General features: G+C 66.9%; 228 protein-coding genes and 1 riboswitch (1 of these 229 only partly in view). Of the genes, 137 read left to right on the top strand and 91 right to left on the bottom strand.

Annotated elements, in window-relative coordinates; genetic code table 11:
- Positions 1-48 precede the first annotated feature (48 nt).
- Positions 49-1,032: an FUSC family protein gene (locus U6115_RS01920; protein WP_043575122.1), complete on the top strand. Its 984-nt coding sequence runs from the start codon at positions 49-51 to the stop codon at positions 1,030-1,032.
- Here U6115_RS01920 and U6115_RS01915 read toward each other — a convergent pair.
- Positions 1,014-2,918, bottom strand: a complete 1,905-nt coding sequence (locus U6115_RS01915; RefSeq protein WP_080770224.1) for a GGDEF domain-containing protein — start codon at positions 2,916-2,918, stop codon at positions 1,014-1,016. The two genes, U6115_RS01920 and U6115_RS01915, sit on opposite strands and share 19 nt — an antisense overlap.
- Positions 2,919-3,206: 288 nt before the next feature.
- Between U6115_RS01915 and U6115_RS01910 the strand changes: the two genes are divergently transcribed.
- Positions 3,207-3,770, top strand: coding sequence for a TetR/AcrR family transcriptional regulator (locus tag U6115_RS01910; RefSeq protein ID WP_043575120.1), 564 nt, complete (start codon positions 3,207-3,209; stop codon positions 3,768-3,770).
- Positions 3,771-3,777: 7 nt separating this feature from the next.
- Here U6115_RS01910 and U6115_RS01905 read toward each other — a convergent pair whose 3' ends face one another.
- The gene (locus U6115_RS01905; RefSeq protein ID WP_052258050.1) at positions 3,778-4,569 is read right to left on the bottom strand and encodes a substrate-binding periplasmic protein; all 792 of its coding nucleotides are present in this window, start codon (positions 4,567-4,569) and stop codon (positions 3,778-3,780) included.
- Between the two features lie 149 nt (positions 4,570-4,718).
- Positions 4,719-6,119: a DEAD/DEAH box helicase gene (locus tag U6115_RS01900; RefSeq protein WP_043575118.1), complete on the bottom strand. Its 1,401-nt coding sequence runs from the start codon at positions 6,117-6,119 to the stop codon at positions 4,719-4,721.
- 220 nt (positions 6,120-6,339) lie between these two features.
- Between U6115_RS01900 and U6115_RS01895 the strand changes: the two genes are divergently transcribed.
- From U6115_RS01895 to U6115_RS01870, 6 genes are all read left to right on the top strand, one after another.
- Positions 6,340-7,032 carry an MliC family protein gene (locus U6115_RS01895; protein ID WP_052258049.1) on the top strand — a complete coding sequence of 231 codons (693 nt, stop codon included), beginning with the start codon at positions 6,340-6,342 and terminating at the stop codon, positions 7,030-7,032.
- Between the two features lie 88 nt (positions 7,033-7,120).
- Positions 7,121-7,657, top strand: a complete 537-nt coding sequence (locus tag U6115_RS01890; protein WP_043575115.1) for a YaeQ family protein — start codon at positions 7,121-7,123, stop codon at positions 7,655-7,657.
- Between the two features lie 10 nt (positions 7,658-7,667).
- On the top strand, positions 7,668-8,165 hold the full coding sequence (locus tag U6115_RS01885; RefSeq protein WP_043575114.1) for a YgjP-like metallopeptidase domain-containing protein: 498 nt from the start codon (positions 7,668-7,670) through the stop codon (positions 8,163-8,165).
- A 110-nt stretch (positions 8,166-8,275) separates the two neighbouring features.
- A complete protein-coding gene (locus U6115_RS01880; RefSeq protein ID WP_043575111.1) occupies positions 8,276-8,872 on the top strand; it encodes an alpha/beta hydrolase in 597 nt (198 codons plus the stop codon).
- Positions 8,873-8,904: 32 nt separating this feature from the next.
- Positions 8,905-9,852, top strand: coding sequence for a substrate-binding domain-containing protein (locus U6115_RS01875; RefSeq protein WP_052258048.1), 948 nt, complete (start codon positions 8,905-8,907; stop codon positions 9,850-9,852).
- A gap of 85 nt (positions 9,853-9,937) precedes the next feature.
- Positions 9,938-10,480 (top strand): DUF2059 domain-containing protein, encoded by a 543-nt coding sequence (locus tag U6115_RS01870; protein ID WP_043575109.1) that lies wholly within the window; start codon positions 9,938-9,940, stop codon positions 10,478-10,480.
- 1 nt (position 10,481) lies between these two features.
- On the opposite strand, the gene U6115_RS01865 is transcribed toward U6115_RS01870, so the two are convergent.
- Complete coding sequence (locus U6115_RS01865) at positions 10,482-10,703, bottom strand: hypothetical protein (RefSeq protein ID WP_043575107.1); 222 nt, start codon at positions 10,701-10,703, stop codon at positions 10,482-10,484.
- A 110-nt stretch (positions 10,704-10,813) separates the two neighbouring features.
- On the opposite strand from U6115_RS01865, the gene U6115_RS01860 reads away from it, so the two are divergent.
- The 3 genes from U6115_RS01860 to U6115_RS01850 all read left to right on the top strand — a co-directional run bounded on the left by U6115_RS01860 (position 10,814) and on the right by U6115_RS01850 (position 13,151).
- On the top strand, positions 10,814-11,632 hold the full coding sequence (locus U6115_RS01860) for a substrate-binding periplasmic protein (protein WP_052258047.1): 819 nt from the start codon (positions 10,814-10,816) through the stop codon (positions 11,630-11,632).
- Between the two features lie 53 nt (positions 11,633-11,685).
- Positions 11,686-12,558 (top strand): NYN domain-containing protein, encoded by an 873-nt coding sequence (locus tag U6115_RS01855; protein WP_043575104.1) that lies wholly within the window; start codon positions 11,686-11,688, stop codon positions 12,556-12,558.
- A gap of 65 nt (positions 12,559-12,623) precedes the next feature.
- Positions 12,624-13,151 (top strand): GNAT family N-acetyltransferase, encoded by a 528-nt coding sequence (locus tag U6115_RS01850; protein ID WP_043575218.1) that lies wholly within the window; start codon positions 12,624-12,626, stop codon positions 13,149-13,151.
- Here U6115_RS01850 and U6115_RS01845 read toward each other — a convergent pair.
- The 3 genes from U6115_RS01845 to pyrB all read right to left on the bottom strand — a co-directional run bounded on the left by U6115_RS01845 (position 13,138) and on the right by pyrB (position 15,991).
- Entirely contained in the window at positions 13,138-14,418 is a 1,281-nt protein-coding gene (locus tag U6115_RS01845; protein ID WP_047258277.1) for a chloride channel protein, read from the bottom strand. The two genes, U6115_RS01850 and U6115_RS01845, sit on opposite strands and share 14 nt — an antisense overlap.
- Positions 14,419-14,589: 171 nt before the next feature.
- Positions 14,590-15,048, bottom strand: a complete 459-nt coding sequence (gene pyrI, locus U6115_RS01840; RefSeq protein ID WP_043575102.1) for an aspartate carbamoyltransferase regulatory subunit — start codon at positions 15,046-15,048, stop codon at positions 14,590-14,592.
- Positions 15,049-15,070: 22 nt separating this feature from the next.
- Complete coding sequence (gene pyrB / locus U6115_RS01835; RefSeq protein WP_043575099.1) at positions 15,071-15,991, bottom strand: aspartate carbamoyltransferase; 921 nt, start codon at positions 15,989-15,991, stop codon at positions 15,071-15,073.
- 416 nt (positions 15,992-16,407) lie between these two features.
- Here pyrB and U6115_RS01830 point away from each other — a divergent pair, with 416 nt between their 5' ends.
- Positions 16,408-17,622, top strand: coding sequence for an HD-GYP domain-containing protein (locus U6115_RS01830; RefSeq protein ID WP_043575214.1), 1,215 nt, complete (start codon positions 16,408-16,410; stop codon positions 17,620-17,622).
- 29 nt (positions 17,623-17,651) lie between these two features.
- On the opposite strand, the gene U6115_RS01825 is transcribed toward U6115_RS01830, so the two are convergent.
- The gene (locus tag U6115_RS01825; RefSeq protein WP_043575096.1) at positions 17,652-18,377 is read right to left on the bottom strand and encodes a 16S rRNA (uracil(1498)-N(3))-methyltransferase; all 726 of its coding nucleotides are present in this window, start codon (positions 18,375-18,377) and stop codon (positions 17,652-17,654) included.
- Between the two features lie 102 nt (positions 18,378-18,479).
- On the opposite strand from U6115_RS01825, the gene U6115_RS01820 reads away from it, so the two are divergent.
- Both U6115_RS01820 and U6115_RS01815 read left to right on the top strand, forming a co-directional pair.
- Positions 18,480-19,271: an inositol monophosphatase family protein gene (locus tag U6115_RS01820; protein ID WP_043575094.1), complete on the top strand. Its 792-nt coding sequence runs from the start codon at positions 18,480-18,482 to the stop codon at positions 19,269-19,271.
- A gap of 142 nt (positions 19,272-19,413) precedes the next feature.
- A complete protein-coding gene (locus U6115_RS01815) occupies positions 19,414-20,652 on the top strand; it encodes an anion transporter (protein ID WP_043575212.1) in 1,239 nt (412 codons plus the stop codon).
- A 118-nt stretch (positions 20,653-20,770) separates the two neighbouring features.
- Here U6115_RS01815 and U6115_RS01810 read toward each other — a convergent pair whose 3' ends face one another.
- From U6115_RS01810 to U6115_RS01800, 3 genes are all read right to left on the bottom strand, one after another.
- Positions 20,771-22,105: an SGNH/GDSL hydrolase family protein gene (locus tag U6115_RS01810; protein ID WP_230623361.1), complete on the bottom strand. Its 1,335-nt coding sequence runs from the start codon at positions 22,103-22,105 to the stop codon at positions 20,771-20,773.
- 242 nt (positions 22,106-22,347) lie between these two features.
- Complete coding sequence (locus U6115_RS01805; protein WP_043575092.1) at positions 22,348-23,361, bottom strand: class I SAM-dependent rRNA methyltransferase; 1,014 nt, start codon at positions 23,359-23,361, stop codon at positions 22,348-22,350.
- A gap of 112 nt (positions 23,362-23,473) precedes the next feature.
- Positions 23,474-24,826: an SGNH/GDSL hydrolase family protein gene (locus U6115_RS01800; RefSeq protein WP_230623360.1), complete on the bottom strand. Its 1,353-nt coding sequence runs from the start codon at positions 24,824-24,826 to the stop codon at positions 23,474-23,476.
- Between the two features lie 241 nt (positions 24,827-25,067).
- Here U6115_RS01800 and U6115_RS01795 point away from each other — a divergent pair, with 241 nt between their 5' ends.
- Together U6115_RS01795 and U6115_RS01790 are read left to right on the top strand one after the other, a co-directional pair.
- The gene (locus U6115_RS01795) at positions 25,068-25,943 is read left to right on the top strand and encodes an HD domain-containing phosphohydrolase (protein ID WP_043575089.1); all 876 of its coding nucleotides are present in this window, start codon (positions 25,068-25,070) and stop codon (positions 25,941-25,943) included.
- A 99-nt stretch (positions 25,944-26,042) separates the two neighbouring features.
- Positions 26,043-26,984: an alpha/beta hydrolase gene (locus U6115_RS01790; protein ID WP_043575087.1), complete on the top strand. Its 942-nt coding sequence runs from the start codon at positions 26,043-26,045 to the stop codon at positions 26,982-26,984.
- Positions 26,985-27,052: 68 nt separating this feature from the next.
- Here U6115_RS01790 and gmhA read toward each other — a convergent pair whose 3' ends face one another.
- Both gmhA and U6115_RS01780 read right to left on the bottom strand, forming a co-directional pair.
- Positions 27,053-27,637 carry a D-sedoheptulose 7-phosphate isomerase gene (gmhA, locus tag U6115_RS01785; RefSeq protein WP_043575085.1) on the bottom strand — a complete coding sequence of 195 codons (585 nt, stop codon included), beginning with the start codon at positions 27,635-27,637 and terminating at the stop codon, positions 27,053-27,055.
- Positions 27,638-27,697: 60 nt separating this feature from the next.
- On the bottom strand, positions 27,698-28,450 hold the full coding sequence (locus tag U6115_RS01780; RefSeq protein WP_065202401.1) for a S24 family peptidase: 753 nt from the start codon (positions 28,448-28,450) through the stop codon (positions 27,698-27,700).
- A 332-nt stretch (positions 28,451-28,782) separates the two neighbouring features.
- Between U6115_RS01780 and U6115_RS01775 the strand changes: the two genes are divergently transcribed.
- From U6115_RS01775 to U6115_RS01680, 20 genes are all read left to right on the top strand, one after another.
- Positions 28,783-29,202, top strand: coding sequence for a Mor transcription activator family protein (locus tag U6115_RS01775; RefSeq protein ID WP_043575082.1), 420 nt, complete (start codon positions 28,783-28,785; stop codon positions 29,200-29,202).
- A gap of 26 nt (positions 29,203-29,228) precedes the next feature.
- Positions 29,229-29,633, top strand: coding sequence for a M15 family metallopeptidase (locus U6115_RS01770; RefSeq protein WP_043575079.1), 405 nt, complete (start codon positions 29,229-29,231; stop codon positions 29,631-29,633).
- A 2-nt stretch (positions 29,634-29,635) separates the two neighbouring features.
- Positions 29,636-29,857 carry a hypothetical protein gene (locus U6115_RS01765; RefSeq protein ID WP_043575077.1) on the top strand — a complete coding sequence of 74 codons (222 nt, stop codon included), beginning with the start codon at positions 29,636-29,638 and terminating at the stop codon, positions 29,855-29,857.
- Positions 29,854-30,417, top strand: coding sequence for a hypothetical protein (locus tag U6115_RS01760; RefSeq protein WP_052258045.1), 564 nt, complete (start codon positions 29,854-29,856; stop codon positions 30,415-30,417). Before U6115_RS01765 ends, U6115_RS01760 begins: the two co-directional genes overlap by 4 nt.
- Complete coding sequence (locus U6115_RS01755; protein ID WP_043575075.1) at positions 30,414-30,611, top strand: TraR/DksA family transcriptional regulator; 198 nt, start codon at positions 30,414-30,416, stop codon at positions 30,609-30,611. The genes U6115_RS01760 and U6115_RS01755 overlap by 4 nt, the downstream gene beginning before the upstream one ends.
- Before the next feature lie 11 nt (positions 30,612-30,622).
- Positions 30,623-30,838, top strand: coding sequence for a hypothetical protein (locus U6115_RS01750; RefSeq protein WP_043575072.1), 216 nt, complete (start codon positions 30,623-30,625; stop codon positions 30,836-30,838).
- A 75-nt stretch (positions 30,839-30,913) separates the two neighbouring features.
- Entirely contained in the window at positions 30,914-31,615 is a 702-nt protein-coding gene (locus U6115_RS01745; protein ID WP_052258044.1) for a DUF1834 family protein, read from the top strand.
- A 75-nt stretch (positions 31,616-31,690) separates the two neighbouring features.
- Entirely contained in the window at positions 31,691-33,136 is a 1,446-nt protein-coding gene (locus U6115_RS01740) for a phage tail sheath C-terminal domain-containing protein (protein WP_043575071.1), read from the top strand.
- A 68-nt stretch (positions 33,137-33,204) separates the two neighbouring features.
- Positions 33,205-33,576 carry a hypothetical protein gene (locus U6115_RS01735; RefSeq protein WP_043575068.1) on the top strand — a complete coding sequence of 124 codons (372 nt, stop codon included), beginning with the start codon at positions 33,205-33,207 and terminating at the stop codon, positions 33,574-33,576.
- Between the two features lie 111 nt (positions 33,577-33,687).
- Positions 33,688-35,373: a hypothetical protein gene (locus U6115_RS01730; RefSeq protein WP_146008396.1), complete on the top strand. Its 1,686-nt coding sequence runs from the start codon at positions 33,688-33,690 to the stop codon at positions 35,371-35,373.
- A complete protein-coding gene (locus U6115_RS01725; protein ID WP_043575060.1) occupies positions 35,373-36,677 on the top strand; it encodes a DNA circularization protein in 1,305 nt (434 codons plus the stop codon). The genes U6115_RS01730 and U6115_RS01725 overlap by 1 nt, the downstream gene beginning before the upstream one ends.
- On the top strand, positions 36,661-37,722 hold the full coding sequence (locus U6115_RS01720) for a phage baseplate assembly protein (RefSeq protein WP_043575058.1): 1,062 nt from the start codon (positions 36,661-36,663) through the stop codon (positions 37,720-37,722). Before U6115_RS01725 ends, U6115_RS01720 begins: the two co-directional genes overlap by 17 nt.
- Positions 37,723-37,735: 13 nt before the next feature.
- A complete protein-coding gene (locus tag U6115_RS01715; RefSeq protein WP_043575056.1) occupies positions 37,736-38,422 on the top strand; it encodes a phage baseplate assembly protein V in 687 nt (228 codons plus the stop codon).
- Positions 38,423-38,482: 60 nt separating this feature from the next.
- Positions 38,483-38,833: a phage GP46 family protein gene (locus tag U6115_RS01710; RefSeq protein WP_043575054.1), complete on the top strand. Its 351-nt coding sequence runs from the start codon at positions 38,483-38,485 to the stop codon at positions 38,831-38,833.
- Complete coding sequence (locus U6115_RS01705) at positions 38,833-39,921, top strand: baseplate J/gp47 family protein (protein ID WP_043575051.1); 1,089 nt, start codon at positions 38,833-38,835, stop codon at positions 39,919-39,921. Before U6115_RS01710 ends, U6115_RS01705 begins: the two co-directional genes overlap by 1 nt.
- The gene (locus U6115_RS01700) at positions 39,918-40,496 is read left to right on the top strand and encodes a YmfQ family protein (RefSeq protein WP_043575048.1); all 579 of its coding nucleotides are present in this window, start codon (positions 39,918-39,920) and stop codon (positions 40,494-40,496) included. The genes U6115_RS01705 and U6115_RS01700 overlap by 4 nt, the downstream gene beginning before the upstream one ends.
- A 91-nt stretch (positions 40,497-40,587) precedes the next feature.
- Positions 40,588-41,754, top strand: coding sequence for a tail fiber protein (locus U6115_RS01695; RefSeq protein WP_052258043.1), 1,167 nt, complete (start codon positions 40,588-40,590; stop codon positions 41,752-41,754).
- An 11-nt stretch (positions 41,755-41,765) separates the two neighbouring features.
- Entirely contained in the window at positions 41,766-42,344 is a 579-nt protein-coding gene (locus tag U6115_RS01690; RefSeq protein WP_047238777.1) for a tail fiber assembly protein, read from the top strand.
- A gap of 190 nt (positions 42,345-42,534) precedes the next feature.
- Positions 42,535-43,935 (top strand): hypothetical protein, encoded by a 1,401-nt coding sequence (locus U6115_RS01685; RefSeq protein ID WP_146008397.1) that lies wholly within the window; start codon positions 42,535-42,537, stop codon positions 43,933-43,935.
- A 128-nt stretch (positions 43,936-44,063) separates the two neighbouring features.
- Complete coding sequence (locus tag U6115_RS01680) at positions 44,064-45,068, top strand: phage tail protein (protein WP_052258042.1); 1,005 nt, start codon at positions 44,064-44,066, stop codon at positions 45,066-45,068.
- A 58-nt stretch (positions 45,069-45,126) separates the two neighbouring features.
- Here U6115_RS01680 and U6115_RS01675 read toward each other — a convergent pair whose 3' ends face one another.
- The 3 genes from U6115_RS01675 to U6115_RS01665 are packed head-to-tail and all read right to left on the bottom strand — an operon-like array spanning position 45,127 to position 47,094.
- Positions 45,127-46,014: a DMT family transporter gene (locus U6115_RS01675; RefSeq protein WP_043575189.1), complete on the bottom strand. Its 888-nt coding sequence runs from the start codon at positions 46,012-46,014 to the stop codon at positions 45,127-45,129.
- Between the two features lie 2 nt (positions 46,015-46,016).
- Positions 46,017-46,658, bottom strand: a complete 642-nt coding sequence (locus U6115_RS01670) for an alanyl-tRNA editing protein (protein WP_043575044.1) — start codon at positions 46,656-46,658, stop codon at positions 46,017-46,019.
- Positions 46,633-47,094, bottom strand: coding sequence for a GNAT family N-acetyltransferase (locus tag U6115_RS01665; RefSeq protein WP_043575041.1), 462 nt, complete (start codon positions 47,092-47,094; stop codon positions 46,633-46,635). The genes U6115_RS01670 and U6115_RS01665 overlap by 26 nt, the downstream gene beginning before the upstream one ends.
- 196 nt (positions 47,095-47,290) lie before the next feature.
- On the opposite strand from U6115_RS01665, the gene U6115_RS01660 reads away from it, so the two are divergent.
- The 3 genes from U6115_RS01660 to U6115_RS01650 all read left to right on the top strand — a co-directional run bounded on the left by U6115_RS01660 (position 47,291) and on the right by U6115_RS01650 (position 49,674).
- Positions 47,291-47,581 (top strand): superinfection immunity protein, encoded by a 291-nt coding sequence (locus U6115_RS01660; protein ID WP_043575039.1) that lies wholly within the window; start codon positions 47,291-47,293, stop codon positions 47,579-47,581.
- A 70-nt stretch (positions 47,582-47,651) separates the two neighbouring features.
- Positions 47,652-48,845, top strand: coding sequence for an amino acid aminotransferase (locus U6115_RS01655; protein ID WP_043575037.1), 1,194 nt, complete (start codon positions 47,652-47,654; stop codon positions 48,843-48,845).
- A gap of 154 nt (positions 48,846-48,999) precedes the next feature.
- Positions 49,000-49,674, top strand: a complete 675-nt coding sequence (locus U6115_RS01650) for a BPSS1780 family membrane protein (RefSeq protein ID WP_043575035.1) — start codon at positions 49,000-49,002, stop codon at positions 49,672-49,674.
- Positions 49,675-49,733: 59 nt separating this feature from the next.
- On the opposite strand, the gene U6115_RS01645 is transcribed toward U6115_RS01650, so the two are convergent.
- Entirely contained in the window at positions 49,734-50,720 is a 987-nt protein-coding gene (locus U6115_RS01645) for a hypothetical protein (RefSeq protein ID WP_043575032.1), read from the bottom strand.
- 153 nt (positions 50,721-50,873) lie between these two features.
- On the bottom strand, positions 50,874-51,755 hold the full coding sequence (gene bla, locus U6115_RS01640; protein ID WP_043575029.1) for a class A beta-lactamase: 882 nt from the start codon (positions 51,753-51,755) through the stop codon (positions 50,874-50,876).
- A gap of 297 nt (positions 51,756-52,052) precedes the next feature.
- On the opposite strand from bla, the gene U6115_RS01635 reads away from it, so the two are divergent.
- Complete coding sequence (locus U6115_RS01635) at positions 52,053-52,796, top strand: formylglycine-generating enzyme family protein (RefSeq protein WP_043575187.1); 744 nt, start codon at positions 52,053-52,055, stop codon at positions 52,794-52,796.
- 104 nt (positions 52,797-52,900) lie between these two features.
- Here U6115_RS01635 and hutH read toward each other — a convergent pair whose 3' ends face one another.
- From hutH to hutC, 5 genes are all read right to left on the bottom strand, one after another.
- Positions 52,901-54,433 carry a histidine ammonia-lyase gene (hutH, locus tag U6115_RS01630; RefSeq protein WP_043575027.1) on the bottom strand — a complete coding sequence of 511 codons (1,533 nt, stop codon included), beginning with the start codon at positions 54,431-54,433 and terminating at the stop codon, positions 52,901-52,903.
- A 103-nt stretch (positions 54,434-54,536) separates the two neighbouring features.
- The gene (hutU, locus tag U6115_RS01625) at positions 54,537-56,207 is read right to left on the bottom strand and encodes a urocanate hydratase (protein WP_043575025.1); all 1,671 of its coding nucleotides are present in this window, start codon (positions 56,205-56,207) and stop codon (positions 54,537-54,539) included.
- Positions 56,208-56,234: 27 nt separating this feature from the next.
- Complete coding sequence (gene hutG, locus U6115_RS01620; protein ID WP_043575022.1) at positions 56,235-57,167, bottom strand: formimidoylglutamase; 933 nt, start codon at positions 57,165-57,167, stop codon at positions 56,235-56,237.
- 13 nt (positions 57,168-57,180) lie between these two features.
- The gene (gene hutI / locus U6115_RS01615) at positions 57,181-58,422 is read right to left on the bottom strand and encodes an imidazolonepropionase (protein WP_043575020.1); all 1,242 of its coding nucleotides are present in this window, start codon (positions 58,420-58,422) and stop codon (positions 57,181-57,183) included.
- A 183-nt stretch (positions 58,423-58,605) separates the two neighbouring features.
- Positions 58,606-59,322: a histidine utilization repressor gene (gene hutC, locus U6115_RS01610; RefSeq protein WP_043575018.1), complete on the bottom strand. Its 717-nt coding sequence runs from the start codon at positions 59,320-59,322 to the stop codon at positions 58,606-58,608.
- Between the two features lie 107 nt (positions 59,323-59,429).
- Here hutC and U6115_RS01605 point away from each other — a divergent pair, with 107 nt between their 5' ends.
- From U6115_RS01605 to U6115_RS01580, 6 genes are all read left to right on the top strand, one after another.
- On the top strand, positions 59,430-59,876 hold the full coding sequence (locus U6115_RS01605; RefSeq protein WP_043575016.1) for an Mpo1 family 2-hydroxy fatty acid dioxygenase: 447 nt from the start codon (positions 59,430-59,432) through the stop codon (positions 59,874-59,876).
- 67 nt (positions 59,877-59,943) lie between these two features.
- On the top strand, positions 59,944-60,795 hold the full coding sequence (locus U6115_RS01600) for a D-hexose-6-phosphate mutarotase (protein WP_080509505.1): 852 nt from the start codon (positions 59,944-59,946) through the stop codon (positions 60,793-60,795).
- Positions 60,796-60,860: 65 nt separating this feature from the next.
- Positions 60,861-61,406: a hypothetical protein gene (locus tag U6115_RS01595; RefSeq protein ID WP_043575012.1), complete on the top strand. Its 546-nt coding sequence runs from the start codon at positions 60,861-60,863 to the stop codon at positions 61,404-61,406.
- Positions 61,407-61,493: 87 nt separating this feature from the next.
- On the top strand, positions 61,494-61,820 hold the full coding sequence (locus U6115_RS01590) for a glutathione binding-like protein (RefSeq protein WP_052258039.1): 327 nt from the start codon (positions 61,494-61,496) through the stop codon (positions 61,818-61,820).
- A gap of 122 nt (positions 61,821-61,942) precedes the next feature.
- A complete protein-coding gene (locus U6115_RS01585; RefSeq protein WP_043575010.1) occupies positions 61,943-62,482 on the top strand; it encodes a hypothetical protein in 540 nt (179 codons plus the stop codon).
- Between the two features lie 20 nt (positions 62,483-62,502).
- Positions 62,503-64,020, top strand: coding sequence for a DUF2235 domain-containing protein (locus U6115_RS01580; protein ID WP_043575007.1), 1,518 nt, complete (start codon positions 62,503-62,505; stop codon positions 64,018-64,020).
- A gap of 68 nt (positions 64,021-64,088) precedes the next feature.
- Here U6115_RS01580 and U6115_RS01575 read toward each other — a convergent pair whose 3' ends face one another.
- The 5 genes from U6115_RS01575 to rarD all read right to left on the bottom strand — a co-directional run bounded on the left by U6115_RS01575 (position 64,089) and on the right by rarD (position 68,407).
- Positions 64,089-65,963, bottom strand: coding sequence for a M3 family metallopeptidase (locus tag U6115_RS01575; protein WP_043575004.1), 1,875 nt, complete (start codon positions 65,961-65,963; stop codon positions 64,089-64,091).
- A gap of 217 nt (positions 65,964-66,180) precedes the next feature.
- Positions 66,181-66,675, bottom strand: coding sequence for a GNAT family N-acetyltransferase (locus U6115_RS01570; RefSeq protein WP_047237415.1), 495 nt, complete (start codon positions 66,673-66,675; stop codon positions 66,181-66,183).
- Complete coding sequence (locus tag U6115_RS01565) at positions 66,669-66,857, bottom strand: hypothetical protein (protein WP_043575002.1); 189 nt, start codon at positions 66,855-66,857, stop codon at positions 66,669-66,671. The genes U6115_RS01570 and U6115_RS01565 overlap by 7 nt, the downstream gene beginning before the upstream one ends.
- Before the next feature lie 175 nt (positions 66,858-67,032).
- Positions 67,033-67,329 (bottom strand): hypothetical protein, encoded by a 297-nt coding sequence (locus U6115_RS01560; RefSeq protein ID WP_047243668.1) that lies wholly within the window; start codon positions 67,327-67,329, stop codon positions 67,033-67,035.
- A gap of 166 nt (positions 67,330-67,495) precedes the next feature.
- Complete coding sequence (rarD, locus tag U6115_RS01555) at positions 67,496-68,407, bottom strand: EamA family transporter RarD (RefSeq protein ID WP_043574996.1); 912 nt, start codon at positions 68,405-68,407, stop codon at positions 67,496-67,498.
- 369 nt (positions 68,408-68,776) lie between these two features.
- Here rarD and U6115_RS01550 point away from each other — a divergent pair, with 369 nt between their 5' ends.
- Entirely contained in the window at positions 68,777-72,256 is a 3,480-nt protein-coding gene (locus tag U6115_RS01550; protein WP_043574994.1) for an indolepyruvate ferredoxin oxidoreductase family protein, read from the top strand.
- A gap of 132 nt (positions 72,257-72,388) precedes the next feature.
- The gene (locus U6115_RS01545; RefSeq protein WP_043574991.1) at positions 72,389-72,955 is read left to right on the top strand and encodes a hypothetical protein; all 567 of its coding nucleotides are present in this window, start codon (positions 72,389-72,391) and stop codon (positions 72,953-72,955) included.
- A 19-nt stretch (positions 72,956-72,974) separates the two neighbouring features.
- Here U6115_RS01545 and U6115_RS01540 read toward each other — a convergent pair whose 3' ends face one another.
- Entirely contained in the window at positions 72,975-73,889 is a 915-nt protein-coding gene (locus U6115_RS01540; RefSeq protein WP_043574989.1) for a LysR family transcriptional regulator, read from the bottom strand.
- A 94-nt stretch (positions 73,890-73,983) separates the two neighbouring features.
- Between U6115_RS01540 and U6115_RS01535 the strand changes: the two genes are divergently transcribed.
- Positions 73,984-74,601 (top strand): short chain dehydrogenase, encoded by a 618-nt coding sequence (locus U6115_RS01535; protein WP_043574986.1) that lies wholly within the window; start codon positions 73,984-73,986, stop codon positions 74,599-74,601.
- Between the two features lie 10 nt (positions 74,602-74,611).
- Here U6115_RS01535 and U6115_RS01530 read toward each other — a convergent pair whose 3' ends face one another.
- From U6115_RS01530 to U6115_RS01495, 8 genes are all read right to left on the bottom strand, one after another.
- A complete protein-coding gene (locus U6115_RS01530) occupies positions 74,612-75,337 on the bottom strand; it encodes a hypothetical protein (RefSeq protein WP_043574984.1) in 726 nt (241 codons plus the stop codon).
- 118 nt (positions 75,338-75,455) lie between these two features.
- Positions 75,456-75,761, bottom strand: coding sequence for a mechanosensitive ion channel family protein (locus U6115_RS01525; RefSeq protein WP_043574982.1), 306 nt, complete (start codon positions 75,759-75,761; stop codon positions 75,456-75,458).
- Positions 75,762-75,836: 75 nt separating this feature from the next.
- Positions 75,837-76,574 carry an NAD-dependent protein deacylase gene (locus U6115_RS01520; protein ID WP_043574980.1) on the bottom strand — a complete coding sequence of 246 codons (738 nt, stop codon included), beginning with the start codon at positions 76,572-76,574 and terminating at the stop codon, positions 75,837-75,839.
- Between the two features lie 49 nt (positions 76,575-76,623).
- Positions 76,624-76,956 carry a nucleotide pyrophosphohydrolase gene (locus U6115_RS01515; protein ID WP_043574977.1) on the bottom strand — a complete coding sequence of 111 codons (333 nt, stop codon included), beginning with the start codon at positions 76,954-76,956 and terminating at the stop codon, positions 76,624-76,626.
- 154 nt (positions 76,957-77,110) lie between these two features.
- The gene (gene gstA, locus U6115_RS01510) at positions 77,111-77,722 is read right to left on the bottom strand and encodes a glutathione transferase GstA (RefSeq protein ID WP_043574975.1); all 612 of its coding nucleotides are present in this window, start codon (positions 77,720-77,722) and stop codon (positions 77,111-77,113) included.
- Positions 77,723-77,825: 103 nt separating this feature from the next.
- Positions 77,826-78,395: a DUF4337 domain-containing protein gene (locus tag U6115_RS01505; RefSeq protein WP_043574973.1), complete on the bottom strand. Its 570-nt coding sequence runs from the start codon at positions 78,393-78,395 to the stop codon at positions 77,826-77,828.
- 79 nt (positions 78,396-78,474) lie between these two features.
- A complete protein-coding gene (locus U6115_RS01500; RefSeq protein ID WP_043574971.1) occupies positions 78,475-78,747 on the bottom strand; it encodes a VF530 family protein in 273 nt (90 codons plus the stop codon).
- Positions 78,748-78,807: 60 nt separating this feature from the next.
- Positions 78,808-81,078, bottom strand: a complete 2,271-nt coding sequence (locus U6115_RS01495) for a TerB family tellurite resistance protein (protein WP_047243659.1) — start codon at positions 81,076-81,078, stop codon at positions 78,808-78,810.
- A gap of 197 nt (positions 81,079-81,275) precedes the next feature.
- On the opposite strand from U6115_RS01495, the gene U6115_RS01490 reads away from it, so the two are divergent.
- The 4 genes from U6115_RS01490 (at position 81,276) to U6115_RS01475 (ending at position 83,093) form a co-directional block, all read left to right on the top strand.
- Positions 81,276-81,731 (top strand): Spy/CpxP family protein refolding chaperone, encoded by a 456-nt coding sequence (locus tag U6115_RS01490; protein WP_052258038.1) that lies wholly within the window; start codon positions 81,276-81,278, stop codon positions 81,729-81,731.
- Between the two features lie 70 nt (positions 81,732-81,801).
- Positions 81,802-82,206 (top strand): hypothetical protein, encoded by a 405-nt coding sequence (locus U6115_RS01485; RefSeq protein ID WP_052258037.1) that lies wholly within the window; start codon positions 81,802-81,804, stop codon positions 82,204-82,206.
- A gap of 15 nt (positions 82,207-82,221) precedes the next feature.
- Positions 82,222-82,677, top strand: coding sequence for a glycine zipper family protein (locus tag U6115_RS01480; protein ID WP_043574969.1), 456 nt, complete (start codon positions 82,222-82,224; stop codon positions 82,675-82,677).
- Positions 82,678-82,904: 227 nt separating this feature from the next.
- Positions 82,905-83,093 (top strand): hypothetical protein, encoded by a 189-nt coding sequence (locus tag U6115_RS01475; RefSeq protein ID WP_043574967.1) that lies wholly within the window; start codon positions 82,905-82,907, stop codon positions 83,091-83,093.
- 168 nt (positions 83,094-83,261) lie between these two features.
- On the opposite strand, the gene U6115_RS01470 is transcribed toward U6115_RS01475, so the two are convergent.
- The 8 genes from U6115_RS01470 to U6115_RS01435 form a co-directional block, all read right to left on the bottom strand.
- Positions 83,262-83,648 (bottom strand): YkgJ family cysteine cluster protein, encoded by a 387-nt coding sequence (locus tag U6115_RS01470; RefSeq protein ID WP_043574965.1) that lies wholly within the window; start codon positions 83,646-83,648, stop codon positions 83,262-83,264.
- A 107-nt stretch (positions 83,649-83,755) separates the two neighbouring features.
- Positions 83,756-84,058: a putative quinol monooxygenase gene (locus U6115_RS01465; protein WP_043574963.1), complete on the bottom strand. Its 303-nt coding sequence runs from the start codon at positions 84,056-84,058 to the stop codon at positions 83,756-83,758.
- Between the two features lie 102 nt (positions 84,059-84,160).
- Complete coding sequence (locus U6115_RS01460) at positions 84,161-85,180, bottom strand: hypothetical protein (RefSeq protein WP_043574961.1); 1,020 nt, start codon at positions 85,178-85,180, stop codon at positions 84,161-84,163.
- Between the two features lie 75 nt (positions 85,181-85,255).
- Entirely contained in the window at positions 85,256-86,437 is a 1,182-nt protein-coding gene (locus U6115_RS01455) for an alkaline phosphatase family protein (protein ID WP_043574959.1), read from the bottom strand.
- Between the two features lie 168 nt (positions 86,438-86,605).
- Positions 86,606-87,004 carry an MAPEG family protein gene (locus U6115_RS01450; protein ID WP_043574957.1) on the bottom strand — a complete coding sequence of 133 codons (399 nt, stop codon included), beginning with the start codon at positions 87,002-87,004 and terminating at the stop codon, positions 86,606-86,608.
- Between the two features lie 50 nt (positions 87,005-87,054).
- Positions 87,055-87,273 carry a DUF7661 family protein gene (locus U6115_RS01445; RefSeq protein ID WP_043574955.1) on the bottom strand — a complete coding sequence of 73 codons (219 nt, stop codon included), beginning with the start codon at positions 87,271-87,273 and terminating at the stop codon, positions 87,055-87,057.
- Positions 87,274-87,677: 404 nt separating this feature from the next.
- Positions 87,678-88,193, bottom strand: coding sequence for a hypothetical protein (locus U6115_RS01440; protein ID WP_197465978.1), 516 nt, complete (start codon positions 88,191-88,193; stop codon positions 87,678-87,680).
- A gap of 20 nt (positions 88,194-88,213) precedes the next feature.
- Positions 88,214-90,187, bottom strand: coding sequence for a peptidase U32 family protein (locus U6115_RS01435; RefSeq protein WP_043574953.1), 1,974 nt, complete (start codon positions 90,185-90,187; stop codon positions 88,214-88,216).
- Positions 90,188-90,396: 209 nt separating this feature from the next.
- Here U6115_RS01435 and U6115_RS01430 point away from each other — a divergent pair, with 209 nt between their 5' ends.
- The 7 genes from U6115_RS01430 to U6115_RS01400 all read left to right on the top strand — a co-directional run bounded on the left by U6115_RS01430 (position 90,397) and on the right by U6115_RS01400 (position 99,697).
- Positions 90,397-92,094, top strand: coding sequence for a methyl-accepting chemotaxis protein (locus U6115_RS01430; RefSeq protein WP_043574950.1), 1,698 nt, complete (start codon positions 90,397-90,399; stop codon positions 92,092-92,094).
- Positions 92,095-92,520: 426 nt separating this feature from the next.
- Positions 92,521-93,912, top strand: a complete 1,392-nt coding sequence (locus tag U6115_RS01425; RefSeq protein WP_080770220.1) for an OprD family outer membrane porin — start codon at positions 92,521-92,523, stop codon at positions 93,910-93,912.
- An 82-nt stretch (positions 93,913-93,994) separates the two neighbouring features.
- Positions 93,995-95,251: an extracellular solute-binding protein gene (locus U6115_RS01420; protein ID WP_043574946.1), complete on the top strand. Its 1,257-nt coding sequence runs from the start codon at positions 93,995-93,997 to the stop codon at positions 95,249-95,251.
- Between the two features lie 66 nt (positions 95,252-95,317).
- Positions 95,318-96,187 carry a carbohydrate ABC transporter permease gene (locus U6115_RS01415; RefSeq protein WP_043574944.1) on the top strand — a complete coding sequence of 290 codons (870 nt, stop codon included), beginning with the start codon at positions 95,318-95,320 and terminating at the stop codon, positions 96,185-96,187.
- A 9-nt stretch (positions 96,188-96,196) separates the two neighbouring features.
- Positions 96,197-97,069, top strand: coding sequence for a carbohydrate ABC transporter permease (locus tag U6115_RS01410; RefSeq protein WP_043574942.1), 873 nt, complete (start codon positions 96,197-96,199; stop codon positions 97,067-97,069).
- Positions 97,066-98,583 carry a beta-N-acetylhexosaminidase gene (gene nagZ / locus U6115_RS01405; protein WP_043574940.1) on the top strand — a complete coding sequence of 506 codons (1,518 nt, stop codon included), beginning with the start codon at positions 97,066-97,068 and terminating at the stop codon, positions 98,581-98,583. The genes U6115_RS01410 and nagZ overlap by 4 nt, the downstream gene beginning before the upstream one ends.
- Before the next feature lies 1 nt (position 98,584).
- The gene (locus tag U6115_RS01400; RefSeq protein ID WP_043574936.1) at positions 98,585-99,697 is read left to right on the top strand and encodes an ABC transporter ATP-binding protein; all 1,113 of its coding nucleotides are present in this window, start codon (positions 98,585-98,587) and stop codon (positions 99,695-99,697) included.
- Positions 99,698-99,751: 54 nt separating this feature from the next.
- Here U6115_RS01400 and U6115_RS01395 read toward each other — a convergent pair whose 3' ends face one another.
- Positions 99,752-100,669 (bottom strand): DMT family transporter, encoded by a 918-nt coding sequence (locus U6115_RS01395; RefSeq protein WP_043574933.1) that lies wholly within the window; start codon positions 100,667-100,669, stop codon positions 99,752-99,754.
- A 126-nt stretch (positions 100,670-100,795) separates the two neighbouring features.
- Here U6115_RS01395 and U6115_RS01390 point away from each other — a divergent pair, with 126 nt between their 5' ends.
- Together U6115_RS01390 and U6115_RS01385 are read left to right on the top strand one after the other, a co-directional pair.
- Positions 100,796-101,242, top strand: a complete 447-nt coding sequence (locus U6115_RS01390) for an Lrp/AsnC family transcriptional regulator (protein WP_043574931.1) — start codon at positions 100,796-100,798, stop codon at positions 101,240-101,242.
- 159 nt (positions 101,243-101,401) lie between these two features.
- A complete protein-coding gene (locus tag U6115_RS01385) occupies positions 101,402-103,024 on the top strand; it encodes a methyl-accepting chemotaxis protein (protein WP_043574929.1) in 1,623 nt (540 codons plus the stop codon).
- Between the two features lie 40 nt (positions 103,025-103,064).
- On the opposite strand, the gene U6115_RS01380 is transcribed toward U6115_RS01385, so the two are convergent.
- The 4 genes from U6115_RS01380 to glpK all read right to left on the bottom strand — a co-directional run bounded on the left by U6115_RS01380 (position 103,065) and on the right by glpK (position 108,019).
- Positions 103,065-103,718 carry a B3/B4 domain-containing protein gene (locus U6115_RS01380; protein ID WP_052258036.1) on the bottom strand — a complete coding sequence of 218 codons (654 nt, stop codon included), beginning with the start codon at positions 103,716-103,718 and terminating at the stop codon, positions 103,065-103,067.
- A gap of 211 nt (positions 103,719-103,929) precedes the next feature.
- Positions 103,930-105,441: a glycerol-3-phosphate dehydrogenase gene (glpD, locus tag U6115_RS01375; protein ID WP_043574927.1), complete on the bottom strand. Its 1,512-nt coding sequence runs from the start codon at positions 105,439-105,441 to the stop codon at positions 103,930-103,932.
- 289 nt (positions 105,442-105,730) lie between these two features.
- Positions 105,731-106,444: an MIP/aquaporin family protein gene (locus tag U6115_RS01370; protein WP_043574924.1), complete on the bottom strand. Its 714-nt coding sequence runs from the start codon at positions 106,442-106,444 to the stop codon at positions 105,731-105,733.
- Between the two features lie 72 nt (positions 106,445-106,516).
- Entirely contained in the window at positions 106,517-108,019 is a 1,503-nt protein-coding gene (glpK, locus tag U6115_RS01365; RefSeq protein ID WP_043574921.1) for a glycerol kinase GlpK, read from the bottom strand.
- 31 nt (positions 108,020-108,050) lie between these two features.
- Between glpK and U6115_RS01360 the strand changes: the two genes are divergently transcribed.
- The 3 genes from U6115_RS01360 (at position 108,051) to U6115_RS01350 (ending at position 111,086) form a co-directional block, all read left to right on the top strand.
- Positions 108,051-108,449 carry a hypothetical protein gene (locus U6115_RS01360; RefSeq protein ID WP_146008398.1) on the top strand — a complete coding sequence of 133 codons (399 nt, stop codon included), beginning with the start codon at positions 108,051-108,053 and terminating at the stop codon, positions 108,447-108,449.
- A 350-nt stretch (positions 108,450-108,799) separates the two neighbouring features.
- Entirely contained in the window at positions 108,800-110,206 is a 1,407-nt protein-coding gene (pyk, locus tag U6115_RS01355; protein ID WP_043574918.1) for a pyruvate kinase, read from the top strand.
- A 127-nt stretch (positions 110,207-110,333) separates the two neighbouring features.
- Positions 110,334-111,086, top strand: a complete 753-nt coding sequence (locus U6115_RS01350) for a substrate-binding periplasmic protein (RefSeq protein ID WP_043574916.1) — start codon at positions 110,334-110,336, stop codon at positions 111,084-111,086.
- A gap of 58 nt (positions 111,087-111,144) precedes the next feature.
- Here the strand turns inward: U6115_RS01350 and U6115_RS01345 are convergent, their stop codons facing one another.
- Entirely contained in the window at positions 111,145-111,516 is a 372-nt protein-coding gene (locus U6115_RS01345) for a VOC family protein (RefSeq protein ID WP_043574913.1), read from the bottom strand.
- 138 nt (positions 111,517-111,654) lie between these two features.
- Between U6115_RS01345 and U6115_RS01340 the strand changes: the two genes are divergently transcribed.
- Positions 111,655-112,863 (top strand): winged helix-turn-helix domain-containing protein, encoded by a 1,209-nt coding sequence (locus tag U6115_RS01340; RefSeq protein ID WP_043574911.1) that lies wholly within the window; start codon positions 111,655-111,657, stop codon positions 112,861-112,863.
- A gap of 3 nt (positions 112,864-112,866) precedes the next feature.
- Here U6115_RS01340 and U6115_RS01335 read toward each other — a convergent pair whose 3' ends face one another.
- A complete protein-coding gene (locus U6115_RS01335) occupies positions 112,867-113,226 on the bottom strand; it encodes an EthD family reductase (protein WP_043574909.1) in 360 nt (119 codons plus the stop codon).
- A 149-nt stretch (positions 113,227-113,375) separates the two neighbouring features.
- On the opposite strand from U6115_RS01335, the gene U6115_RS01330 reads away from it, so the two are divergent.
- The 3 genes from U6115_RS01330 (at position 113,376) to U6115_RS01320 (ending at position 115,553) form a co-directional block, all read left to right on the top strand.
- Positions 113,376-113,669, top strand: coding sequence for a hypothetical protein (locus U6115_RS01330; protein ID WP_043574907.1), 294 nt, complete (start codon positions 113,376-113,378; stop codon positions 113,667-113,669).
- A 101-nt stretch (positions 113,670-113,770) separates the two neighbouring features.
- A complete protein-coding gene (locus U6115_RS01325) occupies positions 113,771-114,340 on the top strand; it encodes a PTS sugar transporter subunit IIA (RefSeq protein ID WP_052258035.1) in 570 nt (189 codons plus the stop codon).
- 91 nt (positions 114,341-114,431) lie between these two features.
- Positions 114,432-115,553 (top strand): GGDEF domain-containing protein, encoded by a 1,122-nt coding sequence (locus tag U6115_RS01320; protein WP_052258034.1) that lies wholly within the window; start codon positions 114,432-114,434, stop codon positions 115,551-115,553.
- On the opposite strand, the gene U6115_RS01315 is transcribed toward U6115_RS01320, so the two are convergent.
- From U6115_RS01315 to thiC, 3 genes are all read right to left on the bottom strand, one after another.
- Positions 115,554-116,642, bottom strand: coding sequence for a GGDEF domain-containing protein (locus tag U6115_RS01315; RefSeq protein ID WP_043574904.1), 1,089 nt, complete (start codon positions 116,640-116,642; stop codon positions 115,554-115,556).
- Positions 116,643-116,832: 190 nt separating this feature from the next.
- Positions 116,833-117,072: a DUF2789 domain-containing protein gene (locus tag U6115_RS01310; RefSeq protein WP_043574902.1), complete on the bottom strand. Its 240-nt coding sequence runs from the start codon at positions 117,070-117,072 to the stop codon at positions 116,833-116,835.
- A gap of 104 nt (positions 117,073-117,176) precedes the next feature.
- A complete protein-coding gene (gene thiC, locus U6115_RS01305; protein WP_043574899.1) occupies positions 117,177-119,075 on the bottom strand; it encodes a phosphomethylpyrimidine synthase ThiC in 1,899 nt (632 codons plus the stop codon).
- 79 nt (positions 119,076-119,154) lie between these two features.
- Positions 119,155-119,302: riboswitch (TPP riboswitch) on the bottom strand.
- A gap of 112 nt (positions 119,303-119,414) precedes the next feature.
- Here thiC and U6115_RS01300 point away from each other — a divergent pair.
- The 5 genes from U6115_RS01300 (at position 119,415) to aac(6') (ending at position 123,197) form a co-directional block, all read left to right on the top strand.
- Positions 119,415-120,074: a protein-L-isoaspartate O-methyltransferase family protein gene (locus U6115_RS01300; protein WP_043574897.1), complete on the top strand. Its 660-nt coding sequence runs from the start codon at positions 119,415-119,417 to the stop codon at positions 120,072-120,074.
- A gap of 2 nt (positions 120,075-120,076) precedes the next feature.
- On the top strand, positions 120,077-120,403 hold the full coding sequence (locus tag U6115_RS01295; protein WP_099049641.1) for a rhodanese-like domain-containing protein: 327 nt from the start codon (positions 120,077-120,079) through the stop codon (positions 120,401-120,403).
- A gap of 139 nt (positions 120,404-120,542) precedes the next feature.
- Positions 120,543-121,265 (top strand): uracil-DNA glycosylase, encoded by a 723-nt coding sequence (gene ung / locus U6115_RS01290; RefSeq protein ID WP_043574895.1) that lies wholly within the window; start codon positions 120,543-120,545, stop codon positions 121,263-121,265.
- A gap of 79 nt (positions 121,266-121,344) precedes the next feature.
- Positions 121,345-122,655, top strand: a complete 1,311-nt coding sequence (locus U6115_RS01285) for a hemolysin family protein (protein WP_080770219.1) — start codon at positions 121,345-121,347, stop codon at positions 122,653-122,655.
- 77 nt (positions 122,656-122,732) lie between these two features.
- Entirely contained in the window at positions 122,733-123,197 is a 465-nt protein-coding gene (aac(6'), locus tag U6115_RS01280) for an aminoglycoside 6'-N-acetyltransferase (protein WP_052258033.1), read from the top strand.
- Positions 123,198-123,294: 97 nt separating this feature from the next.
- On the opposite strand, the gene U6115_RS01275 is transcribed toward aac(6'), so the two are convergent.
- The gene (locus U6115_RS01275) at positions 123,295-124,290 is read right to left on the bottom strand and encodes a S66 family peptidase (protein WP_043574890.1); all 996 of its coding nucleotides are present in this window, start codon (positions 124,288-124,290) and stop codon (positions 123,295-123,297) included.
- 49 nt (positions 124,291-124,339) lie between these two features.
- Positions 124,340-124,783 (bottom strand): GNAT family N-acetyltransferase, encoded by a 444-nt coding sequence (locus U6115_RS01270; RefSeq protein WP_052258032.1) that lies wholly within the window; start codon positions 124,781-124,783, stop codon positions 124,340-124,342.
- A gap of 949 nt (positions 124,784-125,732) precedes the next feature.
- Here U6115_RS01270 and waaC point away from each other — a divergent pair.
- Positions 125,733-126,692 carry a lipopolysaccharide heptosyltransferase I gene (gene waaC, locus U6115_RS01265; protein WP_043575163.1) on the top strand — a complete coding sequence of 320 codons (960 nt, stop codon included), beginning with the start codon at positions 125,733-125,735 and terminating at the stop codon, positions 126,690-126,692.
- Positions 126,689-127,954, top strand: coding sequence for a lipid IV(A) 3-deoxy-D-manno-octulosonic acid transferase (gene waaA, locus U6115_RS01260; protein ID WP_043574887.1), 1,266 nt, complete (start codon positions 126,689-126,691; stop codon positions 127,952-127,954). Before waaC ends, waaA begins: the two co-directional genes overlap by 4 nt.
- Positions 127,955-128,028: 74 nt before the next feature.
- Here waaA and U6115_RS01255 read toward each other — a convergent pair whose 3' ends face one another.
- Entirely contained in the window at positions 128,029-128,751 is a 723-nt protein-coding gene (locus U6115_RS01255) for a hypothetical protein (protein WP_230623359.1), read from the bottom strand.
- A gap of 168 nt (positions 128,752-128,919) precedes the next feature.
- On the opposite strand from U6115_RS01255, the gene U6115_RS01250 reads away from it, so the two are divergent.
- The 4 genes from U6115_RS01250 (at position 128,920) to U6115_RS01235 (ending at position 131,812) form a co-directional block, all read left to right on the top strand.
- On the top strand, positions 128,920-129,522 hold the full coding sequence (locus U6115_RS01250; RefSeq protein ID WP_043574884.1) for a CBS domain-containing protein: 603 nt from the start codon (positions 128,920-128,922) through the stop codon (positions 129,520-129,522).
- 82 nt (positions 129,523-129,604) lie between these two features.
- Positions 129,605-130,075, top strand: coding sequence for a DUF1203 domain-containing protein (locus tag U6115_RS01245; RefSeq protein WP_043574882.1), 471 nt, complete (start codon positions 129,605-129,607; stop codon positions 130,073-130,075).
- Between the two features lies 1 nt (position 130,076).
- A complete protein-coding gene (locus tag U6115_RS01240) occupies positions 130,077-130,964 on the top strand; it encodes a methylated-DNA--[protein]-cysteine S-methyltransferase (RefSeq protein WP_043574879.1) in 888 nt (295 codons plus the stop codon).
- Positions 130,952-131,812 carry a DMT family transporter gene (locus tag U6115_RS01235; RefSeq protein WP_230623358.1) on the top strand — a complete coding sequence of 287 codons (861 nt, stop codon included), beginning with the start codon at positions 130,952-130,954 and terminating at the stop codon, positions 131,810-131,812. Before U6115_RS01240 ends, U6115_RS01235 begins: the two co-directional genes overlap by 13 nt.
- Positions 131,813-132,211: 399 nt before the next feature.
- Here the strand turns inward: U6115_RS01235 and U6115_RS01230 are convergent, their stop codons facing one another.
- Complete coding sequence (locus tag U6115_RS01230) at positions 132,212-133,513, bottom strand: ATP-binding protein (RefSeq protein WP_043574877.1); 1,302 nt, start codon at positions 133,511-133,513, stop codon at positions 132,212-132,214.
- A gap of 3 nt (positions 133,514-133,516) precedes the next feature.
- Entirely contained in the window at positions 133,517-134,242 is a 726-nt protein-coding gene (gene ompR, locus U6115_RS01225) for an osmolarity response regulator transcription factor OmpR (protein WP_043574875.1), read from the bottom strand.
- A 356-nt stretch (positions 134,243-134,598) separates the two neighbouring features.
- On the opposite strand from ompR, the gene U6115_RS01220 reads away from it, so the two are divergent.
- Positions 134,599-134,934, top strand: coding sequence for a hypothetical protein (locus U6115_RS01220; RefSeq protein WP_043574873.1), 336 nt, complete (start codon positions 134,599-134,601; stop codon positions 134,932-134,934).
- Positions 134,935-134,979: 45 nt separating this feature from the next.
- A complete protein-coding gene (locus U6115_RS01215; protein ID WP_052258031.1) occupies positions 134,980-135,354 on the top strand; it encodes a hypothetical protein in 375 nt (124 codons plus the stop codon).
- Here the strand turns inward: U6115_RS01215 and U6115_RS01210 are convergent, their stop codons facing one another.
- Together U6115_RS01210 and U6115_RS01205 are read right to left on the bottom strand one after the other, a co-directional pair.
- Positions 135,355-136,329, bottom strand: coding sequence for a quinone oxidoreductase family protein (locus U6115_RS01210; RefSeq protein WP_043574871.1), 975 nt, complete (start codon positions 136,327-136,329; stop codon positions 135,355-135,357).
- Between the two features lie 79 nt (positions 136,330-136,408).
- Complete coding sequence (locus tag U6115_RS01205; protein ID WP_043574869.1) at positions 136,409-136,990, bottom strand: YqiA/YcfP family alpha/beta fold hydrolase; 582 nt, start codon at positions 136,988-136,990, stop codon at positions 136,409-136,411.
- A 186-nt stretch (positions 136,991-137,176) separates the two neighbouring features.
- Here U6115_RS01205 and U6115_RS01200 point away from each other — a divergent pair, with 186 nt between their 5' ends.
- The 3 genes from U6115_RS01200 to U6115_RS01190 all read left to right on the top strand — a co-directional run bounded on the left by U6115_RS01200 (position 137,177) and on the right by U6115_RS01190 (position 138,681).
- The gene (locus U6115_RS01200) at positions 137,177-137,584 is read left to right on the top strand and encodes a hypothetical protein (protein WP_043574867.1); all 408 of its coding nucleotides are present in this window, start codon (positions 137,177-137,179) and stop codon (positions 137,582-137,584) included.
- A 130-nt stretch (positions 137,585-137,714) separates the two neighbouring features.
- Entirely contained in the window at positions 137,715-138,170 is a 456-nt protein-coding gene (locus tag U6115_RS01195) for a MarR family winged helix-turn-helix transcriptional regulator (protein WP_043574866.1), read from the top strand.
- An 82-nt stretch (positions 138,171-138,252) separates the two neighbouring features.
- The gene (locus tag U6115_RS01190) at positions 138,253-138,681 is read left to right on the top strand and encodes an organic hydroperoxide resistance protein (RefSeq protein WP_043574862.1); all 429 of its coding nucleotides are present in this window, start codon (positions 138,253-138,255) and stop codon (positions 138,679-138,681) included.
- Positions 138,682-138,693: 12 nt separating this feature from the next.
- Here the strand turns inward: U6115_RS01190 and U6115_RS01185 are convergent, their stop codons facing one another.
- The 5 genes from U6115_RS01185 to U6115_RS01165 form a co-directional block, all read right to left on the bottom strand.
- On the bottom strand, positions 138,694-140,187 hold the full coding sequence (locus tag U6115_RS01185) for a sensor domain-containing diguanylate cyclase (protein WP_052258030.1): 1,494 nt from the start codon (positions 140,185-140,187) through the stop codon (positions 138,694-138,696).
- Between the two features lie 123 nt (positions 140,188-140,310).
- Complete coding sequence (locus tag U6115_RS01180; RefSeq protein ID WP_043574857.1) at positions 140,311-141,057, bottom strand: LytR/AlgR family response regulator transcription factor; 747 nt, start codon at positions 141,055-141,057, stop codon at positions 140,311-140,313.
- Positions 141,045-142,757, bottom strand: a complete 1,713-nt coding sequence (locus U6115_RS01175; RefSeq protein ID WP_080509529.1) for a tetratricopeptide repeat-containing response regulator — start codon at positions 142,755-142,757, stop codon at positions 141,045-141,047. The genes U6115_RS01180 and U6115_RS01175 overlap by 13 nt, the downstream gene beginning before the upstream one ends.
- Before the next feature lie 85 nt (positions 142,758-142,842).
- A complete protein-coding gene (locus U6115_RS01170) occupies positions 142,843-144,984 on the bottom strand; it encodes a UvrD-helicase domain-containing protein (protein WP_043574855.1) in 2,142 nt (713 codons plus the stop codon).
- A 66-nt stretch (positions 144,985-145,050) separates the two neighbouring features.
- Entirely contained in the window at positions 145,051-145,812 is a 762-nt protein-coding gene (locus tag U6115_RS01165; RefSeq protein ID WP_043574852.1) for a substrate-binding periplasmic protein, read from the bottom strand.
- Positions 145,813-145,931: 119 nt separating this feature from the next.
- Here U6115_RS01165 and metH point away from each other — a divergent pair, with 119 nt between their 5' ends.
- From metH to U6115_RS01145, 4 genes are all read left to right on the top strand, one after another.
- Complete coding sequence (gene metH / locus U6115_RS01160) at positions 145,932-149,642, top strand: methionine synthase (protein ID WP_043574850.1); 3,711 nt, start codon at positions 145,932-145,934, stop codon at positions 149,640-149,642.
- 25 nt (positions 149,643-149,667) lie between these two features.
- Complete coding sequence (locus U6115_RS01155; protein WP_043574848.1) at positions 149,668-150,165, top strand: hypothetical protein; 498 nt, start codon at positions 149,668-149,670, stop codon at positions 150,163-150,165.
- A 66-nt stretch (positions 150,166-150,231) separates the two neighbouring features.
- Complete coding sequence (locus U6115_RS01150; RefSeq protein ID WP_146008399.1) at positions 150,232-150,726, top strand: hypothetical protein; 495 nt, start codon at positions 150,232-150,234, stop codon at positions 150,724-150,726.
- Between the two features lie 63 nt (positions 150,727-150,789).
- Positions 150,790-151,215: a hypothetical protein gene (locus U6115_RS01145; RefSeq protein WP_043574845.1), complete on the top strand. Its 426-nt coding sequence runs from the start codon at positions 150,790-150,792 to the stop codon at positions 151,213-151,215.
- 93 nt (positions 151,216-151,308) lie between these two features.
- Here the strand turns inward: U6115_RS01145 and U6115_RS01140 are convergent, their stop codons facing one another.
- The 3 genes from U6115_RS01140 to U6115_RS01130 form a co-directional block, all read right to left on the bottom strand.
- Positions 151,309-151,770, bottom strand: coding sequence for a hypothetical protein (locus U6115_RS01140; RefSeq protein ID WP_043574842.1), 462 nt, complete (start codon positions 151,768-151,770; stop codon positions 151,309-151,311).
- Between the two features lie 103 nt (positions 151,771-151,873).
- Entirely contained in the window at positions 151,874-152,671 is a 798-nt protein-coding gene (locus U6115_RS01135) for a hypothetical protein (protein WP_146008400.1), read from the bottom strand.
- A gap of 58 nt (positions 152,672-152,729) precedes the next feature.
- Positions 152,730-153,527 carry a hypothetical protein gene (locus U6115_RS01130; protein ID WP_043573017.1) on the bottom strand — a complete coding sequence of 266 codons (798 nt, stop codon included), beginning with the start codon at positions 153,525-153,527 and terminating at the stop codon, positions 152,730-152,732.
- A gap of 129 nt (positions 153,528-153,656) precedes the next feature.
- On the opposite strand from U6115_RS01130, the gene U6115_RS01125 reads away from it, so the two are divergent.
- The 4 genes from U6115_RS01125 to U6115_RS01110 all read left to right on the top strand — a co-directional run bounded on the left by U6115_RS01125 (position 153,657) and on the right by U6115_RS01110 (position 156,060).
- Complete coding sequence (locus U6115_RS01125; protein WP_043573013.1) at positions 153,657-153,926, top strand: hypothetical protein; 270 nt, start codon at positions 153,657-153,659, stop codon at positions 153,924-153,926.
- A 171-nt stretch (positions 153,927-154,097) separates the two neighbouring features.
- Complete coding sequence (locus U6115_RS01120; RefSeq protein ID WP_047237011.1) at positions 154,098-154,583, top strand: hypothetical protein; 486 nt, start codon at positions 154,098-154,100, stop codon at positions 154,581-154,583.
- Between the two features lie 152 nt (positions 154,584-154,735).
- Positions 154,736-155,353 carry a glutathione S-transferase family protein gene (locus U6115_RS01115; protein WP_043573011.1) on the top strand — a complete coding sequence of 206 codons (618 nt, stop codon included), beginning with the start codon at positions 154,736-154,738 and terminating at the stop codon, positions 155,351-155,353.
- Between the two features lie 38 nt (positions 155,354-155,391).
- Entirely contained in the window at positions 155,392-156,060 is a 669-nt protein-coding gene (locus tag U6115_RS01110; protein WP_043573008.1) for an O-methyltransferase, read from the top strand.
- On the opposite strand, the gene U6115_RS01105 is transcribed toward U6115_RS01110, so the two are convergent.
- From U6115_RS01105 to U6115_RS01075, 7 genes are all read right to left on the bottom strand, one after another.
- Entirely contained in the window at positions 156,057-156,308 is a 252-nt protein-coding gene (locus U6115_RS01105) for a LysR substrate-binding domain-containing protein (RefSeq protein WP_080509523.1), read from the bottom strand. The genes U6115_RS01110 and U6115_RS01105 overlap by 4 nt on opposite strands.
- Before the next feature lie 121 nt (positions 156,309-156,429).
- The gene (locus U6115_RS01100; RefSeq protein ID WP_043573006.1) at positions 156,430-157,209 is read right to left on the bottom strand and encodes an EAL domain-containing protein; all 780 of its coding nucleotides are present in this window, start codon (positions 157,207-157,209) and stop codon (positions 156,430-156,432) included.
- Positions 157,210-157,325: 116 nt separating this feature from the next.
- Positions 157,326-158,090: a DeoR/GlpR family DNA-binding transcription regulator gene (locus U6115_RS01095; protein WP_043573004.1), complete on the bottom strand. Its 765-nt coding sequence runs from the start codon at positions 158,088-158,090 to the stop codon at positions 157,326-157,328.
- A 44-nt stretch (positions 158,091-158,134) separates the two neighbouring features.
- A complete protein-coding gene (locus U6115_RS01090) occupies positions 158,135-159,226 on the bottom strand; it encodes an NAD(P)/FAD-dependent oxidoreductase (RefSeq protein ID WP_043573000.1) in 1,092 nt (363 codons plus the stop codon).
- 12 nt (positions 159,227-159,238) lie between these two features.
- A complete protein-coding gene (locus tag U6115_RS01085) occupies positions 159,239-159,757 on the bottom strand; it encodes a GNAT family N-acetyltransferase (RefSeq protein WP_043572999.1) in 519 nt (172 codons plus the stop codon).
- Entirely contained in the window at positions 159,751-161,175 is a 1,425-nt protein-coding gene (locus tag U6115_RS01080; RefSeq protein WP_043572997.1) for an aminotransferase-like domain-containing protein, read from the bottom strand. Before U6115_RS01080 ends, U6115_RS01085 begins: the two co-directional genes overlap by 7 nt.
- Positions 161,176-161,179: 4 nt before the next feature.
- Complete coding sequence (locus U6115_RS01075) at positions 161,180-161,509, bottom strand: DHCW motif cupin fold protein (protein WP_043572995.1); 330 nt, start codon at positions 161,507-161,509, stop codon at positions 161,180-161,182.
- Positions 161,510-161,643: 134 nt separating this feature from the next.
- Between U6115_RS01075 and U6115_RS01070 the strand changes: the two genes are divergently transcribed.
- From U6115_RS01070 to U6115_RS01055, 4 genes are all read left to right on the top strand, one after another.
- Positions 161,644-162,849, top strand: a complete 1,206-nt coding sequence (locus U6115_RS01070) for a benzoate/H(+) symporter BenE family transporter (protein ID WP_043572992.1) — start codon at positions 161,644-161,646, stop codon at positions 162,847-162,849.
- A gap of 103 nt (positions 162,850-162,952) precedes the next feature.
- The gene (locus tag U6115_RS01065) at positions 162,953-164,341 is read left to right on the top strand and encodes an aminopeptidase P family protein (protein ID WP_043572989.1); all 1,389 of its coding nucleotides are present in this window, start codon (positions 162,953-162,955) and stop codon (positions 164,339-164,341) included.
- A 92-nt stretch (positions 164,342-164,433) separates the two neighbouring features.
- A complete protein-coding gene (locus tag U6115_RS01060; protein ID WP_043572986.1) occupies positions 164,434-165,288 on the top strand; it encodes a helix-turn-helix domain-containing protein in 855 nt (284 codons plus the stop codon).
- Between the two features lie 75 nt (positions 165,289-165,363).
- Positions 165,364-165,867 (top strand): DUF2867 domain-containing protein, encoded by a 504-nt coding sequence (locus tag U6115_RS01055; RefSeq protein ID WP_052257940.1) that lies wholly within the window; start codon positions 165,364-165,366, stop codon positions 165,865-165,867.
- Positions 165,868-166,084: 217 nt separating this feature from the next.
- Here the strand turns inward: U6115_RS01055 and U6115_RS01050 are convergent, their stop codons facing one another.
- Positions 166,085-166,711 (bottom strand): bifunctional 4-hydroxy-2-oxoglutarate aldolase/2-dehydro-3-deoxy-phosphogluconate aldolase, encoded by a 627-nt coding sequence (locus U6115_RS01050; RefSeq protein ID WP_043572982.1) that lies wholly within the window; start codon positions 166,709-166,711, stop codon positions 166,085-166,087.
- Between the two features lie 64 nt (positions 166,712-166,775).
- The gene (edd, locus tag U6115_RS01045; protein WP_043572979.1) at positions 166,776-168,608 is read right to left on the bottom strand and encodes a phosphogluconate dehydratase; all 1,833 of its coding nucleotides are present in this window, start codon (positions 168,606-168,608) and stop codon (positions 166,776-166,778) included.
- 254 nt (positions 168,609-168,862) lie between these two features.
- Between edd and zwf the strand changes: the two genes are divergently transcribed.
- The 6 genes from zwf (at position 168,863) to U6115_RS01015 (ending at position 175,242) form a co-directional block, all read left to right on the top strand.
- The gene (zwf, locus tag U6115_RS01040; protein WP_043572976.1) at positions 168,863-170,341 is read left to right on the top strand and encodes a glucose-6-phosphate dehydrogenase; all 1,479 of its coding nucleotides are present in this window, start codon (positions 168,863-168,865) and stop codon (positions 170,339-170,341) included.
- A 164-nt stretch (positions 170,342-170,505) separates the two neighbouring features.
- Positions 170,506-171,183 carry a 6-phosphogluconolactonase gene (pgl, locus tag U6115_RS01035; RefSeq protein WP_043572973.1) on the top strand — a complete coding sequence of 226 codons (678 nt, stop codon included), beginning with the start codon at positions 170,506-170,508 and terminating at the stop codon, positions 171,181-171,183.
- Positions 171,164-172,210 carry a glucokinase gene (locus U6115_RS01030; RefSeq protein WP_043572971.1) on the top strand — a complete coding sequence of 349 codons (1,047 nt, stop codon included), beginning with the start codon at positions 171,164-171,166 and terminating at the stop codon, positions 172,208-172,210. Before pgl ends, U6115_RS01030 begins: the two co-directional genes overlap by 20 nt.
- Positions 172,203-173,051 carry a transcriptional regulator HexR gene (hexR, locus tag U6115_RS01025; RefSeq protein WP_043572968.1) on the top strand — a complete coding sequence of 283 codons (849 nt, stop codon included), beginning with the start codon at positions 172,203-172,205 and terminating at the stop codon, positions 173,049-173,051. Before U6115_RS01030 ends, hexR begins: the two co-directional genes overlap by 8 nt.
- Positions 173,052-173,061: 10 nt before the next feature.
- Positions 173,062-174,705, top strand: a complete 1,644-nt coding sequence (pgi, locus tag U6115_RS01020) for a glucose-6-phosphate isomerase (RefSeq protein WP_043572965.1) — start codon at positions 173,062-173,064, stop codon at positions 174,703-174,705.
- A gap of 171 nt (positions 174,706-174,876) precedes the next feature.
- Positions 174,877-175,242 (top strand): hypothetical protein, encoded by a 366-nt coding sequence (locus tag U6115_RS01015; RefSeq protein ID WP_047243631.1) that lies wholly within the window; start codon positions 174,877-174,879, stop codon positions 175,240-175,242.
- Between the two features lie 9 nt (positions 175,243-175,251).
- On the opposite strand, the gene U6115_RS01010 is transcribed toward U6115_RS01015, so the two are convergent.
- The 3 genes from U6115_RS01010 to thiD form a co-directional block, all read right to left on the bottom strand.
- Positions 175,252-175,956: a hypothetical protein gene (locus U6115_RS01010; protein ID WP_146008401.1), complete on the bottom strand. Its 705-nt coding sequence runs from the start codon at positions 175,954-175,956 to the stop codon at positions 175,252-175,254.
- 119 nt (positions 175,957-176,075) lie between these two features.
- A complete protein-coding gene (gene thiE / locus U6115_RS01005; protein ID WP_043572957.1) occupies positions 176,076-176,702 on the bottom strand; it encodes a thiamine phosphate synthase in 627 nt (208 codons plus the stop codon).
- On the bottom strand, positions 176,686-177,528 hold the full coding sequence (gene thiD, locus U6115_RS01000) for a bifunctional hydroxymethylpyrimidine kinase/phosphomethylpyrimidine kinase (protein WP_043572955.1): 843 nt from the start codon (positions 177,526-177,528) through the stop codon (positions 176,686-176,688). Before thiD ends, thiE begins: the two co-directional genes overlap by 17 nt.
- A 41-nt stretch (positions 177,529-177,569) precedes the next feature.
- Here thiD and U6115_RS00995 point away from each other — a divergent pair, with 41 nt between their 5' ends.
- Genes U6115_RS00995 through U6115_RS00970 form a run of 6 tightly spaced genes read left to right on the top strand, consistent with a single transcriptional unit; the run spans position 177,570 to position 180,339 of the window.
- Positions 177,570-177,767, top strand: coding sequence for a rubredoxin (locus U6115_RS00995; RefSeq protein ID WP_425266101.1), 198 nt, complete (start codon positions 177,570-177,572; stop codon positions 177,765-177,767).
- Positions 177,768-177,772: 5 nt separating this feature from the next.
- Positions 177,773-178,594, top strand: a complete 822-nt coding sequence (locus U6115_RS00990; RefSeq protein ID WP_043572953.1) for a M48 family metallopeptidase — start codon at positions 177,773-177,775, stop codon at positions 178,592-178,594.
- Positions 178,595-178,597: 3 nt separating this feature from the next.
- Positions 178,598-178,945: an MmcQ/YjbR family DNA-binding protein gene (locus U6115_RS00985; RefSeq protein ID WP_043572950.1), complete on the top strand. Its 348-nt coding sequence runs from the start codon at positions 178,598-178,600 to the stop codon at positions 178,943-178,945.
- A gap of 42 nt (positions 178,946-178,987) precedes the next feature.
- Entirely contained in the window at positions 178,988-179,404 is a 417-nt protein-coding gene (locus U6115_RS00980; protein WP_043572948.1) for a CopD family protein, read from the top strand.
- Positions 179,405-179,417: 13 nt separating this feature from the next.
- Positions 179,418-179,873, top strand: a complete 456-nt coding sequence (locus U6115_RS00975) for a hypothetical protein (protein ID WP_146008402.1) — start codon at positions 179,418-179,420, stop codon at positions 179,871-179,873.
- Positions 179,874-179,877: 4 nt separating this feature from the next.
- The gene (locus U6115_RS00970) at positions 179,878-180,339 is read left to right on the top strand and encodes a CYTH domain-containing protein (protein ID WP_043572943.1); all 462 of its coding nucleotides are present in this window, start codon (positions 179,878-179,880) and stop codon (positions 180,337-180,339) included.
- Between the two features lie 52 nt (positions 180,340-180,391).
- On the opposite strand, the gene U6115_RS00965 is transcribed toward U6115_RS00970, so the two are convergent.
- Positions 180,392-180,757 carry a hypothetical protein gene (locus U6115_RS00965; protein ID WP_043572941.1) on the bottom strand — a complete coding sequence of 122 codons (366 nt, stop codon included), beginning with the start codon at positions 180,755-180,757 and terminating at the stop codon, positions 180,392-180,394.
- A 365-nt stretch (positions 180,758-181,122) separates the two neighbouring features.
- Between U6115_RS00965 and hemL the strand changes: the two genes are divergently transcribed.
- The 5 genes from hemL (at position 181,123) to U6115_RS00940 (ending at position 189,576) form a co-directional block, all read left to right on the top strand.
- Positions 181,123-182,400 (top strand): glutamate-1-semialdehyde 2,1-aminomutase, encoded by a 1,278-nt coding sequence (gene hemL, locus U6115_RS00960; protein WP_043572937.1) that lies wholly within the window; start codon positions 181,123-181,125, stop codon positions 182,398-182,400.
- A gap of 147 nt (positions 182,401-182,547) precedes the next feature.
- Entirely contained in the window at positions 182,548-183,831 is a 1,284-nt protein-coding gene (locus U6115_RS00955; protein WP_146008403.1) for a hypothetical protein, read from the top strand.
- A 163-nt stretch (positions 183,832-183,994) separates the two neighbouring features.
- A complete protein-coding gene (locus U6115_RS00950) occupies positions 183,995-185,320 on the top strand; it encodes a hypothetical protein (RefSeq protein ID WP_043572932.1) in 1,326 nt (441 codons plus the stop codon).
- Positions 185,321-185,377: 57 nt separating this feature from the next.
- Positions 185,378-186,730, top strand: a complete 1,353-nt coding sequence (locus tag U6115_RS00945; protein WP_043572930.1) for a hypothetical protein — start codon at positions 185,378-185,380, stop codon at positions 186,728-186,730.
- 113 nt (positions 186,731-186,843) lie between these two features.
- On the top strand, positions 186,844-189,576 hold the full coding sequence (locus U6115_RS00940) for a DEAD/DEAH box helicase (protein WP_052257939.1): 2,733 nt from the start codon (positions 186,844-186,846) through the stop codon (positions 189,574-189,576).
- Between the two features lie 33 nt (positions 189,577-189,609).
- On the opposite strand, the gene U6115_RS00935 is transcribed toward U6115_RS00940, so the two are convergent.
- On the bottom strand, positions 189,610-190,530 hold the full coding sequence (locus U6115_RS00935) for a DMT family transporter (RefSeq protein WP_052257938.1): 921 nt from the start codon (positions 190,528-190,530) through the stop codon (positions 189,610-189,612).
- A gap of 89 nt (positions 190,531-190,619) precedes the next feature.
- On the opposite strand from U6115_RS00935, the gene U6115_RS00930 reads away from it, so the two are divergent.
- The 5 genes from U6115_RS00930 (at position 190,620) to U6115_RS00910 (ending at position 196,696) form a co-directional block, all read left to right on the top strand.
- The gene (locus U6115_RS00930; protein WP_052257937.1) at positions 190,620-191,531 is read left to right on the top strand and encodes a LysR family transcriptional regulator; all 912 of its coding nucleotides are present in this window, start codon (positions 190,620-190,622) and stop codon (positions 191,529-191,531) included.
- A 126-nt stretch (positions 191,532-191,657) separates the two neighbouring features.
- Positions 191,658-192,482: a S1/P1 nuclease gene (locus U6115_RS00925; protein ID WP_052257936.1), complete on the top strand. Its 825-nt coding sequence runs from the start codon at positions 191,658-191,660 to the stop codon at positions 192,480-192,482.
- Between the two features lie 104 nt (positions 192,483-192,586).
- Positions 192,587-193,228 carry a pyridoxamine 5'-phosphate oxidase gene (gene pdxH / locus U6115_RS00920; protein ID WP_043572928.1) on the top strand — a complete coding sequence of 214 codons (642 nt, stop codon included), beginning with the start codon at positions 192,587-192,589 and terminating at the stop codon, positions 193,226-193,228.
- A gap of 634 nt (positions 193,229-193,862) precedes the next feature.
- Positions 193,863-195,332, top strand: a complete 1,470-nt coding sequence (locus tag U6115_RS00915) for a M4 family metallopeptidase (RefSeq protein WP_043572925.1) — start codon at positions 193,863-193,865, stop codon at positions 195,330-195,332.
- Positions 195,333-195,427: 95 nt separating this feature from the next.
- Complete coding sequence (locus tag U6115_RS00910) at positions 195,428-196,696, top strand: M28 family metallopeptidase (protein WP_043572920.1); 1,269 nt, start codon at positions 195,428-195,430, stop codon at positions 196,694-196,696.
- 97 nt (positions 196,697-196,793) lie between these two features.
- Here U6115_RS00910 and ppc read toward each other — a convergent pair whose 3' ends face one another.
- Positions 196,794-199,493: a phosphoenolpyruvate carboxylase gene (gene ppc / locus U6115_RS00905; RefSeq protein WP_043572917.1), complete on the bottom strand. Its 2,700-nt coding sequence runs from the start codon at positions 199,491-199,493 to the stop codon at positions 196,794-196,796.
- Between the two features lie 238 nt (positions 199,494-199,731).
- Here ppc and hemC point away from each other — a divergent pair, with 238 nt between their 5' ends.
- From hemC to U6115_RS00865, 8 genes are all read left to right on the top strand, one after another.
- Positions 199,732-200,661: a hydroxymethylbilane synthase gene (gene hemC, locus U6115_RS00900; protein WP_043572914.1), complete on the top strand. Its 930-nt coding sequence runs from the start codon at positions 199,732-199,734 to the stop codon at positions 200,659-200,661.
- Positions 200,662-200,696: 35 nt separating this feature from the next.
- Positions 200,697-201,227 carry a DUF1697 domain-containing protein gene (locus U6115_RS00895; RefSeq protein WP_043572912.1) on the top strand — a complete coding sequence of 177 codons (531 nt, stop codon included), beginning with the start codon at positions 200,697-200,699 and terminating at the stop codon, positions 201,225-201,227.
- Positions 201,224-201,955 carry a uroporphyrinogen-III synthase gene (locus U6115_RS00890; protein WP_043572910.1) on the top strand — a complete coding sequence of 244 codons (732 nt, stop codon included), beginning with the start codon at positions 201,224-201,226 and terminating at the stop codon, positions 201,953-201,955. Before U6115_RS00895 ends, U6115_RS00890 begins: the two co-directional genes overlap by 4 nt.
- Complete coding sequence (locus tag U6115_RS00885; protein ID WP_043572908.1) at positions 201,952-202,989, top strand: uroporphyrinogen-III C-methyltransferase; 1,038 nt, start codon at positions 201,952-201,954, stop codon at positions 202,987-202,989. The genes U6115_RS00890 and U6115_RS00885 overlap by 4 nt, the downstream gene beginning before the upstream one ends.
- Positions 202,990-202,992: 3 nt before the next feature.
- Positions 202,993-204,201 (top strand): heme biosynthesis protein HemY, encoded by a 1,209-nt coding sequence (locus U6115_RS00880; RefSeq protein WP_043572905.1) that lies wholly within the window; start codon positions 202,993-202,995, stop codon positions 204,199-204,201.
- Between the two features lie 366 nt (positions 204,202-204,567).
- The gene (gcvA, locus tag U6115_RS00875; protein WP_043572902.1) at positions 204,568-205,488 is read left to right on the top strand and encodes a transcriptional regulator GcvA; all 921 of its coding nucleotides are present in this window, start codon (positions 204,568-204,570) and stop codon (positions 205,486-205,488) included.
- A gap of 91 nt (positions 205,489-205,579) precedes the next feature.
- Positions 205,580-207,166, top strand: a complete 1,587-nt coding sequence (locus tag U6115_RS00870; RefSeq protein ID WP_043572899.1) for an MDR family MFS transporter — start codon at positions 205,580-205,582, stop codon at positions 207,164-207,166.
- Positions 207,159-207,596 carry a MarR family winged helix-turn-helix transcriptional regulator gene (locus tag U6115_RS00865; RefSeq protein WP_043572897.1) on the top strand — a complete coding sequence of 146 codons (438 nt, stop codon included), beginning with the start codon at positions 207,159-207,161 and terminating at the stop codon, positions 207,594-207,596. The genes U6115_RS00870 and U6115_RS00865 overlap by 8 nt, the downstream gene beginning before the upstream one ends.
- On the opposite strand, the gene U6115_RS00860 is transcribed toward U6115_RS00865, so the two are convergent.
- The 3 genes from U6115_RS00860 to cysE form a co-directional block, all read right to left on the bottom strand.
- The gene (locus tag U6115_RS00860) at positions 207,593-209,134 is read right to left on the bottom strand and encodes a GGDEF domain-containing protein (RefSeq protein WP_052257935.1); all 1,542 of its coding nucleotides are present in this window, start codon (positions 209,132-209,134) and stop codon (positions 207,593-207,595) included. The genes U6115_RS00865 and U6115_RS00860 overlap by 4 nt on opposite strands.
- Before the next feature lie 172 nt (positions 209,135-209,306).
- The gene (locus U6115_RS00855; protein WP_043572894.1) at positions 209,307-210,149 is read right to left on the bottom strand and encodes an isopenicillin N synthase family dioxygenase; all 843 of its coding nucleotides are present in this window, start codon (positions 210,147-210,149) and stop codon (positions 209,307-209,309) included.
- Between the two features lie 272 nt (positions 210,150-210,421).
- Positions 210,422-211,204 (bottom strand): serine O-acetyltransferase, encoded by a 783-nt coding sequence (cysE, locus tag U6115_RS00850; RefSeq protein ID WP_043572891.1) that lies wholly within the window; start codon positions 211,202-211,204, stop codon positions 210,422-210,424.
- Between the two features lie 143 nt (positions 211,205-211,347).
- Between cysE and U6115_RS00845 the strand changes: the two genes are divergently transcribed.
- Positions 211,348-211,983, top strand: a complete 636-nt coding sequence (locus U6115_RS00845; RefSeq protein ID WP_047237067.1) for a tetratricopeptide repeat protein — start codon at positions 211,348-211,350, stop codon at positions 211,981-211,983.
- 10 nt (positions 211,984-211,993) lie between these two features.
- Here U6115_RS00845 and U6115_RS00840 read toward each other — a convergent pair whose 3' ends face one another.
- Positions 211,994-212,854, bottom strand: a complete 861-nt coding sequence (locus tag U6115_RS00840; RefSeq protein ID WP_043572889.1) for an MBL fold metallo-hydrolase — start codon at positions 212,852-212,854, stop codon at positions 211,994-211,996.
- 128 nt (positions 212,855-212,982) lie between these two features.
- Between U6115_RS00840 and U6115_RS00835 the strand changes: the two genes are divergently transcribed.
- A complete protein-coding gene (locus tag U6115_RS00835) occupies positions 212,983-213,777 on the top strand; it encodes a sulfite exporter TauE/SafE family protein (RefSeq protein WP_043572887.1) in 795 nt (264 codons plus the stop codon).
- Between the two features lie 6 nt (positions 213,778-213,783).
- Here U6115_RS00835 and U6115_RS00830 read toward each other — a convergent pair whose 3' ends face one another.
- Both U6115_RS00830 and cyaY read right to left on the bottom strand, forming a co-directional pair.
- Positions 213,784-215,019, bottom strand: coding sequence for an ammonium transporter (locus tag U6115_RS00830; RefSeq protein ID WP_043572885.1), 1,236 nt, complete (start codon positions 215,017-215,019; stop codon positions 213,784-213,786).
- 196 nt (positions 215,020-215,215) lie between these two features.
- Positions 215,216-215,533, bottom strand: coding sequence for an iron donor protein CyaY (cyaY, locus tag U6115_RS00825; RefSeq protein WP_043572882.1), 318 nt, complete (start codon positions 215,531-215,533; stop codon positions 215,216-215,218).
- Between the two features lie 89 nt (positions 215,534-215,622).
- Here cyaY and lptM point away from each other — a divergent pair, with 89 nt between their 5' ends.
- The 8 genes from lptM to U6115_RS00785 all read left to right on the top strand — a co-directional run.
- Entirely contained in the window at positions 215,623-215,775 is a 153-nt protein-coding gene (gene lptM, locus U6115_RS00820; RefSeq protein WP_101527484.1) for an LPS translocon maturation chaperone LptM, read from the top strand.
- 102 nt (positions 215,776-215,877) lie between these two features.
- Entirely contained in the window at positions 215,878-216,972 is a 1,095-nt protein-coding gene (locus U6115_RS00815; protein WP_043573120.1) for a pyridoxal phosphate-dependent aminotransferase, read from the top strand.
- A gap of 89 nt (positions 216,973-217,061) precedes the next feature.
- Positions 217,062-217,871 (top strand): hypothetical protein, encoded by an 810-nt coding sequence (locus U6115_RS00810; RefSeq protein WP_043572880.1) that lies wholly within the window; start codon positions 217,062-217,064, stop codon positions 217,869-217,871.
- Between the two features lie 72 nt (positions 217,872-217,943).
- Complete coding sequence (locus U6115_RS00805) at positions 217,944-218,318, top strand: hypothetical protein (RefSeq protein WP_043572878.1); 375 nt, start codon at positions 217,944-217,946, stop codon at positions 218,316-218,318.
- Between the two features lie 86 nt (positions 218,319-218,404).
- Positions 218,405-218,695, top strand: a complete 291-nt coding sequence (locus U6115_RS00800; RefSeq protein WP_043572877.1) for a hypothetical protein — start codon at positions 218,405-218,407, stop codon at positions 218,693-218,695.
- Positions 218,696-218,841: 146 nt separating this feature from the next.
- Positions 218,842-220,068, top strand: a complete 1,227-nt coding sequence (locus U6115_RS00795) for a molybdopterin-dependent oxidoreductase (protein ID WP_043573116.1) — start codon at positions 218,842-218,844, stop codon at positions 220,066-220,068.
- Positions 220,068-220,397 (top strand): hypothetical protein, encoded by a 330-nt coding sequence (locus U6115_RS00790; RefSeq protein ID WP_047237063.1) that lies wholly within the window; start codon positions 220,068-220,070, stop codon positions 220,395-220,397. Before U6115_RS00795 ends, U6115_RS00790 begins: the two co-directional genes overlap by 1 nt.
- A gap of 76 nt (positions 220,398-220,473) precedes the next feature.
- On the top strand, positions 220,474-220,581 hold the 5' portion of the coding sequence (locus tag U6115_RS00785; protein WP_043572874.1) for a CPBP family intramembrane glutamic endopeptidase. It continues 714 nt past the right edge of the window; only the first 108 of its 822 coding nucleotides appear in the window; the start codon lies at positions 220,474-220,476; its stop codon lies off the right edge, out of view.

Genomic DNA, 220,581 nt, shown 5'->3' with positions numbered 1-220,581 from the left:
GCGCGACGCCATAGTCATCGGGAGCGGATTGAACGAAAGACCCCCGGCATGTCCTACCCGAAATACGCGCTGCACAGCCTGGGATGGGTGCGTTACCAGCGGCGGCGCATCCTGCGCGCGGCGCTGTTCAGCGCGCTGCTGTTCGCGCCGGCGGCGGGGCTGACACTGGCCGGCCACGGCGGCGGCGTGTTCCTGTTCGCGCTGGCCGCCAACTACAGCGCGCTGTGCATGATGATGGCGCGCCGCTTGCAGCCGCTGTCGCTGCTGGCGATTCCCGGGCTTTACCTCGCCGGCCGGCTATGCGCCGGCCAGCCGGCGGCCATGCTGGCCCTGCTGGCGGCGGGGCTGGCGCTGCAGGCGCTGAGCGCGCGCCGCGGCCTGCACAAGGGCGTGCAGTTCTGGCTGTTCGCGCTGCTGTTGGGAAACATGACGCCGACGGCGGCGCTTCCGCCATGGCAGGAAGCAGCCTGGATGCTGGCCGGCGCCGGCTACGGCGGCGCGCTGGCGCGGCTGGGGCTGCGCGACTGGTTCCGCGTGCTGCCGGCCGCCTCGTCCGCCGACTGTCGCCGCTATGGCTGGCATCTGCTGCCCTGGGGCATTCTCGCCTGGCTGGCCGGCGGCTGGATGCGCAGCGCCCACGCGTGGTGGCTGCCGATCGCCGCCGTCGCCATCCCCGATCCGTCGCCGGACCAGATGCTGTGGCTGGCGCGCGAGCGGGCGATAGGCACGCTTGCCGGCGCGCTGCTCAGCGGCCTGCTGTACTGGTCGCTGCGCGCGCTGGACGCGGCGCCGTTGTGGCACGTGCTGGCGCTGGCGCTGCTGCAGATGGCGATGCTGATCGCGATGCGGCACAGCTTCCGCGTCTTCGTCGCGCTGCTGACCGCGCTGGTGCTGTCGCTGCTGCCGCCGGAACAGCTGGCCAGCGGCGCGCTGGAACGGGTGGAGGACACGCTGCTCGCCGCGCTGCTGTTCGCCGCGCTGGCCTGGTTTCTGCGCCAGCGCCGGCGCGACGCTCAGGACGGCAAGGGCTGAAGCGTCGCCGCGACGCACACCCGGTCGCGCCCCATTTGCTTGGCCTGGTACAAAGCGGCGTCGGCGGCGTGGACCACGCTTTCCGCATCCTCGCCGTGCATCGGGCTGAGCGCCAGGCCGACGGACAAGGTGATGGACAAGACATGTTCCTGCGCCCGGATCGGCATCGCGCGGACCGCGTCGCACAAGCCTTGCGCCTTGGCGTGCGCCGCCTCCAGCGACGCGCCCGGCAGCAAGACGAAGAATTCCTCGCCACCGTAGCGGCAGACGATGTCGCCGCAGCGGAAATGATCGCTGAGATACGCCGCCAGCGCCGTCAGGACCATATCGCCGCAGCGATGGCCGTAGCTGTCGTTGATGCGCTTGAAATGATCGGCATCCACCATCAGCACCGCCACATCGCGGTGCAGCGCCAGCATGTGGGCCAGCACGCGGGGCAGGATTTCGTCCAGATGGCGGCGGTTGAACAGCCCGGTCAACGGATCGCGCAGCGCCTGCTCGCGCAGGCCCTGCTGCAATACCTCGATTTCGCCGACATGGCGGCGCAGCGCGGCGTTGGCGTCGTGCAGGCTCTGCTCCAGCCGCTTGCGCTCGCTGATGTCGTTGACGCCATTGATCACGTACCAGATCTTGTCACTCTTCACCGCCGAACAGGAAATCAGCGCCCAGAACTCGCGCCCGTCGGCATCCTTCAGCTTCACCTCGCGGTCCAGCACCTGGCCGGCGGCGCGCAGGTCGCGCGATACCCGCTCCCGCTCCGCCGGGTCGGCGTAGAAATCCTGCACCCGCAGCGAGCGCTCGGGCAGCAGCCGCGCGCCGAACAACTCCTCGGCGCGGGTGTTGGCGTAGATCAGCTGGCCGCCGGACAAGCGGTTCATCGCCAGCGGAAACGGCGCGGCGTCGGCCATCAGCCTGAGCCTGGCCTCGCTTTCCGCCAGCTGGCTGGTCCTCTCCCGCACTTTGGCCTCCAGCGACTGGTTGGCCAGCAGCAAGCGCCGCTCCACCTGCCGCCTCTCCTCCAACAACGCGCCGAACACCAGCAGGGTCGCCGACTGCGCCAGCGCCAGCAAGGCCGCGTTCAGCAGCGGGTAGCCGCCGCCGTCCGACGCCAGCGCGCCATGCCCCAGACGCACGCCAAGCAGCGCGGCCGACGCCACGCCCAGCGCCAGCAGGTGCGCCAGCAGCGGCCGGCCGCGGAAAGCCAGCCACAGCAGCGGCATGATGAACAGGTAAGGCAACATGGCGTAACGGCCGCCGCCGCCATCCAGCAAGCAGCACACCAGCGCCGCCAAGGCCAGCGTGGCCAGCGCCACCGCCGCGCTCTCGCGCCAGCGCGCCGCGCCGCAAGCCGGTCCCGGCCTGCCCAGCAGCAGCAGGATGGGGGTCAGCGTCAACACCAGCGCCATGTCGCCCAGCCAGATCTGCACGCCCGTGAGCGCCAGCTCCGGCAGGCGCCGGCCATATTCCGGCAGCAACGCGAATACCTGGCCCAGCGCCGCCAGCAGGCAAGCCAGCGCCGCGGCGGCCGGCAACCCGGCCGGCACGTCGGCCAGCTGGAGATGCGGCGGCCGGCGCCGCAGCAGGCCGGCGCCCAGCAAGGCGGCTCCCAGGCCGCTGGCAGCCTGCAACAGGACATCGGCCATCCGCCCGGCTCCATCCCACGCCAGCCACAGACCGGCCAACGCCAGCGCCGGCCAAACCCGGTTTCCCAGACGCGACAACAGCGCCAGCGCCAACGGCAGGCCAGGCTGCAGCCAGGCCGCCGGCGGCCCGGGCGGCAGCAGCCGCGCCAGCGCCAGCGCGAAAACGGCATAGGCCAGCGCGGCGCCGCCTTGGCGCAGCGCCGCGTCCCCCAGATTGCGCATCGAGGCATTGCTTGGCGGCATCTTGGCTCCATCCAGCGCGGATCGTTGAATGTCGTCCGCTTATTATGCATTTCAGATTAGCCGCGCGCCGCGCGCAAATCCATGCGCAAGCCGCGCCATGATGTGAACGTTTTTTGCCGGGACAGGCCGGCGCTCGGGTAAAGGCGCGAGCGGAATGGAATGGGGCAGGATGGATGGGCCGCCTCCGCTGAAAACGGCGGAACCAGGCGGCCGACGCTATCCCGCTGATTCCCTTAGGCAATGTTTATATTATAGTTATCATGCCAAACCGCCCGAGCAGGAGGTCCAATGCGCTATCCCGGCAGCCACAAGCTCCAGACCCGCCGCCGCATCATCGCGATCGCGTCGCTGCGCTTTCGCGCCGAAGGGCTGGCCCATGTCGGCATCGCCAACCTGATGGCCGACCTCGGCCTGACCCATGGCGGCTTCTACGCCCACTTTTCCGGCAAGGACGCGCTGATCGCCGCCGCCTGCGGCGAAGCCCAGGAACAGATGAACCGCCACTGGCGGCAACAACTGGCGGAGGCGGCCGACGGCGCATGCCTAGCGGCGCTGGCGGAACAATACCTGAGCCCGGCCCATCGCGATTTTCCCGACTCCGGCTGCGTGGCGGCGGCGCTGGCCGGCGAGCTGGCGCGCCAGGGGCCGGCGGTGAGGCGGCGCTTCACCGACGGCTTGCTGCCGATGCTGGAAACCCTGGAAGAAGCCCGCCGCCGCGACGGCGCCGGCCCGCCGCCGCTGGCCAGCCTGGCGCTGATGGTGGGCGCGCTGCTGCTGGCGCGCGCGGTCAGCGACGACGAGCTGTCGCAGCGCATGCTGGACGAAGCGCGCGCGGCGCTGGCAGGCGGCTGACGCCGCCTCAGGGCGAGACGGTTCTGGGCAATAGACAGGCTTCGCGCGTTTCCGTCACCAGCCGCTCGAATTCGCCGCTGTCCTGCATCGCCTTCAGGCCGCGGTTGAAACGCTCCACCAGCTCCTTGCCGCGCGCATGCTTGCGCCAGATCACCACATGCAGCGGCGCCGACCAGAACGATTTGGCCTGCGCCTCCAGCAGGGCGCCCTGCTGCGGCGGAAAATGGTGGGCGATCAGGTATTTGCCCACCTCCAGGTCGATGGGGAACAGGTCGATGCGCCCGGCCAGCAGCTTGCGCAGATTGATCAGGTCGTCCGGCGCGCTGTCCACCGTCAGCAGGCCGCTCTTGGCCTGGGCGTCGAAATCGTCGGAATAGAAATTGCCGACGGTGACGCCCACCCGGACGCCGCGCAAATCGGCCCAGCGGTTCCACTCCAGCCTGCGCTCCTTGCGCTGGAAAAACACCATGCGCGCCGACAGCACCGGCTGCGTGTACAGCAGGTCGCGCTTGCGCTCCGGCGTCGGCGCCCAGCCGAAACTGCCGTCCACCTGGCCGTTGCGCGCCGACTGCAGCGTGCGGTTGTTGGGATAATAGCGATAGGTGACATCGACGCCGCCGCGGGCGAAAGCTTCTTTCACCAGCCGCGACAGAATGCCGTCGTACGGCAACTCCTGGCCCATGTACGGCGGCCATTCCTGATTGGACAGGGTGATCTTGAGGCGTGGGGCAGCCTCAACCGGAGCCGCCAGCAGCACGGCCCAGCTCAGGATACCCAGCAGATAGCCGTGGTATCGCATCGTTTTCCCGATTCTTGCAAAGTCAGCAAGCTGCCTTTGTTTTATATGCTGCAGACAGTCTCTTGCTGAGCATAACCGGCAATTCGACGCGCTTCAATGCGAATGGGCCCGGTGCAATTCACACCGGGCCCATCGTCTAAACAGCTTGCTTAGCGGCTCTTCGGCGGGCTGAACAGCGCGGCGCGCGGCGCCGACGACTTAGGCGAGCGGGCGCCGTCCTGGCGCGCCTGGCTTTGGCCCTGACCGCCGCCGCGATGGCCGTGGCCAGCCGGCTTGCTTTCGGTTTGATGGCGCGGCTTGGAAGCCGGGTTGCGCGGCTGCTGGCTGCGTCCCTGGCCGCTTCGACCCTGGCCCTGGCCGCGGCCGCGCGCGCCGCCGCCCATCGGGATCGGCTCCGGCTTGACGTTGAGGTCGGCCTCATAGCCCGGCACGGTGAAGCGCTCGATCGACATCTTGATCAGCTTCTCGATGTCGCGCAGGAAGCTGAACTCGTCGACGCAGACCAGCGACAGCGCTTCGCCCGGCGTGCCGGCGCGGCCGGTGCGGCCGATGCGGTGCACGTAGTCTTCCGGCACGTTGGGCAGCTCGAAGTTGACCACGTGCGGCAACTGGTCGATGTCCAGGCCGCGCGCGGCGATATCGGTTGCCACCAGCACCTGCAATTCGCCGCTCTTGAAGTCGGCCAGCGCGCGGGTGCGCGCGTTCTGGCTCTTGTTGCCGTGGATGGCGGCGGCCGTGATGCCGATCTTGTCCAGTTTCTCCGCCAGCCGGTTGGCGCCGTGCTTGGTGCGGGTGAACACCAGCACCTGGAACCAATTGTGCTCGCGGATGAGATGGATCAACAGCTCGGTCTTCTTGTCGCGGTCGACCAGGTGTACCTTCTGGGTCACCAGTTCGTTGGTGGTGTTGCGGCGCGCCACTTCCACCAGCTTGGGATTGTCCAGCAGCTTGTCGGCCAGCGCCTTGATCTCGTCGGAGAAGGTAGCGGAGAACAGCAGGTTCTGCCGCTTGGCCGGCAGCTTGGCCAGCACCTTCTTGATGTCGTGGATGAAGCCCATGTCCAGCATGCGGTCGGCTTCGTCCAGCACCAGGATCTCGACGCCGGACAGGTCGACGGTCTTTTGGCCGACGTGGTCCAGCAGGCGGCCCGGCGTCGCCACCAGGATATCCACCGGCGAGCGCAGCGCCTTGATCTGCGGATTGATGTTGACGCCGCCGAACATCACCAGCGACTTCAACGGCAGGTATTTGCTATAAGTACGCACCGACTCCTCCACCTGCGCGGCCAGTTCGCGGGTGGGCGTCAACACCAGCGCGCGCGGGCGGCCGGCATGGTGGCTGGGCGAACGCATCAGCAGCTGCAGCAGCGGCAGCGTGAAGCCGGCAGTCTTGCCGGTGCCGGTCTGCGCCGCGGCCAGCAGGTCGCCGCCTTGCAGCACTTGCGGAATGGCCTGAGCCTGAATCGGGGTGGGCGTGGTATAACCGGTGTCGGCGACCGCGCGCAGCAAAGGGTCTGCCAGGCCTAGGTCGGCAAAGGTAAGATCGGACATAATATGCTCCTGCGACGGCCTATCGCAGAACTGCGACCAATCCAGGCTGACGGGAAAAGAAGTTGAACTCGGATGAGATAAGGCGCGCGGGACTGGCACACGCGCGAAGCGTCGCAGTGTACAGACATTCGCCGGGGTTGGGAACTGATGGCCTTGGCCCTGCGCACAGGAGCCGGCGCGCCGCCGGCTCGCTCCATGTAGTCGTTTTCGAGGATTGAATATGCCCATAGCCTCGCACAGGCTGATAGGCTTGCTGCTGCTGCTCCCCGCGCTGGCGCTGGCCGGCAAGAACGACCGGCCGCACGCGGCCGGCTCCGGCCACGCCGCCGCGGACGCGGTCAAGCCGGCCGAAGAAAACAGCGACGCGCCGCCGCCGGTCGCCACCGACTTCCACTGCGACAAGCCCGCCAATATGGTGGAAAGCATGGTGTGCCAGGACGACGGCCTGACCCGGCTGGACAACCGCCTGGAAAAGGTCTACGCCCAGGCGATGGGCCAGGCGGAGCAAAGCCGCAACGGCGCGCAGGCCAAGCTGGTCGGCGAACAGAAACGCTGGGTGAAGAGCCTGAAGGACTGCCTGAAGAACGAAGACCCGCACATGTGCCTGGGCGACACCTACATCCTGCGCATCTCGCAGTTGCAGGCGGCCTGGGGCCTGGCGCCGTCGCTGACGCCGCTGCGCTACCTGTGCCGCGGCCAGCCTTCGTCCACCATCCTGGCCACCTTCTACCGTACCCATCCGGCCACCGCCAAGCTGGAGCGCGGCAACACCCTGGTCATCGTGCACCAGGGCTTGAGCGGCAGCGGCGCGCGCTATGTCGGCCAGGGCGTGGAATTCTGGATCAAGGGCCGCGATGCCAGCGTCAATTGGCGCAGCGAATCGCTGGAGTGCACCAGCCAGCCGACCCCATGAAACATGGCGCTCGGCCCCGGCTGCGGTTAGAATCGACCGCCCGCGCCGCACCCCGCGCCGGGCTTACCGACTTCGCGAAGATTCCGCCATGGCCCTGACCGCCACCATTTACAAAGCTTCCCTGACGCTGTCCGACATGGACCGCGGCTATTACGCCAGCCACCAGCTGACCCTGGCGCAGCATCCCTCGGAAACCCTGGAGCGGATGATGCTGCGCGTCGCCGCCTTCGCGCTCAACGCCAGCGAGACGCTGAGCTTCACCCGCGGCCTCAGCGCCGACGATGAGCCGGAACTGTGGCAGAAGAACTATTCCGACGAAATCGAACTGTGGGTGGAGCTGGGCGAGCCGGACGAAAAACGCCTGAAAAAAGCCTGCAGCCGCGCCGACAAGGTGGTGCTGTACACCTACGGCGGCCGCGCCAGCGAAGTCTGGTGGAGCCAGATCGAAAACAAGCTGTCGCGGCTGGACAAGCTGGAAGTGTTCCGCATCGATTTCGACGCGCTGCAGACGCTGGCCGGCCTCGCCCAGCGCAGCATGCAGCTGAACGTCACCATCCAGGACGGCCAGATGTGGCTGGCCGACGAGCAGCACACCGTGCTGCTGGAACCGCAGCGGCTGAAATAACCGCGCCCCGATGCCAGCGCTCAAATACCTGCTGAACTACCCGCCCGCCCTGGTGCAGCAGGCGCAGGCGCTGCTGGATTCCGGCCAGCTGGGCGCGTGGCTGCAACGCAAATATCCCGACGCCAACGAGGTGCAGACCGACAAGGCGCTGTACCAGTTCGTCGCGGCCATCAAGCAGCGCTACCTGAAAAACGCCCCGCTGCCGGCCAAGGTGCTGTACGACAACCGCCAGCATCCGCTGAAGGGCACGCTGGGCACCAACACCCTGGTGTCGCGGGTGCAGGGCGGCAAACTCAAAAGCAAGAGCGAAATCCGCATCGCCGCGCTGTTCCGCGAGCTGCCGCTGCCTTTCCTGCAGATGATAGCGGTGCACGAGCTGGCCCACCTGAAGGAGCGCGACCACGACCGGGCCTTCTACCAGTTGTGCTGCCACATGCTGCCCGACTACCACCAGCTGGAGTTCGACCTGCGGCTGTGGCTGAACTGGCGCGAGCGCGAAGCGGGATGAGCCGCCGGCCGCTTTTATAATTCAGCAGAATATCAAAACCATTCCATATTATTTTTAATGCAGCCGCGGCCGCGCTACAGTCAGGCCATCCTCTCTAGCGGAAGCCCGCCATGCTCGCCACGCTGCAGCCGTTCGACCTCATCATCCAGCCCGGCTGGAACAACTCCGGCCCGCGCCACTGGCAAAGCCACTGGCAGCGCCGGCTGGGCGCGCGCCGGGTGGACAACGCCGACTGGGCCCAGCCGCAGCTGGAAGACTGGCTGGATGGGCTGGACGCCGCGCTGTCGCGCTGCCGCCGGCCGCCGCTGGTGATCGCCCACAGCCTGGGCTGCGTCACGGTGGCGCACTACGCGCAGCGCCACCCCGGCCGCATCGCCGGCGCGTTGCTGGTGGCGCCGGCCGACGTCGAGCGGCCCTTCGTGCCGGCGGAACTGATGAATTTCGCGCCACTGCCGCGCCGGCCGCTGCCCTTTCCGGCCAGGATAGTCGCCAGCAGCAACGACCCCTTCTGCAAGACCGCGCGCGCCGCCCGGCTGGCCGGCTACTGGCAGGCGCCCATCACCTGGCTGCAGCACGCCGGCCACATCAATGTCGATTCCGGCCACCAGCAATGGGAAGAAGGCTGGCCGCTGCTGCGGCAATTGGCCGAGCGCGCGCTCAGCCGGCTGGAATCGGACACCGCCGCGCCGGAGGCGGCGATGGTCTAGACTGAAGCATTTCCGCCGCCCCTCGCCAAGCCATGCCCGCAGCCCGCTCCACCCTGCTTTGCGGCCTCCTGCTGCTGTGCGGCCCATCTTGCCAGGCCGCCGCGCTCGCCCGGATCGGCATCTCGGTCGGCGCGCTGGACAACCCCTTCTATCAGGCCTTGGCGCGCGGCGCGGTGCAAGCCGCCCACGGCCTGAACGCGGCGGTGCGCGTCACCTCGATGTCTGCGAATTTCACCCTGGAGCAGCAGCAGCGCCAGATGCGGCTGCTGATACAACAGAAAGTCGACCTGATCCTGCTGGGCGCGGTGGACAGCCAGGCGATCGCGCCGCAGGTGCGCCAGGCCCGCGCCGCCGGCATCACGGTGGTGGCGGTGGACGTCGACGCCCCCGGCGTGGACGGCACGGTGAAGTCGGACAACCGCCAGGCCGGCGAGATTACCTGCCGCTATCTGGCGCAGCGGCTGCAGGGCAAGGGCACGCTGTTGATCCAGGGCGGGCCGCCCGTCACTTCGGTCAGCGACCGCATCGCCGGCTGCCACGCGGCGCTGGCCGCCTACCCCGGCATCGCCGTCGACAACGACCGCGCCAACGCCATGGGCTCCAGCCTGGGCGGCCAGCGCGCGATGCAGCGCGATCTGCAGCGGCTGCCGCGCATCGACGCGGTGTTCACCATCAACGACCGCCAGGCGCTGGGCGCCGAGAAGGCGCTGCGCGCCGCCGGCCGCCAGCAGGTGCTGATCGGCTCGGTGGACGGCTCGCCCGACATCGAGCGCGCGCTCCGCCTGCCCGGCCAGATCGTCGCCTCCGCCAGCCAGTCGCCGTATCTGATCGGCCGCGAAGCCGTGCTGCTGGGACTGCACCTGCGCCAGGGCGATGCCGGCAAGCGGCTGGTGACAGTGCCGGTCGGCCTGGTCACCCGCGCCAATCTAGCCGGCTATCAGGGCTGGCAAAGCCGCCGCATGCCGCCGGCGCCGCGCTGAGAAACCGGCCAGGCCGCTTTGACCTGAGCGGTGCGGGGTGTCACACTGCCGATCCGACATCTTTCACCAGATCAAAGGATTTGCCATGTTTGCTTCCCGCTCGCTCAAGGCCAGCCTCGCCGCCCTGCTGCTTACCCTGCCGCTGCTGGCGCATGCCGACGCCGCCCAGGATGCCGGAGCCAAGGAACTGGCCGCCACGCTCAACATCAACAACATGCTGCCCGACCTGGCGCAACGCACCACCGCCAGCGCGCTGCCGCTGCTGCAGGAATACCTGGTCAAGAACAAGATCCAGCTGACCGAAGCCCAGCAGAAAAAGGCGCAGGCCGGCCTGAAGGGCTATGGCGACAACATCCACAAGCTGGCCACCGATTACTTCGGCTCCGCCGCGGTCAAGGCCCAGTTCGAACAGACCGTGGCGAAGAACTTCAGCGCCCAGTTCAGCGCCGACGAGCTGAAGCAGATCAACGCCTTCTACAAGACCCCGGCCGGCCAAAAAATGCTGAAGCAGCAGCCGCAGGTCATCAACAGCATCGCCGGCGACACGCTGAAGAGCGCGGAAAAGGCGCTGCTGCCCAAAATGCAGGCCGCCGCCGAAGCCTACGGCAAGACCCTGACCAAGAAATAAGCTAATCCAGCATCAGGCTGAGCCGGCGCGCGCGCTCCAGCGCGGCGTCGGCGCCCGGCCACTCGTCCTGCCACACCCAGACCTGGCTTTGCCGGTCCAGCATCTCCACCAGCCACAGCCGGCTGCCGCCCTGCAGTTCCACCTGGCGCGCCCGCACCGGCCGGCGGTAATTGAACATCACCATCTCGCCGGTTTTTCCCGACGCCGTCGCTTGCGGTTGCATGATTTTCCCTCGGCCGTCATCCCGTCAGCCAACACGCAAGAGCCGTGCCACCATCCGGCCGCGCCAGCGGCTATAACAGGTGTATCGCCATCCTCGCCCGCCATCACGCCATGCGGCTGCCCCACGCTTGCCACCTCCTGCTCCTGCTGTGTCCGGCCTGGGCGGCGGCTGATGTCCAGACCGTCACCATCCTGACCGACAACGGCTACCCGCCCTATTCCTACGAAGCCGCCGGCCAGGCGCAAGGCATCTACAACGACATTCTGCGCGCCGCCTCCAGCCAGCTGCGCGGCTTCCAGATCGAACTGAAGCCGGTGCCGTGGAAACGCGGACTGGCCGAACTGGAAAACGGCAAGGCGCTGGCGCTGTCGCCGCCCTACTACCGGCCGCGCGAACGGCCGTACATGCAGCCATACTCGGTGCCGATGCTGAGCGAGCAGGTGGTGGCCTATTGCCGGGCGGCGGTCGCGCAGCCGCCGCGCAAACGCTGGCCGGACGACTACCGCGGCCTGCGTTTCGGCAACAACGCCGGCTTCCGCCCCGGCGGCGACGCGTTCTGGAGCATGGTGGGCCAGGGGCAGATCGCGCTGGAGGAGGCGGCCGACGTGCGCACCAATCTGCTCAAGGTCATCCGCGGCCACCTGGATTGCTATCTGAACGACAAGCTGGCGATACAGCTGGAGCTGGCGCGCCTGCAGCAGCAGGGACTCTACGCCCCCGGCGCCTTGCTGCTTACGGCCAATGTGTCCGAAGAGCAAGGCTATGTCGGCTTCACCGACCGCGACCAGGGCCGCTTCCCCTACAAGCAGGAGTTTCTGCGGCAGCTCAACCAGGCGCTCAGCGACATGAAGCGCAGCGGCCAGATCGACCGCATCATCAGCCGCGCGCTGGACGCCGCCCGCGCCCAGAGCGCGCCGCCGTCCTTTTGACAGCGCCGGAAAGCCCGGCTTAGCATGTGCTGTCGCCCATCACGAAAGACCCAATGGAAAACCGCAAACTGGCGGTATTGATAGACGCCGACAACGCCCAGTCGGCGCTGATCGCCGAACTGCTGGCCGAAGTGGCCAAGTACGGCACCGCGGTGGTCAAGCGCGCCTACGGCGACTGGACCACCACCCAGCTCAAGGGCTGGAAGGAAGTGCTGCACCAATACGCGATCTCGCCGATCCAGCAGTTCGCCTACACCAAGGGCAAGAACTCCACCGACTCGGCGCTGATCATCGACGCGATGGACCTGCTCTACACCGGCAATTTCGACGGCTTCTGCCTGGTATCCTCCGACAGCGACTTCACCCGCCTGGCCACCCGCCTGCGCGAGGCCGGGCTGATGGTGATCGGCCTGGGCGAGCAATCGAAAACCCCGCGCCCCTTCATCGCCGCCTGCGACAAATTCGTCTTCACCGAAATCCTGCGGCCGCCCGCGCCGGCCAAGGCCAAGCCGGAAGCCCCGGCCGACAAGCCCAAGACCCGCGCCTCGCGTTCGCGCGCCAAGCCGGCCCCTGCGAAAGAGCGCCACCCGCTGCAGGACATGTTCACCTCGGCGATAGAAGCGGTGTCGCGCGACAGCGGCTGGGCCGAACTGTCCGCCGTCGGCTCCTACCTGGCCAAGAACGACCCCTCGTTCGACCCGCGCAACTGGGGCCACAGCCGGCTGTCGCAAATGGTGAAGAAGCTGGAATTCTTGTCGGTGCAGGAGAACCGCAACGGCTCCAAGCTGCACAGCGAGATCCGCCTGCGCCACGACAGCGAGCCCGCGCTGCAGGAAGCGCCGCCCGCCGAGGCCGCCGTGGAAGAATCGGCCGCGCCGGCGCGCAAGAAGCGCAGCCCGCGCAAGAAACCCGCCGTCTCCGGTTGAAAACTGGTAGGTTAATTGCTCAAGCCTTGGATCAAGGCCCCTACGACCTCAAGCAAGGACAGATCATGCAGATTCGTGAAGCCAACCTGGAAGACCTGGCCGCGATACTAGACATTTACAACGAAGTGATCGCCACCACCACCGCCGTCTACAACGACGACCCGCTGACGCCGGGCGAATTCGCGGTGTGGTTCCAGGATCGCGCCGCCGCCGGCTATCCGGTGCTGCTGGCCGAAGACGACGCCGGCCGCGCGCTGGGCTTCTCCAGCTTCGGCGATTTCCGCGCCCGCCCCGGCTACCGCTTCACCGTCGAGCACAGCGTGCACCTGACCGCCGACGCCCGCGGCAAGGGCATCGGCACCGCGCTGGTGCAGGCGCTGCTGCCGCGCGCCCGGGCGCTAGGCAAGCACACCATCCTGGGCGCGGTGGACGCCGACAATGAAGGCTCGATCCGCTTCCACGAGAAACTGGGCTTCGTGCAGGTGGGACGCCTGCCGCAAGTGGGCTTCAAGTTCGGCCGCTGGCTGGACCTGGTCTATCTGCAGCGCTTCATCGACGACGACGCCAGCAGCGGCCCGGCTAGCGGCGCCTGAGCCCGCCCTCGTCCTGGTACAGCGCGCGGCCGCCCAGGCGGCGGCCTAGCCGCGCCGCCACCAGCGCCGCCAGCGTCACCGGCAGCAGCATGTGCCAGGCGGCGGTCAGCTCCATCATCATCAGCACGGCCAATAGCGGCGCCTGCGCGGTGGCCGCCAGGAACGCCGCCATGCCCACCAGCACCGCCCCTCCCGCCGGCAGCCAGCCCGGCAGCACCAGATTCAGCAACTGGCCGGCCAGCGCCCCGCCGGCCGCCCCGGCGAACAGCATGGGCGTGAAAATGCCGCCGACGGCGCCGGAGCCGCTGGTGGCGGCGGTGGCGCACAGCTTGCACAACAGCAGCACCAAAACCAGCTGCCAAGCCGATTCGGCCTGCAGCAGCCAGGACACCGTGCTGTAGCCGTTGCCCCACATCTGCGGCCAAAACCAGGCCAGCGCCCCCACCACCGCGCCGCCCAGCGCCATCCGCAGCGGCAGGCGCAAGGGCAGCCGGGCGAAGGCCGCCCGGCCCAATTCCATCGACTTGAGAAACAGCGGCGAGCCGGCCCCGAGCGGCAGCGCCAGCAGGCAGTAACCGAACAAGGCCAGGTGATCCGGCGCCGGCAGCGGCGCGGTGCGGTACAGCGGCGCGAGGCCGAACAGGTGGTCTACCGTGAGGCTGGCGGTCAATGCCGCCAGCAGCAGCGCCGGCAGCGCGCGCCAATCCAGCCGCCGCCACACCACTTCCGCAACGAAAACCACCGCCGACAACGGCGCGTGGTAGGCGGCCGCCCAACCGGCGGCGATGCCGCACGCCGCCAACAGGCGCCGCGACGGCAAGGTCATCGGCACCAGCCGGCTCAGCAGCGAACCGCCCTGGGCCGACAGCGCCACCATCGCCCCTTCGCGGCCGATGGAACCGCCGGACGCCACCGTGCACAATGAGGACAGGCTGTTCACCAGCGTGCGGCGCAGGCCCAGCCGGCCATCGCCGACCCGCACCGCCTCCAGGTAGTCGCCGCTGGCGGAGCCGCGCAGCAGATGCCTCCCCTGCTCCAGCACCACGCCGGCCAGCAGGCCGCCCAAGACCGGCGCCAGCGCCCGCTGCCATGGCGGCAACTGGCGGGCGATGCCGACCAGGCTGCCGCTCTGGCCGGACAGCAGATTTTCGATGGCGTGCAGAACGCCCTGGAAACACAACACCAGCAGCGCGCCCAGCACGCCGCAGCAGGCGGCCAGCAGCAGATTGAGGACGGCGGGATGGCGCTTGAGCAAGGAGGAAGGCATGGTCGGGGGTTTGGCGCGGAGCGGCGGCGGTGCATATCAGCCAAGCCTAGCAGAGCGCGGCTTCGCGGCAAATGAAAAGCGCCGCAGTCTCCTGCGGCGCCTCTCCGTTTTACTGCCACTGTCGAACGCAGTGTTTTTCTTGATTATCTCTATTCTCACCCTTTGTACGACTCAGCGCACCTCTGCAACAATATCCCTACTGAACACCTTTTCGCAATACTTGCACTTCATTTTTGTGTCATGTGCCAGGGTTTTTACGTAGAAAAAGCTCGTCACTGGCTCATTATGCGAAATGCAATTGGAATTAGGGCAGGAGAAAATGCCCTCCACTGCGTCAGGCAATGTCAATTTATGCTTTTTTACCACTTCGAAGTTGTCGATGACGTTCACTGTCGCCTTTGGTGCGAACAGCGCCAGCTCATTGGCCTGTTCCTCGGTCAGCGCCACGTTCTCCACCTTGATGATGTCCTTGCTGCCCATGTGGCGGCTGACCAGGTTGAGGCCGACGGTGACGCGCTCGCCGGTTTCGGTGAGCTTGAACAGGCGCAGGATCTTCACGCCCTGGCCGGCCGGAATGTGATCGATCACGGTGCCTTGCTTCAACGCTTCTACGGTGCGGGTGTATTGCATGATCTTGTCCTTCCTTGCCTGATTACACGGTTTCGTTCAGTACCAGCGACAACAGGGCCTGGCGCGCGAACACGCCGTTCTTGGCCTGCTCGAAATAGTAGGCGTGCGGCGTGGCGTCCACATCCACTGCGATTTCATCCACCCGCGGCAGCGGGTGCAGCACCTTCATGCCGGGGCGGGCGTTTTTCAGCATGTCGGCGCGCAGCGCGAACTTGCCGCTGATCTTCTTGAATTCGGCTTCGTCGAAGCGCTCGCGCTGCACCCGGGTCATGTACAGGATGTCCACTTCCGGAATCACCGCTTCCAGGCTGTCCACCACCGTGTATTCGATGCCGCGCTCATCCAGCTCCTCGCAGATGTAGTCCGGCATCGCCAGCGCTTCCGGCGCCACGAAATAGAAGCGCGCGCCGAACAGCGACAGCGCCTGCGCCAGCGAGTGCACGGTGCGGCCGTATTTGAGGTCGCCGGCGAAAGCCACCGACAAGCCCTCCAGCCGGCCCTGGGTTTCGCGGATGGTGAACAGGTCGAGCAGCGTCTGCGTCGGGTGCTGGTTGGAGCCGTCGCCGCCGTTGATCACCGGCACCGCCGAGAACTCGCTGGCCAGCCGCGCCGCGCCTTCCTTGGGGTGGCGCATCACCACCGCGTCGGTGTAGGAGCTGATGATCTTGATCGAATCGGCCAGCGTCTCGCCCTTCTTGGCGCTGGTATTGCCGCCATCGGCGAAGCCGATGATATTGCCGCCCAGCCGCTGCACCGCGGTCTCGAACGACAGCCGGGTGCGGGTGGACGGCTCGAAGAAGCAGCTGGCCACCAGCTTGTCCTGCAGCAGGTCGCCGCGCGGGTTCTGTTTGAGGCGAGCGGCGGTATCCACCACCAGCTCCAGTTCTTCGCGGCTGAAGTCGGGGATGGAGATGATGTGTTTCCGGTACAGTGGATTGGCCATGGTCGCTTTCCTCATGTTGGCAGGCTGGTGACGGACGAAAAAAAAGCCCCTGCGTCAGGGGCTTTTTTTCGGGAATACGGGCGTGTCGGGAACGGCGGCTCCGAACGGCAACGCCGCCACGCCACCCCTGCGGGTGCCGCTGCTGCGATCGCGCTGTCGTGCTGCCTGGCTCATTACCGTGTTCCGAACAAAACTGCGGGAATATATCCCGATCCGCCCCTTGTGGGCAAGCCGGCCGCGATGGACGGCGGCGAAATATCCGTTCCGATCGCGGCGCGGCCGATTTGACCCTGCCTGCGATCGGGCCTTGAAAATCCCGCCATCCCGGCTGATGCTTGAAGAACACCGGCGTGGTTCCACCGCTTCCGGCCTTGGGCCCGATCCATCCCGCCCAACCGGCTTTCCCGAAATACGCGATGATCAAGTGCATAGACGTCAACGACCTCAGGGTCGGCATGTACATCCACGACCTCAACTGCGACTGGATGTCCCACCCGTTTCTGGTCAACCGTTTCAAGGTCGCCCACGAGAGCGAGATCCAGAAAATCGCCGAAGCCGGCATCCATGAAGTCTACATCGACACCCGCAAAGGCATAGACCTGCCATCGGCGCCTTCTGCCGTCGAAGTGCGCAAGCAGCTGGAAAGCGAATTGCGCGCCATCGCCTCGCGCGAGAGCACGGTGGTGCGCAAGGTGGAAAGCGGCGAGGAGTTCGGCCGCGCCCAGGTCATCCACCACGAAGCCAACCAGATCGTCCGCGACATCCTGCAAGACGTCCGCCTGGGCAAACAGGTGGAGCTGGAACAGGTGGAGCCGCAGGTGGAGAGGCTGACCGAATCCATCCTGCGCAACAACGGCGCGCTGCTGTCGCTGTGCCGGATCAAGGACAAGGATAACTACACCTTCCAGCACTCGGTCAGCGTCGGCGCGCTGATGGTCAGCTTCTGCAACGCGCTGAACATGGGCAAAGACGTGATACACCACGCCGGCATCGGCGGCATGCTGCACGATATCGGCAAGATGCGGGTGCCGGACGAAATCCTCAACAAGCCAGGCAAACTGACCGAGCAGGAATTCCAGGTGATGAAGTGCCACGTGGTGGAAAGCCAGAAAATCCTGCACGCCACCCAGGGCATTTCCGAAACCGCGGTGCTGGTGGCCGGCCAGCATCACGAGCGCCACGACGGCAGCGGCTACCCGGCCGGGCTGAAGGGCGATGAAATCTCGCAGCTGGGCCAGATGGCGGCCATCGTCGACGTCTACGACGCGCTGACCTCCAACCGCTGCTACCACCAGGGCATGCCGCCCACCGACGCGCTGCGCAAGATCTACGAATGGTCGAAGTTCCACTTCAACCCGGAGCTGGTGCAGGCCTTCATGCGGGTGATAGGCATCTACCCGGTCGGCACCCTGGTGCGGCTGGAAAGCGGCCGACTGGGCGTGGTGGTGGAGCAGAACGACAGCAGCCTGATCTCGCCCAAGGTGAAGGTGTTCTTCAGCATCAAGAGCAATGCCCACATCCCGCCCGAGGTGGTGGATCTGTCGCGCCGGATGGGCCACGGCGGCGGCGACCGCATCGTCAAGCACGAATCGCCGGAGAAATGGAAGATAGACCCGCTGCGCTTCCTGTAGGGTGCGTCACCCCAACGGGGCGACGCGCCCTAGCTGTAATCCCCCCACACCGCCTGCATCGCCGCCACCGCCGCCAGCGCGGCGGTTTCGGTGCGCAGGATGCGCGGCCCCAGCTTCAGCGGCGTCCAGCCGGCGGCCAGCGCCGCGTCCTCCTCCGGCGCGGAAAACCCGCCCTCCGGCCCGACCATCAGCCAGCTGCGCGCCGGCCGGGCCGACAATTCGGCCAGGCTCTTGTCGCCGCGCGGCGACAGGATCAGCCGGATGTCGGCCTCCTGGCCGACCTGCAGCCATTCGTTCAGCGTCAGGATGGGCAGTACCTGCGGAATCAGGTTGCGCCCGCTCTGCTCGCAGGCGGAGACGACGATTTCCTGCCAGCGCGCCACCCGCTTGTCGGCGCGCTCGCCGGACAGCTTCACCACCGAGCGGCCGGCGGCGATCGGCTGGAACACCGACACCCCCATCTCCACGCCCTTCTGCAGCGTGAACTCCATCTTGTCGCCGCTGGAAATGCCCTGGGCCAGGCCCAGCCACAGCGGCGTTTCACGTGAAACCTCGTCGAAGCGCTCCACCACGCACTGGGCGTCGCGTTTCTGCACCGCGCTGAGGCAGGCCTGGTACTCGCCGCCGCGGCCGTTGAACAAGGTGATGGCGTCGCCGGCGTTCAGCCGCAATACTTGTACATGACGCACCACAGCATCGGGCAGGGACAGCTGCTGGCCGACCTGAAGATCGGCATCGAGATAAAACCTTGGCATCGGATATTGAAAGTCGCTGTTGATACCGGTATTTTGCTAGGTTTGCTCCATTCGGCAAACCGCTTTTGCGCCGCGACGACGCAAACCAGCAGGAGAAACAGGATGCAGGTGCTTGAACAGGTAATGCGACTGGTGCGCGAAGTGGCCGCCCGCGAGGTGATGCCGCGCTTTTTGCACGTCGGCAAAAGCCGCAAGGAAGACGGCACCCTGTTCACCGAAGCCGACCTCGCCTGCCAGGCCGCCCTGCAGCGCGGCCTGCCGGAAATCCTGCCGCATCCGGTGCTGGGCGAGGAAATGGACCGCGAAGAGCAGGACGCGCTATGGGACGGCAACCAGGACGGCCTGTGGGTGGTGGACCCGATAGACGGCACCACCAACTTCGTCAACGGCCTGCCCTATTTCGCCATCTCGGTGGGGCTGATGGTGAACGGCAAGAGCGAGCTGGGCGTGATCTACAACCCGGTTTCGGACGAAATGTTCTACGCCCGCCGCGGCCAGGGCGCCTGGATGAACGGCCGCAGCCTGCCGCTGAAGACCATCCACAACTGCATCGGCGACGCCATCGCCAGCGTCGAGGTGAAATACCTGCGCTCCGGCAAGCTGGCCGCCCGCCTGGGCAGCCTGGCGCCGTGCGGCAGCCAGCGCAATATGGGCTCCAGCACGCTGGACTGGTGTTTCCTCGCCGCCGGCCGCTACGACCTCTACCTGCACGGCGGCCAGCGGCTGTGGGACTACGCCGCCGGCGCGGTGATCCTGGAAGAGGCCGGCGGCCGCATCGCCAGCCTGAACAGCGACGACTACTGGAGCGACGTGATCTGGAAGCGCTCGGTGATCGCCGCCATCACCCCGGAGCTGTTCTCGCAATGGCACCGCTGGGTGCGGGCCAACCAGTAGCCTCCGCCAAGAACGCATGCCGCGCGCGCCGGCAACGCCGTAGCCCGCGCAACCGCCTTCCGGCCGCCATGAAACAGCCATCTCCCTCGTCCCCAAGCTCGGCCCTCTCCCAGACTGGCCGATGCGCGCCGGCGCTTACCACATGACCACGACCATCCTCGCCATCTTTCTCACTGTCTATCTCGGCATGATTCTCGGCGGACTGCCGTTCCTGCAGCTTGACCGCACCGGCGTCGCGCTGCTCGGCGCGATCGCGCTGATCGGCGTCAACGCGCTGAGCCTCGAGCAAGCGGTGGCAGCCATGCATCTGCCCACGCTGATATTGCTGTTCGCCTTCATGGTGATATCGGCGCAGATGCGCCTCGGCGGCTTCTACGACTGGGTGACCCGCAAATTGGCGACCCTGTCGCTCGGCCCCGCCGGACTCTTGGCGGCGCTGACCGTCGTCAGCGCGGCGCTGTCGGCGGTGTTCAGCAACGACATCGTCTGCCTGGCCGTCGCCCCGGTGTTGATCGACGCCTGCCGGCGGCGCCGGCTGGACCCGGTGCCGTTTCTGCTGGCGCTGGCCTGCGCATCCAACATCGGCTCGGCCGCGACGCTGATTGGCAATCCGCAAAACATGCTGATCGGCCAGACGCTGCGCCTGGACTTCGGCGGCTATGTCCTGGCCGCCGCCATTCCGGTGGGATTCGGGCTGCTGGCATGTTGGGGGCTGATCGTCCGACAGACCGGCGGCCGCTGGCTGGATGCCGGCCCCGCCGAGGCCGCCGCCGAGCCGCCACGCGAAGACACGCCTTTCGATGGCTGGCAAACCGCGAAAGGCCTCGCCATCGCCGCGGCGCTGCTGGCGGCCTTTCTGGCGGCGCCGTGGCCCAGGGAGCACATGGCGCTCATCGGCGCGGGCATCCTGCTGATGAGCCGCCAGCTGCATTCCCGCAAGATGCTGGGGCTGGTCGACTGGGAGCTGCTGGTTCTGTTCATGAGCCTGTTCGTCGTCAACCATGCGCTGCAGCGCACCGGGATCCCCGCGGACGCCGTCGCCGGCCTGGCCGCGCTCGGCGTGCGGCTGGAGCAGCCCGGCCCCTTGTTCGCCGCCACCTTCCTGCTGTCCAACATCGTCTCCAACGTCCCGGCGGTGATGCTGCTGTTGCCGGTCGCCCATCACGAGACGAGCGGCCTGCTGTTGGCGCTGGTCAGCACGCTGTCGGGCAATCTGCTGATTGTGGGCAGCATCGCCAACATCATCGTCGTCGATGCCGCCGCCAGGCGCGGCATCGCCATCGACTGGAAACGCCACGCCCGCGTCGGCGTGCCGATCACCCTGGCCAGCCTGGCCGTCTCCGCCGCCTACCTGGCGCTGCGGTTCCAGCTCGGGCTCTGACCCGGCCGCGCGGCATTCGAATGCAGAGGGAACCCGCCCTCATCCGCGAAACGGCGGCGACAAAAAACCGCATGCCGGCAAGGCATGCGGTTGGCGGGTGTTTCCCAAACTGGGCGGATCAGCGCTTGCGCGCCTGCGCCGACAGGTTCAGATTCTGCTGGCGCAGGAAGTCGGCCACCATCTGGCCCAACAGCACATGGGTGTGCGTGGTCGGGTGCAGATTGTCCCAGAACACGTAGGCGTCGGCATTCGCGCACTCCGGCCGCGGCGTCTGCGACGAAATGTAGGGCAGGCTGGCGTTGGCCGCCACGTTCAGGCAGGGCTGGGTGGTGTTGCTCACCTGGTACTTGGCCGGATTCGTCAGCAGGTCGTTGAACATGCCGTAAGCGTCGAACAGGCTGAGCTTGAGCGCCGTGCCGTGCTTCTGCTTCAGATTGGCCACCAGCGTCGCCAGCTTGGCGTTGTAGTCCTTCACCTGCTGCGCCAGCTGCGCCGCCTTGCCGCCGGCCGAGCCGGACGGCGTGCGCGACAGGTCGGGCAGCGTCAGCACCACGATGTTGCGGCCGCCGGCGGCGATGATCTTGTCCAGCGCCTTGCCCTGGTCGGCGATCACCTGATCGACGGCGCGGCCGTAGTTGAGCAGGTCGTTGCCGCCGATCAGCATGGTGAACAGCGTGTTTTCCGGACGGTAGCCCGGCGCCTTCTGCATGTACTGGGCCCAGGAGTCCACCTGCTGCAACAGGCCCGGCACCACCAGATGGCTGTCGGCGGCGGAACCGCCTATCGCCCAGTTGTAAAACGGCAGCTTCAGCTGGTCGGCCAGATGCTCGACCCACACCCGGCCGTTACTGAAGCGGCCGACGTACCAGCTGCTGGCCACCGGCAGCCGCCATTGCGAGGCGCCGTACATGTTCTGGGTGTCGGACAGGCTGTCGCCGAACACCACCATGCGGTTGATCGCGTTGCCTTGGCTCGCGCTGTCCAGCGTCCAGATGGTGTGGTTGTACGACATCACGTTGTTGGCGGCGGCGAACAACGCCAGCGGACGGTTGACGCCCTGCTTGGCCAGCGTCTGCTGGCACACCGAACGCAGCGTGTCCTGGCTGGTATCGCTGTAGAACATGTTCTTCAGCGCGACGAAGCTGCCCGACCACCAGTAGCCGTTGACGCGGTAGTAGTCGCCGCTGGACGGATCGGTGGCCCACACGTAGTCGGTCTGCGGCTGGTTGGCCACCGGACTCTTGCGGTAATAGCAGCGCAGATACGTGTAGGTGGCGCTGCCCGGCTGCGGCTTGGCCTGGCCGGCCGCGGCGCGCGCCTCGCTGCCCGACAACGGTTTGCCGGCGGAGACGACGCCGTCCAGCTCGTCGCTGGGCGGCTGCTCCGCCTGCGCCAGCGCCTGGCCGGAAGCCAGCGCGCCCAACAGCAGGGACAAAATGATGCTTGTTTTCATGTATTCACCCGGTACCTTGTTTTTTTATCAACGGGATAGCTCTCTCGCCGCCTGCGCCGACATGCCGTCCGGGCAGGTGCGGGGCCCCGTGTCAAACATCATACCAAGCAAATATATTTAAAATAAAACGTTAATTTTAAACAAATTAACTGATTTAATCGCAAATTGTCCTGGATCAAACCGAGAAAAAGCCGCCCTGGCATAGGGCGGCTTTTTCAGCTCGCAACAAATGAGAATGCGTCTCAAACGTGCAGCAGGACTATCTTCAGCGGGGGTTTGCCGTCGGCGCTGGGAAAGTCGGCGTCGGGAGCGATCCACTCCGCCGCACGCACCTCGCGGCCGGCTTTCGCCGCGCTGCGCTTCAAGGCTTCCAGCCAGGTTTCGCCATTCACTTCTGCAACATTATTGCAACAAATCAGCGCGCCGCCGGCCGCGGTGGCCAGCAAGGCGGGCTTGAACAGCGCCTGATAGTCGTTGACCAGGTCCACCACGCCGAACGGGCTCTTGGAGTAGCGCGGCGGGTCGAGGAACACCAGGTCGAACTGGCGCGCCTCCAGCTTGGGGAAGGGCGGCATCTTCTTGCCGCGCACCCGCTCCGCCTGGCCCAGGCCCGACAGCTGGCGCAGCGCGGCGAACACGTCGCTGTGCAGGCAGCGCGGCCGGGTGGCCAGCAGGTTCAGCTTGGCGTTGGCGCGGCCGACGCTGAGGCTGGATTCGGCGAAATCGACGTTCAGCACGAAGCTGGCGCCGGCCTTGGCCGCCGCCACGCCGACGCCGCAGGTGTAGGAGAACAGGTTGAGCACGCTCTTGCCTTCAGCCAGCTGCATCACGCGGCGGCGCGCGGCGCGCAGGTCGAGGAATAGCCAGGGGTCCTGGCCCTTGTGGCGCGCCTGGTAATGGAAGGCCACGCCGTTCTCGCGGATGGCGACGTCCTGTTCGGCCACCGCCTGTTCGGCCAGCGGCAGCGCGTTGCGGATGCGGGAATGGGATTCGCTGCGGTCGTTGTAGACCAGCGCCAGCTCCGGCAGCGTTTGCCGGTAGTAAGCGCGGATCTCGGCCAGCTCTTCCTCGCTCAGCGGCTGGTGGAAGCTCTGCACCAGGATCTGCTCGCCGTAGCGGTCTACGGTCAGGCCGGACGCGCCTTCCACGCTGCCGTGGAACAGCCGGTAGCAGTTGGTGTCTTCGGCGGCCAGGCGCTCTATCAATTCGGCGCGCGCCGCGGCGGCGCGGCTGAGGAGTTCGGTCAGGGTGGACATGGGGACTTTCGGTTCGGTTCCAGGCCGGGCCGCGGCATGCGCCGCGGCCGGTAAAACCCGGATTGTAAGCCCTGGCGGGCGGCGCACCAAGCGCGCCGCCCGCTTCATGCCCTTAGCGCAGCGTCTTCAGCGCCGGGAAGGCGCTGCCGGACGCGTTCAGGAAGTCGGCCACCGCATTGCCCAGCAGCAGATGGGTATGGGTGGTCGGATGCAGCGTGTCCCAAAACACGAAGGTGTCGGCATTGCCGCAGTTGGCGCGCGGCGACTGGCTTTGCATGTAGTTCAGCGACGAATCGGTGTTGATGTTGAGGCAGGACTGGGTGGTGTTGCTCACCTGGTACTTGGCCGGATTGGTCAGCAGATCGCCGAACAGCGCGTAGCTGTCGAACACCTGGATATTGACGCCGTACTGCTGGCGCAGCGAAACGGCCAGCGCGTCCAGCTTCTGGTTGTAGTCCAGCACCTGCGCCGCCACCGTGGCGCCGCCGCTCTTCAGCTGGAACACCGGCGCGCGCGACACGTCGGGCAGCTTCAGCAGCAGGATGTTGCGGGCGCCGGAGCCGATCAGATTCGTCAGCGCCTGCTGCTGGCCGGCGATCACCTTGTCCGGCGTGCTGCCGTAGTTGACCAGATCGTTGCCGCCTATCCACATGGTGAACAGCGTGGTGGCCGGATTGTAGTTGGGCGCCTGCTGCATGTACTGCTGCCAGGACTGCACCTGCTGCACCACGCCCGGAATCACCAGCTTCTGCGTGGTCACGCCCGCGCCGCCTATCGCCCAGTTGTACAGCGGCAGCTGCAGCCGCGACGCCAGGTACTCCACCCACACCGGGCCGTTGCTGAAGTGGCCGATGAACCAGCTGTTGCGGTTGGGCAGCGTCCACTGCGAGGCGTTATAGACGTTCTGGTTGTCGGACAGGCTATCGCCGAAGGCGATGATCTTGTTGATGCGGCTGCCCTGCCCGGCCTGGTCATTGCTCCACACCGTGTAGTTGAAGGACATGGCGTTGTCGGCGGCGAACACCATCGCCGGCGCCTGGTTGATGCCCTTCTTGGCCAGCGTGCCCTGGCAGACCGAACGCAGCGCGTCCTGCGTCGCGTCGCTGTAGAACATGTTCTTCCAGTCCAGGATGCTGCTGGACCACCAGTGGCCGTTCAGCCGGTAGTAATCGCCGCTGGAGGGATCCAGCGCCCAGACGTAGTCGGTGGTCGGCTGGGTATTGCCGGCGCCGGTGCGGTAGTAGCAGCGCAGATAGGTGTAGGTGGCCGGACCGGGCACCGCGGCGGCGCTGAGGCGAGCGGCCGCCGGCTTGGCCTTGGGCAGGCCTTGCTTGAGCAGCTCGGCGCGGCTGAGCGGGCCGGACGGCGACAGGATGCGGCCGTAGCGGGCATCCGGCTGAACAGGTTCATTGCCGGCGACAGCCAGCGAAGACAGGGTCAAACCCAGCAGCAACCACGATTTCATGCGTTCTCCTCCGTGTAGGTGTAATGGAACGGCCGCGCGTCCGACTAATGACACGCAGCAGCTACATTAAGAAGAGAATATGAATTTTGTATATGGCGAATCATGACGTTGCGGTAAAAATTAGATTAAACGCTCGATTTATTGTCGCCTTATCGCCAGCGCAGCACGCGGATGCCGCCGCCGCGCGTTTTACCCCCGTATGCCATATTGAAACTGCCCGCCACCCGCTAGTGAGGACGCCATGCAAGCCAGCCGCGAACTGCTGAAAACCCTGTATACGATGGCCATGCTGGTCGAAGCCCGCGACGCCTACACCGGCGGCCACCTGTGGCGCGTGTCGCGCTACAGCCATCTGCTGGCCGAAGACCTGCATCTGCCGCAGCCGGAAGTGGAGCGCATCGCGCTGGGCGGTTTCCTGCACGACCTGGGCAAGATAGGCGTGCCGGACGCGGTGCTGAACAAGCCGGACCGGCTCAGCGACGAGGAATACGAGGTGATCAAGACCCATCCGCGCGTCGGCGCCGATCTGCTGCGCGACCACCCGTTGGCCGAACTGGTGATGGACGCGGTGCTATGCCACCACGAAACCCCCGACGGCAACGGCTACCCGCAGCGGCTGGCCGGCAAGGCCATCCCGCTGGTGGCGCGCATCGTAGGCATCACCGACGCCTTCGACGCGATGACCAGCACCCGCCCCTACCGCCAGGGCATGCCGCTGCCAAAAGCGCTGGCCATCCTGGAAGAAAACCTGGGCCGCCAGTTCGACCAGGAATTGGGCAGCCGCTTCATCCAGCTGGGGCGCAGCGGCCGGCTGGACGGGGTGCTGGGCCACAGCGAGCCGGGCATTCCGATGCAGAGCTGCCTGGCCTGCGGCCCCATCATCGCGGTGCCCGGCAGCGCGGCCGATGGCGACGAGATCTTCTGTCCCAGCTGCGCCGGCGGCTACCGGCTGCGCCGCGGCAACGGCCAGCTATCGCTCGCCCCGTCGGGCAACCGCGACCCGGTCAAGGCCCGGCAGCCGCGCGCCGACAGCGGCCTGATAGACAGCCTGCTGCAGGGCAGCGGCCCATTGCGCGCCCGCAGCAAGCCCGGCTTGCTGGACTTGTTGTTCGGTTGACCCCGTGACCTGGAAACAGGTCATCAAAATTGCCGTTTAAATGTCAGTGGTATAGATTGAGGATATCTCGCGCCACGCGACCGCGCGCAGGAGCCGACCATGCACCCCCTCCACCCCAATCTGCAGCCCTGGCTGGCCGAATACAACCTCGCCCTCAAGCAGAAGGCGGACGCGGGCTACAAGGCCACCGCCATCGGCGCGCGCGAAGCGCTGGCCGAATTGACCCGCCAGCAAGTCGCCGCCGGCCCCGCCGTCGCCTGGGTCAACGACGATCTGGCCCCGGGCGGCGAATACCGCGTGCCGGTGCGCATCTACCACCCGGAACCGCGCCGGCCGCTGCCGGTGCTGGTTTTCCTGCACGGCGGCGGCCACATGGCCGGCAGCGTCAGCGTCTACGATCCGATCTGCCGCCGGTTGGCGGCCGCCAGCCGCCATATCGTGGTGGCGGCCGAATACCGGCTGGCGCCGGAAAACCCCTACCCGGCCGGCCTGAACGACGCCGCCAGCGTGGTGAAGGGCGTGTGGGATGTGCTGGATGAACGCCGGCTGCCCTATCGCAGGCAGCTGGCGCTGGCCGGCGATTCGGCCGGCGGCGCGCTATGCGCCAGCCTGAGCGGCAAGGCTGCGGCTGACGGCGCCGAGCCGGGCATCGCCCGCCAGGTGTTGATCTACCCTTGCGTCGATTACACGCTGGCCCAGCCATCGGTGGCCGAGAACGGCGACGGCTATTTTCTCACCGCCAATCGCACCGAATGGTATTTCGACCAGTACTTCCAGCATGACGAGGATCGCCGCCAAGCCTCGCCGCTGTATTGGCCAGCCGCGCCGAATCCGCCCGCCACGCTGCTGATCACCGCCGGACGCGACCCGCTGCGCGACCAGGGCCTGCAATACGGCAACCAGCTGAAAGCCGCCGGGGCCCAGGTCGAGCAGCTGCACCTGGACGACCAGATGCACGCCTTTCTCAACATGGAGGCGCTGGTGCCGGAGGTGTGCCAGCTGGTGTACCGCCGCATCGGCGCCTTTCTCAACGCCGAATGACACACCCGCCCCGGCGGCGCTGAAGCGGGTCAGCTTCGACGCGCCGCGCGGCGGCGGGCATCATCGCCTCAATAGTTTTCCGGGAAGAAGTGGCGCTCGGTCAGCTCGATCAGGATGTGCAGCACCTTGATGTGCAGCTCCTGCACCCGGTCGGCGTATTGGCCGCCGGGGGTGTTGACGTAAACGTCGGCCAGCGGCTCCAGCTTGGTGCCGGCGCGGCCGGTGAGGATGATCACCTTGACCCCCAATTCGCGCGCGGTTTCGGCGGCGCGGACGATGTTGCGGCTGTTGCCGCTGGTGCTCAGCCCCAGCAGCACGTCGCCGGCGCGGGCGTGGCTTTCCAGGTAGCGGGCGAAGATCTCGTCGTAACCGTAGTCGTTGCCCACGCAGCTGATGTGGCTGGGGTCGCTGATGGCGATGGCGGCCATGCCGCGGCGGTTATTGCGGTAGCGGCCGGTCAGTTCCTCGGCGAAGTGCATCGCGTCGCACATCGAGCCGCCGTTGCCGCAGGAAAACACCCGGCCGCCCGCTTCCAGCGCGGCGATGATGGCCGCGCCCGCGGCCTCGATGCCGGCCAACGCCTCGGCATTGTCCAGCAGGTTGTCGAGCGCCGACTTGGCCTCGCTGAGGCTGGCGTGGATATGTGATTTCATAGCGGTTGCGGTCTCCAGTATCAGCTTGTCAGTTTACTTCATCGCGCCGGGAGGCGGCGCTCAGGCGATCTGCCTGCCGAACCACACCACCCGGCCGATGACCTCGAATTCCCCGGCGGCGCGCGCCAGGTCCACGGTAAAGGTTTCATACAGCGGATTGGCGCTCTTCACCTGCACCGCGCCGCCCGGCAGCCGCTGCAGCTGCTTGACGAAGATGTCCTCGCCGATGCGGATCACGAACAGGCCTTCGCCGGGATGCCGCTCCGCGGTGTTGATCAGGATGGTGTCGCGGTCTTCCAGCACGCCGCTCATGCTGTCGCCCTTGACGCTGATCACCGCCAGGTCGCGCGGCGAGGCGTTCAGGTGGTTTTTCACCCAATAGCGGCGAAACGCCATATAGAACAGCGGCTGTTCGTCGCAGGCGGCGGTTCCAAAGCCGGCCGACGCCCTCAGGTTATAACGCGGGATGAAACAGAACTCCTCGCGCACGCCGTCCGGAACGAAATGCTCGTCCTCCGACCCGCGCATCGGTTCCAAACGCGCGGCCTCGACCGCGATCTCTTCCGCCGCCGCGCCGGCAGCGGCATCGGCCTGGGCCGGCTCCTCGCCATGGAGCAGCCACTCCAGCCGGCAGCCGCTGCTGCTGGCGATCTTCTGCGCCGTGGCCAGCCGCGGCACGCCGCCCTTGTACCACATATTGGTGAACGAACCCTTGTTGATGCCCATGCGGGCCGCCCAGGCATAAGGCTTTTCCGCACCGATCAGCAGTTCCAGCCGTTGCCGGAAGTCGGGCTGCTGCAAGGAATTTTCCATATAGAACTCCATCAGAACTCGATCATGGCCAAAGCCATCCGTCAGAGTACTATTTCATGAACACCCCGTCGACTGCGACTGACACCGATAGTGACATTCCATCGCTTGCTCAGTTCTAAAATACAGCTTAAAATGGCAACCATACTGCATAACAAGTTACACAAATTTAATAAAGTCTTTATTTAGAACCATGATGGACAGGGTGATTACTACGGTTCCAAAACAGATTCTACAACCGGAGGGACGCAGCGCATGCCGGCCTCTGCTCGAATTATAACTCTTTTAGAACTTCATGTCTGCCAAGGCCATTTGGGACCCAAGGAGTATCCGCGATGAACGCTACTGCGCACTTTCCCGCTCTTCCCGCCACCATGCAACTGGTCGCCCAGCTGATAGGCATGCCGCGCACCCTGCAATTGGTGCAGGCGCTGGGCGGCACCACCCTGCCGTTTTCCAAGAACCAGAGCCGCGCCGGCCAGTTGCGCTTCGCCGCGCTGGTGGACGTGATCGGCCAGGACGCCGCGGAACTGCTGACCCGCCACTTCGGCGGCGACATCCTCTACATCCCGCGCTGCAGCCAGGCCCTGCGCCAGGCGCGCAACCAACAGCTGATCCGCGACTTCGACGCGCTGCTGATCGACGGCCTGGGCGCCAACGAAGCCGTCGGCCTGCTGGCGATGCGCTACCGCCTCAGCGACCGCATGATCTGGCGCGTACTGAAAACCCCGCCGGCCCCGCACGAGGTGCACTGATTATCCACCGGCAAAGGAGTCCCCGCATGGCCAGCCGCGCCATTTCCGATCTGCACCCGCAACTGCAACCGCTGGCCGAAGCCTTTCTGCGCCGCTGCCGCGACCAGGGAGTCGACCCGCTGCTCACCTGCACCTGGCGCTCCCCGGCCGAACAGGACGCCCTGTACCAGCAAGGCCGCAGCAAGCCCGGCCCCATCGTCACCCGCGCCCGCGCCGGCCAGTCCGCCCACAACGCCATGCTGCACGGCAGCCCGGCCGCCCTCGCCTTCGACGTGGTGCCGCTGCAGGCCGGCAAGCCGGTATGGGACGCCGACCACCCTCACTGGCAAGTCATGGGCCAGATCGGCCTGGCGCTGGGCTTGCGCTGGTACGGCGCCGCCGACGCGCCGTTTCGCGAGTATCCCCATTTCCAACTCAAGCAGGAGACATGAGCATGCGCCTTTCCGACCTGGTCCGCGGCCCGCACAGCCGCCGTCTCAGCCATAGCCGGCTTTGGGCCAACGTGGCCTGCGCCGCCGCCACCGCGATGTTCGTCGTCGACGGCTGGCGCGGCACCCTCACGCCCGATCTGTGGCTGATCTATCTGGGCGTGGTGGGCGGCTACTCCGCCTCGCTGCGGCTGATCTCCGCCTATCGCGGCCGGAGCCCGGCATGATGCCCGCCGCCGCCCTGCGGCTGGGCGCCTGTCTGCTCTTGCCGCTGGCCGCCGGCGCCGGCGGCTACGCGCTGGGCAGCCAGCGCAGCGGCCAATATTGGCAGGCCCGGCTGCAAGCCAGCGTTTCCCAACTGCAAGCCGACGACAGCCGCGCCGCCGAACAGCGGCAGCAAGCGGCGCTGATGCAACAGCAGCAATGGCGCCAGCGCATCGATCAGTTGGAAGACAGCCTGCTGCGGCAGCAACAGGCGCGGCAAGCGCAGCAACGCCAACAAGCGCAAAGGATAGACGATGTCACTCGCCACGATGGTTCCGCTTTTACCGGCCTTGGCCCTGACGGCCTGCGCCTCTACCGCCAGCTCCTCGGCTATCCCGCCGAGCTGCCCGGCGCCCAGCCCCTACCTGCTGGAGATGCCGGCCAAGCCGCCGGCGCCGGCAGCGGGCTACCGGCGCCCGACCTCCTCGCCCATGCCGCCGACTACGGCGCCTGGTGCCAGCAACTGGAACAGCGCCTTGCCTCCCTGAAACAACTTTACGCCCCACAGGAGCCCACGCCATGACCGACTTCTTCGACCGCGCCAGCGAGCTGGAAACTGAATTCCGCGAACAAGCGCTCGCCCGCCATTTCCAGCAACTGCAACACGGCGGCTACAGCCACTGCGAGGACTGCGGCGATCCGATCCCGCAAGCCCGCCGCGTCGCGCTGCCCAGCTGCACCCGCTGCGTGATCTGCCAGCAACTGGCGGAACGCTGAGGAGGTTTCACGTGGAACACGACAACCTGCTGGCCCTGGGCCGCATCGAAGGCAAGCTGGACATGATCGTCGCCCACCTCGCCAAACAAGACAAAAAACTGGAAGAACTGGACGGCCGCCTGCGCGACGTGGAAGTCCAGGCCGCCAAAAGCGGCGCGCTGTCCGGCGCCCTGTCGGCGCTGCTGGTCACCCTGGCCGGCGAACTCCTCAAGCGCGCGCTGCACTGACAACGCTCAGCTAAGCCCCGGCGCCGCCCCGCCTCACAATCCCTCTCATCCTCTCCGTCCTTTCAAGGAAGCTCCATGTCCATGCTGATCTCCGTGCAAACCGCCATCGCCGACCGCCTGCGCCAGGGCCTGGGCCGCATGGTGCGCGAAGTGGCGGCCGACCTCGACGAAACCGCGCTGTGCGGCCTGCAGCTGGCCCACGGCGACTACGCCAGCCGCCTCACCCCCGGCCAGGCCAGCCCGGTCATCAATCCGCAGGCGCTGGCCAGGCTGCCGGCGCTGTGGACCGTGGCCGGCGGCATCGCCTCCAGTCCGCCGCAAGCCAGCCAGCGCCAACGCTACAAGGCCAACGCCCAGTTCACCGTCATCGTCGGCGACCGCCTGCAAGCCGATGCCGGCTACGCCGGCGCCGGCGTCTGGCAACTGGTCTACGCGGTGCGCCGCCTGTTGGCCTCGCAGGATTTCGGCCTGGCCATCCAGCCGCTGACGCCGGAAAAAGTCCGCCCGCTGGGCCAGACCCCGCGCGACGGCCAGCCCTGGAGCCTGGTGGCCTGCGACTTCTCCACCTACTGGCTCGACGAGGCGCTGGACAATGGCCGCTGGCCGGCGCCGCAAGGCGACGCCGATCCGGACGCGCTGTTCCGCGCCTTCGGCGGCCGCCTGGAAGACCCGGCCAAGGATTGGCAAAGCACCCAGCTCAACTACAGCCTGGCCGGCAATCCCACCCTCAAGGCCCAGGACACCCTCATCCAGCCCGCTCCCAAGCCGGCTCCGTAAGCACCCAGTTTCCCCGTCGCCGCGCCGTCCGGCGCGGCACTCTCACCCAACCGCAGCATCAGGAGTCCCACTCTCATGGCCAGCCCCAACATCAGCTTCGACCAAATTCCGGCATCCATCCGCAAACCGGGCAAATACTTCGAGTTCAACACCAAGCTGGCGGTACGCACCCTGCCGGGCAATCCGCAGCGCGTGCTGCTGATCGGCCAGCGCCTGGCCGACGATCCGGCCAATCCGGGCAAGAACGCCACCCAGCCGGCGCTGTCGGCGCTGGACGTGTTCAACGACGAACAAGCCGCCCAGGCCTTCGGCCGCGGTTCTTACGCCCACCTGATGGCCCGCGCCGCGATCAACGCCAATCCCTATCTGCAACTCACCGTGATCGCGGTTGACGACGCCGCCGCCGGCGTGCCGGCAGCCGGCTCCTTCACCTTCAGCGGCCCGGCCGCCGCCGCCGGCGTGATGAGCCTCTATATCGGCGCCGTGCGCGTCGACGTGGCCGTCGCCGCCGGCGACGACGCCACCAAGATCGCCGCCAACGCCCAGGCCGCCATCGCCAAGCTGACCGACCTGCCGGTAAGCGCCGCCGCCGCCAAGGAAGTGCTGACCCTCACCGCCCGCCACAAGGGCGGCATCGGCAACGGCATCGTGCTGAAGGCGCAGGAACAGATCGCCGGCCTGACCGTGGCCATCGCGCCGATGAAGGGCGGCGCCGGCGACCCGGACATCGCCCCGGCGCTGGCCGCGGTGGTCAGCGGCGGCCACCAGATCGTGGTCAATCCGTTCAACACCGACGCCGCCCTCGCCGCGCTGCGCGCCCACCTCGACTTCGTCTCCGGCCCGCTGGAACAGCGCGGCGCCATCGGCGTGATCGCCACCGTCGGCGCGCTGGCCGACGCGGCAGCCCTGTCCGCCAAGCTGGACAGCGGCCGCATCACCGCCGCCTGGTATCGCGGCTCGGCCAAGCTGCCGGGCGACATCGCCGCCGCTTACGCCGCGGTGCTGGCCAGCGAGGAAGATCCGGCCCGTCCGCTCAACACGCTGGAGCTGAAAGGCCTGGACGTGGTGGACCTGGCGTCCCGCACCAGCCGCACCGAGCAGGAAAGCGCGCTGTACAGCGGCGTCACCCCGCTGGAAGTGGCCGCCGGCAACCGCGTGCAGATCGTCCGCGCCATCAGCACCTACACCAAGGACGCGCAAGGCGTGGACGACGTGTCGCTGCTGGACATCACCACCATCCGCACGCTGGACTACGTCCGCCGCGCCTGCCGCGAGCGCATCGCGCTGCGCTTCCCGCGTGAAAAGCTGTCCGACCGCACGCCGTCCAAGGTGCGCTCCGAACTGCTGGACGTGCTGTACAAGCTGGAAGAGCTGGAAATCATCGAACAGGTTGACGCCAACAAGGACGGCCTGATCGTCGAGCGCGACCTGCAGGACGCCAACCGCCTGGACGCCAAGATCCCGGTTGACGTGGTCAACGGCCTGCACGTGTTCGCCGGCCGCATCGACCTGCTGCTGTAAGCCTCTCCCACCCTCCGCCGGCCGGGCCATCCGGCCGGCTCCCTCCCCGCATCGAAAAGGAATATCCCATGGCTTTGAAAGAATACGCAGGCTCCATCGTCCTGGAAGTGAACGGCCAGGAAATCGACGTCATCGACCTCAACGTCAGCAGCAAGACCGGCCGCAAGCTGGTGAAGACGATGAACTCCAGCGGCCGCGCCAAGGGCTTCTCGCGCGGCGTCACCGAGTACGACCTGTCCATCACCGTGTCCATCCCCCTGACCGGCGATCTGGACTGGGAAGCGATCGAAGGCGCCAAGCTGACCGAATTCCCGCTGGCCGGCGGCAAACGCACCAGCTACCTCGACTGCTTCGCGATGGAAGTCGGCGAGAAATACGGCGTGGAAAGCGAAGCGCGCCGCGATATCAAGCTGATGTCGCTGCGGAAGGTGGTCGAATAAGTCGTAGCTGGCCATCGTTTGATGGCCAGCTATTTTTTATCTTTTTTTAATTAATTGCAGAGGAATTGCCCGCTGTGGTTTCTATCAACTTAATCATAAGGAATTTCACATATGCCAATTGAAAAAAAACCACAAAAGGCAAGCTTTAAAAATACCTACTCCAGAGGAAAAGACAAGAGATTATCTACCGACAAAACATCCTCTCAAAAAATAGCGGAGGCGTTATTCTCACAAGAAACTTCCGATCCATCCCCTCCTGAAACTAAGAGTATTTTTTCTAATCAGCAAGTATCAGATTCCAAATCGATACTGGAGGGATTCCTAGATGCAATTACCAAAGAACATGGGGAGCTATCCGCACCAGGCGCCTTGGCAAAAGCAGGAAAAGACAGACTGAAACTACTTGGGAATATTGATAATGCAACCAAAGTACTCCAGCATGTTATCGCTGGAAACGATGATGAAGCTATAGTCCAACTCTCCAGAATTATTGGCGAATATGCTGGCGATAAGATAGGTGGAGAAATTGGTGGAAAACTAGGAGCAGCAGGCGGATCCTTGATTGGTCCGGAGGGAACGGTTGCAGGAGGAATCGCAGGAGGCACCTATGGGGCCATGTATGGCTCTCAAAAAATGGGTGATATTGCGGAGCGGATCGCCAGGGAACAACTCAACTATGTCGTTTCAAATGATGACGTGCCCCCAACAATAGAAAAAAAAGATGGTGGAAAGTACTTCCTTGCCAAGCATGGTGAAAACTATCAATGGTATGACGCCACCCCTCAAGAGGCTACGCAAAGTCGCAGCGTTGGTTCGCTAGCATCAAGCAATGAGAAAAAATACAAGCCGGTAAAAGATGAAAAACTCACAGACGAGCTAACTCAGGAATATGCTGAGAAAACTGGGTATATCGATAGAAGAATAAAAGAACAGAATAAAAAAAATCAAGAGGACAGAAGGAAAAATATAAAAATGGGCCTCGCTCCCGATGGAAAAGAATTCAACAAGCAATATACCACTGACGGCAAAGGAGTCCATGCCAGTCAAATATGGGTAGAAGACAAAAAGAAAAACCAATTGATTGGTGTAAATACCGTTGACACTCAAGGAAAATCGATAAGCTCGGCGGATTATTATGACAAAGAAACCGGCCGCCATTTAGGAACAGAGACTGCCATCACCGAAGGAGGGAAAACAACCAAAAGCAGCACATTACCTTCCGATAAAAACTCACCGCCCTCGCCAAAACCCCACAAAATCAGCGCAAAGCCCAAAAATACACCCAATAGCGCGGACAATAAAAAAGAAAAAACAAATTCAGCACCAAACATACAAAAGAGAACACCGCAGAAAAATACAGCTCTAGGCTTGAACGAGCAGCAATCCCCTGTGCAGAAGGGAATTGCCAACTCGATTTCCCCTGCAACCAATTCAGCCACAGAGCCGAATGCCATCGAAAAAGATCCGAACCCAAACGTAGCGGCGGCAACCGAAGAACAGGTAGTCAAAACACATGCCTCAGGGCAGCTCTCAACCGTTGCCGATGAGATGCCCGATAAGACGAAAACACCGGCGCAAGACACCACGCTATCGCCCCACGGCCAGACCGATAAAACACAAATCCCGGCGCCATCAACCGGCGGCAATTCAGACTCTCAGCTTGCCGCTCTAATCGCCCAGCTCAGCTCAGCGCTTGCACAACTCACTCAACCCATACGCGTCGTCGTCGACGTCCAGCACGGCAACATCATCGCCGCCGTCAACGCCGCCAACAGCCAACAACAAAGGAGGAGCTGATGTTCAGCCTCAATCTGTCCGCCGGCACGGCCGCCGGCTCCCTGGTGGACGCCAGCTTCCGCGGCGTGCGCTTCGATTGCCTGAAAAGCCAGGACAGCGCCCAGCGCGACCAGGCGATGCACGAATACCCGTACAAGGACGGGGCCGATGTCGAGGATCTGGGCCGCAAGGCGCACAAGGTGACGCTCAACGCGATGTTCTGGGGCGAGGGCTATCAGGACCGGCTGCGCGAATTCGTCGCCGCACTGGACGCCGCCGGCCCGGGCGAGCTGGTGCACCCGGTGTTCGGCAGCATGCCGCAGGCCCAGGTGCTGGACTACCAGATCAGCCACGATGCCGACGCGCCCGACTCCTGCGCCGTGGACATCAACTGGGTGGAGGCCACGCCGGGCAATCCCTTCTTCGCGCAGCACAAGCCGCTGCAGCAGAGCGAAGCCATCGACGCCAAGGTGGACGAGCTGCGCGGCATGGCCGGCGAAGCCTACGCCAAAGCCCAGGAACTGGTCGCCACCGCCAAGGGCGCGCTGGCCAGGCTGGGCGCGCTGCGCCAGCAGCTGGTCGCCACGGTGAAGGCGCTGGCCGACATGGCCAACCAGGCGGTGGCCCAAGTCAACGACCTGCTGGCCTATCCGCAAGCCTTCGTCAGCGAGGTGAACGGACTGGTGGACCAGGTGGCCGACTGGAAATTCGACCTGGCGCTGGACCTGGGCCCGCTGCCGGCGTTGAAAACCGCCGCCAGCCTGCCCGCCGCCACCCTGGCCGACTGGAATGCGTTGCGGCGCCGGCTGGACGGCCTGCCGGAGCGGATACGCCAGAACACCACGCCGCTCACCGCCAGCGCCGCCCTCACCGTGTGGAGCAGCGACCAGCAGCGGATAGACGCGCTGCTGCAGCTGAACGTCGCCACCAAGCTGGCCAGCGCCGCCAGCGGCATCTTCGGCAGCGAGGCCGAGCGGCCGACGCTGACGCCGCCGGCGCTGGAGCAGATCGCCGGCGACGTGCGCGGCTCGCTGCAAACCGCTATCGACCAATGGCGCGCCAATATGCCGGCCGACGCCGCCTACCGCGTGGAGGACAGCCTGCGCGAGCTGGGCCTGCAGGTGCAGCAGGGCGCCGCCGGCCTGATCGCCGCCAAGCCGCCGCTGATCGAACGCGCGGTGGAAGCCGAAGCCAACCTGCGCCAGCTGGCCCACCTGTGGTACGGCGACAGCGGCCGCGCCGACGAGCTGCTGCGGCTCAACCCGCAGCTGGCCTATCCCAACCACCTGACTCCGGGGACCGTGATCCATGGCTACGCCCGCTAAACCCGCCGCGGCGGACCACGCCGTCAGCCTGCAGATCGCCGGCCGCCGCCACAGCGACTGGACCCACTATTCGATCGACTCCGACCTCGCCGTGCCCGCCGACGGCTGGCAAGTGGCGCTGGGCCTGCCCGGCGGCGTCTTTCCGCCGGAAGTGGAGCCGGGCGCGATGATCCAGGTGCAGGTGGGCGCGGAAACCGTGCTGATGGGCCGGGTGGACGACATCAGCCACAGCGTCGCCGCCGGCAGCCACCAACTGGCGCTGTCCGGCCGCGACCTCGCCGGCATGCTGCTCGATTGCAGCGCGCCGCTGCTCACCGCCAAGAACATGACGCTGCGCGACGTGCTGGAAAACGTGGTGAAGCCGCTGGGCATCGCCCGGATACGGGTGGACGCCAAAGGCAGCCGGCCGCTGGAAAAAATCAGCGTGGACCCCGGCAACAGCGCCTGGGACGTGCTCACCCGCGCCGCCCAGGCCAACGGCCTGAGCGCCTGGTTCGACCCGGACGGCACCCTGGTGGTGGGCGGCCCGGACTATAGCCAGCCGGCCGGCGCGCGGCTGATCCTGCGCCGCGACGGCCAGGGCAACAATCTGCTCAGCCTGGCCGAAACCCGCTCGCACGCGCAGCGCTACTCCGAATTGACGCTGCTGGGCCAGGGCCACGGCCAGGCGCTGACGCCGGGCCGCCACGCGATGAAGCACCACAGCTTCGATTCCGACGTCTGCTACCACAAGCCGCGCATCCAGGTGGAGCCGGACGCCGCCAGCCCGGCGGAGCTGGCGGCGCGCGCCGACAAGATGCTGGCCGACTCCCGCCTGGCCGGCTACACCCTGTCCGCCACCGTGGCCGGCCACCGCGACAGCCGCGGCATGCTGTGGACGCCGGGGCAGCGCATCGAGGTGGAAAGCGAGCCGCACGGCATCAACGGCGTCTATTTCCTGATGGCGCGCACCTTCGAAGGCGGCCGCGGCCAGGGCAGCGTCACCCGGCTGACGCTGAAAGAAGACAAATGCTGGATTCCGGTGATGCGCGCCGGCAAACAATGACAGGAGACACCCCATGTGGCATGAAGTAGACCACCGCATCCGCCGCGCCTTCAGCAATGTGCGCCAGGGCTTCCGCGCCGCGCTCACCCACGTGGACAGCGCGGGCGCGGTGCAGACCGCCCAGGCCGAAGGCCTGGCCGGCGAACAGCTGCAGGACGCCGAGCTGTTCCAGCACTACGGCTACACCTCCAACCCGCCGCCGGGCAGCATGGCGATGGTGCTGCCGCTGGGTGGCCGCACCAGCCACAGCGTGGTGCTGGCCACCGAGCACGGCAGCTACCGGCTGCAATCGCTGCAGCCGGGAGAAGTGGCGCTGTATAGCGACGAAGGCAGCAAGATCGTGCTCAAACGCGGCAAGATCATCGAGGCCACCTGCGACCACTTCGTGCTGAACTGCCAAACCATGCAGGTCAAGGCCAGCGACAGCATCGCCCTCCAATGCCAAACCATGCAGGTGAACGCCGACCAGCAGGCCGCCTTCGCCACGCCCACGCTGCAAACCAGCCAGCAGCTGGTCGCCCAGGGCCAGATCAGCGGCAACGGCGGCCTGGCGGTGCAGGGCGGCGGCGGCGCCAGCTTCAGCGGCGACATCAAACTGTCCGGCGCGATGAACGCCAGCGGCGACGTGAACGCCGGCGGCAAGAGCCTGGTTTCCCACATCCACGACGCGCCGAACGGCCCCACCAGCCCGCCCAAGTAAACGGCGCCGCGACTGACCGGCGTCCGCTGCCCACCCCTCCCCGTTTCCAGGAAAATAGCCATGGACCCACTGCTGGACCCCGCCACCGGCGACTACGCCGGCACTTCCACCGATACCCTCGCCAACGCCGTCTACCTGCGCCTGATGACCCCTCTGGGCGGCTGGTGGGCCGACCCGACGCTGGGCTCGCGCCTGCATGAGCTGTCCCGCGCCAAGGACAGCGGCCGCGTCGACCTCCTGGCCTGCCAATACGCCGAACAGGCGCTGCAACCCTTGCGCCAGGACGGCCGCGCCAGCCGGATCGAGGTGTCCTCCAGCCGGCAAGGCCCGGGCCGGCTTCTACTCCAGATCCGCGTCGCCGAGGCCGGCGGCCGCACCCGACATTTCCAACATCAAGTGAGGATAGCCTGATGCCCCTGCCCACTCCCGACTTCGCCAGCATCCGCGACACGCTGCTGCGCGACCTGCAAAACCTGCGCGCCGACGCCGACACCGGGCCGGACAGCGATTTCTTCGTCCGCGCCAGCTCGGTGGCCAGCGCGGCCGAAGGCCTGTACCAGCACCAAAGCTGGATCGCTCGCCAGATCTTCCCCGACACCGCCGACAGCGAATACCTCGAGCAGCACGCCCGCCTGCGCGGCATCGTGCGCAAACCAGCCAGCGCGGCCGCCGGCAAGCTGCAGCTGAGCGGCAACCCCAACACCATGGTCAACGGCAGCCTGCAAGTGCGGCTGGGCGACCAGCTGTACGCCACGCCGGCCACCGGCGGCGACGGCGGCCCCTACGCCTTTCAGCTGGACGCCAATGGCCAGGCCACGGTCGACATCCGCGCCAGCCAGCCCGGCCCGGCCGGCAACCAGCCCGCCAATCTGCAGGTGGACCTGATGCAGGCGCCGCCCGGCGTCGCCGGCAAGGCGCTGCTGCTCAGCATGGGCGGCGCGGTGGATGTGGAAAGCGACCAGGCCTTGCTGGAGCGGCTGCTGGAATTGATACGCCGGCCGCCCGCCGGCGGCAACCAGCACGACTACCGGCGCTGGGCGCTGGAAGTGAAGGGCGTCACCGCCGCCTACGTCTACCCGCTGCGGCGCGGCCTGGGCACCGTCGACGTAGTGGTCACCGCCAACAACGACCTGCCGTCGGCCGACACCCTGGCCGCGGTGCAAGCCCATATCGAAGACCTGCGGCCGGTCACCGCCAAGAGCTGCCTGGTGCTGGCGCCGACCCCGCGCGCGGTCGACATCGACCTCGCGCTCAATCTGGGCGGCATCAGCCCGGACGTCTTCACGCCGCAGCTGCAGCAAACGCTGCAAGCCTACTTCGCCGGCCTCGCTCCGGGCGAGCGCCTGGTCAAAAGCCGGATCGAGGCGCTGATCTCCGATCTGCCCGGCGTGCAAGACCGCCAGCTCAACGCCCCCGCCGGCAATGTCGCGCCGGTTTCCGACGCCGGCAAGGTGGAATGGCTGCGGCTGGGCAAATTGACGCTGAGGGCGATGCCATGATGCCGCAGCCCCCCTACCAGGAACTGCTGGCCCGGCTGCTGCCGCCGGCCAGCTACAGCCCCGACGGTCCGCGGCTGCAGGCCGAACTGGCCAGCGAGGGCGCGGCGCTGGACCGGGCGCAGAACAGCGCCCGCCAGCTGGCCGGCGCCGTCACCCCGCTGGCGGCCGAAACGCTGCTGCCGGACTGGGAGCGGGTATGCGGGCTGACGCCGCCCGCCGACGCGCCCTACCAGCAGCGCCAGCAGGCGGTGCTGGCCAAGCTGGCGGAAACCGGCGGCCTGTCCATCTCTTACTTCACCCGGCTGGCCGCCGGCATGGGCTACCGGATTAGGATCGACGAGCCGCAGCCGTTCCGCGCCGGCGTCAACCGCGCCGGCCAGCCCTTGTGGAGCGCCGACATTCCCTGGGTGTGGCAGGTGACCGTGTACGGCAGCAAGGTCCGCCCCTACCAGTTCCGCGCCGGACAATCGCTGGCCGGCGAGCGCCTCACCACTTTCGGCGACCCCAGGCTGGAAGAGCTGTTCAACGACCTCAAGCCCGCCCACACCTTCGTCTACTTCGCCTACCAGCCGTAAACCTCTCCCGACGCTCGTCCCGCGCGCGTTTCCCCCCCCTCGCGCCGCTGCTTCCGGCGGCAGCCCATCTTCCCTCATCCAGGAGCGCTTCATGCAAGATCCGATCAAGCCTGTCCCCTCGCCAGACCAGAAATTCCACGATGGCAATCCCGCCACCGGCGAACTGGGCACCATCGTCTCGGCCGACTGGCTCAACACCCTGCAATCCGCCACCCAATCCACCCAGCAGGAACTGGTGACCGTCATCCAGAACAGCGGCCAGAAAACCGACCCCGCGCGCCAAGACCAGTTGCTGCAAGCGATGCAGAACCTCGCCTGGGGCGGCGCGCAGCGGCCATCCACGCTGGCCGGCTATGGCATCGCCATCGCCAGCCAAGCGGAAGCGGAGGCCGGGAGCGATAACAGCAAGGCGATGACGCCGCTGCTCGTGGGGCAGGCGCTGAACGCCGTCGGCTTGTCCGGCTATGCCAAGCCCCTTGCCGCCGGCTCGCTGCAAACAGTGCGTCCCAATGGGCTCTATCACATCGACAACAACCTGGTCGACGGAACGCCGGTGAAAAGCAACGGCATGTTGCTGGCCAACTTCCTGTCTCCGCTCTGGGGCAGCCAGCTTTACTCGGCCTGGGGCGGCGCCACCTATGAACAAAGACTGGAAAACGGCAATTGGCAGCCCTGGATCCGGCTGCTGAAATCCGGCCAACAGAGCACGATGGCAGATTACGGCATCGTCGATGGCGCGACCTTGGCACAACTGAAGGCGGCAACGGCGTTTGCCGGCGCGGTCCTGCACTTCGCCATGCCCAACGCGCCAGATGGCTGGCTCAAAGCCAATGGCGCAGCAGTCAGCCGCAGCCAATACGCCGCGCTATTCGCGGCCATCGGCTCCACTTACGGCGCCGGCGATGGCTCCACTACCTTCAATCTGCCGGATCTGCGCGGCGAATTCATTCGGGGATGGGACGATATCGGCAAAACAGATCCTGATAGCCCCAAACGCAAAGTCGGCGATCGACAAGCACAACAAACCGCGACTCATAAACACGTGATTCCCTGGGGAGAGAACATTGCCGTCAACGCCACCGCCTTCGGCGGCACCAACAACGTCGGCCGAATGGGCTCTGTTGCAAATGACTACGACAACCGCTGGTATTACTCGAATGACGGCAGCGACTTTGACGGCGTGCTCAACCCCCCAGACACCATCGGCTCGGAAACCCGCCCCCGCAACATCGCTTTGCTCGCCTGCATCAAGTACTGAGGAATCACGCCATGGATAAACAAAAAACCGTCTATAGCTACCATCCAGAGACCTACGAATATCTCGGCCCAAGCCAGGCAGATTTGTCGCCGCTGGACCCGGGAGAAGTCTGGCTGCTCCCTGCCTGCTCCACTGAGGCCGAACCGCCGCCAGCCGACGAGCATCAGGTCCCCGTATTCCGGAACGGCGACTGGACCTTGCAGCCCGACTGGCGCGCCGTCCCGTTGTGGCGCAAGCAAACCGCTCAAGCGATACAGGCGCAGATAGGCGACACCCCGGACAGCCTGCAAGCCACCGCCTTGTCGCCGCCGCCCTTCGCTATCTGGCGTGGCGATGGCTGGAGCGTGGACGAGGCGACTCAATTGGCCACTCAAACCGTCGCTGCGCAACAGCAATTGCAACGGAAGCTGGCCGCGGCCTACCAGAGCCGCCGCCCACTGGAAGACGCCTCCGAGCTAGGTGTGGCCACAACGGATGAGCAAGCCCGTCTGATGGATTGGAAACGCTACTGCGTGGCACTCTCCCGCCTGCCGCAACACCCCGGCTGGCCCCGGCTGGCCGATGCCGACTGGCCCAATCAACCCGCCTGAGTCCAAACCTCTCCACAAGCAACCGCGCCGATTGGCGCGGTTTTCTTTACCTAGCCACCGCCTGTCAGCACTGACAGGCGTCCGCTAAGCCCCGTCGGCCGGTTGCAGCACAATCTCCTCCGACCCGTCGACAGCGACATCTGTCATCGGCCGAGCGCCGATTTTCCTTTGACTGTTCGGAGACACTGACATGCAAGAGCCCATGAAGCCGATCAACAGCGCCGACGGCCTGTTCCACGACGGCAACCCTTACTCCGGCGAACTCGGCACCGTCGTCACGTCCGACTGGCTCAACGGCGCCCAGTCTGCCATTCAGGCTACCCAACAAGAGCTGCTGACCGTCATTAAAAGCAATGGCCAGAAAACCGACCCATCTCGCCAGGACCAGCTGCTGCAAGCGATGCAGAACCTCGCCTGGGGCGGCGCGCAAAGGCCCACCACGCTGGCCGGCTACGGCATCGCCGACGCGATGAAAGCCAGTGACTGGGGCGTGCAGGGCTACACCACGCTGCAGGTTGGCCCCGGCAAAGCCTTCGCCGGCATCCAGGACGCCTGGGACAGCCTGATCGGCAAGGTTTTGCAGGCCGATGTGCTGATCCAGATAGCCGACGGCCAGTACGCCACGAGCGGCATCACGCTAACCCACCAACCGTTCGCCAGCCGCATCCGCATCCAGGGCAATGTCGCCAACCCGTCGGCATGCAAGATCATCCTCGTGCCCGACGCCAACAAGCTCAGCCATGGCGTGATCTTTTCCCGCGTACAAGGCGTCAACTTCTCCGGCTTTCATATCGTCGGCGAGGCCGGCGCCAATCACTGGAGTCATCGCTGCCTGCGGGTGGAAGAAGCGTCGGTGGTATACGCCGACGCCGGCTCCATCGTGCTGGAGGGCGCCGGCAACGGGCTGGAACTGGATCAAAATGCGCGCGGCAACTTCGAGCGGCTACGCGTCCTGAACTGCAAGAATTGTGCGGTTCTCGTCGGCGGCGGCGCCCATGCCTGGCTGCCGTCCAGCACGCTGATCGGCCTGGGCAGATATGCCGAAACTGTCGTTCCAGCCTTCGTCAACGTCGATACTCCCAAATTCCGGCCCATGGGCTTGGAATGCCAGGAAGGCTCGAAGGCCTGGGCTAGCGACAGCAGCATTTCCAATGTCGATATCGGCTACATGACAACGCGGAACAGCTATCTGTGGTGCGATGGCACAGCGGTCGATCAAAGCAATATCGGCATGTATGCGCAATATGGCGGGGTTTGCTGGAGCTGCGGCGCGCAAGCCCGGCCATCGCTGCCTCAGGGCAGGCGCTCCAAGGTGACCAACTCGGGAAAAGGCTACTACGCGGAGTTTGGCGGCATCATCAATGCGGACATGGCCGTAGCGGAAAACTGCGAACACGGCTTTTTTGCCACCTGGAATTCGGTCATGACAGTCAGCAATGGCTGGGCGCGCAACTGCACCAAAGGGGGCTACCATGCCGAGATGGCATCAACGATCGCCGCTTACAATACAGATACGACAGGGACTGCCACGGCGTACGATCCCAATCAGAACTTCAGTAATTGGAACGGCATCGTCGTAACAAAAATTTGAGCACCTATCCCACCCTTCCTGACTGACAACCCGTCCACTGCCCGCTGGACGGGGAGTCCCGCACAATCAACGACATCAGTCATCGGCCCCCGCTGCCGACTCTTCTCATCAAACGGAAGGCGCTTTCCATGCAAGATCCATTCAAACCCATCCACAGCGCCGACGGCCTGTTCCACGACGGCAACCCGACCACCGGAGAACTCGGCACTGTGGTCGCCGCTGACTGGCTCAATGGCATGCAGTCCGCCATGCAGGCCACCCAGCAGGAATTGCTGACTGTCATCCAGAGCAATGGCCAGAAGACCGACCCCGCGCGCCAGGACCAGCTGCTGCAAGCGGTACAAAGCATCGCCTGGGGCGGCGCGCAACGGCCCACCACGCTGGCCGGCTACGGCATCGCCGACGGCGCCAGCAAAACCGATCTGAAGTCCGCCATCGACGGCGTGGTGGCCGGCGCGCCCGGCGCGCTCAATACCCTGCAGGAGCTGGCGGCGGCATTGGGCAACGATCAGAACTTCGCCGCCAGCATCGCCAAGCTGCTGGCCGGCAAGGCGGACAAGGCCACCACGCTGGCTGGCTACGGGATTGCTGACGGCGCAACCTCGACTCAGGTCAACGCCGCCGCGCCAGCCGGCATGGTGGCCTATTTCGCGATGAAAGACGCACCCGCCGGCTGGCTGATCGCCGACGGGCGGGCAGTTTCGCGCAAGGACTACCCGGCGCTGTTCGCCGCCATTGGCGGCCTTTATGGAAATGGCGATGGCTCGACGACATTCGCATTGCCCAACCTATGCGGCGAATTCATCCGGGGCTGGGACAATGGCCGTGGGGTAGATACCAATAGAAATTTTGGCACATCACAAACCGAGGGCATTAGAGATCACAAACACGCAGGTCTTATCAATAGTCCATACGGAGATAATTGGAACTATATTTACGGCTACAAAAATAACGGCCCAACCGCACCATCGGGTGGGGTTGGCGCATTTCCTGGTAATCAAACTCTACCTCAAATCACGCCTGTTTCTCATGATGGCAATCCGAATAACGCCATTCAAACTTATATAACTTTGAACGCAGCAAGCGAAACCCGCCCCCGCAACGTCGCCCTACTCGCCTGCATCAAGTGCTGAGGCGGACATCCGCGATGTTCCACGTGAAACCGCGCCTGCCGGCGCGGTTTTTCATCGTTCAACGCAGCACCACCAGCGCGGTGCCGGCGCAGCTGACCGCCGCGCCCAGCCAGGCCAGCGGCGGCGGCGGCCGTTTCAGCGCCACCCACAGCATCGGCAGGATCAACACCGGGCTCAGCGCCGACAAGATCCCCACGGTGGCGACATCGGCGCGCTGCAAGGCCAGCATGATCAGCGTCATGCCCAGGCCCAGCGCCACCAGGCCGTTCAGCGCGGTCTGGCCCAGCATGCGCGGCGTGTACGGCCCGCGGCTCTTCGCCAGTTTCCAGCCGCTGAGCCACAGCAGATAGTGCGCGCCGCAGCTGACGCCCATCCGCAGCGCCGACGCGGTCACCGGCTCCAGGCCGGCCGCCATCGCCGGCTTGGCGAAGAAGGTGCCCAGCGCCTGGCATAGCGCGGCGGCCAGTCCCAAGGCGACGCCGGCGGCCAGCTTGTCGTTGCGCTCCCAGGCATGGGCGTCCACCTCGCGGCGGCCGAAGGCCACCGCCAGCAGCACCCCGCCAAATACCAGCACGCTGCCCAGCAGCGCGCCCGCGCTCAAGCGCTCTGACAGAAACAACACGCCCAGCAACACCGAAAACACCGAATGGGTGGCGAACAACAAGCCGGTGCGGCGCGGGCCCAGGCGGTTCATCGAGGCGAACATCACCGTGTCGCCCAGAAAGATGCCAGTCAACCCGGACAACAGCGCCGGCCACAGGCTGGCGGCGCTGAGCGTGTACCAGCCGCCGGACAGCAGGCTGTAGCCGCCGAGCAAAACCGTCAGCAGCGTCAAGCGCAGCCGGGTGAAGGCGAAGGGGCCGAAATGGCGGGACGGCGTGGCGCCGAGCATGGCGCCCAGCGCCCAGCAGCCGGCGGCGCCGACCGCGGCAAGGTCATACAGCATCATTAGTCCAGTAAATAGATTTCCACCCGCTCCTTGCCCTTGCCGACGTTGCGGCGCTTGAGCGCGATCCGCCCCACCTCGCCGCTGCGTTTGAGGTGGGTGCCGCCGCAAGGCACGCGGGCGAAGCCGGGCAGCTCCCAGTAGCGGCGCCCGGCCGCTTCGTCGGAAAAAGCGCTGTTGATGGGCAAATCGTCGTCGATCAACGCTTGCGCGGCGGCAGCGATGCCCGCCAGCCAAGGCGTGATGGGCTGATCCAGCGCGAAATCTATCCGCGCCTTGTCCGCGGCGATGTGCGCACCTATCTTCGCCACGCCCGCCACCGCGCGGCAAATCACTTCCAATACCAGCTCGGCGGCGAAATGCAGCCGCATCAGCCGGTAGCGGCGCGGCCAGTCTATCGCCACCGCCACCGCGTCGCCGGCTTGCAAACCGTGGCCGGCGTCCAGCGTGTAGGCGATGTCCGCGCCCTGCTTTTCCGCCAGCCGCACCGGATGGCCGCCTATGCTGCCGCTGTCGCTCTCCTGGCCACCGGAGAAAGCGTAGAAAATGGTTTCTTCCAGCCAGACCCGCGCGCCGTCGACGCGGCTGACGCGGGTGGCGAGTTCGGCCTGGTAGGGATCACTCCAGAACTGCTTGCGCGTCACCGCCCGCCGCCTTCCTCAGGTATACGTCCTGGTCCAGCTTCTCCATCAGCCGTTCCGGCCGCGACAACGCGGCAAAGCCGTATTGCGCGTACAGGCCATGCGCGTCGGCGGTGGCCAGCATCATGCGGCGCAGGCCTTGCAGATCGGGATGCGCCAGCGCCGCGCCCACCAGTTGCTTGCCCACGCCCCGGCCCCGCCAGGCGTCCAGCACGAACACATCGGCCAGATAGGCGAAGGTGGCGCGGTCGGTCACCACCCGGGCGAAACCGATCTGCGCGCCGTCGGCGGCGTAAACGCCGAAGCACAGCGAGTGCGCCAGCGAGCGCTCGAGCACCTCGCGCGGCAGGCTTCGCGCCCAATACGACTCCTGCGCCAGATAGCGGTGGATCATGTCGCGATCCAGCCGCTCCGGACAGGTATCCACTTCCCACGCCATCGCGTTGCTCCCGGTCGGAAAAATCACAGCCTAAACAATCGCATGGGCCGAAACAAGCATTTGGCATGCAAACAAGTCACAACTGCCAGACGGCCAATGTTTTATGGCATTTCATTGCCGAATTGTTTGCAACTAGCCGTTGCCAGCCAGAGTAAAAACTCGCAGGATATCGGTTTGCCATTCCGCCGCCGCCGCCATGAAGCCACTGACCCTGCTGAGAAACCTGCTGTTCGCGCTGCTGCTGCTGGCGATCGCGCTGTGGTGCTACGGCAGCTGGCGCCAGCAGCCGCAACTGGTCGACGCCGCCCTGTATCTGGGCGACGCGCTGGTGATGAGCGGCGCCTACCTGTTGCCCGCCATCACCGCCGCGCTGGTGAAAAGCCCGCGCCTGAAGAAGGTGGCGCTGATCAATGTGCTGGGCGGCTGGCTGATTCTGCCATGGATCATCGCGATGGGCCTGGCGCTGAAACGCGACGACCTGGCCTGAGCGCCGCGCCGCATCCGCGGCGACCCGCCACACGATAGCGCGGGCGCCGCCAACCAAGAGGAGAAGACTCGTGTTCCAACATGTAGACGCCTACGCCGGCGACCCCATCCTGTCGCTGGTGGAAGCCTTCGGCAAAGACCCGCGCCAACAGAAGGTCAACCTCAGCATCGGCTTGTATTACGACGAAGCCGGCCGCATCCCGCGCCTGAAGGCGGTGGAACAAGCCGAGGCGCTGTTGGCCAGCCAGCCGCAACCGCCATGCACCTATCTGCCGATGGACGGCCTGGCCCCCTACCGCGCCGCCATCCAGACCCTGCTGTTCGGCGCCGAGCATCCGGCGGTGCAGAGCGGCCGCATCGCCACGCTGCAGACGCTGGGCGGCTCCGGCGCGCTGAAAGTGGGCGCCGACTTCCTCAAGCGCTACTTCCCGGCGTCCCATGTCTGGGTCAGCGACCCGACCTGGGACAACCACGTCGCCATCTTCGAAGGCGCCGGCTTCACGGTGGAACGCTATCCCTACTTCGACCCGGCCACCCGCGGCGTGGACTTCCCGGCCATGCTGGCCAAGCTGCAGACGCTGCCGGCCAAGAGCGTCGTGCTGCTGCACCCGTGTTGCCACAATCCCACCGGCGCCGACCTCAGCGACGCGCAGTGGGACCAGGTGGTGGCCGTGGCCAAGGAACGCCAGTTGATTCCGTTCCTGGACATCGCCTACCAGGGCTTCGGCGCCGATCTGGAGCAAGACGCCTACGCCATCCGCGCGATGGCGGACGCCGGCGTGGCCTGCCTGGTCAGCAACTCCTTCTCCAAGATCTTCTCGCTGTATGGCGAACGCTGCGGCGGCCTGTCGGTGGTGTGCGACGACGCCGCCGAGGCGGCGCTGGTGGCCGGCCAGTTGAAGGCCACCGTGCGCCGCAACTACTCCAGCCCGCCGACGCACGGCGCCAAGGTGATCGCCGCCGTGCTGAATTCGCCGGAACTGAAGGCGCTGTGGGTGGCGGAAGTGAATGAAATGCGCGAACGCATCCAGGCGATGCGCGGCGTATTGGTTCAGGTGCTGAAGGAAGCGCTGCCGCAGCGCGACTTCGAGTACCTGAAGGATCAGCGCGGCATGTTCAGCTACACCGGCTTCAGCCAGGCCCAGGTGGACAAGCTGCGCGAGCAATTCGGCGTCTACCTGGTGGGCAGCGGCCGCATGTGCGTGGCCGGCCTCAACACCGCCAACGCGCCTTACGTGGCCGAATCCTTCGCCAAAGTGCAGTAAAGCCTCGACAACGGGCCGCGGCTTTCGGCGGCGGCCCGCCTCCCATCCGGGCATGGCCGGCTGCGGCCCGCGCCCGCATTCAGATAGAATATTCCGCCAACCGCCTTGCGGCCGGCCCTTCCTGGCCGCCAACGGCCCCCTTTTGGAGCGAGAAATGGAATCCGCCATACACATACGCGCAGTCGAGGCCCGCCAGGGCTGGCGCTGGATCGCAGACGGCTACCAGCTGTTTCGCCAGCAAAAGCTGGCCTGGGTGCTGATGGGCATCGCCTACCTGGCGATCACGCTGCTGTTGTCGATGCTGCCGCTGGCGGGCCAGGTGCTGCTGGGCGTCTCCGCCCCGCTGTTCACCGCCGGCTATCTGCTGGCCACCGCCAAGCAGCGCCGCGGCGAAACCATTAAGGTGTCCGACCTGTTTCTGGGCTGGCAACAGCGCCTGCAGCCGCTGGCCGGCTACTGCCTGCTGCTGCTGCCCATCACCCTCGCCGGCGGACTGATCGCCGAGCATATCGTCGAATCCAGCGGCGCGCGGCACCAGTTGCTGGTATTCGGCGAGGTGCTGCTGTGGCTGTTCAGCATCGCCTGCATGTTCATCGTCCCGCTGATCACCTTCAGCCAAGCCACGCTGTGGCCGGCGCTGCGCCTGAGCGTCGGCGGCGTGCAAAGAAACTGGGGCCCGCTGCTGGTCTATTTCCTGGCCATCCTGCTGCTGGCCATGCTCAGCGTCTTCACGCTGGGGCTGGCGCTGCTGGTGCTGATCCCGGTGGTCTACATTTCGCTGTTCATGGCCTGGCGCGACATTTTCGCCGGCGACGTCGACCTCCGCTGAGCCCCAGCGGCCACGAAAAACGGCAGCCTCGCGCTGCCGTTTTTCATTTCCGCCCCAGGCTACACCGGCGTGGCGGCCCGCCAGCCCAGACTGGCAACCTCCTCCGCCAGCCCAAGCCAGGCCGCGTCGCCTTCCAGTCCCGCCAGGCGCAAGCTGCTGAGCGCCAGCTTGACGCCATGCGGGTCCGACAAGTCCAGCGCCAGGCGGCGGATGGCCGCGGCGTCGCGTCGCGGCTGCGGCGGCCGCGCCGCCAGCGCCGGGCAGCCGCAATAGACGAATACCCCGATCAGCGCCGCCTGCATCTGCAACGCCGTGCCATCGGCCACCTCGGCCAGCCCCTGCGCGCGCGCCAGGCTCAGCGCCGCCTCCCAGGCGGTGATCAGATGCAGGGCATCCAGATCGCGGGTGGCCAGGAACAGCAGACGGCAATGGCGGCGCTGTTCGCGCGCGCTGCCCAGCAAGCCGGGCGGCAGGCGGGCGGACAGCGCCGGCAGGGCCAGCGCGCGTTCGATGTCGTCAGAAATCAGGCCGCCCTGCGGCGGCAACAGGATGGGCGAAGCGGTCCAATCGGCCAGCAGCTCGGGCAGCGTCTGCATCGCCGGCGACCGTCCCGGCAAATCCAGCAGCCGCCAGTGCGACAGCGCGTATGCCAGCGCGGCGTCGATCTCCTCTTCCACCCCGCTCCGCCACGCGTACGCCAGCCGGATCAGGCCATGGAACGACGCCCCGGCCGGCGCGGCCAGCGCCAGTTGCAGGCGGCCGGCCCAATGCCGCAGCCACTCGCCCTGCCGCCTCTCCCAGGCCAGGCGTCTGCGCCATGCCGCCTCGCTGGCGGGGTCGCTCAGCCAGCCGCGGCTGTCGGCGATATCTCGGCCGTCGTCCCGCAGACGTTCGAGATGGCCATGACGCGCCGCCAGCCGGCGCAGACGCCCCTCGTCCGCGCCCAATTCCGCCAGCGCCTGCAGCTCCATCGGCAAATGGTTGGACAAACCGTCGCGATAGCTGCCGGAATACGCCAGCAGCGGGGACAACAGCTCTTGCATCATCACGCGTCTCCAATCCGTCATCCAGGCACTTCACTTTGCTTTTTCGATGCAGAAAATGCCAATTGGATTTCAGGATCGCGGCGATAGCCGCCGGCAATGCCGACGAAAAAAGGGCGGGAAACCCCGCCCTCGTCAATCCGGCCGCCAAGCCATTCAGGCCAGCCAGTCGGCCGCGATGCGCGCCGCCGCCGCCACCACCTGATGGCGTTGCTTGGCGTCCTCCCGCGTCTGGGTGGTGAACACCGTCAGCACCACCGGCGCGCGGCCAGGCGGCCACAGCACCGCGATATCGTTGCTGCTGCCGTAGCGGCCGTTGCCGGTCTTGTCGCCCACCACCCAGCCGGCCGGCACGCCGGCGCGGATCTTTTCGGCGCCGGTGGTGTTGCCGCGCAGCCATTCCACCAACTGCCGCTGCGCATTCGGCGCCAGCGCGTCGCCCAGCGCCAGCCGCCGCAAACTTTGCGCCATCGCCTGCGGCGTGGAGGTGTCGCGCGCCTCGCCGGGAACCGCGCGGTTCAACTCCGGCTCCCAGCGTTCCAGCAAGAAGCTCTCGTCGCCGATCGAGCGCATGTAGGCAGTCAGCGCGGCCGGGCCGCCCAGCAACTTCAGCAGGAAGTTGGCGGCGCTATTGTCGCTGTACTGCACCGCGGCGGCGCACAGCTCCGCCACCGTCATGCCGTCGGCCAGATGCGGCTCGGTGCGCGGCGAGTACTCCACCAAATCACGCCGGGCATAGTGGATGCGCTCAGCAAGCAAACCCGGCTGCTTGGCCGAACGCGCCAGCACCGCGCCAACCAGCATCGCCTTGAAAGTGCTGCAAAACGGAAAGCGCTCGCCGGCGCGGTGGCCCAGCTCGGCCCCGCTGGCGGTATCCAGCGCGCACACGCCCAGACGGCCGCCGAAATCGGCCTCCAGGGCGGCCAGCCGCGCGGCGGCGCTGGCGCGGCGGTCGGCGATGGCGGGAGCGGCCAGGCTGGCGAAAGGCAGCAAGGCGGCGGACAGCAGGAACAGGCGGCGCGGTATCGGATGTGACATGGTATCTGCCAAAAAAGCGGTTAAACGGACAGCGCGGCGCGGCGATGAGCGTCGCCGCGCCCGGCCAAGCGGCATAGACCGCCAGCGCGCGCCGGAAGTTCTGCGGCATGGCCTCGCCATGACGCCGACACACCGCCGCCAGGCCACGCCCAAGATTTCTTCGATCACCACACCGGTTACAATGCGCCGATTCCATACCCGCTGTCAGCCATGAAACCACGCCACCCTGTCCTGTTCGCCGGCCTTCTCGCCCTTTGCGGATTCCATGCCCCGGCCATGGCGGACATTTTGCCCAAAATGATCGACATCCCCGCGGGAGAATGGCGCACCGACGCCTGCCCGGGATGGAAAGAAGGACGCGTCTGCGCCCCGGAAAAATACGCGCGGCAAACCCTGCAGATCGCGTCGTTTCAACTGGCGGCCACCGCCGTCACCTTCGCGCAGTGGGATGCCTGCGTCGAGGAAGGCGGCTGCCAGGAGCCTGATACCGGCTGGGCATACCAAACCCGGCCGAATCAGCCGCCCTGCCAAGCCGGCGGCCCGTGCAACTACCCCTACGACGAGGGCTGGGGACGCGGTGATCGTCCGGTCATCCACGTCAGCTGGAAAGACGCGCAACGCTACGTCGACTGGCTCAGCCAGAAAACCGGGCAGCGCTATCGCCTGCCGACATCCGAGGAATGGGAATACGCGGCGGCGGCGGGCTCCCGCGCCCGCTTCGCCTGGGGCGCCAAGCTGGGGAAAAACCGCGCCAATTGCGATGGCTGCGGCAGCCGCTGGGATGGCAAAAAGACCGCGCCGGTCGCATCGTTCGCGCCCAACCGCTTCGGCCTGTACGACATGGTGGGCAATGTCAGCGAATGGGTGTCCACCTGCGTGCCGATCCGCTCCAGGCGAGGCGAGGACAACCAAACCTGCATGGCCTACCTGTATCGGGGCGGCGCTTGGTCATATGATGCCAAGGCGGTGGGCGTCGACACCTACAACTGGATAGACGCGGATTTCCGCGTCAATTACATAGGTTTCCGCGTCGCGCGCTGAGGATTCGGCGCGCGCCATCCATGCAAAAGGGCAAGCCTCCCGGCCTGCCCTCGCGATTCGCCATCTGACGGCGCGCAGCCCTTGCGGGTGACGCGCGCTACGCCTCACAAGGACGGCAACGCCGCGCCGTCGATCAGGCCGTTGAAACGGCCGCTGGCCACCAGCGCCGCGGCTTTCTCGATGTCCGGCGCGAAATAACGGTCCTTGTCGTAGAACGGCACCTGCTCGCGCAGCATGCCCTTGGCCGCCTCCAGCTTGGCGCTGGATTTGTTCGGCGCGCGGAAGTCTATGCCCTGGCAGGCGGCCAGCAGCTCGACGCCCAGGATGCCGGCGGTGTTGCCGGCCATGTCCTTCAGGCGGCGCCCGGCGAAGGTAGCCATCGACACGTGGTCTTCCTGGTTGGCGCTGGTGGGCAGGCTGTCCACCGAGGCCGGGTGCGCCAGCGATTTGTTTTCGCTGGCCAGCGCGGCGGAGGTCACCTGGGCGATCATGAAGCCGGAATTGACGCCGCCGTTGTTGACCAGGAAGGGCGGCAGCTTGGACAGATTGCTGTCGATCAGCAGCGCCATCCGGCGTTCCGACAGCGAGCCGATTTCGGCGATGGCCAGCGCCAGATTGTCGGCGGCGAAGGCCACCGGCTCGGCGTGGAAGTTGCCGCCGGACAGGATGTCGTTGTCGTCGGCGAACACCAGCGGATTGTCGGATACCGAGTTGGCTTCCACGCGCAGCACTTCGGCGGCGTTGCGGATTTGGGTCAGGCAGGCGCCCATCACCTGCGGCTGGCAGCGCAGGCTGTACGGGTCCTGCACCTTGCCGCAGTTTTCATGCGATTGCTCGATCTGGCTGTGTTCCAGCAGTTCGCGGTACAGGCGGGCGGCGTCGATCTGGCCCTGGTGGCCGCGCACTTCGTGGATGCGGGCGTCGAACGGGGTGCGGCTGCCCAGTGCCGCTTCCACCGACAGGCTGCCGGCCACGGTGGCGGACACGTACAGGTCCTCGGCGGCGAACAGGCCTTCCAGCGCGAAGGCGGTGGATGCCTGGGTGCCGTTCAGCAGCGCCAGGCCTTCCTTCGGCGCCAGCGTGATAGGCGCGAGGCCGGCGGAGCGCATCGCCACCGAGCCCGGCACCCGCACGCCGTCGACGAAGGCCTCGCCCTCGCCGATCAGCACCGCGCTCATATGCGACAGCGGCGCCAGGTCGCCGGAGGCGCCAACCGAACCCTTCTGCGGGATCACCGGGTAGATCTGGCGGTTGAACAGCGTCACCAGCGCCTCGATCACCTCGCGGCGGATGCCGGAGAAGCCGCGCGCCAGCGAGTTGATCTTCAGCGCCATCACCAGGCGCACGCTGCTGTCCTCCATCGGCGCGCCGATGCCGGCGGCGTGCGACAGCACGATGGAGCGTTGCAGCAGCTCCAGCTCGTCGGTGGCGATCTTGGTGCTGGCCAGCAGGCCGAAGCCGGTGTTGATGCCGTAGACGGTGCGGCCTTCGGACAGCACGCGCGCCACGGTGGCGGCGGAGGCGTCGATGCCGGCGTGGCTGGACGGATCCAGCCGCAGTTGCAAGCCGGTTTCACGTGAAACGCGGCGCAGGTCGGCCAGCGTCAGCCGGCCCGGTACGATGTTGAGGATGCTCATGGCTTCTAATCTCTCTTGCTTCTTTGTTCTATTGCTTGCGTATCTCGTTATTGCGGCAATGCGTACAGGCGGAAGAACCTGTCGGCTCCCCGCCTCATCGCGCTTACTTCAGCATCGGCAGGTCCAGGCCCTGTTCCTTGGCGCAGTCCACCGCGATGTCGTAGCCGGCGTCGGCATGGCGCATCACGCCGGTGCCCGGGTCATTGCGCAGCACGCGGCCCAGCCGTTCGGCCGCGGCGTCGCTGCCGTCGCAGACAATGACCACGCCGGAGTGCTGCGAGAAACCCATGCCCACGCCGCCGCCGTGGTGCAGCGACACCCAGGTGGCGCCGCCGGCGGTGTTGAGCAGCGCGTTCAATAGCGGCCAGTCGGACACGGCGTCGGAGCCGTCCTTCATGGATTCCGTCTCGCGGTTAGGCGAGGCGACCGAGCCGGAATCCAGATGGTCGCGGCCGATGACGATGGGCGCCTTCAATTCGCCGTTCTTCACCATCTCGTTGAAAGCCTGGCCCAGGCGGGCGCGGTCTTTCAGGCCCACCCAGCAGATACGCGCCGGCAGGCCCTGGAAGGCGATGCGCTCCTTGGCCATGTCCAGCCAGTTATGCAGGTGCGGATCGTCCGGGATCAGCTCCTTCACTTTCTGGTCGGTCTTGTAGATGTCTTCCGGATCGCCGGACAGCGCCACCCAGCGGAAGGGGCCGATGCCCTCGCAGAACAGCGGGCGCACATAGGCCGGGACGAAGCCGGGGAAGTCGAAGGCGTTGTGCACGCCCTCTTCCAGCGCCATCTGGCGGATGTTGTTGCCGTAGTCCAGCGTGGCCGCGCCGCGCGCTTGCAGCGTCAGCATCGCGCGCACTTGCACCGCCATGGATTTCTTGGCGGCGGCGGTGATTTCGGCGGCGGCGGTCTTCTGCTTGTCGCGCCACTGGGCCACGCTCCAGCCTTGCGGCAGGTAGCCGTGCACCGGGTCGTGGGCGGAAGTCTGGTCGGTGACCACGTCCGGGGTGATGCCGCGCGCCACCAGTTCGGCGAACACGTCGGCGGCGTTGCCGAGCAAGCCCACCGATACGGCTTTGCCGCTTTGCTTGGCGTCCTCGACAATGGCCAGCGCCTCGTCCAAGGTGGTGGCCTTGCGGTCCACGTAACGGGTTTTCAGCCGGAAATCGATGCGGGTTTCGTCGCATTCGACGGCGATCATGCTGAAACCTGCCATGGTGGCGGCCAGCGGCTGCGCGCCGCCCATGCCGCCCAAGCCGCCGGTCAGAATCCAGCGGCCCTGCGGCTTGCCGCCGAAGTGCTGGTTGGCGACGGCGAAGAAGGTTTCGTAGGTTCCTTGCACGATGCCTTGCGAGCCGATGTAGATCCACGAGCCGGCCGTCATCTGGCCGTACATCATCAGGCCCTTCTTATCCAGCTCGTTGAAGTGCTCCCAGTTGGCCCAATGCGGCACCAGGTTGGAGTTGGCGATCAGCACGCGCGGCGCGTTTTCGTGGGTCTTGAACACCCCCACCGGCTTGCCGGACTGCACCAGCAGCGTTTCGTCGTCTTCCAGCCTCTGCAGCGTTTCCAGGATCTTGTCGTAGCATTCCCAGTTGCGGGCGGCGCGGCCGATGCCGCCGTACACCACCAGGGATTGCGGGTGCTCGGCCACTTCGGCGTCCAGATTGTTCTGGATCATCCGGTAGGCGGCTTCGGTCAGCCAGCTTTTACACGTCAGCTGGTTGCCGCGCGGCGCTCGGATCACGCGCGACGGGTCGTGGCGGGGGTCGGTCATCTCTGTCTCTCCTCAGGTGATGCGCAATCAACGGCGTAAATGACGGGTCAAGCTCCATGCCAGCCGCGCCGCCGCTTTCGCGCCGTGGCTGTCGATGTCGTATTCGGGATTGAATTCCACCAGGTCGGCGCCGATCAGCTTGCCGCTCTTGGCCAGCCGGCCGACCAGCGTCTCCACCACCGCGATGTCGACGCCGTAGCCGGCCGGCGCCGACACCGCCGGCATCTGCGCCGCCGGCAGCACGTCCAGGTCTATGGTCAGGTAGACGGCGTCGACGCTGTCGAGGAATTCGGCCAACTGGCCGCGGATGTCGGCCAGCTGCCAGCCGGTCATCTCGGTGTCCAGCCGCCACTCGGCGCCCAGCGCGCGCGCGGTGTCGAACAGCGCCTGGGTGTTGGCGGTTTCGGCCACGCCCAGGCACAGGTAGCGGAAATGCTGGCCGCGGCGCGCGCAGTCGGCGGCGATCTGCGCGAACGGCGTGCCGCTGGTGGCCTCGTCGGCATGGCGCAGGTCGAAGTGGGCGTCGAAATTGACGATGCCGATGCGCTTGCCGGGATGGGCGTCGGCCAGCCCCAGCCAGTGGCCGTAGGCGGTTTCATGGCCGCCGCCCAGCACCAGCGGCAGATGGCCGGCTTCCGCCGCCTGCTGCACCTTCAACGCCAGTTTGCGCTGCGCGGCGTCCAGATTGCCGGCGTCGCACACCACATCGCCGGCGTCGTACAAGGGCAGAGTCGGATGGTAGGCCAGGTTGGCCAGCGCCTTGCGCAGCGCGCGCGGCCCGTTCGCCGCCCCGACGCGGCCCTGGTTGCGGCGCACGCCTTCGTCGCAGGCGAAGCCGATGATGGCGACGCCGGGCGCCGCGCCTTCGGCCAGCGGCTGCACCAGCTGGTGCCAGCGCCGCGCGCCGTCGCCCTCGCCCTTGTCGATGCGGCCGGTCCAGCCGCTCATGTCTATGCTCATGCTCGCTCCCGCTTCATTCGAGGTTTTGCGCCGCGCCGCGGAACACCCGCTGCTTCAGTTGCGGCGCGCCGACGCTGTAGGCCAGCTCGGCCGGATGATCGATATCCCACACCAGCAGGTCCGCCACATAGCCGGCCGCCAGCCGGCCATGGCTGGCACCGCGTCCCAGCGCCTGCGCCGCGTGGCGGGTGACGCCGGCCAGCGCCTCTTCCGGACTCAGGCCGAACAGCACGCAGGCCTGGTTCATCGCCAGGCGTATCGAGGCGAACGGGCTGGTGCCGGGATTGAGGTCGGTGGACACCGCCATCGGCACGCCGGCCTCGCGCAGCAGCGCCACCGGCGGTTTCTGCGTCTCGCGCAGGAAATAGAAGGCGCCGGGCAGCAGCACCGCCACGGTGCCGGCGCGTTTGAGCGCGTCCACGCCGGCGGCGTCCAAGTATTCGATGTGGTCGGCCGACAGGCCGCCGAATTCGGCCACCAGCTCCGCGCCGTGGAGGTTGGACAGCTGCTCGACATGGCCCTTCACCTTCAAGCCATGCGCGCGCGCCGCCTCGAACACGCGGCGGGTCTGCGCCGGTGTGAAGCCCACGCTCTCGCAGAACACGTCCACCGCCTCGGCCAGGCCGGCCCGCGCCGCCACCGGCAGAATGGATTCGACCACCAGGTCGATGTAGCCGTCGGCGTCGCCGGCGTACTCAGGCGGCAGCGCGTGCGCGGCCAGCAGCGTGGCCGCCACTTCCACCGGCAGCGAATCCTGCAGCCGCCTGGCCGCGGCCAGCTGCTTCAGTTCGTCGGCCTGGGTCAGGCCATAGCCGGACTTGATCTCCACCGTGGTGACGCCCTCGGCCATCAGCGCCTTCAGCCGCGGCAGGCTGGCCAGCGCCAGCTCCTCCTCGTCCAGCCAGCGGGTGGCGCGCACGGTGGAGACGATGCCGCCGCCCTCGGCGGCGATCTGCTGGTAAGGCACGCCGGCCAGCCGCTTTTCCCACTCGGCGGCGCGGCTGCCGCCGTACACCAGGTGGGTGTGGCAATCGATGAAGCCCGGCGTGATCCAGCGGCCCTGCAGATCGTGGACGTCGCCATCGAACGCGGCGGCGTCGACCTCGGCCTGCGGCAGCAGCGCTTCGATGTTGCCGTCGCGCAACAGCAGCGCGTGCTGCTCCAGGCAGCCGTAAGGCGCGGCGCGCGCCGGATCCATGGTGGCCAGCCTGGCGTTCAGCCACAGGCTGGGGCGGGAAGCGGGTGTGGGGCTCATGGCAAACCTGTGCGTCGGTATTTGTATATACAATTATCCAGACAGCACCGGCTGTCAAGCCTGCCGTGTAAACCGCCGCCCAGTCTGCCGTTTACAAGCTTTTGATGTTGCAGGGCAATAAAAAGGGGCCGCCTGGCAGGCAGCCCCTGTTATCCGGGAAGAGCAGCTAATTGTATATACCGTTTACTTCTTCACCCGCGTCTGCGAGCGCAACTTGTAGCGCAGGCCGGGGTGAGTCAGCCGGGCAAAGCTCACCAGCTTCTTGTGCGACCAGGTGCGGCGCAGCACCAGCAGGCACGGCTCGCCGGCGGCGATGCCCAGCAGCGTCTGCTCGGCCACGCCGGGCAGCACCGCTTCCACGCTATGCTCGATATCGGTCAACGGGCAGCTTTGCATCAGGTAGTCGTTGGGCGTGCGCGCGCGGAAATCCTGCGCCAGGTAGTCCGGCGCGAAAGCCGGATTGATGTAGCGATCTTCCAGCTGGATCGCCACATCGTCCTCGCAATGCACTATCAAGGAATGGAACACCCGCGCGCCCGCCTTCACCCCCAGCCGCAGCGCCACTTCCTCGCTGGCGGGCAAGGCCTCCAGCACGATCACCTGGCCGCTGTGGCGGTGGCCGCGGGCCTCGATCTCGGCGGCGATGTTGTTGATGTCCAAGAGCGGCGATTCGGCCTTGCGCTCGGCGACGTAAGTGCCGTCGCCGGCGAAGCGCAGCAGGATGCCGGCCTCGGCCAGATCGCGCACCGCCTTGTTGACCGTCATCCGCGACACGCCGAACTGGCGCGCCAGCTCCAGCTCCGGCGGAATCTTGCAGCCGGGCAGGAAATGGCGGTCGCGGATGCCGGACAGGATATAGTCTTTGATGCGCTGATAACGCGGTAGCGGGGAGTCTGACACCGTGGTTCCAGAATTGAGCGGGATGGCCGATTGTAACGCGAGCCGCGCCCTCGCCGCCTGATCCAGCGCAGAAAACGCCGCAGCCCACCCCAGCAGGAGACGTCGCCATGATGACATTGCCGCAATGGCTGGCCGAATACGACGCCAGCCACCGCCATCCGTTCAATATCGCCATGCACAAGCTGTGCGTGCCGCTGATCGCGCTGTCGCTGCTCGGCATGCTGATCGCGCTGCCCGGCCCGCTGCCCTGGGCCTGGCTGCTATGGCTGGGCGCCGTCGCCTGGTACTGGCGGCTGTCGCGCCCGGTCGCGCTGGTGATGGCGGTGCTGTGCAGCCTGGCGCTGCTGCTGCTGACCATCGCCCAGAGCCAGGGCCTGCCGCTGGGCTATGTGTCGCTGCCGGTGTTCGCGCTGGCCTGGGCCGGCCAGTTCGCCGGCCATGCCCGCGAAGGCCGCAAGCCGTCGTTCGCGCAGGATCTGCGCTTTTTGCTGATCGGCCCGCTGTGGACGCTGCGCGCGCTGTGGCTAAGGCTGGGCCTGTTGCCGCGCGATTGAGCGGCATCGTCGCCCTGTCATGCCGTCCGCGTTATCATCGGCGCTTCCCCATTCGATGGAGCGCAGCATGATCTATCCGCAAGGGCTGTCCCTGGCCGAACTAGCGCCCGGCGTCGGCCTGATCGAGCTGGCCGGCGCCGGCTTCTCCGCCCGGCTGTCACTGCTGGGCGGCCAGTTGCTGGACTACCGCCGCGACGGCGAGGCGCCGCTGTTCTATCTGTCGCCGCAAGCCGTTTACCAGCCTGGCAAGGCGATACGCGGCGGCGTGCCGGTGTGCTGGCCGTGGTTCGGCCCGCACCCGTCCGATGCCGGCCAGGGCGCGCACGGCGTGGCGCGCCAGCAGCTGTGGACGCTGCGCGAAGCCAGCCGCGACGGCGAAGTGTTCCACGTGAAACTGGACGGCCCGCGCCACGGCGACCTGACGGCCAGCCTGGCCTGCCGCATCGGACCCGACGGCGTCGCCATCGAGCTGGTCAGCCGCAACCACGGCGCGCAGCCGCAAACCGTCAGCGCCGCCTTGCACAGCTATTTCGCGGTGTCCGACATCGACAATATCGCGCTGCGCGGCCTGGAGGGCGCGCCGGCGCACGACAAGGTCAGCGGCGAGCGCGTCGCGCTGCCGCAACAGCCGTTCCGCTTCGCCGGCGAAGTGGACCTGGTGGTCTACTCCGGCCAGGCCGTCACGCTGGACGACAGCGGCTGGCGCCGCCGGCTGCGCATCGACAGCCAGGGCTCGGCCACCTCGGTGCTGTGGAACCCGGCGCCGGCCAAGGCGCGGCAGCTGGCCGACCTGCCCGACGAGGACTGGCGGCGCTTCGTCTGCGTGGAAACCGCCAACGCCGGCGAAGACGCCCGCTCGCTGCTCCCCGGCGCCAGCCACACGCTGGGCTGCCGCCTGCATTTCTCTCGCGCCGACTAGGCGTTATAATCAAGGGCTTGCCGCCGCGCCCAAGCCGGCGGCGCCCATACCCGGACAACGCAGCAATGGCACGACCCGACAAGATCTCCCGCTTCCTCCCGCTCACCTTCGCCAACGGCAACAGCGTGCGCCGTTTCGGCAAGCACTGTCCGCAGTGCCGCGCCATGGTGGGCGCCGAGCACATGGAAGGCATCGCCAGCCTCAAGCAAGGCAAGATCTTTCTGTCCGCCGAAGCCTGCTGCCCGCAGTGCCGCCAGCGCTTCCCGGTAGCCTGCGTCATCACCGACGACAAGCGGGTGCACCGCGTGCTGCTGCCCTTGTGGATGTTCCGCATCTGGCTCAACTCCGCCACCCGCCACGATCCGCAGCCGGAAAACCAGGACAACTGGGAAATCGAGGCCGAAGAGCCCAAAGGGCTGAGCCTGCCGGCCGACGCCGAGGTGGTGCGCTCCGAAGAGGTGCTGGGCCGCTTCCAGGGCGAGCCGATCTGCGCCTGGATCGAGTACCAGGGCCAGCGCTTCGTTTTCGACCGCGCCGCGCCCGGCAACAACCTGACGCTGACGCCCAGCGAATTGTTGTTCGAGGGCCGGCTGATCTACCGCCAGCAGTAAGCGCTCACGCGGCTGGGGCCGCAAGCCAGGCCAGCAGTTCCTGCGGCGACGCCGACCCGCGCGCCGCGGCGGCTACGCCTGCAGGAAATGCTCAACTTCATCAGCGCCGAGCTCCACGCCGGCAGCGCCCCCTTGTTCCAGTCCGACCCGCCGCGCGCGGCGCGCGCGATGCTCCAGGCCAAGTTGAGCCAGCGCCTGGACTGGCTGGACAGCGTATTGCGGCTGCGCGACTACCTGCTGGGCGACGCGTTCTCCGTGGCCGACGCCTATCTGTACACAGTGCTGGACTGGCTGCCGCGCTTTGCCATCGACCTGGCCGGCTGGCCGAACTTGCGCGCTTTCCACGCGCGGGTGGACGGCCGCGACGCGGTGCGCCAAGCGCTGCGGGCGGAGGCGGATTCGGCGCCGGCGTGACGGAGCAACCAAACAGAATCGGTCATTTGTGCGCGTGGCGGCGCGCCGCGTATGCTTTTCCCACCGCCCTTGCGGCGACGCCCCAGGCCGGCCCGGCCGAAAACGCACAGCCAAGGAAAAACATGCGCAAGCCCTTGATGACCCTGCTGTTGTCCCTGCCCTGCGCGCTGGCCAGCCTGCCGGCCGGCAGCGCGCCCGCCGCCGGCCTGGCCGGCGACTACCTTGCCAACATCGGCGCTCCCGGCAACCGCCTGCAGTTGCGGCTAAGCTGCCGCGACGACGCCCACTGCGAGCTCGCCACCGCCTTCGAAGCGGCCGGCGCGCCCAGCCAGCCGGTCCGCCAGCGCCTGGACCAGGTGCTGGCGCTGCAAGACAAGACCGAAGCGGAGAACGCGCTGCGCTTCGCCGTCCAGCACCGCGGCGACCAGCCGCTGCCGCCGGATCTCGCCGAGGCGATGGCCAAGCTCAAACCGGTTCTGTCCGGCCAGCCGGCCATTCGCCAGTGCTGGGACCTGAACCTGCCGCAGCCCGGCGAAATGCTGGCCTGCACGCTGTCCGGCGCCCCGGCCGGCAGCGCGCCGTTGTATCTGTTCGGCACCCTGCAGGCCGACGGCCAGGCCGGCTTCCGGCGTTACGTGATCTATCCGCTGTCGCGGCAATGAGCATTTGAACAGGAGACATCATGACCAGAATCGCCGGACAGCTCAGCCCGGAACAGCTGAAGGCGGCGCAGGACCAGGCCGCCGCCATCCCCGCCGCCGCCAAGCCCGCCATCGCCGCCGGGCAATTCGTCTACTTCGCCGCCTTCGACGGCACCAGCAACGACAAGGACAAGCTGTCGCGCGGCATGCAAAGCACCAATGCCGCCCAGCTCTACCAGCAAGTGGCCCAGGCGGCGAAAACCCGCTCGGACATCGGCTTCCATTATTTCTCCGGCCCCGGCACCGCCGGCACCCTGCCCGGTTCGGCCTTCCTGCCGCCGGCGGTGACCGCGGAAGCCGCCCGCACCGCCAATCTCGCTTACGACGACTTTCAGAAACAGGCGTCGACCTGGCTGAAAAGCCATCCCGGCGGCAGCGTCGCGGTGGCCGCGGCCGCCTTCAGCCGCGGCAACGACGCCGCCTCGGTATTCGCCCAGTTGCTGTACGAGCGCGGCCTGACCGATCCCGGCAGCGGCAAGATGCTGGTGCCGCCCGGCCAGCTGGGCCTGTCGGCCGCGGTGCTGTACGACCCGGTGATGACCGGCATGTCCGGCAATATGGCCTTCCCGCCCAATAGCCGCAATCTGCTGATCCTGCGCGCCGAACACGAATACCGCAGCATGTTCCAGGCCGCCGATTTCTCCGCGCAGCGCGGCGCGGTCAACGCCAGCCTGCCCGGCAACCATTGCGACGTCGGCGGCGGCTACGACAACGGCCTGGGCGCGCTGGCGCTGCAAGCCGGCACCGGCTTCCTGCAAAAGGCCGGCCTCGCCATCGCCGACGTGCCGCAGTCCCGCCGCTTCGATCCGCGCCAGCCGGCGCTGGTGCATGACGAGGGCGTCAACCAGTACGGCCAGACCATCTGGACCACCTACGGCAGCTACGACCAGGACCGGGTGGCGCGCCGCACCGACCAGGTGGCGCGCCAGGCTGAAGTCAGCACCGCCAACGGCGTCACCACCACCCGCTTCAACGACTTCTCCGGCAAGCGGGTGCAGCTGGAGCAAAGCCAGGGGCCGGCCGGCCCGCAAGGCGTGATGACCATCCAGGACTACTTCAACGGCAGCACCAGCCGGGTGGCCTTCCCGCCCAGCGCGGCCGCCGCACCCGCCGCCGCCCTCAGCCCGGCCAAGCAGACGCTGCTGCAACAGGCGCGCCAGGCGGTGGAACAGCTATGCCAGCGCGACAAGCTGCCGTTCAACGCCGGCCAGCGCGACAATATCGCCGCGGCGCTGGGCCACGCCGCCTGGCAGCAAGGGCTGGGCAAGGCCGGCTTCGCGCTGCTGCACGACGGCCAAAGCCGGATCAGCCTGCTGCACCCGGACAGCGCTCCCGGCGCGCGCCCGGCCACGCTGGAGCTGGCGGCCGCCGCGCTCAAGCCGGCGGCGCAATCGCTGCTGGCGCTGGCCCAGTCGCCGGACGCGGCGGCGCATGGCGCCGAAGCCAAGCCGCAGATTCTGCCGACGCGCCGTCCCGCGGCCGCCGGCATGACGCTCTGAACGGGGACGCCGCAAATAAAAACCACCGGGATGCCCCGGCCGTTTTTTCCTGTGCGCCGCGCCGGCGCTCAGTGCACGCTGGCGGGGTAGCGTTGCGCCACCCAGGCTTCAAAGCGATGGAACATCGCCTCGTCGCCGTCGCCGTTGTCGGCGATCAGCTCGGCGCCGTGCACCAGGCGGATGCGGGCATCCAGCGCGTCCGGGTACTGCCGCGGGTAGTCGCGCGCGGCGGACGCGGCGATCCGCGTCTCGGCATCGGCCCAGGCCTGCTCGACGCTCTGGGTGCAGGATTCGGCCAGGTAGCGGGCGTTGAACGGCTCGCCGGTCAGGCTGACCAGGGTGGCGTTGTGGTTGATGCTGTTGCCCGGCGCCCAGTAGTGGCGGGCCAGCTGCGGGCCGATGGCCGGGTTGTCGGTCAGGTAGCCGTACTCGCGCAGGAAATGGGCGCGGGTCTGATACACCGCCATATTGGCCAGCAGATAGCCGTGATAGGCGGCGGCCGACTCCTGGTTCAGCAGGTGCGGAATCGCCAGCAGCGGCCGCGGGCTGACCGCGATGCCGAGGATGCGCTGTTCGGACGCGCGCGCCAACTCCAGGATGCGGCCGGCGGTCAGCTCGCTCTCCGGCAGCGCGTAAAGCGCGCGCTCGAAGTAAGCCACCACCGCGATCGAGCGTTCGGCGAAGGCGGCGAACGGCTGCGTCGCCTCGATGCGGGCGCGGATCAGCGCGTCCGGAATGACTTCGCCCCGGCTGTCGCGGGCATAGCGCTTCAGCCAGTCGGCGTCGTCCAGCAGGCTGTCGCAGAACATGCTCTGGGTTTCGGCGTAAGCCATCGACGTCGGCGCGAACTCCTGCGAGAAGCACGGCGAATTTTGCGCGACGTTGGCGAAATGCGCGGCGTGGCCGCCCTCGTGGAACAAGGTGTTGATCGCGCGCGCGCCGCTGCCCACCTGGTCCGGCTTGGCGTCGGCGGTGAAGTTGATCTGGCCGGCCACCCAGGCCGCGCCGTCCAGGAAGGCGGGAATCGGGCCGTGGCAGAAACCGTTCTGGTACTTGCCCTCGCGCTCCACCAGGTCCAGCTGCATGGTGGCGCCGCGGTACTGGATGCCCAGGCGGCGGAAACTCAGCACCCAGCGCTCCACCGCCTTGGCGAACGGCAGGTAGGGGTCGATCTGGCGGGTGACGTCGCCGCTCATGTGGAAGCGCAGATTGTGCGCCTTCAGCGCGTCGTCGCCGTGCTTGGCCTGCAATTGCGCCAGCGCGCGCTGGTTGGCGTCGTGGGTGCGGGCTTCGAAGTCGTCGAGGATGGCGAACAACTCGTCCGGCGTCATCTGCTCGTTCTTTTCCACCTTGTATGCGAAGTAGTCGGCGTAACCGAGGCTGCGCGCCAGCGCGTTGCGCTGCTTGACGATGTCGATGAAGCCGTTGTCCAGCGCCCAACGCTCCAGGCCCAGCAGCGCGTCGTGCGAGCTCTTGCGCGCCGCCTCGTCGCGGTTGGTGCCCATATTGGTCATCAGCATGCTGAGGGTGGCGTTTTCCAGCGCGCCGTTGTCGTTGACATGCTGCATCTTGAATTCGCGCCGCTTGGCGAACAGCGCCGCCTCCAGCTCGATCAGACCGGTCATCAGCCGGCGCGCCTCGTCGCTCTCGATGATATTGCTCTGGAACAGCGCCAGCCAGCCGCGGTAGCCATGCGTCAGCGCCCGCTTCTCCTCGCCGTCCGGCTGGGCCTCCAGCTGCGCCAGCGCCTGCTGCACGGCGGCCAGGCGCGCCGGGCTGGAAATGAAGTCCTTGAACGCGGCTTCGGCGGCGGCGAAGCCGGCGTGGTCGTCGGACACCGCCATATAGGTGTCCCAGAACAAATCTTCCTTGGCTTTGTGTATCGCCAGGTAATCATGGTTGAGCGCGTCGAATTCTTGGCGCAGCACGGCCAGTGTGGTCATTGCCATTTCTCCAGGGGGTGTCGCCGCTCTGTCGGCGGCATGGTTTCCACCGGCGGACAAGACGCCGGGATGCATGAGCAAGTCTCATTCCACATATTGGAGACAGTCAAGACATTTCAATATTTTGTCGCGTTTTTCACCGCCGGTACGCATGAGTAAATCAAAAGCATCATCGGCGCTGGCGATGCGTCTCCCAGCCAGGACGAAGCCGCGCGCCTCAGGCCGCCAGCAGCAAATCCAGGCGGCTGCCGTCGCGCAGCGGCTGCATCTCGAAGCCCAGCCGCATCGCCAGCATCAGCATCGCCACATTGCCGGGCGCGCAGCGCGCGCGGAAACGCGAGCATGCCAGCCGCTGGCGGCCGAAACCCAGCATCAGGCGGGCCGCCTCCTCCGCATAGCCTTGTCCCCAGACGGTTTCCGCCAGCTCGATCCCGAACTCGGCCTCGCCGCCGCATGCCTCGCGCAACCCGACCGAGCCGATCAGCTGGCCGTCGCCGCGCCGCGCGATGGCCAGCTGCCAGGCGCGCCGCGGCTCGTCCTGCTGCGCGATGAAGCGCCGCAGCAGCATGGCCGAAAACGCCGCAGACACCTCGGCCGGCGCGTAGCAGCGGCCAAAACCGGGGGTGCCGCGCAGCGTCTGGTAGGCAAGCAAGTCTTCGGCATGGAATTCGCGCAGCTCCAGACGCGGCGAGCGTAGCGGCAGGGTCAGCACAGGCCGCCCTTCTCCAGCCGCAGCTGTTGCAGGCGCGAGTCCAGTTGCTGGCGGCGCAGCGCGTCGGCGGCGTCCTGCGCCGGGCAGCGCGGGGAAATGAGAGTGTCGGAAGAAAAATGAACGCGCTCGTCGCCGAGCGCATCGCGCAGCAAATGGCGCGACAGGGTAAAGATCGATGCCATGACGGCGGTACCTGTAAAGAGCGATAAAGATCAAGGCCGAGGGTGGCGCCAGGGCGGCGCGCCTCTTCCGGGCATGTTCCCGGCGGCCGAGCTAGGGCGCGGCGGGAGCGCGCAGTCTGCTACCGCGGCCGATAACCGTCAAGCATATTTTTCATGCCGGTCGGATGCGTCCGGCTCAGCCGCGGCGGCGGCGCGCCGGTTGCCGCTGCAGCCGCCAGCGCTCCAGACTGGTGCGCAGCGCGGCGTCCATCAGCCCCAGCTGCAGGCCGACCAGCGTCGCGTACAACAGCATGCCCTGCTCCGCCGGCATCAACGGCACCGCCCAGCCGCTCAGCCGCGGATACAGCAGCCAGGCCAGCAAGAGGCCCGCCAGCAGGGTCAATTCGACCGTGCGCCAGGACTGCGCGCGCAAGGCCAGCCGCGCGCCGATATCGGTGAGGAAAAACACCAGGCTGAGCAGGTACAAGGCCATGGCTGGACTCCAAAAGATCGTCAAGAAAGGAAGCCGGCTCCTTGCCCGCCTGCTCCTATATCTTTATAGCCAGCCGCCCTGGCCGTTTGGCCAGTTCTGGATGATGATCCCGAAAAAATGACAAAACCCCGCCAGAAGCGGGGTTGCGATCAAGCAAGCATCGGCGTCAGGCGCCGGCCATGCGTCTTTCCCGCCACAAGGCGCGCAGGCCGACGGCCGAGTACAGCAGCAGCGCGGTCCAGATCAGCGCGAAGCCCAGCGCGCGGTCGCTGCCGAACGGCTCGTCGTACAGCATCACGCCCAGCGCCAGCTGGATGCTGGGGCCGACGTACTGGATCAGGCCGACGGTGGCCAGCTTGAGCCGGCGCGCGCCGGCGGCGAACATCAGCAGCGGCACCGCGGTCACCACGCCGGCGCCCATCAGCAGCAGATCGCGCCCCAGGCCCATTTGGCCGAAAGCGCCCTGCCCCTGCCAGCCGAACCACAGCAGCGCCGCCAGCGCCAGCGGCGACATCAGGAAGGTTTCCAGCGCGAGCCCCGGCAGCGACGCCAGCGGCGCCTTCTTGCGCAGCAGGCCGTAGACGCCGAAGGTGGCTGCCAGCGACAGCGCGATCCATGGCAGCGAGCCCGCGCTGACGGTCAGCCAGATCACGCCCAGCGCCGCCAGCGCCACCGCCAGGCTCTGCGGCCGGCTCAGCCGCTCGCCCAGAAACACCCGGCCCAGCAGCACGTTGACCAGCGGATTGATGAAGTAGCCCAGGCTGCCTTCCACCACGTGGCCGGCGTTGACCGCCCAGATGTAGATCAGCCAGTTCAGCGACAGCACCGTCGACGACAGGCCGAAAATGGCCAATTGGCGCGGCTGGCGTAAAGCGGCGCGCAGATCGCCCCATTGCCGCAGGAAAGTCAGCACCACGGCGACGAACAATGCCGACCATACGATGCGGTGGCACAGAATTTGCAAGGCAGGCACCGCGTGCAGCGGTTTCCAGTAGAGCGGGAACAGCCCCCAGCAGATGAAGGCGCCCAGGGTATACAGCACGCCGCGGCTGGCGCCGGCGGAAGAAGATGCGGACATGTGGGACTCGGCAAGACGGAATATTCCAGCACACAGCTTAACCGCTTTGCCCACCGACAATAACCATCTTCTTCTATACAGTCCGTTTACAAAAATTTAACCGAAGCATTTTTTGCTGCACTGGCACATAAACCGCATTGCCGCGACAGATGCCGCAATCCTTTTGACGTTGACGTAAACGTAAACTATAGTCTGGCGACATTAGGGCTAACACTCTAAGCTGCGACAGCCGCACACGCGCCGGACCCTAGGTATAAGAATAAAGTGTCACACACAGATGGCCGCCATCGCAGCAGCCGCCCGACACAGGATGCCCACAAGGCCGCCGCGGGCTGATCGCCACAAGCGAGCACGACAGGAGGAGAAACCATGTCAATCCGCCATGCAGACCTGGAAGAGAAATACACCGCCCCCACCGGCCAGGTACTGATGACTGGCATCCAGGCGCTGGTGCGCCTGCCGATGCTGCAGCAAGAACTGGACCGCGCCGCCGGCCGCCACACCGCCGGCTATGTCACCGGCTACCGCGGATCGCCCTTGGGCAACGTCGACCAGACCATGATCAAGGCCAAGAAACACCTGGACGCCCACAACGTGGTGTTCCATCCCGGCCTCAACGAAGACCTGGCCGCCACCGCGGTCTGGGGCACCCAGCAGGTGAATATTTTCGAAGGCGCCAAATACGACGGCGTCTACGCGATGTGGTACGGCAAGGGCCCGGGCGTCGACCGCTCCGGCGACGTGCTCAAGCACGGCAACGTGGCCGGCACCAGCCCGCACGGCGGGGTGCTCTTGGTGTGCGGAGACGACCACGCCGCCAAATCGTCCACCTTCCCGCACCAGTCCGACCACATCCTGGCCGCCAGCATGATCCCGGTGCTGAGCCCGTCCGGCGTGCAGGAAGTGCTGGACTACGGCCTGCACGGCTGGGCGATGAGCCGCTACTCCGGCTGCTGGGTGTCGATCAAGGCAATCACCGACACCATCGAGAGCTCGGCCATCGTCGACATCTCGCCGGAACGCTTCCAGTTCAAGATTCCCCAGGATTTCCCGATTCCCGAAGGCGGCCTCAACATCCGCTGGCCGGACACCCCGCTGGCGCAGGAAAAGCGCGTGCTGCACCACCGCCTGTACGCGGCGCTGGCCTACGCCCGCGAAAACAAGCTCAACCACATCACGCTGGATTCACCCAAGGCCCGGCTCGGCATCATCACCTGCGGCAAGAGCTACCTGGACGTGATGCAGGCGCTGGACGACCTGGGCATCAGCGAGGCGCAGGCGGCCGACATCGGCCTGCGCATCTTCAAAGTGGGCATGGTGTGGCCGCTGGAGCCGGAAGGCGTGCGCCAGTTCGCCGAAGGCCTGGAAGAGATCCTGGTGGTGGAGGAAAAACGCCAGATCATCGAATACCAATTGAAGGAACAACTGTACAACTGGCGCGACGACGTGCGCCCGCGGGTGGTGGGCAAGTTCGCCGAAAAAGGCGAATGGGCGCTGCCGCACGGCGACTGGCTGCTGCCGGCCGCCGGCGAGCTGACCCCGGCGATGATCGCCCGCGCCATCGCCGGCCGGCTGGCGCTGATCTTCGACAGCCCGGTGATCCACGACCGCCTGAAGTTCTACGACGAAAAAGAGGCGCAGCTGGTGAAGCCGCGCGAATCCATCGCCCGCGTGCCGCACTACTGCTCCGGCTGCCCGCACAACACCAGCACCAAGGTGCCGGAAGGCAGCCGCGCGGTGGCCGGCATCGGCTGCCACTACATGGCGCACTGGATCCAGGCCGACAGCACCAAGACCTTCACCCAGATGGGCGGCGAAGGCATCACCTGGCTGGGCCAGGCGCCGTTCACCTCCACCCGCCACATCTTCACCAACCTGGGCGACGGCACCTACTTCCACTCCGGCATCCTGGCCATCCGCGCCGCGGTGGCAGGCAAGGTGAACATCACCTACAAGATCCTGTACAACGACGCGGTGGCGATGACCGGCGGCCAGCATGTCGACGGCTATCTCGACGTGCCGATGATGACCCGCCAGCTGGCGGCCGAAGGCGTGGCCCGCATCGTGATCACCAGCGACGATCCGGACAAGTACCAGAACGCCCAGGGCCTGGCCGCCGGCATCGACGTGTTCCACCGCCGCGAGCTGGACCGCGTGCAGCGCGAGCTGCGCGATACCGCCGGCGTCACCATCCTGATCCACGACCAGACCTGCGCCGCGGAAAAACGCCGCCGCCGCAAGCGCAACGAGTTTCCCGATCCGGCCAAGCGCGCCTTCATCAACGAACGCGTCTGCGAAGGCTGCGGCGACTGCAGCCAGAAGTCCGGCTGCCTGTCGGTGCTGCCGGTGGAAACCCCGCTGGGCCGCAAGCGCAAGATCGACCAATCCAGCTGCAACAAGGACTATTCCTGTGTCGAGGGCTTCTGCCCCAGCTTCGTCACCGTGGAAGGCGGCAAGCTGAAGAAGCCGGCCGGCGCCAGCGCCGATCTCGCCAAAATGCCGGCGCTGCCGGAACCGAAAATCCCGGCGCTGCATGAGCCGTTCGGCATCATGGTCACCGGCGTCGGCGGCACCGGCGTGGTCACCATCGGCCAGGTGCTGGGCATGGCGGCTTATCTCGACAACAAGGGCGTGACCGTGCTGGACATGGCCGGCCTGGCGCAGAAGGGCGGCTCGGTGTGGTCGCACGTGCGCATCGCCGACAGCCAAGAACAACTGCACGCGGTGCGCATCGCCGCCGGCGACGCCAACCTGGTGCTGGGCTGCGACCTGGTGGTGACCGCGGCCGAAGAAGCGCTGGCCAAGATGCGCGAAGGCTTCAGCCACGCCATCGTCAACAGCTACGAATCGCCGACCAGCGCCTTCCTGAAGAACCCGGACGTGCGCTTCCCGGCCAAGGCGATGAAGGACGCCATCGTCGAATCGGTAGGCGCCGGCCGCTTCAATGAAGTCAACGCCACCCGCCTCTCCACCTCGCTGATGGGCGACGCCATCGCCGCCAATATGTTCATGCTCGGCTACGCCTGGCAAAAGGGCCTGGTGCCGGTATCGCTGGAAGCCATCATGGAGGCGGTGCGGCTGAACGGCGCCGCGGTGAAGTTCAATCAGGATGCCTTCAGCTGGGGCCGCCACGCCGCCCACGACCCGGCGCGCGTCGAAGCGCTGGTCAGCCCGACCGCCGTGGTGGCCTTCGTTCCACGTGAAACGCCTGACGCCGTGGTCCACCACCGCGCCACCCTGCTCGCCGCCTACCAGAACGAGGCGCTGGCGGAGCGCTACAAGGCGCTGGTGCAGAAAACCCGGCAGGCCGAAGAGGCGCTGAATCCGGCCAGCGGCGCGCTGACGCTGGCGGTGGCGCGCGCCTACCACCATCTGCTGGCCTACAAGGACGAGTACGAAGTGGCGCGACTGTACAGCGACGGCGAATTCCAGCGCGAGCTGGCCAACCAGTTCGACGGCGACTACAAGCTGCGCTTCCATATCGGCGTGGCCTGGCTGACCCGCGGCCAGCCGCGCAAGATCGCCATCGGCCCGTGGCTGATGCCGGCGATGAAACTGCTGGCCAAGCTGCGCTTCCTGCGCGGCAGCGCGCTGGACCCGTTCGCCTGGCAAGAGGACCGCAAGCTGGAGCGCCGGATGATAGGCGAATTCGAACAGCAGCTGGCCGGCATCCTGGCGGCGCTGACGCTGGACACGCTGCCGCAGGCGGTCGAAGCGGTGAAGAGCTGGGAAGGCGTGCGCGGCTTCGGCCACATCAAGCTGAAAAACTACCAGCAGGCCCGCAGCAGGCAGCAGCAGCTGCTAAGCGGCGGCGCGGCGGCTGGCAAGGCGTCGCGCAACGTGGCCTGATCCTGATTGTTTCCGCAGCTTTGGGCGTCGACCTCGGTCGACGCCCTTTTTTCTGGCCGCGCTGAAAATGCCGTATGGATTGACTATCCTGTTATTCATGCCGATGCGTTCACCCCAACTGGAGACTGCCCCATGCCCGCCCTGCTGCGCCGTACCCTGCTCGCCTCGCTCAGCCTGATCCTGGTCGCCTGCGCCACCCAACCCAGCAAGATCACCCAAACCGCCGGCGGCTGCGTCGGCCAGGTGATGCCGCCGCCGGCCGGCATGAGCGCCGCGCAAAACAGCGCGCTGCTGGCCAAGGCCGTCGCCGCGCCCGGCAACGGCGGCCTGTGCGAAGGCGCGGTCTATCAGCAGGACGCCGCCGCGCCCGGCGTGACGGTTTACCGCGTCTGGGACAGCGCCAAACCCAACTCGCGGCTGGGCCGCTGGTGGTCGTTCAGCCAGCCGCAAGGTCCGGTGGCCAAATACCAGGCCGACAACGCCATCTGTCCGTCCTGGAGCCAGCTCAACAGCGTGGTGCGCTGCCAGCTGAAGGCCGGCGTGCAAGTGGCGGTGGGCACCGGCCAGAGCGCCAATTGCGCGCCCGACCCCGACTTCCCGCCGTCGCCGGTCAACCAGGTTTATGTGCCCAACACCAGCCCGGATGACATCCAGGTGGAAAACTGCCAGGACGAAGGCGCCTTCCCGCCGGCGATGTGAGCCGGGCAGGGCCGCGCGCTCAGTTGCCGCCCGGCGGCGCGGCGGCGAACCAACCGGCGATGAAATCGATCAACGCCCTCACCTTGGCCGGCTGCGGCGTTTTCTTCGGATATGCCAGGTAGACCGGGTGGCTGGGCGTTTCCCAATCGGCCAGCACCCGTTCCAGCCTGCCGCTGGCCAGCGCGGCCGTGGCGGCGAAATCCGGCAGCCGGGCGAAACCGGCGCCGGCCTCGGCCAGCCGCTCGTTCAGGCTGTAGTCGCTGGCCTGCAGCCAGTGCGACACCTCCACCTCCTCCACCCTGCCCTCCCGCTCGAACAGCCAACGCGCGCCTTGCTGGTAGCGCGGGTGCACCACGCAGGGTTGCCGCGCCAGGTCGGCCGGCCGCCGCGGCGCGCCCAGCTCGGCCAGCAGCGCCGGCGCCGCCACCACCCAGTCGCGAGTGAAGAACAGGCAGCGCGCCACCAGCTGCGGCGGCAGCGCCGGCGCCGAGCGGATGGCGAGGTCGAAGCCGTCCTCCTCCAGGTCGCGCTCGGCCAGACTGACGTCCAGCTCCACCGTGATCTGCGGATATTGTCGATGGAACGACAACAATAAATCGGCGATGAAAGCGCCGGCGAACATCTGCGGCACCGTCAGCCGCACCCGGCCGCGCGGCGCGTCGCCCAGTTCGCGCACCGCCGCCGCCGATTCGCGCAGCAAATCGCGCAGCCGGCGGCAATAGTCCAGGTAGGCGCGGCCGGCCTCGGTCAGCGCCAGGCGCCGGGTGCTGCGGAACAGCAGCTGCGCGCCCAGCTGCGCCTCTAGCCGGTTCAACTGCTTGCTGACCTGCGATTTGGAGGTGCTCAGCCGCTCAGCCGCGGCGGTGATGCTGCCGGCTTCCGCCACCGTCAGAAAAGTGAGCGCCAGCGGCGAGGTCGGGTCGATTGTTTCCATATTGATTCTAATATATCCGCGTTTACCCGGTTTTTCCAAGCGATGGGCGCGCCTAAGCTGAGCCTTCCCCAACACAGAACGCAAGGAGAACGAAATGAAAATCCTGCTGATAGGCGGCAGCGGCAATATCGGCCGCGCCATCCGCGCCGAGCTGTCCGGCCGCCACGAAATCATCGTCGCCGGCCGCAGCCACGGCGACGTGCGGGTGGATATCGAGGACGAGCGCAGCATCGTCGAGATGTACAGCCGGCTGCCGCGGCTGGACGCGGTGGCGGTAGCCACCGGCGGCCGCAACGGCCATGTCGCCCCGCTAGCCGAAATGAGCGCCGAGCGCTACCGCGTCGGCCTGGAGTCCAAGCTGCTTGGCCAGGTCAACGCCGTACTGCACGGCGTCGGCCAGCTGGCCGACGGCGGCTCGTTCACGCTGGTGGGCGGCGCCTGGCAGCCGCAGGCCATCGTACCCAAGATCAGCAACGTCTACATGGCCAACGCCGCGCTGGAAGCTTTCGTCAACGCCGCCGCGGTGGAGCTGCCGCGCGGGCTGCGCATCAATCTGGTCAGTCCGCTATTGCTGACCGAGTCGGAAGCCGAATACGGCCCGCTGTTCCGCGGCGTGCCGCTGGTGGACGCGCGCAGCGTGGCGCGCGCCTACAGCCTGAGCGTGGAAGGCGCGCAGACCGGCCAGACCTACCGGCTGGGCCAGCTGGACTGAGCCTGCCCGTTCACGGCTGCCCCAGCCATGGCTGTCCCACCGCCTCCAGCCTGGCCTGGAAGGCGGCCGGCGGCTCCCAGCCGTGGCGCTGCGCATGCGGCGCCACCAGCTCTATCGTCAGCTGTTTGGCGTGTTCGCGGAACAGCGCCTGCTGGCCGGGATGGCGCACCCGCTGGCTGAATTGCTTTTGCACCGGACTGAGCAGGCTGGTGACGAAAGGGCTGGCGCCGTCGCCGGCCGGAATGAAGGCGCCGTGGGATTCCCGCCCAGGCAGGCCGGCATCGCGCGCGATCTCGCCCAGCGCGCGCAGGTAGCCTTCCGGCATCACGCCGCCATTGGCGCGGTGGAAGGCGTTTTTCGCCTCGCTGTACATCACCGCGTAAGTCGACTCCAGCGCCTGGCGGCAGAACACCGCGTCGCCGGCCAGCGCCTTGCCCAGCTCGTCGGCCTGCCGGCGCATCACCGCCTTGACGTCGCCGGGGCTAATCGGCGCGCGCGACAGGCCGCCACGCGTCAATCCGCTCTGCCTGGGCGCGGCGCGCCCGCCTTGAAAACACGCGGCGAAACGTTGCCAACCGCCGCTGCGCGCCGCTGCCGGCCGTTCCGCCGAGAACGGCTTGTCCGCATTGCCCGCGCCGCGCAGCCTGGCGGCCAGACCGCGGCCGGCGGCCGCCGCGCGCTCTCCCGCCCCGGCCAGCCAGCTGCGCGCGGCGGCGCCCAACATGCCTATCTTCATCCTGTTCTCCCCCTGTGCGCGCCGCGCCGGATGCGCGGCGGCCGCAGTCGCCATTGAAAGGCAGGCCGCGGCCGCCGGCTTGTAAAAATGGCTCACGCCTTCGGGAGAAGCCCTGCGCTTACCCCTGCCGCACCACCATCGCCTGCTCCGGCGCCGGGCAGCCGGCCGCCGCCAGCACCGGCCCCAGCGCGCTGAATTCCAACAGGCGGATCGCTTCGGCGTGGCCGGCGCGGCTGGCCAGCTGCGCCTTCAGGTCCACCCGCCGCGCCGGGTTGGCGCTGAAGTTCTGGATAGTGTCGGAGAAGATCTTGTTGTTGCCGGCCAGAGTCTGCGCGCCGTCCGGCGTGTCCAGCGTGGCGGCGACGATGTTGCCGGCGAAATTCGCCGCCAAGTCCAGCCAGTGATTCCAATTGATGTTTTGCATCTGACAGCCCCTTGTCTGAAAAGCCGGATAACGGCTTTCTCAAGATAGGCGGCGGCCATGGCCATGCCAAATGGATCAGCAGCGCAGCTGGCGGCAGGTGTCGCCGATGCCGGCGTGGACGCAGAGGTCGAACAGGGCGTCGAAACGAGTGGGGGTGTAGTTGATCAGCGCGCAGGGAATGCCGGCGCGCGCGGCTTCCACCGGAATCAGATTGACCGGCGACACCTCCAGCGATGAGCCCATCACCAGCAGCAGGTCGGCGTTCAGCGCCGCCTGGAACGCCACGTCGATCAAGGGCACCGCCTCGCCGTACAGCACCACGTCCGGCTTGAGCACCGTGCTGCAGCGGCGGCAGACCGGCACCTCGTGCCGCTGCACATAGTCCAGAGGATGCGGCGTGCGGCAGTCCGGACAGCTGGCGGTAAGCAGGGTGCCGTGCATTTCCAGCACCCGGCTGTTGCCGGCGCGGCCATGCAGGCCGTCTATGTTCTGGGTGAGGATGGTGACTTCCTTGCCCGACGCTTCCAACGCGGCGAGGAACAGGTGGCCGTCGTTGGGCTGGTAGTCGCCCACCAACTTGATGCGGAAGATGTCGCGGAATGCCTGCCAGAAAGCCGTCGGCGCGCGGCGGAAGTAGTCGACCGACACCGCCTCGGCCAAGCTCATGTCCCGCGACCACACGCCGTTGGCGGAACGGAAATCGGGGATGCCGGATTCGGTGCTCATGCCGGCGCCGGTCAACACCGCGATGCGGCGGGCGTCGTCGAGCAATTGCTGCAGATACGGCAACTGCCGCTGGGGGGAAACGCTCATCAAGACTTCCTTACCGCCGGACTTGCTTCGATCCACTATAGCGCAACGGTCACAGCGGCGGGTATTTGATGGCGTTCTTGGCCATTTTGTCGCGTACCGCCGCGTCCAGATCGACGCCGGTCACCATCGCCAACCGGGTCAGATACAGCAGCACGTCGGCGATTTCCTCCTGCAGATGGGTGAAGCGCGCCGGATCGTCGCGCAGCCGCGCGGCGGCGTCGTCGTCCAGCCACTGGAAGATCTCGGCCAGTTCGCCCACCTCGCCCATCAGCGCCAGCACCAGGCTGCGCGGCGAGTGGAAACGGTTCCAGTCGCGCTCGTCGGAAAAGCGCTGCAGCGCGGCGGCAAGTCGGCTGGCATCCAGCAAGGTGGGCTGCGTCATTCGGGTAATCCTGTTTCACGTGGAACGGCAAAAGCCTGACGGCACGGCATCTTAAGCGTAGCCGGCCCGCGGCGCCAGCGCGGCCGGCCGGCGCGGCGGGAAATGACAATGCCCGGCGGCGCCGGGCATCGGGAGACGGGGCACTGCGGCGGGTTTACTGGCCCAGCCCTTCCGCCTTCAAGGCCTGCTGGGTCGCCGGCAAGGCCGCCACCCGCTTCAGGTAGTCGAGCAGCGCCGGGAAATCGGCCAGCGAGCGCTGCACGTACTGCGCCCAAGACAAGCAGGTGAACAAGTAAGCGTCGGCCACGCTGAACTGGCCGCCTTGCAGATACGGCGTTTTTTCCAGCTGCTGCTGCAGCAGCGCCAGCCGCGGCTGCAGCCGCGCCCAGGCGTCGTCTTTCACTTCTTCGGTCTTGCCGAAGAAGATCGGCGAAAAATTCTTGTGCACTTCGGTGGAGATGAAGTTCAGCCATTCCTGCAGCTGGTAGCGCGCCAGCGTGCCGTTGGCCGGCGCCAGCTGCTTGTCCGGCGCCTGGTCGGCGATGTACTGCAGGATGGCCACGCCTTCGGTCAGCAGTTCGCCGTTGTCCAGCTGCAGCGCCGGCACATAGCCTTTGGGATTGATGGTGGAGAAATCCGCGCCGCCGGCGGTGAGATGCGGCTGCGCGCGCAGATCCACCTTTTCGCTGCCGAAAGCCAGGCCGCTGGCGAACAGGGCGATATGCGAAGCCAGCGAGCAGGCGCCGGGGGAAAAGTACAGTTTCATCACAACTCTCCTGTGCATTAAGGAAGGGACAAACCGCAATCGGCTGTCAGCCTGAGCCAAAATCATGCCAATTGCAACCCCCCGGCCGGCAGGGTCGCGCCGCTCATCCCAGCAGCGAAACCAGCCATTCGATGCGCAGGTTCCAGCCGGCGAAACCGGCCAGCCAGAACAGCACGCCCAGCGCGCCGAACGCCCAGGCGCTGAACAGCGGCAACAGGTTGGCCGACAAGGCCGCCACCGCCGCGCTGGCCACCGCGATCGACAGCGCGGCATCGCTGATGTCGAACAGGTCGTGGCGCTGGTTCAGCGCCTCGAAACCCTTTTCCAGCCCTTCGGCCTTGCGCTGCAGCGCCTCGCCTTCCGCCTTGTAGCGCTGGATCTCGTCCTGCAGCTCGCGCTGCTGCGGCTTGAGCGCCGCCGCGCTGGCGGGATTGGCCAGCTCCAGCATCTTGGCCTGGCGCAGGCTGGCTTCCGTCAGATGCAGCTTGATCTTTTTGGACTGGTATTCCGACCAGCTGTCCAGCGCGTCGGTCTTCAGCAACTGGCGCGCCTGGACGATATTGTCGTCCTTCAGCTTGCCCAGCCCCATCACCACCGACAACAGCACCACGGTAAGCGCCACCAGGCTGTTCAGGCGCTTCTTCTCCGCCTCCACGCTGATTTCCACTTCCATCGACCCTCTCCTTGCGTTCGCTCGGCGCCGGAAATCCGGCACTCACCCAGCATAACGCAGCGGACGGCGAAAGGTGGCCCTAACCGGCCTTCTTGCCGAACAAGCGCGGGCGGCTATCCGCCGGCGCGGCGGAGCGGGTTTTGAACTGGACGTACAGGGCCTCCACCTCGGCGCGCGCCCAGGGCGTGCGCCGCAGGAAGGTGAGGCTGGACTTGATGCTGGGGTCCAGCTGGAAACAGCGGATATTGACCCTTTGGCCCAGCCCGTCCCAGCCGTAATGGGCCTGCAGCTCGATCAGCATTGTCTCCAGCGTGACGCCATGAGTCGGGTTGTTGGACTGCGCTGCGTTCATCCTATCGGTCCTGCCATGTGAAAGCCGCGAGTGTAAGGCCGCGCCCGCGCGCTGGCAAAGCTAGTTGGCGCCGCCGGCCTTGCGGCGGGCGCGCTTGGCGGGGGCCTTGGCCGGCGCGGCGTCCGGCGCCGGGTACAGCTCGCCGGGGTCTGCCGTCCGGGTGCCGCCGCCGTCCACCCCCATCGCCAGCGCCACCCGGCCCAGCCGCTGCTGCTTTTCCACGCTGATCGGCCCGGCGGCGGCCAGCAGCAGCATCACCAGCTCCAGCGCCATCTGCCGTTGCTGCTCGTCCGGCAGCAGATCGCCTATCGTCTCCAGCGCGCGCTTCTCGTCGTTGCGCACCAGCCAGGTCTGGCGCCGCACCACCTGCTTGAACTCCTCCAGCGTCAGCTCCTCGCCGAGGCCAGTGTCCTGCATCACGCGGCGTATCGCGTTGAACGGCCGCACATCCACCACCCCGGTGCCGATGGCGACATAGATCAGCAGCCGCAGAAAGCCGTCCACCGCGCCGCCCTGCGAGTAGTACTCCTCCAGCTCCCGCCGCTTCAGCCGCAGCATCTCGCCGCGCTCCCAGCCGCCCTGCTGCCGGCGCACGCTGTATTCGCGCTTGGGATGCAGGCCCACCAACGCGGCGGTCAGCGGCGCGTCGTACACCGCGCGGAAAGTCATTTCCTTCAAGGCGTCGCGCTGGTCGCGCCAGCCGTCCAGCGCGCTGGCGGTCCAGCTGGACAGGGTTTCCTGCCATTGCCAGAACGGGTTGTCCTCGCCCAGCGGCCGCCGCGCCGCGCGCACCTTGTCCGCCCAGCCCGGCAGGCTGCCCAACAGCGGATTGCGGCTGGAAAACCAGCGCCGCTCCGCCCGCGACGCGTGCGACTCGCGCAGCCAGTGCGCCGATTGTGGCGAGCCGAAGGCCTGCAGCCACGGCGAGACGAAGCAGTCGTACAGCTGCTGGTTTATCTCCGCCACCCGCTTCACCACCTGGAAGGCGCGCTCGCCGTCGCGGCCATCGCCCAGCGCCAGGATGTCGTCCACCTCGCGCGGTTCGAAACGGATGATGTAGCGGCCTTGCAAGTATTGCAGGCCAGGGGTTTCCGGGTAGGTATCGGTGATCACCGCCTCGTAAAGGCCGGGCGGCAGCACGTCTATCAGGTCCAGCGCGCTGGCCAGCTCGCTGTGCTCCTTGTTGGCGACGCCGGCGGAAACGAAGATGCCCAGGTGGCCCACCTGCTCGTGCAGGCAGTAGACGATGGTCTGCTCGTTGCTGCGGATGTCCTCGACGTTGCGGTAAAGGTCGGCGATCCAGAACAATGCCTGCTGCGGCGGCGTGATGTTGTCGCCCCAGGAGGCGAACACGATGATGGGCGAGCGGATCTGCCTGAGGTCGATGCGCTGCTCGCCGTCTTCCAGATAGATTTCGCCGCGGCTGAGGCGGTTGCCGACGAACAGGTTCTGGCTGATCCACTCCATCTCCTGCTTGTTCAGCAGGTAATGGCCGCCCCACCAGCGTTCGAATTCCAGAAAACGCTCGCGCTCGCCGTCGACATGCGAGTACAAATGGTAGGCTTTTTTCCAGTAGGTGTTGGCCGGGTCCAGCTGCTCGAAATTGCCGACCAATTGCGCGCCGTCGAACTGGCCATGGCCCAGGTCGCCGGCCAGCGAGGCCAGCCAGGTGCCGCCCATCAGTCCGCCTTGGTAACGCATCGGGTTCTTGCCGGCCACGCCGGCCCAGTAGGACAGCGGCGAGCCGGCCAGCAGTATCGGCCCCACCAGCTCCGGCGCCGACGCCGCCAGCATCGCCAGCGCCCAGCCGCCCTGGCAGTTGCCGATGACGAAAGGCTTGCCGGCGCGGCCGCACGGATGCAGCTCGTTCACTTTCTGCAGGAACACCTTTTCCGCCCGCCACACGCATTCTATGGTCTGGTTCGGCACCGGCACCGGGAAAAACATCACGAAATAGCACGGATGGCCCTGCCGCAGCGCGATGCCGATCTCGCTGTCCATCTTGAAGCCGCCTATGCCCGGGCCGTGGCCGGCGCGCGGGTCTATCACCACGAAAGGCCGCTTGCCGGCGTCGGCGGCCGGGCAGCCGTCCGGCGGGCGGATCGCCGCCAGCGCGTAGTTGACCGGCTGCGCCAGCTCGCGGCCGTCGACGATGATGTCGAAATCGAACACCAGCACCGGCGGATGGCCGGAAGCCGCGTGCTCCAGATAGGTATCGCCCCGCTCGCGCAGCACGTCGAAGAACAACACGCCGCGCTGGGCGGCGTCCGTCCAGTAATCCATCCAGTGCTGCCCCAGCGACCACCATCCCGCCTTGTCCGCCTCAGCCATCTGGCTCTCCCCCGCAGTCGTCGCGTTCCAGCCTTCACTCTAGCCCAGGCGGAACGGCTTCACTGCGGCCGGGAAAGATATCAACAGGGTATTGCGGGTTAACAGTCTTAAACACAAGCGAATTTTCGCGAAAAACTCGCCAGACAATTGCATCCAATACTGCAAGCACCCAAACCCGACAACGGAAGGAAAACATCATGACCAAGCTGCTCAAGCCCCTGCTGCTCGCCGGATTGCTGATCGCCGGCAGCGGCGCGGCCTACGCCCAGGACGCCGGCGCCGACGGCGCGCCCAAAGGCTGGCACATGGATCCGGCCAAGCGCGAAGCCATGATGGCCAAGCACCTGCAGATGCTGCACGACAAGCTGAAGATCCAGCCGCAGCAGGAAGCCGCCTGGCAGGCCTTCACCGCGTCGATGAAACACGAGAAGATGGCCAAGCCGCCTGTCGATGACAACGCCACCGCGCCGGAAAAAATGGAGCGCATGATGCAGCATCGCCAGGCGGAAATGCAGAAGCATCTGGACGCGCTGAAAGCCTTCTACGCCCAGTTGACGCCCGAACAGCAAAAAATCATGGACCACTTGCACCGTCCGCACGGCAAGGGTCCCCACCACGGCAAGCGCGCAGCTTCCGCGCCCGCCAACGGCTGATCGACACATCCATCCATGCGGCCGGCCCGCGGACTCGGAACCGGCGCAAGCGGCAGAAAGAGGCAATATCATGAAAGGCTACATCCGCTTGAGCGGCGTCATGCTGGCTGCCACGCTGGCAGTGGCCGCCGTGGCCCCGGCCGAGGCTTATTACCACCATGGCGGCCCGCCGCGCATCAGCATCGACGTCTGGCGCGGCGGCTACTGGAACCATGGCTACTACCACGGCCGCATGGGCTGGTGGTGGGTGGTCGGCGGCGCCTGGTATTTCTACGCCGCGCCGGTCTATCCCTATCCCAGCCTGTACGCGCCGCCGGTGGTGGTGGCGCCCATGGCCCCGCCTGCGCCGCCCATCGCCGCCGCGCCGCCGGAACCGGCGCAGGTCTGGTACTACTGCAAGGCGGTCAAACAGTACTATCCGTATGTCAGCGAATGCCCCGGCGGCTGGAAAACCGTCCCGGCCAAGCCGCAATAGCCCGGGAGACGCGCCATGAAGAAACGCTATTACGCGCTGCTGCTGCCGCCGCTGCTGGCAGCCTGCACCACACTGCCCACCGGCCCCACCGTCGCGGTGATGCCGGCGCCGGGCAAGCCGTTTGAAGTTTTCGCCCAGGAAGAGCAGCAATGCCGCGCCTACGCCGCCTCCAGCAGCGGCGTCAGCAACAACGAGGCCGCCAACACCAGCCTGGCCGCCAATATGGCGCTGGGCACCGTGGTGGGCGCGGCGGCCGGCGCGCTGATAGGCGGCAACCACCAGGGCGCCGGGGTCGGCGCCGGCGTCGGCCTGCTGGCCGGCACCGCGGCGGGCGGCTCCAACGGCGCCTATGCCGGTTACGACGCGCAAACCCGCTACAACATCTCCTACCAGCAGTGCATGTACGCGAAGGGCAACCAATTGCCCGGCCAGCGCATGGCGCCGTCCTACCTGCCACCGCCGCGCATGTGAGCGCGCCATCCCTCCCGGCATTGCCCGCCGCATCCCCAGCGGCGCGGCATGCCGTCGGCGCATCGCGCCATCTTTTCAAATACCATTAACATATTGAAACAAAAAGGGAATTTCAGGCCATATCATTCGTCAAAACACGGACGATACTGCAAGCATGGCCGCATCGCGGCCCACTGTTAAAGTGGCGCGCCAGGCCATCCGTTCCTCCATCAGCAAAGGACTTCGTCATGACCAGACTGTACGCGCCGTTGATGGCCTGCCTGTTCCTCGCCACTGGCATCGCCAGCGCCCAGGACGCCAATTCCCGCCCCTTCGACACCTCCCGGGTGCAACCCAGCGTGCCGCTGTCGCTGCACGACATGACCCTGGTGGACGCGCCGGCCGCGCAAACCCCGCCGCCGACAACCGCCCAGTAACCGCCTCCCGCGCGGCGGCCCGCCGGGCGCGGTCCCGGTCGGCCCTTATGCCAAAACTGGAGAACAAACGCCGCACCCGCGCCATGGTTCCACGTGGAACGCGATGGCGCGGCTTGGAGTTTCCACGCAGGACGCCCGCCGGCTCAAGGGCCGAAACGGCAAGGCTGCTCAGCGCGGCGCGGCGGGATTGCGGGTATAGGCGCAGAAGCCGGGCTTGGGGCCGACCTTGGGATGGTTGCGGCAGGTATTCGGCCGCTTTTCATAGATGGTGCATAGCCGGGTTTTGGCGTCCAGGTACAGGCAATCGCCATTGGCGCGCTGCGCCAGCGTGAACAGGCTGTTCTTGAAATTGAAGTGCTGGATCACCCGCTGCTTTTCCAGCCGCTTGGCGATGTTCTTGATCGGCTCTTCCAGCTCGAACTCGTCCACCACGCCGATGCGGATCAGGTCAGGCAGCCTCACCTCAACCGGCATCGTGCAACAGGACGCCACGCAGTCGCCGCACAGGCCATTCTTGTACTTGATCCAGGTTTCCAGGCGGTTGACGTCGGCCACGGCTCATCCTTAAGGCATTGAATACGCGAAACTTTCCCCAAGTGGGGAGCGCGCATTCTAATGGCGTGGCCGGCGGCAGGCAAGCGCTGGCCGATGGCGATCAACCCTCAATCGCCGTCGCCATCGCCCAGCAACACCGACGGATGCGCCGCCCGGCTGACGCGCGGCAGCACCTCGGGCAAATAGATGCCCTGGATGGCGGACAGCTTGCCGTGCGCCTCCCAGTGCGCCTGGCTCTCCCAATGCTCCACCAACACGAAGCGCAGCGGATGGGCCTGGGAATGGTAGGCTTGCCACAGCAGGCAGCCCGGCTCGGCCAGGCACAGCGGGCGCATGCGCGCCAGCGCGTCGGCCACCAGCGGCACGTCCTCGGGCAGGGTGACTTCAAGCGTGACGATCAATGGAAACATGGCGGTCCTTGCAGGCGGCGGCGATGGCGGGATATCTCGATTGTACTCGCTGGGCGGCGGCCCCGCCGCCCAGCAGCCGCCCCCAGCCCGTTGCGAGCCCCCTTACTTCAACGGCGGCAGCCACGCCCGCAGCTTGGGCGGCAGGCGCCGCAACGCGGCGCTGCGGCACGGTTGCCAGAATGCCGACAGCAGCAACAAGCCCGACGCGATCAACAGCCCGGCCACGCCGAAGCCGGCGCTCTCCAGGCCGGCATGCTGCAACAGCTGGTTGAACGCGTACAACACATAGGCCAGCGCCGACACCATCAGCGCGCGGCGGTCTATCACCAGCGACACCAGGCCGAACACCGCGTACAACGCGATCACCGCCAGCAGCATCGCCATGCCGGTGTTGCCATTCATGATGCCCAACATGGAGAACAGCGGATGCACCAGCAGCGGCGCGGCCAGCAGGTGCAGCCAGAACGCCACGTCGGACTGGCGCTTCTGCCGCGCCGGGTCCTGCCGGTCCCAGTGGACGCCCAGCAGGAAAGCCAGCGCGCCGCCCGCGGCCAGCAACGCGTTGGACAAGCCCAGCGATTCCGGCAGCAGCGCCGCGACCGCCAGCGCCGTCATCGCCACCAGCGCGCCCACGCCCATCGCCACGGTGATCGGCACCTTGAAGCGCCGCCAGTGCAGCCAGGCCGCCAGCGCCGCGGTCAGGCCTGAAGCCAGCATCGTGATCGGCTTGACCGCCTCCTCGCCGCCGGGCAGCCAATCCAGGCACAGCGCCATCATGCCGCCGCCGCTGCACAGCACGAAGCTGCCCAGCAACAGGATGCCCGGCAAGGCCATGCGCCGGCGCCGGACGAAATACTCGGCCAGCGGCCAGGACACCGCCGCCGCCAGCCATGGCGCCAGCAGCTTGGACAGCGAGCCGGCCACCCAACTCACCGACACCAGCAGCAACACGCTGGCGATCACCACGAAAATGTCGTTGAAGCCCGACAGCAGGCGGAAATGCTCCTCGTCCGCCATCTGGGTATGGCGCCGCCGCGCCGCCAGCGCGCGGAAGTCGTCTATCGCCTGCTGGCTGAAAATCCCGGCCGCCGCCGCGGCGTCCAGGTCGTCATTGTTGTACATGCCTTCTTGCCTTGAAACGATGAAAACCTTGCCAGCATACCATCCGCGGCGCGCCTCCCCGGCTAGACCCCGGCCTCACGGCCGGAACGCGATCAAGGGAATCGCCATCTCGTCCGGGTGGACGCCGGCATGCACGCCGACCAGCCGCAGCGGCTTCTCCCACGCCAGCGTGTCGCGAATATTCCAGCCCGGCTTGGCGATCAACACCGCCTCGCCGCAGCGGCGCGCCAGGTCGGGATGCCGCGGGCCGGGGCCGAAAGCCTGCGCGTCGAGCAAAACCTGGCTGGGAACCGCCCAACAGGCATGACCCAGCCTGCGCCGCGCCAGTTCGATGAAGCGCGCGGCGCTGCCGGGCCGCAGGTGGCAATAGGCCAGCCGCGTCTCGCCGGACAAGGGCCGCGCCAGCATGCCGTAGAGTTCGGCGTCGGCATCGAGATCCAGCCACTGCCCGGCCGGCGCGTCGACAAAACCGTGGTCGGCGATCGCCACCACCGCGGCGTCGCGCTGGGCGGCTTCGGCCAGCAGCCGCTCGAAGCCGGCATCCAGCTCCGCCAGCAGGATCTCCGCCTGCGGCGCGGCCGGGCCATGCTCGTGCATCGCCGTGTCCAGCTGCGGCAGATAAAGGTAATGGAAGGCGGGCCGGGGCGAGCGCAGCCGCGCGGCCAGTTGGGCAAACCCGTCCGCCGGGCCGCGATACGGCAAGCGCGCGCTGCCGCCGGCATGGAAGCGGCTGCATGGCGAATCGGCGATGAAGTCCGGCAGCAGGCAGGCCGCCGGCCGCGCCAGGCGGTCGAATAGCGGCGGCGCGCGATACAGCGCGTCGGCCAGCGCCTGCGGCGCGCTGGCGCTGCCGGCCGGATGGCGCACATACAGGGGCAAGGGCGCGATGATCTCCTCGCCGTGCAGCTGGTGCCAGCCTATCAGCCCGTGTTCAGCCGGCGCGCAGCCGGTCAGCACGGTGGTGACGGCGGCGGCGGTGGTCGGCGGAAACACGCTGTCGATCCGCGCCCGCTGCCGCGCCCGCAGCTGGCTGTCCGGCCCCAACCGCCGCAGCTGGGCGTCTCCCAGCCCGTCTATCAGCAGCAGGCAGACATGGCGGTGGCGGCCGATGCCGTCCAGCGCGTCAACGCGCAGCGGCGCGTGGCCCAGGTCCGGGCCGCCAAGCTCGCGGCTCAGCGTCTGCATCAGGTTGAGCAGGCTGCCGCCTTGATAATCCGGCCAGGCGGAGCCGGGAAAGGATGCGGCAAGGTCGGACATGGCGCGACGGGCGATGAGGGGGATCGGCCATTGTGTCGGCCGCCATCCCGGCAAGTCAACGGCCGGCGGCGCGAGCAGGCCAGCGAATGCACGCGGCGGATCGCCGCCGTCGCCGACGCTAGCGCCGGCCGCGGTGGTTGTTCACCTGCGCGGCAGCCAAGCCGCCGCTCACAAAACCAGCGCCAGCCAGGCCCACATCGCCAGCAGCAGGATGTTGGACGCCAGAAAAGCCAGGAAGCGGTGCAGCGGGTGGTTGTGGCCGAGATGGATCGCCGTATGGACCGCGCGCAGCGCGACATAGCCCCAGGCCAGCGCCAAGGGCAGCGGCGAGGCCAGGTTCTTGGCGATGACGATGGCGCCGAACACGTAGAACAGCACCGGGGTTTCGAACAGGTTGGAGAAATTGCGCGCCAGCTTCAATTCGCCGTCTGGCGGCGCGTCGCCCTGCATCAGCCGGTAATAGCTGCCCTTCACCTTGCCCGAGCGGGCATGAGCGAGCCGGGCGGCCCCCAGGCGGACGCCGACGAAAAAGGTCAACAGCACCAACGCGAACATCGGGTAGATCATCACTTCCCCCTAAGGCAGCCATTTTGCCGGGCGCCGGCCGCGCCCGCCGTTCACGCCAGCGGCGCCACGCCGCCGTTGCGCGGCGTCGCGTTCTCGTGGAACAGGTCTTCCAGATACTGCGCCAACCCGTCTTCCGTCACCCAGTCCGGAATGACGAAATCGGCGGGCCGGCGCTTGCCGTCGTTGCCGGGCAGGAAAGCCTGCCAGCCGGCGTCGCGCCGCTCCGCCACCACCATCTGGCCGTAGACCGTGAATCGATAGCTTTGCATGCGTCGGCCTCCGTTTGCGTTCAAAGGCTCATGATTGCAGACCGACCATCGTCAGCGCAACGTCATGCCGATGGAGTTTCTTCACTTTCCCAACATCGCCACAGTCACCGGGAAATAGTACCCATCCGACTGCCCCTCTGCCATTCGAGCAGCCGTCTTCGAAACCTTAAGCCACCTACTGTTTGAGCGGATCGCTGATAACTCCCCCGCGAGTTCGGCGGTACCTTAGTGTGACTTTGGAAGCGAGGTTTCACCGCGCTGTTGGGACGCCTTTTCTTTCGTTCCTTTCTTTTGGCGACGCAAAAGAAAGGAACACGTTCTCGGGTGGAGCCGGCATTAAAAACAAACATCCTCAAAGCGGACCTATATAAAACTGCTACCAACGCACGGTCAAACCAAAGTCATTACCGATTCTGTATCGTGATAATGCCGTTGTCTTTCCGCATTTGCTGTGGAGTGGAATATCGTGAGTCTTTTTCATCCACACAAAGAAACGTTATCTCCGCTTCACCACAACCACCATGAAGTGCGCACTCGTATGAGTTCTCACTTTGCAGCAACAGCTGCTTATCTTGAGAAGTGCAGAACCTATTTGCCTTGTTCAACGCATCACCCTTTGCTCCGGATGGACCAGAAAAAGGAACCCTAACAGAGATACTGTATGTGTCCTTTGCAATTTTCAGCGGCCCTGTATCTGCACATCCCGCCAAGATTATCGATATCAAAACCACGGCAACGAACTTCATAGACAGCCTCCTCTGATAAGAAATTTGCTGCATCACTCCAAATAAAAATAGGCTGAAATCCAGCCCACCGCATTTAGCCACGTTCAGGTAGCAATAAAAAAAGCAAGCCATGAACGGCTTGCCTGTTGTCAACTGCTGGCCAATTTGGTGCGTCGCCCCTGCGGGGTGACGCACCCTACGAATGGTGACGCGCCTTACGGCCGCTGCTTGAAGAAGGTAATCGGCGCGGAAGCCGGAATCTCGCTCGGCGGCGGCGTTTTCAGAATATGCTTCTTCATCTTGCCCATCACGTGCATTTCGCAGGGGCGGCATTCGAACTTCAGCGTGTAGGTTTCGCTGCCGGACTTCAGCACCATCGGGTCGGCGCGCACCTGGCCCATCACCCCCTTCACGCCCTTGGCCTGCTTCGGACACAGGTTGTAGGAGAAGCGCAGGCAGTGCTTGGTGATCATCAGGCTGACTTCGCCCTCTTCCTGGTGCGCCTCGTAGGCCGGCTCTATCACTTCCACGCCGTGCTTCTTGTAGAAGTCCCAGGCCAGCGCGTTGTAGACGTTGGCGAGATAGCTCAGCTCGGTCTGCGGAAAGCGGACCGGCGGCTCCACCGCCGCCTTGCGCGGCTGGCGCGGCCAGGCGGCGACGCGGGCGGCTTCGAGTTTTTCCACCGCCTCGCGGCGCAGGCCGTTGATGACCGAGGCCGGCACGAACCACGGCTGCGACAGGTTCAGCGCCACGTCGTGCGCCTGGAACATGGTGTTGCCGAGCTTGGCGGCGGCGTCGCGCAGGCTTTGCTCGGCGCGGGCGGCGTCCTTGGCCGGCTCAAGCGGCATATCCACGCTAGCGCTGGCGCTGCAGCCGTCGGCGTCGGTATAGCTCAGCTCCAGCCCGCCGGCGGTTTCCCTCAGCGCGGCCCAGACGCCGACGCGGCGCTCGGCCGATTTCTTCAGCAGCGCCAGCTCCCAGGCGTGGTCGCGGTTGCGGCTGATGTCGACGCCGGGCTTCAGCCCTTGCAGCGCCCCCGGGTCGTTCGGCTCGCAGCGCCATACCAGCAGTCCGCCTTCGGCCTTGCCCACCTGCTTGACGGTATTCAGCTGCATGCCCACCACTTCGCGCTTCTTCATGAAGTTGATGCCGTCGCCGTTGGACATCTGCTCGGTGGTGGCGATCTCCAGCCAGCCGTCGCCGACCTTATGCACCGTGCCCAGGCCGACGCCGACGAATTTGGGCGAATCGAAGGCGCCGATGTCCTGCTTGCGGCCGGTGGCGAAATAGTCGGTGGCGCCGCGGTGGAAGGTCTTGTCCGGATCCGGCGTGAAGTAGATTTCGCTGCTGCCGCTGGCCGCCGGCGCCAGCTCCGGCCGGCGCTCGAAGATTTCGTCCAGCAACAGCCGGTAGTGGCTGGTGATGTTCTTGACGTAGGACACGTCCTTGTAGCGGCCCTCGATCTTCAAGGAGCGCACGCCAGCGTCCAGCAGCGCTTCCAGATTGGCGCTCTGGTTGTTGTCCTTCATGGACAGCAGGTGCTTGTCGAAGGCCACCACGCCGCCTTTTTCGTCGGTCAGCGTGTACGGCAGCCTACAGGCCTGCGAGCAGTCGCCGCGGTTGGCGCTGCGGCCGGTGTCGGCGTGGCTGATGAAGCACTGGCCGGAGAAGGCCACGCACAGCGCGCCGTGGATGAAGTATTCGATGGTGGCGGAATCGGCCACCCGGTCGGCGATCTTCTTGATCTGCGGAATGGTCAGCTCGCGCGCCAGCACCACCTGCGAGAAGCCGGCGTCGGACAGGAAGCGCGCCTTGTCGGCGTCGCGGATGTCGCACTGGGTGGACGCGTGCAGCTGGATCGGCGGCAGGTCCATCTGCAGGATGCCCATGTCCTGCACGATCAGCGCGTCGACGCCAGCGTCGTACAGCTGCCAGATCAGCGCGCGCGCGGCGTCCAGCTCGGCGTCGTGCAGAATGGTGTTGAGCGTGGTGAAGATGCGCGCGTGGTAGCGGTGGGCGAACCGCACCAGGCCGGCGATATCCTCGATGCTGTTGCAGGCGTTGTGGCGCGCGCCGAACGACGGCCCGCCGATATACACCGCGTCGGCGCCGTGCAGGATGGCTTCGCGGCCGATTTCGGCGGTTTTGGCGGGTGACAGCAGTTCGACTTGATGCGGCAACAGGCTCATGGCAATTCCGGGCTGGAGTAAGGGTTATCGCCGCCTGGCGCGGCGGGCGCGAAAGTATAACGGAATCATCGGCTTATAGATAGCCGGCGCGGTTGCGTAATAGTCCTAGGTATCACTACCTAAAACCGCCTAATCCAATTGATTAGCTTTATGACGGCTGCTACCCAAAGAATATCGGGGGCTGCGCCCCCTACCCCTGCGAGCCTGTCATGTTCAGCCAACTCACCATCAGCCAGCGCCTGGCCATCATGGTCGTCGCCCTGCTCATCATTCCCATTCTGGTCGGCCTGTACGGCCTGCGCACCCAGGAGGGCATACTCGGCGACTTCGCCACCACCTACAACGACCGGGTGGTGTGCCTGAAACAGCTGAAAGTGGTCGGCGACGGCTACGCGGTGGGCATCGTCGACAACGCGCAGAAGCTGCGCAACCGCAGCCAGACGCCGGCCAGCTTCTTCAACAATCTGCAAAAGGCGCAGGCCGACGTGAAGCGGCAATGGGGCGATTACCGCGCCACCTACCTGACGCCGGAGGAAAAACAGCTGGCCGACCAGGCCGAAACGGCGATGGCCGCCGCCAACCAGAGCGTGGACAAACTTAGCCGGATCGTGCGCGGCGGCGACCCGGCGGCGCTGCAAGCCTATGTGGACCAGGAAATGTATTCGGCGCTCGACCCGGTGGCGCAGCGCATCGCCGCGCTGGTCGACCTGCAGCTGCGGGTGGCGGCGGAAGAGTTCGCCCAATCCCAGCAGCGCGCCGCGTTCAGCCATGCCGCCAATATCGGGCTGATCGTCGCCGGCGTGGCGATAGGCTTCCTGCTGGCCTGGGTGATCGTGCGCGGCCTGTTGGCCGAGCTGGGCGGCGAGCCGCGCGACGTGGTGGCGCTGGCCGAACGCATCGCCGAGGGCGACCTGGGGCAGAAGCTGCAGGTCCGGCCCGGCGACCAGCACAGCATCGTCTCCTCGATGGCGCGGATGCAGAGCGCGCTGATCCAACTGGTGCGCAATATGCAGTCCATCACCCTTCGGCTGTCCAACAGCGCCACCGAGCTGGCGGCGGCGTCGGAGCAGGTGGCCACCAGCGCCGAGGAGCAGACCCGCGCCGCGTCGTCGATGTCCGCCTCGGTGGAGCAGCTGTCGGTCAGCATCTGCTCGGTCAACGACCATACCAGCGACGTCGCCAAGGACTCGGTGTCCAGCGGCCAGCTGGCGCATAGCGGCGAGGCCATCATCGGCGAGACGCTGAGCACCATCAACCACGTGGCGGAGCAGGCGCGCGCCTCGCAGCAGCAGGCCGACCTGATGGGCAGCCGCTCGCAGGAGATCGCCAACGTGATCCAGGTGATACGCGACGTGGCCGAGCAGACCAATCTATTGGCGCTGAACGCGGCGATCGAGGCGGCGCGCGCCGGCGAGCAGGGCCGCGGTTTCGCGGTGGTGGCCGACGAAGTGCGCAAACTGTCGGAACGCACCGCGCAATCCACCACCGAGATCAGCGGCAGCATCCGCGACATGCTGGACTGCAGCCAGCACGTGGTGGAAAACATCCACAACACCGTGGACCAGATGGAAGTGGGCCTGAGCCAGGCCACCCGCGCCCGCGAGGCGATCGCCGGCATCAGCGGCAATGTGGAGCGGGTGAAACAGTCGCTGTCCACCATCTCCATTTCCTTGAACGAACAGCAGCAGGCCGGCACCGGCATCGCCGCCAATGTCGAGCAGGTGGCGCAGATGTCGGAAGAAACCAGCGCCGCCGCGGTGCAGACCGCCGAAGCCGCCAGCCAGGTCGAGCAGATGGCCGGCGCGCTGCAAGTTGCCATCAGCCATTTCAAGCTGCCGGCCGGCGGCCAGCCGTATTCGGCCGATGCGCCGCTGCCCGCCATTTCCGCCACGGCGCTGCGCGCCTGAGCGCGCGTCTCCCCGCCCCCTCCCCGCCCCCTCGCCGCCGGCCTTGCCGGCGGCTTTTCCTTTTGCGCCGCGGACAGCAAAATATTGCATCGCAGCATTGCCACTACGATCAGCGATGTTGGTTTACGAAAATAAAAATGGTATTTGATTGGATCGAATTTCGGCAGTGCTCAGCTTTGTTGGCGTTTTGCGCGCAAATTCAAAATTAAATTTCAAATTTATATTCAAACTTAAGTAAATTCATTTAGTTGTCCGCTATTTTTATAACTTTATTTGAATTTTAATCCCGCATGGCAGCATTGCAACGCCATGACAATCGATTTCAACCAGAATAGTCTCATACCATTTGAAGACCACTATAAGACCAGCTAACTTGCCTCCAGGACTTCCACGCAGGGATTCCGCAACTGGACCTGGAGACAATAAATGCACAAGCAACGCGTCTTACTCTTGGCCGTCCTGGCCGCCCTTTCCGGCCTGGCCCTGGCGGAAGAAGAACCCTCCGTCCCGCCTTCCAGCGACGGCCCGGCGCTGAAAGGCACCAAGCAGGCCATTCCGGCAAGCGATGTCTACGACCTGATCACCAAGTCGGAAACCACCTTCAGCGCGCTGTACTACGGCCGCGACCGCCAGGAAAAACAGCCGAACAACAGCAACGGCGGCGATATCCGCGTCAACGCGCTGAATCTGGGGCTGAACTTCAAGTCCGGCTATGCCTGGAACGTGCTGGGCTTCGACGCCGCCGCCCATAGTTCCATCCGCCTGACCAAGGGCATAGGTTTCTCCGAAGTGCTGTACCACGACTACAAGGACATGAGCAATCCGGCCGAAGGCGGCGGCGGCAAGGACAAAAGCGACGCGGTGCTGAGCCAGGCGGCGGTGAAATTCCGCCAGAGCCCGGACGGCCAGGGCTTTTCCGCCCGCGCCGGCTACACCCCGATCAGCATCGGCACCATGGGCACCTCCGGCGGCCTGCAGTCGCACTCCTACCGCGGCTTCGAAGGCAAGTACAAGCTTGGCGACTTCGAAATCGGCTACGGCTGGGCCGACCAGTTCCGCAACGAGTGGGACAACCGCTTCCGCGACATGACCAATTCCTGGGAACAGGGCCGCAGCAACGGCAGCGCCGCCAAGCAGGTGGACTACGTCAACAGCCTGGGCCTGCGTTACGCGCCGGAAAACACCTTCATCGACTTCGGCGTCGGCGAAGGCAAGGACTACCGCCGCACCGCGCAGATCGCCGGCTCCTACACCTGGAAGCTGGCCGGCGGCGACAGCCTGACCGGCGTCGCCTACTACTTCCAAGGCAAGGATGAAGCCCAGCTCGGCATGAAGAACTCCCAAACCGCCTGGCACACCAGCGCCAGCCTGGCTTACACCACCGGCGGCCTCACCGTGCAAGGCGGCCTGGGCAAGAGCCATAACCCGGACGGCGGCGAAGTGAACTTCCGCATGACGCCGTACGGCAACAGCGACAACCGCAACTTCATCCAGACCTGGGGCCAGGACGACGACTTCGTCTGGGACGGCACCCAAGTGGTCAAGCTGGGGGTCAACTACGACTTCGCCAAGCAAGGCCTGCCGGGCTTCTCGCTGGGAGCCAGCGCCAACTACGCCACCGGCCTGAAAAACCCGAACGGCGCGCCGGACAGCAAGGCGCATGAAATCGACCTCAGCGCCGGCTATACGGTGCAGAGCGGCCCGCTCAAAGGCGCCAGCATCGGCGTTTACCCCGCTTGGTACCGCTCCGGCGACTTCTACGGCAAGCGCGACCGCAACGACGTGAAAGTGATCGCTTCCTACAGCAAAACCTTCTGATCCACCAAGTGGCCGGTCTGCCAGTGCCGGCCGCTTCGCCCATCGGGTTCGATGGGCGAAGCCACAAAGGAGAAAACCAGACATGAAGCTGAAGACCCTGAGCCTTTCCCTGCTGATCGCCGCCGGCCTGTCCGCGCCGTTGGCAGCCCACGCCGCCGACAAGCCGGTGCTGGAAGTGTGGACGATGAGCCTGTCGCCCAAGTTCGACGGCTATTTCAAGGAGCTGGTGGCCAAGTACAACGCCCAGCATCCGAATGTGGAAGTGAAGTGGACCGACTACCCGTGGGACGTGATCCAGGCCAAGTTCACCGCCGCAGTCGGCGCCGGCAAGCCGCCGGCCCTGGTCAACCTGAACGTGCCCTGGACCTACGACTACCAGCAGCAAAACCTGATCCAGCCGCTGGACGGCCTGATAGACAAGGGCCAGTACGTGACGGGCGCGTTGAAGGACGTCACCTTCAACGGCAAGGTCTACGCCTTCCCGCACTACAACGGCGCCAACGTCATCGCCTACAACGCCGCGCTGTTCAAGAAGGCCGGCCTCGACCCCAACAAGCCGCCCAAATCGTTCGACGAGGAGCTGGCCTACGCCAAACAGATCAAGGCCAAGACCGGCGTGGCCGGCTTCGCGCCGACGCTGGGCCCGACCAAGATCGAGGCGCTGCTGATGCAAAACGGCCTGGATGTGGTCAAGGACGGCAAGCCGGCGTTCAACAGCCCGGCCCACGTCGCCTTCGTCAAGAAGCTGGCCGACGCCTACAAGGCCGGCGCCTTGCTGAAGGACAATCTGTTCGCCCAGGACAATTTCCAGGTGGCGATGGCCGCGTACAACGGCGGCCGGCTGGCGATGCTGGAATCGACGCCGACCACGCTGACCCGGGTGCGCGACGAAGCGCCCAAGCTGTACCGCGACACCCGCGTCGCCCCGGCGCCGCTGGGCCCCACCGGCATCGCCGCCGGCGGCTGGATGTTCAATTTCGCGGTGGCGCGCAATGTGGACAAGGCACTGCTGCCGGAAGTCGGCAAATTCGGCAACTACCTGACCAACGCCGACAACCAGCTGGCCTTCGCCAAGCTGGCCGGCACCTTGCCCACCGCCCGCAAGGCGGCGCTGGATCCGCACTTCCAGAAAGTGTCCGGCAACGCCGGCGCCGCCGAGCTGGCGGTCGGCATCGCCGCCGCCAACCTGGACAAGACCCGCACCCTGTTCCTGTCGGTGAAGAACGCCGACACGCTGTCGGCCAGGCTGTCGGCCGCGGTGGAAAAAGCGGTGACCGGCCGCCAGGACGCCAAGCAGGCGCTGGACGAGGCCGCCGCCTACTGGAGCGGCAAGCTGTAAACGCGGCACGCGCCCGCCGCCACGCGCGGCGGGCTGTCGTCATGCAATCAGCCCGGTGAAACCCCGATGCGCAAACCACATAAAACCACCCTGCAGGCCTATCTGTTCCTGGCGCCGGCGCTCGTGCTGCTGGCGGCGTTCTCGTTCTGGCCGGTGGGCTTCGGCTCCTTTCTCGCCTTCACCCGCTATAACCTGATCGACGCGCCGCAGTGGGTGGGCTGGGACAATTTCCGCGAGCTGTTCGGCGATGAGCTGTTCCTGTCGGCGCTGAAAAATTCGGCGCTGTACCTGCTGGTGGTGCCGGCGATCCAGCTGTTGGCCATCCTGCTGGCGGTGCTGGTCAACAACAGCCTGCCCGGCATCAAGCTGTTCCGCGCCGCCTACTACCTGCCGGTGGTCACCTCGGTGTCGGTGATCGGCATCATCTGGAATTTCATGTACGCCGAAGACGGCGTGCTCAACGCCGCGCTGCGCTGGCTGCATCTGATCAACGATCCGGTGGGCTGGCTCAACGATGACCATATCGCGCTGTTCGCGGTGATGTTCATCACCGTCTGGCGCGGCATAGGCTGGTATATGGTGCTGTACCTGGCCGGCCTGCAGGCGATGCCGGCCAACCTGCACGAGGCCGCGCAACTGGACGGCGCCAGCCGTTGGCAGCGTTTCTGGCGCATCACCGTGCCGCTGCTCGCGCCCACCATCCTGCTGTGCTCGATCATGTCGATGCTGGCGGCGGTGAAGGCGTTTGAGGAAGTGCAGATCCTGACCAAGGGCGGGCCGATGCAGTCCACCTACACCGCGCTGTTTTACGCTTACGAGTTCGGCATCAAGTCGCTGAACTTCGGCCGCGCGCTGGCCGCCAGCCTGGTGATGTCGGCGTTCTGCATCGTGCTGGCCTGGCTGAATTTCCGTTACCTGCAACCGCGCGACCGCTGAGGAGGCCAGATGCGATCTTCCACCACCCTGCCCGCCGCTGCCGCCTCCATCCGCGCGCGGCCGCGGCTGGCGCGCCTGGGCAACCGCGCCGTCCATTACCTGGCGCTGGCCGCCATCGCGCTGATCACCGTCTACCCGTTCTGGTGGACGCTGGTGACCGCCTTGTCCGGCGACGGCGAAGTGTTCGCCTTTCCGCCGCCCTTGCTGCCCACCGCGCCGACGCTGGCCAACTTCCGCGAGGCGGTGTCCAGCATCGACATCCTGGCCTTTTATCGCAACTCGCTGGCCATCACCGCGCTGACGGTGGCGGGCACGCTCTTGGTCAGCGCGCTGGCCGCCTACCCGCTGGCGCGCATGCAGTTCCCCGGCCGCCGGCTGGTGTTCGGCGCCATCCTCGCCACCCTGATCCTGCCCAGCGAAGTCAATTTCCTGGTCAACTTCATCACCGTGTCCAAGCTGCACCTCACCGACAGCTACGGCGGCGTGGTGCTGCCGACGCTGGCCGGCGCGGTGGGCATCTTCCTGATGAAGCAGGCGTTCGAGGCGGTGCCGCAGGATCTGATCGACGCCGCCCGCGTCGACGGCGCCGGCGAATGGCAGATCTTCTGGAAAATCATGCTGCCGCTGTCGCGGCCGGCGCTGGCGGCGCTGACCATCCTCACCACGGTGTCGGCGTGGAACCAGTACATCTGGCCGTCCATCGTGATGTCCAGCCCGGAAAAGTTTCCGCTGTCGGTCGGCGTGCTGTACCTGGCCGGCGCCTTCAGCTTCAAGACGCGGGTGGTGGCGGCCGGCGCGGTGCTGACCGTGCTGCCCATCCTGATCGTGTTCCTGTTCACCCAGCGCTACTTCCTGCGCGGATTCGATGGAGCGGTGAAATGACCCTGAGCGACGAACAACTGGACCAACTGGCCGGCCGCTGTTTGATGGTGGACGTGGCCGGGCCAGCCCTGGGCCCCGAAGAAGCGGCGCGGCTGAGGAAAATGCGGGTGCGCGCCATCTGCCTGTTCCGCCGCAACGTGCCGGACGCGGCGTCGACGCGCCGCCTGGTGGCGGGCCTGAAAGCCGCGCTGGGCGACGACATCCTGGTGGGCCTCGATCAGGAAGGCGGCGGCGTGATGCGCACGCTGTTCCTGCCGCAGGCGCCGGCGGCGATGGCGCTGGCCGCCGCGGGCGACGAAGCGCTGGCGCGCCAGGTCGGCGGCGCGGTGGCCCGCGGCCTGAAGAGCCTGGGCATCAACTGGAACTTCGCGCCGGTGCTGGACCTGAACAACAACCCGGCCAACCCGGTGATAGGCGAGCGCTCGTTCGGCGCCGAGCCAGCGCGCGCCGCCGCCCTGGCCCGCGCCTGGATGGAAGGCCACCTGGCCGAAGGCGTGGCCTGCTGCGTCAAGCACTTCCCCGGTCACGGCGACACCCACACCGACTCCCATCTGGACCTGCCGGTGGTGGACAAGCCGCAGGCCGAGCTGCGCGATTACGAGCTGGCGCCGTTCAAGGCGCTGGCGCCGCACGCGCCGGCGCTGATGAGCGCCCATATCCGCTTCCCCAGCCTGGACGCCGAATGGCCGGCCACGCTGTCGCCGGGCATCCTCACCGGCCTGCTGCGGCATGAGCTGGGCTTCCAGGGCGTCGCCATCACCGACGCGCTGAACATGAAGGCGATACGCGAACGCTGGGGCCAGGCCGCCGGCTCGGTGCAGACGCTGAAAGCCGGAGCGGATCTCGCGCTGGTGCTGCAGTTTCCCGATGAAATGGAAGCCAGCTTCAACGCGCTGCGCGCCGCGCTGCGCGGCGGCGAGCTGGCGCCGGAGCGGCTGCAAGAAGCCGCGGCGCGGGTGGACGCGCTGACCCGGCGCTACCCCAGCCTCGGCGATGACGACTACGCGGCCGAACAGCGCGCCGCCGACGAGGCGCTGTTCGCCGACGCCTGGGTCCGCGCGCTGACCGCCCATGGCGAGGTTCCCCTCTTGCGCGCCGGCCAGCGGCTGCGGCTGGTGGTGCAGGACCAGGCGCCGTCCGACGGCGTGTCCGAAGCCGGCCTGTCCGCCGACCGGCTGATCGCCGCGCTGTCGCGCCGCCACGCGCTGGAAGTGGTGCGCTTCAAAAACCGGGCGATGCTCGACTGGGCCACGCTGCCGCGCGACGGCGCCTTCACCGTGCTGGCCTCCACCAGCCGCGAACGCTACCTCCGGCGCGAACAACACAGCTGGAAGCCGGACTTGCATCTGGCATTATGGAACCCTTACGCCGCCGCCGACATCGCCGCGCCGGCCTTGATCAGCTACGGCTTCGCCGACGCCGCGCTGGACGCCATCAGCCGCTGCCTGGCCGGCGAGATCGACGCCGCCGGCCGGCTGCCGGTACCGCTGGGCGGCCCCCACCAGGAGCAATGAAATGTCCCGACTGTCATTGAGCAATATCCGCAAGGTTTACGACGACGGCAACGCCGTGATCCACGATGTCAGCCTGGACATCCGCGACGGCGAATTCATGGTTTTCGTCGGCCCGTCCGGCTGCGGCAAATCGACGATGATGCGCATGATCGCCGGGCTGGAGGACATCAGCGCCGGCGAGCTGCGCATAGACGGCCAGTTGGCCAACGACATCGAGCCGGCCAAGCGCGGCGTGGCGATGGTGTTCCAGAGCTACGCGCTGTACCCGCACATGACGGTGCGCGGCAATATGGCTTTCAGCCTGAAGCTGGCCGGCAAAAGCAAGGCCGAGATCGACGCCGCGGTGAACCGCGCCGCGCAGACGCTGCAGATCGAACACCTGCTGGAGCGCAAGCCCAAGGCGCTGTCCGGCGGCCAGCGCCAGCGCGTCGCCATCGGCCGCGCCATCGTCAGGAAGCCCGGCGTGTTCCTGTTCGACGAGCCCTTGTCCAATCTGGACGCCGCGCTCCGGGTGCAGATGCGCATCGAGCTGGCGCGGCTGCACAAGGAGCTGGGCAGCACCATGATCTACGTCACTCACGACCAGGTGGAGGCGATGACCATGGGCGACCGCATCGCGGTGTTCCACGCCGGCCGCATCGAACAGGTGGGCACGCCGCTGGAGCTGTACAACCGCCCGGCCAACCGCTTCGTCGCCGGCTTCCTCGGCTCGCCCAAGATGAACTTCATCGCGGCGCGGCCGCTGGACCCGCGCGCCGACGGCGTGGAGCTGGAGCTGCCCGGCGGCTGCCGGCTGACGCTGCCCTTCGCCGCCGGCGGCGGCGCGGCGACGCTGGGCGTGCGCGCCGAGCACCTGTTCTTCGCCGAATCCGGCCTGCCGGCGACGGTGCAACTGGTGGAGCACTTGGGCGACCAGCAAATCGTCTACTTGCGCGTGGAAGGCGCCGAGGAGGCGATCGCGCTGAAACTGAGCGGCCACGAGACGGAGCCTGCGCCAGGCAGCCTGCGTTTCGTGCAGCCCGATCCGCGCCATTGCCACGTGTTCGATGGCCAAGGAGCCGCCTTGCCGCGACTGGCGCCAGCCGATCAGAAAGAAACCGCGCTGGCCATGTGAAACATCGGGCGAGGAGAAGCGCCTCCTCGCCCTTATCCACAAGTCCCTTGAAAATCAGGATTTATCCACAGCGGACAGCCGCCCACCCCACCTCCATCGCAGCCAGCCATTCATCCAGGCGTTGGCCAGCACTATCAACACCGCGCCCAGCCACTGCCAGGCCAGCAAGGCGTGGCGATAAGCCAGATAGTCCACCAGTACGGCCACCAAGGGATAGACAAAACCCAGCGCGCCAATCAAATGCGTCGGCAGCCAGCGAAAAGCCGAATACATCAGGATATACATCCCGCAGGTATGCACCACGCCCAGCACCGCCAGGCAGCCCCAGGCCGCCGCGCCGGCTTCGGCCAAGCGTTGCGGCTGCAATAGCGGCCAAAGCAGCAGCACGCCGGCCAACGTCTGCAGGCAGGCGATCAGAGGCGCGGGAATCCCGGCCGGCAAGCGCTTGGTGATCAATGTCGCCAGCGCGTACAGCGCCGCCGCGCCCAAGGCCAGGCCCACGCCTATCCACCACTGGCCGCCTGCCTTGTCTTGCGCCAGCGTCGGCCACACGATCAACAGCATGCCGCCAAACGCCAAGCCCAAGGCGGCGAGTTTATGCCGGCTCGCGGTTTCACCCAGCCACAACACCGCCATGCCGTACAAGATGAAAGGCTGGGCCTGATACACCACGGTGGCGATGCCGATGGAGCTGTAGTGATAGGCGTTGAACAGCAGCAGCCAGTTGCCGACCAGCGCCACCCCGCCGCCCAAACATAACATCATGCTACCGGCCGTAAACAGCCATGGCCGCCACAGCCCGCGCCAGGCGATGAAGCCGGCGAGGCAAACCGTGCCGATCAGGCAACGGAAAAACACCACATGCAACGCCGGCTGGCCGGACTGCAGCACAAACCAGCCCAGCGTGCCGGACAAGGCCATTGCCGCCAACATCTGCCATTGGCCCCGGCGGATTTCCTGAGTGGACGCCATGTTTTGCTCCTGAGGCTTCGATGGCAACAGTCTAGAAAAGCGTGGACATTAACTACATGAGCATTGCAAGGTATAAACGCCTTTGATACCTTTCATTTATCGATTAATCACCAGAAAAAACTTCGAATGCGCGACTGGATAGATGTGGAACTGGTGAAACTGCTGCAGCAGAACGCCCGGCAGAGCCTGGCGGAGCTGGCGCGGCGGTTGAAAATGGCCGGCCCCAGCGTGTCGGAACGCTTGAAGCGGCTGGAAGAGTCCGGCGCGATAGCGGGCTACGCGCCGACGGTCAATCCGGAAGCCTGGGGCTATACGCTGACTGCCCTGGTGCGGCTGCGGCCGTTTCCCGGCCAGCTGAAAACGCTGGAGGCGCGCTTGATCGCCACGCCGCAAGTGATCGAATGCGACAAGGTCACCGGCGAAGACTGCTTCATTGCCCGGCTGGCCTTGCGCCATATTCGGGAGCTAGACGACATCCTGGACCAGCTGTCAGAGCTAGCCTCCACCACCAGCTCTATCGTCAAGAACAGCCCGGTGCAGCGCCGCCTGCCGCCGCTGCAGCCACGCGACTAAAGCGCTTATCCGCAAGTCAAAAGAAATGGCGGAGTTATCCACAGCAACGGCTCGCGTGGGGAAATAGTGAAAAACCTTTGATTTGGCTAAGTAAATATTCGTAAGACATCGAGAACTGCCCTACAACTAGAGCAAGATTGTTCCAATACGGAGGTTCTCATGAACCGCCAAACCTCGCTGGCCGGGCAACTGGCCGCCATCGTCGGCCTGGTCATCGCCATCCTGCTGATTTCCTCGATTTTCTCCTTAAGCCAGCTATGGGGCAGCATCCGCGTGTTCCGCGACCAGGTGGTGGCCGACCAGCGCAGCGTGCAGCAAGTGCTGACCATGCAGGTGGACTTCAAGAAACAGGTGCAGGAGTGGAAAGACACGCTGCTGCGCGGCCAGGACCCGGCCAAGCTGGCCAAATACTGGGGCAATTTCCAGCAGCGCGAGCAGCAGGTGCGCGACGAGGGCAACAGGCTGGCGGCCTCGGTGTCCGACCCGCAGGCGCAGCAGTTGCTGCTGCAATTCGTCGCCGCCCACCAGAAAATGGGCGACGACTACCGCAAGGGGCTTGACGCCTACAAGCAGGCCGGCGCCGACTTCAAGGTGGGCGACAAGCAGGTGGCCGGCATGGATAGGCCGCCGACCGAGTTGCTGACCCAGGCCAGCGACCTGCTGGCCAAACGCGCGCAGGCCAACACCGCCGCCGCGGAAGACAGCGCCAACGCCGCCTTGTGGCGGGTGGGCATCGCGATGGCCGTCGGCACCGTGCTGGGCCTGGCCTTCTTCCTTTACTACGTCAGCCGCACCGTGATCCAGCGCGCCCGCCAGCTGGCGGACGACCTGGCCCGGCTGGCCGGCGGCGATTTCACCCGCCCGTTCCACGCCGGGCGGATGGACGAGATCGGCCGCATCGCCGCCAGCAGCGAAACGGTGCGCACCCATCTGGGTTCGCTGATCGGCGAGCTGATCCACGCCGCCAAGCAGGTCGGCGACACCAGCCAGGAGCTGGGACGCTCGGCGCAGGCGCTGGCGCGCGGCGCCGAAACGCAAAACGACGCGATCGCCGACAACGCCGCCTCGCTGGAGCAAATGGCCACCAGCGTGGACACCATCGCCGACCAGGCCTCGCGCATCAGCGACGATTCGCGCAACAGCGCGCAGAAAACCAACGACGGCCTCGACGAGGTGGCGCGGCTGCGCCGCCAGGCGGAAACCATAGACACGGTGATGGGGCAAGTAGACCAGGCCTCGCAGGCCTTCCGCGACAGCACCCAGTCGATCAGCCATTTGACCGGGCAGATCCGCGACATCGCCGAGCAGACCAATCTATTGGCGCTGAACGCGGCGATCGAGGCGGCGCGCGCCGGCGAGATGGGCCGCGGCTTCGCGGTGGTGGCCGACGAGGTGCGCAAGCTGGCGGAAAACTCGGCCAAGGCCGCCAGCGAAATCAAGGGCGTGACCGAACAACTGAGCCAGAACGCGCAATCGGTGGGCTCGACGGTGCAAAGCGGCCTGGACGCCGCCCAGCAAAGCCGCGACACCATGGAGACGGTGATGGCCAATCTGCGCGAGGCCAACGACAGCGTGCAAGAAGCCAGCGGCGGCGTCGGCCAGATCCGCGACGCCATTTCCGAGCAGAAAAGCGTCTGCGCCAGCCTGGCGCAGCGCTTCGAAACGGTATCGCAGATGGTGGCCGACAACACCCAGGCCGCCGGCGAACTGCACAGCGCGGTGCTCCGCCTGAACGGCGTGGCCGCCCACATGCAGCAAATGGTGGGCAAGTTCCAGCTGTAGCGCCGCCAAGGCTAGCGCGGGCGCAACGACGCGATGCGGCTCAGGCGGAGAAAACGGGATTCGCGGCATCCAGCCGGAAGCGCAGCAGCGTCCCCGCATGCGGCGCCAGCCGCCGCGCCAGCCAATCCATGCCGACCGCGCCGGACGGGAAGCCGGCGTCCGGGCGTTCGCTGACGAACACCACGTTGCGGCTGGCTTCGGTCAGCTTGAAATGGTCCGACTCCAGCCAATTCATGCAGCGGCAAACCGTCTCCCGGCCGCCGTTCAGCCAAACCACCTCGCCGGCTTGCGGCCACTCCGCTTCGGCGCGGCCCAACGGCACGAAGGCTTCGTCGCCATGCGCCAGGTCCAGCAGCAGCTCTCCGCCCAGCTTGTCGACATCCTCGCCGCCAAACGGCACCAGGCTGAGCAAGGACGCCTGGTTGTACAGATCCACCAACGGCAGGATGCTGCGCAGCTTGTCCTTTTGCACCGCCTTGACCAGATATTCCAGCGAACAGCGCGCCTTCTTGTCGCCGGGCAACTCGCGGTACAGCGCTTTCCAGCGCTGCAGCAGCGCTTCGGTATCCGCCCCTTCCGCCAAACTCGGCGCCGCCGTCGGCAAGGCCGACGTTTGCAGATCCAGGGCCAGCAGGCCCTCCACTTCCATTGCCGGCAGGCGGCCCAACAGGTCTTGGCTCAATTCGACGCGCATCGCTTTCTCCCTCATGATCAGTGCGCTGCCTATGCTAGCCAGGCTGTGGAGCGAGGGGAAGCAAATGCTTTTAATGGGGCATTAGTAGGAGGGAGCCGATGCCTTGCAGGCGGTGCGAGAGCCCCTTTGCCCCGCGGGAGAGGGATTGGCGAGAGGGCGGCTTGCGCGCCCAGCGGGCGGATCGCCCCTGCCGGGCATCCGCCCTAACGCATCAGGCGCTCAGCGCCTCGCGCCGCGACTGCGCGCGCGCCGCCAGCCAGGCGTCCACCACCTCCGCGGCGTTGGCCGGCAGATGCAGTTTCAGCTTGGAGCGGCGCCACAGGATGTCCTCGCTGCGCGTCGCCCATTCCTGCTCCGCCAGATATTCCAGCTCGGCCGCATAGAGGCCGGGCAGCACTTCCTCTCCCAGCTCCGCCAGGCTGGCGGCCTGGCCGATCAGCTTGCCGACGCGGGTGCCGTAGGCGCGCGCCCAGCGCTCGGCCAATGCCGCCGGCAGCCATGGGCAGCGCTGGCCCAGGCCCTGCAGGAAGCGGCCGAAGTCGGCGCCCGGCATGTCGCCGCCCGGCAGCGGCGCGTCGGCGGTCCAGGTGGCCTTGCGGTTGCCCAACAGCGGCGCCAGCTTGTCCACCGCCTCCTCGGCCAGCTTGCGGAAGGTGGTGATCTTGCCGCCGAACACCGACAGCAGCGGCGCGCCGGCGAGGTCCATTTCCAGCGCGTAGTCGCGGGTGACGCTGGCGGCGTTGTCGGCGGCGTCGTCCAGCAGCGGCCGCACGCCGGAATAGGTGGACAGCACGTCGGCGGGCGCAATCTGGCTGTGGAAATAGCGGTTGCTCATCTCGCACAGATAGGCGATTTCCTGCGCGTCTATCGCCACTCGGGCCGGATCGCCGCGGTATTCGACGTCGGTGGTGCCGATCAGGGTGAAATCCTTCTCGTACGGGATGGCGAAGATGATGCGTTTGTCCGGATTCTGGAAGATGTAGGCGAACGGGTGGTCGAACAGCTTCTTCACCACGATGTGGCTGCCCTTGACCAAGCGGATGGACTTGCTGGACGGCATCGCCAGCTTGTCCTCGATCAGGCTCTGCACCCAGGGGCCGGCGGCGTTGACCAGCGCGCGGGCGCGGACCTCGAAGCGGCTGCCGTCCTCGCGCGCCAGCGTGACGATCCAGTGGCCGTCGTCGCGGCGCGCCGCCACGCAGGCTGTGCGGGTGTGGATTTTGGCGCCGTGCTCGGCGGCGTCCACCGCGTTCAGCACCACCATCCGCGCGTCCTGCACCCAGCCGTCGGAATAGACGAAGCCGCGCTTGAACGCGTCCTTCAGCGGCGCGCCCGCCGGATGCTTGGCGAAGCTGACGGTTTCCGAGCCGGGCAGCACTTCGCGCTTGGCCAGATGATCGTAGAGGAACAGGCCGGCGCGGATCATCCACTCCGGGCGCTGGTCGCGCGCGTGCGGCATCACGAAGCGCAGCGGCCAGATGATGTGCGGGGCGGCCTTCAGCAGCACTTCGCGCTCCTGCAGCGCCTTGCGCACCAGGCCGAACTCGTAATACTCCAGATAGCGCAGGCCGCCGTGGATCAGCTTGGTGCTGGCCGACGAGGTATGCGAGGCCAGGTCGTCCTTTTCGCACAGCGCCACCGACAGGCCGCGCCCAGCCGCGTCGCGCGCGATGCCCGCGCCGTTGATGCCGCCGCCTATCACCATCAAGTCGTATACGTCCATTGCCCCGTCCTTGCTTAATCTACCGTGTTCATTCTATCCACAATAGCTAACAAGCAACACAAATAACACATTTTTCTTTCGCTATTTTTCGTTTTTACGACACTTTGGCGGGATGCAATCAGGAAAGGCAGGAAAAGGCGGATGGGAGGCGCTGTGCGAATCGGCATTCCAGCCTTGCTGGGCAAGGTTTAGCGACGGATTGGGAGCAGCGGGACGCGCAGGCGCGCGGAGAGGGAAAAACGAACAAAAAAGGAAAACGGCGCGCCGGATAGCGCGCCGTCGACTGCGATTACAGCGTGGAAGCCAGCGCCGCCAGCGTGCCGCCGATCAACGAGCCCAGCACCGGCACCCAGGCATAGCCCCAGTCGCTGTCGCGCTTGCCCGGAATCGGCAGGATGGCGTGCATGATGCGCGGCGCCAGATCGCGCGCCGGGCTCATCGCGTAGCCGGTGGTGCCGCCCAGCGACACGCCGATGCCCAGCACCAAGAGAGCCACCGGCAATGCCTCGATGGCGCCCAGCGACATTTTCGGGCCGACCATCGACAGGATGGCGAACACCAGCACGAAGGTGGCGACGATCTCGGATACCAGGTTGCCCGGCAGGCTGCGGATGGCCGGGCCGGTGCAGAAGGTGGCCAGCTTGGTGTCGGCGCAATCGGTGGTTTCATAGTGCTTGCGGTAGATCACCCACATCAGGCCGGCGCCGGCCATGCCGCCCAGCATCTGCGCGGCGACATAGCCCGGCACCTTGTCCCACGGGAATTTGCCGGCCACCGCCAGCGCCACCGACACCGCCGGGTTCAGGTGCGCGCCGCTGATCGCCGCCACGCTGAACACGCCGACGAACACCGCCATCGCCCAGCCGAAGGCCACCACGATCAGGCCGCTGTTGTGGCCCTTGGTGTTTTTCAGCAGCACATTGGCCACCACGCCGTTGCCCAGCAGCACCAACAGCGCGGTGCCGATGAACTCGCCGACCAACGCTTTGTAAAATGGATCCATGATTCAGTCTTTCAGAAAAGAGATTGGCGTCCCGCCGCGGCTGGCGCGGCGGGCATGCTTGTCGCTGGGCAATCAAGCCTGATCGTCGGCCCACACCTTGGCGGCGTTCACCGCGCGCTGCCAGCCCTTGACGTTGGCGGCCACTTCGCCGGCCGGCATCGCCGGCTGGAAGCGGCGGTCCAGCTGCCATTGGCCCTGGATGTCGTCGACGCTCTTCCAGTAACCGACGGCCAGGCCGGCCAGGTAGGCGGCGCCCAGCGCGGTGGTTTCGGTGATCTTGGGGCGCACCACGTTCACCGCCAGGATGTCGGACTGGAACTGCATCAACAGCTCGTTGACGGTGGCGCCGCCATCGACGCGCAGCTCGGCGATGCCCATGCCGGCGTCGGCTTCCATCGCCTTCAGCACGTCGCGGGTCTGGTAGGCGATGCTGTCCAGCGCGGCGCGGGCGATGTGGGCCGCCTTGGTGCCCAGCGTGGCGCCGACGATGGTGCCGCGGGCGCTGGCGTTCCAGTGCGGCGCGCCCAGGCCGGCGAAGGCCGGCACCAGGTAGACGCCGTCGCTGTCCTTCACTTCCTGCGCCAGCGGGCCGACGTCGGCCGAGTGGCGGATGATGCCCAGACCGTCGCGCAGCCATTTCACCACCGCGCCGCCGATGAAGATCGAGCCTTCCAGCGCGTACTGCACCTTGCCGTCCACTGCCCAGGCGATGGTGGTCAGCAGATTGTTCTTCGATTCGATCGGCTTGTCGCCGGTGTTCAGCATCATGAAGCAGCCAGTGCCATAGGTGTTCTTCACCATGCCGGGCTGGGTGCATTGCTGGCCGAACAGCGCCGCCTGCTGGTCGCCGGCCACGCCGGCGATCGGGATTTCCACGCCCAGGTGGGCGGCGTGGGTGTGGCCGTACACCTCGCTGGAGCTCTTCACCTGCGGCAGCATCGAGGCCGGGATGCCCATGATGTCCAGCAGCTCGGCGTCCCATTCCAGCGTGTGGATGTTGTACAGCATGGTGCGCGAGGCGTTGGACACGTCGGTGACGTGCACCTTGCCGTGGCTGAAGTTCCAGATCAGCCAGCTGTCGACGGTGCCGAAGGCCAGCTTGCCGGCCTGCGCGCGTTCGCGGGCGCCGGGCACATTGTCCAGAATCCATTTGATCTTGCTGCCGGAGAAGTAGGCGTCGACCAGCAGGCCGGTCTTGGCGCGGATCAGCTCGCCCAGGCCGCGCGCCTTCAGTTCGTCGCAGAAGCCGGCGGTGCGGCGGTCCTGCCAGACGATGGCGTTGTACACCGGCTGGCCGGTTTCGCGGTCCCAGACGATGGTGGTTTCGCGCTGGTTGGTGATGCCGATGGCGGCGATGCTGCGACCGTCGATGCCGGCTTTGGCCACGGCTTCCGCCGCCACCCCCACCTGGCCGCCCCAGATTTCCTGCGGATCATGCTCGACCCAGCCCGGTTGCGGGTAGATCTGGCGGAATTCCTTTTGCGCCAGCGACACGATGTCGCCGCCGCGGTTGAACAGGATGGCGCGGGAACTGGTGGTGCCCTGGTCCAAGGCCAGTACGTACTGATCGCTCATTGAGTCTTCTCCTGATTGCCGGCAAGGCAGCATGGTTAACAGCGGGGGTGTCAACGTTGCGCTAATGTTGCTTTTTTTGCTTATGACGTTCGTTTTATTTGCGGACAATTCTATTCCCGAACACCAGCTTGTCAATCATTCGGTAAAAAAAAATACATTTTCCGCAGCGCAACCAGGCTTTTCCCGCGTGACGAACCCATTTTTATCCAATGAAATCAAAGCACTGAAAAATGTAGCGCGATGCTACATTCCGCCGACGACGCGGCCATTCCGGCACGAACCGCCGCGAACCACGCGGCTAGCGGCGGCCCCGCGCCGCGTCCTGGCTGCGTTTGCGCGTCATCCGTCGTCCATCACTGCAATTCCGCACTGCAACAAGGCTTTGCGCGATTACATCCTGATTTTTGCAAAGGAAAAAATAAGAAAATAAGCGAAAATAAAGATGGCGGATTAGAAAAAAAAACACCATCAATCGTTGTTTTGCGCGCAAATCCTTCATTTCAAGTAATCCAGCCGCTACACGGCAGTTATGGCAGCATGATCGACAACGCCGGAGACAGCCTGAACAGCCTGCCGATGCGCGCTGCGCGCCGGGCAAGGCGAGCGGATTCGACCCAACGCAAAGAAGCCGTCGCGCGGACATGGCACTATCGGTGCAGACGACGCCGGACGCCGACGGCGCGGGGAAACGAATCCCGGCGCGCCGACGCCCGGCGCAGCGTTTCCGGCTCCATGCCCATAGCTTCAACCTAACCGGCCGGACGGCCGCAAAGGACAGTCATGCTTCGCAACACCAAAATTCTCGCCACGCTGGGGCCCTCATCCAGCACCCCGGAACAAATCCTGGAGCTGGCCCGCGCCGGGGTGAACATCTTCCGCCTCAATATGAGCCACGGCAGCCATGACGACCACCGCGCCCGCCTGGCCGCCATCCGCGCCGCGGAAAAGGCATTGGACCGGCCGATAGGCGCGCTGATCGACCTGCAGGGGCCCAAGCTGCGCATCGGCAAATTCCCGCAGCCCGCCACCGTGCAGACCGGCGACCGCTACGAATTCGTGCTGGATGAAGTGGACGGCGACGCCCGCCGCGCCAGCCTGCCGCACCCGGAAGCCTTCGCCGCGCTCAAGCCCGGCCACAGCATCCTGGTCAACGACGGCAAGCTGGCGTTCCACGTGGAACATGTCGAGCCGCGCCGCATCGCCACCCGCGTCACCGTCGGCGGCGAGCTGTCCAGCAACAAAGGCTTCAATCTGCCGCACACCGTGCTGCCGCTGTCCGCCATCACCGAGAAAGACCGCAAGGACGCCGAGTTCGCGCTGGCCGAAGGCGCCGACTGGGTGGCGATGTCCTTCGTGCAGACCGCGCGGGACGTGGCCGAGCTGCGAAAGATCGTCGGCAAAAAGGCCGGCATCGTCGCCAAGATCGAAAAACCGTCGGCGGTGGACGATCTGGAAGCCATCGCCACGCTGGCCGACGGCGTGATGGTGGCGCGCGGCGACCTGGGCGTGGAGCTGCCGCCGGAAGACGTGCCGGTGGCGCAACGCCGCATCGTCCACCAGTGCCGCCACCTGGGCCGCCCGGTGATCGTCGCCACCCAGATGCTGGAGTCGATGATCACCGCGCCCACCCCCACCCGCGCCGAAGCCAACGACGTGGCCACCGCCGTCTACGAGGGCGCCGACGCGGTGATGCTGTCGGCGGAAACCGCCGCCGGCCAATACCCGCTGCAGGCGGTGCAGATCATGGACCGCATCATCCGCCGCGTGGAAAGCGCGCCGGACTACCGCAAGGTGATGGCGCTGGACTACAGCGCCGCCGACGAGCCGGGCCGCACCGACGCCATCGCCGCCTGCGTGCGCAAGGTGGCGACGCTGCTGCCGGTGACGGTCTCGGTCGCCTTCACCACCAGCGGCTCCACCTGTCTGTACCTGGCGCGCGAGCGCCCGTCCACGCCCATCCTGGGGATTTCTCCCAGCCTGGACACCGCGCGCCGGCTGACGCTGGTGTGGGGGGTGGTGGCCTACCACGGTCCGGATGCGGAAAACCTGGAAGACATGGTAGTGAAGACCACCTTCTGCGCCACCAAGCTGGGCCTGGCCGAACAGGGCAAGCCGATGGTGATCATCGCCGGCGTGCCCTTCGGCACCCCCGGCTCCACCAATCTCTTGCGCATCGTTTACCCGTAAGCGCCGCGTCTTCGCGCGCTTAAGACAACGGAAGCCCGCCGGCTTCCGTTTTTCATTTCCGCCGGCGCATCGCCGGCGCCGCCAAGTACTATGCTGCAACCATGGCCATACTCGTTGATCCCACCCCATGCGGCAGAAGCTTTTCCCCACCATGCTGGCGCTATGGCTGGCCCTGGCCGGCGTCCCCGGCCTGGCCGGCGAACCGCCCGGACTGATCGTCGACTTCGACGCCAGCAATCCGCCGCTGATGTACGCCGGCCAGCAAGGCGCCGCCGGCCTGTACCCGGCGCTGGTCGCCAAGGTCTGCGAACGCGCCGGCATCGCCGTCACGCTGCGCGCCGCCTCCTGGCGCCTGGCGCTGCAGGAATTGGGCGGCGGCAGCGCAGCGGCCGGCGGCATCATCAAGACCGCCAGCCGCGAAAAACTGTTCGACTTCAGCCAGCCGCTGTTCTACGAGCGCGTGGTGATGGCTTCTCCGGCCAAGGCGCCGCGCTACCGCAAGCTTGAGGACCTGTACGGCAAAAGAGTGGGCGTGATGGCCGGCTGGAGCTACGGCGACGCCTTCGACCTGGCCAGGAAGCAAGGCCGGCTCACCGCCTTCGACGGCGACAGCGACGAGCAGAACCTGCGCCAGCTGCGCCTGGGGCGGCTGGACGTGGTGTTGGGCATACGCGAGCCGCTGCAGCTGGCGCTACGCGACGGCGGCTACCGCGACGTGGCGCTGTCGCAGGAGGCGCTGGTGACCAATCCGTCCTACTTGGCTATCAACAAGCACGCGCAGCAAGAGGCGCTGCTGACGCGCTTCAACCTGGCGCTGGAAGCGATGCGCCGCGACGGCAGCTACGACAGCGTGCTGCAGCGCGAGCTGTCCAGGCGCTGAACCGGACGCCGGCCTGCGCCGCGCGCGCGACCGCGCCCGCCTGTCACCGCCCCTGCCATCAAAAACTATAAGTGCTGACCTCGATCAGATTGCTGTCCGGGTCGTTGAAATACACCGAGGTGATCGTTCCCATCGCGCCGCTGCGGGTGATCGGCCCCTCGACGATGGCCACCCCTTCGCGCTTCAGATGCTCAGCCACCTCGGCCAAGGGCAAATGGGTGATCAGGCACAGGTCGCCGGAACCGATGGCGGCGTGGTTGCGCGTTTCCTGGCCCAAGGTTTGCAAATTGATCTTCTGGTTGCCGAAACGCAGCGCGCGGCGGCCATTGCCGAAGCTCACCGCTTCCAGCTTCAGCGCGCGCTGGTAAAAAGCGACCGCCGCCTCGATGTCGCGCACGGTCAGGACGATGTGGTCGATATGGCTGATCATGCCAGCAACTCCGGTGGAAAGTATGGACCATCCACACTGCCACAAGCCGGACAGCCTGTCATGCCGAAAGCATGTCACCCTGACGGCAGCCGCCTCCCCTGCTATAGTCGCCTCTCAGACTTTCTCCATGCCGAAAACATGACCGTGCACCTGCCGCTGCAACAAGCCCGCCACCTGCAACTGGCCGCCCAGGGCCTGCTGACCGCGCCGCGCCGCAAGGCGAGCAAGGCCGACGCGCTGGCCGCCATCCGCCGCATGGCGCTGCTGCAGATCGACACCATCAGCGTGGTGGCGCGCAGCCCCTACCTGGTGCTGTACAGCCGCATCGGCCAGTACGACCCGGCCTGGCTGGACCAGCTGCTGGCCGAAGGCGCGCTGTTCGAATATTGGGCGCACGAGGCCTGCTTCGTGCCGACCGAGGACTACCGGCTGCTGCGCCACCGCATGCTGAACGCCGAGGGCATGGGCTGGAAGTTTTCGCCGCGCTGGTACGCGCAGCACCGCGCCGACATCGAAGCCATCGTCGAGCGCATCCGCGCGCACGGGCCGATGCGCTCGGCCGATTTCGAGCGCCGCGACAACAAAGGCAATGGCTGGTGGGACTGGAAGCCGGAAAAACGCCATCTGGAGGCGCTGTTCACGCTGGGCCGGCTGATGGTGAAGGAGCGGCGCGCCTTCCAGCGCGTCTACGACCTGGCCGAGCGGGTGCTGCCCGGCTGGGACGACACGCGCGACCTGCCCTCGCCGGAAGCCGTGCGGCTGGAACAAGTGCGCAACAGCTGCCGCGCGCTGGGCCTGGTCAAACCGGCATGGGTGGCCGACTACTACCGCCTCAAGCGCGCGCCTTACACCGAGCTGCTGCATGGCCTGGCGGATGCCGGCGAACTGCTGCCGGTGAAAGTGGAAGGCTGGAGCCACGACGCCTTCGTCCACGCCAGCCTGGCCGCCGAACTGGAGCTGGCGCGCAATGGCATGCTGAACAGCGGCAACACCGCCATCCTGTCGCCGTTCGACCCGCTGGTATGGGACCGCAAGCGCGCGCTGGAGCTGTTCGATTTCGATTACAAGATCGAGTGCTATACGCCTGCGCCGAAGCGAAAGTACGGCTATTTCACGCTGCCCATCCTCAACCGCGGCAAGCTGGCGGGCCGGCTGGACGCCAAGGCCCATCGCGCGCAAGGCGTGTTCGAAGTGAAATCGCTGCACCTGGAGCCGGGCACGCGCGTCAGCCAGCGGCTGGCCGACGATCTGAAAACGGCGCTGGCCAGATTGGCCGATTGGCACGGCGCGCCGCGGCTGGCGATAAGCCAGGCGCCGGGCGACCTGGCCGCGCGCATCCTGGCCTGACGCTTACTGCGCGTTGGCGTACCAGCCGCTGACGCCGGGCTGGCGCTCGTCCCACAGCGCCACTTCGCTGAACTGGATGTCGGGCTGGATGTCGGTGTAATTGGCGATATCCCCCATGATGCGCGCCGCCACCGGGCCGAAGGCCTGCTGAAAGGCCTGCACCGAATCGCACAGCAGCAGGGCCTGCGCCACGAAGCCCGGCGGGCTGCCCGCCTCGGCGCCGGACAGGCCGCGGTCCACCCGCACGCCCTTCAGGCTATGGCCCAGCAATTGCTGCACCATCGGCATGTGGCGCTGCAGGTAGTAGTCGAAATCGAAACGCGCGGCGGGCCGATGCGGATAGACGACGGACACGACGATCATGGCAAGCTCCGGTTGTGCACAAGGAAAGGCTTAACTTACTCGCCTGGTCAAAAATTGCCAATGTCATTTAGCATGGCGCGGCGGTGATGGAACTTGCCCGCCGCCGCCGCTCTCTATCCTTCAGACAAACCACCCGAACGGATAGACGCATGCGCACCCCGATACTCCTGATGAGCGCCGCCCTGGCGCTGGCCGGCTGCGACCAGCGCCAAACCGCCCAGCTGCAGCAGGCCGCCTCCGCCGCCATCGGCAATGTGCACCAGGGCGTCGACGCCGCCAGCGCGCCGCTGGGACAGCTGAAGGAGCAAGCCAGCGCCGCGCTGGGCGCGGCCAAGCAGGTGGGCGCGGCCGCCACCCTGCTCAATCCCGAACTGAAGGAACAAGTGGAAAAACTGAAGCGGCAGGCGTCCGACATCCAGGGCGCGATCCAGCCCAAGCCCTAGCCGCCTTAACGGCATTTTGATGGCCGGGCGCGGTTTATTTAGCTTGAATTTAGACCGGCCGACCTAGCATGGGCTTGTCATTCCCCCTGGAGAAATCCGTCATGGAAAGCCTGCCCGACTTGTGCCGCGTCAGCGACATCCTGCTGGATGTGGACGTTGACTGCAAAAACCAGCTGTTCGCCTACGCCGCCCGCCAGCTGGGCCAACGCCACGCGCTGAACAGCCAGACCGTGCAAAGCGCGCTGCAGCTGCGCGAGCAAACCGGCAGCACCGCGCTGGGCCACGGCCTGGCGCTGCCGCACGCCCGCATTCCCGGTCTGAGCGAAGCCCATGCGCTGTTTCTGCGCCTGAAGCGGGACATGGAGTTCGACTCGCCCGACGGCAAGCCGGTGCGCAGCCTGCTCTTGCTGCTGCTGCCGCAGGAAGCGCATCCGCAGCACTTGCAGCTGCTCGCCGCCATCGCCCGCATGTGCAGCGAAAGGCCGTTCCGCGAAGCGCTGGCGCGCTGCGCCCACCCGCAGCAGGTGCACCAGTTGTTCCAGCTGTGGGCTGACCCGCAGCCCAGCAACGACCCGCACTTCTGGCTGGACAGCAACCGCTACTTCCTGGACACCGAAGCCAGCCTGCGGCCCGATTACAGCATACGGCGCAAAGTGGTGGCGCGCTTCTGAGCCGGGCCGGCGGAAAACCGGGCGGGTGACAGCGGAAAACCGGCTTTGCTAGGATTAAACCGCTACCGCCCCTATTTCCGACAAGGCCTGAATGTCCAATTTCCTGCTCACCATGCTCTCCCTGACCGTCGCCAGCATAGGCGTGATCACCTGGCAGCACAGCGTGCGCGCCGATTTGCTGCGGCCGCGCCGCCGCTGGCTGCAGGCCTCGCTGCTGCTGGCCGCCGGGATGATGCTGGAAGGGGAACTGCTGGGTCTGCACCCGGCGGCGCTGTCGCTGGGCAGCGGCATGAGCAACGCCGGCATCACGCTGCAGCTGATGATCATCGCCCGGCTGTGCAATCTGCGCCTGCCCGATACGCTGTGGCTGTGGGTGGGCGCCTATTCGATCCTGGACAAGTGGGTGCCGCAGCCGCTGCTGAGCGCCGCGCTGTCGGCGCTGGAAATCCCGTTGCTCTACCTGGCCGCCGCCTGGCTGTACCAACGCGCCGAACAGCAGATCTGCCACAACCGCTTCAGCCCCACCGCGCTGCTGTTCCTGCTGGGGGCGCTGCTGTTCATCTGGCGCGACGCGCCCGACCTGCTGCGGCTGTACCACGGCCAGCCCCACCTGTCGCACGAGCACACGCTGGCCCACCAGCTGGCGCTGACCGTGGCCGCCGCCGCCCAGGTATGCGGCGCGGTGGGCTTTCTCAACATCGTGCTGCAACGGCAGAACAGCCGGCTGCAGGACGCCGCCAACATCGACCCGCTCACCGCCGCCGGCAACCGGCGCGCGCTGCAATACTGGCTGCGCACGCTGGAAGCCTCGACCGAGCGGGTCTGCGTGATCATGCTGGACATCGACCATTTCAAGTCGATCAACGACCGCTTCGGCCACCCGGCCGGCGACCAGGTGATCCAGGCGCTGGCCAGCCTGCTCAACAACGGCGTGCGGGAAAACGATTTGCTGATCCGCTACGGCGGCGAGGAATTCTGCCTGGTGATGCCGGACACCGGCATCGAAACCGGCCTGGCGGTGGCGGACCGGCTGCGCCAGCAATTCAGCCAGCTGGCGCTGTTGCCGGCGCAGCCGGAGCAGCGCTGCAGCTTTTCCGCCGGCGTGCACGAATGGCAATGCCGGCAGCAGGATTTCGCCAGCGCGCAGCAAAAGGCCGACCAAGCGCTGTACCAAGCCAAGCAGAACGGCCGCAACCAGGTCTGCCGGCTGTAGTCAGCGGCCGGCGGGCTTGTCCTCGCCATCCTCCCGGTGCCGCGACTTCACCGCGTACATCTGCTGATCGGCCATCCCCACCAGCGCTTCCGGGCTGGCGAAATCCTCCGGTCCGGTTTCGACGCAGCCCATGCTCACCGTCACGCCGGACAGCGCGATTTCCATCTCGGCGCGCAGACGCTGGACGAAATTGTTCTCCGCGTGGCGGCGGCCGCAATTGGGCAGCACGATGCAGAATTCGTCGCCGCCGTAACGAAAGCAGCCGTCTTCCAGCCGCGAAATGCGATTGATGATGCCGCCCAGCACGCGCAGGATCTCGTCGCCGCGCTGATGGCCTTCGGTATCGTTGATCGCCTTGAAATCGTCGATGTCCAGATACACCAGCGCCACCCTTTCATGGCGCCGCTGCGCGCTGCGCAGCACCCGGGTCAGGGTTTCGTCCAGGTGGCGGCGGTTGAGCAGGCCGGTCAACGGGTCGGTGCGCGACAGCTCCTCCAGCTGGCGGGTGCGCATCGCCACCTTTTCCTCCAGCGCCAGCGCGTACTGCTCGGACTTGTTGCGCGAGGTTTCGATTTCCGCCACCAGGCTGCGGATATAGGTTTCGAACACCAGCGCGATGTCGAACATCACCAGCTTGTCCATCGACATCAGCGTCTGCGTGCAGACATCGGGGTCGGGAATCAGCCTGGCCACCTGCACCGACAACAGCGAGCGCAGGAAATGGATGGCCGCCAGGTACAACTTGGGCTCCACGCCGATGCGCTTGTGCACCAGGCCGATGCGCAGGCGGTTGTTGACGTATTCCAGATCGTAGACGCCGCTGAACAGGTCGATCACGTAGCGGCGCTGGGCGCTGCGCAGCCGCTGCAGGGTATCGGCGTCGCCGATCAGCAGCGCGATTTCCGGGGTGCTGGTCTGCTGCTCGTAAAAGCGCTCCACCAGATCGTCCAGCTGCGGCTCGATCAGCGCGCCGGCGGCGCGAAGCAGCAATTCGTCGCGCGGCTGCAGATCGAACAGCTGCTTGCGCTGGTCGATTTCAAACTCGGTGATGCGCAACTGCTCCAGCAACGTCTGGTCGGTCTGCTTCATGCAGCCCTCCCCCTCCATCATGACCGGTCTTATTCAAACTATATCCCAGCCTGCGGGTACGCAATCTCCTTAGCGGCGCATTGCGCGCGCCAGCGAACGCGCCTGGGTCTACATCGCCGTCTGAACGGCGCGGACAACGGCCGGCGGCTTATCCACAGGCAACCGGCGGTCTGCCTGTTTATCCACAGCTTCAGCCTTCGGCTTGCTGCAGCAGCACCGCCAGCTCGTCCGCCGCCTCGCTCCATTCGGCGTCGCACTCCAGCGCCTGGCGCAAAAAGGCCGCTTGCGACGGGCTCCAGAACGGCGCGTCGGCCAGCGACACGCGCGGCGGCAGCGGATGGCTGGCGATGAAGGCCTTGATCGCCGCCGGCTCGTCGGCCAGGCCCAACTGGCGGAACAATCCGGGCAACAGGTGGCTGCTGGTATCCATCGCGCGCTCCAATGCTGGGGGAATACGCTCATCCTAGACCGATTGCCGGCACGGCAGGCATAAAAAACGGCGGCCCGCGCCGCCGTTGTGCCAACTTGGCGACATCACACCTTGTCGTACAGCTTGGCGCCGCCCTTGACGAACTCGATGGACTTTTCCTGCATGCCCTTGTTCAGCGCGTCCTGCGCGCTGATGCCCTGTTTGGCGGCGAAATCGCGCACGTCCTGGGTGATCTTCATGCTGCAGAAATGCGGGCCGCACATCGAGCAGAAGTGCGCGACCTTGGCGCTATCTTTCGGCAGGGTCTCGTCGTGGAAGTCGCGCGCCTTGTCCGGGTCCAGGCCCAGGTTGAACTGGTCTTCCCAGCGGAATTCGAAGCGCGCCTTGGACAGCGCGTTGTCGCGGATCTGCGCGCCGGGATGGCCCTTGGCCAAGTCGGCCGCGTGCGCCGCCAGCTTGTAGGTGATGATGCCTTCCTTGACGTCGTTCTTGTTCGGCAGGCCCAGGTGTTCCTTCTGCGTCACGTAGCACAGCATCGCGGTGCCGTACCAGCCGATCTGCGCCGCGCCTATCGCCGAGGTGATGTGGTCGTAGCCGGGCGCGATGTCGGTGGTGAGCGGCCCCAGGGTGTAGAACGGCGCTTCGCGGCACCACTCCAGCTCCTTGTCCATGTTCTCCTTGATCAGCTGCATCGGCACATGGCCCGGACCTTCTATCATCACCTGCACGTCGTGCTTCCAGGCGATTTCAGTCAACTCGCCCAGGGTTTTCAGTTCGCCCAGCTGCGCCGCGTCGTTGGCGTCCCAGGCGCTGCCCGGCCGCAGGCCGTCGCCTAGGCTGAAGGCCACGTCGTAGGCCTTCATGATTTCGCAGATTTCCTCGAAATGGGTATAGAGGAAGTTTTCCTGATGATGCGCCAGACACCATTTGGCCATGATCGAGCCGCCGCGCGACACGATGCCGGTCATCCGGCCGGCGGTCAGCGGCACGTACTGCAAACGCACGCCGGCGTGGATGGTGAAGTAGTCGACGCCCTGCTCGGCCTGCTCGATCAGCGTGTCCTTGAAGATTTCCCAGCTCAGGTCTTCGGCCTTGCCATTCACCTTTTCCAGCGCCTGGTAGATCGGCACGGTGCCGATCGGCACCGGGCTGTTGCGCAAAATCCACTCGCGGGTTTCGTGGATGTTCTTGCCGGTGGACAGGTCCATGATGGTGTCGGCGCCCCAGCGGATGCCCCAGGTCATCTTGTCCACTTCTTCCGATATCGACGACGTTACCGCGCTATTGCCGATATTGCCGTTGATTTTCACCAGAAAATTGCGGCCGATGATCATCGGCTCGGATTCCGGGTGATTGATGTTGGCCGGGATGATGGCGCGGCCGGCGGCCACTTCCTGGCGGACGAACTCCGGCGTGATCTCTTCCGGCAGATTGGCGCCGAAGCTCTGGCCGGCATGCTGGCGCGTCATCAGCTCCAGCAAGCGGGTGTTGCCGGTGACCTGCAGCGCTTCCACATAGGCGCGGCGGTTCAGGTTTTCGCGGATGGCGACGAACTCCATCTCCGGGGTGATGACGCCGCGGCGGGCATAGTGCATCTGGCTGACATTGCGGCCAGGCAAGGCGCGGCGCGGCTTGCGCTGCAGGTTGAAGCGCAACTCGGCCAGCTTGGGGTCGGCCTCGCGGGCGCGGCCGTATTCGCTGGACAGGCCATCCAGCTGCTCGCAGTCGCCGCGTTCGGCGATCCAGCCGGCGCGCACCGGCGCCAGGCCGCTCTGGATGTCGATGCGGACCGCCGGGTCGCTGTACGGGCCGCTGGTGTCGTAGACATAGATCGGCGGATTGGCTTCGCCGCCGAACTGGGTCGGCGTGTCGGCCTGGCGGATCTCGCGCATCGGCACGCGGATGTCCGGGCGGCTGCCGGCGACATGGATCTTGCGGGAATTGGGCAAAGGCTGGATGGCGGCGGCGTCCACCACCATCTGTTTGTTTACGGGCGCGTTCATCGGGCGGGTCTCCAGGGCGATGAAGCGGCGCAAGGAGCGGTTCGGCGCATGGCCGGCTGCGGTGGGATGGCGGGGCTATCTTCGGCAGGTGACGCTTCCCTACGCCGGGATTATCCGGGTCAGGTTCCAAGGGTATTTCTCACCCGCGCCGCCGCTTTCAACCCGATGTCCTACACTTTGGTAGCCGATCAAGCCAAACGCCAGGCGCAGGACCCCTAGCGATGCTGTGAAGGTAAGGCAAATATGGGATAATCGCAAGTTATCGTCATGACACGAGTCCTTGCCGCCCCCCAGCTTCGAACGGCGCAGCGGACTCCCAGCCCTCCGGAGTTTAAGTTGATGGATTTCGAAAAAACCCGTTTCAACATGGTCGAACAACAGATTCGCCCGTGGGACGTTCTGGATACCAACGTGCTGGATCTGCTGTTTCACGTGAAACGCGAGGACTTCGTGGCCGACAATCAGCGCCAGATGGCCTTTGTCGATACCGAACTGCCGCTGCCCAACGGCAGCAAGATGCTGCAGCCCAAGATGGAAGCCCGCCTGGTGCAGGACGCCGCCATCCAGCCCACCGACAAGATCCTGGAAATCGGCACCGGCAGCGGCTATCTGACCGCGCTGCTGGCCAAGATGGGCAAGCAGGTGGTGAGCGTGGAAATCGACGCCGCCCAGAAAGCGCGCGCCGCCGACAATCTGAAACAGGCCGGCATCGCCAACGCCACCCTGGTTGAGGGCGACGGCGTGCTGGGCCTGCCGGCGCAAGCGCCCTACGACGTGATCGTGGTCGGCGGTTCGCTGCCGGTGGTGCCGCAGGAACTGAAAGACCAGTTGGCCGTCGGCGGCCGCCTGATCCTGGTGGCCGGCGACCTGCCGGTGATGGCTTGCAAGCTGATCCAGCGCGAAACCGAAACCAGCTTCCGCGAAACCGCGCTGTTCGAGACCTGTGTCGAGCGGCTGCAGAAATTCGAAGCCGTCGAACCGGCTCGTTTCAGCTTCTGACCATGCTGCGCGAAATCACCGCTCCGCAACTGGCGGCGCTGCTGGCCGATCCGCAGGCCGCGCGCCCGGTGCTGCTGGACGTGCGCGAAGGCTGGGAATACCAGCTGGCGCACATCGAGGGCAGCGTCCACATTCCGATGAACCTGATCCCGATCCGGATGAGCGAACTGCCGGACGACGCCGCCATCGTCGCCATCTGCCATCACGGCATGCGCAGCGCCCAGGTGGCGATGTTCCTGCAGAACGCCGGCTTCGACGACGTGATCAACCTCCAGGGCGGCATCGACGCCTGGTCCGCCCAGGTGGATCCGGCCGTCGCCCGGTATTGATACTGGACTAGACGGCGCGTCGCCCATTGGGGTGACGCAGCCTACCAGCACCGCCTCCGGGCGGTGTTTTGCTTGGAACGAAACGCCGCCCGCCGCCTCCAAGGGTCGTGATCCGCCACTCCCGCCGCAAAGAAACCCTATGCAAGCTCTGAATTATCTTTCCTCCGCCCTCGCCCGCGTCCATCCGGCCTGGGAAGCGGTGCTGCGCCAAGCCGACATCGCCGCGCGGCTGGCCGACATCGACCGCCAGCTGAGCCAGCAAAGCGAGGCCGGCAAGACGCTGTTCCCGCCCGCGGCGCAGATCTTCAACGCGCTCAGCTTCGCGTCGCCGGCCGACGTCAAGGTGGTGATCCTGGGCCAGGACCCGTACCACGGCGCCGGCGAAGCGATGGGGCTGTCGTTTTCAGTGCCGGAAGGCGTGCGCGTGCCGCCGTCCTTGCGCAACATCTACAAGGAACTGGCGGCCGACCTGGGCCTGGGCATTCCCGCCAACGGCGATCTCAGCCACTGGGCGCAGCAAGGCGTATTGCTGCTCAACAGCGTGTTCACCGTCGAGCAGGACCAGGCCGGCAGCCACGGCAAGCTGGGCTGGCAGACGGTCAGCGACGCGCTGATCGACGCCGTCAACGCGCAAAGCCCCGGCTGCGTGTTCCTGCTATGGGGCAACTGGGCGCACACCAAAGCCGAGCGCATCGACGCCAGCCGCCACCTGGCGCTGAAGGCCGCCCATCCGTCGCCGCTGTCGGCCAGCCGCGGCTTCCACGGCTGCCGCCATTTCTCCCAAGTCAACGCCTGGCTGATCGCCCGCGGCCGCCAGCCGGTGCGCTGGGCCGCCGCCGCCGCGCAAAACAGCCTGTTCTGACCTTTCTGTCCGCCGCGGCGCTTTGCGCGGCGGACGGCTTGCCCTAAGCTAGTAGCTCCGCCACTTCCCTGTCCCCATCGTGGAAATCCTGCTGCTGCTGGGCCTGATCCTGTTGAACGCCGTATTCGCGATGGCCGAGATCGCCATCGTCTCCTCGCGCAAAGTCCGGCTGCTGCAAAAGGCCGAAGACGGCCACCGCGGCGCCCGCGCGGCATTGGCGCTGGCCGCCGAACCCACCCGCTTCCTGTCCACCATCCAGATCGGCATCACCTCGATCAGCATCCTGTCCGGCGTCTACGGCGAGGCGGCGCTGTCCGAGCATCTGCGCGCCGCGCTGCTCGAGGTGCCGCTGCTGGCGCCTTACAGCAAGCCGCTGTCGGTGGCGCTGATGGTGGTGTTCATCACCACGCTGTCGCTAATCCTGGGCGAACTGGTGCCCAAACGGCTGGCGCTGCTCAATCCGGAACGGGTGGCGATGGCGCTGGCGCGGCCGATGCTGCTGCTGTCGCGCGCCAGCGCGCCGCTGGTGCAGGTGTTCAGCCGCGTCACCGACGGCCTGTTGCGCCTGTTGGGCGCCAAAAAGAGCGACGAGCCGTCGATCACCGAGGACGAGATCCGCACGCTGATGGAACAAGGCGCCGACGAAGGCGTGTTCGACCGCGCCGAACAGGAGCTGGTGGAAAACATCTTCCGCCTGGACAACCGCAAGGTGGCGGCGGTGATGACGCCGCGCAAGGACGTGGTGCTGCTGGACCTGGAAGACGGCCCGGAGCACAACCGCGAACTGCTGCTGCGGCACAACTTCAGCCATTTCCCGGTTTGCCGCGGCGACAGCGACCAGGTGATAGGCATACTCAACGCCAAGCGGCTGCTGGACCGGTTGCTCACCGGCCAGCCGGCCGACTTCGCCGCCGACCTGGCGCCGCCGCTGTACGTGCCGGCCACCTCATCGCTGATGCAGCTGCTGGAGCAGTTCAAGCAGGCGCGCAGCCACAGCGCGCTGGTGGTGGACGAATACGGCGAGCTGGAAGGCCTGGTGTCGATCAACGACGTGATGGAAGCCATCGTCGGCGATATGCCGGCCATCGGCGGCGAAGACGACGAAATCGTGCAGCGCGAGGACGGCAGCTGGCTGGTGGACGGCATGGTGTCGCTGGACAGCTTCCGCGAATTCTTCGAGCTGGACAGCCCGCTGCCGGGCGAGGCCGGCGGCAATATCCACACCCTGGGCGGCGTCATCATGTTCAAGCTGGGACGCATCCCCAGCGTCACCGATCGTTTCGAGTGGAACGGCTTCAGCTTCGAGGTGGTGGACATGGACAAGACCCGGGTCGACAAGATCCTGGTGCAGCGCCGCCATCTGCCGCAACCGGAGTTCGAGTCGATTTGAGTACGGCGGCGGACGGCGGGAAACTCGCCGCCGCGCAGGCGATCTGACAACCATCGACCGCTTCCCGCCGAGACTTCATGACCCCAGCCCTGCCCGATCGCCGCGTCGTCCAGGCCGACGCGCGCCGCCTCGCCGACTGGCTTCGCCTGCGCGCGGCGCTGTGGCCGGATTGTCCCGCCGACGACCATCGCGCGGATATCTCCCGCCAACTGACGCAAACCGGCCGCTACGCCGCCTTTCTGGCGCTTGATGCCGGCAACGCCGTCGCCTTGCTGGAGATTGCGCTACGCAACGATTACGTCAACGGCGCCCGCTCCGGCTCGCCGGTGGCCTTCATCGAAGGCCTCTACGTGGCGCCGCGGCATAGACGCGCCGGACTGACGACCATGATGCTTGCCGCGGCCAAGGCATGGGCGCTGACGCGAGGCTGTTCCGAAATGGCCTCCGACACCAGCCTGGACAACCTGGCGGCGCAGGCCGCGCATCGGGCGCTGGGCTTCGAGGAAAGCGAACGCGTGGTGTTCTACCGCATGGCGCTGTGATGCTTTGCTCGTCGCGCTGATGCCCCAGCGGGGCGATCTGCCGCCATCTCCTCCACTCTGCGCATAGGCGTAACACCCGGCGAGCCGGGCTTCCGCCCTACGGCGCCGGCCGCTGGCTGAGCCTGGCCCGGCCTTCGCCGAAAACTTCCAACACGGCCCAGGCGCCGTTCAGCAGGCTCCACTGTGGCGGCGAGTGGCCGATGTCTGCGTCCATCGCCACCGGACAGCCCAAGCCATCCAGCGCGGCGCGCACCGCCGCCTGATACGACAAAGCCCCCGCGTTGGCGGCCTCAGGGCCCGTGCTGCGGCCCAACACCAGCCCGGACAGGCCATCGAACGTTCCGGACAGCCTGAGGCCCGCCAGGGCCCTTAAAACGCCGCAGGGCGCGAGTTCGCAGTTTTCCAGGTACAGGATGGCCGGCTTGCGCTTGAAGGCCGCCAGATCGAAATACGGCGTGCCCTGCAGCGATGCCAGCACGTCCAGGCAGCCGCCGATCAGCCGGCCTGCCATTTTTCCCGCTCCGCCGTCCAGCATCCGCACTTGGTTGGCAAAGGTCTGGCCAGGCTCGTCCCAGCGCCAGTAACGCGCGTATTGCTCCTGCGCCGCCGGCATGCCGGTTTCCAACGCCGCCAGCAGCGCCTCGTAGCCGGATTGCCTTTCTTTCAGCGGCGAATCCATCAGGTTGGGCCCGTGCAGCGTGGCCCAGCCGGACAGCAGGGTCAGCGGCGCCAGAAGGGTGGAGACATCGGAGAAGCCAGCCAGCCATTTCGGCGGCAGCTTGGCCAGCGCGGCGAAATCCAGCCCCGCCAGCAGCTCTATCGCCAGTTCGCCGCCCCAGGGCGGCAGGATGGCGCGGATGCCCGGATCGAACAGGAAACGCTTCAGTTCGGCCAACCGCGCGGCGGCGGGCGCGCTGGCGTCGCATTTCTCCTCGCGCAGGCACTCGCCCTCCACCACCCGGTAGCCGCGCGCGCGCAGCATGGCCAGCGCATCATCCAGCTGGTTGTGCAGCTGCGCAGGAACCCCGGAGGAAAAGGCGGTGACGGCGATGGCGTCGCCAACCTGCAACGGCGCCGGAAAACGGGTCTGCATCTGTGGATTTCCTTCCAGCCTGGACTCCCGCCTGTGGATAAGCCGCGCTTCAAGAGCGCCGCGGCAGATCCAGCGCGAACGTGATGCCGGTGTTTTTCTGCTGGTAGCCGATACGGCGGTAGAACGCGTGCGCGTCCAGCCGCTGTTGTCCCGAGCGCAGGCGGATGCGCGGATAGCCGCGTTCTTGCGCCCAGGCCTCGCAGGCCGCCAGCAACAGCCTGCCTATCCCCAATCCCCTGTGTTCCGGCGCCACCACGATGCCGCCGATTTCCACATACGACTCCGCTTCCAGCAGATGGCCGCCATGGCCATGCGCCCAACCGGCCAGCTGGCCGTCCTTTTCCGCCACCCAGATCTCGTTGTCGGGAAAGGCGCGCACCGCGGCGTAGCGCCGGCCCACCTCTTCCGCGCTGCTCGGGTAATCCAGATCGCCGCACAGTTTGGCCACCGCGGCGATATCGGTTTCCCGCATGGTTCTGATCAATATCGACATCTCGTCATCCTGTCATGCCAAAGACATGACATTCTGCATGCGACGCGTCGCGGCAACAAACGCGGCGGTTCACGACATGGCTCCGGCAGCGGCGGAATCGGCTTGCGCTGCAACCAGACGCCAATCGTCGCCATCCCGGGTTTCATGCGCGATCTCTGTGCGTTTCTTTCTATCCCATTGATAGATAGAAGGAAAAATGCACGCTCAGCTAGCTGGCAGGCTGGCTTTCCGTTGCCGGAGCCGCCGATCAGCGGTCAGTACAACGCGGGGAAAGTGGATAACTTTCCGCTGATAGGTGCAGGCTATCGAGCAGTTCCCCCTTCGGCTTGGGTGATCCACAAGTCTTGCCATGTTTTCCAAACCACGTCCTTGCAGACGTTTTTTCCTGTTTTCCCAGAGAGTTGTCTGTCTTGAGTCCAGCCTTGTTCTGCCTTGCCGTTTCTTTTCTTGTATTCCCATTTTTATATTGAAGAAACTGGTAGAAGATGGCCCAGTCCTGTTGATAAGTATATTTATCCGTTTAAATTCAATATCTTGATCGTGATGGAAAGTTGTTGTCAGCCATGGTTGTTGCGTGCTGGCTAGTTGTGGATAAGTTTGGTCTTTTCTGCAGACAGGCAGTTTTCCACATGCTGGCAACGGGAAGTGCCCTTGTTGCTGTGAACGGTTTTTTTTGCCGCCCAAGTGTCCATTCCTCACCGTTGTTTCTTTAACGCAGCTATAAAATGATGATAATGCTGAAGGCGGAGAATATTGTGGACAATCCTGAAAAATCCATGATTTTCATCATCTTGTCCTGTTGATAGCCATGGGATTATTGCAGCGCGCAAAGGTTGGGCAGATTGTGGATAAATCCGCCGCCGCTTATCAACAGCTGTTTATCCACATTCCTTGCGGAGGGATTTTGCTTGGTTAACCACAGCCCTGCTCGGGTACAATGCCCGCCATGATGAATGTGCTGATTGTGCGCACCTCGTCGATGGGCGACCTTATCCACACCTGGCCCGCCATCACCGAGCTGAAAACGCATTACCCCAATATCCGGCTGAGCTGGCTGACCGAGGAAAGCTTCGCCGACATCGCCCGGCTGCATCCGCAGGTCGCCGAAGTGCTGACCCTGCGCTGGCGCAGCTGGCGCAAGCGTTTGCTGCAGCCTGCCGCCTGGCGCGAACTGAAGGCGCTGAAACGGCAACTGCGCGACACCCATTTCGACCTGGTGCTGGACAGCCAGGGCTTGCTGAAAAGCGCGATCCCGGCGCGCTGGGCCGCCGCGCCGCTGGCCGGCCTGGACTGGAGCAGCGCGCGCGAGGCGCTGGCCAGCCTGTTTTACGACAAGAAACATTCGGTATCGCGCCGGTTGTCAGCGATAGAACGCAACCGCCGGCTGTTCGGCCTGAGCTTCGGCTACCAGCCGCAAGGCGAGCCTAGCTTCGGCGTGGCGGCCGGAGAGCGGCCGTCGTGGATGCTTTCCGGCCGTTACGCGGTGCTGCTGCATGCCACCAGCCGCGCCTCCAAGGAATGGCCGGAGGCGAATTGGGTGGAGCTGGGCGAACGCCTGTCCAATCAGCACGACATGGTGATGGTGCTGCCCTGGGGCAACGACGCTGAAAAAGCCCGCGCCGAAAGGCTGGCCGGGCGGATGCCGGCCGCGGTGGTGGCGCCGAAGATGAGCCTGGTGGAAGCCGCCGGCTTGCTGGGCCATGCCAGCGCGGTGGTCGGCGTGGATACCGGCCTCGCCCACCTGGCCAACGCGCTGAACGTGCCATTGGCGGCGATCTACACCGATACCGATCCGCAGCAGACCGGCGTGGTGGAAACGCCGTGGGCGACCAATCTGGGCAATATCGGCCAGTGTCCGCAGGTGGATGAGGTGCTGCGGGCGCTGCGATCGCGGCGGGACTGGACGTGAGCTGGCAGCGCTGCTTGTACGGCGCGCTGTGGCGGACGCTGACGCCGCTGATCCGCCGTTATCTGAGAAAGCGCGCGAAACAGGCGCCGGCCTATCTATTGCACTGGGACGAGCGTTTCGGCCGGGTCTTGCAGCCGCGCGCCGTCGGCGCGATCTGGATCCACGCGGTGTCGGTGGGCGAAACCCGCGCCGCGCAGCCGCTGGTGGCGGCCTTGCGCCGGCTGTGGCCGGACGCGCCGCTGCTGCTGACCCAGATGACCCCGACCGGCCGCGCCACCGCCGAAGCGCTGTACCCGGACGCCGAGGTGCGCTACCTGCCCTACGATTATCCACAGGCCGCCGCCGACTTCCTCGCCGCCTACCGGCCGCGCTGCGGCGTGCTGATGGAAACCGAGCTGTGGCCCAACCTGATCCACGCCGCCGCCGCCCAGCGGGTGCCGCTGGTTTTGGCCAACGCCAGACTGTCGGACAAATCGCTGAAAGGCTATCGCCGCATCCTGGGGCTGATTCGCCCAGCCATGCGGGATTTGGCTGCTGTTGCCGCCCAAACGGCAGCTGATGCCGATCGTTTCCGGAAGATAGGCGCGGAAAACATCACGGTTTGCGGCAACAGCAAATATGATATAGAGATTCCGGCAGAACAGATGCAACTGGCGGATGGCTTCCGCCAGCGCATAGGCGCGCGCCAGGCGCTGCTGTGCGCCAGCACCCGCGAAGGCGAGGAGGCGCTGATTCTGGACGCCTGGCTCGCGGCCGGCGACGCGGTCGGCGACGCGCTGCTGGTGTTGGCGCCGCGCCACCCGGAGCGGCTGCAGGCGGTGGCGGAGCTGGCGGCCGAGCGCGGTCTGAAGCTGCAGCGCCGCAGCGACGGCGCCGCGGTGGCGGAGGACACCCAGGTGTGGCTGGGCGACAGCATGGGCGAGATGTTCGGCTATCTTGGCGCTTGCGACGTCGCCTTCATCGGCGGCAGCCTGCTGCCTTTCGGCTGCCATAACCTGATCGAGCCGGCGATCGCCGGCGTGCCGGCGCTGTTCGGCCCGTCGGTGTTCAATTTCCAGCAGGCCGCCGCCGACGCGCAGGCGGCCGGCGCGGCGCGCCAGGTGGCCGACGCCGCCGAAATGGTGGCGCTGGCGCTCTCGCTGCTGGCCGACCCCGAGCGGCGCGCGGCGATGCGCGAGGGCGCGGCGGCGTTCCGCCAGGCCCATCGCGGCGCCAGCCAGCGCATGCTGGAAGTGATCCGCGCGACGCTGGACGCGAGCTAAACCATCCGCGGCATCGGCAAGGCAAAAGCCGTCCACCCTCGCGGGAAGACGGCTTTTTTCATGCGGGGCGGCGCTTACGGCGCGGCGGGCGGCGTCAGCGCGAAGGCGAACAGGTCGCGGCGGTAGGTTTCCACCACCAGGCTGAACGGCACATTGCCGTCGCGGTACAGCACGGCGCGGTGCTGGATCACCTGTTCGGGGATGTCCAGCGCGCGTTGCGCGGCGGCCGGCGCCTGCGGCCGCATTTCCCAGCCCGGCGCCAGCGGCGACCACAGCACTCTGGCCTGCTCGGTGCGGCGGGTGAAGTCCAGCGCCCGCACCGCCGCGCCGAACGGCGTGTCGGTGGTGTCCAGCAGGCGGTTCATTTCCGGGCTGAGGCGCGACGGCACATACCAGTTGTCGGCTTCGGACAGCACATGGTCGCCGCAGGCCAGCTGAACGCGGCGGTAGCCTATGGTTTCGGCGGCGCCCACCTGCAGCTGGCGGCGGATGTCGGCGTCAGCGGGCTTGCGCACGTCGCGGTCGCGCAGCGCGCGGATGCGCGGCTCGGCGGCCAGCCGGTGATCGGCGCACCATTGCTGCAGCGTGCGGGTGGCGCTGCTGTTGCTCAGCAAGGTGGCGTTGACGGTTTGCAGCAGCGCCAGCGCTTTGACGCGGGTGTCGGCGTCGTCGCGCCAGCCCGGATAGGGCCAGCCGTCGGCGCGGGCGGCGGCGGAGAGAACCGCCGGCAGCAACAGGACCAGGGGCCAAAGCGGGGAGAAGCCGGCGCGCGGCCGGCGAAAACCGTCATGATTCATAGTTTTATCGAACACTTAGCACAAAGACATTAAAGAGGCCTGGCGTAAACGCAAAGTTCCCCGCCGCGACGCTGAACTCGGGCGGCTTTTCCGCTAACGTGAAAGCTGGGCTGTCCGCAACGGGCTGGGCAGCCTGCACCGCCCTGTATTGCCCTGCGAGGAGCCTCCATGGCTAACGATTTTCAACCCTTGCCCACCCTGACTCTGCCACGCACCACCGACCTGGTGCAACTGGAGCAGCGCCCCCACCCCCCGATCCATGCGCACAGCCCGGCCCTGGCCGTGATGACCGACCTGCGGCTGGTCAATCCGGTGGGGATTTCCGCCGACGCCGGCCTGCGCGAGGCGCACCAGCGCATGATCAGCCACGGCATCCGCCTGTTGTTCGTCCATGACGGCGACGGCAGCCTGCTGGGACTGGTGACCGCGGTGGACCTGCTGGGCGAACGGCCGATCCAGTGCATGAAGGAGCATGGCAAGCACCACGCCGATGTGCTGGTCGGCGACGTGATGACGCCGCGCGACAAGCTGGACGCGTTGCGGCTGGACGACGTGGCGGCGGCCAATGTCGGCCAGCTGGTGGCGACGATGAAGCAGCTGGGCCGCCAGCACGCGCTGGTGGTGGAGCAGAATCCGGCCAGCGGCCATCACGAAGTGTGCGGCCTGTTCTCCACCAGCCACATGGCGCGCTTGCTGGGCATGCCGCTGTCGTTCATCCGGGTGCCGCAGGCCTTGTCGGAAATCCAGTACTCGCTGCTGTACACCGGCTGATTTCGGCAAGAATCGGGTCGCCGCCGCGCTGGCGCTTTCTTAGACTTCGGGCATGATAGACAGCGCCGAAGGAGAGAAAGACATGGACTGGCAGATCGAAACCCTGGCGCCCGCCTTCATCCAGCGGGCGCGGCGCGAAGGCGTGGACGCGCTGGGGCAGCCGGTGCGGCGTCTGGCCGCGCGAGGAGGCGAACCGCTGCGCGACGCGCTGCGGCGCGCCCGTCCGGGCGAGGCGCTGATCCTGGCCAGCTACAGTCCATTCCGACTGGATGGCCCGTACCGCGAGTTCGGCCCGGTATTCCTGGCGGCTGAGCCGCAGGCGGAAAGCCTGCCGTCGCTGGACGTCTTGCTGGCCGGGCCCGGTTATTTCCGCGACGCCCCCGCGCTGCGCGCCTACGACGCCGGGCAATCGATGCTGGAGGCGGCGTTGCCGGCCTGGGACCAATTGGCCGAGCGGCTGCGGCAATGGCAGGCGCGCGCCGACATCGCTTTCGCCATGCTGCGCTTTCCCGCCCACGGCTGCTACGCGCTGCGGCTGAATCGGGGGAACTGACATGAGCGAAACCCTGCTTGCCGGCGCCGAAGCCGGCCGCGACTACCACCGCATGGCCGACGCGATCCGCTACCTGGTGGCGCACGCCGGCCAACAGCCGCGGCTGGCCGATCTGGCCGCCGCGCTGCATCTTTCCGAATCGCGGCTGCAGCGCCTGTTCACGCAGTGGGCCGGCGTCAGTCCCAAGCGCTTCATCCAGCAACTCACTTGCGAGGCGGCCAAGGCGCGGCTGGCGGCCGGGGTGCCGGTGCTGCCGCTGGCGCATGAACTGGGCCTGTCCGGCGGCAGCCGCCTGCACGATCTTTTCGTCACGCTGGAGGCGATGACGCCGGGCGAATACCAGCGCGGCGGCGCCGGCCTGGACATAGGCTGGAGCGTGGAGGCCAGCCGCTTCGGCCCGCTGCTGCTGGCGCAGACCGCGCGCGGCGTCTGCGCGCTGCAATTCGTCGCCGACGAGGCCGCGGCCGAGGCCTGGCTGCATGGACAATGGCCGCAGGCGCGGCTGCGCTATCAGCCCGGCGCCGCGCGCGCGCTGGCCGAGCGGTTGTTTTCGCCGCTATCGCCGCGCGAAGGCCCGCCGCTCGCGCTGCGGGTGCAGGGCAGCAATTTCCAGATCCAGGTGTGGCGCGCGCTGCTGGCCGTGCCATACGGCAGCCTGGTCAGCTATGGCCAGCTGGCCGCCGGCATGGGCCGGCCGCAGGCGGCGCGGGCGGTCGGCGGCGCGGTGGGCGCCAATCCGGTGGCCTGGCTGATTCCCTGCCACCGGGTGATCCGCGCCGAGGGCGCGCTGGGCCAGTACCGCTGGGGCGAAACGCGCAAGGCCGAGCTGCTGGGTTGGGAAAGCGCGCAACTGGCCGCGCGGCCGGAGCCGGCGGCGTGGTTGGCCTGAGGCGCGAAGCGGCCTGGCTGACGCTGCTGGCCGCCATCTGGGGCGCGTCCTTTCTGTTCATGCGCATCGCCGCGCCGGTGTTCGGCCCGCTGGCGCTGATCGCGCTGCGGGTGGGCCTGGCTGCCTGCGCGCTGCTGCCGCTGATGGCCTGGCGCGGCCAATTGGCGGTATGGCGCGCGCATTGGCCGGACATCGCGCTGACCGGTATCTTCCTTACCGCCTTTCCCTTCTGCCTGATCGCCTGGGCGCAATTGTCGTTGCCGGCCGGCATGGCGTCGGTGCTGAACGCCACCACGCCGCTGATGACCGCGCTGTGGGCCTGGCCGCTGGCCGGGGAAAAGCTGACGCCGCCGCGGCTGGCCGGCCTGGCGCTGGGTTTGGCCGGGGTGCTGGTATTGCTGCGCGGCCGCGGCGCCGGTTTCGACGCCGCCGGTCCATGGCCGGTGCTGGCGATGCTGGGCGCCACCGCCAGCTACGGCTGGGCGGGACAGATGGTGCGGCGCCGGCTGCCCGGCCTGCCGCCCTTGGCTACTGCCGGCGGCGGGTTGGCCAGCGGCGCCCTGCTGATGCTGCCGCTGGCGGCGTGGGCGTGGCCGGCCGGGCCGATTCCGGCGCGCGCCTGGCTGGCCTTGCTGGCGCTGGCCTGGCTATGCACCGCGCTGGCCTACCTGATTTTCTACCGGCTGATCGCCAGGCTGGGCGCCACCCGCGCCAGCGGCGTCACTTACCTTGTGCCGGTGTTCGGCGTGCTGTGGGGTGTGCTGTTCCTGGGCGAGGCGCTGAGTCCGGCCATGCTGCTGGCGGCGGCGCTGATCCTGGGCGGGGTGCTGTTGCTGGGGCGGCGCTAGTCCGGCGCGGCGGTGCGCTACAAGGCCAGCGGTACCGATGGCGATGTTGGCAGCGCGCCGCCGCCCGGGCCGGCCCCTTGCGTGGCGGGAGCTTTTCAGCGGCACCCGGTAGCGTTGGCCAGTGATGGCCTGGCGATGTGGCTGCCGGACGGGCGGCGCTGAACGCGAGCTGCCTCGGGGGGAGCGGGGAATATCGGGAATCGAGTTGGGATTTCTGCTGGCTTACCGCGTGGACTATGCAGCGCTCAGCGCCAATGTGCTGAGCACCGCCTTGCTCCGCTGGGCTGGCGGCTGTTTCGCGGACAGCCTTCGCTGGGCGGGCTGGGGCTTAGCCTGGCCGGCCTGTGGATGATGCTGCGTTTCCGCTGAGGCGGACCGGGCCGCGGGCCCGGCCCGATTTCAGGCCTGCGGCAGGTGGATCGCCACCTTGAAGCCGCCGTCCTCGTCGGCCAGCTCCAGCCGGCCGCCGTGCTGCTTGACGATGCGGGAGACGATGGCGAGGCCGAGGCCGCTGCCACCGTCGGTGCCGCGGTGCTCGGCCAGGCGCTCGAACGGCGCCAGCGCGGTTTCGCGCAGCGCCTCGGGAATGCCCTGGCCGTGGTCTATCACGCTCAGCACCACTTCGCCGTCGCCTTGCTCCACCCTGACCACCACCGGCGGCTGGCCGTAGCGGCGCGCGTTTTCCAGCAGATTGCTCAGCAGGCGCTCCAGCGCCAGCGCGTCGGCCTGCAGCTCAGGCTCGCTGCGCGCGTCCAGCTTCACATCCATGTCCTCGCGGCGGAAGCGCGCCACCACGCTGGCGGCCAGGTCGGCCAGCGCCAGCGGTTCCTGGCGGCTGGTTTCCTCGGCGCGGGCGAAGTCGATGAACTGGCGCACGATGCGCGACAATTCGTCGATGTCCAGCAGCATGTCGTGCTGGTCGTGGCTGGTTTCCTGCATCTCAAGCGTCAGTTTCAGCCGGGTCAGCGGCGTGCGCAGGTCGTGCGACAGGCCGGCCAGCATCAGCCGCCGCTCGCGCGCGGCGTTGTCCAGCGCCTGGGCCATGCCGTTGAAGTTGTGCGCCAACAGCTGCACTTCGCGCGGGCCGGTTTCCGGAATGGCTTGCGGCATCGAGCCGCCGGCCAGCTCGCGGCTGGCCATCACCACCCGGCTGATCGGCCGCGTGATGCGCCAGGCGAACAGCGAGGCCAGGACGGTGGCGAACAGCGCCGCCAGCAGCGACGCCTGCAGCATCGGGTTGATCCAGCGGTCGCGGTAGCGGCCGAACGGAATCACCAGCCAGTACGGCTGATCCAGCACGTGCACGTGCACCCACAATTCGCTGTGGTCCTCGCGCCGCGCGTAATGCGCCTGGATAGGCTCGTTCAGGTCGTGCGACAGCCGCTGCGCCAGCATCGCGCCGATCTTGGGCAGGTCGTCGGCGAAGTTCTGGCCGTGGTCGGCGTTGAACGGCAGCAGGCTGGGCAGGCCGGGACGGTTGTAATTGTCCAGAAAGGCCTGCCTCTCCTCGTTGCTCATGCCGGTCATCGAGTCTTCCAGATAGGACAGCGTGTCCAGCACCTGGATGTACAGCTGGCGCTCCAGCAGCTTGTGCCGCTCGTGGTTGGCCAGCGAGATGGTGAACAGCTGGGTGGCGATCACCACCGCCACCATCAGCAGCGCCAGCCGGAAGAACAGCGAACCGAACAGCTTGCGTAACAAGGCTTACTCCCTGGGCGAGCCGTCCGGCACGAACACGTAGCCGTAGCCCCACACCGTCTGGATGTAGCGCAGCTGGCTGTCGCCGTTTTCCAGCGCCTTGCGCAGGCGCGAGATGTGCACGTCGATGCTGCGGTCCAGCGATTCGCCGTTGCCCTTGCCCAGCGCCAGCTCCATCAGTTGTTCGCGGGTGAGCGGGCGGCGCGGGTGGTTGACCAGCACCGACAGCACCGCGAATTCGGCGCTGGTCAGCGCGATGGCCTGGCCGCTGCGGCGCAGTTCGCGCTGGCCGAGGTTGAGCAGGAATTCGCCGAACTCCACCACGTCGTCGGCGTTGTGCTGGGCGGCCAGCGCCGGGGTGGTGTGATGGCGGCGCAGCACCGACTGGATGCGCGCGGTCAGCTCGCGCGGGTTGAACGGCTTGGGCAGGTAGTCGTCGGCGCCCATTTCCAGGCCGAGGATGCGGTCGATGTCTTCGCCGCGGGCGGTCAGCATGATGACCGGCAGCGATTCGCCCTGGGCGCGCAGGCGGCGCACCACCGCCAGGCCGTCTTCGCCCGGCATCATCACGTCCAGCACGATCAGGTCGGGGCGGTTGCGCGCCAGCTTGCGGTCCAGGTCCTTGGGATCGGGCAGGGTTTCCACGCTGTAACCCTGTTGGGTCAGATAACGGGTCAGCAGCTCGCGCAGCTTGGCATCGTCGTCCACGACCAGGATTTTATTGTGTTCCATGTGGTTTTCCTCAGTGTTCAGGCTGCCAGCTTAGCGGCGCGCGCCCTGCTGCTGGCAGGCCTTGTTTTTACAGATGTTAAGCCCGTCCGTCGCGATACAGTCGTTAACAATTGTGCGGCCGGCGCAGACGTCTGAGCAAACGCTTGGCCCTAAGCTGGGACAAGGGGAAAGCCTGATCCGGCTCCCGGAACGCAATCGCCAGCGTAATCAAGCATTTGGCAGCTCCGCGGCGTTCCGGCCGCGCGGCCGCTTTGCGGCGGTTGGCGCTTGCGGTCCCGCCCGCGGACGGACGCGGCCAGCCAGGCCATCCCGAGTGGTCATGGCAGCGGTTGTCATAGACAGGATAAAATGCCGACATGAAGCGATATCTGATCATTCTGCTGTGGGGCAGCCTGTTTGCGCAACAGGCGGCGCTGGCGCAGGGTTTCCATCCGCGCGGCCCGGCCCGCAGCGCCGAGGGCCGGCCGGCGTCTTGCCAGGCCGATCCGCAATGCCCGGAAAACCGCCGCCTGCGCAATCTGCGCCAGCGCGAGGCGGCGAAGAATGGCGATATGGCGTTCGATCCGATCAAGCACCAATCCAACCGCCTGCTGCCGCCCGCTGCGGATGGCCACGCGCAAGCGGTTCCCGCCAAGCCGAATTTTTGGCAGGATAAGCGTAGACAGGAACAACAGCAGAACCAGTCCGAATGATTCGTCGTCCGCTCGGGAAAGGACGCAGTGATGAAACCACAGGGGATGTCTGGATGGGGTCGGCGCGTCTGCGCCGGGGTCGGCCTGCTGCTGTTCTGCCTGCAGGCTCGGGCGGCGGCCGATGAGGATTGCGGCCGCGCCGTCGCGCCGCAGCGCTGCCTGCTCCATCAGCAGGGCCTGCGCAGTTGTCTTGACCTGGCCGAGTCGCGCCGCCGCGCCTGCCTCTCCTACTATACCCCCCCATTGAGCTGCCAGCGCCAGCGCGACGCCAAGCGCTGCGAGGCGTTGCTGGCGGCGCAGGCCTCCTGCGAAGGCATGACTGGCGCCTCCCGGCGCCAGTGCATAGACGAGAGGCTGCCGGCCGGAGACTGCCCGCGTTCGGCCCAGCCCTGCCCGAAACCGCTGCCGCTCGCCGATTGATCAGGGCAACAGGATGATGGAGCCGGTGGTGCGGCGCTGCTCCAGATCGCGGTGGGCCTGGGCGGCTTCGGCCAGCGGATAGCGGTGCGACGGCGCCAGCCGGATCCGGCCGTCCAGCAGCCGCTCGAACAGCGCCTGGCTGGACTGTTCCAATTCCGCGCGAGTGGCGGTGTAGTCTCCCAGCTTGGGACGGGTGAGGAACAAGGAGCCGTGCTTGGTCAATTCCAGCGGCGACACCGCCGGCACCGGGCCCGACGCGTTGCCGAAGCTGACCAGCATGCCGCGCGGCGCCAGGCAGGCCAGCGAAATCTGAAAGGTGTCCTTGCCCACCGAATCGTACGCGACCGGCACGCCCTGGCCGGAGGTGAGCTCGCGCACCCGCGCCACCACGTCTTCCGCGCGGTAGTCGATCACATGGGCGGCGCCCAGCCGGCGGGCGATTTCCGCCTTGGCCGGCGAGCCGACGGTGGCGATCACGTTCACCCCCATCGCCGTCAGCCATTGCAGCGCGATCTGGCCGACGCCGCCAGCGGCGGCATGCCACAGCACGGTCTGCCCCGCTTGCACCGGGTAGGTGCGCTGCACCAGATACTCCACGGTCATGCCCTGCAGCATTGCGCAGGCGGCGGTTTCGTCCGCCACGCCGTCGGGCAGTTTCAGCAGGTGCTGCGCCGCGATCAGCCGCTCAGCGGCGTAAGCGCCCAACGGGCCGCCGGCATAGGCGACGCGGTCGCCCGGCGCCAGCCAGTCCACCCCGGCGCCCACCGCCTCCACCACGCCGGCGGCTTCGCTGCCGAGGCCGCTGGGCAAAGGCAGCGGGTAGAGGCCGCTGCGCTGGTAGGTGTCGATGAAATTGACGCCGATGGCGGTATGGCGCAAGCGGACTTCGCCGGCCGCGGGCGCGCCAATCGACGTTTCGACCAGGCGCAGCACGTCCGGGCCGCCGGTTGCGGAAAACACGATGCTGTGGCTCATGGGGCGCTCCTTGCAAGTATGGCGGATCAGTCTGCGCCGGCGCCGCAGCGGCGGCAAGTGGCGATAGGCGAACGGGCCGTCAAGCCGGGATGGACAATTGCCGGCGCGCCCAGGCGACGATTTCCGGCAATACCTTCGGCCAGTTGTTCAGACGGTGGTCGTCGCCATTGAATACAGTTTGCCGGCTGTGGCGATAATGCGCCGCGGCTTCGCGCCAATCCAGCACCTCATCGCGGCTGCCCAGCAGCAGCCAGTAGCGCGCCGGGCTGGGTTTTTCCACCCGCTGCGCCTGCAGCGCGGCCAGGTCGGCGTCTCCCAGCGTGTAAACCTCGCCGGTGTACGGGTTGGTCTGCTCGCCGGCGAAACGTGCCAGATCGCGGTCCGGCCGCACCGCCGGATTGATCAGCGCCGCCGGACGATTTTGCTGTTCGGCCAGGAAGCCGGCGTAGAAGCCGCCGAGCGAGCTGCCGATCAAGAGCGTGTCCGCCGGCAGCGAGGCCAGCAGTTCGCCGGCCTGGCGGATGGCCTCGGCCGGATGCGGCGACAGCCGCGGGCAGTGGAACGTGATGTCGGGCGCGTGTCGGGCCAGCCAGGCGGCGGTTTCGCCGGCCTTGAGCGATTGCGGGCTGGAATTGAAGCCGTGCAGATAGACGATGTGCATGAAGTTTGCCGCCGATGTGATGGTCTGGATGTTACGACGCGGAATCGCGCTTGTCAGTTGCCGCCGACGGTCGACCGGCGTGTAAATTTGGAGTAAAAGCACTTTTCGCGCGATGCCGGCCATTGTCATCCGGCCGCGGCGGATGCTCAAATAAGCGACAAATATAAATATCGAGGAGAAAACGACATGACCACCCTGCCCGCCGCCGCGCCGACAGCCGCCCCGCATTCGCTGGAAAGCCTGATCGTGGCCTGCGGCTATCTGCAGCACAGCGCCCTGCTGTTCGCGCAGGATCTGGACAGCGACCTGGCGCTGATCCGCTCCGGCTTCTGTCCGCGCCATCAGGTGCAATGGAACGCCCAGGGCGAAATGCGGGCGTGCGCCGAAGTTCACGACGAAGTGGACGCTCTGCTGCAAGGCAGCCATACCTTGCGTTTCGCGCTGCACGAAATGCTGATGCAGTTCGGTCCGGAAGTTTGCAACGAGGCGTTGGCCCGCATCATCCTGCAAGGCGTGCGCAGCCTGCCCGACTGGCACCAGGTGTGCCAGTCGCTGGCGGACTTGGGGCGCGGCCCGGTGCGCGTGGCCGCCTGAGGCGCCGGTTGGCCGGGGCCCGCCGCAAGCGGGCGGGTTCCGGTTGTGTCCGAGCGGCGGCAGAGATAGGCTCGGCGGGCGATGCAGGAGTTGCTTGCAAATAAATAGCGCGCTATTTATTATCGAGGGCATGGAAAGCAAACCGACCCTTCCCTCCGACGCCGACGCGTTGCGGCTGGACCAGCAATTGTGCTTCGCCCTGTATTCCGCCTCGCTGGCGATGAACAAGGCCTACCGCGACAGCCTGAAGCCGCTTGGCCTCACCTATTCGCAGTATCTGGTGTTGCTGGTGTTGTGGGAGCAGGACCAGCGTTCAGTGTCCGACATCGGCGCCCGGCTCTACCTGGATTCGGCGACGCTGACGCCGCTTTTGAAGCGGATGGAGGCGGCGGGCTGGCTGCTGCGCGAACGGCTGTCCAGCGACGAGCGGGTGGTGGTGGTGAGGCTGAGCGAGGCCGGGCGCGATCTGCGACGCCAGGCGGAAGCGATTCCGCGGCAGATGCTATGCCGCAGCGGACTGCCGCTGCCGGAGGCGCGGCAGTTGCGCGCGGCGCTGGGCGCGTTGCGCGACCAGTTGCTGCCATGAAACCGGCAGGTTTTATGATTTGAATAGTGCACGATTTAATAGCTTATTATTTTTCCACGGGAAGACTGTAAGGAGACGTACGATGAATACCCTGCAAAAAGTGCTGTATACCGCCGAAGCCACCGCGTTCGGCGGCCGCGATGGCCGCGCCGAGTCCAGCGACCAGGCGCTGCAAGTGCAGTTGAGCACGCCGCGCGAACTGGGCGGCCTGGGCGGCGACGGCACCAACCCCGAGCAGCTGTTCGCCGCCGGTTATTCCGCCTGCTTCATCGGCGCGCTGAAGGTGGCGGCGATGCAGGCCAAGGTAGGCTTGCCGGCCGAGGTGTCGGTCAAGGGACGGGTCTCCATCGGACCGATCGAGCACGGCTTCGGCATCGCGGCGCGGCTGGAGGTTTCGCTGCCGGGGCTGGAGCGCGCGACGGCGGAAGCGCTGGTGCAGGCGGCCCACCGCATCTGCCCGTATTCCAACGCCACGCGCGGCAATATCGAAGTGGAGCTGGCGCTGGCGTGAGCGAAGCGGCCGTCAGGCGACGGTTTCGGACTGGTGGCTGGGCGACTGCTTGTTGCCGTACATCTTGCGGTCGGCCACCGCCAGCAATTCGTCTATCAGCAGGCCGTCCTCCGGATAGTAGGCGATGCCTATGCTCACTCCCACCATGATGCGGTGCTGGTCCACCTGGTAGGGCAGCTGGATCGCCTGCTTCAGCCTGGCCATCACCTTGTCGGCCTCGCGGTTGGACTCGATGTCTTCCATCAGGATGACGAATTCGTCGCCGCCCAGCCGGGCGACGGTATCCTCGTTGCGGATCACGTCCTGAATGCGGGCGGCGATCAGCTGCAGCACCCGGTCGCCGGCGACGTGGCCGTAGGTGTCGTTGACCGGCTTGAAGCGGTCTAGGTCGAGGAATAGCAAGGCCAGGCGTTTGCCGCTGCGGTCGACGCGGCTGATCGCGTGCTGCAGCCGGTCGTAGAACAGGTTGCGGTTGGCCAGGCCGGTCAGCCGGTCGTGATTGGCCAGATGGAACAGATGGTTTTCGCGCTGGCGGCGGCTGTTGCTGCTGCGCACGAAGCTGTAGCCGGCCAGCGCGAGGCCGGTGCCCAGCAGCAGCGACAGCAGCAGCCACACCACCCACTCCAGCAGGCCGATCTGCGGCCAGCCCTGCTGCCAGTTGATGGTGAAACGCAGCGGCTGGCCGGGGCCGCCCAGCAACTGACTGGTTTCCAGCCGCGGAAACAGCAGGCGCTCCAGCGCGCCGGCGCGGGCGCTGCCCAGCAGCAGAGGCTGTCCGCCCGGCGGCCGCAGCGGGTCGTCGCGCTGCTGCACGCTGATCTCCATGCCCGGCGGCAGCGGCGCGCCGCTGGGCAGCAGCGAGTCGGCGCGGATGAACAGCAGGGCGAAATGCTGCGGCTGCAGCTCCAGCAGCGCGCCGGACTGGTGGTTGTCTATGCTGCGCAGCAGCGCGTAGCCGGCCTCGCCGTTCGGCAGGCGCAGCTGGCGCGACAGCGTGGTGCGGCCGCTGTTGAGGCTGTCCTGCAGCGTTTGGCGCAACAGCGGCTGTTGCCATATGTCCATGCCCGCCAGCCGCAGATTGGCCTGCGATTGCGGTTCGGCGAACATCAGCGGGAAGTAGTCGTCCTGCAGCGGCAGCGGCAGCGGCTGGCCGGCGGCGTCCGGCGCATAGGGGCGCAGCCGGTAGCCGGCGCCGTACTCGCGTTGCAGCCAGCGGTTGTAGCTGTCCACCCGCGAGCGCGGCACGCGTTCGATATGGGCCAGGGTGATGATCTGCGGATAGCGGCGCAGCAGTTGCAGCACGAAGGGGTGTTTGCGGCGGGTTTCGTTGCGATGGTCGAGGGCGCTGAAGGTGGCGTAGCTGTCGAGCACGGTTTCATTGGTGAGCAGGCGTTGTTTCAACTGCTCGGACAATTGCTGGGACTGGCTGTTGAATTGCTGTTCCGCGCCCAGCAGCGAGCGGCTGGCAATCGACAGGGCCGCCAGCGCGCTCAGTATCAACCACAAGGTTATGCATCCAGCATAAACCAGTCTTGCTTGCATGTTAAAACCATCGACATATATTCGGCAATGGATGATTCTATAAGAATGGGCCCCTATTTTTTAGCAATAAATCAGGGAAAGCCGGATTTAAGTAATAGTACGTAACGGTGGCGCGGCGCTCAGCGCGGACTTGATGGCGGGAATCTGGCGGCGGCTCACCGGCAGCGGATCGGCCACGTCGCGCAGCCGAATCACCCACTGTTCGTCGCCGTCCAGGCCGCTGCGGCGCAGCTCCTGGACCGCGTGGCGCATCACCAGGCAATTGCGGTGTATCCGCAGCGCCAGGCCGCCCAGCCGCTGCTCCAGCGTCACCAGCGCTTCGTCCAGCAGGTATTCGTTGTCGGGGGTGACCAGGGTGACGTATTTGAGCTCGGCCTTCAGGTAGCGCGCGTCGGCGAAGGGCACGGTCAGCAGCCGGCCGCGCTGGCGCACGGTGAAGCTCGGCGCCTCGGCCTGGCCGCCGCAGCGCGCCAGCGCTTTTTGCAGCGCCTGTTCCAGCCGTTCGCGCCGCACCGGCTTGAGCAGGTAGTCGGCGGCGTTCAGCTCGAAGGCCTCCACCGCGAAGTGGTCGTGCGCGGTGCTGAACACCAGCTGCGGCTGCAGCGGGCGCTGCCTGAGCTGGCGCGCCACCGCCATGCCGTCCAGGCCTGGCATGCTGACGTCCAGCAGCAGCACGTCGGCCGGATGCTGGGCCAGCCAGGCGAGGGCGGATTGGCCGTCGGCCAGGCAATGTACCTGGCTGACGCCGCAATCGGCCAGCAGCTGGCGCAGCCGTTCGCGCGCCAGCGCCTCGTCGTCCACCACCACCACCCGCAGCTCGCTCAGAGCGCCCATTGCGGCTTGTCCATCTTGTCCACCAGCTGGCGCCAGGATTGCAGGATCTTCTGGAACTTGTTGTTGGTCGGCGCGATGTCGCGCACCTTGCCCAATAGCTCGTAGGCGCGGCGCATATGGCTTTCATGCCAGCCGTTCTGGCTGACGTGGGCCAGCACCGCGTTGACCAGGTTGAGCATGATCTGCACGTTTTGCGGCATTTCCTCCAGCGCTTTGGCGAAGCGGGCGATGGCGGTGTCCAGCTCGCCGCTTTGCGCTTCGCGCACCGCCTGGTTGTTCAGCTCCAGCACCGTCTTCACGTTCTGCGCGATCAGCTGGCGGCCGGCCTGGCCCATGCCCAGCTCTTCGAACATGTCGCCGAAGTGGGCCAGCAGCTGTTCATCGTCGTGGTGGTTGCGCACCAGGTATTCCATCACTTCGTTGCCCTGCGGCTCGCGGCCCTGCTGGTAGCAGGCGCGGGCGTATTCCAGCTGCGCTTCCTGGTCCAGCTTGGCCGCCAGCGGCTTGAAGCGCTCGGTGGCGTCGGCCAGCAGCGCGGCGGCCTTGTCGGCGTTGCCGTTCTTGGCCTGCAACTGGCTGTCCACCACATTGGCCAGCCACTCCGCCTCTTCGTTGTAGCGGTAGTCGTGGCGCAGGCTGGCCAGCGTGCGGCCGGCGTTGGCGGCATCGCCGCGCGCCAGCTGGATGCGGGCCAGCGCCGCGTAATGGGTGGGGCTGCGGTGCCAGGTGTACTTGGCGATGTCCAGCGTCTGCTGGCAGGCGGCCTCGGCGGTGGCCAGGTCGTGGTTGAGCATCGCCACTTCGGCCAGCTGCTGCTGGCGGCGGAACACCGCCGGCGACATTTCGGCGGCGGTCTGCAGCGTGTGCTGCGCGCGTTCCAGATCGTGGTGGTTGCGGTAGAGCCGGGCCAGCCAGTCGTAGGCCTCCATCACCTGGCTGTTGTCGGCCAGCACCGCCTCGAACAGCAGCCGCGCCTCGTCCAGCGATTTGAGTCCGGCCAGCGATTTGGCCAGGCCCATCTTGGCCCAGGTGGCCGGTTTGAGGCGCAGCACCTGCATATAGGCGTCGCGGGCGGCGTCGTAATCCTCGATTTTCAGCGCCAGCGAGCCCTTGAGGCGCATGAAGTCGAACGCGAACTCGCCGTTTTCCTCTATCTTGCGGCCGCAGGCTTCGATGGCTGCCAGATACTCGTGACGCAGGATGTTTTCGTCCACCAGCCGGAACGCCTCGCGCTTGCGCATCGCCCGCTCCAGCCGCTCGCGCAGCACCTCGCCGGTGAAGGGTTTGAGCAGGTAGTCGTCCGGGGCCATCTCGGCAGCGGAAATCACCCGCTGCGAGCGGCGCTCGCCGGTGACGATCATGAACACGCAGGATTGCTTGAGCAGATTGCGCGCCCGGACTTCCTCGAACAGGTAGAGCCCGTCGTAGCCGTTGCCCAGATCGTAGTCGCACAGCACCACGTCGAACTCGTACTTGGCCATCTTGGCCAGCGCGTCGCCGGCCTTGGCCGCGTATTCGACCGAGTTGGCGCCGAACGACGACAGCGTCATCGCCAGCGCCCGCTGCATCTGCGGCAGGCTGTCTATGATCAGGAACAGCCGTTTGGCGTAGGGGTCGTCGTAAGCGTTGCGCTGGGGGGCGGCCCGCACATGGTGCGTCGGGCCGTTCGGCGCGGCCGGAGGGGGAGTGGATTCGCTCATGGGGCTTTCGTCAGCTTGCGGCATGATCCTGTTTCGGTCGGATGGCGTCTCCGGCGGCATGCTCCCTCCCGGCGCCGGGCGCGGCTCAGGCCGGCGTCAGTTTCGCATAACGCAGATCCAGCCATTTCACCCCGTGTTCGGCGAAGTTGATTTGCAAGCGCACGTCCTCCCCGCTGCCCTCCGCCTGGATCACCACGCCGACGCCGAATTTGGCGTGGCTGACCGACTGGCCGATGTTCAGGCCGTAGGCGTTCGCGGCCTGCAGGCGCGGCGTCCTGGCGGCAGCGCGCGCCGGCATGGGAGACGCGGGTGTTTTCACTGTAGCAGACAGCGAGTGGATCAGTTCCGCCGGAATCTCGTCGATGAAGCGCGACGGGATCGGGTAGCGGCTCTGGCCGTGCAGCATGCGGCTTTGCGCGCTGGACAGGTACAGGCGCTTGCGGGCGCGGGTGACCGCCACGTACATCAGCCGGCGCTCCTCCTGCAGGCCCTTGCCGTCCTGCAGGCTGTTTTCGTGCGGGAATAGGCCTTCTTCCAGGCCGGTGACGAACACCGCGTCGAACTCCAGCCCCTTGGCGGCGTGCACCGTCATCAGCTGCAGCGCCTCGCTGCCGGCGTCGGCCTGGTGCTCGCCCGCTTCCAGGCTGGCGGCGGTGAGGAATTCGGTCAGCGCCTGGCTGGGCTCGTCCGGCAGGAAGCTGGCGGCGGCGTTGACCAGCTCGTCCAGGTTGGCCAGCCGCTCCTCGCCGTCCTTCTTGTCCTGCTCGTACATGTCGCGCAGGCCGCTGCGGTCGATGACCAGGCTGATGGTTTCGGCCAGGCTGAAGTCGCGGCTCTGTTCGCGCAGGCGTTCGATCAGCAGCACGAACTCGCCTACCTTGGCGGCGGTGCGGCCGCCGCCGCTCTGGCAGGCGGCCTGCCAGAGCGACACGCCCTGCTCGCGGCCGACGGCCTGCAGGCCTTCCACGCTGCGCGCGCCGATGCCGCGCGCCGGCGTGTTGATCACGCGCAGCAAGGCGTTGTCGTCGTCGGGGTTGGCCACCAGCCTGAGGTAGGCCAGCGCGTGCTTGATTTCCTGGCGTTCGAAGAAGCGCAGGCCGCCGTAGATCCGGTACGGGATCTGGGCGTTGACCAGCACGTGCTCCATCAGCCGCGATTGGGCGTTGGAGCGGTACAGCACCGCCACGTCGGACAGCGGCAGGCCGTCGCGGCGCAGCGCCTTGACTTCGTCGACGATGAACTCGGCTTCCTCGCCGTCGCTCATCGCCTGGAAGAAGCGGATCTTTTCGCCTTCGCCGGCGTCGGTCCACAGGTTTTTGCCCAGCCGGCCGTCGTTCTTTTCGATCAGCGCGTTGGCGGCGTTGAGGATGGTGCCCATCGAGCGGTAGTTCTGTTCCAGCCGCACCGGCTCGGCCACGTGGAAGTCGGCCAGCAGCGCGCGCATATTGCCGACTTCGGCGCCGCGGAAGGCGTAGATGCTCTGGTCGTCGTCGCCGACGGCGAACAGCGCGCCGTGCTCGCCGGCCAGCAGTTTCAGCCACGCGTATTGCAGGCGGTTGGTGTCCTGGAATTCGTCTACCAGGATGTGGGCGAAGCGGCTGCTGTAATGGGCGCGCAGCGCCTCGTTGCGCGACAGCAGTTCGTAGCTTCTGAGCAGCAGCTCGGCGAAGTCCACCACCCCTTCGCGCCGGCATTGGGCGTCGTAGGCGGCGTACAGCTCCACCAGCTTGGCTTCGTACGGGTTCAGCGCCGGCGGCAGCGCCTCGGCGCGCACGCCGGCTTCCTTGTTGCCGTTGATGAACGACTGCACCGCGCGCGGAGGGTATTTCTCGTCGGACAGCTCCAGGCTTTTCAGCAGGCGCTTGATCGCGGCCTGCTGGTCGGCGGAGTCGAGGATCTGGAAGGTTTGCGGCAGGCCGGCGTCGCGGTAGTGGATGCGCAGCAGGCGGTTGCACAGGCCGTGGAAAGTGCCTATCCACATCGTGCGCACATTCACCGGCACCTGGGCCGACAGCCGGGTCTGCATTTCGCGCGCGGCCTTGTTGGTGAAAGTCACCGCCAGAATGCCGGCCGGCGAGGTCTGAGCGGTGGACAACAGCCAGGCGATGCGGGTGGTCAGCACCCGGGTCTTGCCGCTGCCGGCGCCGGCCAGCACCAGCGCGCTCTTGGCGGGCCAGGTGACCGCGCGCAGTTGTTCGGGATTCAGGCCGGCTAACAGATCGCTCATGACGGGACGTTTTCGCTGCAAAAACGCCATTTTAGCATGCGTGCCGCCAGGACAAGGCGGAGGGGCTTACTCCTGTGCCTGGTAATGCGCAAGCATGGTCTTGAGCTTGCCGTTCTTGTGCAATCGATCCACGGCGCGGTTGAGTTCGGCCAGCTTGACCGGCGACTGCGACGACAGCGCGCACATGGTCGGCTGCGACGATACCACCAGCGGGTGCAGCTTGAAGGCGGCGGCTTCCTGCGCATGGGAGCGCGCCCACCAGACATAGATGAACTCAGTGACGATGGCGACATCGCTCAGCCGTTTTTCCAGCGATTTGAACATCAGATCGAAGCGGGCCTCGGTGTCCCGCGTGCTGCGGTTGCTAGACCACAGGTATTCCAGCTCGGGGTAATGGTAGCCGTGCTGGGTGCCGATGCGCTTGCCGGACAAATCGTCGAGCTGGCGGATGGCCGGCATGTTTTTCAGCGACAGCACGCGCTCGGTCAGCGGGTAAATTTCCCGGCTCCAGTTCAGCCGGGAAGAATTGCTATACCAGTCGGGATTGGCATTGCAGACGATGTCGACCTTGCCGGTTTCAACCGCGGACTCCACCCGGCGGCGCGCCAGAATGACGAACTGCGGCTTCATCCCCATTTCTTCGGCCAGCAGCATCCCCAGTTCGCGCGCCAGGCCGCCGGTCAGGGTATTGCCGTCTTCGGATAGCACCGCGATGGGGGCGGCATCGGTATCGGCCACCCCGATGCGCAGCTCGGCGGCCGCCAGCGAAGGAAGCGGCGCCAACAGCAACAGGCAGGGAAGCAGCCACTTTTTATGCAAACTGGCCATATAGATGCTCTCTCTTAATTCTATTACCGGGTGTCTGATGCGCGGGATGCGGATGTTAAGATGAATCAGGAATACGCCGTAGCCTTGATATCGTTTTAGACAAAATAACTGCAAGCGACATGACGAAGCCATTAACCCATCCCGTTTATCAGCACCTCGCCCAACGCATTCTGATCCTGGATGGGGGCATGGGCACCATGATCCAGCGCCACCGGCTGGAGGAGGCCGATTATCGCGGCGAGCGTTTCGCCGACTGGCCTTGCGATGTCAAAGGCAACAACGACCTGCTGGCGCTGACTCGTCCCGATGTCATCGGCGGCATCCACCAGGCTTACCTGGACGCCGGCGCCGACATCATCGAAACCAACACCTTCAACGCCACCTCGATCGCGATGGCCGATTACCGGATGGAAGGGCTGGTGTGGGAGATCAACCAGGCCGCCGCCAAGCTGGTTAAGGATCTTTGCGCGGCGCAAACCGCCAAAAATCCGGCCAAGCCGCGTTTCTGCGCCGGCGTGCTCGGCCCCACCAACCGCACCTGTTCCATCAGCCCGGACGTCAACGATCCCGGCTACCGCAACGTCAGCTTCGACGAACTGGTGGCGAGCTACACCGAGGCGATAGACGGCCTGGTGACCGGCGGCGCGGATTTGCTGTTGGTGGAGACCATCTTCGACACGCTGAACGCCAAGGCGGCGGTGTTCGCCATCCACCAGTATTTCGACGAGCGCCCGGACACGCCGCGCTTGCCCATCATGATTTCCGGCACCATCACCGATCAGTCCGGCCGCACGCTGACCGGACAGACCACCGAAGCTTTCTACAACTCGCTGTCGCACGCCGACGCCGCCAGCTTCGGCCTCAACTGCGCGCTGGGCCCGGACCTGCTGCGGCCCTATGTCGAGGAAATGGCGCGGGTGTCGGCCACCTATGTCTCGGTCCACGCCAACGCCGGCCTGCCCAACGCCTTCGGCGGCTATGATCTCGAACCTGAGAAGATGGGCGAGTACGTGCGCGAGTGGGCCGAGAGCGGGCTGATCAACATCGTCGGCGGCTGTTGCGGCACCACGCCGGAACACATCGCCGCCATCGCCCAGGCGGTTGACGGCATCTCGCCGCGCGCGCTGCCGCGGATCGAGGCCAAGTGCCGGCTGTCCGGCCTGGAGCCGTTCAATATCGGCGACGAAGACTTGTTCGTGAACGTCGGCGAGCGCACCAACGTCACCGGCAGCCGCGCCTTCGCCAAGTTGATCCTGAACGGCGACTACGCCACGGCGCTGGACGTCGCGCGGCAGCAGGTGGAGAACGGCGCCCAGGTGATCGACATCAATATGGACGAGGGCATGCTGGACGCCCACGCCGCGATGGTGCGTTTCCTCAATCTGATCGCGTCGGAGCCGGATATCGCCCGCGTGCCGATCATGATCGACTCGTCCAAATGGGAGGTGATCGAGGCCGGCCTGAAGTGCATCCAGGGCAAGGGCATCGTCAACTCGATCTCGATGAAGGAAGGCAAGGAGAAGTTCGTCGAGCAGGCGCGCTTGATCCGCCGTTACGGCGCGGCGGTGATCGTGATGGCCTTCGACGAGCATGGCCAGGCCGACACCTACGCCCGCAAGATCGAGATTTGCGACCACAGCTACCGCATCCTGGTGGACGAGGTGGGCTTCCCGCCGGAAGACATCATCTTCGACCCGAACATCTTCGCCGTCGCCACCGGCATCGAGGAGCACGCCCGCTACGGCCTGGATTTCATCGAGGCCACCGGCTGGATCAAGCAGCACCTGCCGCACGCCAAGATATCCGGCGGCGTGTCCAACGTCAGCTTCAGTTTCCGCGGCAACAACAAGGTGCGCGAGGCGATCCACGCGGTGTTCCTCTACCACGCCATCCAGCGCGGCATGACCATGGGCATCGTCAATGCCGGCGCGCTGGAGGTGTACGACGAGGTCGACGCAAGCTTGCGCGAGCGCATCGAGGACGTGGTGCTGATGCGCCATCCCAAGGACGGCGGCGACGCCACCGAACGGCTGATCGAGCTGGCGGAGAAATTCAAGGGCGAGGCGGTCGGCGAGAAAAAGGGCGAAGACCTGGCCTGGCGCGCCTTTCCGGTGGAAAAGCGGCTGGAGCACGCGCTGGTCAAGGGCATCACCACCTTCATCGTCGAGGACACTGAAGAGGTGCGGCTGAAGTGCGCGCGGCCGATCCACGTGATCGAAGGCCCGCTGATGGATGGCATGAACGTGGTGGGCGACCTGTTCGGCGCCGGCAAGATGTTCCTGCCGCAGGTGGTGAAGTCGGCGCGGGTGATGAAGGCTGCCGTCGCCCACCTGGAGCCGTTCATCGAGGAAGAGAAAATCCGTCTGGGCCTGGCCGACGCGCCGGCCAAGGGCGTCATCATCATGGCCACGGTCAAGGGCGATGTGCACGACATCGGCAAGAACATCGTCGGCGTGGTGCTGCGCTGCAATAACTACAAGGTGATCGATCTGGGCGTGATGGTGCCGTGCCAGACCATCCTCGACGCCGCGCGCGAGCACCAGGCCGACATCATCGGCCTGTCCGGCCTGATCACTCCCAGCCTGGAGGAGATGAGCCATGTCGCCAAGGAGATGCAGCGCCAGGGCTTCGACATTCCGCTGCTGATCGGCGGCGCCACCACCTCCAAGGTGCACACCGCGGTCAAGATCGCGCCGCACTACCAGCACCCGGTCATCTATGTTCCCGATGCCAGCCGCGCCGTCGGCGTCTGCTCCAATCTGCTGTCCGATACCTTGAAGGACGCCTTCGTCGCCGAGAACCTGGCCGAGCAAGAACGCGCGCGCGAAGGCCATGCCAACAAGGCCAATCGCAAGGTGGTTTCCCTGGAGCAGGCCCGCGCCAACAAAGAGAAAATCGACTGGGCCGATTATGTTCCGCCCAAGCCGCGATGGCTTGGCGTGCGCCGTTTCGAGAATTACCCGCTGGCCGAGATCGCCGCCTATATCGACTGGACGCCGTTCTTCCAGAGCTGGGAGCTCGCCGGCCGCTTCCCGCGCATTCTGAATGACGAGATCGTCGGCGAATCGGCGCGCGCGCTGTATGAAGACGCCCAAGTCATGCTGAAGCGGATCGTCGACGAGAACTGGCTGGCCGCCAACGCGGTGATCGGCTTGTTCCCGGCCAATAGCGTCAATCACGACGACATCGACATCCGCTCCGCCGACGGCCGGCCGCTGATGACTTGGGTCGGCCTGCGCCAGCAGCTGCCCAAAACCGACGGCAAGGCCAACTGGGCGCTGGCCGACTACATCGCGCCTAAAGACAGCGGCGTCGACGACTACATCGGCGCCTTCGCCGTCACCGCCGGCATCGGCATCGAGCCGCATGTGAAGCGCTTCGAGGATGCCAACGACGACTACTCGGCCATCTTGCTCAAAGCGCTGGCCGACCGCCTGGCCGAAGCCTTCGCCGAGCTGATGCACGCCCGCGTGCGGCGCGAGTTCTGGGGCTATGCCGCCGACGAGCATATCGACAACGAAGGCCTGATCGATGAGCTGTACCGCGGCATCCGCCCGGCGCCCGGTTATCCGGCCTGCCCGGACCACACGGTGAAGGCCGATCTCTTCAAGCTTTTGGACGCGCCGTCTATCGGCATGACGCTGACCGAGGGCTACGCGATGCTGCCCACCGCCGCGGTGTCCGGTTTCTACTTCAGCCATCCGGCGTCGCGCTATTTCGGCGTCGGCAAGGTGGAAAAGGACCAGGTGACCAGTTACGCCGAGCGCCGCGGCGTCAGCATCGAGCAGGCCGAACGCGGCTTGGCGCCCAATCTGGGGTATGACGCCTAAGCCGCGCCGCTTACGGGTTGGGTTCTTGCTGGCCGCGCTGCTGGCCGCCGGCTTGTCGTGGCGGCAGTCCCGGCTGCCCGCCGACTGCTTCTGGCTGAGCCGCGCAGCCTGTCTGGCGCGCCTTGGCGCCGGCATGGACAAGCAGATTAGCGAGGTTTGGAGCAGCGGCCAGCGGCATGGCAGCGCGCAGTTGCTGCTGGCGCGCGACGGCCGCTACCAGATTTATTCGCTGCGGGACGATGTCGACGGCGGCATCGATGTGGCTGAGGCTGGTCGCTGGCAAGAAGTGAACGCCGAACTGACGCTGAGGCCGCTGCTGGGCGGCGCAGGCGCGGCGCGCTGGCATCGGCAGTGCCACCAGGGGCGCTATTATCTGGCTCAATTCCCCCATCCGACGGACATGGCGCGCCAAATGCGGGCCTGGGGTGAGGATCGCTCGGGTTTGCCCCCGGCTCCGCCCAGTGCGAAGCCGGACGCAACAGCGCTGTGGCAGGGCGGCCAGACCAGCGCTTGTCCGATATGACTCAGGCTGCCGCGCTATTTTTCTTGCTGTGTTCTCTCCGTCCTATTGAAATCGAAAGCCATTTGAATGTCGGGACCAAAAGGCATTTTGCCGAAGGCGGCTGTCGCCGCCTTGCTCTTCGTTGTTTGCTGCGCGCTGTGTGCCTGCCGGCCGAATGCGCAAGTCCGCAGGGATAGCGTCAATCGTGAAGCTGAAGAACTGAGCCGCAAACTACCAGAAGAGGGCAGCCAAATCTGGCTGTACTACGGTTTGACGGTGATACAGCAGCGGCTGACGCTGGCCGCCAATGGCTATTACGCTTGGGAGTCGGCGTCCGATGACGGCGGCGCGCCGCCGCCGGATCGCGATTATGGCCGTTGGCGCGAGGAAAAGGATCAATTGGTATTGGTTTCGCAATTTGACGGCGGCGAAACGCGTTTGCAGGCGGGGTGCCGCGATGGCGAGTTTGTCTGGCTATATGGTTATGCCGACGAGGAACCCGCCTGGCATGGCAATGGCGAACACTCCTGTTCGGAAATCCAGCATCCCGCTAAATCCGATAAACCCTTGGCATTCCGATGAACGCCATTGAGCCGGGCAGGCGTTCGCTGTATTGGAAGACATTGCGATATTGGAGAAAACCGCATGAAGCAACGGATTTGGCTGGTTTGGCTGCTGGGCCTGCCATGGGCGGCGCAGGCGGCGGTGCAGAGCGATACGCGCTGTTTTGTCTCCGCCAACGGCGGCAAGCCCATCCACCTGCAATTCACGACGGTGGGCGACGCCGATGCCGACTGGACGGCGGCTTATGTGCGCTATGGCAAGCGCGGCAAAGCGATTACCTTGGTATGGCTGCGCACCGAGCAAGAAGAAATGGCTGAGGGGCGACCCTATCAATTTACCGACGAATGGCTGGAAATCGTCGATGGCCGCATCAACGGCCGTTACACGACTATCCATCAGGGCGCCAATTATTACGGCTTTCATTACCGCGGCGCCAATGGCCGCGACATAGATTTCGACGAGGATCTGGGCGCGCGCGCCGCATCGCAACACGCATGCAAGTATTAGCGCAGGCGCCGGGATGTGGATAACTGCGAAAGCCGCTGGCGGCTGTGGATAAGCGGCGGGCAAGACCCGGCGCCGCCGCCGGACCCTGCGCTGTTACGGCTTGGGTTTTACGCGTTTTTCGGCGGCTTTGCGAACCTTGTCGCCGTCGAACAGCACGGCGCCCTGCTTGCGGCCTTCGGCGCTGAACGTCACCCGCAGTTGGCCGTTTTCCAGCTTGGCGGTGGCATTCGTGCCGGGGTTGAAGTCGCCCAGATCATATTTCTTGACGCTGCCGCCCTTGCCGATGGCGATCAGCGCGAAGCGCTGCGACACGCAGCCGCTGCCGCCGCAGTCGCTGCTGACCAGCACCACGTCGCGGTCTTGCAGCGCATAGCTGCTGCCGCCTTGCAGGTAGACGGAGTTGTCGGAGTCGGAGTAGATGGTTTTCTTGCCCAGGCGCAGCTCGATCCGGTCTTCGTCGGACACCACGCCATAGCGGGTTTTGATGGTTTCGGCGCCGGCTTGGTGGCAGACGGCCAACAGGCCCAGCAGCAGGGAGAGCAGAGTCTTTTTCATGGCGGCTTCGCAAATGAGGATATGGCCGCGATTTTGCCATGCGGCGCCCTGCCATCCAATTTACCTATTCACATTGCCGGATAAATGCTTTTGAGTTATCGGCTCAGCTGATCGGCTCCAGGTAGTCCAGATGCGGGATGCGCAGCGCCATCTCGCGGCGGATGCGGTCGCGCAGCGCTTGCAGTTGCTCCCGCTTGTCGCCGCTGAACAAGCCGGGCGCGGTCCAGAAAACATCGAAACGGACTTCCCGGCTGGAAACGAAGTGGTAATACAAGTTGGCGCGCGGCTCGCCGCCGACGTATTGGCCATCGCTGGCTGCCGGGTCGCAGCGCAGGCATTGCAGCTGGAACGCTTGCGCCGCCGCGTTGAACGCCTCTATCGCCTTGGCGCGGTCAAGATCGGCGGATTCGGCGCGGCTGCGGATGCCGTATTTCTGATTCAGTTGCGGCGCCGATGTCGCGACGCAGGCGAGCAAAGCGGCCAGCGCCAAAGGCGGGGTCAGCCAGCGCCGCGCCGCCGGCGCGGACAGTGCCAGCCGCTCGCGGCGCTCGAAGGCCAGCCGGCACAGCGGCAGCACCGCCAGCGCCAGCAGGTCGCCGTAATCGACGGTGCGGGACAGGGCAAAGGGCAGCCACGCGTTGACGGCGGCGATGGCGGGGCCGGACAGCGGGCTTTTCCACCACAGCCAGGCCAGCGTGATGGCGGCGCTGGTCGCGGCGAAGCGGCGCGGCCACAGCGCCTGGGCCAGCAGGCCCGCCAGCGCCAGCCCGGCGCAGTCGGACAGCTTGCCGCTGAGCCAGCCCGGATGGGCGGACTTCAGCCACCAGTCGTTGGCCAGCAGCAGGCATAAGGCGATCAGGAAAGGCCAGCCGGCTATCACGGCGGAGAGTCGTCGAAGCATGGGAAAATCCAGATGGGAGAGGCGGCGGCGATAGAGCCAGCTTGGCTGCGGCCGACGCTCAGTTGATCGGTTCCAGGTAGTCCAGGCCGGGGATGCGCTGCGCCATCTGGTAGCGGATGCTGTCGCGCATCGCTTCCAGCCGCTCGCGCTCGCCGCCGTTGAATACGCCGGGCAACACGGTCCAGATGTCGAAACGCACTTCCTGGTTCGAAGAAAACTGGTAGCGCAGCAGCACGCTGTGTTTGCCGCCGCCTTCGTAAACGCCCTTGTCCAGCGCTGGATCGCAGCTTTCGCAGCGCAACTGGTATTGCGCCGCCACCGCGTTCAGCGCTTCCACGACCTTGACGCGGTCCATCCGCGCGGCGCTGGCGCGGCTGCGCACGCCGTACTGCTGGCTGTACGGCACGGCGGACGCGGCGCAGGCCAGCACGGCGGCCAACGCCAGGGGCGGCGCCAGCCAGCGCCGCGCCGCCGGCGCGGACAGTGCCAGCCTCTTGCGCCGGACGACGGCCAGTCGGCATAGCGGCAGCACCGCCAGCGCCAAGAGGTCGCTGTAGTCGACGGTGCGGCCGATGCGGTACGGCGCCAGCGCGTTGAAAGTCTCGATCGCGGAGCTGGAGCAGGCGCTTTTCCACCAGAGCCAGGCTGCCGCCAGGCCGGCGCAGATCTCGCCGAAACGGCGCGGCCAGGCCGCCAGCAGCACGATGCCGGCCAGCGCCAGCCCGGCGAAGTCGGACAGCTTGCCGCTGAGCCAGCCCGGATGGGCGGCTTTCAGCCACCAGTCGTTGGCCAGCAGCAGGCATAGGGCGATCAGGAAGGGCCAGCCGGAGACGGCGGCGGCGAGGCGTTTGCGCATGGAACAGGCCGGGGAAGGTGGTGGGCGCGACATTTTAACAGCCGCGCGGCCCGGCGGTCCGGAACCCGCTACACTCAGGGTGCGGGCCGGCGTCGCCCGGCGCCGGGCCGTTTTGGGGGAGGGCGAATCATGGAATGGCTGAACCGCGAAAGCCTGCTTGGCCTGATGGAGGATGTGGAGGCGGAGGACCCGATAGACTACGCCGATCTGCCGTTCGACGAACGCAATCTGCGCGAATTGATCGTCGATTCGTTGCTGGAGCGCGAGTTGGTGTTCCGCGCCGAGGAGCCGGACGCCTCGCGGCGGATGCTGGTGTATCTGGCGGCCACCGCGCGGCTGACGCTGGAAAACATGGTGCTGCACGCGCGCCTGCTGCGCGCCGGCCGCGCCGAAGACTGAAACCCGCGCCGCCATTCCAGATTCACGGTCCAATTCAATGGCTTATGACGTATGACATTTGAGATTGTTATGGTCCGCATGGTCTATTCCGCGTAGAATCCAGCGCTTGCGCGGCGCAGCAGCTTTGCCGCCGACGCTGTTTTCCCGGCATATAAACCATAAAGAATCGTGATGAAAAAAATACTCGCGCTGTCCGCTTGCGCGCTGGCCCTGAGCGGCTGCAGCGCCATGACCACCATGAGCAGCTCCGCGCCCAAGGGCGCGGTTTCCATCTATCAGCGCCAGCAAGTGACCACGCTGGATTTGCCCAAGACCGAAACCTATCCCACCACCAGCTTCGGCAACTATGAATTCAAGGCCACCGGCGAAGGCAAGCAGCCGCTGTACGGCTTGCTGCCGTTGAAGTTCAACGGCGGCTATGTGGCCGCCGACATCCTGTTCTTCGCCCCGGCGCTGTTCTTCAACCTGCGCGAAGTCTACCCGCTGTACGATTTCGACTTGGACAAGGGCGTGGTGCGCTACCGCCTGAAGGACACCGACAACTGGACCGAGTACAAGCCGACGCAGCCGGAAGCCGAACGCGCCCGCAGCCATATCGACTTCGCCGCCTCCCAGCCGGCGGCCGAGGCCGCGCCGGTCAAGACCGGCAGCAACTGATTCGCCTGGCCGGCGGACGTTCCCGCGGAACGGACCGCCGGCGGTTTTCTCCTTTCCCTTCCTCTCCCCGTCTTTCGACATCTCCCGATACACATATGGCATAGCGTCGATTACACTGGCGCATTCCCACCCTCCCGAGCAAAGGCATTGCCATGCTGCGTATTCTCGGCCGTACCAGTTCCATCAATGTGCGCAAGGTGTTGTGGACCTGCCACGAGATCGGCATCGACTACCAACGCGAAGACTGGGGCCGCGGCTTTCAGCCCACCAGCAGCCCGGAATTCCTGGCGCTCAATCCGCATGGGTTGATCCCGGTGGTGGTGGACGGCGATACCGTGCTGAGCGAATCCAACACCATCTGCCGCTACCTGGCCGCCAAGCACGGCCGCCACGACCTGTTGCCGCAAAACCCGGCCGCGCGCGCCCAGGTGGAGCGGTGGATGGACTGGCAGGCCGCCGATCTGAACCCCGCCTGGATATACGCCTTCCACGCCCTCAGCCGCAACAGCCCCGACCACCAGGATCCGGCGAGCATCGCCGCCAGCGTGGCGGCGTGGAAAAAGCAGATGGCGGTGCTGGAGTCGCAACTGGGCGATGGATGGATATGGGGCGATGCGTTCACCTTGGCCGACATCTCGCTGGGCCTGTCGGTGCAGCGCTGGCTGTTGACGCCGTTCGACAAGCCGCGGTTGCCGGCGGTGGAGGCTTATTACCAGCGGCTGCGCCAACGCCCGGCCTACCTTACCCACGGCAGCGACGGCGTGGCCTGAGGCCGGCCGAGGCCCGATGCCAGACAAGGAGACAAACCATGTCGGACAAGCAATGGAATGAAGTGGACGATTATTTCAGCCGCAGCCTGGTCCAGCAGGACGCCGCGCTGGAAGCGGCGCTGGCCGACAGCGCCGCCGCCGGCCTGCCGGCCATCAACGTGGCGCCCAACCAGGGCAAGTTTCTCCATTTGCTGGCGCGCATCCACGGCGCGCGGCGGATTCTGGAGATCGGCACGCTGGGCGGCTACAGCGCCATCTGGCTGGCGCGGGCGCTGCCGGCGGACGGCCGGCTGGTGACGCTGGAGTACGATCCCAGGCACGCGGAAGTGGCCGCCGCCAACCTGGCGCGCGCCGGCCAGGCCGCCAAGACGGAGATCCGCCAGGGCGCGGCGCTGGATAGCCTGGCGCAGCTGATCGCGGAAGGCGCGGCGCCGTTCGACCTGATCTTCATCGACGCCGACAAGCCCAACAATCCGCATTACCTGGAAATGGCGCTGCGGCTGTCGAGGCCGGGCACCGTGATCGTCGGCGACAACGTGGTGCGCCAGGGCGAGGTGGCCAACGCCGGCAGCGTCGACCCGGCGGTGCAGGGCACGCGCCGCTTCATCGAGCTGCTGGGCGCCAATCCGCGCCTGTCCGCCACCGCGCTGCAGACGGTGGGCGGCAAGGGTTACGACGGCTTCGCGCTGGCGATTGTGGAGGCCTAGGCGAGCACATTGGCCGCCATGTAGTCGATGAAGGCGCGCAGCTTGGGCGGCATCCGCGGCGTGGCCGGCCACAGCAGGTAGAGATTGCCGCTGCGCCGCACCGCCGGCGCGTCCAGCCTGAGCAAGGCGCCGGACGCGAGCTCGCGGTGGATGGAGAAATCGGGCAGGCAGGCGATGCCCATGCCGCGCGCGGCCAGCTCGATCAAGGCCTCGCCGGTATTGCATATGGCCTTGGACGCATTGCGCAGGCGCGCCCATGACGAACCGGAGGCTTACACGAATCCCACCAATGAGGCTGGTGGAGTGACAGCCCCGTAACGCGGCTTGGCCGCAGGCGATACACGCGGCTCCCCAATAAACCGCCGCGCGCTACAGCTGGCGAGCCACAGCCAGCTCGCCCGGCCGCCCCAGGTAATAGCCCTGATATAGCTCGACGCCCAGCGCGCGCATCGCTTCCAGCTGCTCGGCGGTTTCGATTCCTTCGATCAGCATGCGGCTGCCGATCTGCCAGCCGAATTCCAGCAGCGCCGGCAGCCGGCTGGTTTCGCCGGCCATGTGATCGAGCAGCAGGCTGCGGTCTATCTTGATGATGTCCGGGGACAGCTCGCCCATCTTGTCGCGGCGGGCGGGCAGCGCGCCGAAGTCGTCCACCGCCAGGCCGAAGCCCATTTCCGCCGCGTGGCGCATGCCGTTCAGCAGCGGCTGGCCGTGGTGTTCCACCTCGAACTCCGGCAGCTCGAAGATCACGCCGCCGCTGTCCAGCTCCACGCTTTGCAGCATATTGTTCAACAGCGGCAGATGGGTGCGGCCGCTCTGGTCCTGCTGCACGGTGGCGGGCATCAGGTTCAGGCACAGGCAGCCGCTCTGGCCGCTTTGGGCGAAGTTGCGCACGTGGATCAGCCGCGCCAGGCGGTCGGCCTCCAGCGCCATCTCCGGCGCTTGCGCGGCGAGAAAGCGGTCGGGCGCGTGCCATTCGCCGCCCTCGTCCACCACGCGCAGCAGCGCCTCGTGGCCGAACAGGCTGCCGCCCTTGTAGAAAATGGGCTGGAACGCGCTCAACAGGCGGTAGCCGGCCAGGCTGGCGCAGTAGCGGCCGGAAGCGTCGCGGTACAGCATGCTGCCCGCCTGCGCGCCGAGAGTGGGCTGCATCGCGCACCTGCCTGGGAGAGAGGACGATGTTTCAGCATAGCAAAAACACCTAGCGAAATGAGAACCGCTAATGAAAGCTTGCAGAGTATCCGGCCCTGCGCGCGGGCCGGCGGGCCTCATTCCGCGATGTGCAGCTGGGTGCCGGCCTCCTGCATCAGCCGGGCGATGGCCGGCGGCACCGGCTTGTCGGTGAACAGCGCGGCGATCTGGTTCAGCCGGCCCAGCTCCACCAGCGCCGGGCGGTCGAACTTGCTGTGGTCGGCCGCCAGGAACACCTGGCGCGACTGCTGGATGATGGCCTCGGTGGTGCGCACTTCGCGGTAGTCGTAGTCGCGCAGCGTGCCGTCGGATTCGATGCTGGACACGCCGATGATGCCGTAGTCGACGCGGAACTGGCGGATCATCTGCACTGTCGCCTCGCCGGTCAGGCCGCGGTCGCGTTTCCTCAGCGAGCCGCCCAGCACGATGACTTCGCAGTCCGGGTAATCGCACATCTGCTCGGCCACGTGCAGATTGTTGGTGATCACCCTGAGGCCGCGGTGGCGGTGCAGCGCCTTGGCCACTTCCTCGGTGGTGGTGCCCAGATTGATGAACAAGGACGCGTTGTCCGGGATGTGGCGAACCAGGCTGGCGGCGATGCGGCGCTTTTCCTCTATGCACAGCACCTGGCGCGCCTGGTAGGCGACGTTTTCCACGCTGGATAGCACGCTGGCGCCGCCGTGGTAGCGCTGCAGCTGCTGGTGCTCGGCCAGCAGCGCGATGTCGCGGCGTATGGTCTGGCGGGTGACGGCGAAATGCTCGGCCAGCTTCTCCACGCTGACATAGCTGTCGCGCCTGACCATGTCCAGCAGTTCTTGTTGTCTTTGATTCAGGATCAGCATGCTAGTTGGATTCTCCCTTTGCCGGGAATTGTAAGCGATTTGCTCTAATCGATCAGCGCCCGCGCCGCGTCGGCGATGGCGAGGCAGCTGGTCAGGCCCGGCGATTCGATGCCGAACAGGTTGACCAGTCCCTTCGCGCCGTGGACTGCCGGCCCCTGGATCACAAAGTCGGCGTCCGGCTGGCCGGGGCCGGCGATCTTGGCGCGGATGCCGGCGTAGCCGGGCGACAGCGCGCCGTCCGGCAGTTGCGGCCACCAGGCGCGCACCGCGCAGTAGAAGGCGTCGGCGCGCGCCGGGTCCACCCGGTAATCGACGCCGTCCAGCCATTCCACGTCCGGGCCGAAGCGCGCCTGGCCGGAGAGGTCCAGCGTCAGGTGGCTGCCCAGGCCGCCGGCCTCCGGCAGCGGATAAATCAGCCGCGAGAACGGCGCGCGGCCCTGCAGCGAGAAATACACGCCGCGCGCGTAATGGGCCTGCGGAATCGCCGCGGCGGACAGGCCCGCGAGGGAGCGGGCGACATCCGGCGCGAACAGGCCGGCGGCGTTGACTACCCGGCTGGCCAGGATTTCCATGCCGGCGACGCGCAATACGATGCCGTCCGGCGTAATCTCGCCGCTCTCCAGTGGCGATTCCAGCGCCAGCTGCGTGCCGGCCGCCTCGGCGTCGCCCAGCAGCGCCAGCATCAGCGCGTGGCTGTCGACGATGCCGGTGGACGGCGACAGCAGCGCGGCGGCGCAATCCAGCGCCGGCTCCAGCGCGCGGGCCTCGTCCGCCGTCAGCCGTTGGATGTCGGCCACGCCGTTGGCGCGCGCTTGCTTTTCCAGCGCGGCCAGTTTGGCCAATTGGCCGCCGTGGCTGGCGACGATCAGCTTGCCCAGCCGCTGGTGCGGTATGGCGCGCTCGGCGCAGTAGCGGTACAGCGCATCGCGGCCGGTCACGCACAGCTTCGCCTTCAGGCTGCCGGCCGGGTAGTACAGGCCGGCGTGGATCACCTCGCTGTTGCGGCTGGACGCGTGCTGGCCTATCGCCTGCTCCGCCTCGACGATCACCACTTCGCGGCCGGCCTCGGCCAGCGCCTTGGCGACGGCCAGGCCCACCACGCCGGCGCCGATGACCACGGTATCGATTCTGTCCATATCGTTTCCTTATCAGGCCGGACGCAGCGCGCGGCGCATGGCGATGCGCTGCCGCAGGCCGGCTGCGCTTTCCGCCGCCAGCCGCGCGGCCAGCGCCGAGCCGGCCGCCGGCGCGTGCTCGGCGTAGCCGTGGCGGCGGTAAAACGGCGCGTTCCACGGCAGGTGGGCAAAGGTGGTCAGCGTGACGGCGGCGAAGCCGGCGCCTTCGCCGTGGGCGGCGACTTGCGCCAGCAGCGCGGCGCCGATGCCGCGGCGCGCGTGCGCCGGGTCGACGTCCATTTCGGCCAGATGCAGCTGGCCGTCGACGATTTCGGCCATGGCGAAGCCGACGGCGCGGCCGTCTCGCTGCGCCGTCCATAGCAGGCCGGCGTCGGCGGCCGCGCGCAGCGCCGCCTCGGGCAGCGTGCGCGCGCGCAGCGCCAAGGGCAGGTCGGCCGGAGAAAACAGCCGCGCGGCCAGGCTTTCTATCTCGGCCAGGCGGGAAAAATCGGCGCTTCGGGCCGGGCGGATGACGAGATCGGCAGTCAGCATGGGCTCCTCAATTGTTCGGCGGCCAGTTGCCCCAGCCGGGCGATGGCCTGTTGTTGCGCCGCGTCCCAGGGTTGGCCGAAGTTCAGCCGCAGGCAATGGCGAAAGCGCGGCTCGGCCGAGAACAGCATGCCGGGCGCGAAGCTGATCGATTCTCGCAGCGCCGCCTCCAGCAGCCGGCCGCTGTCCAGGCCCTCCGGTCCTTCCACCCACAGCAATAGTCCGCCTTGCGGCCGCCGCAGCCGGGTGCCGCGCGGAAAGGCCGCCAGCACCGCGTCGGCCACTTGCTCCATTTGCCTGGCCAGCTGGCTGCGCAGGCGCTGGCTGATGCGGGCGTAGTCGCCGCTGGCCAACAGGTCGCTCAGCGTGCCCAAGAGCAGCGCCGGGCTGACCAGGCTGCTGCTGGCGCGCAGCCGTTCCAGCGCGGCGTGGTGGCGGCCGCCGGACAGCCAGCCCAGCCGGAACGACGGCGCCAGGCTCTTGGTGAACGACGCGCAGTAGATCACGTCGCCGTCGCGGTCCCAGGCTTTCAGCGGCGTCGGCCGCGCGTCGCCGAAATGCAGCTCGCCGAACACGTCATCCTCGATGATGGCCACGCCGTGGCGGCGCGCCAGCGCCAATAGCCGCTTTTTATTGTCGTCCGGCATCAAGGCGCCGGTGGGATTCTGGTAATTGGTCACCGTTACCAGGCAGCGCACCGGCGGGCCGTATTGCAGCGCGAACTCCAGCGCCTCCAGCGACAGGCCGGCGTCCGGCGTGCAGGGAATCTCCAGCGCCTTCAGCCCCTGCGCCGCCAGCGTCTGCAGCAGGCCGAAATACACCGGCGTTTCCACCGCCACCGTGTCGCCGGGGCGGGCCAGGTGGCGCAGCGCCAGGCTGATGCCTTCGGTGATGCCGTTGCAGAACAGGATTTCGTCCGACGGTATCGCCAACTGCCAGCCGGCGGCCAGCTGGCGCAGTTGCTCGCATAGCCGGTCGTGCTGGCTGGCCGGCAGATAGGCGCCGATCAGCTCCGGCCGCTGCTGCAACGCGTTTTGCAGCCGGCGCGCCAGCTCCGCCGACGGGTACAAACTGTGGTGGGCTTCGGCCATGTGCAGCTGCACCGCCACATTGGAGGCGGACAAGGCCACCAGCTGCGACATGCGGCTGTCCACCTGCACCAGCGTGGCCGGCGAGGGCAGCGCCTTGTCCGGCTTGCCGGCGGCCGAGGCCGGCGGCAGCGCGGCGAAGAAGCCGGCGCGCGGCCGCGCCACCACCCGCTGCCGCTGTTCCAGCCAGCGGTAGGCGGCCAGCGCGGTCAGGCTGTTGACGCCATGGCTTTCGGCCAGCTGGCGCACCGAGGGCAGCCGGCTGCCGGGCGGAAACTCGCCGGCGTCGAGCCGGGTCTGCAGTTGGCGGGCGATGTCCTGGTATTGCGGCATGGGCTTAGTCGACGATGAACAGCTTGGCGCCTTGCGGCGCGCGGGAACGGTGGGCTTCGCCGTGGTCCGCCACCTGGTAGCTCATGCCGGGCTTGAGGATGAAGACGCGGCCGTCGTCCAGTTCGGTGTGCAGTTCGCCCTCCAGGCACAGCAGGATATGGCCCTTCTCGCACCAGTGGTCGGCCAGGTAGCCCGGCGTGTATTCCACCATCCGCACCCGGATGTCGCCGAACTGGCGGCTGCGCCAGTAGGCGCGGCCTTGTTCGCCAGGGTGTTCGGCGGCGGGAATATCCGCCCAGTCGGTGACGCCGAAGGGAATGCCGCTCAGCTGCATGCAAGTCTCCTGTGGGAGTGACTGTTATATAGAACAGATAAGCCGCAGCATAAACTGTTTGGCCCGGCTGTGGGAGCGCGCGCTGCGCCGGCCGTGGCACGCTGGCGACATTGGTTTTCATCAGGAGAGTCGCCATGTGGCAAACCTTGCGGCGCGACGCCGCCCCCTCCGCCTTGCTGGCCGCCGTTCTGGCGCTGTTGGTCGGCTTTTCCGGCCCGTTTCTGATCATCGTCCACGCCGCGCAGTCGGCCGGGCTGTCGCAGGCGCAGCTGGCGTCCTGGGTGTGGGCGGTGTCCATCGGCTCCGGCGCGGCCGGGCTGTGGCTGAGCCTGCGTTGGAAAACGCCGGTGATCGCCGCCTGGAGCACGCCGGGCGCTGCGCTGCTGCTGGCCGGCCTGCCCGGCGTGCCGTATCCGGAGGCGGTGGGCGCCTTCCTCGCCGCCGCCGCCATCGTCACGCTGGTGGGCGCGAGCGGCTTGTTCGACCGGCTGATGGCGCTGTTCCCGCCGGCGCTGGCGGCGGCCCTGCTGGCCGGCATCCTGTTTCATTTCGTCGGCGAAGTGGTGGCCGAGGCGGCCAGCCATCTGGGCCTGGTGCTGACGATGGCGGCGCTGTTCTTCATCGGCCGCCGCTGGTTTCCGCGCTGGGGGCTGCTGGCCGCCATCGCCGCCGGCGCGGCCTTGTCGGCGGGCGAGCTGCACGCGCCGGCGGCCGGCGCCCTGTCCATCGTCGCGGTGCCGCTGTTCACCTGGCCGGCGTGGTCATGGTCCGCTTTCATCAACCTGGCCCTGCCGCTGGCGCTATTGGCGCTGACCAGCCAGTTCCTGCCCGGCATGGCGGTGCTGCGCGCCTTCGGCTACCAGGTGCCGGCGCGCTCGCCGGTGACCGCGCTGGGCTTGGCCTCGGTGCTCACCGCGCCGTTCGGCGGCCATGGCGTGACGTTGGCCGCCATCATCGCCGCCATCTGCACCGGGCCGGAGGCGCATCCGGACCGCAGCCGCCGCTATGTGGCCGGCGTGTTCTGCGGGCTGATCTACATCGTCATGGGCGCGCTGGGCGGCGCGCTGGCGGCGCTGGCGCTGGCCCTGCCCAAGGCGCTGCTGGTGACCGCGGCCGGCCTGGCGCTGTTCGGCACGCTGGCGTCGTCGCTGGGCGCGGCGCTGGCCGATGCCGAGCATAGGGAGTCGGCGCTGCTCACCTTCGTGGTGGCGGCTTCCGGCGTCAGCTTCGCCGGCCTGGGCGCGCCCTTGTGGGCGATGCTGGCCGGCGGCCTGCTGTGCCGGCTGTTGACTCCGGGCAAGTCCCCGGCGCAAAAGGCGGAAACGGCGGCGGCGCGCTAGGGTGGGCAGCTGGCCGGCCGGCGCGGCGCGTGATAAGTTAGGCGGTTGTATACAATATCATCCGCGCGACGACCCGCCGCATCGCGCGCTCAAGGAGAAATGCATGTTCGCCCCTTCCGTCTATGCCCAGCGCCGCGCCCGTCTGCAAGCTTCCGGCCTGTCCGGCCTGCTGCTGTTCGTCGGCAACGTCGATTCGCCGATGAACTACCACGACAACACCCTGCCCTTCGTGCAGGACTCCAGCTTCCGCTACTTCTTCGGCCTGAACGAGCCGGGCCTGGCCGGCGCCATCGACGCCGACAGCGGCGAAGCGACGCTGTTCGGCAATGACCCGGACGTGGCCGACATCGTCTGGACCGGCCCGCTGCCGTCCCTGGCCGAGCGCGCCGCCAAGGTGGCGCTGTCGCGCAGCCGTCCGTACGCCGAGCTGGCCCAGGCGGTGGCCGAAGCCCGCGCCGCCGGCCGTCCGGTGCGCTACCTGGCGCCTTACCGCGGCGAGACGCTGATCGAGATGGGCCGCCTGCTGGACACCCATCCGGCGCAGGTGAAGGCGGGCTTCTGTCCCGAGCTGACCCGCGCGGTGGTGGCGCTGCGCGAGATCAAGGGCGCGGAAGAGATCGCCGAGATGGAAGCCGCGCTGGGCGTCACCCACGCGATGCACATCGCCGCGATGCAGAACGCCAAGCCCGGCGTGGTGGAATACCAGGTGGTGGGCATCATGGAAGGCATCATGCGCCGCCATGACTGGCAGCTGGCCTACCCGTCCATCTTCTCCAAGCGCGGCGAAGTGCTGCACAACCACCACCACGACCACGTGCTGCAGCAGGGCGACCTGGTGCTGAACGACACCGGCTGCGCCAGCGGCGGCGGCTACGCCAGCGACATCACCCGCACTTTCCCGGTGGGCGGCAAGTTCTCCACCCGCCAGCGCGAGCTGTACGACATCGTGCTGGAGATGCAGGAGGCCGCCATCGCCGCGGTCAAGCCTGGTGTCAAATACCAGGACATCCACAAGCTGTCCGCCGCGGTGATGGTGGAGCGGATGGCCGCGCTGGGCTTCTTCCAGGGCGACGTCGACGCCATCGTCGAATCCGGCGCCTACGCCATCGCCTTCCCGCACGGACTGGGCCACCAGATCGGCATGGACGTGCATGACATGGAAGCCCTGGGCGAAGACCTGGTGGGCTACGGCGACGGCACCGAGCGCAGCAAGCTGTTCGGCCTGGGCTACCTGCGCCTGGGCAAGACGCTGAAGGCCGGCATGGCGCTGACGGTGGAGCCGGGCGTCTACTTCATCCCGGCGCTGATCGAAGCCTGGGAAAAGGAGGGCCGCCACAGCCAGTTCATCAACTTCGCCAAGTTCCGCGAATACGCCGACTTCGGCGGCATCCGCATCGAGGACAACGTGCTGGTGACCGAAACCGGCAGCCGCGTGCTGGGCGAGCCGATCCCGAAGACGGTGGACGAAGTGGAAGCGGTGATGGCCGTATAAGCCACCCGGCTCCGCGGCGAGAAACGCCCCGCGATGCGGGGCGTTTCTGCGCCCGGCCTGCGGATTGACCGGCCGGCCGCGATGGCGACACAATGACGCCAGTCTATTTCGCGCCGGCCGCCATGACCCACCCGCCGCTCCCTGCGCTCCATCCGCCGCCGCCCGGCCTGGCCGCGCTGTTGGGCGACATGCTGGACATCGCGCTGCCCGGCGGCCCGCTGCTGCTGCCGGCCACCCTGCACCCGATGCTGCTGTTCATCGCCGGCGGCGACATCCATTTGGCCAAACACGGCGCGTTGGCGCCGGCCGGCTTGTTGGGCGGCAGCGCCGGCGTCAGGCTGCTGGCGGCCTCGCCCGGCGCCCGCATCCTGATGGCCTGGCTCAAGCCTGGCCAATTGCCGCGCTTGTTCGGCATCGCCGCCGGCGAGATATTCGACGCCTACCTGCCCTTGGACAGCCTGCTGCCGCCGGCTTGGCTGTCGCCGCTTGGCGATGCCGTTGGCGACGACTCGCTTCCGCGGGCGCAGGCGCTGCTGAGCCGCCTGGCTGGCCGGCACGGCCAGCGCGCGCCCACGCTGGCGCTGCCGGCCGACTGGCCCCGGCGCAGCGCGGATGAGCTGGCCGCGCATTTCGGCCTCAGCCTCCGGCAGTTCGAACGCCGCTTCCGCGCCGGCGCCGGCCAGAGTCTGCGCGCCTTTCGGCCGCAGGCGCGGCTGAACCGCTTATTGCTGCACGCCCGCTGGACGCCGTCGCCTGACTGGGCCGATGTGGCCGCCGCCGCCGGCTACGCCGACCAGGCCCATCTGCACCGCGATTTCGTCCGCTTCGCCGGCCGCACGCCGTCGGCCTATGTCCAGGGACTGGGCGACGACCCGGCGCTGCGGCTGTACCGCTTGCCCAGAGAGGCTATTCTGCGGATGTGCGCCGAACCCGGCCTGCGCGCCTGACGCGCGTCGTTTCGCTTCAAGACGGCCCCGCCGCGGTTCGGCATGCTGTGCTCATCTCTAGCCAGGGAGGCCTCCATGTCTGTCCATCACGATTTTTCCGCCATTCCGCCGCTAACCGACGCCGCCAGCCGCTATCCCTGGCAAGACTGCTGCAGCGTCCCGCTGCCGCCCGATGCGCCGGCGGCCGACGCCGCCGACTTGTTGCGCGCCTTTTCCCGCGCGATGCCGCCCTGGGCCCGCGCGCTGATGCGGCTGCGCGACCGGCTGGTGTCGCCGCTGGGCCTGAAGATTGACCAAACCAACCACACTGGCGGGGCGCCGGTCGAGCCCTTCCATGTCGGCCAGCAACTGGGCGTGTTCCGCGTGCTGTACCTGGGCGAGCGCGACGCGGTGCTGGGCGAGGACGACCGCCATCTAGATTTCCGGCTGGTGTTGCAGTGGCGGCCGGGGCGTTTGCACGTGAGCACGCTGGTGCGGCCGCATAATGGCTTGGGGAGGACGTATCTGGCGCTGGTGACGCCGTTTCATCATCTTATTGTGGCCGCGAGCATGAAGAGAATGGCCGAGGCATTGGGGTGAGATGCTAGGGCGCGTCGCCCCTGCGGGGGGAAGCGCCTTGCAGATGAGATCGAACCGGCGTGGCCATGCCCCCTGCGCGCCACCCACAGGCTATCCAAAGGCTATCCAGAAGTTACCCACCACTTTATCCACAGCCTTGCGCCGGCCAGCGCCGCGCAATGACAAACAGGCCGCCGGAGTGCTCCGGCGGCCTGTCGCATGGGGCTGGGGGGCGGGTTTAGCCGCGCGCCAGTTGGGTCGCTTCGCGCGCCAGCTGGGTGATGCGGCCCCAGTCGCGGGCGGCGATGGCGTCGTCCGGCGTCAGCCAGCTGCCGCCCACGGCCAGCACGTTCGGCAGCGCCAGGTATTCCGGCGCTTTCTTGATGTCGATGCCGCCGGTTGGGCAGAAGCGCAGGTCCGGGAAGGGGCTGGCCAGCGACTTCAGCAGCTTGACGCCGCCCACCGCCTCGGCCGGGAACAGCTTCAGCGTGTTGAAGCCTTCGTCTTGCGCCCACATCGCTTCGGACGGGGTGGCGATGCCGGGGATCAGCGTCAGCTGCGACGCGCGCGCCGCCGAGGCCAGCTCGGCGGAGAAGCCGGGGCTGATGCCGAACTGCGCGCCGGCGTCCACCGCCGCTTCCAGTTGGGCGCGGTTGCGCAGCGTGCCGGCGCCGACGATGGCTTCCGGCACTTCGTCGCGCATGCGGCGCATCGCCGCCAGCGCCGCCTTGGTGCGCAGCGTCACTTCCAGCACCTTGATGCCGCCGTCCACCAGCGCGCGGGCCAGGTCCACCGCCACCGCGGCGTCGTTGACGATGATCACCGGAACCACCGGGCCCTGGCGCAGTACAGTCAAAGCATCCATGTATTTCTCCTGTTGGCGGGCGGCGCTTGGTCCGCGCCGCCTTGCTGAATCATGCGGGCCGGGCTCAGTTCCAGGCCGGGTGGCGGAAGCTCATCGCGCCGGCCTCGGCTTCGTCGGCCGTGTGGCGGAAGCCGGCGAACAACTCGCGGCCCATGCCGTATTCATTGTGCGACAGATCGGCCTGAACCTGTTCGCGCGCCGCCCATTCGGCGGCGTTCACCAGCGCGGCCAGCTCGCCGGTATGCGCGTCGACGCGGATCAGGTCGCCGTCGCGCACCTTGCCGATGGCGCCGCCGGACAGCGCTTCCGGCGACACGTGGATGGCGGCCGGCACCTTGCCGGACGCGCCGGACATGCGGCCGTCGGTCACCAGCGCCACCTTGAAGCCGCGCTCCTGCAGGATGGTCAGCGCCGGGGTCAGCTTGTGCAGCTCCGGCATGCCGTTGGCGCGCGGACCCTGGAAGCGGATCACCGCGACGAAGTCTTTTTCCAGCTCGCCGCGCTTGAACGCCGCCAGCATGTCGTTCTGGTCGTGGAACACTACCGCCGGCGCTTCCACCACGCGGTGTTCCGGCTTCACCGCTGACACCTTGATCACCGCGCGGCCGATATTGCCGGCCATCAGCTTCAGGCCGCCGTCGGCGGAGAACGGGTTGGAAGCCGGGCGCAGCACGCTGTCGTCGCCGCTGATCGCCGGCGCGTCGCGCCATTTCAGCTCGCCGTTGTCCAGCCACGGCTCACGGGTGTAATGCGACAGGCCGCGGCCCATCACCGTGCCCACGTCTTCGTGCAGCAGGCCGGCGGCCAGCAGTTCGCGGATCACGAAGCCCATGCCGCCGGCGGCGTGGAAGTGGTTCACGTCGGCCTTGCCGTTGGGGTAGGCGCGCACCAGCAGCGGGATGACGGCCGACAGTTCGTCGAAATCGTCCCAGTTGATGTCGATGCCGGCGGCGCGGGCGATGGCGACGATGTGCATGGTGTGGTTGGTGGAGCCGCCGGTGGCCAGCAGGCCGACGATGGCGTTGACGATGGATTTCTCATCGATCATCTCGCCCACCGGGGTGAACTGCTCGCCCTGGGCGGCGATCTTGGCGGCCTGGACGGCGGCGGCGCGGGTCAGCGCCTCGCGCAGCGCGGTGTTAGGGTTGACGAAGGCGGCGCCCGGCAGGTGCAGGCCCATGATCTCCATCAGCATCTGGTTGGAGTTGGCGGTGCCGTAGAAGGTACAGGTGCCGGGGCCATGGTAGGACTGGCACTCCGATTCCAGCAGCGCGTCGCGGCCCACCTTGCCCTCGGCGTACAGCTGGCGCACCTTGGCCTTGTCGTCGTTGGCGATGCCGGTGGTCATCGGGCCGGCCGGGACGAACAGCGCCGGCAGGTGGCCGAAGGTCAGCGCGCCTATCATCAGGCCGGGCACGATCTTGTCGCACACGCCCAGGTAGAGCGCGGCGTCGAACATCTGGTGGCTCAGCGCCACCGCGGTGCTCATGGCGATGACGTCGCGGCTGAACAGCGACAGCTCCATGCCGGCCTGGCCCTGGGTGACGCCGTCGCACATCGCCGGAACGCCGCCGGCGAATTGGGCGGTGGCGCCGGCCGCCAGCGCGGCTTCTTTCAGCCAGGCCGGGAAGGCCTGCAGCGGCTGGTGGGCCGACAGCATGTCGTTGTAGGAAGACACAATCGCCAGATTGGGGCGGTGCTCTTCCTTCAGATGGATTTTCATATTGTCCGGCATCGCCGCGAAGGCGTGGGCCAGATTGGTGCACGACAAATGGGCCCGCTCCACCCGGCCCTGCTGGGCGGCGGCGCGCGCGCGCGCGAGATAGGCGCTGCGGCGCGCTTGGCTGCGCTGGACGATGCGGTCGGTAACGGCGGACAGGGTGGGATGCAAGGCCATGATGACGTTCCGTGATGAATTGAAGCCGATAGTAGTTTTACTACACGCAAAATGCAAGGCGCGCTACGCGCCGCCGACGGCGGCCTAGCGTGACTATCCGCTTTCCCGCTTGAGATTTCCAGCGGAATTTCCCGATTGTTGAGCCAGGGCAAAAGGTGTTGCAAAAGCGGCCACTTGCGGGGTTCCGGCATAGACAGCGCGGTATCGAATGGTAATATAACTACATCTAATACACTTCGAGATGGAAGATCAGGATGGAGACCCGTTCTACCCCTACCCCGGCCTTCGACATGGTGCTGTTCGGCGGCGCCGGCGATCTGGTGATGCGCAAGCTGCTGCCCTCGCTGTACCAGGCGCACGCCGCCGGCCTGCTCAACGAGCAGGGCCGCATCCTGGCGCTGGGCCGCAAGGACCTGAGCCGCGACGACTACCTGGCTTCCGTCGAGAAACAATCCCGCATCCACATCAAGAGCCACTTCGACGACGCCGCCTGGCAAAGCTTCTGCGCCCGCATCGACTACCTGAAGGTGGACGCCTCGCAGGCGGCCGACTTCCCGGCGCTGGCGGAAAAAGTCGGCGGCGACAGCGGCAAGGTGGTGGTCTGTTACCTGGCCACCGCGCCCAATCTGTTCGCCGGCATTTGCGACAACCTGGCGGCGGTGGGGTTGAACCGCCCCAATGTGCGGGTGGTGCTGGAAAAGCCGCTGGGCACCGATCTGGAGTCGTCCAACGAGATCAACGACGACGTCGCGCGCTTCTTCAAGGAAGAGCAGCTGTACCGGATCGACCACTATCTGGGCAAGGAGTCGGTGCAGAACCTGATGGCGATCCGCTTCGCCAACGCGCTGTTCGAGCCGCTGTGGCGCCGCGAGTGGATACACGACGTGCAGATCACCATCTCCGAGGAGCTGGGGGTGGGCAGCCGCGGCGATTTCTACGACGGCACCGGCGCGCTGCGCGACATGGTGCAAAACCACCTGCTGCAGCTGCTGTGCATCGTGGCGATGGAGCCGCCGGCCAATATGGAAGCCGACGCGGTGCGCGACGAGAAGCTGAAGGTGCTGAAGGCGCTGCGGCCGTTCACCGAGCAGGACGTCGCCGCCAAAACCGTGCGCGGCCAGTACAAGGCCGGCGCCATCGGCGGCCAGCCGGTGGTCGGCTACCAGGACGAGAACGGCATCCCGGCCGGCAGCCAGACTGAAACCTTCGTCGCCCTCAAGGCCGAGATCGACAACTGGCGCTGGGCCGGCGTGCCCTTCTTCCTGCGCACCGGCAAGCGGATGCAGGAGCGGCTGGCCGAAATCGTCATCAATTTCCGCGACGTGCCGCACCAGCTGTTCACCGGCCCGATGGGCGGCAGCCACACCGCCAACCGGCTGGTGATCCGCCTGCAGCCGGAGGAAAGCATCCGCCTGTACTTCCTGGCCAAGGAGCCCGGCGACACCATGCGCCTGCAGCCGGCCTACCTGGACCTGGACTTCTACAAGGCCTTCAAGGTGCGCCGCGCCGACGCCTACGAGCGCCTGCTGCTGGACGTGATCCGCGGCAAGCTGGCGCTGTTCATGCGCCGCGACGAGCTGATCGAAGCCTGGCGCTGGGTGGAGCCGATCATGGATACCTGGAGCCGCAGCAACAACGCCCCGCCCAAGCAGTACACCGCCGGCAGCTGGGGCCCGGCGGCCTCCAGCGCGCTGCTGTCGCGCGACGGCATAGGCTGGCACGAGGAGTGTTGAGGCAGGGCGGAAGCCTCCAAAGGGGGCGTTCCGCCTTTTTCATCTTCATCGCCGAACATGGCGGAGCGCCCGCATGGCGGGCTTCCGCCTTACGAAAACACCGCCAGGACGGAAAATCCGCATAGCCGTTTTCCGCCCTGGCAAGCCACAACCGAGGTACGCGTATGAACTGGTTGGAATTCCCCGACGCCGCGCAGCAAACCGACGCGCTGGCCAACAGCGTGGCTTCGCGGCTGTCCGCCGCGATAGCCAGCCGCGGCCAGGCGGTGCTGGCGGTGTCCGGCGGCAAGTCGCCGATCCCGTTTTTCCAGCTGCTCAGCGAGATGGCGATAGACTGGTCGCGCGTCACCGTCACCCTGGTGGACGAACGCTTCGTCGCGCCGGACCACCCGGACAGCAACGCCGGCCTGGTGCGGCAACACCTGCTGCGAAACCGCGCCGCGCCGGCGCGCTTCTTGCCGCTGGTGCGCGCCGCCGCCGACATCGACGCCGAAGTGGCGGCCGATTGCCATGAATTCATCGCGCCCGACGTCGCGGTGCTGGGCATGGGCGAGGACGGCCACACCGCCTCGCTGTTCCCCGCCGCCGCCGAACTGGCCGCCGGCCTCGACCCGGCAGGCAGCCGCCCGCTGCTGGCGGTGACGCCGCCGGCCGCGCCGCACCGCCGCGTGTCGATGAGCTACGCCGCGCTGCTGCAGGCCGGCTGCCTGATCCTGTCGATCCAGGGCGCGAAAAAGCGCGAGGTGCTGGAAGCCGCCGCCCGCGGCCGCGACGACGCGCTGCCGATCAGCCATTTCCTGGCCCAGGACAAGGCGCCGCTCGATGTCTACTGGTCTGCCTGAAGCCTGGCCGCGGCTGCTGGCCGACATCGGCGGCAGCAACGCCCGCTTCGCGCTGGAAACCGGCCCCGGGGTGATAGAAGACATCCTGGTGCTGGCCAACGCGCAGTACCCGACGCTGGAAGACGCGCTGAAAAGCTATCTGGCCCAGGTGGGCGCGCGCCGCGTCGCCCACGCCGCCATCGCCATCGCCAATCCGCTGAACGGCGACTGGGTGGCGATGACCAACTGCCACTGGGCGTTTTCGATCGAGGCCACCCGCCAGGCGCTGGGCTTCGCCACCTTGCTGCTGCTCAACGATTTCACCGCGCTGGCGCTGGCCCTGCCCGGGCTGCCGCGCGCCGAGCTGGAGCAGATAGGCGGCGGCGCGGCCCGCGCCGACGCGCCGCTGGCGCTGATCGGCCCCGGCACCGGCCTCGGCATGTCGGCGCTGGTGCCGCATGCCGGCGGCTGGCGCGCGCTGTCCGGCGAAGGCGGCCACGCCTCGTTCGCGCCGGCCGACGAGCGCGAAGCCGGCATCTGGCGCTACGCCGCCGCGCGCTTCGGCCATGTCTCCTATGAGCGGCTGCTGTCCGGCCCCGGCCTGGAATTGCTATACCAGGCGCTGAGCGCGCGCGACGGCGAAAGCGCCGAGCCGCGCGGCGCGGCCGAAATCAGCGCGCTGGGCTTGTCGGCGCGCTGCCTGCGCTGCCGCGAAGCGCTGGAAATCTTCTGCGGCATCCTCGGTTCGGCGGCCGGAAACCTGGCCTTGACCCTCGGTGCCCATGGCGGGGTATATATAGGTGGTGGTATTGTGCCGCGTCTGAGCGGTTTTTTTGAACAATCCCCATTTCGCCGCCGTTTCGAGGACAAGGGACGGATGTCGGCCTATCTCGCCGCCATCCCGGTTTATCTGATTACCAGCGCCTACCCGGCCCTGCCGGGCGTGGCCGCCCATCTGGCGGCCCATCTGGCGTCGCGCAGCGACCATGCCCCGGTGGATGCCTCCACCCCTCCTCGAGGCGGCTTTGCAGGAGACATGCATGCTTGATCGCATCCGAGGCCAACTGGAGACGCTGTCTTCGGCCGAGCGCAAGGTGGCCGAGCTGGTGCTGGAACAACCCTACACCGTGATCCAGGCCGCGGTGGCCGACATCGCGCGCAACGCCGGCGTCAGCCAGCCCACCGTGATCCGTTTCTGCCGCACCGTCGGTTGCTCCGGCCTGCCCGACTTCAAGCTGAAGCTGGCCGGCAGCCTGGTGACCGGCGTGCCCTACGTCCACTCCAGCGTGCGTCCGGAGGACCCGACCTCGGAAATCGTCGCCAAGGTGTTCGACAACACCGTGTCGGCGCTGCTCAAGTGCCGCAACGACGTCAATCCGCAGGCGATAGAAGCCGCGGTGCGGCTGCTGACCGACGCCAACCGCATCGAATTCTACGGCCTGGGCAACTCCGGCATCATCGCCGCCGACGCCCAGCACAAATTCTTCCGCTTCGGCATTCCCACCGTCGCCTATTCCGACACCCACATCCAGATGATGGCGGCGTCGGTGCTGGGGCCGGAGGACGTGCTGGTGGCCATTTCCAGCTCCGGCCGCACCATGGAGCTGCTGGAAGCGGTGGACGTGGCCATCGCCGCCGGCGCCAAGGTGATCGCGCTGACCACCAGCGGCTCGCCGTTGGCGCGCCGCGCCACGGTGTCCTTGATCGCCGACACGCTGGAAGACAATGAAACCTATAGCCCGATGATCTCGCGCATCGTGCACCTGGTGCAGATCGACATCCTGGCGGTGAGCGTGGCGCTGCGCCGCGGCCCGGGCCTGATCCGCCAGCTGGAAAAGACCAAGCACAGCCTGAAGAACCGCAGGCTGGACAATAGACAACCGGAATAGGACATACGTCATGAGTGAACTGACCGAACTGCCGGCCTGGCAGGCCCTGTGGGACCATTTCGCCGAGGCCAGGCACCTGCACATGCGCGAGCTGTTCGCCGCCGATCCGGAGCGGGCCGAGCGCTATTCGCTGGAAGTGGGCGGCCTGTTCCTCGACTATTCCAAGAACCGCATCACCGACGCCACCTTGCTGGGCCTGATGCAGCTGGCGCGCGAAGCCGGCCTGCCGGCCAAGATCAAGGCGATGTTCAAGGGCGAGAAGATCAACCGCACCGAGAACCGCGCGGTCCTGCACGCGGCGCTGCGCAACCGCACCAACTCGCCGATCCTGGTCGACGGCGAGGACGTGATGCCGAAGGTGAACTCGGTGCTGGAGCGGATGGGCCGGTTTTCCCACGCGGTGCGCTCCGGCGACTGGCTGGGCTACACCAATCAGCCGATCACCGACATCGTCAACATCGGCATCGGCGGCTCCGACCTCGGCCCGCTGATGGTCTGCAGCGCGCTGAAGCCCTTCGGCCATCCGCGGCTGAACATGCACTTCGTCTCCAACGTCGACGGCGCGCAGCTGAAGGAAACGCTGAAGAAGGTGCATCCGGAGACCACGCTGTTCGTGGTGGAGTCCAAGACCTTCACCACCCAGGAGACGCTGACCAACGCGCTGACCGCGCGCGAGTGGTTCGTGGCGCGCGCGCGCGACGAAAAGGCGGTGGCCAAGCACTTCGTCGCGGTGTCCACCAACCAGAAGGCGGTGGCCGACTTCGGCATCGACCCGGCCAATATGTTCGAATTCTGGGACTGGGTGGGCGGCCGCTACAGCCTGTGGTCGGCCATCGGCCTGCCCATCATGCTGTACCTGGGCGAGGAGAACTTCACCGAGCTCCTCAACGGCGCCCACATCATGGACCAGCATTTCAAGAACGCGCCGTTCGAGCAGAACATGCCGGTGCTGCTGGCGATGATAGGCGTCTGGTACATCAACTACTACGGCGGCGGCTCGCACGTAATCGCGCCGTACGACCAGTACCTGCACCGGCTGCCGGCTTTCATCCAGCAGCTGGACATGGAGTCCAACGGCAAGAAGACCATGCTGGACGGCCAGCCGGTCAATTTCGAGACCGCGCCGATCATCTGGGGCGAAACCGGCATCAACGGCCAGCACGCCTTCTTCCAGCTGTTGCACCAGGGCACCCACATTTCGCCGATCGACCTGATCGCCTCGCTGGAAAACCGTTCCAGCCTGCCGGGCCACCACGAGATCCTGCTGGCCAACGTGTTCGCCCAGGCCGAGGCCTTCATGCGCGGCAAGACCGCCGACGAGGCGCGCGCCGAACTGGCCGAGCAGGGCCTGAAGGGCGAGGCGCTGGACGAATTGGTGCCGCACAAGGTGTTCGACGGCAACCGCCCGACCAACACCCTGCTGATGAGCCGGCTGGACCCGCGCAACCTGGGTTCATTGATCGCGCTGTACGAGCACAAGATCTTCGTCCAGGGCGTGATCTGGCACATCAACAGCTTCGACCAATGGGGCGTGGAGCTGGGCAAGCAGCTGGCCAAGACCATTCACGGCGAGCTGACCGGCAAGCTGCCGCTGGCCGCGCACGACAGCTCCACCAGCCGGCTGATCCAGCTGTACCGCAAGGCCAACGCCTGAGCCGCCGCGCCGTCGGTTTCCCTGATCCGCCCCCGCCTCGCGCGGGGGTTTTGTTTGCCTGGCGCCACAGTCGGGATTTCCCCGATTGTCGGACAGGATGCCGGCTGCTGAAATGGCGGGCCAAGTCAGACAAAAACAACGGACTGAAGAAGAATCATCGGGATGTGTAAGTTGCGCAGTACCTTGCTGGCCGGCGTCCTGCTGGCTTTCAGCCTGGCCGGCCATGGCGCCGGCCAGCCTGTCCACCCGGCCGGCGACGCCGCCGCTCCCATCATCCTCAGCGGCACCGTGGTCGGGCCGCTGCACACCGGCAGCAAGGCCGAGGGCACGTTTTTCCAGGCTTATCACCTGAAGCTGGCGCGGCCGCTGCGCTTCGACGACGGCGCGGCTTGCGGCGGCCAGCGCCTGTCCAGCCTGGCGCTGAGCCAGCCGGGCATGGCCCGCTTCAAGGGCCGCGCGGTCCGAATCCAGGCGCGGGTGTTCTGCCAGGAAGACCGCGGCGCCACCTACCGGCTGGCGGATATCAGCCTGCTGTAGGCGCTGCGGTCATTTCAGGCGGCAGTCGTTGCCTTCCAGCGTGTAATTGACGATGATCCCGGCCTGCACCATGAACGTGCGTTTGCAGAAGTTCTGCCGGCTGCTGAAGCCGCCGGAGCCGTTTTGCACGTCGCCGTAGACGGATGTCGAGGCGCGGGTGTAGCTCAGGTAAGTGGTTTTGCCGTTGACGTAGCTGGCATCTGGCGCGCCCAGCTCCGACAGGAGCTCGGCCTCGGTCCTGCCCAGCTGGATGTCGCGGATGAAGGTCTCGATCTGATTCCAGTTCCAGTCGTACTGGGTGTAGTAATAGCGCTCGTTGCCGCTGGGCTCAATCTTCAACGCCGAGCAATCGCCATTGGCCCGGGTCAACCTGGGGTAGGCGTTGCTGTAGTCATGGTACATCTCCCACTGCGCGCCCGAGACGGAACGCCACAAGGTCATGCATTGGCCGACGCTGTAGCCCGGATTGCCGGATACGACCAGATTGATCGCGCCGCGTGCGTCCCTGACCCGATACAGGGTCAGCGGGCCGAAATTCAGCTTTTTCCGGGAAGTGAATGCGGATTTGGACTCGATCTTCACCGGAAAGGATTTCGAGCGGGCCGGAGGCGCGTTGCGGAGAACGGGCGCTTCCCGCAGGCGAGGCGCGCCGCTGCCGCAGGCGCTCAACAGGGTTGCCGCCAGCAGCGGCATCATCACGGTTTTCATCAACATCGCGCTTTCTGCTTCGGCATGCGCGGCGCGGGGCGGCATGCCTTTGTTTTGCGTAAAGCGGCGATTTTAGCATTTTGGGATGCGGCGGCCGCAAGGGCGGACGGCGCCAAGCCGCGGGCTTACGCCGGTTGCGGGAACATCGCCGCCAGCTCCCGCGCCGCCGCGGCCGGGTCCAGCTGGTCGAACAGGCCGCCTATCACCGCGATGGCGTCGGCGCCGGCCTGGATGGCCTGGCCGGCGTTGGCGGCGGTGATGCCGCCTATCGCCACCCGCGGCAGCCGCAGCGCGGCCGCCTCGGCGAACAGCGACAGCGGCGCGGCCGCCGCGCCGGGCTTGGTCTGCGACGGAAACACCGCGCCGAAGGCGACGTAGCTGGCGCCGGCCGCCGCCGCCCGCCGCGCCAGCTCCAGCTGGTCGTAGCAGGACGCGCCTATGATGGCCGCCGGCCCCAGCCGCGCGCGCGCGGCGGCGATGTCGCCGTCGTCGCGGCCCAGGTGGATGCCGTCCGCCCCGGTCGCCAGCGCCAATTCGATGTCGTCGTTGACGATGAAGGCGGCGCCGCGGCCGCGGCACAGGCTGGCCAGCAGATTGGCCTGCCACAGCCGGCGCGCCGGGTCGCGGCTCTTGTCGCGGTATTGCAGCACCCGCGCGCCGCCCTCCAGCGCCGCCGCCGCCAGTTCCAGCAGCCTTTCGCTGTCGCAGCCGTCGGGCGTGACCGCGTACAGCCCCTCAATCCGGTTTGCCATCGCTGTCCTCGTCGTCGCCGCGCGCCCAGAACATGCGGTCGGGCAGGAATTGGCCCATGCCGGGGCGGAAGCCGTTGAGCAGGGTCTGGTAGGTGTATTCCTGCGCCTCGCGCACCGCTTCCGGCAGCAGCAGGCCGGTGGCCAGCATGCCGGCGATGGCGGACGCCAGCGTGCAGCCGGAGCCGTGATAGCTGCCGGGCAGCCGCTCCCAGTGGTCGGCGCGTACCACGCCGTCCGGGCTGTACAGGCTGTTGACGACTTCCTTGGTATTTTCGTGGGTACCGGTTATCAACAGATAGGGGCAGCCCAGCGCCAGGATGCGCTCGGCGCACTGGTCCAGCGTCAGTTCTTCGTCGTCGTCCGGGTCGTTGCTGGCCAGCCGGCGGGCCTCCAGGCTGTTGGGCGTCAGGATCGACACCTGCGGAATCAGTATGTCGCGCATCGCGCCTATCAAGTCCTCGTCGGCCAGTTCGTGGCCGCCGCCGCTGGCCAGCACCGGGTCCAGCACCACCGGGATGTCGGGGTAGTCGGCTAGCAGCTGCGCCACCACGGCGACGTTTTCCACGCTGCCCAGCATGCCGATCTTGAACGCGGCCACCGGCATGTCTTCCATCAGGAAGCGGGCCTGGTCGTTGACCCAGTCCGCGTCCAGCACCATCAGGTCGTTGACGCCGACGGTGTCCTGCACCGTGATGGCGGTGATCACCGACAGCGGATGGCAGCCCAGGCTGGCCAGCGTCAGGATGTCGGCCTGGATGCCGGCGCCGCCGGAGGGGTCGGAACCGGCCAGGGTCAGTACCACGGGAGGGGAGGGAGGAGTGGTCAAGGGCTAACCTCTTTTGTTTTATTGCGGTGGCACGATTTAGAATGTTCATTTTATCCGAACACGAGGGCGAAGCGATGCGTACTTGGATGTGTCTGATCTGCGGTTTCATCTACGACGAGGAAGCCGGCCGGCCGGAAGACGGCATCCCGCCCGGCACCCGCTGGGAAGACCTGCCGCCCAACTGGACCTGTCCCGATTGCGACGCGCGCAAGGACGATTTCCAGATGGTGGAGATCTGACCGCGATGTCCACGCAATGGAAACGATGGCTGTCCGGCGCCGCGCTGGCGGCGCTGTTGGCGGCTTGCGCCCAGGTCAGCACCACCGGCGGCGGCGCGGTCGGCGTCAGCCGCAGCCAGAGCATGCTGCTGTCCAGCCAGGAAGTGGCGCAGATGTCGGCCAAGGCGTACGCGCAGCAGCTGGGCGAGGCGCGCGCCGCCGGCCGGCTCAACACCAACGCCGCGCTGACCGCGCGGGTGCGGCGCGTGTCGCAGCGGCTGATCGCGCAGACGCCGGCCTTCCGCGTCGACGCCCGGGGCTGGCCCTGGGAGGTGAACGTGCTCGCTACCGACGACATGAACGCCTACGCGATGGCCGGCGGCAAGATCATGGTCTACTCCGGCCTGGTCAGCCAGCTGAAGCTGACCGACGCCGAGCTGGCGGCGGTGATCGGCCATGAGATCTCGCACGCGCTGCGCGAGCACACCCGCGAGAGCATGAGCCAGGAATACGCGCAGCAGGCCGGCCTGTCGCTGGTGGGCGCGCTGGCCGGCTTCAGCGCCGACCAGCTGAAACTGGCTTCGCTGGTGACCGACGTGACGCTGAGCAAGCCGCATAGCCGCACCATGGAGTCCGAGGCCGACATCATGGGGCTGGAACTGATGGCGCGCGCCGGCTACGACCCCAACGCGGCGGTGAACGTGTGGCAGAAGATGCAGGCGGCCGGCAACGGCGGCGGCATGGAGTTTCTGTCCACCCACCCGTCCGGCCCCACCCGCATCCGCGACCTGCAGGCCCACATCCCGCAGGTATGGCCGCTGTACCTGGCCGCGCCGAAAAAGGGCTGAGCGATGGTCCTGTCCGCCGCCTTCCTCGACGACATGCTGGGCTACGCCCGCGGGCTGCCCGGCGCCGTTTTCGACGTCAAATGGGGCGGCGTGCGGGTGGTGTCGATCGGCGGCAAGATGTTCCTGGCCTGCGGCGGCGACGGCCTGAGCTACAAGGTGGCCGACGACGACTTCCTGACGCTGTCCGGCCTGCCCGGCGCGCGGCCGGCGCCTTACCTGGCGCGGGCGCGCTGGATCCAGGTGTTGTCCACCGAGGCGCTGTCGCCGGACGACATCCGCGCGGGCATCGCCCGCTCGCGCGAACTGGCGCTGAGCAAGCTGCCCAAAAGCCAGCGCCTGGCCTGGCAATGAGGCGGCGGGCCGCGCGCCCATCCGCCTCCACAAGGAAACCCCATGAGTTATCTGTATCTGAAAGCCTTCCATATCTTTTTCGTGGTGTCCTGGTTCGCCGGGCTGTTCTACCTGCCGCGCATCTTCGTCAACCTGGCGATGGCGCAGCAGCCGGCGGAATACGACCGCCTGCTGCAGATGGCGCGCAAGCTGTTCCGCTTCATGACGCCGCTGGCGGTGCTGGCGGTGGGCACCGGCCTCGCGCTGTGGCTGGATTTCGGCATCGGCGGCGGTTGGCTGCACGCCAAGATGGCGCTGGTGGGCGTGCTGGCGGCGTATCACGGCTATTGCGCCAAGCTGGGCCGCGACTTCCTCACCCGCAGCAACCGCAAGAGCCATGTCTGGTTCCGCGTGTTCAACGAGCTGCCGGTGCTGGTGTTGCTGGCGGTGGTGATCCTGGTGGTGGTCAAGCCGTTCTGATGGGAGCGTTGCGATGAGGCGCGCATGGTTTGCCGGGCCGTTGCTGGCCGGCTGGCTGGTTCAGGCCGCCGCCGCGGCCGCTTTGCCGCCGGCGCTGCTGCTGAGCGTGGAGCGCGACGGCGAAGTCGTGCGGCAACTGCCGCTGTGCCTGGCCGCCGACGGCGGCTTCGGCGCCGATCAGCAGCGCGACGGCGCGGCGCTGGAGGTGAGCGGCCGGCTGCAGGCGCTGCGCAACCATCCGCACCCGCTGCTCAGCTTCCGGCTGAGCTGGCGCGACGAGGCTGGCGCGCAACAGCTGGACAGCCAGCTGGCGCTGGAGGGCGGCCGCCAGCTGCTGGGCGGCTTGCCGCTGCTGGTCTACCCCTATGGCCATGCGCCCGGCGTGGAGCCGCAGCGCAGCAGCCTCACTTTTTACCTGGAGCCGCAGGCGGCTTGCCCGCCGGCGGCGCCGGCCAAAACAAAGGAATGAATGAATGGGACTGGAAATCGAACGCCGCTTCGTGGTGAGCGGCGACGCCTGGCGCGGCCTGGCGCCGGCGGTGCAGTACCGCCAGGGCTATCTGTCGGTGGAGAAGGAGCGCACCGTGCGCGTGCGCGTGGTGGGCCAGCAAGCCTGGCTGACGCTGAAAGGCAATATCAGCGATGTCAGCCGCCATGAGTTCGAATACCCGATTCCGCTGGCCGACGCCCAGACCATCATGGCGGCGATGTGCCCGATGGTGGTGGACAAGCTGCGCCACCGCATCGAGCATGGCGGCTTCGTCTGGGAAGTGGACGAATTCTTCGGCGACAACGCCGGCCTGGTGCTGGCCGAGATCGAGCTGCCTAGCGAGGACACGCCGTTCGCCAAGCCGGCGTGGGTGGGCGAGGAAGTCACCCATGACGGCCGCTACACCAACGCCTATCTGTCCAAGCAGCCCTACACGCGCTGGTAGTGCGGGAACGGGCAGCCGCCGCTGACGCGGCGTCGGCTGCCGGCATGCAAGACTAGGCCGGCGCATGCTCCGGTCGATGCGCCAGGCTCAGCCCAAAGCCCATCACGGCAATCGAGCATCCTCCCAGCATATATATCGCCCGATAATAAGACAGCCCTATCATGATCGCCGTCACCGCTAGTAGCAAAGCGGCTGCCAGATAGCAGAACTTGCCCCGCGCATGGCTTGAGCGGCTTTGCCATATCGCGATCAGCAAGCTCAAAGAACCGAGCAGGTACAAAAACAGCTCCCGCGCCAGCATCAGCACCGACATCGCCCCGAGATCGGTCAGATGAAAGACCTGACGAAAATAAAGCGGGGAGATCAAGGCATAGATGCCAAACAGCGAAAACAGACCCCAACGAGCCAACTTGGCCATGCCAAACTCCAAAGTATCCAATGCGGGCCCGACTTTACCGTTTTCCCGGCCGCGGCTCTAGCGGCATCGCTTCCTGAATCGCCATCGGCTGGCGGCGGCATTCGTCCACCTCCGCCCCCCTTCGCCGCAAAGGCGCTTGTTCCGGAGCCGATCCACTCCGTCCCTGCGCCGGCGGGACCGCTCTTCTTTGACGCCCCGCAGGATAGGGATGCCTCACTTATCCACAGCAATCCCGTTTTTTCAATCTTATCCACACGCCACCCATCGAGACCGCCACTCGGGTAAAATGGCGGCATCACGACGGCCCCATCTGCGCCGCCGCGCCCTCTCATTTCGCGGCTGACGCCGCCAGACAAGGAAAATCCATGTCCCGCAATCTGGAACTGTTCGAACGTGGCAAGAAAGTGATCCCCGGCGGCGTCAACTCGCCGGTGCGCGCCTTTGGCCAGGTCGGCGGCACGCCGCGCTTCGTCGCCCGCGCCGAAGGTGCCTATTTCTGGGATGCCGACGGCAAACAGTATCTGGATTACGTCGGCTCCTGGGGCCCGGCCATCGTCGGCCACGCCCATCCGGAGGTGGTGAAGGCGGTGCAGGACGCCGCTGTCGGCGGCTTGTCCTTCGGCGCGCCGACCGAGGGCGAAGTGGTGATCGCCGAGGAAATCTGCAAGCTACTGCCGTCGATCGAGCAGGTGCGGCTGGTGTCGTCCGGCACCGAGGCGACGATGACCGCCATCCGCCTGGCGCGCGGCTTCACCGGCCGCGACCTGATCGTCAAGTTCGAGGGCTGCTACCACGGCCATTCGGACAGCCTGCTGGTGAAGGCCGGCTCCGGCCTCTTGACCTTCGGCAACCCGTCGTCGGGCGGCGTGCCGGCCGATTTCACCCAACACACGCTGGTGCTGCAGTACAACGATGTCGAGCAGCTGTCGCGCACCTTCGCCGAGATCGGCGACAAGATCGCCTGCGTGATCCTGGAGCCGATCGCCGGCAATATGAACCTGATCCAGCCGTCGGCCGAGTTCGTCAAAACGCTGCGCAGCCTGACCGAGCGGCACGGCGCGGTGCTGATCTACGACGAGGTGATGACCGGCTTCCGCGTGGCGCTGGGCTGCGCGCAGAGCCTGCACGGCGTCAAGCCCGACCTCACCACGCTGGGCAAGGTGGTGGGCGGCGGCATGCCGCTGGCGGCTTTCGGCGGCCGCGCCGACATCATGGGCAAGATCGCGCCCCTGGGCACCGTTTACCAGGCCGGCACGCTGTCCGGCAATCCGCTGTCGGTGGCCGCCGGCCTCGCCACGCTGAAGCTGATCCAGCAGCCCGGCTTCCACGACACCCTGGGCCGGCGCAGCGCGCGGCTGGCGCAGGGCCTGGCCGAAGCGGCGCGGCAGGCGGGCGTCACGCTGTCCAGCGACAGCGTCGGCGGCATGTTCGGCTTTTACTTCAGCGCCGCGGCGCCGAAGTCGCACGCCGAAGCCACCCGCTGCGACATCGAGGCCTTCAAGCGCTTCTTCCACGCGATGCTGGATGAGGGCATCTACTTCGCGCCGTCGGCCTACGAGGCCGGCTTCGTCTCCATCGCCCACAGCGACGAGATGATAGAGCAGACCATCGCCGCAGCCGGCCGCGCCTTCGCGCGCATCTGACGCGGCAGCGGCGGCGGACAAGGGAGCCCAGGCTCCCTTTTTTATTGCGCTGAAGAAATCCGGCCGAATTGGTAAAATTCCCGTGCATTGCAAAAACGATACCGGCCGATCAGGCCTGCGGGACATTGTGGTTCAAGGGGGATGTGGATGGAAAGGAAGACCAGGCTGCGCCTGGCCGCGGGCGCGTGCGCGCTGGCGGCCGCGACCCTGGCCGTCGGCTGGCTGCTGAGGGGCGGCGACCAGATCAAAGTGGAAAGGCTGGCATTGGCGGCCGCGCCCGGGCGCGAACTGGCGGCCAGCCTGATGAACCGGGCCTACGGCAGCGAGCAGCATGACGCGCGGCGGGATTGCTGGCATTACCTGCGCGAGGACGGCGGCGACTACTGCCTGCGCCCGCTGGCGCTGGACCGCGCCGCGATCGGCCGCGAGCGCCGGCTGTACCTGTTCGCCGGCGGCGGCAAGGATGGCGCGCGCGACGAGGAGCGCGGCGGCATGGTCGGCGCTTTCGTCGCCGACGCCGATACCCTGGCGCCGATCGCCGGCAGCCGGGAGCTGGATTTTCTCAACCAGAAGGCCGCCGGCCCGGAGCAGGTGCAGTTGCTGCAATTGTCCGGAGACGGTTATATGGGCTGGTTCGCGGCCGGCCGCGCCGGCGTCGAGGAGTTTCCGCAGTTTTACGCGCCCAGGGGCGACGAGGTGGTGGCGATAGGCGGCGAGGTATTCGGCCGCGACGCCGATGCCGTCGCCGGGCTGAAGTTCGCCTACCAGCTGGACAGCGCCCAGCGCGGCGGCCGGGTCTACCCGCTGTCGCTGGTCGTCCGCGACGGCAAGGACAAGCAGTTGGCCAGTTTCGATTTCCGTTTCGACCGCCGCCGCTGGGAATATGTTTGCGCCGATGTCGACTGCCGGGTGCGCGCCGGTCTGCCGACGCGGCCGGAGCGGGTGGCAAACGCCCAGCAAGCGCCGGCGGCCGACGCCAACGAAGCGCTGTTCGGCCGCGGCCGCAAGTTGTCCGACGCCGATCTGCGAGACGTGCTGGGCCAATTGGGCATGCGCTACGTCGCCGAGGACGGCGCGGCCGGCTTCGTCGGCCAGAACGGCTGCGACGCGCCCTATCCGCTGGACGCCCATTTCGAGCGCGACGGCGGCCAGGAGCAGCTGTGGGTGCGCGGCGGCGACGGTTGCACTTCGGGCGCGGCCGGCGCGTCGGTCTGGGTGTTTGTCCGCGGCGACGATGGCCGCCTGCGCGCCAATCTGGGCATGCCGGCCGCCGATGTGCGCCGCACCCGCGACGTGTCGGCGGGCGTGCATGACCTGCGCGTCGGCTCGGCCGGTTTCTGCGACCGGCTGTGGCGCTGGAACGGCAAGGCCTTCGTCCATCTGTTGAACATTCCCACCCAGAGCGGCGGCTGCGACGGCGCCGATCTCTAGCGGAACGGCGGCGCGGGCCGCCGTTTCGTTTTCCAGCCGTCCTGCCTGCCCTGTCCGTTCGCCAGTCAAGCCACGCCCCTCACTTGGCCTGATAGAATGACAAGTCAAATTTACTGACGAGTATTTTTTCAATTGGCATCAAGCCATCCGGGTTAAGACCATTATGGGAAACAAGAAAAAACTCGCGTTGCTGGCAGGCGGCGCGCTATTGCTGATCGCAGTCGGCTTCGGCGGTTGGAAATATTGGAAAGCGCACCAGGCGGTGCAGGTGGAGCGGCTGGCGCTGGATGGGGAACCAGGGAAGCAACTGGCCGACGACATCATGGACAAGATGTATGGCCGGGACGCGCGCGATGGCAAGCAGGGCTGCTGGAACATCGACGCCGGCAATGGCGGGGAAGAAACCGTCACCTACTGCATGAAGCCGTTGGCCTTGGACCGTGTGCAGGCAGAAGGCGAGGAGCGGCTCTATCTGTTCGCCGGCGGCAGCTTCCCGGATGCCAGCCATGCCGACTCGCAGGCCTTGGTCGGCGCTTTCGTGATCAATGCCAAGACTCAGGAATTGATCGCCGGCGACCGGGAATTGCCCTTTACCAACGGATTCGCCAGCGCGCCCAGCGAGGTGAAGCTGCTGCCCTTGTCGGCGACCGGCTATATGGCCTGGTTCGCCGAGGGCGGCGACATGCATCAGGGAATTTCCGCCAGTTTCCCGCAGCTGTTCGCGCCCAAGGGCAAGAAGGTGGTGGAGATCAGCGGCGACTTGTTCGGCAAGAGCGAAGGCATGTCGGAGGAGCTGAGCTTCGACTACCGGCCGGACGCGTCCAAGGCCGATGCCAAGGTCTACCCGCTGTTGCTGACGGTGAAACAGGACAAGGACAAAACGGCGGCCAGCTTCCGTTTCGTCTTTGACCACAAGGCGTGGCATTACGTCTGCGCCGACCAGGCCTGCCGCAAGCAACAGGGCATTCCGGCATATCAGGAGCCGGCGGCCGACGACGATGACGGCGAGCAGCCGGCGCAGCCGCCGGCCGACGCCAACGCCGCCTTGTTCGACGACGGCAACAAGCTGTCCGCCGCCGACCTGAAGGACGTGCTGGCGGCGCTGGGCGCGAGCTATGTGGTCAAGGATCAGGACAACTGGGGCTTCGTCACCGAGCAATGCCGGCAGCCGTTCAAGCTGAGCGCTTCCTACCCGAGCGACGAAAAGGACAGCCACAACGAACTGTGGCTGGAAGGCGGCAGCGCCTGCACTTCCGGCACCACCGGCCAGAGCATGTGGCTGTTCATCCGCGGCGAAGACGGCCACCTGCGCGCCAACCTGGGCGTGCCGGCTAGCAAGACCGTGGTGACCGGCGACCTCAACAACGGCCGCTACGACTTGCGCCTGTCCAGCAACGGCTTCTGCGAAGCGGTGTGGCGCTGGGACGGCAGCCAGTACGCGCATCTGAAGAACATCGCCACCCAGCCCGGCGGCTGCGGCGGCGAGTAAGAACAGACGGCCGCAAGCCTGCGGCCGCGCTGGCCAAAGATTTTCCAAGGATATTCCGTGAAATTCAACAAGAAACACTGGATCGCGCTGGCGATCGTCGGCGTGCTGCTGCTGGGCCTGATATTCGCCGCCTACCGCGTGCTGCATCAGAGCAATGGCCGCGCCGAGCGGCTGGACCTGGGCAGCGAGCAGAATCGCCGGCTGGCCGCCGAACTGATGGACAAGCTGTACGGCCATGACGCCTACGACGGCAAGCAGCATTGCTGGGCCAATAACGACAGCGACGCCGACTACTGCATGAAGCCCGTGCAGCTGGACCGCGTCGACAGCGCCGCCGGCCCGCGCCTGTATCTGCTGGCCGGCGCCGACGGCCACACTGTGCAAACCGAGACCGGCGGCCTCGATCTCTGGAGCGCGCTGGGCGCGGCCATCGCCAATGGCGACAGCCATGAACTGATCGCCAGCACCCGGATGGTGTCCTTCATCGACGACGCCCGCAAGGCGCCGTCCGATGTCCGGCTGCTGCAGTTGAATGGCAAGGGCGACATGGGCTGGTTGCTGGAGGGCATGACGAGCCGGCGCGGCGAGCCGCTGCTGTTGGCCGCGCGCAAGGATCAGATCGAGAACATCGGCGGCGAGCTGTTCGGCAAGCTGCCGAGCGATGCCGAGCAGCGTTTCGACTACCGCGTCGAAGCCGGATCCGGCGACGGCTATTATCCGTTGCAGCTGAGCGTCGGCGGCGACAAGCAACGCTACCGTTTCGTCTTCGACGACAAGACCGGCCTGTATCAGTGCGCCGATGACGACTGCCGCCAGCGCTGGCAGAGCTGGTCCGACGCCGGCAATGACACTTCCGCGCAGAACGATGACAGCGGCGACGAAAGCGGCGATGAGAGCGCGGCGGCCAACCAGCCGCCGGCCGACGCCAACGCCGCCTTGTTCGACGACGGCAACAAGCTGTCCGACGCCGATCTGAAGGACGTGCTGGCCGCGCTGGGCGCGACCTATGTGGTCAAGGACCAGGACACCTGGGGCTTTGTCACCGAGCAGTGCCGGACGCCGTTCCGCCTGAGCGGCTCCTATGGCAAGACGCATGACGAGGACCACAACGAGATCTGGATCCGCGGCGGCGACAGCTGCACCTCCGGCGCGACCGGCCAGAGCATCTGGACTTTCGATCGCGACGACGACGGCCATCTGCGCGTCAGCCTGGGCGTGCCGGCCACCAAGGTGGTGGTGGTGACCGACGGTCCGAACAGCCCGGACGACAATCCGCGCAACGACATCCGCCTGTCCGGCAACGGCTTCTGCGAATCGCTGTGGCGCTGGGACGGCAAGCAGTACCAGCGGCTGCGCAACGAGGCCACCCAGCCCGGCGGTTGCGACCGCGAGCCGGCGGCGCAGCAGTAAGCGCTCCTGAGTGCGATAGGAAACGGCGGCTTAGGCCGCCGTTTTCGCATTCGGCTTTGCAGCGCGGGCCGAATCCGGCAACATCGGCGCGACTTTCCTTTTCCCGATGAGCGATGACTGAAGCGCAATCCTCCACCCGGCTGATCTGGCGGCTGCGCCTGGCCGAATCCGGCGTCCAGCTGCAACCACTGCTGCAAAGCGCCGGCCCCGACGGCTGGAGCCGCGGCCGCGCCTGCGCGCTGGCCGGCCTGCTGCGGGACGAGGCGGCGGCGGTGCGTCCGCACGATCTGCCCTTGCTGAAACCGTTGCTGGCGCTGTGGCAGGCGCATGACGGCGATGCCGGCCTGATCGACGCCGCGCCCTTGCTGCCGGCCTTGGTCGACCATCCGCTGTTGTTCGACGCCGACGCGCCGGCGCGGCGCATCCGCGTCGAAGCCGGCCAGCCGGCGCTGCAGATGGAGCGTGTCGGCGCGGAGTTGCGGCTGAAGCTGCTACCGGAAGGCCTGGCCGGCTGTGGCGGCGTGTTGTGGCGGCGGCCGCAGCCGGAGCGGCTGCTGGTCTACCAATTGACCGATGAGTTGAAGGCGCTGGCCGATCTGGTCGGCCACGGCCTGACCGTGCCGTGGCAGGCGCGGCAGCGGGTGCTGGAGGCGATACGCGACGTCGCGCCCGGCTTGCCCTTGGTGGACGCCAGCCCGCAATTCGACGCGGCGCTGCCGAGCGAGGCGGCCGATGCCACGTTATACGCCTTGTTGACCCGGCAACCGGAAGGCTTGCGGCTGCAGTTGAAGGTCAAGCCGCATCCGACTGCAGCCTGGAGCGCGCCGGGCCGCGGCGCGGCCGGGCTGGTGCTGGACGTCGACGGCGAATACAGGCAGTTCATCCGCGATCTGGCCGACGAGGCTGCCCGGCTGCGCGCGCTGCGCGAGGCCTGCCCGGCGATAAGCCGCGGCCAGCGCGACGGCGACGGCTGGCTGTTTTCAGACCAGCACTCGGCCTTGTCCTTGCTGGCGCAGTTGCAGGCGGCCGGCGAGGAGCGCGTCGCCTGCCTGTGGCCGCACGGCGACAAAATCCGCCTGACCGCCGCCGACGGCATGCCGCAGCTCAAGCTGAAAGTGAAGCGGCGCGGCGGCTGGCTGCAGGCAGACGGCGAACTGGAGCTGGACGATGGCCGCATCCTGACGCTGCGCCACCTGCTGGCGGCGCTGGCCAACCAAAAGGGCAAGTATCTGCAGCTGTCCGACGGCGACTGGCTGGCCTTGTCCGGCAGTCTGGGCGAACGCTTGGGCGAGCTGGCGCGGATGGTGGACCACGCCGGGCCGGACGGTTTGGCGATCAGCCCGCTGGCCGGGCCGCGCTTGCAGGCGCTGGGCGAGGAGGCTGGGCAGTTCGACGGCGACGACGGTTGGCAGCGACAGGCGGCGCGCTGGCGCGAGGCGGCTGTTTTCGATCCCCAGGTCCCGGCGACGCTGAACGCCACGCTGCGGCCTTACCAGCTGCAAGGCTTTGCCTGGATGGCTAGGCTGGCGCATTGGGGCATGGGGGCGTGCCTGGCCGACGACATGGGCCTGGGCAAGACGGTGCAGACGCTGTCGCTGCTGCTGACCCGCGCCCATCTGGGTCCGCAGCTGGCGGTGGCGCCGACCTCGGTGGCGCTGAACTGGCTGGCCGAGACCGCCCGTTTCGCGCCCAGCCTGCGTTTGCGCGCCTATCATCAACAACGGCGATTGGACGATATCGGGCCGGGCGACCTGGTGGTGGTCAGCTATGGCCTGCTGCAGCGCGAGGCCGAGGCGTTTGGCGACGTGCATTGGGCGTCGGTGGTGCTGGACGAGGCGCAGGCGATCAAGAACCCGCAAAGCCAGCGCGCCCAGGTGGCGCAAAGCCTGCGCGCCGATTTCCGCCTGGCAGCCAGCGGCACGCCGGTGGAAAACCACCTGGGCGAGTTGTGGAGCCTGTTCCGCTTCATCGCGCCGGGTTTGCTCGGCAACCTGGCGCAGTTCGAGCAGCGCTACGCCCAGCCGATCGCCGACGGCGACGAGGCCGCCCGCGCGCAGCTGAAGGCCTTGATCCAGCCCTACCTGCTCCGCCGCACCAAGCGCGAGGTGCTGACCGAGCTGCCGCCGAAGACCGAGACCACGCGCCTGATCGAGCTGTCCGAGCCGGAGCGCCACGTCTACGAGGCGATGCGGCAGGAGGCCTTGGCCCGCGTGGCCGAGGCTGATCCCGCAGCCGGCGGCCAGACCATGCAGGCGCTGGCCGAGCTGACCCGGCTGCGGCGCTTCTGCTGCCATCCCAAGCTGGTACAGCCGGACAGCGCGCTGCCGGCCAGCAAGCTGGCGGCCTTCGCCGACATTTGCGAGGAACTGCTGGACAACGGCCACAAGGCGCTGGTGTTCAGCCAGTTCGTCGATCATCTGGCGCTGGCGGCCGAGCACCTGCGGCAGCAAGGCGTCCGCTTCCATTATCTGGATGGCAGCACGCCGACCAAGCAGCGCAAGGCCAGCATGGACGCCTTCCAGGCCGGCGACGGCGATCTGTTCCTGATCAGCCTGAAAGCCGGCGGCACCGGCCTCAACCTGACGGCCGCCGATTACGTGATTCATCTGGATCCGTGGTGGAACCCGGCGGTGGAGGACCAGGCGTCCGACCGCGCCTACCGGATGGGCCAGCGGCGGCCGGTGACGGTGTACCGGCTGGTGGCGGCCGGCACCATCGAAGAGAAAATCGTCGAATTGCACCGCGACAAACGGGCCTTGGCCGACAGCCTGCTGGCCGGCGCCGACATCAGCGCCCGGCTGGACGGCGAGGCCTTGCTGGCGCTGCTGCGCGGCGATGCCGGCTAGGGGGGGCCGGCGGCAGCGCTTCCCCATCGTCGGCTATCCTGCCCGCCCCGCCGGTGCCGGCAGATTGGCGGCCGGTGCCGGCGCGCCGCCCTGGCGCGTCGCCAGCCAGGCCCCCAGGCTGACGCAGACCAGGCCGGCGGCCAGGTAGCCGGTCAGCGGCTCGCCCAGGATGGGCACCGCCAGCAGGCCGGCCAGCAGGGGAATCAGCGCGAACAAGGCGCTGACGCGCACCGTGCCTAGGATGGCGCTGGCGCGCAGATACAGCAGCATGGCGCCGATGGCGGCGCCTGCGCCCTGGTACAGCGCCTGGAAGGCCAGCATGCCCCAGGAGGCCTCGGCCAGGTGCTTGGGCAGGAGCAGCGCGTAGATCGGCAGGTAGATCAGCGCCGCCAGGATGGTGATGGCGCGCGTCAGCGGCCAGGGCTGGAAGCCCCAGCGCCGCGCCAGCACGCCGAAGCTGGCCCAGCAGAGCGAGGACAGCAGCAATAGCACGTCGCCGGGTAGGGTATGGCCGCCGGCGTCGCCGAACATCGGCGCCGCGCTGATCGCCAGGCCCAGCGCGATCAGCGCGTAGCCCGGCAGCTTGTGCCGCTGCACAGCCTCGCCGGCCAGCAGCCAGGCGAACGCCGCCGACAGGAATGGCTGCAGGCCGGGCAGCAGCAAGCCGCCGTGCGCCGCCGGCGCGTATTTGAAGCCGCAATAGGCGAAAACGCTGACGCCGAGGCCGCCCAGCAGGGCGAGCAGCCACTGCCTGGGGTCGCGGACGGCGCCGCGCGGCAGGCCGCCGTAGGCCAGCAGGATCAGCGCGGCGGTGCCGACGCGCAGCGCCAGGATGTCGGTGCCGGCCAGCGCGCTTTTGCCCGCCAGGCGGGAGACGATGTTGAAGCCGGTCCAGATGGCGACGGCGCCGGCGGCTGCCAGATAACCCTGGCGGGAAGGGGAGGAAGGCATCATGGGCTCCTGTGTTCGGATACCCGGATGCTAGTCCGCTTCAATAATCAGGAAAAATGAATTATTCTGATTAAAATAATCTCCAGGAGAGAATGATGGAGCTGGACGAGTTGCGCATTTTCCAGGCCGTGCTGCAAGAAGGCGGCATCACCCGCGCCGCGCAGCGGTTGAACCGGGTGCAGTCCAATGTCACCACCCGGCTGCGCCAGCTGGAAGACAAGCTGGGAGTGGAACTGTTTCTGCGCGAAGGCAAGCGCCTGCTGCCCACCGACGCCGCCCACCGCCTGGGCGGCTACGCCGAGCGCCTGCTGGCGCTGGCCGAGGAGGCGCGCCAGGCGATGCAGGACCAGACCCCGCGCGGCCAATTGCGGCTGGGCGCGATGGAAAGCACCGCCGCCGCGCGGCTGGCGCCGCTGCTGGCCGACTACCATCACTGTCATCCGGAAGTGCGGCTGGAGCTGCAGGCGGGAGAGTCGCGCGCGCTGCTGCACGCGGTGCTGGACGGCAAGCTGGACGCGGCGCTGGTCAGCGGTCCGGTCGACGACGACAGGCTGGAGCAGACGGCGGCGTTCGAGGAAGAAATCGTGCTGGTGGCGGCGGCCGGCCTGGCGCAGCTGTCATTGCATTTCCTGGCCGACTCCACGCTGCTGACCTTCGGCAGCGGCTGCGCCTACCGCCAACGGCTGGAACACTGGCTGCGGCGCCAGGGCGTGCAGCCGCGGCGCATCGTGGAGCTGACTTCCTACCACGCGATGCTCAGCTGCGTGGCCAGCGGCATGGGGCTGGCGATGGTGCCGCGCAGCCTGCTGGACTGCATGCCGCAGGTGGCCGGACAGGTGTCGGTGCATGCGCTGCCGGCCGACCTGAGCCAGGCGCGGACGGTGCTGATCCGCCGCCGCCAGTGGCGCCAGCCGGCGCTGGACGCGTTGCAGCGGATGCTGCAGGAAAAATACCAATCGCCTAAGCCAGTTGAGGAATTTCCATTTATTTCAAATAGTTTGTAATAAGAAGTTATTTATTGAAATTATTTTCATATTAAAGCATTTATCTGAATTTCATATTCCTCCCGTATGATGCGCGGCGCTGCGATGAGGCAGCCATAGAACAACAGAAATCATCCGGGAGAAAACATGAAGAAGACGATCGCGCTGCTGCTGGCCGCGGGCTGCGCCGCCAGCAGCGCCGAGGCGCTGGCCTGGGGCCAGGAGGGCCACCGCGTCACCGGCTACATCGCCCAGCAGCTGCTGAGCGCGCCGGCCAAGGCGGCGGTGGACAAGCTGATTCCCAACGCCGATTTCGCCCAGCTGGCGCTGTACATGGACCAGCACAAGCAGGAGTTGAAGCAGACTCTGCCGGGTTCCGACCAGTGGCACTACAACGACGAGCCGGTGTGCGCCGGCGTGACCGAAGACGAGTGCCCGGACGGCAATTGCGCGGCCAACCAGATCGAGCGCTACCGCCAGGTGCTGGCCGACAAATCCGCCGCCAAGGCCGACCGCGCGCAGGCGCTGACTTTCCTGATCCACATGGTCGGCGACATCCACCAGCCTTTGCATGCCGCCGACAACCTGGACCGCGGCGGCAACGACTTCAAGGTGCAGCTGCCGGGCAGCAAGAAGGTCAGCAATCTGCACTCGGTATGGGACACCGCGCTGGTGCAGCAGCAGTTGAACGGCGCCAATGAAAAGACCTGGGCCGCCGCCGATTTGCAGCGCTATCAACGCAATGTCGCCGGCTGGCAGAGCGGCGGCGTGATGGATTGGGTGCATGAATCCAACCAGTACGCGCGCGCTGACGTCTACGGCCCGCTGTCCGGCTTCGCCTGTGGCGCGTCGCCGGCCACGCCGGTTTACCTCGACAACACCTATCTGCGCGCCGGCGGGCTGCTGGTGGAGCAGCAGCTGGCCAAGGCCGGCGCCCGCATCGCCGCGGTGATCAACCAGGCGCTGAACTGAGCGCGCGCCCGGCTCCCCGCTGGCAGGCGGCGGGCCGGGCCATCTGACGCCGCGCATTTCCGCGCTGGCCGCTATGCACTAAGATGACGGCCTCAGGAGGAAATATGTCGCTCAATCTCGCCGATGTCCGATTGGAATACTCGAAGAAGGAATTGTCGCCGGAAGACTGCCTGCCGGATGCGATGGCGCAGTTCGAGGTGTGGCTGAACGAGGCGCTGACCGCCCAGGTGCCGGAGCCGACCGCGATGAACGTGGCCTCGGTGGGCGCCGACGGCCGTCCGGCCTCGCGCATCGTGCTGCTCAAGGGCGTGGAGAACGGCCAATTGCTGTTCTACACCAATTATCTCAGCCGCAAGGGCCAGCAACTGGACCACAACCCGCATGTGGCGCTGGCCTTTTTCTGGCCGGAGCTGGAGCGCCAGGTCCGGATTGAGGGCACGGTGGCGCGGGTGGCGGCGGAGGTGTCGGACGCCTATTTCGCCAGCCGGCCGTACACCAGTCGCCTGGGCGCCTGGGCCAGCGAGCAGAGCAGCGAAATCGCCTCCAAGGCGGTGCTGGTCACCCGGGCGGCGATGTTCGGCGCGCGCCACCCCATCAATGTGCCGCGCCCGCCGCACTGGGGCGGCTACGCGGTGACGCCGGAGCGGATCGAGTTCTGGCAGGGCCGGCCCAGCCGCCTGCACGACCGCGTGGTGTACACGCTGCAAGACGGCGGCGGCTGGCAGCGCTCCCGCCTGGCGCCCTGACTTCTCCCCTTCCCCAGATATCCCGCGCGGGCCGGTTTTCCGGCCCGTCTTCGTATCCGGCGGCCGCTTCAAAGACAATTGTCATGTTTTTACAACAAATGTTCGGCAATAAGAACAATCTGGAATTATATCGTTAATTTTCATTTTTCCAGATGGCCTCTGCAGCACAGAAACCTAGCCACAGCAATTGATCCAGTACAGGCAAGCATCCTAGACCCATCTGCAACTGCTAGAAAGTACAGATGAATGTGGCGAAGAAAATTCCAATACATAATTTATGCACTTGGGATTGAATGGGCCAGGATACTGCCAGCAGCATCCTTCCTGTTTGCGACTACCTGGCAGGGTGTCGCGGCGGATCCCTCCTTCCCGGTGCTAGCCGCAGACGCGCCCCGGATTCTTTTCCCTGGGTGGCGAGCCTGGCAGCAGGGCGATGCGCACGACTCCCGCAAGAGGCGTCGGCGACCATACACCGCCCGGGCGGCCCAGGTTCTCCCTTCGTCGCGCCGCTTGTCCGGCGCAGTGACGACAACCCGTCCAGGACCCGCGCTTCGGCTCAGTTGCCGCCGGCCATCAGCTGGCGGCGTCGCGCGGGACGCACCCCGTCCCGCCTTGCCTACATTTGGAGTCCGTGATGAGAAAACAGCAATTGATGTTGCGTGGTTTGGTCCTGTCCGCCCTGGCTGTGTTCAGCTCGGCGGCGCTGGCGGCCGAGCGTATCGACCTGGAAAAGCTGGGCAAGATCCAGGCCAACGGCGCGGTGGCGTTCACCGGCGTGAACCAGGCTGATCTGAAGCCCCTGCGCAGCACCCAATTCGCCACCGGCAAAGTGGTGACCCGCTTCCAGCAGTACTACCAGGGCGTGCCGGTATGGGGCGAAGCCGTGGTCGAGGAAAAACAGGCCGGCGCCGTGGCCAAGACCAGCGGCAAACTGTCCGGCCAATACATCGCCGGCATCCAGTCCGACCTGGCTTCCGCCAAGCCGACGTTGAGCAGCGCCCAGGCGTTGAGCCAGGCCAAATCGCTGAAGGCCAACGGCAATCCCACCTACAACGAGAAAGCCGACCTAGTGGTGCGCCTGAACGAGCGCAACACCGCCCAGCTGGTCTACCTGGTGTCCTTCGTGGTCGACGGCAAGGAGCCCAGCCGCCCGCACCTGATCATCGACGCCAACAACGGCCAGGTGCTGAAGCAGTGGGAAGGCCTGAACCACGCCGAAGCCAACGGCCCCGGCGGCAACGCCAAGACCGGCAAGTATGTCTACGGCACCGACTACGGTCCGCTGATCGTCACCAGCGATTGCAAGATGGATAGCGGCAACGTCGCCACCGTCAACCTCAACGGCGGCACCAGCGGCACCACCCCGTACAAGTTCGCCTGCCCGACCAACACCTACAAAGCGATCAACGGCGCTTACTCGCCGCTGAACGACGCGCACTACTTCGGCAACGTGGTGTTCAACCTGTACAAGGACTGGTTCAACCTGAAGCCGATCAACCAGAAGCTGCTGATGAAGGTGCACTACAGCCGCAACTACGAAAACGCGTTCTGGGACGGCACCGCGATGACCTTCGGCGACGGCGCCAGCACCTTCTACCCGCTGGTGTCGCTGGACGTGTCCGCGCATGAAGTCAGCCACGGCTTCACCGAGCAGAACTCCGGCCTGGTCTACGACGGCCAGTCCGGCGGCATCAACGAGGCATTCTCCGACATGGCCGGCGAAGCCGCCGAGTACTACATGAAGGGCAAGAACGACTTCCTGGTGGGCGCGGAAATCTTCAAGAAGACCGGCGCGCTGCGCTACTTCGCCGATCCGACCAAGGACGGCCAATCGATCGGCAACGCCAAGGACTACTACGACGGCCTGGACGTGCACTATTCCAGCGGCGTGTACAACAAGGCCTTTTACCTGATCGCCACCAGCCCGAACTGGAACACCCGCAAGGCGTTTGAAGTGTTCGTCGACGCCAACCGGCTGTACTGGACCGCCAACGCCACCTACAACAGCGCCGCTTGCGGCGTGGTCAAGGCGGCCGACGCCCGCGGCTACAACAGCGCCGACGTCACCAAGGCCTTCACCGCAGTCGGCGTGACTTGCAAATAAGCCGCCGCCCGCGGCAGGGCGGCCCCGTTCGGGGCCGCCGCCAAAATAGCCGTACCGGCGCCGAGAGGCGCCGGCCCTCGCTCGGGAGTCCCATTATGTTGAAACTGCGTCAAAGCGCTCTGCTGGTCCTGCTGGGCCTGGCCGGCGCCGCCCAGGCCCAGCCGGTCTGGATTTCGGTAGGCGATCAAGGCTATCAGCTGCTGCGCAAGATCGATGCCGGCGCCAAGAGCCAGGAAAGCCGCAAGCTGGCGGCCGACGGCCGCCTCGCCAAGGGCGCCGCCGCCGGCGAAACCGTGCACCTGGTGCAGGTGGACGACGCGCTGCTGCCCCAGCTGTCCGACGCCATCCATGAAAACCTGCGCCACTGCGGCGGCTTCATCGTCCACGGCAGCCTGAAGGAGGCGCGCGCCGCGCTGAACGGCCCGGCCGCGCCGCTGGCCGCCCTCGCCGCGCCGAGCTATGCGATAGACAACCAGGCCACGGTGAACAAGCTGCTGCCGCAGCTGCAGGACAGCAACATCCTCGGCACCATCCAGTCGCTGTCGGGCTACCAGAACCGCTTCTACACCACCAGCCACGGCGTCAACGCCTCCAACTGGATCGCCAGCCAATGGAAGCAACTGGCCGGCAGCCGCAGCGACGTGACGGTAGAGCAGTTCAGCCACGCCGGCTGGCCGCAGAAATCGGTGATCCTCACCATCAAGGGCACCGACAACGCCGCCGAAACCCTGGTGCTGGGCGGCCACCTGGACTCCACGGTCGGCAACGGCACCGGCGAAAACAGCCGCGCGCCCGGCGCCGACGACGACGCTTCCGGCGTGGCCAGCCTGACCGAGGTGGCGCGCGTGCTGCTGGCCAGCAACTACCAGCCGCGCCGCACCATCAAGTTCATGGCCTACTCGGCGGAAGAAGTCGGCCTGCGCGGCTCGTCCGACATCGCCAAGCGCTTCAAGCAGCAGCAGGTCAAGGTGGTGGGCGCGTTGCAGCTGGACATGACCAACTACCAGGGCGACGCGCAGGACATCTTCCTGTTCACCGACTACACCAACGCCGCGCAGAACACCTTCCTGGCTAACCTGGCCAAGGTTTATCTGCCCAACTTGAAGGTGGCTTACAGCCAGTGCGGCTACGCTTGCTCCGACCACGCCTCGTGGAACGCGCAAGGCTATGCGGCGTCGTTCCCGTTCGAGTCCAGCTTCAACAACTCCAACCCCTACATCCACAGCGGCAGCGACACGCTGGCCAGCTCCGGCAACCAGGCGCGCCACGCGCTTAAGTTTTCGCAGCTGGCGCTGGCCTACGCGGTGGAGCTGGGCAGCGACGGTCCGTCCGCCAAGGGGGCCAAGGCGGCGAGCCTGCGCTGAGCGCTTCTCCGTCCGGGCGCCAGCCAGCCATGGGGCCGGCGCCCAGGATTCGGCCGCGGTTCCCGCTGTGGGCGGGACCGCGGTCTTTTTTCGCCGCTCAGCCGGTGTTGCGCAGGCCGGCGGCGGTGCCGTTGATGGTCAGGTGGATCGCGTGCAGCGTGTCCTCATCCTCCGGCTCGGCGCGCAGCCGGGCCAGCAAGTCGATCTGCAGCAGGCCTAGCGCGTCCAGATAGGGCAGCCGGGTTTCCAGGCTGCGGCGCAGCGTCGGATTGGTTTCCAGCAATTCGGTCTGGCCGCTGATGGCGTAGAAGGCGTCGTGGGTTTTCTGCCATTCCGCCTCTATCATGCCGAACAGCCGCTGCGCGAGCGCGGGGTCCGCCACCAGGCCGGCGAAGCGGCGCGCGATTCCCAGGTCGGCCTTGGCCAGCACCTGTTCCATATTGGACAGCATCACCTGGAAGAACGGCGAATGGCGGTACAGGCTTTGCAGCCGCGCCAGCCCGGCGTCGCCGTGCTTTTGCACATAGGCGGCCACCGCGGAGCCGACGCCGAACCAGCCGGGCAGCATCAGCCGCGATTGCGACCAGGAAAACACCCAGGGAATCGCGCGCAGATCGGCGATGGCGGCCAGGCTCTTGCGCGAAGCCGGCCGGCTGCCGATGTTCAGCTTGGCGATGGCGGCCACCGGCGTCGCCTCCAGGAAGTACTGCATGAAGCCCGGCGTCTCCACCAGCGCGCGGTAGGCGGCGAAGGCGGTGGCCGACAGCTCGTCGAAGGCCTGGATGTCGGTTTCGCCGCCGGAGACATGGCCCAGGCTGGCTTCCAGCGTCGCCGCCACCAGCGCCTCCAGGTTGCGGCCGGCGATGGCCGGGTCGGAGTATTTGGCGGTGATCACCTCGCCCTGCTCGGTGATGCGGATGCGGCCGGCCACGCTGCCGGCGGGCTGGGCGACGATGGCCTCGTACGACGGCCCGCCGCCGCGGCCCACCGAGCCGCCGCGGCCGTGGAACAGCTGCAGCCGCGCGCCGGCCTCGGCGAACGCCTTCACCAGCCGCGTCTCGGCCTGGTGGAGCTGCCACTGGCTGGTCAGGTAGCCGCCGTCCTTATTGCTGTCGGAATAGCCCAGCATCACCTCCTGCACCCGCGCGCGGCTGTCCAAGAGCTGCTGGTACCAGGGCAGCGCGAACAGCGCGCGCATCACCGTCTCGCTGTTTTCCAGGTCGGCGATGGTCTCGAACAAGGGCACCAGGTTGACGCTGGCGCGCGGCGCGCCGTTTTCCAGCCGGATCAGGCCGGCCTCCTTGCACAGCAGCGCCAGCGCCAGGATGTCGCTGACGCTGGCGCAGTTGGAGATGATGCACTGGCCGATGGCGTCGACGCCGAATTCGCGCTGGATCGCCGCCGCCTCGCGGAAGATGGCCAGCTCTTTCTCGGTGGTTTCGCCGTAGCGCAGGTAGGGCGAGAACAGCAGCCTGGGCGTCGCCAGTTCGCGCGTCAGCGCCCGCACCCGCGCGGTTTCGTCCAGCGCCTGGTACTCCTCCAGGCCGGCGGCGCTGAACAGCTCGGCCACCGCGCTTTCATGGACGGCGGCGTGCTGGCGCAGGTCCAGCGGCATCAGGAAGAAGCCGAACACGTCGACGCTGCGGATCAGCCGCGACAGGCGGCCCTCGGCCAGCAGCGCGCTGCCGTGCGCGTGCAGCGAATCGGACAGCGCGGCCAGGTCCGAAGCCAGCGCCCGGTGGTCCGGGTAAGGCGCGCGCTCGTTCCAGCGGCAGTTCAGCTCGATACCGCGCAGCCGGGCGCTGGCGCGCAGCCGGCCCTGCATGGTGGCCAGCGCGCGGCGGTAGGGCTCCTCGCTGCGGCTGACCGCGCCGTCCGGCGAGTTTTCCGCCAGCGCCAGCACCGCTGCGCTTGCCGTCACCAGCCGCGACGACATCGACAGCTCGCGGTACAGGCTCTTCAACTCCTGCAGATAGTATTCGAACGCCTGCTGCGCCTGGCGCGTCACCGCATGGCGCAGCAAGCCGGCGTCGACATTGGGGTTGCCGTCGCGGTCGCCGCCTATCCAGCTGCCGACGCGGACGAAGGAGAGCAGACACGGCGCCTCGCCCCACAACTGGCCGATTTCGCGCTCCAGCCGCTGGTACAGCGCCGGCAGCGCTTCGAAGAAGGCCAGCGGGTGGTAAGCGACGCCGTTGGTGATCTCGTCGCGCACCGTCATCTTGAAGTGGCGGATTTCCGAGGTTTGCCACAGCGCCAGGATCGCCCGCTTCAGTTTGGCCTCCAGCGCTTCGCGCTCCTCCGGCGTCAAGTCGGCGGCGTTGAGCTGGGACAGGAAGCGGCGCACCGCGCGGTGGCCGTCCAGCACGCTCTGGCGCTGCACCTCGGTGGGGTGGGCGGTGAGGATGGCGCCCACTTGGGCATGGCTGAGCAGCTGGTGCAGGCTATGGAAGCTGACGCCGTCCTGGCGCAGCTTGTGCAGCGCGCGCGCCAGGCTGCCCTGCTGCGGCAGCGAACCGGCCAGCTGGTGGGCGCGGCGGCGGCGGTTGTGGTGCAGGTCTTCCGCAATGTTGAACAGCTGAGCGTACAGGCCGCAGGCGCGCAGCAGCGAGGCGGCGGCTTCCGGCGCCAACTGCGGCAGCGGATGGCTGCGCTCGTCGCCGCGGCGCTGGGCGATGGCTTGCACCGCGCCGTACACCACCGGGCCTTCCTGTTCGTTGACCACCTCGGACAGCAACCGGTCCAGACAGGCCAGGTCGGCCCGCAGCGGCAAATCCTTGTCGTGTTCGCTCGTCATCTTGTTCGTCCCTAGTTTTCGACTTGTCAGGAATGGCCGCCGCCGCGACGGCCATTCCTCACCTGTCATAACCGGATAATCATCATAAGCAGCTTCCACGCCGTAGTGGCGACACTACGGCAATTTCCGCGTTTGCGCCTTGATCTTGCTGCGTCGCAACAACAAGCGCGCCAAGTCCCTGCCGGCGTCGTGGTAGAATCTGCGCCTGATTTCACCCCTTTCGATGGGACCCGGTTTCATGGACAAGATCGTCATCGCCAGCCGCGAAAGCCGGCTGGCCATGTGGCAGGCCGAACACATCCAGGCCCGCCTGCAAGCGCTGTATCCGCACCTCGCGGTGGAAATCCTGGGCATGACTACCCAGGGCGACCAGATCCTGGACCAGACGCTGTCCAAGATCGGCGGCAAGGGCCTGTTCGTCAAGGAGCTGGAGCAGGCGCTGCTGGATGGCCGCGCCGACCTGGCGGTGCACTCGCTGAAGGATGTGCCGATGACGCTGCCGGAAGGGTTCGAGCTGGCCGCGGTGTGCGAACGCGAAGACCCGCGCGACGCCTTCGTCTCCAACCGCTTCCACAGCCTGTCCGAATTGCCGGCCGGCAGCGTGGTGGGCACCTCCAGCCTGCGGCGCGAGGCGCAGCTGCGCGCCCGCTTCCCGCAACTGACGGTGAAGCCGCTGCGCGGCAATGTGCAAACCCGGTTGAAGAAGCTGGACGACGGCGAGTTCGACGCCATCATCCTGGCGGCCGCCGGCCTGAAGCGGCTGGGTCTGGCCGAGCGCATCCGCGGCGAGCTGGCGCCGTCGGAGAGCCTGCCGGCGGCGGGCCAAGGCGCGCTGGGGATCGAAATCCGCGCCGGCCGCGCCGATCTCATGGCGCTTTTGGCGCCGCTGAACCACCCGGCCACCCGCGCCTGCACCGCCGCCGAGCGCGCGTTGGCCAAGGAGTTGGGCGGCAGCTGCCAGGTGCCGCTGGGCGCTTTCGCTACTCTGAATGAGGGCACGCTGACGCTGGGCGGCCTGGTCGCGCATCCGGACGGCTCGGTGGTGCTGACCGCCAGCGCTAGCGCGCCGGCCGACTACGCCGAGGCGCTGGGCCGGGCGGTGGCGAAGAAACTGGTGGACGACGGCGCCAAGCCGCTGATCGCGGCGGTGTTGGCCGAACCGCGCTGAGGGCGGAACCACGACATTCAAACGGAGGGGCTGGCATGGAGCACTGCATCGCACTGATACGCGGCATCAATGTCGGCAAGGCCAAGCGCATCGCGATGGCCGATCTGCGCCAGCTGGCCGCCGACCTCGGCGGCCAGGACGCGGTCACCCTGCTCAATAGCGGCAACCTGTTGTGCCGCTACCCATCGCCGGCCAGGCTGGCCGCCGATCTCGAGGCCGGCATCGCCGGCCGTTTCGGCTTCTCTGCGCGGGTCATCGCGCTGGGCGCCGACCTCCTGCCCGCCATCATCGCGGAAAACCCGCTGCGCGACATCGCCAGCAATCCCTCCCGCTTGCTGGTGGCCTTCAGCTCCGCGCCGGCGTCGCTGGCGGCCTGCCGCGATCTGACCGAGCGGCAGACCGGCACCGAGCGCCTGGCGCTGGGCAATCACGCCGCGTATTTCTGGAGCGCGGACAGCATACTCGACAGCAAGCTGCTGCAAGCTTTCAGCCAGCGCACCGGCGACAGCGTCACCACCCGCAACTGGGCGACGGTGCTCAAGCTGCAACAGGCGCTGGCGCGATGACGCGCGTCCTGGTGGCCAGGCCGCGGAGCCAGGCCGCCGGCCTGCTCGCGCGCCTGCGCGCCGAGGGCTGGCAGGTCGGGCATCTGCCGCTGCTGGAGCTGGCGCCGCTGGCCGCCGGCCTGGCGGCATTGCCGGCCCAGGCCGCCGGCGCGGACGCGCTGTTCTGGGTCAGCCCCGGCGCCATCGACATCGGCTGGCCGGCGCTGGCGGGACAGAATCTGGCCGGCAAGCGGCTGGCCTGCGTCGGCGCTGCCAGCGCCGAGCGGCTGCGGGCGCTCAGCGGCCTGCCGGTGCTGCATCCGCGCGACGGCAGCGACAGCGAAGCCTTGCTGGCCCTGCCGGAGCTGGCCGAAGTGCGGGGCCAGCGCTGGTTGATCGTCCGCGGCGAAGGCGGCAGGGCGCTGCTGGCGCAGACCTTGGCCGCGCGCGGCGCGGCGGTGGCGCTGGCCGAGATCTACCGCCGGCTGCCCGGCGCGCCCGACTGGGACGACTTCGACGCCGCGCCGCCGGATGCCGTCGTCCTCACTTCAGGCGAAATGGTAGAGCAATTGTTCCGACTGGCTGGCCCGAGCCGGGCGGGGACGCTACAATGCCTGCTATATTGCGTGCCGCATCCGCGCATCGCCGAGCGCCTGGCCGCGTTCGGCGCGACACGCATCGTGACAACCCGGGCCGACGATGCCGCACTGGTCGCCGGCCTCAAAGAATGGTTCCGTCGTCACCCATGAGCGAATCCCAGATCAACGAAGCCATCCAGGCGCCAGCGCGCCCGGCCCGCAAACGCCCCGGCCTCGCGCTGTGGCTGGCCGCCGCCGCCCTAGGCGTCGCCGGCTGGCAGTTCTACTCCACCCAGCAGCAGCTGGACTCCATGCGCCAGGAACTGGCGCGCCGCCTGGCTGAAGGCAGCGGCGCCGGCAAGGAGCAGCGCGCCATCGCCGAGCAGGCGATGCTGGCGGCGCGCGCCACCGACGGCAAGCTGGCGCTGGTGGAGGCGCGCGTCAACGAGGCCGCCGGCCAGTACGCGACCCTCAACGGCATGTACCAGGAGCTGACCAAGAACCGCACCGACTGGCTGCTGTCCGAGATCGAGCACACGCTGGCCATCGCCAGCCAGCAGCTGCAGCTGGCCGGCAACGTGTCGGCGGCGGTGTCGGCGCTGGAGATGGTCGACGCCCGCCTCGCCAAGTTCGACCGGCCGCAGCTGATAGGCGTGAAGAAGGCGGTGGCCACCGATCTGGAAAAATTGAAGGCGCTGCCCTATCTGGACAGCGTCGGCCTCACCGTCAAGATCGACCGCCTGATGCTGGGGGTGGACTCGCTGCCGTTGGTGGTGGACGCGCATCGCCTGGGCGGAGCCCGCGGCGCGCATCCGGCGGCGCTGCCGGCCACTGCGCCGTGGTGGGAGCGGCTGTCGGCTGAGATCAGCGCCAGCCTGGGCGAGCTGATCCACATCCGCCGGATGGACAAGCCGGAGGCGTTGCTGCTGTCGCCGGAGCAGGCCTTCTTCCTGCGCGAAAACCTGAAGATGCGCCTGCTGGACGCGCGCCTGGCGCTGTTGCAGCGCGACGGCAAGACCTATGCCGCCGACGTCGCCGCCGCGCGCAGCTACGTGCAGCGCTATTTCGACCGCGACGCCGCCGCCACCGTCCAGTGGCTGGCGACGCTGGGCGAGCTGGAAGGCGCGCCTCTGGACATCAGCTTGCCGGACATGGCCTCCAGCCTGAAGGCGGTGCGCGATGCCCAGGGCGCCAGCGGGGAGTAAACGGTGAGATTCGCATTGTGGATTACCGGCCTGTTCGCGCTGGCCGTGCTGGTGGGGCTGGCCTCCACCCTGAATACCGGCTACGCCATCCTGTTTTTGCCGCCGTACCGGATGGAAGTGTCGTTCAACCTGATGATCGTGCTGGTGATCGCGCTGATCGTCGCCACCCACCTCGTCTTGCGCCTGGTCGCGCTGGCCACCGACCTGCCGCGCCAGGTGCAGCGCTTCCAGCGCCAGAAAAAGTTGAAAGCCGCCCGCCACGCGCTGCGCGAAGCCGGCATCGCCTTCTTCGAGGGCCGCTTCCAGAAGGCCGAGCGCGAGGCCGCCAAGTCGCTGGGCGACGAGTACGCGCCGGAGAACCGGGCGCTGGCCTTGCTGATCGCCGCCCGCTCCGCCAGCGCGGCCGGCGCAGGCGACAAGCGCGACGACTACCTGGGACAGCTGGACCAGCTGCCGGAGCGCCTGCAGCTGGCGCGCCACATGCTGGACGCCGAGCTGAAGCTGGAAGACAAGGACGCGTTGGGCGCGCTGGCCGCCATCGAGCGCGCGCGCGCGCTGTCGCCGAATCTGACCAACGCGCTGCGGCTGGAATTGAAGGTGCGGCTGTTGCAGAAGCAGCCCGAGGCCATCCTCAGCTTGACCGAAAAGCTGCTGAAGGCCGACGCGGTCGAGCCGGAGCAGGCGCGCCGCTACCGCTTGGCCGCCTACCAGCAGCAGCTGGCCGGCATGCTGAGCGAGCGCGAGGTGCGCGACTGGCTGCGCCGCATCCCGGAAGCCGAGCGCGGCAACCCGCAGCTGCTGCAGCAGGTGGTCAAGCATCTGATCAAGCTGCAGCAGTACGACTACGCCGCCACCTTGCTGGCCGGCGCGCTGGCCAGCGACGAAATGGAGCTGCCGGAACTGTCGCGCGAACTGGGCCAGCTGGCCAGCCATCTGAGCGTGGAGAAGCGGCTGGAGCTGCTGAAGGACGCGGAGAATTGGCTGAAGCTGCGGCCGCGCGACCACTGGCTGCTGCTGGCGCTGGGGCGCCTGGCGCAAGCGCAGCAATTGTGGGGCAAGGCGCAGAACTATCTGGAAGCCAGCGTTTCCATCCAGCCCACGCTGTGCGCGCATGCCGAATTGGGGCGGCTGTTCGAGGCCACCGGCAAGGAGGAGCTGTCGCAGCAGCATTACCAGAAGAGCCTGGAAATGGCGCTGAACCAGGGCTATTGATCCCTTCCGGCCATTGCCGCGATGCCGCCCGCCTGATTGGCTGGCGGCATTTTTCATGGCGGATCGGGGCGGCGCGGCAAAAAAAATCGGACTCCGCGGGGAGCCCGTTCATGCCAACGTGGACTGGCAACAACAAATCGATACGAGAGTGCGGACAAACATCCTGTCAGACAATAAGGATGCCGAGCGGCGAAAGCTGTGCCAGAATCAACCATTATGCATGGTTGGCGTGAGCCCTATGCATACCGGCTGCCGTCGCCATGTCGCCGCAGCCTGCGGCAACACTCGTCCCAGCATACGTGGTGGCGCGGTTTTGCACAAAGCAGTTAATCTCATGAAAACTATGAAGAAAAGGCATGTAACAGCATGAAGCTGCCTCCGCTGAATGCCCTGCGCGTGTTTGTCGTCGCCGCCGAACACCTGTCGTTCACCCGCGCCGCGGCCGCGCTAAGCCTGACCCAGGGCGCGATCAGCCGCCATGTGCAAACATTGGAAGAGTACTACGGCGCCACGCTTTTCACCCGCCAGGCCCGCGGCCTGGCGCTGACCGCCGAGGGCGAGGCGCTGCTGAAGCCGGCGCGCGAAGCCTTCCAGCTGCTCAACGAGGCGAGCGAGGCGTTGCGCTTGCGCCAGAGCGACCTGCGGGTGCGGATGCCGCCGACGCCGGCGATGCGCTGGGTGCTGCCCAACCTGGCCGATTTCCAGGCGCGCCACCCGGAGTACACGCTGCATCTGCTGACCCAGCTGATCCACAACAAGCCGTTCAACCGCGCCGAGTACGACCTGGCGGTGGTCGGGCTGTCCAGCCCGGAGGCCGCCGCCGATCTCAGGCTGGAATGCATCTGCCGCGAAAAGCTGATCCCGGTGTGCTCGCCCAGCCTGCTGGCCGGCAAGCATCCGCTGCACACCCCGCAAGATCTCAAGCACCACACGCTGCTGCACCCATGGCGCGACCAGAACACCTGGAAGCGCTGGCTGAAGCTGGCCGGCGTTTCCGGCGTCAACCCGGAGAGCGGCGTCACTTTCGACGCGCTGGAATACGCGCTGCACGCGGCGGTGACCGGCATGGGCGTCACGCTGGCGCAGGCATCGATGGTGACCCAGGACCTGGACAGCGGCCGGCTGGTGATTCCGTTCGACACCGTGCTGGAAACCGAGTGGGCCTACTACCTGGTCTACCCGCACGAACTGGCCGAGCTGCCCAAGGTGCGCGCCTTCCGCGACTGGCTGGTGGGCACCGTCGCCCGCAGCGAGGAAGCCAGCTGGCTGACCCGCCAGGGATACTGAGCGCCCGTCACATTTCTTAACCATCGCGGTTTGGACAGCCCGGCGGCTGTTCGGCAAAATGATTGACATAGCAACTATTGCCTTGTCAATTATGAATGCCCCCTCTCCTTCTCCCGCCGACATCCAGGCGCTGGATTTCCGCCAGCGCCTGCTGGCGATGCTGGGCCTGTGCTGCGTGCTGATCATGGTGGCGCTGGACCAGACCGTGGTCGGCACCGCGATGCCGACGGTGGTGGCCGACCTGCGCGGTTTCGCGCTGTATGCCTGGGTCGGCACCGCCTACCTGCTGACCTCGGTTATCACCGTGCCCATCTTCGGCAAGCTGGGCGATGACCACGGCCGCAAGCCCTTCGTGCTGACCGCCATCGTGCTGTTCACCGCGGCCTCGGCGCTGTGCGGCCTGGCGCAGGACATGCTGCAGCTGGTGCTGGCGCGCGCGCTGCAGGGCGTCGGCGGCGGCATGCTGGTGGCCACCACCTTCGCCAGCGTGCCCGACCTGTTCCCGCATACCCGCGAACGCTTGCGCTGGCAGGTGATGCTGTCGGCGTCGTTCGGCCTGGCCAACGCCATCGGCCCGTCGCTGGGCGGCTTCCTCACCGAATACCTGGGCTGGCGCTGGGTATTTTTCGTCAATTTGCCGGTCGGCGCGGTCAGCCTGTGGTTCGTCTGGCGCTACCTGCCGGTGATCCGCCATGCCGCCCAGGCGCCGTCCAGGCTGGACTGGCAGGGCGCGGTGTTGATCGCGCTGTTCCTCGGCTCCCTGCAGCTGGCGGTGGAGTGGCTGCCGCAGCACAAGTCGCCGTGGCTGCTGGCGCTGCTGGCCGCGTTGAGCCTGGTTTCGCTCGCGGCGCTGATCTGGTGGGAAAAACGCAGCCCCAACCCCTTGCTGCCGCCCAGCATGCTGGCGCATCCGGGCCTCGCGCCGCTGTTCGGTCTGTCGCTGCTGATGGGCTTCGGCATGTTCGCGGTGATGTATTACGCGCCCTTGATGTTCCAGGCCGGCTTCGGCCTGTCGCCCAACCACGCCGGCATCCTGGTGACGCCGCTGGTGGTGTTCATCACCATAGGCAGCATGCTCAACGGCCGCATCGTGCAGCGCTTGCGCCGCCCCACCCGGCTGCTGAGCGTCGGCTTGCTGATGTTCGCGCTGACGGCGGCGCTGCTCAGCCAGGCCGGCCCGGCCACCGCCCACTGGCTGATCATCGCCAATATGGTGATGGGCGGCCTGGGCCTGGGCCTGCTGATGCCCAATCTGACCATCTTCGTCCAGCAGCTGGCGCCGCGCCGGCAGCTGGGGGTGTCGACCGCCATGCTGCAATCGACGCGGATGGTGGGCGGCATGCTGGGCACCGCCGTGATGGGCGCGGTGGTCAGCCACCAGTTCCAGCTGGGCGTGGCGGGCATGCTGGCGGCCGGCCACGCGCAAGCCTGGCTGCACTGGCTGGGCGATCCGCAAACCCTGCTCAACGCCGACAGCCTGGCGCAGTTCCGCCATGCCGCCGCCGCGGCCGATCCGGAGCGGCTACTGGCCGCCACCCGCCAGTTGCTGGTGGACGCCATCCATGTCAGCCAGTGGCTGGTGGCCGGCGGCCTGCTGCTGGGCCTGTGGCTGGTGCGCAAGGTGCCGGCCATCACCCTGTCGTCCGCCGCCGCGCCGCGGGAGCCGCAACATGACTGAAACCACGCCCAATCTGTTGCAGCAGCTGGGCCGCAGCAGCCGCGCCATGTACGGCGCCTTCGAAAGCCGGGTCGGCCACGCGCTGCCGCGCTGGCGCATCCTGAAATCGCTGGAGGAGCTGGAAGTGGCCAGCCAGAAGCAGCTGGCCTGCCATTTGCAGATGGACCCGGGCGCGTTGACCCGCCAGCTGAAGCTGCTGGAGGCCGACAAGCTGGTGCGGCGCGACACCGACCCGTCCGACAATCGCCAGATCCGGGTGACGCTGGACGAGGCCGGCCGCGCGCTGCTGCTGGCGGCCGCGCCGCAGCGGCAGGCCTTCTTCGCCCAGGCGCTGGACGGGATAGACGCGGAGCGGCTGGCGACGGCGCTGGAGGTGCTGCGGCAGCTGGAGGCGCGCTTTCGCGCGATGTCCGCCGCGGGCGCGGACTAGCCTGTGGAGCGGTCCTGCTCGTCGTCGGCGATCACCATCCGGTTGCGCCCCTGCTGCTTGGCGCGGTACAGCTGGCGGTCGGCCGCCTCCACCAGCTGGCGGCTGTCCGGGGTTTCGCGCGGCAGCACCGCGGCGCCGCCGATGCTGATGGTGACGATGGCGGAAATCGCCGAGCCGACATGGGGCAGCTGCAGGTCGCGCACCGCTTCCAGCACCGCCTCGCCGACGCAGGCCACCCCCTCCTCGGTGGTGTCCGGCAGCAGGCAGACGATCTCCTCGCCGCCGTAGCGCGCCACCAGGTCCTGCGGCCGCCGCACGCTGCTGCGGATGGCCTGCGCCACTTCGCGCAGGCAGTAGTCGCCGCTGACGTGGCCGTAGTGGTCGTTGTATAGCTTGAAGTAGTCGATGTCTATCATCAGCATGCCGAGCGAGGTGCCCAGCCGGCGCGCGCGCCGCCACTCGCCGTCCAGGCTTTCCTCGAAGCTGCGGCGGTTGGCGATGCCGGTCACCGGGTCCACCCGCGACAGCGCCAGCACTTCGGCGTGCGATTGTTCCAGCGCCAGCGTGCGGATGCGCACCTGCTGCTCCAGCTGTTCCTGCTGGCGCCCCAGCTCCAGCTTGATCCGGCGCTGCTCGCTCATCAGCGCGCCCACGCATAGCGACACCACGGTCAGGATGCCGACATAGGTCTGCACGATGATCAGCGTGCTGTAGGCGGAATAGCCCAAGTAGGGGCCGCCGCCGTGGCGGGTGCCCCACAGCGCCAGCGCCATGATCAGCAGCAGCGCCAGCACCACCTCGCGCGGGGTGAAGCGGAACGCCGCCCACGCCACCAGCGGCAGCACCAGCAGGTCCAGCGGATAGGTGGTGTCCATGGTCGGGTGCCACCAGACGAAGATGCTGGCGGTCAGCAGCGTCACCATGCCGAAATAGGCCAGCATCTCGTACCAGGTTTCGCGCTCTACCCGCGGCCAGCCGTGCTGGTGCAGGATCAGGAAGGCGCTGCCGAACAGCAGCACGCCGCAGCCGGCGCTCAGCCAGCGCAGACAGCATTCCATCACCAGCAGCTTTTGCGGCAGCAGGCCGCACAGGTACAGGCTGGCGACGGCGATCAGCGCGCCCAGCAGCGTCATCGCCGCCACGATGACGAAATACAGCAGGCAATGGCTGAAGCTGTCCAGCGGGTTGCCGCGGCCGATATGGCGCCGCACCAGCCAGGCGCCCAGCAGCGTTTGCGCCAGCACGCCGGCGGCGATGCCGCTGGCCGGCTTCAGCCAGCCTATGCCCGCCACCAGCCCATGCCACTGCCAGCCTTCGGCCAGCAAGGCCCCCAGCAGCACCCCAGGCCAGACCCGCCAGCCCAGCAGCAGCACCGCCGCCAGCGCCAGGCCAGGCTGCGGCCACACCACGCTGTCCATCTCCAGCTCCAGCATCAGCCAGTGGTCGCCCAGCCAGGCGGACGCGAAATACAGCGCCGCCACCAGCGCGCAATTCAGCCAGTTGGGGAATGCAGGAATAGCGGAAAGGATGCCGCGCATGTAGTGCCCTCTGCGAACAGACCGCGGCCGCGGTCCAGCGGGCCAGCCGGGTGGCGTTGGATACCAGGACTGCGCCCTACTGTCATCGTAGTTGGCGAAGCCGGCCGACGCAGCCAGAAAAAAAGCCGAAGCATGGCTTCGGCCTGTTTTCGCGTCCACGCGGGCGGGCGGATTACATCTTCACGCCCAGCTCGCGCAAGCGTTCGTCCAGGTAGCTGCCGGCGCTGTGGCGGTCGGACAGCACCACTTCCGGGCGCGGGTGCAGGAACAGCGGCAGCGAGACGCGGCTCTTCTTCGCGCCCTCGCCGGTGGGGTTGACCACGCGGTGCTGGGTGGATGGGTAGAAGCCGGCGGAGGCTTCCTGCAGCATGTCGCCGATGTTGACCACCAGGGTGCCGAAGTCGCAGGGCACGTCGATCCAGTCGCCGTTCTTGTCCTGCACCTGCAGGCCCGGCTCGTTGGCGGCCGGCAGGATGGTCAGCAGGTTGATGTCGCCGTGGGCGGCGGCGCGCAGCGAGCCGGCCGGCTCCTCGCCGGTCAGCGGCGGGTAGCGCAGCACGCGCAGCAGCGTCTGCTGGCTGTCTGCGATCATATGCGACAGCGGTTCGCGGTAGTTGGCGGCGATGGCGGCCGGGGTGTACTGCTGCACCCAGGACAGCAGCTCCTGCGCCAGCTGGTTGGCGATGGCGTAGTAGCGGTCGGCGTCGGCCTTCAGCGCGGCCGGCACGCGGCCCCACGGGTAGATGTGGAAGTATTCCTTGATGTCCTTGAGCGTGGCGCCCTTGGCGGTTTCCGACACTTCCGGCGAGAACCAGCCGTCCTGCTTCTCCATCGAGAAGGCGTAGTCGAACTTCTCCTCGCTGTTGAAGAAGGCCAGCCATTCGGCGTAGATCTTCTCGACCAGGTCTTGCGGGATGGGGTGGTTGGTCAGCACGCCGAAGCCGGTTTCGTGCAGAGAACGGGTGAACTGTTCCGCGGCGTCCGGGGCGCGGTAATCGACAACTCTGACGTTCATGGGGCGGTTTTCCTGATGAACCCGGCGCCGCCATGCAATATCGGGGCGGTCGCCGGCCGCGCGCATTGTAACGGCTAAATTACAGGCGGCCAAGCCGCCGGCATGCCGACTGTTGGAAAACCGCCCGGCGCCGGCGCGCTTGCGCGGCAATGGAAATTCAGCGTTTTCCGGCAGGGTTGCCATGGCGGATCGGCGCGCCGCGCCAGGCGGGCCGCAGCTGGGCATGGCGGCGAAACGCTGTATTTTAATTACAGCGCCGTCGCCGGACGGCGTCAGACCCGCTGGTCCATATCCAGCGCCGGGGTGCCGGGACAGGCTTGCGCCACCACCCGCGCCGGCACGCCGGCCACGGTGGCGTGCGGCGGCACGTCTTCCAGCACCACGCTGCCGGCGCCGACCTTCGCGCATTCGCCGACCAGGATATTGCCCAGCACCGCCGCGCCGGCGCCCAGCATCACGCCGTCGCCTATCTTGGGATGGCGGTCGCCGCGCTCCTTGCCGGAGCCGCCCAGCGTCACGCCATGCAGGATCGAGACGTTGTTGCCTATCACCGCGGTTTCGCCCACCACCAGGCCGGTGCCGTGGTCCAGCATCACGCCCTGGCCGACGCGCGCGGCGGGGTGGATGTCGGCGCCGGTCACTTCCGAGATGCGGTTTTGCAGGAACAGCGCCAGCGTGCGCCTGTCCTGCTGCCACAGCCAGTGGGTGATGCGCTGGCTCTGGATGGCGTGGAAGCCCTTGAAGTACAGCAGCGGCGTGGAATAGCTGTCGCAGGCCGGGTCGCGCTCATAGCAGGCGCGAATGTCGGCGCGCATCGCGGCGCTGACGGCGGGATCGGCCTGGAAGGCTTCGCGGAACAATTCCAGCAGCGCGCGCGGATCCATCACCGGGCTGGCGAGCTTGCTGGACAAATGGAAGGCCAGCACGTCTTCCAGCGTGGCGTGGCGCAGAACGGTCATGTGCAGGAAACTGGCCAGCAGCGGTTCGTCGTTGACCGCGGCCAGGGTTTCATCGCGGATGGCCGACCACAGCGGATCAACCAGAGAGGCACTCATCGGGGACTCCAGGGGGCAATAGCAACTAGTCGAAACATTGTAGCCTGCCGCGCGCCGGGCCGGGAGAACAACATCATCATCGGCAAGGCCGTCAGAATCGGCCACCGCCGGCGACTAATCTGCAAATGCGGGGAGGAAACGCGATGACACGGTTTGCGGCGGTGTTGCTGGCGGGATGGGTCAGCCTGGGCGCGCTGGCCGCGCCGCCCGATGTGCCGGGCTGGCGCGAATACCAGGACGGGCGGCTGGCGGCCGCCCGCATCGCCTTCTGGCAGGCGGCGGAAGGCGGCGACCGGGTGGCAGCCTTCAATCTGGCGATGATGGACTGGCGCGGCGAGGCCGGCAAGGTGGACAAGCCCCAGGCCTTGTACTGGCTGCGCCGGGCGGCCGACGGCCAGCTGGCGCAGGCGCAGTACGCGCTGGGCCTGCTGTACGAAAAGGGCGACGCGGTGGACAAGTCGCTGACCGAGGCGACGCGCTGGTTCGCGCTGGCGGCGCGCCAGGGCTATCTGGCCGCCCAGATCGACCTTGGCACCCAGTATTTTCTCGGCCGCGGCGCGCCGCAGGACGACAGGCTGGCCGCCTACTGGTACGAGGAGGCCGCCAAGCAGGGCGACGTGGGCGCGCAGTACCTGATCGCCAGCATGTACGAGCGCGGCGAGGGCGTGCAGCGGGACATCCCCGCCGCCATCCGCTGGTACGCCAAGGCGGCGGCGCAGGGCGACGTCGGCGCCCGCGCCAAGGCGCTGGACCTGGCCAAGACGCTGGCCCGCCACTGATCGCGGCGCGTCACAGCGCGTCCAGCGGCAGCTTCAGATAGCGCACGCCGTTGTCCTCGGGCGGCGGCAGGCGGCCGGCGCGGATATTGACCTGCACCGCCGGCAGCAGCAGCTGCGGTATCGCCAGCGTGGCGTCGCGCGCCTCGCGCATCGCCACGAAATCGGCCTCTTCCACGCCGTCGCGCGCATGCAGGTTGGCGCGGCGCTGTTCCGCCACCGTCGCGCACCAGGCCGGCGCGCGGCCGGCGGGCGGATAGTCGTGGCACATCAGCAGCCGGGTGTCGTCCGGCAGCGCCAGCAGGCGGCGGATGGAGCGGTACAGCGTGGCGGCGTCGCCGCCGGGAAAGTCGCAGCGGGCGGTGCCGACGTCCGGCATGAACAGCGTGTCGCCGACGAAGACCGCGTCGCCTACTTGGTAGGCGATGTCGGCCGGCGTGTGGCCCGGCACCCACAGCGCGGTGGCTTCCAGCGCGCCGATGCGGAAGGTTTCGCCGTCGCCGAACAGGTGGTCGAACTGCGAGCCGTCGCTGCGGAACGCCGGCTCCAGGTTAAATACCCGGCAGAAAGCGTCCTGCACCTGGGTGATGCGCTCGCCGATGGCGATGCGGCCGCCGGCCTGCTGCTGCAGGTAGGGCGCGGCCGATAGGTGGTCGGCATGGGCGTGGGTTTCCAGTATCCACTGCAGCGTCAGCCGCCGGGCGCGCAGGCATTCCAGCAGCCGGTCGGCGGAGCGGCGCGAGGTGCGGCCGGACTTGGGGTCGAAGTCCAGCACCGGGTCCACCGCCGCCGCATGGCCGCCGTCCCGGTCATAGACCACGTGGCTGACGGTGCCGGTGGCGGCGTCGTAAAAGCTTTCGATCTGCGCGGGCATGGTGTCCTCTGTCGGGGCGGTGCTTTACATCATTATATAAATTAATATAATGATCGGCAGTATATTCTCTGGCGCCTCTCCATGCAATCCCGGCTTGTCATTGTCATTATTTTTATCGGGGCGCGGCCATGCTGCTGATGCTGCTTCTGGGCGCGCTGGTCGGCGCGGTGCTGGGCCTGACCGGCGCCGGCGGCGGCATTCTGGCCGTTCCCGCGCTGATGGCCGCCCAAGGCTGGAGCTTGCCGCAGGCGGCGCCGGTGGCCTTGCTGGCGGTGGCCGCGGGCGCGGCGCTAGGCGCTTACGAAGGCTGGCGCCGGCAATTGGTGCGTTATCGCGCCGCTGCCTGGATGGCGGCCAGCGGCGTGCCGTTCGCGGCGGCGGGCGCGAGCGTCGCCCACCTGTTGCCGGCGCCGCTGCTGTCGACGCTGTTCGCGCTGGCGATGCTGATCGTGGCGGCGCGTTCCTGGCGCACGGCCGGCGGCGCGGCAACTCGCGATGGACGCGCCGCGCCTTGCCGGCTGGACCCGGAGACCGGCCGGCTGCGCTGGAGTCCGGCCGCGGCGGCGGCGCTCGCGGGCGTCGGCGCGGTCACCGGTTTTCTCACCGGCTTGTTGGGAGTGGGCGGCGGCTTCGTCATCGTGCCGGCCTTGCGCCGGCTCAGCGATTTGTCCATGCACGCCGTCGTCGCCACTTCTTTGCTGGCGATCGCGCTGGTGGGCTGCGGCGGCGTGTTGGCGGCGCTGTGGCACGGAACGCGGGTGCCTGCGCTGCCCAGCGCCGTGTTCGTGCTGGCGGCGATGGGCGGCATGCTGCTGGGCCGGCGCCTGATCCGCCGCCTGTCGCCGCCGCAGGTGCTGCGCGGTTTCGCCGCGCTGACGGTGGCGGTGGCCGCCGTGGTGCTGTGGCGGGCCTGGGGCGGCTGAAACGCGTCAGATATAGGCTTCTTCGCCATGCAGCGTCGCGTCGAGGCCGGCCTGCTGGACGGCGGCGTCCACCTTGACCGGCGTGACCCGGTCTATCAGCCACAGCATGCCGTAGGTGAAGGCGAACGCCCACACGCCCGACAACAGCGCCGCGGCCGCCTGTTTCCACAGGAAGTCCGGGTTGCCCAGCAGCAGGCCGTCGGCGCCGGCGGCGTTCCAGGCCTTGCTGGCGAACACGCCCAGCAGAATGGTGCCGAGCAGGCCGCCGACGCCGTGCACGCCCCAGACATCCAGCGCGTCGTCCCATTGCAGGCGGTTTTTCAATTGCACGGCGAAGTAGCACACCACGGCGGCGATCAGGCCGATGGCGGCGGCGCTGCCCAGCGACACATAGCCGGCGGCCGGGGTGATGGTGGCCAGGCCGGCCACCGCGCCGGTCAGCAGGCCGACGAATTTGGGCTGTTTGGCGTGCGCCCACTCCAGCAGGAACCAGGCGGTGCCGGCGAAGGAGGCGGCGACGTCGGTGTTGAGGAAGGCGGAAGCGGTGACCGCGTCTACCTTCAATTCAGAGCCGGCGTTGAAGCCATACCAGCCGAACCACAACAGGCCGGTGCCCAGCGCGATCAGCGGCACGTTGTGCGGCTTGTTTTCCACCAGCGAGCGGCGGCCGACATACAGGATGGACGCCAGCGCGGCGAAGCCGGCGGTGTTGTGCACCACGATGCCGCCGGCGAAGTCCAGCACGCCCCACTTGGCCAGCAGGCCGTCAGGACTCCACACCATGTGGACGAAGGGGAAATAGACCAGCACCAGCCAGCCGGTGAGGAACAGGAAGTAGGCTTTCACCGTCACCCGGTTGGCGAAGGCGCCGGTGATCAGCGCCGGCGTGATGATGGCGAACATCATCTGGTAGGCGATATGGACCACCAGCGGAATGCCGGCGTCGTTGCCGGCGTACATGCTTTGCAGCGTGACGCCGCGCAGGAAGGCGTAATGGGTCGGGTCGCCGACGATGCCGTGCCAGCTGGGGCCGAAGCACATCGAATAGCCGAAGGCGAACCACAGCACCGTGGTCCAGCCCAGCGACATGAAGCTCTGGGCCATGATGGTGAGCACGTTCTTGCGGCCGACCAGGCCGCCGTAGAAAAAGGCCAGGCCAGGGGTCATCAGCATCACCAGGCTGGCGCACAGCAGCATGAAGCCGGTGTTGCCGATGTTGAGCGGAATCGCGGGGGAATGCATGGTTTTATCCTCATCCAGAATTTATGTATTAGTAAATTATGTATGACGGATATTGCGCCCCATCCCCGGCCGGCTTTCTTGCACCAGATCAATCCATTAACAATCCATTTACAAATCGCAACACTTTCGCTGCGCATTTGGGCCGCAAAAAAAGCCGCCAGGATCATGGCGGCTTGCGCGGCGCGGCTGGCCGGCCTCAGTCGCCGAAGCCGAACGCCTCGCCGCTGCCGGCGCGGATGGCTTCGGCCAGCGTGGCGAAGAACTCGGAGCCGTCGCGGCTGGCGATCCAGGCCGCGCCCTGGCGGGAGAAGTGGTAGCCGCCGCTTTTCGCCGCGATCCACAACTCCTGGTTGACGGCGTGGCGGTTGACGATCACTTTTTCGCCGCTGTCGAACTCGATTTCCAGCACATTGCCCTGGCGCAGGGTATCGGCATCCAGGCCATGGTCGTCGATGGCCGCCTCGATCTGGTCGAAGATGGCGTCGCTCAGTTGCAGAAATTCGCTTTCGGTCATGATGGTTTCCTGTGTGGCCGGCCGGACGCAACACGGGCCGGCGCGGTTTTGCTAGTATGCTGATTTTGCCATATCGGATTGCTGTCAGTATGCGTACCCTGCTCGCTTGTGCAAGCCTGACCCTGGCCCTGGCGGCCTGCGGTTACAAAGGACCGCTGGTGTTGCCCAAGGCGCCGCCGGCCCACGCCGCCGCTCCGGCCCCGCAGGCGGCCGCGCCCGCCGCGGCTTCGGCCGCCCGCTAGCCGGAAGGCTTCTTTCCGCGCTAAGGATATTTCCAAGCAATCGCTTGTCTGAACTCGCGTTGGCCTAGAATGGCCGTCGTCACCCTGCGAATCGGAACCGCCATGCCACATTACGCGCGCCACCTGGAACATCACACCATCGTCAACCCGTTTCCGGGCATCGCCAAGCTGGAGGCGGCGCTGGGGCACAAGGTGGTCAGCCGGCTGGGCGCCAACGAGAGCATGAGCAAGCCGGAGTCGCCGCTGCTGGCGCAGTGGGGCGAGGCGCTGGCCGAACTGGCGCGGCTGTATCCCGACCCCTACGCGCTGGCGCTGCGCGAGCGCGCCGCGCAACGCCACGGGGTGGAGAGCAGCCAGGTGATCTTCGACTGCGGCGCCGACAGCCTGATCCTGCTGGCGCTGCGGCTGCGCTGCAACGCCGGCGACGCGGTGGTGTGCAGCGCCGGCACCTACCCGGCCTTCCGCTATTTCGCCGAGGGAGTGGGCGCGCGCATCCTGGAAGTGCCGTATCAGGCGCAGGGTATAGGCCTGCGGCCGGATCTCGCGCGCCTGTGCGAGGTGGTGCAGGCCGAACGCGCGGTGGCGCTGTACCTGGCCAATCCCGACAACCCCACCGGCCATTACTGGTCGGCCGCCGAGATCCAGGCGCTGCGCCAGCAGCTGCCGACGCAGACCATGCTGATCCTCGACGAGGCCTATGTCGATTTCTGCCAGGACCCGCAGGACGCGCCGCCGGCAGGGGTATTGCCCAACACCCTGCGGCTGCGCACCTTGTCCAAGGCTTACGGCCTGGCCGGGCTGCGGGTGGGCTTCGCGCTGGCGCCGGCCGACATCATCGCCAAGGCCGACCAGATCCGGCCGCAGTACGCGCTGTCGGGCCTGGCCCAGCACGCGGCGCAGCTGGTGCTGGACGACCCGGACTACGCGCGCCAACTGGTGCAGGCCACGGTGCAGCTGCGGGACAAGCTGGAGGCCGCGCTGCGCGCGCGCGACCTCGCCGTGCTGCCGTCGCACACCAATTTCGTCAGCGTGCTCTACCCCAACGCCTCCTGCAGCGAGGCGATCCAGCGCAAGCTGCTGGCCGAAGGGGTGGCGGTGCACCGGCCGCCGCATCCGGCGTTGCGCCATTTGCTGCGGGTCACCGCGCAGCCGCAGGCGCTGTCTAGCAAGGTGCTGGACGCGCTGGCCGGCCATTGAGCCAGACAGGTTGTCATAATTACATTGACAGCCAGCGAACCCAATGACATAAGCGAGGCGGAAATCCTCCCGTATCGCTTATTGATCCCATGAAAAAATCCTTCTACCCCCTGCTCGGCCTGCTGCTGTCGGCGGCGGGCGGCGCGCTGGCCGCGCCCATCACCAACTTCGACAGCGATCCGGTGATCGACCTGGCCGGCCAGCTGCGCGGCCAGCAGCACGCCGGCCGCGCCGTCGCGGCGCAGGCGCTGGACGCGGCCGCCAGCGCGGCCATCCTGCGCGAAGCCGGCGACCGCCGCCAGCTGCTGGATCCGATGAGCATCCCGAAGAACGACAGCCGCATGGTCGCCGCGCATCCGGAATTCAGCCGCCGCCAGGGCCAGTTGCTGACCGTGTCCACCCCGGCCGGCCAGCGCCTGCAGTTCAAGAGCTGGAAAATCGCCAAGGGCGACGGCGACAGCTCCACCTTCCTCTACCAGGGCCCGCTGGCCGGCAACGCGCTGCAGCGCGTCGACCTGCAGTTCGGCCATGACGCGCCGGGCAGCCTGCTGATCGACAACCGCAGCGGCAAGGTATTTTTTACCTACAGCACCGAGAACATGGTGTCCGCGTCGCCCGACGGCAGCGCGCTGCTGCAGCTGCAGAATTCGCCCGACTGGCGCCTGCAGCTGGTGTCGCTGCCGAACACCGAGCAGGGCAGCCTGTTCTGCAGCCTGAGCGACGCTTCGGTGGAAACCGTCTTCAAATCCTGGCGCGGCAACAGCCTGGGCCTGCAGCTGGAGAAGGGCGGCCAGAAGCTGGCGCTGCGCTTCAGCCGCAACGGCGGCGACTGGCAGGTCGCCGCCAGCCAGCCCGCGCAGCTGGCCAAGCTGGGCCTGCGCTGCAGCCAGTCGCGCTAAGCCAGCCAACCCCAAAGCAAAACAAGCGCCCCTCATCGCAAGGGGCGCGTTTACCGTGATGAGCAGCAAAACATGAAAACCAATCGCAGTTACCTCCTGACCGCGCTGTGCCTGCTGGCGGCCAGCCAGCTGGCCTGCGCCGGCAAGGCTATCGCGGTGCGCGACGACGGCGAGACGCCGATCACGCTGCGCGGCGCCGTGATCGGGCCGATCTCCTCCGGCAGCAAGGCCGACGGCACCTTCTTCAAGGCCTACCACCTGAAGCTGGAGCGGGAAATGACCTTCGACGATGGCGGCGACTGCGGCGAGCAGGCCAAGCGCAGCCTGGCGCTGAATCAGGAAGGCATGGGCCGCTACAAGGGCAAGACCGTGTCGCTGAAGGCCAAGGTGTTCTGCCAGCTGAGCCGCACCGGCACCTACCACCTCAGCGACATCGTGGTGCAGTGAGGCGCGTCGGCGGCAGGTTTCCCGAACCTTGGCCGCCGCTCCGGGTCTACCATCGGGTCTTTCGCCCGATTGCAGACCCGCGCCGCATGCCCTGGATCCATCCCGAACTGATTCCCCTGATCGCCTTGCTGGCGCTTTACGCCGCCTCGCTGCTGTACGCGCTGCGGCTGGCCTGGCGCACCCGCGGCCTGCGCTGGCTGGCTTGCGCGTCGCTGTTGATCGCCGGCTTCCTGGCGATGCTGCTGGCGCGGCCGGCCACGCCCGACTCCGGCGAGATGCCGCCGGGCTTCGGCCTGGGCGCGCTGCTGGCATTGGCCGGCATCGGCGCCGCCGCCGGCGGGGCAGTCTGGCGCGCCTTGCGCCGGCGTCGGCGCTGACGCAACAGTCGGCCCTTTTCCCTGCCCATGCCGTGGACATTCGCGGCGCGCGCGCCTACGATGGCGCAAATTCCGGCCATGCCAAAGGCATCGCCGGCCGCGGCCGCGCGCGTCGGCCGCCCATCGCATCCGAAGGAGCCGCAACCATGGATGACGCCCTGCGACGGCGGGCAGTATTGAAGGGCGGCCTGGCCGCCGCTGGCCTGCTGGCCCTGTCCGGCAGGCTGCGGGCGGCAGCCTGGCTGGATCAGGGCTTCGACAACGGCTGGCGCGAACTGGTGCCGTATCCGCAGAAGATGCCGCTGCTGCGCATCACCACCCGGCCGGTGCATCTGGAGACGCCGTTTTCCCAGTTCGACCGCGGCCTGATCACGCCCAACGAGGCGGTGTTCGTCCGCTACCACCTGGCCGGCCACCCGCTGGACATCGACGCCGCCAGCCATACCCTGACGGTGAAAGGGCTGGTCCGGCAGCCGCTGACGCTGACGCTGCGCGATCTGCAAACCCGTTTCGAAACCGTCAGCCAAACCGTGGTGATGCAGTGCGCCGGCAATGGCCGCGGCCTGCTGCAGCCCCGGGTGCAGGGCGCGCAGCTGGGCAACGGCTCGATGGCCTGCGTCGAGATGACCGGGGTGAGGCTGGCCGATGTGCTGAAGGCGGCTGGCGTGAAGGACGGCGCGGTGCAGGTGGCGTTCCGCGGCACCGACCAGCCGGCGCTGGAGGAGACCCCCAGCTTCATCCGCTCGCTGTACCTGGAGGACGCGCTGCGGCCGGAAGCGATGATAGCCTGGGCGATGAACGGCCAGCCGCTGCCGGTGCTCAACGGCTATCCGCTGCGGCTGGTGGTGCCGGGTTTCTACGCCTCGTACTGGATGAAGCATCTGTCGCAGCTGGAGGTAATCGACCACGTGTTCGACGGCTGGTTCGCCGCCACCGCCTACACCGTGCCGGACACGCCGGACTACGGCATCGCCCCCGGCGCCAAGCCGGAGCGGACGGTGCGGCTGACAAGAATGAAGGTGCGCAGCTTCATCACCCACCCGGCCGACGGCCAGACCGTGGCGGCGCCGGACGGCCGGCTGGCTTTGCGCGGCATCGCCTTCGACGGCGGCAGCGGCATCCGCCGGGTGGAAGTGTCCGCCGACGGCGGCCGCAGCTGGCTGCCGGCGCGGCTTGGCGAGGAGCGCGGCCGCTTCGCGTTCCGGCCATGGACGCTGACGCTGGATGGCGTCAAGCCGGGCGCGCTGCAGCTGCTGGCGCGCGCCACCGCCAACGACGGCCAGACGCAGCCGCTGGTCCAGCCGTGGAACCCCGGCGGCTACGCCCGCAACGTGGCGGAGCGGGTGGCGCTGGTCATCGGGGAGGCCGGCTGATGAAACCCGCCCTGCTCGTCGCGCTGCTTCTGCTGGCCGGCCCGGCCGGCGCCGTCTCCATCCAGTTGCCCAACGAAACCGCGATGCTGCCCGACAGCGGCCATCCCGGCTATCCGACCGCGCTGCAGCGCTGCCTGATCTGCCATTCGGCCGACTACATCGCGCTGCAGCCCGACTTCAGCCAGGCGCGCTGGCAGGCCATCGTCGACAAGATGCGCGCCGCCTTCAAGGCGCCGATCGAGCCGGAGGAGGTGGCGCCGATCGCCGCCTATCTCGCCGACGCGCAGCGCCGGCGCTTGCTGCAGCCGCGGCCGCTGGCCAAGCCCTGAGCGCGGCGGCGGGTTTGGCCTGGCCGCCGCCTGCCGTTATCATCGTGGGCTTCCGCCACTTTTCCACGGAGCCGCCATGCCCCTGCCGCCCCCCCTGACGCTGGCCGCCTTCGCGCTGCTGGCCCTGGGCCTTGTCGCCGCCAGCCTGCGCCACGCCGCGCCGGGCTGGATAGCCCTGGTCACC

The sequence above is a fragment of the Chromobacterium subtsugae genome (assembly GCF_035919665.1).
Lineage (GTDB): Bacteria > Pseudomonadota > Gammaproteobacteria > Burkholderiales > Chromobacteriaceae > Chromobacterium > Chromobacterium subtsugae.
This window is presented reverse-complemented; position numbering and strand designations above follow the sequence as displayed.

Excerpts from the sequence above, each read along its gene's own strand:
- U6115_RS01920 (WP_043575122.1), top strand. The coding sequence starts at position 49 with ATGTCCTACCCGAAATACGCGCTGCACAGCCTGGGATGGGTGCGTTAC.
- U6115_RS01915 (WP_080770224.1), bottom strand. The coding sequence starts at position 2,918 with ATGCCGCCAAGCAATGCCTCGATGCGCAATCTGGGGGACGCGGCGCTG.
- U6115_RS01910 (WP_043575120.1), top strand. The coding sequence starts at position 3,207 with ATGCGCTATCCCGGCAGCCACAAGCTCCAGACCCGCCGCCGCATCATC.
- U6115_RS01905 (WP_052258050.1), bottom strand. The coding sequence starts at position 4,569 with ATGCGATACCACGGCTATCTGCTGGGTATCCTGAGCTGGGCCGTGCTG.
- U6115_RS01900 (WP_043575118.1), bottom strand. The coding sequence starts at position 6,119 with ATGTCCGATCTTACCTTTGCCGACCTAGGCCTGGCAGACCCTTTGCTG.
- U6115_RS01895 (WP_052258049.1), top strand. The coding sequence starts at position 6,340 with ATGCCCATAGCCTCGCACAGGCTGATAGGCTTGCTGCTGCTGCTCCCC.
- U6115_RS01890 (WP_043575115.1), top strand. The coding sequence starts at position 7,121 with ATGGCCCTGACCGCCACCATTTACAAAGCTTCCCTGACGCTGTCCGAC.
- U6115_RS01885 (WP_043575114.1), top strand. The coding sequence starts at position 7,668 with ATGCCAGCGCTCAAATACCTGCTGAACTACCCGCCCGCCCTGGTGCAG.
- U6115_RS01880 (WP_043575111.1), top strand. The coding sequence starts at position 8,276 with ATGCTCGCCACGCTGCAGCCGTTCGACCTCATCATCCAGCCCGGCTGG.
- U6115_RS01875 (WP_052258048.1), top strand. The coding sequence starts at position 8,905 with ATGCCCGCAGCCCGCTCCACCCTGCTTTGCGGCCTCCTGCTGCTGTGC.
- U6115_RS01870 (WP_043575109.1), top strand. The coding sequence starts at position 9,938 with ATGTTTGCTTCCCGCTCGCTCAAGGCCAGCCTCGCCGCCCTGCTGCTT.
- U6115_RS01865 (WP_043575107.1), bottom strand. The coding sequence starts at position 10,703 with ATGCAACCGCAAGCGACGGCGTCGGGAAAAACCGGCGAGATGGTGATG.
- U6115_RS01860 (WP_052258047.1), top strand. The coding sequence starts at position 10,814 with ATGCGGCTGCCCCACGCTTGCCACCTCCTGCTCCTGCTGTGTCCGGCC.
- U6115_RS01855 (WP_043575104.1), top strand. The coding sequence starts at position 11,686 with ATGGAAAACCGCAAACTGGCGGTATTGATAGACGCCGACAACGCCCAG.
- U6115_RS01850 (WP_043575218.1), top strand. The coding sequence starts at position 12,624 with ATGCAGATTCGTGAAGCCAACCTGGAAGACCTGGCCGCGATACTAGAC.
- U6115_RS01845 (WP_047258277.1), bottom strand. The coding sequence starts at position 14,418 with ATGCCTTCCTCCTTGCTCAAGCGCCATCCCGCCGTCCTCAATCTGCTG.
- pyrI (WP_043575102.1), bottom strand. The coding sequence starts at position 15,048 with ATGCAATACACCCGCACCGTAGAAGCGTTGAAGCAAGGCACCGTGATC.
- pyrB (WP_043575099.1), bottom strand. The coding sequence starts at position 15,991 with ATGGCCAATCCACTGTACCGGAAACACATCATCTCCATCCCCGACTTC.
- U6115_RS01830 (WP_043575214.1), top strand. The coding sequence starts at position 16,408 with ATGATCAAGTGCATAGACGTCAACGACCTCAGGGTCGGCATGTACATC.
- U6115_RS01825 (WP_043575096.1), bottom strand. The coding sequence starts at position 18,377 with ATGCCAAGGTTTTATCTCGATGCCGATCTTCAGGTCGGCCAGCAGCTG.
- U6115_RS01820 (WP_043575094.1), top strand. The coding sequence starts at position 18,480 with ATGCAGGTGCTTGAACAGGTAATGCGACTGGTGCGCGAAGTGGCCGCC.
- U6115_RS01815 (WP_043575212.1), top strand. The coding sequence starts at position 19,414 with ATGACCACGACCATCCTCGCCATCTTTCTCACTGTCTATCTCGGCATG.
- U6115_RS01810 (WP_230623361.1), bottom strand. The coding sequence starts at position 22,105 with ATGAAAACAAGCATCATTTTGTCCCTGCTGTTGGGCGCGCTGGCTTCC.
- U6115_RS01805 (WP_043575092.1), bottom strand. The coding sequence starts at position 23,361 with ATGTCCACCCTGACCGAACTCCTCAGCCGCGCCGCCGCGGCGCGCGCC.
- U6115_RS01800 (WP_230623360.1), bottom strand. The coding sequence starts at position 24,826 with ATGAAATCGTGGTTGCTGCTGGGTTTGACCCTGTCTTCGCTGGCTGTC.
- U6115_RS01795 (WP_043575089.1), top strand. The coding sequence starts at position 25,068 with ATGCAAGCCAGCCGCGAACTGCTGAAAACCCTGTATACGATGGCCATG.
- U6115_RS01790 (WP_043575087.1), top strand. The coding sequence starts at position 26,043 with ATGCACCCCCTCCACCCCAATCTGCAGCCCTGGCTGGCCGAATACAAC.
- gmhA (WP_043575085.1), bottom strand. The coding sequence starts at position 27,637 with ATGAAATCACATATCCACGCCAGCCTCAGCGAGGCCAAGTCGGCGCTC.
- U6115_RS01780 (WP_065202401.1), bottom strand. The coding sequence starts at position 28,450 with ATGGAAAATTCCTTGCAGCAGCCCGACTTCCGGCAACGGCTGGAACTG.
- U6115_RS01775 (WP_043575082.1), top strand. The coding sequence starts at position 28,783 with ATGAACGCTACTGCGCACTTTCCCGCTCTTCCCGCCACCATGCAACTG.
- U6115_RS01770 (WP_043575079.1), top strand. The coding sequence starts at position 29,229 with ATGGCCAGCCGCGCCATTTCCGATCTGCACCCGCAACTGCAACCGCTG.
- U6115_RS01765 (WP_043575077.1), top strand. The coding sequence starts at position 29,636 with ATGCGCCTTTCCGACCTGGTCCGCGGCCCGCACAGCCGCCGTCTCAGC.
- U6115_RS01760 (WP_052258045.1), top strand. The coding sequence starts at position 29,854 with ATGATGCCCGCCGCCGCCCTGCGGCTGGGCGCCTGTCTGCTCTTGCCG.
- U6115_RS01755 (WP_043575075.1), top strand. The coding sequence starts at position 30,414 with ATGACCGACTTCTTCGACCGCGCCAGCGAGCTGGAAACTGAATTCCGC.
- U6115_RS01745 (WP_052258044.1), top strand. The coding sequence starts at position 30,914 with ATGTCCATGCTGATCTCCGTGCAAACCGCCATCGCCGACCGCCTGCGC.
- U6115_RS01740 (WP_043575071.1), top strand. The coding sequence starts at position 31,691 with ATGGCCAGCCCCAACATCAGCTTCGACCAAATTCCGGCATCCATCCGC.
- U6115_RS01735 (WP_043575068.1), top strand. The coding sequence starts at position 33,205 with ATGGCTTTGAAAGAATACGCAGGCTCCATCGTCCTGGAAGTGAACGGC.
- U6115_RS01730 (WP_146008396.1), top strand. The coding sequence starts at position 33,688 with ATGCCAATTGAAAAAAAACCACAAAAGGCAAGCTTTAAAAATACCTAC.
- U6115_RS01725 (WP_043575060.1), top strand. The coding sequence starts at position 35,373 with ATGTTCAGCCTCAATCTGTCCGCCGGCACGGCCGCCGGCTCCCTGGTG.
- U6115_RS01720 (WP_043575058.1), top strand. The coding sequence starts at position 36,661 with ATGGCTACGCCCGCTAAACCCGCCGCGGCGGACCACGCCGTCAGCCTG.
- U6115_RS01715 (WP_043575056.1), top strand. The coding sequence starts at position 37,736 with ATGTGGCATGAAGTAGACCACCGCATCCGCCGCGCCTTCAGCAATGTG.
- U6115_RS01710 (WP_043575054.1), top strand. The coding sequence starts at position 38,483 with ATGGACCCACTGCTGGACCCCGCCACCGGCGACTACGCCGGCACTTCC.
- U6115_RS01705 (WP_043575051.1), top strand. The coding sequence starts at position 38,833 with ATGCCCCTGCCCACTCCCGACTTCGCCAGCATCCGCGACACGCTGCTG.
- U6115_RS01700 (WP_043575048.1), top strand. The coding sequence starts at position 39,918 with ATGATGCCGCAGCCCCCCTACCAGGAACTGCTGGCCCGGCTGCTGCCG.
- U6115_RS01695 (WP_052258043.1), top strand. The coding sequence starts at position 40,588 with ATGCAAGATCCGATCAAGCCTGTCCCCTCGCCAGACCAGAAATTCCAC.
- U6115_RS01690 (WP_047238777.1), top strand. The coding sequence starts at position 41,766 with ATGGATAAACAAAAAACCGTCTATAGCTACCATCCAGAGACCTACGAA.
- U6115_RS01685 (WP_146008397.1), top strand. The coding sequence starts at position 42,535 with ATGCAAGAGCCCATGAAGCCGATCAACAGCGCCGACGGCCTGTTCCAC.
- U6115_RS01680 (WP_052258042.1), top strand. The coding sequence starts at position 44,064 with ATGCAAGATCCATTCAAACCCATCCACAGCGCCGACGGCCTGTTCCAC.
- U6115_RS01675 (WP_043575189.1), bottom strand. The coding sequence starts at position 46,014 with ATGCTGTATGACCTTGCCGCGGTCGGCGCCGCCGGCTGCTGGGCGCTG.
- U6115_RS01665 (WP_043575041.1), bottom strand. The coding sequence starts at position 47,094 with ATGGCGTGGGAAGTGGATACCTGTCCGGAGCGGCTGGATCGCGACATG.
- U6115_RS01660 (WP_043575039.1), top strand. The coding sequence starts at position 47,291 with ATGAAGCCACTGACCCTGCTGAGAAACCTGCTGTTCGCGCTGCTGCTG.
- U6115_RS01650 (WP_043575035.1), top strand. The coding sequence starts at position 49,000 with ATGGAATCCGCCATACACATACGCGCAGTCGAGGCCCGCCAGGGCTGG.
- U6115_RS01645 (WP_043575032.1), bottom strand. The coding sequence starts at position 50,720 with ATGATGCAAGAGCTGTTGTCCCCGCTGCTGGCGTATTCCGGCAGCTAT.
- bla (WP_043575029.1), bottom strand. The coding sequence starts at position 51,755 with ATGTCACATCCGATACCGCGCCGCCTGTTCCTGCTGTCCGCCGCCTTG.
- U6115_RS01635 (WP_043575187.1), top strand. The coding sequence starts at position 52,053 with ATGATCGACATCCCCGCGGGAGAATGGCGCACCGACGCCTGCCCGGGA.
- hutH (WP_043575027.1), bottom strand. The coding sequence starts at position 54,433 with ATGAGCATCCTCAACATCGTACCGGGCCGGCTGACGCTGGCCGACCTG.
- hutU (WP_043575025.1), bottom strand. The coding sequence starts at position 56,207 with ATGACCGACCCCCGCCACGACCCGTCGCGCGTGATCCGAGCGCCGCGC.
- hutG (WP_043575022.1), bottom strand. The coding sequence starts at position 57,167 with ATGAGCATAGACATGAGCGGCTGGACCGGCCGCATCGACAAGGGCGAG.
- hutI (WP_043575020.1), bottom strand. The coding sequence starts at position 58,422 with ATGAGCCCCACACCCGCTTCCCGCCCCAGCCTGTGGCTGAACGCCAGG.
- U6115_RS01605 (WP_043575016.1), top strand. The coding sequence starts at position 59,430 with ATGATGACATTGCCGCAATGGCTGGCCGAATACGACGCCAGCCACCGC.
- U6115_RS01600 (WP_080509505.1), top strand. The coding sequence starts at position 59,944 with ATGATCTATCCGCAAGGGCTGTCCCTGGCCGAACTAGCGCCCGGCGTC.
- U6115_RS01595 (WP_043575012.1), top strand. The coding sequence starts at position 60,861 with ATGGCACGACCCGACAAGATCTCCCGCTTCCTCCCGCTCACCTTCGCC.
- U6115_RS01590 (WP_052258039.1), top strand. The coding sequence starts at position 61,494 with ATGCTCAACTTCATCAGCGCCGAGCTCCACGCCGGCAGCGCCCCCTTG.
- U6115_RS01585 (WP_043575010.1), top strand. The coding sequence starts at position 61,943 with ATGCGCAAGCCCTTGATGACCCTGCTGTTGTCCCTGCCCTGCGCGCTG.
- U6115_RS01580 (WP_043575007.1), top strand. The coding sequence starts at position 62,503 with ATGACCAGAATCGCCGGACAGCTCAGCCCGGAACAGCTGAAGGCGGCG.
- U6115_RS01575 (WP_043575004.1), bottom strand. The coding sequence starts at position 65,963 with ATGACCACACTGGCCGTGCTGCGCCAAGAATTCGACGCGCTCAACCAT.
- U6115_RS01565 (WP_043575002.1), bottom strand. The coding sequence starts at position 66,857 with ATGGCATCGATCTTTACCCTGTCGCGCCATTTGCTGCGCGATGCGCTC.
- U6115_RS01560 (WP_047243668.1), bottom strand. The coding sequence starts at position 67,329 with ATGGCCTTGTACCTGCTCAGCCTGGTGTTTTTCCTCACCGATATCGGC.
- rarD (WP_043574996.1), bottom strand. The coding sequence starts at position 68,407 with ATGTCCGCATCTTCTTCCGCCGGCGCCAGCCGCGGCGTGCTGTATACC.
- U6115_RS01550 (WP_043574994.1), top strand. The coding sequence starts at position 68,777 with ATGTCAATCCGCCATGCAGACCTGGAAGAGAAATACACCGCCCCCACC.
- U6115_RS01545 (WP_043574991.1), top strand. The coding sequence starts at position 72,389 with ATGCCCGCCCTGCTGCGCCGTACCCTGCTCGCCTCGCTCAGCCTGATC.
- U6115_RS01540 (WP_043574989.1), bottom strand. The coding sequence starts at position 73,889 with ATGGAAACAATCGACCCGACCTCGCCGCTGGCGCTCACTTTTCTGACG.
- U6115_RS01535 (WP_043574986.1), top strand. The coding sequence starts at position 73,984 with ATGAAAATCCTGCTGATAGGCGGCAGCGGCAATATCGGCCGCGCCATC.
- U6115_RS01530 (WP_043574984.1), bottom strand. The coding sequence starts at position 75,337 with ATGAAGATAGGCATGTTGGGCGCCGCCGCGCGCAGCTGGCTGGCCGGG.
- U6115_RS01525 (WP_043574982.1), bottom strand. The coding sequence starts at position 75,761 with ATGCAAAACATCAATTGGAATCACTGGCTGGACTTGGCGGCGAATTTC.
- U6115_RS01520 (WP_043574980.1), bottom strand. The coding sequence starts at position 76,574 with ATGAGCGTTTCCCCCCAGCGGCAGTTGCCGTATCTGCAGCAATTGCTC.
- U6115_RS01515 (WP_043574977.1), bottom strand. The coding sequence starts at position 76,956 with ATGACGCAGCCCACCTTGCTGGATGCCAGCCGACTTGCCGCCGCGCTG.
- gstA (WP_043574975.1), bottom strand. The coding sequence starts at position 77,722 with ATGAAACTGTACTTTTCCCCCGGCGCCTGCTCGCTGGCTTCGCATATC.
- U6115_RS01505 (WP_043574973.1), bottom strand. The coding sequence starts at position 78,395 with ATGGAAGTGGAAATCAGCGTGGAGGCGGAGAAGAAGCGCCTGAACAGC.
- U6115_RS01500 (WP_043574971.1), bottom strand. The coding sequence starts at position 78,747 with ATGAACGCAGCGCAGTCCAACAACCCGACTCATGGCGTCACGCTGGAG.
- U6115_RS01495 (WP_047243659.1), bottom strand. The coding sequence starts at position 81,078 with ATGGCTGAGGCGGACAAGGCGGGATGGTGGTCGCTGGGGCAGCACTGG.
- U6115_RS01490 (WP_052258038.1), top strand. The coding sequence starts at position 81,276 with ATGACCAAGCTGCTCAAGCCCCTGCTGCTCGCCGGATTGCTGATCGCC.
- U6115_RS01485 (WP_052258037.1), top strand. The coding sequence starts at position 81,802 with ATGAAAGGCTACATCCGCTTGAGCGGCGTCATGCTGGCTGCCACGCTG.
- U6115_RS01480 (WP_043574969.1), top strand. The coding sequence starts at position 82,222 with ATGAAGAAACGCTATTACGCGCTGCTGCTGCCGCCGCTGCTGGCAGCC.
- U6115_RS01475 (WP_043574967.1), top strand. The coding sequence starts at position 82,905 with ATGACCAGACTGTACGCGCCGTTGATGGCCTGCCTGTTCCTCGCCACT.
- U6115_RS01465 (WP_043574963.1), bottom strand. The coding sequence starts at position 84,058 with ATGTTTCCATTGATCGTCACGCTTGAAGTCACCCTGCCCGAGGACGTG.
- U6115_RS01460 (WP_043574961.1), bottom strand. The coding sequence starts at position 85,180 with ATGTACAACAATGACGACCTGGACGCCGCGGCGGCGGCCGGGATTTTC.
- U6115_RS01455 (WP_043574959.1), bottom strand. The coding sequence starts at position 86,437 with ATGTCCGACCTTGCCGCATCCTTTCCCGGCTCCGCCTGGCCGGATTAT.
- U6115_RS01450 (WP_043574957.1), bottom strand. The coding sequence starts at position 87,004 with ATGATCTACCCGATGTTCGCGTTGGTGCTGTTGACCTTTTTCGTCGGC.
- U6115_RS01445 (WP_043574955.1), bottom strand. The coding sequence starts at position 87,273 with ATGCAAAGCTATCGATTCACGGTCTACGGCCAGATGGTGGTGGCGGAG.
- U6115_RS01435 (WP_043574953.1), bottom strand. The coding sequence starts at position 90,187 with ATGAGCCTGTTGCCGCATCAAGTCGAACTGCTGTCACCCGCCAAAACC.
- U6115_RS01430 (WP_043574950.1), top strand. The coding sequence starts at position 90,397 with ATGTTCAGCCAACTCACCATCAGCCAGCGCCTGGCCATCATGGTCGTC.
- U6115_RS01425 (WP_080770220.1), top strand. The coding sequence starts at position 92,521 with ATGCACAAGCAACGCGTCTTACTCTTGGCCGTCCTGGCCGCCCTTTCC.
- U6115_RS01420 (WP_043574946.1), top strand. The coding sequence starts at position 93,995 with ATGAAGCTGAAGACCCTGAGCCTTTCCCTGCTGATCGCCGCCGGCCTG.
- U6115_RS01415 (WP_043574944.1), top strand. The coding sequence starts at position 95,318 with ATGCGCAAACCACATAAAACCACCCTGCAGGCCTATCTGTTCCTGGCG.
- U6115_RS01410 (WP_043574942.1), top strand. The coding sequence starts at position 96,197 with ATGCGATCTTCCACCACCCTGCCCGCCGCTGCCGCCTCCATCCGCGCG.
- nagZ (WP_043574940.1), top strand. The coding sequence starts at position 97,066 with ATGACCCTGAGCGACGAACAACTGGACCAACTGGCCGGCCGCTGTTTG.
- U6115_RS01400 (WP_043574936.1), top strand. The coding sequence starts at position 98,585 with ATGTCCCGACTGTCATTGAGCAATATCCGCAAGGTTTACGACGACGGC.
- U6115_RS01395 (WP_043574933.1), bottom strand. The coding sequence starts at position 100,669 with ATGGCGTCCACTCAGGAAATCCGCCGGGGCCAATGGCAGATGTTGGCG.
- U6115_RS01390 (WP_043574931.1), top strand. The coding sequence starts at position 100,796 with ATGCGCGACTGGATAGATGTGGAACTGGTGAAACTGCTGCAGCAGAAC.
- U6115_RS01385 (WP_043574929.1), top strand. The coding sequence starts at position 101,402 with ATGAACCGCCAAACCTCGCTGGCCGGGCAACTGGCCGCCATCGTCGGC.
- U6115_RS01380 (WP_052258036.1), bottom strand. The coding sequence starts at position 103,718 with ATGCGCGTCGAATTGAGCCAAGACCTGTTGGGCCGCCTGCCGGCAATG.
- glpD (WP_043574927.1), bottom strand. The coding sequence starts at position 105,441 with ATGGACGTATACGACTTGATGGTGATAGGCGGCGGCATCAACGGCGCG.
- U6115_RS01370 (WP_043574924.1), bottom strand. The coding sequence starts at position 106,444 with ATGGATCCATTTTACAAAGCGTTGGTCGGCGAGTTCATCGGCACCGCG.
- glpK (WP_043574921.1), bottom strand. The coding sequence starts at position 108,019 with ATGAGCGATCAGTACGTACTGGCCTTGGACCAGGGCACCACCAGTTCC.
- U6115_RS01360 (WP_146008398.1), top strand. The coding sequence starts at position 108,051 with ATGGTTAACAGCGGGGGTGTCAACGTTGCGCTAATGTTGCTTTTTTTG.
- pyk (WP_043574918.1), top strand. The coding sequence starts at position 108,800 with ATGCTTCGCAACACCAAAATTCTCGCCACGCTGGGGCCCTCATCCAGC.
- U6115_RS01350 (WP_043574916.1), top strand. The coding sequence starts at position 110,334 with ATGCGGCAGAAGCTTTTCCCCACCATGCTGGCGCTATGGCTGGCCCTG.
- U6115_RS01345 (WP_043574913.1), bottom strand. The coding sequence starts at position 111,516 with ATGATCAGCCATATCGACCACATCGTCCTGACCGTGCGCGACATCGAG.
- U6115_RS01340 (WP_043574911.1), top strand. The coding sequence starts at position 111,655 with ATGACCGTGCACCTGCCGCTGCAACAAGCCCGCCACCTGCAACTGGCC.
- U6115_RS01335 (WP_043574909.1), bottom strand. The coding sequence starts at position 113,226 with ATGATCGTCGTGTCCGTCGTCTATCCGCATCGGCCCGCCGCGCGTTTC.
- U6115_RS01330 (WP_043574907.1), top strand. The coding sequence starts at position 113,376 with ATGCGCACCCCGATACTCCTGATGAGCGCCGCCCTGGCGCTGGCCGGC.
- U6115_RS01325 (WP_052258035.1), top strand. The coding sequence starts at position 113,771 with ATGGAAAGCCTGCCCGACTTGTGCCGCGTCAGCGACATCCTGCTGGAT.
- U6115_RS01320 (WP_052258034.1), top strand. The coding sequence starts at position 114,432 with ATGTCCAATTTCCTGCTCACCATGCTCTCCCTGACCGTCGCCAGCATA.
- U6115_RS01315 (WP_043574904.1), bottom strand. The coding sequence starts at position 116,642 with ATGAAGCAGACCGACCAGACGTTGCTGGAGCAGTTGCGCATCACCGAG.
- U6115_RS01310 (WP_043574902.1), bottom strand. The coding sequence starts at position 117,072 with ATGGATACCAGCAGCCACCTGTTGCCCGGATTGTTCCGCCAGTTGGGC.
- thiC (WP_043574899.1), bottom strand. The coding sequence starts at position 119,075 with ATGAACGCGCCCGTAAACAAACAGATGGTGGTGGACGCCGCCGCCATC.
- U6115_RS01300 (WP_043574897.1), top strand. The coding sequence starts at position 119,415 with ATGGATTTCGAAAAAACCCGTTTCAACATGGTCGAACAACAGATTCGC.
- U6115_RS01295 (WP_099049641.1), top strand. The coding sequence starts at position 120,077 with ATGCTGCGCGAAATCACCGCTCCGCAACTGGCGGCGCTGCTGGCCGAT.
- ung (WP_043574895.1), top strand. The coding sequence starts at position 120,543 with ATGCAAGCTCTGAATTATCTTTCCTCCGCCCTCGCCCGCGTCCATCCG.
- U6115_RS01275 (WP_043574890.1), bottom strand. The coding sequence starts at position 124,290 with ATGCAGACCCGTTTTCCGGCGCCGTTGCAGGTTGGCGACGCCATCGCC.
- U6115_RS01270 (WP_052258032.1), bottom strand. The coding sequence starts at position 124,783 with ATGTCGATATTGATCAGAACCATGCGGGAAACCGATATCGCCGCGGTG.
- waaC (WP_043575163.1), top strand. The coding sequence starts at position 125,733 with ATGAATGTGCTGATTGTGCGCACCTCGTCGATGGGCGACCTTATCCAC.
- U6115_RS01255 (WP_230623359.1), bottom strand. The coding sequence starts at position 128,751 with ATGAATCATGACGGTTTTCGCCGGCCGCGCGCCGGCTTCTCCCCGCTT.
- U6115_RS01250 (WP_043574884.1), top strand. The coding sequence starts at position 128,920 with ATGGCTAACGATTTTCAACCCTTGCCCACCCTGACTCTGCCACGCACC.
- U6115_RS01245 (WP_043574882.1), top strand. The coding sequence starts at position 129,605 with ATGGACTGGCAGATCGAAACCCTGGCGCCCGCCTTCATCCAGCGGGCG.
- U6115_RS01240 (WP_043574879.1), top strand. The coding sequence starts at position 130,077 with ATGAGCGAAACCCTGCTTGCCGGCGCCGAAGCCGGCCGCGACTACCAC.
- ompR (WP_043574875.1), bottom strand. The coding sequence starts at position 134,242 with ATGGAACACAATAAAATCCTGGTCGTGGACGACGATGCCAAGCTGCGC.
- U6115_RS01220 (WP_043574873.1), top strand. The coding sequence starts at position 134,599 with ATGAAGCGATATCTGATCATTCTGCTGTGGGGCAGCCTGTTTGCGCAA.
- U6115_RS01215 (WP_052258031.1), top strand. The coding sequence starts at position 134,980 with ATGTCTGGATGGGGTCGGCGCGTCTGCGCCGGGGTCGGCCTGCTGCTG.
- U6115_RS01210 (WP_043574871.1), bottom strand. The coding sequence starts at position 136,329 with ATGAGCCACAGCATCGTGTTTTCCGCAACCGGCGGCCCGGACGTGCTG.
- U6115_RS01205 (WP_043574869.1), bottom strand. The coding sequence starts at position 136,990 with ATGCACATCGTCTATCTGCACGGCTTCAATTCCAGCCCGCAATCGCTC.
- U6115_RS01200 (WP_043574867.1), top strand. The coding sequence starts at position 137,177 with ATGACCACCCTGCCCGCCGCCGCGCCGACAGCCGCCCCGCATTCGCTG.
- U6115_RS01195 (WP_043574866.1), top strand. The coding sequence starts at position 137,715 with ATGGAAAGCAAACCGACCCTTCCCTCCGACGCCGACGCGTTGCGGCTG.
- U6115_RS01190 (WP_043574862.1), top strand. The coding sequence starts at position 138,253 with ATGAATACCCTGCAAAAAGTGCTGTATACCGCCGAAGCCACCGCGTTC.
- U6115_RS01180 (WP_043574857.1), bottom strand. The coding sequence starts at position 141,057 with ATGGGCGCTCTGAGCGAGCTGCGGGTGGTGGTGGTGGACGACGAGGCG.
- U6115_RS01175 (WP_080509529.1), bottom strand. The coding sequence starts at position 142,757 with ATGAGCGAATCCACTCCCCCTCCGGCCGCGCCGAACGGCCCGACGCAC.
- U6115_RS01170 (WP_043574855.1), bottom strand. The coding sequence starts at position 144,984 with ATGAGCGATCTGTTAGCCGGCCTGAATCCCGAACAACTGCGCGCGGTC.
- U6115_RS01165 (WP_043574852.1), bottom strand. The coding sequence starts at position 145,812 with ATGGCCAGTTTGCATAAAAAGTGGCTGCTTCCCTGCCTGTTGCTGTTG.
- metH (WP_043574850.1), top strand. The coding sequence starts at position 145,932 with ATGACGAAGCCATTAACCCATCCCGTTTATCAGCACCTCGCCCAACGC.
- U6115_RS01150 (WP_146008399.1), top strand. The coding sequence starts at position 150,232 with ATGTCGGGACCAAAAGGCATTTTGCCGAAGGCGGCTGTCGCCGCCTTG.
- U6115_RS01145 (WP_043574845.1), top strand. The coding sequence starts at position 150,790 with ATGAAGCAACGGATTTGGCTGGTTTGGCTGCTGGGCCTGCCATGGGCG.
- U6115_RS01140 (WP_043574842.1), bottom strand. The coding sequence starts at position 151,770 with ATGAAAAAGACTCTGCTCTCCCTGCTGCTGGGCCTGTTGGCCGTCTGC.
- U6115_RS01135 (WP_146008400.1), bottom strand. The coding sequence starts at position 152,671 with ATGCTTCGACGACTCTCCGCCGTGATAGCCGGCTGGCCTTTCCTGATC.
- U6115_RS01130 (WP_043573017.1), bottom strand. The coding sequence starts at position 153,527 with ATGCGCAAACGCCTCGCCGCCGCCGTCTCCGGCTGGCCCTTCCTGATC.
- U6115_RS01125 (WP_043573013.1), top strand. The coding sequence starts at position 153,657 with ATGGAATGGCTGAACCGCGAAAGCCTGCTTGGCCTGATGGAGGATGTG.
- U6115_RS01120 (WP_047237011.1), top strand. The coding sequence starts at position 154,098 with ATGAAAAAAATACTCGCGCTGTCCGCTTGCGCGCTGGCCCTGAGCGGC.
- U6115_RS01115 (WP_043573011.1), top strand. The coding sequence starts at position 154,736 with ATGCTGCGTATTCTCGGCCGTACCAGTTCCATCAATGTGCGCAAGGTG.
- U6115_RS01110 (WP_043573008.1), top strand. The coding sequence starts at position 155,392 with ATGTCGGACAAGCAATGGAATGAAGTGGACGATTATTTCAGCCGCAGC.
- U6115_RS01100 (WP_043573006.1), bottom strand. The coding sequence starts at position 157,209 with ATGCAGCCCACTCTCGGCGCGCAGGCGGGCAGCATGCTGTACCGCGAC.
- U6115_RS01095 (WP_043573004.1), bottom strand. The coding sequence starts at position 158,090 with ATGCTGATCCTGAATCAAAGACAACAAGAACTGCTGGACATGGTCAGG.
- U6115_RS01090 (WP_043573000.1), bottom strand. The coding sequence starts at position 159,226 with ATGGACAGAATCGATACCGTGGTCATCGGCGCCGGCGTGGTGGGCCTG.
- U6115_RS01085 (WP_043572999.1), bottom strand. The coding sequence starts at position 159,757 with ATGCTGACTGCCGATCTCGTCATCCGCCCGGCCCGAAGCGCCGATTTT.
- U6115_RS01080 (WP_043572997.1), bottom strand. The coding sequence starts at position 161,175 with ATGCCGCAATACCAGGACATCGCCCGCCAACTGCAGACCCGGCTCGAC.
- U6115_RS01075 (WP_043572995.1), bottom strand. The coding sequence starts at position 161,509 with ATGCAGCTGAGCGGCATTCCCTTCGGCGTCACCGACTGGGCGGATATT.
- U6115_RS01070 (WP_043572992.1), top strand. The coding sequence starts at position 161,644 with ATGTGGCAAACCTTGCGGCGCGACGCCGCCCCCTCCGCCTTGCTGGCC.
- U6115_RS01065 (WP_043572989.1), top strand. The coding sequence starts at position 162,953 with ATGTTCGCCCCTTCCGTCTATGCCCAGCGCCGCGCCCGTCTGCAAGCT.
- U6115_RS01060 (WP_043572986.1), top strand. The coding sequence starts at position 164,434 with ATGACGCCAGTCTATTTCGCGCCGGCCGCCATGACCCACCCGCCGCTC.
- U6115_RS01055 (WP_052257940.1), top strand. The coding sequence starts at position 165,364 with ATGTCTGTCCATCACGATTTTTCCGCCATTCCGCCGCTAACCGACGCC.
- U6115_RS01050 (WP_043572982.1), bottom strand. The coding sequence starts at position 166,711 with ATGGATGCTTTGACTGTACTGCGCCAGGGCCCGGTGGTTCCGGTGATC.
- edd (WP_043572979.1), bottom strand. The coding sequence starts at position 168,608 with ATGGCCTTGCATCCCACCCTGTCCGCCGTTACCGACCGCATCGTCCAG.
- zwf (WP_043572976.1), top strand. The coding sequence starts at position 168,863 with ATGGAGACCCGTTCTACCCCTACCCCGGCCTTCGACATGGTGCTGTTC.
- pgl (WP_043572973.1), top strand. The coding sequence starts at position 170,506 with ATGAACTGGTTGGAATTCCCCGACGCCGCGCAGCAAACCGACGCGCTG.
- U6115_RS01030 (WP_043572971.1), top strand. The coding sequence starts at position 171,164 with ATGTCTACTGGTCTGCCTGAAGCCTGGCCGCGGCTGCTGGCCGACATC.
- hexR (WP_043572968.1), top strand. The coding sequence starts at position 172,203 with ATGCTTGATCGCATCCGAGGCCAACTGGAGACGCTGTCTTCGGCCGAG.
- pgi (WP_043572965.1), top strand. The coding sequence starts at position 173,062 with ATGAGTGAACTGACCGAACTGCCGGCCTGGCAGGCCCTGTGGGACCAT.
- U6115_RS01010 (WP_146008401.1), bottom strand. The coding sequence starts at position 175,956 with ATGTTGATGAAAACCGTGATGATGCCGCTGCTGGCGGCAACCCTGTTG.
- thiE (WP_043572957.1), bottom strand. The coding sequence starts at position 176,702 with ATGGCAAACCGGATTGAGGGGCTGTACGCGGTCACGCCCGACGGCTGC.
- U6115_RS00995 (WP_425266101.1), top strand. The coding sequence starts at position 177,570 with ATGTTCATTTTATCCGAACACGAGGGCGAAGCGATGCGTACTTGGATG.
- U6115_RS00990 (WP_043572953.1), top strand. The coding sequence starts at position 177,773 with ATGTCCACGCAATGGAAACGATGGCTGTCCGGCGCCGCGCTGGCGGCG.
- U6115_RS00985 (WP_043572950.1), top strand. The coding sequence starts at position 178,598 with ATGGTCCTGTCCGCCGCCTTCCTCGACGACATGCTGGGCTACGCCCGC.
- U6115_RS00980 (WP_043572948.1), top strand. The coding sequence starts at position 178,988 with ATGAGTTATCTGTATCTGAAAGCCTTCCATATCTTTTTCGTGGTGTCC.
- U6115_RS00975 (WP_146008402.1), top strand. The coding sequence starts at position 179,418 with ATGAGGCGCGCATGGTTTGCCGGGCCGTTGCTGGCCGGCTGGCTGGTT.
- U6115_RS00970 (WP_043572943.1), top strand. The coding sequence starts at position 179,878 with ATGGGACTGGAAATCGAACGCCGCTTCGTGGTGAGCGGCGACGCCTGG.
- U6115_RS00965 (WP_043572941.1), bottom strand. The coding sequence starts at position 180,757 with ATGGCCAAGTTGGCTCGTTGGGGTCTGTTTTCGCTGTTTGGCATCTAT.
- hemL (WP_043572937.1), top strand. The coding sequence starts at position 181,123 with ATGTCCCGCAATCTGGAACTGTTCGAACGTGGCAAGAAAGTGATCCCC.
- U6115_RS00955 (WP_146008403.1), top strand. The coding sequence starts at position 182,548 with ATGGAAAGGAAGACCAGGCTGCGCCTGGCCGCGGGCGCGTGCGCGCTG.
- U6115_RS00950 (WP_043572932.1), top strand. The coding sequence starts at position 183,995 with ATGGGAAACAAGAAAAAACTCGCGTTGCTGGCAGGCGGCGCGCTATTG.
- U6115_RS00940 (WP_052257939.1), top strand. The coding sequence starts at position 186,844 with ATGACTGAAGCGCAATCCTCCACCCGGCTGATCTGGCGGCTGCGCCTG.
- U6115_RS00935 (WP_052257938.1), bottom strand. The coding sequence starts at position 190,530 with ATGATGCCTTCCTCCCCTTCCCGCCAGGGTTATCTGGCAGCCGCCGGC.
- U6115_RS00930 (WP_052257937.1), top strand. The coding sequence starts at position 190,620 with ATGATGGAGCTGGACGAGTTGCGCATTTTCCAGGCCGTGCTGCAAGAA.
- U6115_RS00925 (WP_052257936.1), top strand. The coding sequence starts at position 191,658 with ATGAAGAAGACGATCGCGCTGCTGCTGGCCGCGGGCTGCGCCGCCAGC.
- pdxH (WP_043572928.1), top strand. The coding sequence starts at position 192,587 with ATGTCGCTCAATCTCGCCGATGTCCGATTGGAATACTCGAAGAAGGAA.
- U6115_RS00915 (WP_043572925.1), top strand. The coding sequence starts at position 193,863 with ATGAGAAAACAGCAATTGATGTTGCGTGGTTTGGTCCTGTCCGCCCTG.
- U6115_RS00910 (WP_043572920.1), top strand. The coding sequence starts at position 195,428 with ATGTTGAAACTGCGTCAAAGCGCTCTGCTGGTCCTGCTGGGCCTGGCC.
- ppc (WP_043572917.1), bottom strand. The coding sequence starts at position 199,493 with ATGACGAGCGAACACGACAAGGATTTGCCGCTGCGGGCCGACCTGGCC.
- hemC (WP_043572914.1), top strand. The coding sequence starts at position 199,732 with ATGGACAAGATCGTCATCGCCAGCCGCGAAAGCCGGCTGGCCATGTGG.
- U6115_RS00895 (WP_043572912.1), top strand. The coding sequence starts at position 200,697 with ATGGAGCACTGCATCGCACTGATACGCGGCATCAATGTCGGCAAGGCC.
- U6115_RS00890 (WP_043572910.1), top strand. The coding sequence starts at position 201,224 with ATGACGCGCGTCCTGGTGGCCAGGCCGCGGAGCCAGGCCGCCGGCCTG.
- U6115_RS00885 (WP_043572908.1), top strand. The coding sequence starts at position 201,952 with ATGAGCGAATCCCAGATCAACGAAGCCATCCAGGCGCCAGCGCGCCCG.
- gcvA (WP_043572902.1), top strand. The coding sequence starts at position 204,568 with ATGAAGCTGCCTCCGCTGAATGCCCTGCGCGTGTTTGTCGTCGCCGCC.
- U6115_RS00870 (WP_043572899.1), top strand. The coding sequence starts at position 205,580 with ATGAATGCCCCCTCTCCTTCTCCCGCCGACATCCAGGCGCTGGATTTC.
- U6115_RS00865 (WP_043572897.1), top strand. The coding sequence starts at position 207,159 with ATGACTGAAACCACGCCCAATCTGTTGCAGCAGCTGGGCCGCAGCAGC.
- U6115_RS00860 (WP_052257935.1), bottom strand. The coding sequence starts at position 209,134 with ATGCGCGGCATCCTTTCCGCTATTCCTGCATTCCCCAACTGGCTGAAT.
- U6115_RS00855 (WP_043572894.1), bottom strand. The coding sequence starts at position 210,149 with ATGAACGTCAGAGTTGTCGATTACCGCGCCCCGGACGCCGCGGAACAG.
- cysE (WP_043572891.1), bottom strand. The coding sequence starts at position 211,204 with ATGAGTGCCTCTCTGGTTGATCCGCTGTGGTCGGCCATCCGCGATGAA.
- U6115_RS00845 (WP_047237067.1), top strand. The coding sequence starts at position 211,348 with ATGACACGGTTTGCGGCGGTGTTGCTGGCGGGATGGGTCAGCCTGGGC.
- U6115_RS00840 (WP_043572889.1), bottom strand. The coding sequence starts at position 212,854 with ATGCCCGCGCAGATCGAAAGCTTTTACGACGCCGCCACCGGCACCGTC.
- U6115_RS00835 (WP_043572887.1), top strand. The coding sequence starts at position 212,983 with ATGCTGCTGATGCTGCTTCTGGGCGCGCTGGTCGGCGCGGTGCTGGGC.
- U6115_RS00830 (WP_043572885.1), bottom strand. The coding sequence starts at position 215,019 with ATGCATTCCCCCGCGATTCCGCTCAACATCGGCAACACCGGCTTCATG.
- cyaY (WP_043572882.1), bottom strand. The coding sequence starts at position 215,533 with ATGACCGAAAGCGAATTTCTGCAACTGAGCGACGCCATCTTCGACCAG.
- lptM (WP_101527484.1), top strand. The coding sequence starts at position 215,623 with ATGCGTACCCTGCTCGCTTGTGCAAGCCTGACCCTGGCCCTGGCGGCC.
- U6115_RS00815 (WP_043573120.1), top strand. The coding sequence starts at position 215,878 with ATGCCACATTACGCGCGCCACCTGGAACATCACACCATCGTCAACCCG.
- U6115_RS00810 (WP_043572880.1), top strand. The coding sequence starts at position 217,062 with ATGAAAAAATCCTTCTACCCCCTGCTCGGCCTGCTGCTGTCGGCGGCG.
- U6115_RS00805 (WP_043572878.1), top strand. The coding sequence starts at position 217,944 with ATGAAAACCAATCGCAGTTACCTCCTGACCGCGCTGTGCCTGCTGGCG.
- U6115_RS00800 (WP_043572877.1), top strand. The coding sequence starts at position 218,405 with ATGCCCTGGATCCATCCCGAACTGATTCCCCTGATCGCCTTGCTGGCG.
- U6115_RS00795 (WP_043573116.1), top strand. The coding sequence starts at position 218,842 with ATGGATGACGCCCTGCGACGGCGGGCAGTATTGAAGGGCGGCCTGGCC.
- U6115_RS00790 (WP_047237063.1), top strand. The coding sequence starts at position 220,068 with ATGAAACCCGCCCTGCTCGTCGCGCTGCTTCTGCTGGCCGGCCCGGCC.